Here is a 225,688-nt window from a genome sequence, read left to right as displayed (position 1 = left end):
GACTTCAGGACCTCCTCGAGGACCGGCCGGTCGGTGGTCGTCAGGACCAGGCCGTGCGCCGGGTGCTTGGAGAGGGTGAGGCGGCCGTAGCGGTCCATCGTCTCGGCGATGTCGACGAGCAGCGCGTGCGGCACCGGGTAGCGGCTGTACTCGACGAGCGCGTCGACGACCTGCTCGGCGTCGTGGCCCGCCGCCCGCGCGTTCCACAGGCCCAGCGGGGTCACCCGGTAGGTGTGGATGTGCTCCGGCGCCCGCTCCAGTTCGGCGAAGGGCGCGATGGCCCGACGGCAGTCGGCGGCCTGCTCGTGGTCGACCTCTAGGAGCAGGGTCTTGTCGGACTGGACGATCAGCGGACCATTCACGGGCGGCACCCTTTCGCGTGCGTACGGCCGACGGCGGCTCGGCCAACAGTCCAGTGTGCCTGATCGTCCCGGCGGGCCGTTCCCTAGCGCAGGGAGATGTTGTTGACCAGCGGTCCCTCGACCGTGACCCCCTCGGTGACCAGGGACTCCACCGTGGTGGCCGGCAGCGGCTGGGGCAGCGCGGCGGCCTTGGGGGCGAGGGCGCCGAACAGCGCGGCGGCGGTGATCAGGGCGGCGACGGAGACGGCCACGGCGGAACGGGCGGCGCGGTCCGGATCGGGGAGCTTGGAGCGCATGACGTGCCTTTCGGGAGACGGGGAGGCCGATGGGGAAAGCGGGCCGGGCCCAGGGGGGCTGGGGCCCGGCCCGCCGTCAGGGGGCGTGAACGCGGATCTCAGCCAGCGGTCAGAGGACCACGCCTCCACCGAGGTCGATGCCGACCGCGGCGGCCTCGGCGGCGAACGCCGCGATCATCGCGGCGGTGGAGGTCAGGACGGTGGCGACTCGACGAACGGCACGCATCGGATGGTTCCTTCCGGTTCGGTGTGCAGGACACCCGGTGGCTGCCCGACCGCCGAAAAATCGATGCGGATTATGAAAAAAGCTCCCTCTCAGGTGCTAATCACCCGGCGTGGCGTGCATGATCCGGCCCGTACCCCCGAAAGGGGGGCGCGTACGAGGGTGCCGGAGGGGCGCGTGAGAGGGCGGTGGAGGGCGCGTCAGGGCGCGTCGTCGGCCAGTTCGGCCACGCCCGTGACCCGGTGCAGCGGGTAGGTGCGTACCTCGTCCGCCGTGTGGTCGTACGCCGTCACGAAGCCGCCCTCCACCCGGATCGGCGCGATGACGCGCTGGCTGGCGGCGCCCTCCGCGTTCACGTAGCCGATCCACAGCGCCTCGCCGGTCAGTGCCGCCGCCTGCACGGTGGCGAGGGTCTCGGCGGCGCTCGTGCGGGGCAGTTCGCCGTCCGCCGCCGGGCCGCCGCCCGCACCCTCCCCGGCGCCCGGCTTGCGCGGCGTCGTGGAGGCGAGGTCGCCGGCCCGGATGGCGCGGACCGCGGCCGACAGGAGGGTGTCGTCGGGGACCGGCGGACCGTCCGGGACCGGCTGGGGCGCCGCACGCGGCGGGGTGCGGTGGGCGTCGGCGCGGGCGATCAGCACGTCACCTGCGGCGGATTCCGCGGCCGGCGCGAACCCCATCGCCCGCAGCCCCTCCAGCAGCGCCGCCGGATCGGCCTGCGCGGCCAGCACGGTCGGCGCGAGGCGGCGCAGGCCGAGGCCGGCGGCCCGCTTGTCGGCCAGGATCTCGTCCAGCGTCGCGTCGTCGTCGCAGCGCACGTACGCCGAGGCCGCGCCCACCCGCAGCCGCCCGTGCCGCCGGGCCACGTCGTCGATCAGGTACGTCAGCGGCTGCGGAACCGGCGTGCGGGAGTGCCGGGCCAGGAAGGCGTGCAGGTCGGCGGCGCTCTGCCCGGCGTCCAGCGCGCGCCGCACCGAGCCCGGCGTGAACCGGTAGACGGTCGCCCCGCCCTTCGACTCCACGTCCGCGAGCACCCCCAGCACGTCGGCCAGCTCCCGCTCCAGCGGCCCCGGCGCCACCGCCGTCAGGTCGGCCTGGAGCAGCACGTGGTCCAGCGGCTCGGGGAAGAGCGGCGCGAGCAGCCGGGCGGCGGCAGCGGTGGCGGCGGCCTGCTCGGCGGGGGTCGCGGGGGCGGGCACGGGGGGCGTGCGGTGGTGGTGGACGGGAAGCTTGTCGCCGGGGCCCGCGGGCTCAGGCTCGTGCTCCGCCGCCGGACGGACCGGCTCCGGCGCCCCGATCAGCGCCCGGCCGGGTGCCGCGAGCGCACCGCGCCCGGTGACGCCCAGCAGCTCCGCCTCGGACAGCGTCCACCGGGCGAGCCGGGTGCGCAGGTCGTCGTCCCGCTTCTCCCGCTGCTCCCGCTGGGGCCCGCGCAGGGGGCGTTCCCAGCGCAGCCGGGCCAGCACCGACTCCCCGTCGGGCGAGGCGCCCTCGGGCAGCCCCGCCAGCAGGGCCAGCACCCGGTGCCGTACCTCCGGCGCCGCCGAACGGTCCAGGTTCGGGCCGAGCGCCGAGAGCGTACGGTCCTTCGCGTCCCGCCCGCCGACCACGCCCGGCGTGCGGGTCGCCGTCAGCCACGACTCGGCCAGCAGCGCCCACCGCTCGGCCGGCGGCAGCTCGCGCCACTCGTCGTACGCCGGGGTCGCCGCGTACCGCTCGTCGGCCTCGCCGTCGGAGGCGATCAGCCCGGCCGCGTAGGCCAGTTCCACCCAGAAGGCGGCGACCGGCTCGGGCACGTCCAGGGCGACGGCCGTCCGCTTCAGATCGCGCACGCTCAGCCCGCCGGCCCGCAGCACCGCCGGGCCGCCCTCGTCCCACTCCTTCAGCAGCTCGTCGACGGTGGCCAGCGCGGCCAGCGCCTGCCCGGCCGCGGTGGCGTCCACAACCTGTGGACGGTGCGTGGCCGCGGCCTGAACCGGCGGCGGCACCGGCTCCGGCGTCCGGTGCGCCCGGCCCGCGCGCAGGTGCAGGGCGACCTCGCGGGGCAGCACGACGGTGCCGGGCGCGGTCGGCAGCAGCAGGCCCCGGTCGAGCAGCGCCCGCAGGTGGGCCGCCGGGTCATGGGTTACCTGCCCGTACGGCGGGCCCCACATCAGCCGCTCCAGCACCTGGCGGGACTCCCCGGGCAGCGCGGCCAGCAGCGCCGCCATCCGCTCCCGGTCGCCGAACAGCTCGCCGAGCGCGGACACGGCGGAGACGGAGTCGTGGGTCGAGGCCAGTCCCGCCGCGGTGAGGATCTCCTGGATCCGCCCCGGCGACATCCCCGCCGTCGCCTCCCGCACGGTCGGCCCCAGGCCCGTCGGGGACGGGTGCTGCGGGGACGGCGCGAGCAGCTCGCGGGCGGTGCGCACCAGCCGCAGCCGGTCGTCGGCGCCCCACACCAGCGCCTGCTCGCGCAGCAGTGCCACGGTGCGGGGCAGGGCGGCGGTGACGGCCGGGTCGCCCTCGTCACCGGCCATGAGCCGCAGCAACTCCTCGTACGGCGCCGGGTCCGCCGCCACGGCCAGCGCCTCCGCCGCCTGCAGCGCGAACCGGTCCAGCCGCTCCAGGGCGCGTACGACCGAGGCGCGGGTGCCGGCGCGGGTGGCGAGCTGCGTGAGGTCCGTGGGGACGGGGGTGACGAGGTCGGGACGGCTGCGCAGGAGGGCGGCCAGCGAGACGTCGTCCCTGACGCGGAGCGCCTCCGCGAGGGACCGGGGGGCCGCGGACTTCTCCTCGGTGCTCATCCGGCCCACGGTAGCGGGTGGGTACGACGGTGGGGCGGTGCGTGCGCCGGTGATGTGCGCGGGGGTGTCCGCCGAGCGCGGGAGGATTCGGTACCTTCGTCCGACGGGTACCACAACACACCGCCCCGGAGGCGTTCGTGGGCATCGAGAGCGACCAGGTCGTCTTCGAGTATCTGAGCCGCGTCGGCGACGTGGCCCAGCAGCGGCAGCTGCCGTCGGCCACCCGCATGCGGCTGGTGTCCGAACTGCGGGGCGAGATCGACAAGAGCCGGGCGAAGACCGTCGTGGACAGTCCCGCCGCCGTCCGCCGCATCCTGGACCGGCTCGGCAGCCCCGACGACGTCGTGGAGGCGGCGGGCGGCACGAGCGGTGCCCCGCGGCAGCCGGTGCCGCCGCCGACCGCCGTGCCCGAACAGCCTGACGGCGCGCCGCGCGAGAAGGAGAAGCGCGGGGGCGGCCTGCGCCGCGCCGTCCCGCGCCCCACCACACCCGAGGGCTCCCCGGCGCCGGCCGCATCCCCGCCGCACCTGGCGGGCGCCCACGAGCTGGGCGACGGCGCGGCGCGGCGCGACTGGTGGCGGGTGGACAGCGGCCCGTACGGGGGCATCGGCGACCAGGTGCCCGGGTTCGTCGGCGGGGTGGAGATCCCGGACCTGCTCAAGCCCCCGCCGCGGGAACGGGACGAGGCCGAGCGGAAGGAACGGGAGCAGCGGGCGGCCGCCGAGAAGGCCGAAGCGGCCGGGGCGGCGGAGGTGGGCGCCGCGCAGGCGCCGGCGTCCCGTCGCCGCAGCCTGCCCCGACTGTGGCCCGAGGGCGGCTGGAACAACCCCCTGCTGCTCCTGGCCGCCGCCCTGCTGATCGCCGGCGCCGTCCTGGGCAGCCTGGTCCCGCTCGGCCTGGGCTGGCTCATCGCCTACCTCTCCCGGCGCCTGACGCCCGCTCAGTCCAAGTGGGCGGTACTGGGCCTGCCCGGCACGGTCGCCGCCGCCGGGGCCGTCTGGCTGTGGGGCCGCACGGAGGGCCGCTGGGGCGCCCCCATCGCCGAGGGCCACATGAACGACGCGGTCACCGAGACCTGGCCCTGGGTCCTGCGCACCGCGGCCGTGGCCACGGCCCTGTACCTCCTGTGGCGGGCCCGCCACCCACGGGGCTGACCAGGGCTCCGGCCCTGGGCTCCGGACCCGGCCCTGGGCTCCGGACCCGGCCCTCGGCTCCGGACCCGGCCCTCGGCTCCGGACCTGGCCCCGGGCCCGGTCCTGGCCCCGGCTCCTGCCAGGGCCCGGCCCTTGCCCAGGACCGGCCCTGCCCCGGACGAGGCCCGTGCCCAAGACCTGGCTGCGGATCCTGCCCTGGGTCTGGCGCCTGCCCCTGCCCCGGGCCCGGCCTTGGACCCCGGGCCCGGCTCCGGACTCGGTCCTGGCCCGGCCCTTGCCCAGGACCGGCCCTGCCCCTGCCCAGGCCCGTGCCCAAGACCTGGTTGCGGATCCTGACCTGGGTCTGGCGCCTGCCCCTGCCCAGGCCCCGGTCTTAGGCGCCTGCCTCGGCCTTGGGCCCCGGCCCCGGCCCGGCCCCGGCCCCCGGTTCCGGCCCCCGACCCGGCCCCGGACCCCGTCCCACCACCCTCCCGGCACAATGGAGCCCATGGTCTCCACCACCCGCCCCGCGCCCACCGTCGGTTTCGATCTCGATATGACGCTGATCGACTCGCGACCCGGCATCCGCGCCTGCTACCTGGCGCTGACCGAACGGACCGGGACGTACGTCGACGCCGATCTGGCCGTCACGCGGCTCGGGCCGCCGCTGGTTGAGGAACTGGCGCACTGGTTCCCGGCCGAGGAGATCGACGCCGTCGCCGACCTGTACCGGGAGATGTACCCGACGTACGCCGTCGCCGCCACGCCCGCGCTGCCCGGCGCCCGCGAGGCCATAGCCGCCGTGCGCGAGGCCGGCGGGCGGGCACTCGTCGTCACCGCCAAGTACGAGCCGAACGCCAAGCTGCACCTGGCCCACCTCGGTATCGAGCCGGACGCCGTGATCGGTGACCTGTGGGCCGAGCAGAAGGCCGTCGCCCTGCGCGAGCACGCCGCGGACGTGTACGTCGGCGACCACCTCGGCGACGTCCGCGGCGCCCGCGCCGCCGGTGCCCGCTCCGTGGCGGTGGCCAGCGGCCCGTGCAGTGCCGAGGAGCTGCGGGAGGCCGGTGCCGACGTGGTCCTCGGCGACCTGACCGAGTTCCCGGAGTGGCTCGCGGACTACTGCGGCGCCGGCTCCGGCGGGGCGGACGCCGCACGGGCCTGACGCCGGCCCGCCGCGATCGACCGGAGGACGCCCGCTCCGGCGATGAGGAAGCCGACCCCCATCAGCATGCTCAGCACGAACATGTAGGTGGGGAACGGCGTCGTGCCCAGCAGCAGCGGGGCCACCGTTACCAGAGTGGCCACGGTGCCGATGAAGAAGACGATCGCACCGGCGCGGATCAGCCGGTCACCGGGCGCTGCGGAATTCGTTCGGGTTTTGTCACGCACCCGACCAGGGTAGTTCCCAGCCCTGAGGAACGGCCGGGGGACGTCTTGTCACCGGCGCCGTGACCATTAGCCCGGACACCGGCGGGTCGGACGACCCGCCCAAGTGCTGTCAAGAGCCGTTTCCGAGCAGTTTTCTGACGAGTACGAGGACCAGGGCAGACGTGCCTACCGCAAGGCATAGTCGGTTATCTAGACACACAGAGAGCACTACGCTCTCGCCATGCAACCGAACCTGCGCTACCTCGCCTGCCTCCGTCTGTCTGCCGACTCGGACGGCTCGACGTCCATGGAGTGGCAGCGTGGCGTGATCCGGCACCACGTCTCCGCTCCCCACCTGTCCGGCATCCTCGTAGGGGAAGCAGAGGACACAGACGTCTCAGGCTCCCTAAGCCCCTTCAAGCGACCCAAGCTCGGGCGCTGGCTTACGTCCCGAGTCGATGAGTTCGACGTGCTCGTTGCAGCCAAGATGGACAGGCTTACCCGCCGCTCAATGCACTTCAATGAACTGTTGGAGTGGGCGCAGGAGCACGGGAAATTCATCGTCTGCGTGGAAGAGGGGTTCGATCTTTCCACTCCCCAGGGAAAGATGATGGCGCGTATGACAGCCGTCTTCGCTGAGGCTGAGTGGGACACGATCCAAGCCCGGATCATCAACGGTGTACAAACACGTCTAGAGAATCGTTCGTGGCTTACCGGTGCTCCGCCAACTGGCTATCGCATCAAGGCAGTTGAGGGAGGCAAGCGTAAGGCTCTGGAGATTGACCAGGGCTACGCCCCTTATGTGGAAGAGATTTTCTCTCGGATTCGTGAGGGGCAGTCAACACACCGTATCGCGCGTGACTTCAACGCCCGTGGGATTCTCACCTGGGGGGACTACTTGCGCAAGTTGAAGGGGGAGGCCACTAAGGGAACACAGTGGCAGTCTACGATCATCAACAAGTTCATCCGTTCCCCTTGGGTGCCCGGGATCTACACCTACAAGGGAGAGGCTGTATTGGATGACGACGGAGAGTTGGTAATCCTCCCTGAGAAACCTCTGGCGTCCATGGACGAGTGGACAGACCTGGTGGACCGGATCAAGCCCCTCCCCAAGGTTCCTAATGTTTCAACGGGGAGCCGCAATGGCGCTAGGAGTCTCCTGTCCGGCATCGCTCACTGTGGGGAGTGTGGAGCGCCGGTTGCTTCGCTGTTGGGCTCTGGACACACGAGAAAAGATGGAACGAAGGTTCCCGGACACAGGTATTACCGATGCTCCAACAGGTTCAAGGGAGGTGCTTGCGCTAAGGGTCTCTACATCCGTGCAGACGCACTAGATGCATGGGTTGACCAGGAGATCCGAGGATGCATTGGTAAATGGGACATGTACGAACGGGCTGGTGTTGGACCGTCTCAAGCAAAGGAACTCCAGTCGGCAAAGGCGCGGCTGGAAAAGCTAGAGGCTGACTTCCTGGCGGGCGAATACGATGGAGAAGGGCAAGGGGAGTCCTACAAGCGCATGCATAAGAGTCTTTCCGGGAAGGTGGCTCTCCTGGTCAAACAGGAAAAGGAAAGGACGAATCCGACTCTAAAAGCCACTGGAAAGAAGTATGGGGAAGTCTGGGATTCTAAGGACCAGGAAGATCGTAGAGAGTTCCTGCGCACCTATCAGGTCAAAGTCTGGGTATGGAATGACGGAGTCGAATCAACTGGAGGTCCCGGATATGTCTTGGATCTGGGTGACATCGAAACAATGGCTGAGGAAATGTTCGTCGGCCGCGTTGGTGAATACAGAATGCGGTCGGTGTTCACCCATAACGTAGCGGCGGAGCAGAAAGACAGGGTGCTGACTGAATCCTTTCGGCTTCGGTCCAAGGGTTGACCTGATCGCTGGTCGATCTGGCTCTCTGATCTCCAGGGGGCCAGCTCCCCAGTCTTCTGTTCGCAACGGCAATCCTGACAGTTACCTGCCCTGCCACCTTTGCGGCGAGGATCTTTCCTGAACATCGAGACAGGCGGTGTCCGCTTACACCGTGGACATACTCGAGTCTCTGTCGCTGACTTTTTCCAGACATGCAAAAGGACCGGCTAAGGGCTGTCCCGCGCAGATCTTGGCTCTGGGTGCGGAGCGGTTCAAAGAGCTGGTGGGGCGCTCAGCCGGTGGTTCGTGAGGTGCTCAGGGACCGGCGAAGTCGGCGAGCGTGTGAAAGTCGTTCTCTCGTAGGCCGATCCGTAGGTTGACGCGGTGCAGGAGTTCGGTCCCTTCGTGGTGGGTGGTCACGTACGTCCGGTCCAGCTCGCTCTGCTCGTCGTCCACCCAGGCGAAAGGACGGCCGCATAGCTTCACCGACCGGCGAGCTCACCGGCACGCACTCAACCTGGGGCGATGCGTCGTGGTCGTGTCAGGGACGGCCTGTTTACTTCGCAGATGTCGGGCCGCAGGTAGGGCATCCTGCGCCTCGCGGCCACCCGGTGTCACTGCATGCCCGCACCGTGACGCCCTGGCTGCACACTGCGGACGGGCTACGTCATCAACTCGATGTGCGGATGCTCGGGATGCGCGGGGCAGACGAACAGGTGCTGCCGGTAGCCGCTGCCTATCTGGACCCCGGTCGCGTTGTAGCCGCGGTGGCCGGGGTACGGCCCAGCACCCGGGTGGGGGTGTGGAGACCAGCTGTTCCCACCATCGTCCCCCTCCTCGAACGTGGCGATGGTCATCAGGACCTCCATGCCGGTGCCGCACTCGGAGCAGTGCCGTGGACTGGGGTCGGCGGCGTCCCAAGCGGGCCAGCCGCCGACCTTCCAGCCGGGTGCGTTGGACAGCACACAGTCGTAGTACGTCTCCGTGTTCATGTCCTCTTGCGCTGCCTGCGGCACACCCCACTGCCTGAGCTGCTCCCGCAGTTCTTCGCTCAGCTCCAGATGGTCGGGGTACTCGGTGATCTGCTCTGGTTCGAGCACGCACGGTTCCGGCAGATAGCCGTCGAACTGCACTGCGGGCGGCTCGGGGGGCGTGTCGAGGATGTCGGTGACGGCGGCTGCCGAGCGCCAGAAGAGCAGGGTCCTGGGCATGATCGGATGATCGAAGGGGCACCACAGAACCTGCAGCAGGTCCTTGCCCTCCGGCGGGCTCAGATCGGGCACATCCCGTGCGTACAACTGCGCGACGGGCAGCATCGCTATGGGGCCGTCGTACGACTGGACCGCGAGCCTCACCGGATACGTCCGAGGGGGGCGGATCCGTTCGAGAGTCTCGCGTTCCTCCGGAGTCAGGTCCCGGCCGTGCGAGGCGGCGAAGATTTGTCGTTCCAGCCGCAGATCTGCCGGGGACTGAGCTGGGTTGATGCCATCCACCACATGCGGTTCCTCGCACTGCGGCCACGGCTCCTCGGCGGGCCACAGCAGCGGCCCGCCGATCGAGCTGTCATGCCACGTCGGCGCTCCAGGGCGGGGGTGCAGGCGGGTCGCCGTACGGGCCAACGGAGCCAGTTGTGGAAAGACCGCGGCAACGTCGATCGGACGTGGCGGAGTGACAGGAGTGACATTCATGGCCGCAATCTTGCCAATCGCCTCTGACACGGCCCTCGTGGCCGCCCCACGAAGAGCTCCGGCACGGGCGCCATCCGGGAGACCCGCTACCGCTGGTCCGTTGCCGGCGGATGCGGCCCGCGAGCAGGTCCACGATCGCCGCCATGTACCACCTGGACAGGGAAACCACCGCGGGCCCCTGCTTGCGCTTCGGCCCCGCAAGCGGTTCGCCAAGGACACCGTGCTCATCGTGGACGGCACCCTGGTCCCCACGGCAAGACACTCACGATCGCCGACGGCGGCTACCCAGGAACCGGACTCGTTGTCCCGCACCGTCGCAGACGCGGCCAGGCGAAACTTCCGGACTGGAAGGAGGAACACAACAAGGCCCACAAGCAGGTCCGCGCCCGCGTCGAGCACGTTTTCGCCCACATGAAGACTTGGAAGATCCTCCGCGACTGCCGACTCAAAGGAGACGGCGTTCACCACGCCATGCTCGGCATCGCCCGGATGCACAATCTCTCCCTCGTCGAATAGCTCGCACGTGGCACGGTGGGCCGCTACACCCCTCCGCGATTCCAAGATCTGTAACGGGACACCCCTTAGGCGTACCCACCCGGTCCCGGGGAGGGAGACACCCTCTGTGTCTGGAAGTTGGACAGGCTTGGAAGGCCCACTGCCACTACGGATGACCTTCTGGCAGTGGCCAAGGCGAGGAAGGCCAAGGGAGAGAGTGTCAGTGCCATAGCCAAGGCTCTCGGAATCTCCCGCGCGACTCTCTACCGGCACATCGGGTAACCCCTCACACTTCCCCACCACTTTGAGCCTCTGCCGACACAGGCAGGGGCTCAGTGTCGTTTTAAGGCGTGTTCCGGTGGAGAGACCCCCGGTAGGCTGTCTCAACGGCAGATCAAGGGCGTCCGGCCAGTCCGGGAGCGATCGAGGGAGCGTGTGCTTTGCCGACTGGCAAGGTCAAGTGGTTCAACAGCGAGAAGGGCTTCGGCTTCCTCTCCCGCGACGACGGCGGTGACGTCTTCGTGCATTCCTCGGTCCTCCCCGCCGGAGTCGAGGCACTGAAGCCGGGTCAGCGAGTCGAGTTCGGCGTGGTCGCCGGGCAGCGCGGCGACCAGGCACTCTCCCTCACCCTGCTGGACCCGGCGCCGTCGGTCGCGGCCGCCCAGCGCAAGAAGCCCGACGAGCTGGCCTCGATCGTCCAGGACCTGACGACGCTCCTGGAGAACATCACCCCGATGCTGGAGCGCGGCCGCTACCCCGACAAGACCGCCGGCAAGAAGATCGCCGGGCTGCTGCGCGCGGTCGCCGACCAGCTGGACGTCTGACCCGCCGCGCCGCTACGGGAAGGCCAGCGCGTCCGGGCCGAGGGCCGGTACCAGTCCCTCGGCCGCCGCGCGGGTCAGCAGGCCCCGGACGGCCGCGTAGCCGTCCTCGCCGAGGTCGGCGGTGAACTCGTTGACGTACAGCCCGATGTGCTGGTCGGCGACGGCCGGGTCCATCTCCTGCGCGTGCTCCATCACGTACGGCCGGGACGCCTCCGGGTCGTCCCAGGCCGCGCGTACCGACGCGCGCACGGAGTCGGCCAGCCGGGTCAGCGCCGCCTCGCCCAGCGACCGCTTGGCGATGATCGCGCCGAGCGGGATCGGCAGCCCGGTGGTGTGCTCCCAGTGCTCGCCCATGTCGGCGAGCTTGTGGAGCCCGTAGTTCCGGTAGGTGAAGCGGGCCTCGTGGATCACGAGTCCCGCGTCGACCTTCCCGTCCCGCACGGCCGGCATGATCTCGTGGAACGGCATGACCACGATCTCGCCGACCCCGCCGGGCACCGTGTCGGCCGCCCACAGGCGGAAGAGCAAGTAGGCGGTGGAGGTCTCGCTCGGCACGGCGACCGTGCGGCCCCTCAGATCCGCGTCCGCGTCCCGCGTCAGCACCAGCGGCCCGCAGCCCCGGCCCAGCGCGCCGCCGCAGGGCAGCAGGGCGTACTCGCCGAGGACGTACGGCAGTACGGCGTACGACACCTTCAGCACGTCACACTCGCCGCGCTCGGCCATGCCGTTGGTGATGTCGATGTCCGCGAAGGTCACGTCGAGGGCGGGGGCGCCCGGGACGCGGCCGTGGGCGAGGGCGTCGAAGACGAAGGTGTCGTTCGGGCAGGGGGAGTAGGCGATCCGCAGGGTCTCGGTCGGCTCGGTGGGCACGGTCTCAGTCGTCATGTGGGGTCCAACTCGAAAGGACGGGGGCGAGCTTCCCGAAGGCGTCCGTCAGGGCCGCCAGCGCGTCGCCGACGCGCCAGGCGGCGCGGTCGCGCGGGCCGACCGGGTTGGACACCGCGCGCAGCTCCAGCACGGGCACCCCGTGCGCGGCGGCGGCCTCGGCGACGCCGAAGCCCTCCATCGCCTCGGCCAGGGCACGCGGGTGGCGGTCGCGCAGCAGCGCGGCGCGTGCGGCGGTGCCGGTGACGGTGGACCCGGTCAGGACGGTGCCGGGGCGGGCGCCGGTCGCGGCGGCGACGGCGGCGACGAGGCCGGCGGGCGGGAAGTGGGCGACGGTGCCGAAGCCGAGTTCGGTCACCGGCAGGAAGCCGTCGGCGGTCTCGGCGCCCAGGTCGGCGGCGGTGATCTCGTCGGCGACGACGAGGGAGCCGACGGGCGCGTGAGGTGCGAAGCCGCCGCCGATGCCGGCCGAGACGACCAGGGCGTAGGGGGCGCCGTCGAGGGCCGCGGCGGTCAGCGCGGCGGCGGTGGAGGCGGCGGCGAGGGCGGGGCCGACGCCGGCCGCGAGGAGGTCCGGGCCGTGCGGCGGCCGGTGAAGGGTGACGCCGGGGCGGGGCAGCCGCGCGCAGACCCCCGGGAACGCCTGAGCCACCGCGTCCCGTTCGACGGGGACCGCGGTGGCCACGAGGACGCGTACGGAGGACGTGGTCAGTCGTCCTTCTTCAGGCGGAAGGACCACAGACCGGTGGCCTCCTCGCTGTCGTCCTTGCCGTCGCCGGCCTTGATGGTGACGAGCGTGGAGTCGCCCTGGGCGCCGTACTGGGCGTTGAAGAACACGCTGCCCGGCACCGTGCGGTAGGTGTTGTCCGTGTCGTCGGTCAGCTGCTGACCGTTCATCAGGATCGTCCAGCGCTCGTCCGCGATCTCCGGGTCCACGCCGAAGCGCACGGTGTCGTCGGGGTCGACCGTGATGGACTCGACGTCGTCCTTCTCCAGGCACTTCTGGATCTCGGCCGTCTCCAGGGTCTTGCCCTCGCCGCCACAGGTGGCCTCGGAGCTGACCGAGTCACTGCCGACCGTGACCGTGGCCATGGGCGTCGGCTGGTCGCAGGCGGACAGCAGGAGCAGTCCGGCGGATACGGCGCCGGCGGCGGCGACGGCGCGGCGGCGTCGCACAGCGGATTGCAACGTGGTCATGGTGCGAAGGCTATACGGCGCCCCGGGCCCGTCCCCCACCTGGGTACGGCGTGGCGTGGTCACGCCACCCCGGGGCCGTGCCACCCGGTCGGGCCACCCGGTCGGGCCACCCGGTCGGGCCACCCGGTCGGGCCACCCGGTCGGGCCACCCGGTCGGGCCACCCGGTCGGGCCACCCCGGCCGGGCCTCGCGTCACGCCACCCTCGGCCGGGCCGCCCCCTTGTGCCGGGCCGAGCCGATCAGCCCTCGTACGGTCGTCAGCCACCCGGCGGCGACGATCGCCGCCGCCACCGTGAGGCCCAGCGTGCCGTTGAGCGGCAGCACGATGCCGACCGCGCCGCCCAGCACCCACGAGACCTGGAGCAGCGTCTCGGAGCGCGCGAACGCCGAGGTGCGCACCTGCTCCGGTACGTCCCGCTGGATCAGCGCGTCCAGCGACAGCTTGGCCAGCGCCTGCGCGAACCCGGCGACCGCCGCCAGGCACGCCACCAGCACGGTGCTGAAGAACACCGCCGCCGTGATCCCCGCGCCCAGCACCACGGCGACGACGGTCACGATGATGATCTCCGGCGCGCGCGAGCGCAGCCACGCCCCGACCGCCGTGCCCAGCGCGTTGCCCGCGCCCGCCGCGACGCCCACGATGCCCAGGGAGACGGCCGCGCTCTGCCCGGACAGCGGGTGCACCCGCAGCAGGAAGGCCAGGAAGAAGATCAGGAACCCGGACAGGCAGCGGATCGCGGCGTTGGCGGCCAGCGCGTGCGTCACCGCCGGGCCCACCGTGCGCAGCCCGGGACGCTTGACGGGCTTGCGGTGCGGGCCGTGCAGGTGCCGTTCGTCGGCGGCGAGCAGCGCCCGGTCCTCGCCCCGCGCCGAGTCCACCTTCGGCGGCAGCGTGAACGACAGCACCGTGCCCGCCACGAAGATCACGAAGGCGCCGTACAGCGGCCAGCGCGGCCCGATCGCCTGGAGCCCCGCCGCGATGGGCGCGGCCACGCCGGTGGCGAGCAGCCCGCACAGGGTCACTCGCGAGTTCGCCTTCACCAGGGAGAACCGCGGCGGCAGCAGCCGCGGCACCACCGCGCTTCTGACCACTCCGTACGCCTTCGAGGCGACCAGCACGCCGAGTGCCGCCGGATACATCTCGATGCTGCCGCTGATCACCGCCCCGGACAGCACCAGCGCGAGCAGCGCCCGCGCGCCCATCGCGGCCGCCATCGCCGCGCGCCGGCCGTGCGGCAGGCGGTCCAGGAGCGGCCCGATCACCGGGGCGAGGAGCGTGAACGGGGCCATGGTGATGGCCAGGTAGAGCGCGACCCGCCCGCGCGCCTCGTCGGTCGGCACGGAGAAGAAGACGGTGGAGGCGAGGGCGACGGTGATCATCACGTCGCCGGCGCCGTTCACGCCGTGCAGTTCGATCAGCTTGCCGAGACCGGACTCGCCCGCTCCGTGCGCGTGCGTCGCCTTGCGGATGCCGCGCGCCGTCCCGGTCACCGGCAGGCGCAGCGCCCGCCCGACAGCACGGAACCGGGAGCCGGGACCGCGTCCCCGGCTCCCGCCCTTGAACTCCGTCCGTGCGGCTGCCACCCCGTCATAGTGCCCCGAGAACCGGGGCTGTAGCGTCCGTACGGCACGTATGGCGGCCGTCGAGTCGGGTGACACCGGCGTCGCGGGCGGGCCGCGAGCACCGGGGAACGGGCGGCCGTACCCCGCCGAAGCTGCCGTCGGTGTAGGCCCAGCGCACATGAGCAGGTAGCGTGCGTAGCGCGCCGTGGCGAACGTTCTCGGCCGCGCGCCGTACGGCCATCCCGCAGAATGGATGACGTAGGTGCGCCCGAGCGCGATCGGGCGCGGACGTCGACGCGGTCCACAGGTCCGCTCCGTCCGCCCCTCGCAGGTAGTGGCGCACTCGTGAGACGGCGTATGGAGAGAAGCGATACCTGTGAGCGCAGCGACAACGCGAAGCCGCACCCCTGACCGCCTGTGCGCCGAGGCCGTCGACCTCGCCCGGGCCGCGGCCGAGGAGGCCGCCGCCCCCGGCGTCGTCGGCGAGCACGAGGGGATGGTGTCGGAGGGCGACCGGGTCGTCACCCACTACTTCGCCTGCAAGGAGCTCGGCTACCGGGGCTGGCGCTGGGCCGTCACCGTCGCCCGCGCCTCCCGCGCCAAGATCGTCACGGTGGACGAGGCGGTGCTGCTGCCCGGCCCGGACGCCCTCCTCGCCCCCGAGTGGGTGCCGTGGAGCGAGCGGCTGCGCCCCGGCGACATGGGCCCCGGCGACCTGCTGCCCACCGACGCGGACGACCTGCGTCTGGAGCCCGGCTGGACCGGCGAGGACGAGCCGCCGCCGAACTCCGCCGTCTCCCACGAGATGGCCGACCTGGTGGAGGCGGAGGACGCGGAGCTGACCGCCGGACCGCCCGCCGAGCTGTCGGCCGTCCCGGCCCGCGGCACGATCTCCGCGGTCGCCGAGGAACTGGGCCTGCGCCGCTCCCGGGTGCTGTCCCGGTACGGCCTGCACGTCGCCGCCGACCGCTGGGAGGAGGGCTACGGCCCCAAGACCGCGATGGCCCAGGCGGCCCCCGCCTCCTGCGTCAGCTGCGGCTTCCTCGCCCGGATCGGAGGGTCGCTGGGGCAGGCCTTCGGGGTGTGCGCCAACGAGTTCTCCCCGGCCGACGGGCACGTCGTGTCGCTGGCCTACGGGTGCGGCGGGCACTCGGAGGCGGCGGTGATGCCGAAGGCGCCGCGGGTGGCTCCGCCGGTGATCGACGAGACGCGGGTCGACCCGTTCCCGCTGCGGCCGGCGGCGGACTCCGGGTCGGTGTCCGTGGCCGAGGACGAGGCGGCGGATCTCGGGCACTCGTAGCCGCGGCGCGGGCCGCGTCCGCGGGGTGAGCGGATGAGGTGTGTCGTGGCTCGCGGCGGTACCTTCGTGGTCCGTCGATGAGGAGAGTCACCGTGAGCATGTTCGTGCGGCCTGCCGCCGAGGGCGCCGATCCGTTCGGTACGGCACGTCTGCGGCGCGGGGTGCTGGACGCCTGGGCGACCAGTCCGGCCCGGTTCCGTGAGGACGCCAACGCGGAGGAGGACCTCGTCCTCGGCGGCTACCGCGACCGGCTCGTCGTCGAGCTGGCGCAGAACGCCGCCGACGCCGCCGCCCGCGCCGGCGTGCCCGGACGGCTCCGGCTCACCCTGCGCGACGGCGTCCTGGTCGCCGCCAACACCGGCGCCCCGCTGGACGCGGCCGGCGTCGAGTCGCTGTCCACGCTGCGCGCCTCCGCCAAGCGGGACGCCGGCCAGGGCGCCGTCGGCCGGTTCGGCGTCGGTTTCGCCGCCGTTCTCGCGGTCACCGACGAGCCCGCCGTCGTCGGCCGGCACGGCGGCGTGCGCTGGTCCCTGGCCGAGGCGCGGGGACTGGCCGGTGACACGGCCCTGGACAGCCCCGGCCTGGGCGACGAGATCCGGCGCCGCGACGGACACGTCCCGCTGCTGCGGCTGCCGTTCCCCGCCGAGGGCAGCGCCCCGAGCCCCTACGACACGGCCGTCATCCTCCCGCTGCGCGACACGGCCGCCGCCGATCTCGCCGAACGGCTCCTTAACGCCGTGGACGACGCGCTGCTCCTCGCCCTGCCGGGCCTGGAGGAGGTCGTGGTGGAGACCGGGGACGAGACGCGCACGCTGTCCCGCCGTACCGAGGGCCCGCTGACCGTCGTCGAGGACTCCCGGGAGGGCACCACCCGCTGGCGCACCTCCGTCGCGCACGGCCCGCTCACCCCCGACCTCCTCGCCGACCGGCCGGTCGAGGAACGGCTGCGCCCGCACTGGTCGGTGACCTGGGCCGTGCCCGTGGACGCCGACGGCGGCCCCGCCCGCCCCCGCACCAGCCCCGTCCTGCACGCGCCCACGCCCAGCGACGAACCCCTGGGCGTGCCCGCCCTGCTCATCGCGTCCTACCCGCTGGACTCCACCCGCCGGCACGCCGCGCGCGGCCCGCTGACCGACTTCCTGACCGAGCGGGCGGCGGACGCCTACGCCGGGCTGCTCGCCGACTGGAGCCCCGTCTCCGCCGGCCTCGTCGACCTCGTGCCCGGACCGCTGGGCAAGGGCGAACTGGACGGCGCCCTGCGCCAGGCGATCCTCGAACGACTGCCCCGCACCGCCTTCCTGCCGCCCGCCGCCGCACCGCGCGAGGACGACCCCGACCTGCCCGAGTCCCTGCGCCCCCGCGACGCCGAGGTGGCCGAGGGCGCGGGCGCCGACACCGTACGGGTCCTCGCCGAAGTGCTGCCGACGCTGCTGCCCGCCGGCCTGGAGCGCCGCGTGGAGCTGCGCACCCTGGGCGTGGCCCGGGTGCCGCTGACCGACGCGATCGACCGGCTCGCGGGCCTGGAGAAGGCCCCCGACTGGTGGCGGCGGCTGTACGACAGCCTCGCCGGGGTCGACCCCGACCGGCTGTCCGGGCTGCCCGTGCCCCTCGCGGACGGGCGTACGACCATCGGCCCCCGGCAGGTCCTCCTGCCCTCCCCGGACGCCGCCTCCCTCGACCCGGAGGTCCTCACCCGCCTCGGCCTCAAGGTCGCCCACCCGGACGCCGCCCACCCGCTGCTGGAGAAGCTCGGCGCCCTCCCGGCCACCCCGCGCGCCGTGCTCACCACCCCGCAGGTGAGGGCCGCCGTCGCCGCCTCCCTCGACGACGAGGGCGGCACCAACTGGGAGGAGGACACCCTCGACGCCGACGAACTGGCCGACACCGTCCTCGGCCTGGTCCGCGACGCCGGACTCGAACCCGGCGACGAACCCTGGCTCGGCGCCCTCGCCCTGACCGACGAGGACGGCGAACTCTCCCCGGCCGGCGAACTCGTCTTCCCCGACGGCCCCTTCGCCCGCGTCATGCGCGAGGACGAACTCGCCGCCGTGGACGCGGAACTGGCCGGGAAGTGGGGCCCCGAGCCGCTGGCCGCCTGCGGCGTCCTCGTCACCTTCGCCCTGGTCCGCGCCACCGACGTCGTCCTCGACCCCGACGAACTGGAGCCCCGGGAAAGCGACTTCGCCGAACCGGACGACGCGGGTCTGCTGGACGCGGTGGACGTGTGGAGCGAGGACGTCCTCGACCGCTTCCCCGACAGCCCCGTCCCGCCGGTCGCCACCGAGATCGTCGCCGTGCGCGACCTCGACCTGGTGGACGACGACCGCTGGCCCGAGGCCCTCGCCCTGCTCTCTCGGCCGCCGCTGCGCGACGCCCTGATCCACCCGGTGCGCGTCCTGCTGCACGACGGCACCCACGAGGTCGTACGGCCCTACACCGCGTGGTGGCTGCGCGGGCACCCCGTGCTCGGCGGCCGCCGCCCGGCCGGGCTGCGCGCGGCGGGCGGCGACCCGCTGCTGCGCGGCCTGTACGACGAGGCCGACGCGTCCGGCTTCGAGGACGAGCAGGTGCTGCGGGCGCTGGGCGTACGCACCTCGGTGGCCGCCCTGCTCGACGAGCCCGGCGGCGCGGCCGAGCTGCTGGACCGCCTCGCCGACCCCGAGCGCCCCGTCACGGCCGCACAGCTCCACGCCCTGTACGGCGCGCTGGCCGAGCTGGACCCCGAGCAGGTCACCCTGCCGGACGAGGTGCGGGCCGTGGTGGACGGCGAGGTGCGCGTGGTGGACGCCGCCGACGCGGTGGTGGTCGACTCGCCCGACCTGCTGCCCTTCACGTCCGGCGTCCCGCTGCTGCCGGTGCGCCCGGCCCGGGCGGCCGAGCTGGCGGAACTGTTCCAGGTGCGGCGGCTGAGCGAGTCCGTCACCGGCGCCGTGGACTCGGCGGGTACGGAGCACGACGTACCGGAGCCGGTGCGGGTGCTGCTGGGGGCGCGGACCCCGGCGTCGTACGTGGAGCACGAGGAGCTGGTCGTCGACGGCGTGGAGATCGACTGGCGGGTGACGGACGACGGGGCGTTGCACGCGGCGACGCTGGAGGGCGTCGCGGCGGGGCTCGCCTGGGCGGCGGGACAGTGGCCCCGGCGGTTCGAGGTGGCGGCGCTGCTGGAGGACGAGTCGCGCACGGAGGAGCTGGCGAGGGACCGCTGGTTCGACTGACGGGCGGTGCCATGTGGTCGGGCGGGGCGTGACGCGCCCCTTCAGGGGCGCGGGGCTGTGCTCGACATGCGGCTCCGCCGCGTGGGCGCGACCAGCCACGATGGCGCCGCCGCGAACCACGCACCGATCAACCCCCTCACGCAGGGACCCGCCGGTCCACCCATCTCCAGGCCAGCTCCAGCAAACCCGCCGCCCCCACCGCGATGCCGACGGCGCTCCACGGCATCGTCACCCCCACCAGCTTCAGCGCGAAGAAGTCCTGCAACCACGGCACCACCAGCACGATCACAAAGCCCAGCCCCATCGCCGCCACCAGCAGCACCCGCCACCACGTGTACGGCCGGGCGATGATCGCCAGCACCCACATCGACACCAGGAACAGCGTCAGCGTCGCCGCGCTGGTCTCCGCGTCCAGCGCGCCCGGCCCGGAGTAGTGCTGCCGGGCGACGAGGTACGTCGCGAAGGTCGCCGTCGCGGCCACCACGCCGCCCGGGATCGCGTACCGCATCACGCGCCGTACGAAGTGCGGTCTGGCCCGTTCCTTGTTCGGGGCGAGGGCCAGGAAGAAGGCCGGTACGCCGATGGTGAGCGTGGAGAGCAGGGTCAGGTGCCGGGGCAGGAACGGGTACTCGACCTGCGAGCAGACCACGAGGATCGCCAGTAGCACCGAGTACACGGTCTTCACCAGGAACAGGGTCGCCACCCGCGTGATGTTGCCGATGACGCGGCGCCCCTCGGCCACCACCGACGGCAGCGTGGCGAAGCTGTTGTTCAGCAGCACGATCTGCGCGACCGCCCGCGTGGCCTCGGAACCGGAGCCCATCGCCACGCCGATGTCGGCGTCCTTGAGCGCGAGGACGTCGTTGACGCCGTCGCCGGTCATCGCGACCGTGTGCCCGCGTGACTGGAGGGCGCCCACCATGTCCCGCTTCTGCTGCGGGGTGACCCGGCCGAACACCGTGCCCTCGTCCAGGGCGTCTGCCATCTCCTCCCGGCCGGCGGGCAGCCGGCGCGCGTCCACGGTCGCGCCGGACAGCCCGAGCCCCGCGGCCACCGCGCCGACCGACACGGCGTTGTCCCCGGAGATGACCTTGGCGCGGACGTCCTGGTCGGCGAAGTAGCGCAGGGTGTCGGCGGCGTCCGGGCGCAGCCGCTGCTCCAGGACGACCAGGGCCGTGGGCGTCACGTCCTCGGCCACCGCGGGGTCGTCCAGGTCGCGCCGGGCGCGGGCCAGCAGCAGCACCCGCAGCCCCTGTTCGTTGAGCCGCCCGGTCTCCGCGAGGGCGGGGTCGTCCTCGGCCAGCAGGACGTCGGGCGCGCCCAGCAGCCACGTGCCGGTGGCGCCGTCGCCCTCGCTGAGGGCGGCGCCGCTGTACTTGCGGGCGGAGGAGAAGGGCAGCGACTCGGTGCAGCGCCAGTCCTCGGGGGCCGGGTACGCGGCGATCACGGCCTGGAGGGAGGCGTTGGGGCGGGGGTCGGACTCGCCGAGGGCGCCGAGCACCGTACGGACGTACGCCTCGTCGGCGCCGTCGAGCGGGCGCAGCTCGGTGACGTCCATGCCGCCCTCGGTGAGGGTGCCGGTCTTGTCGAGGCAGACCGTGTCGACGCGGGCCAGGCCCTCGATGGCGGGCAGCTCCTGGACGAGGCACTGCTTGCGGCCGAGGCGGATGACGCCGATCGCGAAGGCCACGGAGGTCAGCAGGACCAGGCCCTCCGGGACCATGGGCACGATGCCGCCGACGGTCCGGGCGATCGAGTCGTCCAGCTCGTTGTCCTTGGCGAGGAGCTGGCTGAGGATCAGGCCGAGCGCGGTCGGGACCATCATCCAGGTGACGTACTTGAGGATCGTGGAGATGCCGGAGCGCAGCTCTGACTGGACCAGGGTGAAGCGGGAGGCCTCCTCGGCGAGCTGGGCGGCGTACGCCTCGCGGCCGACCTTGGTCGCCTGGAACGCGCCGCCGCCCGCCACCACGAAGCTGCCGGACATGACCTGGTCGCCGGGCCGCTTGACGACCGGGTCGGCCTCGCCGGTGAGCAGCGACTCGTCGATCTCCAGCCCGTCCGACTCGACGCACACCCCGTCGACGGCGGCCTTGTCCCCGGGGCCGATCTCGATCACGTCGTCCAGCACGATCTCGGAGGTGCCGACGGCGGTGGCCGTCCCGTCCCGGCGCACGGTGGGCCGGGCCTCGCCGATCAGGGCCAGGGAGTCCAGGGTCTTCTTCGCCCGCCACTCCTGGATGATGCCGATGCCGGTGTTGGCGAGGATCACGAAGCCGAACAGGCTGTCCTGGATCGGGGCGACGATCAGCATGATCACCCAGAGCACACCGATGATCGCGTTGAAGCGGGTGAGGACGTTGGCGCGGACGATGTCGGTCAGCGAGCGGCTGCTGCGTACGGGTACGTCGTTGACCTGGCCGCGCGCCACCCGCTCGGCGACCCCGGCCGCCGTCAGGCCGGTCGCCGGGGTCGGGGGGTGAACGGGGTGCGCGGAGTCGAGCCGGTCGTCCGCGTCGAGATGCGTCATGCATCCGACGGTACGTGCGGTTTTGGGGCGTCACCCGCCGAATGCGTGGAAGTTCCGACCTGGGTACGACGGGAGGCGGGGACGGGTGATGCCCTGGTACTACGGGGTGTGGGCCGTGGGGCGGTGCGGGGCGGGGTCCGCGGGGCCGCCGCGCGGGTTCCCGGCGTCGCGCAGGTCCCCCAGATCGCGCCGGAAGGTCAGCCCCGCGCGCCCGTCGAGTCGCGTCCCGCCGGTGCGGACGAAGCCGGTGCGGGCGAGCACGGCCCGCGAGGCGGCGTTGTCGAGGGTGGCCGCGGCGCGCAGCGCGGTCAGTCCGTAGCGCCGGGCGGCGAGGGCGCAGACCTCCCGCACGGCCCTGGTGGCCAGGCCCCGCCCGGCGGCCCGTTCGGCGATCCGGTAGCCGAGGTCGGCGACGCCCCGCTCGACGTCCACGAGGTTGACCCGGCCGAGTATCCCGCCGTCGGTGCCGACCAGCACGTGGAAGTGGCAGACGCCGGCCTCCTGCTCGGCCAGCAGCGCGCGGAGCCGTTCGTCGAAGTGGGCGAACCAGTCGTCGCCCCGGTCGGGTACGGAGGCGGCGAACCAGGCCCGGTTCTCCCGCTCGAAGGCGAGCAGAGCGGGCGCGTGGCCGGCGTGCAGGCGCCGCAGCCCGGGCACGGGCGTCAGCCGGCGTCCCGTGCGGCCCGCTGGAGGGCCGCGTCGCGCTTGCGCACGTACCAGATGCCGATCAGGCCGAGCCCGGCGCCCGCCAGGCAGGTCCACACCCACCAGGTGTGCCCGTGGTCGTCGAACCAGCCGTAGAAGGGCAGCTGCGCCAGGAAGAGGACGAACCACAGAACGGTGCCGCCGACGATGGTCGGAACCACGGGGCCCTCCAGGGGCTCCGGTGCCTCGTGCGTGGGTGTCCACTTCGTCATGCGTACAGCTTACGAGGCGCCCGGCGGCGGTCCGAGGGGGTGCCGCCATCCGGGGTCTACGCGCGGAGATAGCGATCCGGGGCTCATACGTTCATACTGAACCCGTTTGTCTCTGACCGCTTTCATTCGTAGGAAACACCAACAAGGCCGTGGGGGAACCTGTTGGTGATGAGGTCCTCGCATGCCCACCTCGGCCTCCGCCAAGGTCCCCCCGTCCCCCGAGTCGCCGGAAGACCGGCGGCCCCCGCAGAACGGCCTCGACCGCTACTTCAAGATCTCCGAGCGCGGCAGCACCCTGTCCCGTGAGATCCGCGGCGGCTTCGCCACCTTCTTCGCGATGGCCTACATCATCGTGCTGAACCCGATCATCCTGGGCAGCGCGAAGGACATGTACGGCAACCAGCTCGACAACGGTCAGCTGGTCACCGCGACCGCCCTCACGGCGGCCTTCACCACGCTCCTGATGGGCGTCATCGGCAACGTCCCGATCGCGCTCGCCGCCGGTCTCGGCGTGAACTCCGTCGTCGCCCTCCAGCTCGCCCCGCGGATGTCCTGGCCGGACGCCATGGGCATGGTGGTGCTGGCCGGTTTCGTCGTGATGCTGCTGGTCGCCACCGGCCTGCGCGAGCGGGTCATGAACGCCGTGCCGTACGGCCTGCGCAAGGCCATCGCCATCGGTATCGGCCTGTTCATCATGCTGATCGGCCTGGTCGACTCCGGGTTCGTCACCCGGATGCCGGACGCCGCCCAGACCACCGTCCCGCTCCAGTTGGGCACGGGCGGCCACCTGCTCGGCTGGCCGGTGCTGGTCTTCGTCCTCGGTGTGCTGCTCACCCTGGCACTGATCGTCCGCAGGACGCCCGGCGCGATCCTGATCTCGATCGTCGTGATGACCGTCGTCGCGATGGTCATCAACCTGGTCGCCGACGTCCCCTCCTGGGGCCTGACCACCCCCGAGTGGCCCGGCAACCCGGTCGCCACCCCGGACTTCGGCCTGGTCGGCGAGGTGAGCCTGTTCGGTGGGTTCGAGAAGGTCGGCATCCTGACCGGGGTGCTGTTCGTGTTCACCGTCCTGCTGTCGTGCTTCTTCGACGCGATGGGCACGATCATGGCGGTCAGCGACGAGGCGAAGCTGACCGACGGCGAGGGCCAGATGCCGGGCATCAACAAGGTCCTGTTCGTCGACGGCATCGCGGTCGCCACCGGCGGTGCCAGTTCCGCGTCGGCGACGACCTGCTTCGTGGAGTCCACGGCCGGCGTCGGCGAGGGTGCCCGCACCGGCTTCGCGAACATCGTCAGCGGCGGGCTGTTCGCCCTGGCCCTGTTCCTCACGCCGGTCGCCACGATGGTGCCGTCGCAGGCGGCCACCCCGGCGCTGGTCGCGGTCGGCTTCCTGATCCTGGCCGGCTCGATCGGGGAGATCGACTGGACCGACTTCACGATCGCCATCCCGGCCTTCCTGACGATGCTGATGATGCCGTTCACCTACTCGATCACCAACGGCATCGGCATGGGCTTCATCGCCTTCTCGGTGCTGCGCCTGGCCGTCGGGCGGGGCCGCGAGGTCCCGGTCACGATGTACGCGGTGTCGGCGGTCTTCGCCTTCTACTACCTGATGCCGGCCCTGGGCCTGACGTGACCCGTGCGGGGCACGCTCACGTGACCCCGTAGAACCGTTCCGTCTCCTCCACGGCGGACTGGAACCGCTCGTCGAAGTCATCACGGATGAGCGTCCGGACGACATAGTCCTGGACGCTCATTCCTCTTTTCGCCGCATGGTGCCGGAGCCGGTCGAGCAGCTCCCCGTCTATCCGCAGGCTGAGCACGCTGGTCCCCATGGGCACGAGGGTCGCCCCCACCCGCCGGGTGATGCTCCGATTTCCGGAAACGACTCACTCGTACGGGTGAACTGCGGGTTTCAGTGGCGGGCGTCACGGGCACGCGGGCGGTCGTGCGGTGGTATTTCGCCAGACTAATGAGTTACGCTAAGGAACATGCCGGACCTCAAGCATGGCGACGACGCCGCCGCCGTGAACTCCCTGCGCTCCGCCGTGATGCGGTTGTCCCGTCGGCTCAAGCACCAGCGGGTCGACGAGTCGCTCAGTCCGACCGAGATGTCGGTGCTGGGCACCCTGTCCAACTGCGGCAGCGCGACCCCGGGCGAGCTCGCCCGCAAGGAACACGTCCAGCCGCCGTCGATGACCCGCATCGTGGCGCTGCTGGAGGCGAAGGGGCTGGTCCGGCTGGAGCCGCATCCCGAGGACCGGCGCCAGAAGGTCGTGACGCAGACCGAGCAGGCCGTGGTGATGCTCGAGGAGAGCCGCCGCAAGCGGAACGCGTTCCTGGCCACGCTGGTCGAGGGACTCGACGAGGAGGAGTGGGCGGCCCTGCGTGCCGCCGCCCCCGTGCTCGAGAAGCTGGCCCACGTGTAAGCAGCACCGACGAGGAGGCGAACCTTTTGAGTACGGGACCCGGAGCAGCTTCCGCCCCCGCACCCGACGGCCACGACGACCCGACCACCCCCGACACTCCTCGCAAGACGTCGATGTTCGCCTCCTTGAAGGTCAGGAACTACCGCCTGTTCTTCACGGGCCAGGTCGTCTCCAACATCGGCACCTGGATGCAGCGCATCGCCCAGGACTGGCTGGTGCTGAGCCTCACCGGCTCCTCGGCCGCCGTCGGCATCACCACCGCGCTGCAGTTCCTGCCGATGCTGCTCTTCGGCCTCTACGGCGGTGTCCTCGTCGACCGCCTGCCCAAGCGCCCCACGCTGCTGGTCACGCAGTCCTCGATGGCGGTGACCGCGCTCTTCCTCGCCGTGCTCACCCTGACCGGCCACGTGCAGGTCTGGCACGTCTACCTCGCCGCCTTCGCGATGGGCCTGGCCACCGTGGTCGACAACCCGGCCCGCCAGTCCTTCGTCGCCGAGCTGGTCGGCCGCGACCAGCTCCAGAACGCGGTCAGCCTCAACTCGGCGAACTTCCAGTCCGCCCGCCTGGTCGGTCCCGCCGTCGCCGGTCTGATGATCACCGGGGTGGGCACCGGCTGGGCGTTCCTCGCCAACGGCCTGTCCTTCGTCGCGCCGCTCAGTTGCCTGCTGCTGATGCGCGCCCGCGAGCTGCGCGCCGTCGAGCGCACGCCGCGCGGCAAGGGCCAGCTGCGGGAGGGCCTGCGCTACGTCGCCGGACGCCCCGAGCTGATCTGGACGATCGTGCTGGTCGGCTTCATCGGCACCTTCGGCTTCAACTTCCCGGTCTTCCTGTCCGCCTTCGCCGACGACGTCTTCCACGCCGGAGCCGGCGCCTACAGCCTCTTCAACACCCTCATGGCCGTCGGCTCCCTCGTCGGTGCCCTGCTCGCCGCCCGCCGCGGCACGGCCCGCCTGCGCGTCCTGATCGCGGCGGCGCTGGCCTTCGGCGCCCTGGAGACGGTGGCGGCGACGGCACCCGAGCTGTGGCTGTTCGCGCTGCTGATGGTCCCGATCGGCGTCTTCAGCATGACGGTCAACGTCACCGCCAACACCAGCATCCAGATGTCCACCGACCCGGCCATGCGGGGCCGCGTCATGGCCCTCTACATGATGGTCTTCCTCGGCGGCTCCCCGGTCGGCGCCCCGATCGTCGGCTGGGTCACCGACACCTACGGCGCCCGCGCGGGCCTCGCCGCGGGCGGCGCGGTGGCGGCGACGGCCGCGCTCGTCATCGGCCTGGTCCTGGCCCGCGTCGGCAACCTGCGCCTGTCGGTGGGCTGGCACCGGGGGCACCCGCAGGTGCGGTTCGTGCCGCGTGAGCGGCGGGAGGAGCTGGCGCGGGCGGCGTGACCGGTCGTCCGGTCAGTCGCGGGGGAAGTCGTCGGTCTTGAGGGTGAGGCCGACGACGGTGCCGGTCAGGTCGATGTCCTCGCCGAAACCGAAGCTGACGGTGCTGTGATACTCGCCGTCCTTGGGAAGGGTGTGGAGGTGCCACTCGCCGGTGTACGGGTCGACGATCAGGTAGACCGGGACCTCGGCGGTGGCGTAGGTGTGCTTCTCGGGGCCGTAGTCGTTGGCGGCGGTCTCCCTGGAGACGACCTCGGCGACGAACTCGGCGTGGCGGCCGGTGCCCGGGGCCTCGGAGAGGGCAACCACGTCCGAAGCGAACCCGTTGAGCCGCCCCGGGTAATCCATGCGCACGCGGACCACAGGCGTTTGCGCGGGTATGTGGCACGCAGCTGTTCCAGGATGTCCATGGTGATGTCCCACTGGGTGTCCCGCTGCGGCCACAGGAAAATGTGACCGCCGACGATCTCCGTCTTGTAGCCCTCGATGACGGGCAGCTTCTCCAGCCATTCGAACATCTTGTCGAGAGTCAGTGCTTCAGCACTCTCGGTCATGTCTGTCGTGCCTCTTCGAACGGGGTGCAACCACTCGGCACAACGACTGCCACGGCCCCAGGTCATACCGGGCAGACTGTGGCTCCATGAGACTGTTCGCCGCCGTACTGCCCCCCGAGGACGTCACCGCCGCCCTCGCCGCCGAGGTGGCGGCGCTGAAGCGGCTGCCCGGCGCGGAGGAGCTGCGCTGGACCGGCCGCCCGGGGTGGCACTTCACGCTCGCCTTCTACGGCGAGGTGGACGACGACCTCGTACCGGACCTGTCGGCCCGCCTGGAGCGGGCGGCCCACCGCACCGCGCCCTTCCGGCTGGCGCTGCGCGGCGGCGGTCAGTTCGGGCACGGGCGGGCCCTGTGGGCGGGGGCGGAGGGCGACCTGGCGACGCTGCGGCTGCTGGCCGACCGGGCGGAGTCGGCGGGGCGCAGGGCGGGCGTCGAGATGGGCGAGCACCGGCGCTACAAGCCGCACCTGACGGTGGCCCGCAGGAGGGAGGCGTACGACGCGCGGCCGTACGTCGACGCGCTGGACGGCTTCACGAGTCCCGCGTGGACGGTGACCGGCCTCGCCCTGGTGCGCAGCAACCTGCCGAGGTCCGGGGTGCCGGGCGAGCAGCCCCGTTACGAGACGGTCGCCCGCAGCCCGCTCGGCGCGTCCGGTTAGGCTCGGGGACGTGGACCCGAAGACCCGTAACCGGATCATGGCCGGTGTGCTCGTGCTGATGCTCGTGGTGGTGGCGGTGGCGGCGGCCCTCGGCTGACCGGGCCGTGGGCGCCGCCGCCCCGCTCACCACGTCACCGCGCTGCCCGCTTTGCTACCAGGCGAACGCCTCCGGCGAGGGTCCCGGCCCCGGGAAGATCTCGTCCAGCCCGGCCAGCAGCTCCTGGGACAGCTCCAGCTCCACGGCCCGCAGCGCCGACGTGAGCTGCTCGGCCGTGCGAGGGCCGACGATCGGGCCGGTCACGCCGGGCCGGGTCAGCAGCCAGGCCAGCGCGGCCTCGCCGGGTGCGACGCCGTGCTTGTCGAGCAGGTCCTCGTACGCCTGGATCTGGGCCCGCTTGGCCGGGTCGGCCAGGGCGTCGGCCGCCCGTCCGGAGGCGCGGCGCCCGCCCTGGACCTCCTTCTTGATCACGCCGCCGAGCAGCCCGCCGTGCAGCGGCGACCACGGGATGACGCCCAGGCCGTAGTCCTGAGCGGCCGGGATCACCTCCATCTCGGCGCGGCGTTCGGCCAGGTTGTACAGGCACTGCTCGCTGACCAGCCCGATGGTGCCGCCGCGCCGGGCGGCGGTCTCGTTGGCCTGGGCGATCTTGTAGCCCGGGAAGTTCGACGACCCGGCGTACAGCACCTTGCCCTGCTGCACCAGCGTGTCGACGGCCTGCCAGATCTCGTCGAAGCCGGTGGCGCGGTCGATGTGGTGGAACTGGTAGAGGTCGATGCGGTCGGTCCGGAGCCGTTTCAGACTGGCGTCGACCGCCCGCCGGATGTTCACGGCGGACAGCTTGTCGTGGTTCGGCCACGCCTCGCCGTCGGCGCCCATGTTGCCGTAGACCTTGGTGGCGATCACGGTCTTGTCGCGCCGGTCGCCGCCCTTGGCGAACCAGTTGCCGATGATCTCCTCGGTGCGGCCCTTGTTCTCGCCCCAGCCGTACACGTTGGCGGTGTCGAAGAAGTTGACGCCGGCGTCCAGCGCCGCGTCCATGATGGCGTGGCTGTCGGCCTCGTCGGTCTGCGGACCGAAGTTCATCGTCCCGAGGACGAGCCGGCTGACCTTGAGTCCTGTGCGTCCCAGCTGCGTGTACTCCATGGGCCCCAAGCCAACGGCTTGGAGTGCGCTCCAGGCAAGCGGGTTCGGTCGGTCAGTCGCGGGGGAAGGTGTCGGTCCGAAGGGTGAGGCCGAGGACGGTGTCGGTGAGGTCCAGTTCCTGTCCGAAGGCGACGCGGGTCTCGGTGGTGTAGTCGCCGTCCTTGGGGTGCGTGAAGATGTGGCAGCGGCCCTGGTACGGGTCGGCGATGAGGTAGAGGGGGACCTCTGCGGTGGCGTAGGCGAGCTTCTTGGGGCCGTAGTCGTTGGCCGCGGTGCCTTTGGAGATGACCTCGGCCACGAACTCGACGTCCTCGTAGCGCCAGTGGCCCGTGTCGTCCTCCTTCGCGCCGTCGCGCATCTTGGCCACATCCGGGCAGAAGCCGTTCTCGTGGCCCGGAAAGTCGATGCGGACATCCGAGAGCACCTTGGCACGCCTTCCGAAATGGAACCGGATGTCACACGCGATCTCGAAGATGATGTCCCAATGGGTGCCGCGCTGCGGTGTCATGTAGACGGTGCCCCCGACGATCTCGGCCCTGAATCCTTCGGGGACAGGCATCCGTTCAAGCCGCTCGAACCACTCGTCCAAGCGCTCCGTACTGATGTCGGCCATGGCGATCCTGTCGTCTACGACGGTCATCGTGGCGCTCCTCCCCGGCTGCCCCGACGACGGTTGCAGCCGCGCGGTACAACGATACGCACGGCGACCAGGACACGGGAGAAGCCGCATATGCCAGAAGCGCGGGGCGTCTACGTCGAGGCGGTGTACGGCCCGCCCAGCCCCCACTCCTCGTGCAGCGCCTCCGCGTACGCGCCCGCGATCCGGTGTTCGCCGCTCTCGTTGGGATGCGTGCCGTCGTAGGTGTCCGTGTGGAAGTCGTACGCCGTCGGCGGCGGGACCAGCAGCAGCGGGGAGCCGGGGGCGTCGAGGTCGGCGACCGTCTTCGCGAGGAGGTCGTTGAAGTGGGCGACCTGCCCGGCGAAGGTCTCGTCGGCGTCCACCCGGATGTTGTGCAGCACCGGCATCACGGCCACGCGGACACGCGGGTTCGCCGACCGCGCGTTCGCCACGAAGGCGCGGACGTTGGCGGCGGTCTGCTCGGCGTTGGTGTAGAAGCCGAGGTCGATGAGGCCGAGGGAGACCAGGAGCACGTCCGCGCGGCAGGCGCGCACCGTCTCGGCGATGACCGGGGTCATGTGGTGCCAGCCCTCGCCCCAGCCCGCCAGGTGCGCGCGGGGGAAGTCCGGGTCGGCGTAGGCGTACGAGACCGGCTCGTCCGTCGACGGGTCGTGCAGCGTCTCGCGCGGGCCCACGAACGTGAAGGGCCGGCCGTAGGAGTCGCGCAGGTGCTGCCACAGACGGTAGCGCCACGTGTGTTCGCCTGCGCTCCCTATCGTCATGGAGTCACCGACGAACATGAACCTGAGCATCCGCTCATCATGGACGATGCGCCTGACCGGCGCGATGTGAGCCCGACCACGCAGGGTGACCGCCGACGTGAACGCCCGCGCGGGATGGCAGGCTTGGCGCATGCGCCGATCTCTCGCCCTCCTCGCCTCGGCCCTCCTCGTGGGCGCGTTCGCCGTGCCCGCCTCCGCCGCCGACGGGGACGACGGGAGCAACGGCTTCACGATCAGGGACCCGCGCATCACCGAGTCCAGCGGCCTCGCCGCCTCCCGCCTCCACCCCGGGATCTACTGGACGCACAACGACCAGGACAACGGCCCCTACCTCTACGCCGTGGACGGCTCCACCGGCGAGACCGTCGCGCGCGTCGCCCTCTCCGGCGTGGGCACGCCCAGGGACGTCGAGGCGATCTCCATCGGCCCCGGCAACAAGATCTTCGTCGGCGACATCGGCGACAACCTCGGCGGCACCTGGCCGTACGTGTGGATCTACGAGCTGCCCGAGCCGACGGAGCTGAAGGACCAGACGGTCCAGGCGACCCAGTACGTCGTGAAGTACGCGGACGGCGCGCGCGACGCCGAGTCGATGGCCGTCCACCCGAAGACCGGGCGGGTCTACATCATCGACAAGAACGAGAACGGCGGGCACCTGTACGAGGGCCCCGAGAAGCTCTCCGCCTCCGGCACCAACGTCTTCCGGCGCGCCGCCCCGGTCGAGCTCTGGGCCACCGACGCCGCCTTCTCCCCGGACGGCAAGACGCTCGCCGTGCGCGGCTACCTCGGGGGCGTCTGGTACGCCTGGAACGGCGGGAAGATCCAGCGCAAGGGGCGGATCAGCGTGCCGCTGGGGCAGGGCGAGTCCGTCACCTACACCCCCGACGGGGAGAAGCTGCTGCTCGGCATGGAGGGGACGAACAGCCCGGTCAAGGCCGAGGACGCGCCGGGGGGCGGGAGCGGCGGGTCCGGCGGGGGCGGCTCCGACGCCTCGGGCGGGGGCGACGACGGCGCCGGCGGTCCGGGCGGGGACACGCTCAAGGTCGGTGCGGTCGGGCTGCTCGTGGCGTGCGCCGTCCTGTTCGGCCTACGACGGGTGTTCCGCCGCCGCTGACCGGTCCGCGGCTGCCCCGTCCGCCGCGCGCCGCGCGGCCACCAGCACCTCCAGCCCGTCCAGGATGCGCTGCAGCCCGAAGTCGAAGTGGTCGAACCCGGTGCCGAAGGCGTCCTCGGAGAGGGAGGCCAGCACGGGGTAGCGGCCGCTGGTCATGGCCTGCACCAGCACCGGTTCCTGGGCCTGCCAGAACTGCGCGTCGGTGAGCCCCGAGGTGCGTTCCGCCTCCTCCTGGTACACCTGCGTGCGGGCGGCGCCGACGACGTATCCGTCGATCAGGACGATCGCCGAGACCAGCTCGGGATCGGTCAGGCCCATCGGCTTGATTCGGGCGAGCACCTTCTCCATGCCGTCGAGCGCGGCCGGGCCCAGGATCGGCCGGGACTGGTTGACCTCCAGCAGCCAGGTGTGGCGGCGGTAGAGGGCGAGGGTGGCGTGACCGAGCGCCTCCAGAGCCGCGCGCCAGCCGCCGTCGCCCAGGTCGCCGGGGTCCTCGGACGGGCGCTGCACGCGGTCCAGCATCAGGTCGATGAGCTCGGCCTTGCCGGGGACGTAGCGGTACAGGGACATGGTGCCGGTGCCCAGCTCGGTGGCGATGCGGCGCATCGAGACCGCGCCGAGCCCGTCCCGGTCGGCGACCTCCACGGCCGCCTCCACGATCCGCTCCAGCGTCAGCCCCGGCTTGGGCCCACGGCTGGGCCGTCGGCCGGTGTCCCACAACAGTTCCAGGGTGCGGCCGACGTCACCGCTGCCACTGGTCTCCGTACCGCTTGCCATGGGGTCAGTCTAGGTCCGCGCCCAAAAACTGGGTACGGTGTACGCGCAATCGGGTACGGTGTACTCAGTTAGGGAGTGAGAGGGGGACCACCCATGAGCGACGGACACGCGGTACGGGCCGAGGGGCTGGAGAAGAGGTACGGCGACAAACGGGCCCTCGACGGCTTCGACCTGGCCGTCCGCGAGGGCACCGTGCACGGGCTGCTGGGGCCGAACGGCGCCGGCAAGACCACCGCCGTGCGCATCCTGTCCACGCTGATCCGGCTGGACGGCGGGCGCGCCGAGGTCGCCGGCCTAGACGTCGCCCGGCAGGCCCGTGAGGTACGGGCGCGGATCGGCCTCACCGGGCAGTACGCGGCCGTGGACGAGGTGCTCACCGGCCGGCAGAACCTGGAGATGTTCGGGCGGCTGTTCCACCTGGGCGGCCGGCGCGCCCGCGCCCGCGCCGTCGAGCTGCTGGAGCAGTTCGACCTGACCGACGCCGCCGACCGGGGCGTCGGCAAGTACAGCGGCGGCATGCGGCGCCGTCTCGACCTCGCCGCCTCGATGATCCTCGCCCCGTCCGTGCTGTTCCTGGACGAGCCGACCACGGGCCTGGACCCGCGCAGCCGCGGCGAGGTCTGGGACTCGGTCCGCGCCCTGGTGGCGAGCGGCACGACGGTGCTGCTGACCACGCAGTACCTGGAGGAGGCCGACAAGCTGGCCTCCCGCATCACCGTCATCGACCGGGGGCGGGCCATCGCCGACGACACCCCGGACGGGCTGAAGAACCTGGTCGGCGGCGACCGGATCGAGGTCGTGGTCGCCGACCGTGCCGCGATCCCGGGGGTGGTGAAGACGGTCGCCCGGGTCTGCGAGGGCGAACCGGAGGTGGAGGAGGAGGCGCTGCGCGTGCACGCCCCGGTCACCGACCGGGTGTCGGCCCTGACCGAAGTGGCCCGCACCCTCCAGGACGAGCACGTCGCCGTGGAGGACATCGGCCTGCGCCGGCCGAGCCTCGACGACGTGTTCCTGCGCCTGACCGGCCACCGTACGGGCGCGGAGCCCGCGCGGCACGCGGAGAAGGAGGCGGTGGCGGCATGAGCGCCCTCGACCCGACGACGGCCCCGGCCGCCGAGCGCGGCCGCCTCTACTGGCTGCTGGCCGACTGCGGCAACATCGTCCGCCGCGGCCTGACCCACTACCAGCGCCAGCCCGTCAACATCGCCTGGCAGCTGGGCTTCCCGATCCTCTCCGTCCTCCTCTACGGCTATGTCTTCGGCAGCGCGATGACGGTGCCGGGCGGCGGGGACTACAAGGACTTCCTGATGCCCGGCATGTTCGTGATGACCATGGCCTTCGGCTTCATCAACACCGCGACGGTCGTCGTCTACGACTCCACCAAGGGCGTCATCGACCGGTTCCGCTCCATGCCGATGGCGTCGTCGGCGGTGGTGGCCGGACGGGGGGTCACGGATCTGGTCGTCGCCTGCGCCGAGCTGGCCATCATGATGCTGACGGCGATGGCCATGGGCTGGCGGCCGGACGGCGGCTGGGGATTCCTGGCGGCCTTCGGGCTGCTGCTGTGGCTGCGGTTCGCACTCATCTGGATCGGCGTGTGGCTGGGCCTCCTGGTCCCCAACCCGGAGGCGGCGGGCGGGCTGTTCGCCGTGGCCTTCCCCCTCACGATGATCTCCAGCATCTTCGTCGCCCCGCAGCTCATGCCGGACTGGCTGGGCTGGGTGGCCGCCTGGAACCCGATCTCCTCCACGGCCGCGGCCGCCCGCGACCTGTTCGGCACCCCGGTCGGCGGCGGCGACTCCTGGGTCGAGCAGCACGCGCTGCTGATGGCGGGGGTGTGGCCGGTGATCCTGACGGCGGTCTTCCTGCCGCTGGCGGTGCGGAGGTTCCAGCGGCTGAGCCGGTAGGGGGGATCGGAGCGACGGGATGGAGCCGGGGGTGGTGACCGGGTCGGCGGCCGATCTCCACCCCCGACTCCACCCATGGGTCCAGGTGCCGCGGGCCCGTTCCGAGGAGTCTTCAGGCCATGACAACGACTGACCACTAGTACGGCTGAGTCCGAGTCGAATGCCGCCCACAGTGTTGCCGCGCGATTACGTTCCGTCGCATGGTCAGTTCACCGCATGAAGCGTTGCACCGGATCTTCCGGGTGGATCCGGGGCTGTTCGCCCGGCTGTTGCCGCGGGCGGGCATCGGGTTTCCGGAGCACACCGCGATCGAACCCCTGGACACCGATCTCACCGAGATCAGGCCGCTTGAGCGCCGCGTGGACAGCGTGTTCCGGGTGCACGTGCCTGGCGAGGAGGGCGGCTTCGTGCTCGCCGTCGAGTCGCAGGGCAAGCCGGACCCGGACAAGCACAACAGCTGGACGTACTACTTGGCCCACATGTACGCCAAGTACCGGTTGCCACCGTTTCTCCTGGTGGTGTGCAAGGACAAGGCGACCGCGTCGTGGGCGGCGGAACCGATCCGTGTCGGTCGCGGGTTCCACACGAGCATGGTCGTTTTCCCGCTGGTTCTGGGGCCTGGAATCCTCCCCGTGATCACGGAGCCGGACGAGGCGGCCCGAGACCTCGGAGTCGCCGTCTTCTCTGCACTCGCCTACGCATCGGACCCGGGACTGACTGCGATACTGGACGCGCTGGCGTCAGGAGTGGCGGACGACGCGAAGAAGTCCGGGTCTGGAGACGTGGACCGTGTGGACTGGGCGGAGATCGTCGAAATCGGACTGGGCGAAGGCCCGGGTCGCGACTACTGGAGGAATCTGATGGCCACTTACACCCCGAACTTCCCGGGCAGCAACTCGATCGTCGAGGAGTCCTGGCTCGAAGGCCGCGCCAAGGGCAAGGCCGAGGGCAAGGCCGAGACTATTCTGCACATCCTCGAGGTGCGGGGCGTCGAGGTCCCCGAGTCCGTGCGGGAGCGGGTCACCGCCTGCACTGATCTCGACGTCCTGGGGACCTGGCTCGACCGCTCCCTGAGTGCGGAGCGCGCCGAGGAACTGTTCGCCGAGGAGTAGGGCGTCCGGATGTGCGGAGGGCGCCCGGCGGTTGATCCGTCGGGCGCCCTCTGTCGTCGTGCCTACGGGGGCTACAGGTTCTCGATGACGTAGTCGACGCACTTCGTCAGTGCCTCGACGTCCGCCGGGTCGATCGCCGGGAACATCGCGACGCGCAGCTGGTTGCGGCCGAGCTTGCGGTACGGCTCGGTGTCGACGACGCCGTTGGCGCGCAGCACCTTGGCGACGGCGGCGGCGTCGATGTCGTCGGAGAAATCGATGGTCCCGATGACCTGGGACCGCTTGGCCGGGTCGGAGACGAACGGGGTGGCGTACTTGGCCTCCTCCGCCCAGGAGTACAGGCGGGTCGAGGAGTCCTTGGTGCGGGCGGTGGTGAAGTCCAGGCCGCCCTGGCCGTTCATCCACTCCAGCTGCTCGTTCAGGAGGAAGAGCGTGGCGAGGGCCGGGGTGTTGTACGTCTGGTTCTTGCGGGAGTTGTCGATCGCGGTCGGCAGGGAGAAGAACTCCGGGACGTGGCGGCCGGACGCGTGGACGCGCTCGGCGCGCTCGATCGCGGCCGGGGAGAAGACGCCGATCCACAGGCCGCCGTCGGAGGCGAAGGACTTCTGCGGGGCGAAGTAGTAGACGTCGGTCTCGGCGATGTCCACCGGCAGACCGCCGGCGCCGGACGTCGCGTCGACCAGCACGAGGGAGCCCTCGTCCGCGCCGGCGACCCGCTTGATCGGCATGGCGACACCGGTCGAGGTCTCGTTGTGGGTGAACGCGTACACGTCCACGCCGGCCTCGGCCCGCGCCTCGGGGTGGGTACCCGGGTCGGCGGAGACGACGGTCGGCTCGGCCAGCCAGGGCGCCAGCTTGGCGGCCTTGGCGAACTTGGAGGAGAACTCGCCGAACGTGAGGTGCTGCGACTTGTTCTCGATCAGACCGTGGGTCGCGACGTCCCAGAACGCGGTGGAGCCGCCGTTGCCGAGGACCACCTCGTAGCCGTCGGGCAGCCGGAACAGCTCGGAGATGCCCTCACGGACCTTGCCGACCAGGTCCTTGACGGGGGCCTGGCGGTGGGAGGTGCCGAGCAAGGACGTACCGGTGGCGGCCAGGGCGTCCAGCGCCTCCACCCGCACCTTGGAGGGACCCGCGCCGAATCGACCGTCCGCGGGCTTGATGTCAGCAGGAATCTGGATCTCAGCCACGTGCCGGAGCGTATCCCGTCGGCCAAACCGGACGAAGACATGTCCGTCCGATGAGACGAGATCTCCGTCTTGCGGACCTGTGCCGAGCCACAAGCACTCATGCTGGACCCATGACCGATCTGGAGGCAGCACTGCGCAGGGCCGTCGGCGGCGAGGTCGGATTCGACGTCACGTCCCGGGCGCTGACCACCATGGACGCGTCCAACTACCGCCGGGTGCCGCTCGGCGTGGTGGCGCCCAGGGACGCCGACGACGTGGCGGCCGTACTGGAGGTGTGCCGGGCGCACGGGACGCCGGTCGTCGCCAGAGGCGGCGGCACGTCGATCGCCGGCCAGGCGACCGGCACCGGCGTGGTCCTGGACTTCACCCGGCACATGAACCGCCTGGTCACCCTGGACCCGGAGGCCCGCACGGCCGTCGTCCAGCCCGGCCTCGTCCTCGACCGCCTCCAGGAGGCCGCCGCCCCGCACGGCCTGCGCTTCGGCCCCGACCCGTCCACCCACAGCCGCTGCACCCTCGGCGGCATGATCGGCAACAACTCGTGCGGCTCCCACTCGGTGGCGTGGGGCACGACGGCGGACAGCGTGCGCGAGCTGTCGGTGCTCACGGCGCGGGGCAGGCCGGCGCGGCTCGGACCCGGCTGGGCGGGGGCGCCTCAGGGCCTGCGCGAGCTGGTCGACGGCGACCTGGCGCGCCTGCGCACCGGCTTCCCGGACCTTCCCCGCCGCATCTCCGGCTACGCGCTGGACGCGCTGCTGCCGGAGAACGGCGCGGACGTGGCCCGCTCCTTCTGCGGCTCGGAGGGCACGCTGGGCGTGCTGACCGAGGCGGTCGTACGGCTGGTCGAGGCCCCGCGGGCACGTGCGCTGGCGGTCCTCGGGTACGCCGACGAGGCCGGGGCGGCGGAGGCGGCCGCCGGGCTGCTGCCCCTCGGGCCCCTGACCGTGGAGGGCATGGCGGTGGACCTGGTCCCGTCCACGGAAGGACTGCCGAGGGGCGGGGCGTGGCTGTTCGTGGAGACGGGCGGGGACTCCGAGGCACAGGCGCGGGCGGCCGCCGAGGCGGTCGTCAGGGCGGCGGGCGACGCCGTGGACGCCCTGGTGGTGACCGACCCGGCCGGGCAGCGGGCGCTGTGGCGCGTCCGGGAGGACGCGAGCGGTACGGCGACGCGGATGCCGGACGGCGCGGAGGCGTGGCCCGGCTGGGAGGACTGCGCGGTGCCCCCGGCCCGGCTGGGCGGCTATCTGCGGGACTTCAGGGCGCTGCTGACCGCCCACGGCCTGCGCGGCACGCCGTACGGCCACTTCGGCGACGGCTGCATCCACGTACGCATCGACTTCGACCTGCTGACGGACGCCGGGGTCGCCCGCTTCCGCCGCTTCTCCGAGGAGCTGGCGGACGTGGTCGTGGCGCACGGCGGCTCGCTCTCCGGGGAGCACGGGGACGGACAGGCACGGGCGGAGCTGCTGCCGAGGATGTACGGCGAGGAGACGGTCGCCCTCTTCGAACGCGCGAAGGGCGTGTGGGACCCGGACGACCTCCTCAACCCGGGGATGCTGGTCCGCCCGGCCCCGCTCGACACGAACCTCCGCTTCTCCGTCCTGCCGCGCGAGCCGGTGGACGTGGAGTTCGGCTACCCGTCCGACGGCGGCGACTTCTCGGCGGCGGTGCGCCGCTGCGTCGGCGTCGCGAAGTGCCGTACGACGTCGGTGACCGGCTCGGCGGTGATGTGCCCCTCCTTCCGGGCGACGGGGGACGAGCGGCACTCCACGCGCGGGCGCGCCCGCCTGCTGCACGAGATGCTCGCCGGTGAGGTGGTGACGGACGGCTGGCGTTCACAGGAGGTCCGGGACGCCCTGGACCTGTGCCTGTCCTGCAAGGGCTGCCGCTCGGACTGCCCGGTCGAGGTCGACATGGCCACGTACAAGGCGGAGTTCCTGCACCACCACTACGCGGGGCGCCGCCGCCCGGCCGCCCACTACGCGATGGGGTGGCTGCCGGTGTGGCTGCGCTGGGCGGCGCGGGCGCGGGTGACTCCGGTCGTCAACGCGCTCGCTTCCGTGCGGCCGTTGGCGGCGGCGGGGAAACGGCTGGGCGGGATCGCCAGGGAGCGGGACGTCCCCCGGCTGGCGGGGGAGACGTTCAGCCGGTGGTGGCGGAGGCGCGGGGGGCCGGTCGCCGAGGGAGAGCTGGTGGTCCTGTGGCCCGACACCTTCACCGAGCACCTGTCCCCCTCCGTGGGCCGGGCGGCCGTACGGGTGCTGGAGGCGGCGGGGCTGCGGGTGGCGCTGCCACCGACGCTGAGCGGGCGTGCCGTGGTCGGCGACGGCACGTCGAGGTCGGCGGTCTCGCTGCTGACCGCCCGCCGGGGCCGGGTCTGCTGCGGCCTGACGTATGTGTCGACGGGCCAGCTGGACCGCGCCCGCGCGGTGATGCGCCGCACGCTGGACCTGATGACGCCGGTGCTGGAGACGTCCGCGCCGGTCGTCGTCCTGGAGCCGAGCTGCGCCGCCGCCCTGCGCACGGACCTGCCCGAACTGCTGCACGACGATCCGCGAGCCGCCCGCCTCGCCGCCCGGGTCCTGACCTTCGCACAAGCCCTGGAACGCCACGCCCCCGACTGGACCCCGCCCGCCGTGAACCTCCCGGCGGCCGGCCAGACCCACTGCCATCAGCACGCGGTCCTGGGCGACGCGGCCGACCGCCGGCTGCGCGAGGCGGCGGGGCTGACCGGTGAGCTGAGCGGCGGCTGCTGCGGTCTCGCGGGCAACTTCGGTTTCGAGGACGGCCACTACGAGGTGTCGGTGGCTTGTGCGGAGGACCAGCTGCTCCCTGCGGTGCGCGAGGCGCCGGGCGGGGCGGTGGTCCTGGCGGACGGTTTCTCGTGCCGGACGCAGCTGGAGCAGTTGGGCGGGGTGCGGGGGCGGCACTTGGCGGAGGTGCTGGCGGAGGCGTTGGACGCGGGGGAGGGGCGGCAGTAGGGGGAGGAGGGCGGCACGGGCGCACCAGGGCGGCTGCGCCCGCAGGTGTTCGAGGGCAACGCATCGGGCGCTCATGCCTGTCCGTACGGACCTGGACGGTTCCGCCGCAGGCGGGGTGCAATGGCGGCGAGAATCGAAGGGGGCGATGGTCCGTGCGTCTGCGCAGAAAGGCGTCGAGCCGATACGGGGCACAGGAGTCCGCCCACACGGAGGACGAGAGCGCCCTCGTCCTCGCCGACCGGCCCTCGGCGGCCACGATGACCGCCCTGCAGGGCAGGGCGGGCAACGACGCCGTGGCCCGTTGGAGGCGGCAGTCCGCCCCGATGGGCGCCGCCACTCCGGTGCAGCGGGCCTTGGATCCGGCCCCCGACCGGCTGGGCCACTACCTCGACGCGATGGAGAAGCCCGGGGGCGAGCGGGGCGCCAGCCGGGCCAAGCGCTCCCGGGCACTGACCGAACTGGGCCGTGCCATTCCCGAGCAACTCGTCGAGATGGAGGAACAGACCGCGGACTACAAGCCGAACGCCACCGACTCGGTGGGCGGCGAGCCGGAGGCCGGCGGGAGGTTCCAGAACCTCTACGGCCGGGACGAGCACGGCAGTGTCGCGGTGATGATGGAGAACTACCGCTCCAAGCAGGAGAAGTACACGGCGAGCGAAGCGTTCGTCCACCAGTGGTCCCGGGCCAGCGCTCTCTTCGACGGTGGCGAGGGCATCAAGCCGAAGCCCGCCACCAAGGAACTCGGCGCGCGGACCGATCCTGGCCAGGTACCGGACAGGTTGCCGGACAGCATCTACCGGCAGAACATCTCCGGCCCGCAGGCCAAGGAGACCCTGACCTCCCTCCTGCCGGAAGGCCAGTCGGAGCTGACCTTCACGGAGCAGGACCAGAAGACGTACGAGGCCGTCATGCGCACGGTCAACGGCAAGTCGACGCTGAACATCGTGCGCACGTTCAACGAACTCCACGGCCTCAAGGGCAAGTCCGCCCACCGCATCACGGGCGGACGCGTGAAACGCGACGGCGACGGCAACTTCCAACTGCGGTTCGACATCACCCGCGGCTGACGGCGATCCCGCTAGGGCCGGTGGAAGTCGACCTCGGGCCTCAAGTCCGTGGGGCCCTGGAGCAGCGGCTGTGGGACGCCCCGCAAGTGGAGCTCGAAGAAGGCGGCGACGTAGTCCCGGGTGATGTGCCAACTCCGCTCACCTGAGAGCGGAACCTCTTGGTCCGTCGGCAGCCCCAGCCGGTCGCCCAGCCAGGGGAAATCGGTGAAGGAGAAGTGCCCGGCCCCTTCGACGGTCAGCCAGCGCTTCCAGCCGTGCAGGCGGTCCCAGGCGCCGGCCCAGTCGGTGCCGTCGCTGCCGGGACTGTGGGTGTCTTCCGCGCCGACCATCATGAAGGGCCGCCGGCCGAGCCCTGCCCCGGCGTCGTCGACGAAGAAGTCGCCGTCGAGATCGACACCCGCCCGTACCCGGCGGTCGGCGGCCATGGCCGCCGCGGCGGTCGCTCCTCCGATCGAATGCCCGGCCGCCCCGATCCGCCGGAGGTCGATCACGCGGGCCAGTGCCCCGGCCCTCCGGCGGTCCGTCAGCTCGTCGATCACGAACGACAGGTCGGCCGCCCTCCCGCGCACCACACCGGCGAACTCGACACGTGCGTCGACCTCTTCGCAGGCCACGCAGGGCATGACCCGGCCCCCGGGGAACTCCGTGGCGAGCGATTCGTAGGCGTGGTCCACGGCGGCGACGACGTAGCCCCGACTGGCCAGGTCGTCGGCGAGCGAGGTGAGCGTGGTGCGCGGCATCCCGAACCCGGGGGACAGCAGCACCAGCGGGAAGCGTCCGCGCGCCGGGGCGGCGCCGACCCGCGCGTGCGTCCGGGTGCCGGCCAGCGTCTCGGGCGGCACGACACCGGTCAGGTCTCTGGCCTTCAGCAGGAGCCGTGCCTCGTCGGTCGTCACGTACGCCGCCGGTGACCCGGCCCCCGCCCGGCGGGCCGGGTACGACACGGACACCAGCACCTCCCGTCCCCGCGCCGTCGGCACCCAGGGGTCGGTGCGGTGCCGGTCGACGAGGTGCAGGGTGCGGCGCCCCACCGGGTGCGGTCCGGCGGGGCGCGGCAGCTCGGGCGCGCCGGTGCTGCGCGTCTCCGGCACCGAGTACCGAGTCTGCGCGTGCGCCTGCTGAGAAGCCGACGCGGGCGCGGCGCCCAGGAGAGGAACGGCCAGCGCGCACGTCAGCAGCGCGGCCACTGCGGCTCTGTGTGATCGGGTGGTCATGTCCCGAAGCTAGGTCCCCGGCCACGCTCGACACATCGGCCCCGGGCGCCACTTGGCGTACGACCGGGGGGTGACGTCGGAGCGCGGGGTGATACCGCGGGGCGATGGGAGAGGGGTGGCCCGATGGGGGCGGGGATGGGAGCGCTCACCAGCCACCAGCCACCAGCCGCTAGCCCCGCACCACCCGGTGGCGGAGGTGCACCACCCCCGAGCCGAAGGTGCGGGTTTCGACGAGTTCGAGATCCACCCGGCGCTCGGCCCGCGGGAAGTACGGGATGCCGCCGCCGACCAGCACCGGGTAGACCACGGTCCGGTACTCGTCGATCAGGCCCGCCTCGGCCGCCTGGGCGGCGAGGGTCGCGCCGCCGATCGCGATCTCGCCCTCGCCGGGTTCGGCCCGCAGCCGCTCGATCTCCTCCGCCACGCCGCCGGACGCCAGGCGGGCCCGGCCCCGCACCGTCGGCAGCGTGGTGGAGAAGACCACCTTGGGGAGCGGGTTCCAGAGCGCGGCCCACTCGCGCTCCGCGTCGTCGAGCGCCCCGTCCTGGCCGGCGTCCTCCCAGTACAGCATCGTCTCGTACAGCCGCCGTCCCATGAGGTGGACGCCGACCTGCCGGATCTCGTCGATCCAGAAGCGGAAGACGTCCGGGTCGGGCGCGCCCCAGGCGAAGTCGCCGTCCGGCCCGACGATGTAGCCGTCGAGCGAGACGTTCATCGAGTAGGTCACGTCGCGCATCAGCGGTCCTTCCCGGTACGACGGACGGGCAGGTCCGACCGTACGCCCGTCCTGCCGGGGTCACTTGCCGATCCGGTACTTCAGGTGTGTCGCCAGGGGAGTGTGGACCACCCGGACCGGTTCGAGGGCGCCGCGGACGGCGCCCGGGCCGTCGAAGAGCCGCAGGCCGGCACCGAGGAGCGTCGGCACCACATGGAGCTGGAGCTCGTCGATGAGGCCCGCCCCGAGGTACTGGCGCACGGTGTCCGCGCCGCCCGCGATGTCGACGGAGCGGTCACCGGCGGCGGCCTTCGCCCGGTCCAGCGCGCTGTGGATGCCGTCGGTGACGAAGGTGAAGGTGGTGCCGCCCTCCTTGACCAGGGTGGGGCGGGGCCGGTTGGTCAGGACGAAGACGGGGGTGCGGAAGGGCGGGTTGTCGCCCCAGAACTCCTCGCCCGTGTCGTACATCGTCCGGCCCATGACCACGGCTCCGGTGGCGTCGAACCACTCGCGGACCAGCTCGGAGTCGCGGTTCTCGACCCCGCCGGCCATGCCCTGGCGCTCGCGCCAGCTCGCCAGGGTGTGGATCCAGTCGAAGACCGGGGCGGCACCGTCGCCGCCCGGGTTGTCGAGGGTGACGTTCGGGCCGGCTACGTAGCCGTCGAGGGTGATGGCCAGGTCGGCGGTGACGGTCATGACGGGTGCTCCTTCGCAGTGGTGTGTGCTGCCTTCACCCGTGCGTCGATCGGGGGTCCGCGTTTTCGACACGCCGTCCGCGAGGGCGGCCGGCTCAGGGCGCCGTCTCGCCCCGCGCCAGCGGGCCGCACACCGGCTGGACGTCCTCGGGCAGGTCGTCCGGGTGGCACCAGCGGGCCTCCAGGATCTCCAGCGGGTCCAGGCGCAGCTCGCCGCCCAGCAGCCGGGCCTCGTACGCCACCTCCAGGCGGGTGCGCAGGCCGCTGTTCAGCATGACCAGGCGGCCCGCCTCCACGTCCAGGCCGGTCTCCTCCTTGACCTCGCGGACCACGGTGCGCCGGAAGTCCTCGCCCTTGTGCGCGAAGCCGCTCGGCAGACCCCACTGGCGGCCCGGGGCCCACATCCGGTGCTTCAGCATCAGGACCCGCCCCTCGTCGTCCCGCACGACGCCGGTCACGCCGACCACGAACTTGGCGTTCACCAGCCACATCACGCGGCTCTGGACGGGGCGCAGCAGGCGCCAGAGGCGGGTCAGGAGTCGTCTCACGCAGCGGACGGTACCCGGTCGTCCCGCGGCCGGGGACGAGCGGCCCCGCTCGCCTGGCGGACGTGCGTTGACAGGCACGCGTCCCGCCCCTGACAGTTGCGTAAAAGAGTTACGTGCCTGACGGAGTCCATTACTCTGGACCGTGCCGTACAGCGTGATGAACGAAGCCCACCCGTACACCGTCCCGGAGCTCCCGTGAGTACCCCCAGCGCCGACCCCGGCACCTCGTCCCCGGCCGTCGCGGCACCCGTGGCCGCCCCCGTGGCCACCCCCGACGTCGCGCAGGGCGGCGGCCGGTGGGGTTCGCTCGGGCCGGTCGGTCTGGTCCTCGCCGGCGGGCTCTCCGTGCAGTTCGGTGCCGCGCTGGCGGTGAGCCTGATGCCGCGGGCCGGTGCGCTCGGTGTGGTGACGCTGCGGCTGGCAGTGGCCGCCGTCGTGCTGCTGCTCGTCTGCCGCCCCCGGCTGCGCGGGCACTCACGGGCCGACTGGGGCACGGTCGTCGTCTTCGGTATCGCCATGGCCGGTATGAACGGCCTCTTCTACCAGGCAGTCGACCGCATCCCTCTCGGCCCCGCCGTCACGCTTGAGGTGCTCGGCCCGCTCGCCCTGTCCGTCTTCGCCTCCCGCCGTGCCGTGAACCTGGTCTGGGCCGGCCTCGCGCTGGCCGGCGTCTTCCTGCTCAGCGGCGGCGGCTTCGACAGCCTCGACCCGGCCGGTGCCGCCTTCGCGCTCGGGGCGGGCGTCATGTGGGCGGCGTACATCGTCTTCAGCGCGCGCACCGGCCGGCGCTTCCCGCAGGCCGACGGGCTGGCCCTGGCGATGGCGGTCGGCGCGGTGCTGTTCCTGCCGCTGGGCATCGCCGAGTCGGGCACCAAGCTCTTCGAACCGATGACGCTGGTCCTCGGCGCCGGGGTCGCCCTGCTCTCCTCGGTCCTGCCGTACACCCTCGAACTCCTCGCCCTGCGCCGCCTGCCCGCGCCGACCTTCGCCATCCTCATGAGCCTGGAGCCCGCCATCGCCGCGGCGGCCGGTTTCCTCGTCCTCGACCAGGCCCTGTCCGCCACCCAGTCGGCCGCCATCGCCCTGGTGATCGCGGCGAGCATGGGCGCGGTGCGGACCCAGGTGGGGCGCGGGCGGCGGGTGAAGGCGGCCCCGGACCTGCCGTAGGGGCCTCCGCCTCCCCCCCGGGCCCCGGCACGAAGGGCTGTCACCCGCACCGCATAGGCTGCGGCCCTGGTCATCTCATCGGGATCACGGGGAGGGAACCGATGAACCACGCGGCCGAGGTCTTCCAGCCCTTGCAGGACGACGATCCACGCGCGGTGGGCGGTTACCGGCTCGCCGCCCGGCTCGGAGCGGGCGGCATGGGGCGGGTCTACCTGTCGCACACCCGGGGCGGCCGGGCCGTGGCCATCAAGGTCGTACGGTCGGAACTGGCCGACGACGAGACCTTCCGGCGGCGCTTCGGCCGCGAGATCACGTCGGCCCGGAAGGTGAAGGGCGCCTACACCGCCGAACTGATCGACGCCGACGCCGACGCCACCCCGCCCTGGCTGGCCACGCTGTACGTACCCGGGCCCTCCCTGTCGGCCGCCGTCGCCCGGAGCGGGCCGCTGCCGGTGCCGGCGGTGCTGTGGCTGATGGCGGGGGTCGCCGAGGCGCTCCAGGCCATCCACGACGCGGGCATCGTGCACCGGGACCTCAAGCCGTCGAACGTCCTGCTCGCCTCCGACGGGCCGCGCGTCATCGACTTCGGCATCTCCGTCGCCGCCGACAGCACCGCGCACACCGCCACGGGCTCCGCCATCGGCACGCCCCAGTACATGGCGCCCGAGCAGGCGTCCGGGGGTGACGCCACGGCGGCGACCGACGTCTTCTCACTGGGGCAGACGGCCGCGTTCGCGGCGCTGGGCAGGCCGTTGTACGGCGACGGGCCGGCCGCCACCGTGCTGTACCGGATCGTCCACTCGCGGCCCGACCTGTCCGGGCTGCCGGAGCGCCTGCGCGACCTGCTCGGCCGGTGCCTGGCCGCCGACCCCCAGGACCGGGCCACCCCGGTCCAGGTCGTGGAGTGGTGCCGCCGGGAGCTGGGCCGGGACGGCGAGGAGGAGGCCGGTTCGGCCGTGTGGCGGGAGATCGCCGGGCCACCGGTGACGGTTCCGCCGCCGGTCGCCGCCACCGGACCGGCAACCGCCGCGGCCTCGGTTCCGGCCCCCACCGCGGCGCACACGCGGCCGTGGACGGCCCCGCAGCCGGCCGTCGCGCAGTGGCCGGGCGCCGCTCAGCGGCCCGCCGGCCCGTACGGCACGTCCGTGCCGCCGAGGCAGGCCGGCCCGGAGGAACGGGGGCGCCGCCGGCGACGCGTCGCGCTGATCGCGGGCGCGGCCCTGGCGGCGGGCGCGCTCGTGATCACCGCGGCGTGGACGGTCCTCGACGCGGCGTGGGACGGCGGGCGGGACCGCGCCCGGGACACCGCGGCGTCCGCGTCCGGGACGCCGGGTGCGGGGGTGGGTGAGTCTCCGGCGTCCGGCGAGGCGTCGCCCGGCGGCACGGCGTCCACGGACGCGGCCTCCGGGTCCGCCGAAGCGGAGGGCTCGGACTCGTCGGACGCACCCGGATCGGTGGCCGACGGTTCCGCCGCCCGGACGGCGACGCCGCGGGCGCACGCGTTCGGCCCCCGGACGGTGGACGCCGACACCTCCCTGAGTCTCGCCGACGGGACGCTGCGCGAGGACCGCGAGGGCGACATCCGCTTCGACTGCGAGGACGCCGGCTGTGCGCTGGAGAGCGACACCAGCGTCTTCACCCTGATGTTCGGCCCGCCGGGCGCCACGTACGAGATGTGCGACCTGATGACCGCGGGCAAGCGCAGCCACCGCGCCGGCCTGGCCTCGGTGCCGGCCGGCATGGAGATCTGCGTCAGGCACCGCAACGGGGACATCGCGCTGCTCGTCGTCCAGACGAAGTCGACCGCGGTGCCCGAGCTGGCCTTCCTCCGCGCGGACGTCACGGTCTGGCGGGCGGAGCAGGACTGAGCGCGCGGAGTAGGACTGAGGCATCCCGCGCGGGCCCGAGCAGGACTGAGCGGGTGGAGCAGGACTGAGGCATCCCGCGCGGGCCGGCCTTCGAGGTGTCGCCGCCAAAAATCATGCAAGCATGCTTGATTGTTAATCGCCGCCCTGCCATGCTCCACCCCACACCGCCCCGCACACCGCCGTGCCCGAGGGGAGCGCCCCGTGTCCGACCCGACGCCCGTGATCGACGACCTGCGCGAGGAGAGCGACGAACTCGACGCGCTGGTCGCCGCGTTGAGCCCGCGGGAGTGGCGGCTCGCCACCCCGGCGCCCGGCTGGACGATCGCCCACCAGATCGCGCACCTGCACTGGACCGACCGCGCCGCCCTGGTCGCCGTCACCGACGAGGACGGCTTCGGCACCCTGGTCGAGCAGGCCCTCGCCGCGCCCGACCGGTACGTCGACGACGGTGCCGAGGAGGGAGCCCGGCAGGAACCGGCCGCGCTGCTGGCCGCCTGGCGGGGTGGACGCACCGCCCTCGACAAGGCGCTGCGCGCGTCGGCCCCCGGCGCCCGCTTCCCCTGGTACGGCCCGCCCATGGCCGCCGCCTCCCTGGCCACCGCCCGCCTGATGGAGACCTGGGCGCACGGCCTCGACATCGCCGACACCCTCGGCGTCACCCGGGCGCCCACCGACCGGCTGCGGCACATCGCCCGCATCGGCGTCCGCGCCAGGGACTTCGCCCACGCCACCCACGGGCTCACCCCGCCCGCGGAGCAGTTCCGCGTCGAACTCACCGGGCCGGGCGGGGACGTGTGGGCGTACGGTCCCGAGGACGCCCGGCAGCGCGTCACCGGCCCCGCCCTTGACTTCTGCCTCCTCGCCACCCAGCGCGCCCACCGCGCCGACCTCGCGCTCACCGCCGAGGGCCCGGACGCCGACCGCTGGCTGGACATCGTCCAGGCCTTCGCCGGACCGCCGGGAGCCGGACGCCCGCCGGGAGTCGGACGCCCGCCGGGATCCGGACGCCCGCCGGGAGCCGGACGCCCGCCGAAGGGGGCGGGGTCCCGGTGAGCGTGCTCCGCGTCGGCAACGCCTCCGGCTTCTACGGCGACCGCTTCGACGCCATGCGCGAGATGCTCACCGGCGGCCCCCTGGACGTCCTCACCGGCGACTACCTCGCCGAGCTGACCATGCTGATCCTCGGCCGGGACAGGATGAAGGACCCCGGCGCCGGCTACGCCCGCACCTTCCTGCGGCAGCTGGAGGAGTGCCTCGGCCTCGCCCGGGAGAGGGGCGTGCGCGTCGTCGCCAACGCCGGGGGCCTCAACCCGGCCGGACTCGCCGACGCCGTACGCGCCCTGGCCGGCCGGCTCGGCGTCCCCGTCCGCGTCGCGCACGTCGAGGGCGACGACCTCACCGCCGCCCACCCGGGAGCGCTGGCCGCCCACGCCTACCTCGGCGGCTTCGGCATCGCTCAGTGCCTGCGGGCCGGCGCCGACGTGGTCGTCACCGGCCGCGTCACCGACGCCGCGCTGGTCACCGGGCCCGCCGCCGCGCACTTCGGCTGGGGGCCCACGGAGTACGACCGGCTGGCGGGCGCGGTCGTCGCCGGACACCTGCTGGAGTGCGGGGCGCAGGCCACCGGCGGCAACTACGCCTTCTTCCGGGACGGCGACGTACGGCACCCCGGCTTCCCGCTCGCCGAACTGCACGCCGACGGCACCTGTGTCATCACCAAGCACGACGGCACCGGCGGCTTCGTCGACGTCGGCACCGTCACCGCCCAGCTGCTGTACGAGACGGGCGGCGCCCGGTACGCCGGACCCGACGTCACCGCCCGGCTCGACACCGTACGGCTCACCCAGGACGGCCCCGACCGCGTCCGCGTCGAGGGAGTGCGGGGCGAGCCACCGCCGCCCACCCTCAAGGTCGGCCTGAACCGCCTCGGCGGCTTCCGCAACGAGGTCGCCTTCGTCCTCACCGGTCTCGACGTCGAGGCCAAGGCCGCGCTGGTGCGGGCCCAGATGGAACCCGCCCTCGCCGAGGTCTCCGACGTCCGCTGGGACCTGGCCCGCACCGACCGGCCCGACGCGCCGACCGAGGAGACGGCCGGCGCGCTGCTGCGGCTCGTGGTCCGGGACGCCGACCAGCAGGCCGTGGGGCGGGCGTTGAGCGGCGCGGCGATCGAGCTGGCCCTCGCGAGCTACCCCGGGTTCCATGTGCTCGCGCCACCCGGGAAGGGCGCGCCCTACGGGGTGTTCGACGCCCTCCACGTGCCCCAGGACTCCGTCGACCATGTGGCGGTCCTCCACGACGGGCGCCGGATCTCCGTGCCCGGCGCCCGGGACACCGCCGACCTCGCGGACGTACCGGAACCGCCCCTGCCGGAACCGCTCCCGCCCGGCCCCGTCCGCCGCGCCCCACTCGGCCTCGTCGCCGGCGCCCGCAGCGGCGACAAGGGCGGCGACGCCAACGTCGGCGTGTGGGCGCGGACCGACGACGCCTGGCGGTGGCTCGCGCACGAGCTGACCGCCGACCGGCTGCGCGAGCTGATCCCCGAGGCCCGCGACCTGCCCGTCACCCGGCACCAGCTCCCCCACCTGCGCGCCCTCAACTTCGTCGTCGAGGGCATCCTCGGCGAGGGCGTCGCCGCCCAGGCCCGATTCGACCCGCAGGCCAAGGCGCTCGGCGAATGGCTGCGCGCCCGGCACCTGGACATACCGGAGGCCCTGCTTTGACCGTCAGCCCGGAGGTACAGCAGTGATCGTCAGCCCGGAGGTACAGCCGTGACCGTCCTCGCCTCCGCCCTCGACCCCACCGCCCCCGACCACCGCGCCAACCGCGAGGCGATGCTCGCCAAGCTCGCCGACCTGGACGCCGAGCACGCCAAGGCCCTCGCGGGCGGCGGCGAGAAGTACACCGCCCGGCACCGGGGGCGCGGCAAGCTCCTCGCCCGCGAGCGCGTCGAGCTGCTCCTCGACCCCGACACGCCCTTCCTGGAACTGTCGCCGCTCGCGGCCTGGGGCAGCGAGTACACCGTCGGCGCCTCCCTCGTCACCGGCATCGGCGTCGTCGAGGGCGTCGAGTGCCTGATCACCGCCAACGACCCGACCGTGCGCGGCGGCGCCTCCAACCCCTGGTCGCTGAAGAAGGCCCTGCGCGCCAACGACATCGCCCTCGCCAACCGGCTGCCCTGCATCAGCCTCGTCGAGTCCGGCGGCGCCGACCTGCCCTCCCAGAAGGAGATCTTCATCCCGGGCGGCGCGATCTTCCGGGACCTCACGAGGCTGTCGGCGGCCGGCATCCCCACCGTCGCCGTCGTCTTCGGCAACTCGACCGCCGGGGGCGCCTACATCCCCGGCATGTCCGACCACGTGATCATGGTCAAGGAGCGCGCCAAGGTGTTCCTCGGCGGGCCGCCCCTGGTCAAGATGGCCACCGGCGAGGAGAGCGACGACGAGTCGCTGGGCGGCGCCGAGATGCACGCCCGCACCTCCGGCCTCGCCGACCACTTCGCCGTGGACGAACCGGACGCGCTGCGGCAGGCACGCCGGGTGGTCGCCCGCCTCAACCACCGCAAGGCGTACGCCGACCCGGCGCCCGCCGAGCCCCCGAAGTACGACCCGGAGGACCTGCTCGGCATCGTCCCCGCCGACCTCAAGGCCCCCTTCGACCCGCGCGAGGTCATCGCCCGCATCGTCGACGCCTCCGACTTCGACGAGTTCAAACCGCTGTACGGGACGAGCCTGACGACCGGCTGGGCGGCCCTGCACGGCTACCCGGTCGGCATCCTCGCCAACGCCCGGGGGGTGCTCTTCAGCGAGGAGTCGCAGAAGGCCGCCCAGTTCATCCAGCTCGCCAACCAGCGCGACATCCCGCTCCTCTTCCTCCACAACACCACCGGCTACATGGTCGGCAAGGAGTACGAGCAGGGCGGCATCATCAAGCACGGCGCCATGATGATCAACGCGGTCTCCAACTCCCGCGTCCCCCACCTCTCCGTCCTCCTGGGCGCCTCCTACGGCGCCGGGCACTACGGCATGTGCGGCCGCGCCTACGACCCCCGCTTCCTCTTCGCCTGGCCCAGCGCCAAGTCCGCCGTCATGGGCCCGCAGCAGCTCGCCGGGGTCCTGTCCATCGTCGCCCGCCAGTCCGCCGCCGCGAAGGGACAGCCGTACGACGACGAGGGCGACGCGGCACTGCGCGCCATGGTGGAGCAGCAGATCGAGTCCGAGTCGCTGCCCATGTTCCTGTCCGGGCGGCTCTACGACGACGGCGTCATCGACCCGCGCGACACCCGCACCGTCCTCGGCCTGTGCCTGTCCGCCGTCCACACCGCGCCCTACGAGGGCGCGCGCGGTGGCTTCGGCGTCTTCCGAATGTGAGGTTGAGGGACCAGTGATCACTTCCGTCCTCGTCGCCAACCGGGGCGAGATCGCCTGCCGCGTCTTCCGCACCTGCCGCGAGTCGGGCATCCGGACCGTCGCCGTCCACTCGGACGCCGACGAGAACGCCCTCCACGCGCGCGTGGCCGACGCGGCCGTACGGCTGCCGGGAGCGGCGCCCGCCGACACGTACCTGCGCGGCGACCTGATCGTGAAGGCCGCGACCGCCGCCGGCGCCGACGCCGTCCACCCCGGCTACGGCTTCCTCTCCGAGAACGCCGATTTCGCGCGCGCCGTACGGGACGCCGGGCTGGTGTGGATCGGGCCGCCGCCGGAGGCGATCGAGGCCATGGCGTCCAAGACCCGCGCCAAGGAACTGCTGGGCATCGCGCCCCTGGACCGGGACACGGTCACCGAGGCCGACCTGCCCGTGCTGGTGAAGGCGGCGGCCGGTGGCGGCGGGCGCGGCATGCGCGTCGTACGGCGCCTCGCCGACCTCGACGCCGAACTGACCGCCGCCCGCGCGGAGGCCGCGAGCGCCTTCGGCGACGGGGGGGTCTTCGTCGAGCCGTACGTCGAGGGCGGCCGCCACGTCGAGGTGCAGGTCCTCGCCGACACCCACGGCACGGTGTGGGCGCTCGGCACCCGCGACTGCTCCCTCCAGCGCCGCCACCAGAAGGTGATCGAGGAGGCTCCCGCACCGGGCCTGAGCACGGCACTCACCCAGGAGCTGTACGAGCAGGCGGTCCGCGCCACCCGCGCGGTGGACTACGTCGGCGCCGGGACCGTCGAGTTCCTGGTCGACGCCGACGGCAGGGCGCACTTCCTGGAGATGAACACCCGCCTCCAGGTCGAACACCCGGTCACCGAAGCGGTCTTCGGCGTCGACCTCGTCGCCCTCCAGCTGAGGATCGCCGAGGGCCACGCCCTCGAAACCGACCCCCCGCGCGCGCGGGGGCACGCCGTGGAGGCCCGCCTCTACGCCGAGGACCCCGCGAACGGCTGGGCCCCGCAGACCGGCCGTCTGCACCGCCTCGCCGTCCCCGACGGCGTCCGCCTCGACACCGGCTGCACCGACGGCGACGTCATCGGCGTCCACTACGACCCGATGCTCGCCAAGGCCGTCGCCCACGCGCCCACCCGCGCGGAGGCCGTCCGCAAACTCGCCGGCGCCCTGGAACGGGCGGCGGTCCACGGCCCGGTCACCAACCGTGACCTGCTCGTCCGCTCACTGCGGCACGAGGAGTTCACGTCCGCCCGCATGGACACCGGCTTCTACGACCGCCACCTGGCCGACCTGACCTCCCCGGCGCCTGACCCCCTCGCCCCGCTGGCCGCCGCCCTCGCCGACGCCCACGGCCGCTCCCGGTTCGGCGGCGGCTGGCGCAACCTCCCGTCCCAGCCCCAGGTCAAGCGGTACACCATGGCGGGCGAGGAGCACGAGGTCCGCTACCACCACACCCGCACCGGCCTCACCGCCGACGGCGTACGCGTCGTCCACGCCGACGCCCGCCTCGTCGTCCTCGAGACCGACGGCGTACGGCGCCGCTACGAGATCGCCCGCTACGGCGACCAGGTCCACGTGAACGCCACCCGCCTCGCCGCCCTGCCCCGCTTCCCCGACCCCACCGCCCAGCACGCCCCGGGCTCCCTCCTCGCCCCCATGCCCGGCACGGTCGTCCGCATCGCGGAGGGCCTGACGGAGGGGGCGAGCGTGGAGGCCGGCCAGCCCCTCCTGTGGCTGGAGGCGATGAAGATGGAACACAGGATCACCGCCCCGGCCACGGGCACACTCGCCGCACTGAACGCCGTACCGGGCCAGCAAGTGACGGTCGGCTCCCTACTGGCGGTAGTGCAAGCCACCTAGGGGCGCGGGGCCGCATTGAATATGCGGCTCCGCCGCGTGGGCGCGACCAGCCACGACGAAACCCGCACCCGAAGGAGCACAGTGACTGCCCTCATCGAATCCGAAGACCACAAGTCCCTCCGCGAAGCGGTATCCGCCTTCGCCGCCAACCACCCTCGCACCCTCGGCGCCGACAACCGGCAGTTCTGGCAGGAAGCCGCCAAGCTCGGCTACATCGGCGTCAGCCTCCCCGAGGCCTACGGCGGAGGCGGCGGCGGCATCACCGAACTCTCCCTGGTCCTCGAAGAGATGGGCGCCGCCGGCAACCCCCTGCTCATGATGATCGTCTCCCCGGCGATCTGCGGCACCGTCATAGCCCGCTTCGGCACCGACGAGCAAAAACGCGAGTGGCTCCCGCCCCTCGCGGACGGCACCCGCCTCATGGCCTTCGGCATCACCGAACCCGACGCCGGCTCCAACAGCCACCGCATCACCACCACCGCCCGCCGCGACACCGCCACCGGCGACTGGCTCCTGACCGGCCGCAAGGTCTTCGTCTCCGGCGTCGACATCGCCGACGCCACCCTGATCGTCGGCCGCACCGAGGACGCCCGCACCGGCAAGCTCAAGCCCTGCCTGTTCATCGTCCCCCGCGACACCCCCGGCTTCGAGCGCCGCCCCATCGACATGGAACTCAACGCCGCCGAGAAGCAGTTCGAGCTGGTCCTCGACGACGTGCGACTGCCCGCCGACGCGCTCGTCGGCGACGAGGACGCGGGCCTCCTCCAGCTCTTCGCCGGGCTCAACCCCGAGCGCATCATGACGGCCGCCTTCGGCATCGGCATGGGCCGTTACGCCCTCTCCCGGGCCCTGGAGTACGCCCGTGAGCGCACGGTCTGGAAGACCCCCATCGGCGCCCACCAGGCCATCGCCCACCCCCTCGCCCAGGCCCACATCGACCTCGAACTGGCCCGCCTGATGATGCAGAAGGCGGCTCACCTCTACGACGCCGGTGACGACATGGGCGCCGGCGAGGCCGCCAACATGGCCAAGTACGCCGCCGGGGAGGCCTGCGTGAAGGCCGTCGACCAGGCCGTGCACACCCTCGGCGGCAACGGCCTCACCCGCGAGTTCGGGCTCGCCCAGCTGATCACGGCCTCGCGCGTGGCCCGCATCGCCCCGGTGAGCAGGGAGATGATCCTCAACTACGTCTCCCACCAGACCCTCGGCCTGCCCAAGTCGTACTAGACCGCGTTCCCGACCCGTTGGAGGAGGAACCGTGTTCCGCAGCGAGTACGCAGACGTCCAGCCCGTCGACCTGCCCATCCACGAGGCCGTGCTCGGCCGCGCCGCCGAGTACGGCGACACTCCGGCGCTGATCGACGGCACCGACGGCACCACCCTCACCTACGAGCAGGTGGACCGGTTCCACCGGCGGGTCGCCGCCGCCCTCGCCGAGGCCGGCGTGCGCAAGGGCGACGTACTCGCCCTGCACAGCCCCAACACGGTCGCCTTCCCGCTCGCCTTCTACGCCGCCACCCGCGCGGGTGCCTCGGTCACCACCGTGCACCCGCTCGCCACGGCGGAGGAGTTCGCCAAGCAGCTCAAGGACTGCGCGGCCCGCTGGATCGTCACCGTCTCACCGCTGCTGGACACCGCCCGCCGGGCCGCCGAGCTCGCGGGCGGTGTCCAGGAGATCCTGGTGTGCGACAGCGCGCCCGGCCACCGCTCGCTCGTCGACATGCTGGCCTCCACCGCCCCCGAACCCTCCGTCGGCATCGACCCCGCCGAGGACGTCGCCGTACTGCCGTACTCCTCCGGCACCACCGGCACCCCCAAGGGCGTGATGCTCACCCACCGGCAGATCGCCACCAACCTCGCCCAGCTCGAACCGGCGATCCCGGCCGCCCCGGGCGAACGCGTCCTCGCCGTACTGCCGTTCTTCCACATCTACGGGCTGACGGCCCTCGTGAACGCCCCGCTGCGGCTCGGCGCCACCGTCGTCGTCCTGCCCCGCTTCGACCTGGAGCAGTTCCTCGCGGCCATCCAGAACCACCGCATCACCGGCCTGTACGTCGCCCCGCCGATCGTCCTCGCCCTCGCCAAGCACCCCCTGGTCGCCGACTACGACCTCTCCTCGCTGAAGTACGTCATCAGCGCCGCCGCCCCCCTGGACGCGAACCTCGCCGCCGCCTGCTCGCGGCGGCTCGGCCTGCCGCCCGTCGGCCAGGCCTACGGCATGACCGAACTGTCCCCGGGCACCCACGTCGTCCCCCTCGACGCCATGCACGACGCCCCGCCCGGCACCGTCGGCAAGCTCATCGCGGGAACCGAGATGCGCGTCGTCTCCCTCGACGACCCCGGCAAGGACCTCCCCGTCGGTGAGTCCGGCGAGATCCTCATCCGCGGACCCCAGGTCATGAAGGGCTACCTCGGCCGACCCGACGCCACCGCCGCCATGATCGACGAGGCGGGGTGGCTGCACACCGGGGACGTAGGGCACGTGGACGGTGACGGCTGGCTGTTCGTCGTCGACCGGGTCAAGGAACTGATCAAGTACAAGGGCTTCCAGGTCGCCCCCGCCGAACTCGAAGCCCTCCTGCTCACCCACCCCGGCATCGCCGACGCCGCCGTCATCGGCACCTGCAACGACGACGGCAACGAGGTCCCGCACGCCCACGTCGTACGCCGCCCCACCGCCCCCGACCTCTCCGCGGGGGAGATCATGATGTACGTCGCCGAACGCGTCGCCCCCTACAAACGCGTCCGCCAGGTCACCTTCGTCGACGGCGTGCCCCGGGCGGCCAGCGGCAAGATCCTCCGCCGGGAACTGCGAGGCCGCTCATGAGCCTCGTCGCCCGCGCCCGGGAACGGGGCGTCGAGACCCTCACCCTCGACTCCCCGCACAACCGCAACGCCCTGTCCGCCGCCCTCGTCACCGAACTCACCGACGCCCTCACCGACGCCGGCGAGGACACCGGCGTGCGCGCCGTCCTCCTCACCCACACCGGCAACACCTTCAGCGCCGGCGCCGACCTGCGCGACCCGCCCGACCCGGACGCCCTGGTCGCGCTGTTGAGGCGGATCGTCGAACTGCCCAAGCCCGTCGTCGCCCGCGTCGACGGCCACGTCCGCGCGGGCGGCCTCGGCCTGCTCGGCGCCTGCGACGTCGCGGCCGCCTCCACCGCCTCGACGTTCGCCTTCACCGAGGTCCGCATCGGCGTCGCCCCCGCCGTCATCTCCCTCACCCTCCTGCCCCGCACCGACCCCCGCGCCCTCGCCCGCCACTACCTCACCGGCGAACGCCTCGACGCCGCCGAAGCCACCAGGACCGGCCTGGTCACGGCGGCGGGCGACGACGTGGACGCCGTACTCGAACCCGTCCTCGACGGTGTGCGCCGTGCCTCACCTCAGGGCCTGGCCGAGACGAAACGGCTGCTCACGGCTAGGGTGCTGGAGGCCTTCGACCGGGACGCGGCCCAGCTGACCGCGCTCTCGGCCCGGCTGTTCGCCTCCCCGCAGGCACGCGAGGGGATGACGGCCTTCCTCGAACGACGGGATCCACAATGGGTGGTGTGAGCGGCGCCGTGCACGCGGCCGACCGCGCGGAACGCGTCCCCAAGCAGGACCGCAGCCGGGCCACCCGGCAGCGGCTCCTGGAAGCCGCCGTGGCCTGCCTCGCCGAGCACGGCTGGGCCGGCTCCACGGTCTCCGTCGTCGCCGAACGCGCCGGCGTCTCCCGGGGCGCCGCCCAGCACCACTTCCCGACCCGCGAGGACCTCTTCACCGCCGCCGTCGAGTACGTCGCCGAGCAGCGCTCCGTCGCGCTGCGCGCCCTCTTCCCCGAGGGCGCCGGCCCCGGCGACCGGCACGCCGTCGTCGCCGCGCTCGTCGACCTCTACACCGGCCCCCTCTTCCGCGCCGCCCTCCACCTGTGGGTGGCCGCCTCCAACGAGGAGCAGCTGCGGGGCCGGGTGACCGAGCTGGAGGCCCGCGTCGGCCGCGAGACCCACCGCATCGCCGTCGACCTCCTCGGCGCCGACGAGAGCCGCCCCGGTGCCCGCGAAACCGTCCAGGGCCTCCTCGACATGGCCCGCGGTCTCGGCCTCGCCAACCTCCTCACCGACGACACGGCCCGCCGGGAACGGGTCGTGGAGCAGTGGGCGCGGCTGCTGAGCGTGGTACTGGACTGACGTGCCCGGCCGTCAGCCGAGCCGCAGGTTGTCGACGCGGCAGCGCAAGTGCGGCGCACCGGCGAACTTGGCGTCCACGGTGACGAGCGCGGCGTCGAGGGTCTCGGCGAGAGCGACGTAGGAGGCGTCGTAGGGCCACATGTTGTGCCGCAGCTCCCAGACGCGGGGCAGCAGCGGCACATGGTCGTAGCGCCTCAGCGGCATCCGCCCCAGAAGCTGCAGCGCACGCTCCGCCTCGCCCTCGGGCAGCTTGTTGCCGCGTACGAGGCCGCGCAGGACGGACGCGCACTCCAGGTCGACGGCGTGCGGTGCGGCCAGCCGGTGGTCCAGGGTGCGGGCCCGGACCCGCTCGGCGAGTTCGTCGCCGCCCACGAGGAACTCCACGAGAGCGGAGGTGTCCAGGACGAGCACGCTCACCCGCGGGCCTCGCGCAGATCACGCAGGACGTCGGTGACGTCGTCCGCCGACACGTTGCCGCGCGAGGCGATCGCACGCGCTTCGGCCGCCGCTTCGGCGGGCGACAGCAGCGCCGCCTCACTCACCAGCAGCTGCAGGACGTAGTTCTGCAGGGACTGCCCCGTGCGCGCCGCTCTCGCCTTCAGCGTGCGCAGTGAGTCCTCCGGGACGTCCCGCACGTGGATCGTAGCCATGCAAGCATTCTAGTCCCAGAGCGAGCGAAGTGCTTGCGGATCTCACGGACTCAGCCGCTCCACCCGCCACCCCCCGCCCGCCCCCGCCACGTACCGCAGCCGGTCGTGCAGCCGGTTCTCCCGCCCCTGCCAGAACTCCACCGCGTCCGGCACCACCCGGAACCCGCCCCAGTGCGGCGGCACCGGCACCTGCTCGCCCTCCGGATAGCGCGCCGCCAGCCCGGCGTACGCGGCGTCCAGGGCGTCCCGGCCGGCCACCACCGACGACTGGGCGCTGGCCCAGGCACCCAGCTGGGAGCCGTGCGGCCGGGTCCGGAAGTACCCGGCGGTCTCGTCCCGCCCGGTCCGCCGCGCCGTCCCCGTCACGATGACCTGCCGGGCCATCGGATGCCACGGGAACAGCAGCGACACGTACGGATTCCCGCCCAGCTCACGGCCCTTGCGCGACTCGTAGTTGGTGTAGAAGACGAAGCCCCGCTCGTCGAAGTGCTTCAGCAGCACCGTGCGGGAGCTGGGCCGGCCCTCGGCGTCCGCCGTGGAGACGACCATCGCGTTCGGCTCGAACAGCCCGCCCTCCGTCGCGGCCTGCTTGAACCAGCGCGCGAACTGCTCCAGGGGCGTGGCGGCCAGCTCGGACTCGGCAAGCCCCTCGGCCCGGTACTGCTTGCGCATCGAGGCGAGATCGAAGGGGACGGCATCGCGGTCGGTCACAGCGGCCATCCTGCCGCATCCACCGCGCCCTCCACTGCGTCCTTCGTCACGTCCTCCGCCCCGCCCTCCGGGCAGAAAGTGGCACTCAGTGCCGCCACCCCTCCCCAAAGGTGGCACTCGGAGATATCGTGCTGATCCCGTCCCGGTTGGATGACCCGAGGCCGAACGGGGCATCACAGGGGTGACCGGAGACCGGGACCGCGAGTCGTCGACCGACCGCGGATCCACAGGAACCGGGTGTTCCGGTGTTCCGAGACGGGCCGGTCGCCACACATACGATCACGAGGAGCCGCCTGATGTCCGACTTCGCACCCGGGCTCGAAGGAGTCGTCGCGTTCGAGACGGAGATCGCCGAACCCGACAAGGAGGGCGGCGCCCTCCGCTACCGCGGCGTCGACATCGAGGACCTGGTCGGGCACGTCTCCTTCGGGAACGTCTGGGGCCTGCTCGTCGACGGCGCCTTCAACCCCGGCCTGCCCCCGGCCGAACCCTTCCCCATCCCCGTGCACTCCGGCGACATCCGCGTCGACGTGCAGTCGGCGCTCGCCATGCTCGCCCCCGTCTGGGGCCTCAAACCGCTCCTCGACATCGACGCCGAGCAGGCCCGCGCCGACCTCGCCCGCGCCGCCGTCATGGCCCTGTCCTACGTCGCCCAGTCCGCCCGCGGCCAGGGCCTGCCCATGGTCCCGCAGCGCGAGATCGACAAGGCCCAGTCCGTCGTCGAACGCTTCATGATCCGCTGGCGCGGCGAACCCGACCCCAGGCACGTCGCCGCCGTCGACGCCTACTGGACCTCCGCCGCCGAGCACGGCATGAACGCCTCCACCTTCACCGCCCGCGTCATCGCCTCCACCGGCGCCGACGTGGCCGCCGCCCTCTCCGGAGCCGTCGGCGCCATGTCCGGCCCGCTGCACGGCGGCGCCCCCTCCCGCGTCCTGCACATGATCGAGGAGATCGAACGCACCGGGGACGCCGAGGCCTACGTCAGGAAGACCCTCGACGCGGGCGAACGCCTCATGGGCTTCGGCCACCGCGTCTACCGCGCCGAGGACCCCCGCGCCCGCGTCCTGCGCCGCACCGCCCGCGAACTGGGCGCCCCGCGCTACGAGGTCGCCGAGGCCCTGGAGAAGGCCGCCCTGGCCGAACTCCACGCCCGCCGCCCCGACCGGGTCCTCGCCACCAACGTCGAGTTCTGGGCCGCCATCATGCTGGACTTCGCCGAGGTCCCGGCCCACATGTTCACCTCGATGTTCACCTGCGCCCGCACGGCCGGCTGGTCCGCGCACATCCTGGAACAGAAGCGCACCGGCCGCCTGGTCCGCCCCTCGGCCCGCTACGTCGGCCCGGGCCCCCGCGACCCGCGCTCGATCGAGGGCTACGCCGACATCGCGGGCTGACGGACCGCGCCGTACACGCAGACGACCCGCGAGTCTGGTTCCTCCGGAGAGGAGCCGGCCGGACGTACCGGCGACTCGCGGGTCGGGTGACTGCTTGGGATTGGGCCGGCTGCGCGCGTCTTTCACGCACTGGTCCGGCACCGCACTGGGTGTGGTGGCGAGCCGCTAGCCCGCAGTCACCTCACGCGTCCGGTAGTCATACATCTGCCGAACCACCTCCCTTCTGTGTGCTCCCCACATTAGGAACTGACCGCCCGCCCATCAACGCCTTTTTTCCGAACCCGCCCGCCACCCTCCGCCGACGATCACCCATGGACGCGTCCGCGCTGGCCACCTACCGTTTCGCCCATGACGAAGCACCAGGGGGAACCGCCGGTCAGGCGGGCGATAGTCAGTGGGTCGACGTTCGAGGAGCGGATCGGGTACGCCCGGGCCGTCGTCGACGGGGACCGGGTGCACGTGTCGGGGACGACCGGGTTCGACTACGCGTCGATGACCATCTCCGAGGACGTGGTGGAGCAGGCCGGGCAGTGCCTGCGCAACGTCGGGGCGGCACTGGCCGAGGCGGGGTGCACGTTCGCGGACGTCGTGCGGGTGCGGTACCTGCTGCCCGCGCGGGAGGACTTCGAGCCGTGCTGGCCGGTGCTGCGGCGGGCGTTCGGCGAGGTGCGGCCGGCCGCGACCATGATGGTGTGCGGGCTCGCGGACGAGCGGATGCGGATCGAGATCGAGGCGGACGCGCGGCGCGGGCCGGTCGGTCCGGGCGCCGGGCTGCGCGTCGAGGCCGTGGCCGGGGACGCCATGGTGGAGGAGTGGCGGCACGTCCACGACGAGGTGGTGCCGCCCGCCGCGATGACCCCGGAACAGGCGCGGGAGCGGGCCGGGCGGTACCGGCTGGCCAACGCCTACCTCGGGGACGTGCTCGTCGGGTGTTCCACGGTGCGGCCGCCCGAGGGGGAGGAGCGGGTGGCGACCGTGATCGCCCGGGTGCTGCCCGCGTTCCGGGGGCGCGGGATCGGCACGGCGCTCCACGAGGCGGGCATGGCGGAGGCGGCCGCGCTCGGCGCCGGGGCGGTGGAGACCGTGGTGCTGGCGGCCAACGGTGACGGGTTGCGGTTCGCCGAGGGGCGTGGGTTCGTGGAACGGGAGCGGTACGTGTTGGATGGCGAGAGCGACGAGTGGGTCGACCTGAGGCTCGCCGCGCACCCGTCATGACGGGGGCGTATGCCGAGTTTCCGCAGTACAACGATTTCCGCAATCTTGTGGGAACTCGGTGTGTGCTGCATCACGTTCGAGTTGAATGAAGGCCAGTGACGCAGCCTGCAGGGGGTCCAGGTGAGTGCTTCCCGGCGTAGTGGGACCACCGACGAGCTGGGGCCGGACGAGCCGGAACAGCCCGAGCGGGACGGCGCGGACCTGTTGGCCGCGCTGCTCGACGGCATGGACGCGGCCCTGTGCGCCTTCGACGCGGACGGGGTGGTCACCCACTGGAACCGCGAGGCGGAGCGGATCCTCGGCTGGAGCGCGGCCGAGGCCGTGGGGCGGCAGGGATTCGCCGGGTGGGCCGTGCGGCGGGCGGACGCCGGGGAGGTCGAGGAGCGGCTGCTGTCCGCGATGCGCGCCCCGGGCCGGCAGGTGCACGAGTTCGCGTTGCTGACCAAGGACGGCGGGCGGGTGCTGGTGCGCACCCAGTCCGCGGCCGTGCGCGGTCCCGACGGCCGGCCCGCCGGGGTGTACTGCGCGTTCAGCGAGGTGCACACGCAGATCGACCTGGAGCGCTCCATCGCGCTGAGCGAGGCCCTGCTGGAGGACGCGAGCTGGGGCGTCGTACTGGTGGACGTGGATCTGCGGCCGGCGGTGGTGAACGAGCACGCGGCGCGGGCCCTGGGCGCCGGGCGTACGTCCGTACTGGGGCGGCCGCTGGGCGATCTGCTCGCGCAGGGCGTGGAGGAGCTGGAGAGCGCGCTGACGCACGTGCTGGCGGAGGGCGCGCCGCCCGGCCCCGCCGAGGTCTGGGTGAGCGTGCGCACGCCGGAGGGCGAGCGGCGCCGGTGCTGGCGCAGCGGGTTCGTGCGGCTGGCGTCGCCGCTGGCGGAGGAACCGGTGCCGCTGGGCGTGGGCTGGCTGTTCCAGGACATCACGGAGGGCAAGCAGGCCGAGCAGGAGGCGGCGCTGCTGCGCTTCCGCACCAACCAGCTGCACCGTGCGGCGCGGGCGGCGGCAGAGTGCGAGGATCCCGCGGAGGCGGCGGTCGTCCACCTGGACTTCGCGCTCGCCGGGTTCGCCGACCACGCCCTGATCGACCGGGTGGCGGGCGGGGGCGGGCCCCGGGCGGGCGAGTCCGAGGCGGCGGAGCCACAAGCGCCGGGACCGGTGCGGCTGGTGCGGGTGGCGGCGACGCCGTCCGGAGCACCGGGGCCGAGCGTGCCGACCGGGACGTCCGGCATGCCGGTGCGCTACGCCGAGGGGCACCCGGCGGTGCAGTGCGTGGAGCGGGCGGGCTCGGTGCGGGCCAGTGCCGGTGTCCGCGCGGTGCCGGCGGAGCGGGTGCGCCAGTGGGCGACGGCCCGGCAGTGGCCGGCGGACACGGTGCACGGCCTGTGCGCGGTCCTGCGCAGCCGGGGCCGGACGCTGGGCGTCGTGACGTTCCTGCGCGGCTCGGGGCGCAGCGCGTTCGAGCGCTCGGACGCGGTGTACGCCGAGGACGTGGCGGTGCGCATCGCGGCGGCGCTGGATCTCGCCGGGGCGGTGGACGAGCGGTAGCGGTCGGTCCTGGCCGGGTGCCCGCTCAGCGGCGGTAGAAGATCCGGTCCCCGTACTGGTCCAGTACCCGCCCGTTCCACTCGTGGCCGCCGTCGACGTTGCCCGAGCGCAGCAGGGGCGGTTCGATGCCGCGGTCGGCGAGGGCGGCGGCCGCCGTGGCCGTCATGGCCTGCATCAGGGCGCTGGTGACGACCGTGGAGGCGGGCGCGAAGGGCGCGGGGACGGTGTCGAGCGTGAGCTCCGCGTCGCCGACGGCGATCTTCGAGTCCAGCACGATGTCGCAGTGGTCCTTGAGGAAGGTGCCGGAGGCGTGCCGCGACCTGGTCTCGGAGGCGTACGCCACCGAGGTCACGCCGATGACGCGGACGCCGAGGGCGCGGGCGTTGATGGCCATCTCCACGGGCAGCGCGTTGCGCCCGGACAGGGAGATGATCACCAGGGCGTCGCCCGCGCGGATCGGCGAGGAGTCCAGTACGGCGCTCGCGAGGCCGTCCACCCGCTCCAGCGCGGAGCCGAGCGTGGCCGGCATGACGTCGACGCCGACGACGCCGGGCACGGAGAGCAGGTTCATCAGGGCGAGGCCGCCGGCGCGGTAGACGACGTCCTGGGCGGCGAGGGAGGAGTGGCCGGCGCCGAAGGCGAAGAGCCGGCCGCCGTCGGCCACGGTGTCGGCGAGCAGCGTGCCGGCCGCCTCGACGGAGTCGGCCTCCTCGTCGCGGACCCGTCGCAGGAGGTCGATCGCGGCGTCGATGAACCGCCCGGCCGGCTTGCGGTCGCTCATGCGGGACCCCTTCGGTGTGGCTGCGTCGCGATCACCGTGCGGTCTGGACCAGTGCGGTGTCAATACGGCGTCGACACCGCCGGACGGGCCGCGCGGGCCCGGCATTCCGCGGCGCGGCACGGTTGTCGGTGGTATGCGTCAGAATTGGGTCAGGGCCAGCGCACGCGCCGGTGGGCCGTAGCCTCCGGCAATCTCATCAAGGGGCAGGTATGTCCGGACTGATCGACACCACGGAGATGTATCTCCGCACCATTCTCGAGCTGGAGGAGGAAGGTGTGGTCCCGATGCGCGCCCGGATCGCCGAGCGGCTCGACCAGAGCGGCCCGACGGTCAGCCAGACGGTGGCGCGGATGGAGCGCGACGGCCTGGTGTCCGTGGCGGCCGACCGGCACCTGGAGCTGACCGACGAGGGCCGTCGGCTGGCCACGCGGGTGATGCGCAAGCACCGGCTCGCGGAGTGCCTGCTCGTCGACGTGATCGGCCTGGAGTGGGAGCAGGTGCACGCCGAGGCCTGCCGCTGGGAGCACGTGATGAGCGAGGCCGTCGAGCGCCGGGTGCTGGAGCTGCTGCGGCACCCGACCGAGTCGCCGTACGGCAACCCGATCCCGGGCCTGGAGGAGCTGGGCGAGGCGGACGGCGCCGATCCGTTCCTGGACGAGGGCATGGTGTCCCTCGCCGACCTGGACCCGGGCATGGAGGGCAAGACGGTCGTGGTGCGCCGGATCGGCGAGCCGATCCAGACGGACGCGCAGCTGATGTACACGCTGCGCCGGGCGGGCGTGCAGCCCGGCTCGGTGGTGAGCGTGACCGAGTCGGCCGGCGGCGTGCTGGTGGGCAGCGGCGGCGAGGCGGCGGAGCTGGAGACGGAGACCGCCTCGCACGTGTTCGTCGCCAAGCGCTGACCGGTCCTCGCCGGCGCGGTGCGCCGAATCGCAGCGCCCGGCCACCGCGCGTGCAAGGCTGTGGCGTGAGCGTACGACGTGAGGGCTCTGGGCCGTGGTGTGACAGCGATGTCGTCCCGGCCGGAGAGGGGGAGGGGCGTGCTGCTGAGACGGAGAGGGCCCCGGCGCCCTGTGGCGCCGGGGCCTGTCCTCCCCTGTGCTGACCCGGAGCCCCGAGCTCTCAGGGTCAATCCCCTCGGACCGTTTTCCCCGAGCGGCCCGCCTCCCGTTGAAGATCTCCCCCCGGCGGCGGCGATCAATCCCTGACGGGGGTCACTCGAACGAGGGGTGTTGGTCGCCGGATCAGCATTCTCGAATACGCATTCGATACTCTGCGAGCGTCGGACGGCCCTGAGCGGATGCCGGCCCGTCACGGCGACAACGACAGGCACGACAGGCAGGACACGGTTCACAGGACCGGCCGGCCCGGTGGGGCGGGCGGTCCGAGCGGAGCTTGGGGGTGCCAGGATCATGGCGCGACGCATCGACGTGACCGGCGCGGGTGGCGTACGGCTCGCGGCCTGGGAGTTCGGCGACCCTCCCAAGACGGACCGGACCGACCGCACGGACCCCGTGGACGCCATCGACCCCATCGGCCCCATCGACCCCGTGGATCTCGTGGACCGCGGTGGCGGCTCCGCCGACCCGGCCGGTGAGCTGCCGGGTGTGCTGTTACTGCACGGCCTGATGGGCCGCGCCTCCCACTGGGCCCCCACCGCCCGCTGGCTCGCCGCCCGGCACCGGGCCGTCGCGCTCGACCAGCGCGGCCACGGCCGCAGCGACAAGCCACCGCGGGGCGCCTACACCCGGGAGGCCTACGTGGAGGACGCCGAGGCCGCCCTGGAGCAGCTCGGTCTCGGCCCGGCCGTCCTGATCGGCCACGCCATGGGCGCGCTGACCGCCTGGCAGCTCGCCGCCAAACGTCCCGACCTGGTCCGCGGCCTGGTCGTCTGCGACATGCGGGCCTCCGCCCTCGGCGCCGCGTCCCAGCACACCTGGACCGAGTGGTTCCGCGCCTGGCCGGTCCCCTTCGCCACCCTCGCCGACGTACGCAAGTGGTTCGGCGAGGACGACCCGTGGGTGGAGCGCCCGAATCCGGCCCGGGGGGAGTTCTACGCCGAGGTGATGGCCGAGTCCCCGGACGGCTGGCGGCCGGTCTTCGAGCCGGAGCAGATGCTGCGCTCCCGCGAGACATGGGTCTACGACGCCCACTGGGAGGAGCTGGCCCAGGTCCGCTGCCCCACGCTGGTCGTCCGCGGCCTCGACGGCGAGCTGGGCCGCGCCGAGGCCCAGGAGATGGTCCGAGTCCTGCCGCACGGCCGGTACGCGGAGGTCGCCGACGCCGGCCACCTCGTCCACTACGACCAGCCGGAGGCGTGGCGCGCGGCCATCGAACCGTTCCTCGACAGCCTCCGCGACGGCGGCTGAGCCGGCCGGGTGCCGTCAGCCCTTGCTGACCGCCGTGAGGATCTCAGGCAGCCGCCCGGCCGTGCGCGGCGCGGCCAGCCGCAGGCCGGCCAGCGTCAGCCCCGCGCCGTACACCGCGCCCACCGGAAGCAGCAGCGGGCTCCCGTCACCGCGTACGTTCAGCCAGATCGCCAGCGCGATCACGGGTGCGCACAGCAGGGCCGCGCCGACCATGCCGCCGAGGATCGAGATCCAGGCCAGCCCGACCTGACCGGGGGCGACGTTCTTGTGGCCCTCCTGCGGGATGGAGTACGGGAAGCGCGCCGAGGTCCACGCCCCGGTCGCCAGCATCGCGCCGAGCAGCGCGAAGGACAGGCCCAGGGCCTCGGGCAGGGTCCGCCAGTCGTCGAGCATCGCCGTGGTCAGGACGGTGACGAGGGTCGCGTACGGCAGGGTGATCAGCAGCAGGGCCAGCGCGCGGGCGCGCAGCTCCACGTAGGCGTCCCTGGTCGAGGAGATGGTCAGCGCCACCATCCAGAAGGCGGACGTGTCCTGCCCGAACTGGTTGTACATCTGGATGCCGAGCATCCCGGCGGCGAAACAGGCGAAGTACACCGAGCCGGTGCCCTGCCAGGCGTTGAAGACCGGCACGATCAGGCCGATGGCCAGCGAGGTCACCCACGCCGCCTTCGTCTTCGGATCGCGCCACACGTAGCGCAGGGTGCGCTCCATCGTCGTACCGGTGCGGCCGGCGGGCAGCAGCCGGGAGAGGCCCGGGGCGCCGCGCTCGCGCACCGGACGGGTGTCGCTCGGGAGGGTGGACCCGTCCGGCGCGGTCATCAGCCGCGTCAGGTGCCGCTCCCACACCCGCAGCAGCAGCACCAGCGCCGCAGCCGTCAGGGCCAGCTGCGCCAGCGCGGTGGCCCAGGACCCGTCGCTCGCCGCGTGCATCGCGCCGACGGCCGAGGCGGGCGGCACCCAGCGCAGTACGTCGGCCGCCGGGTCGAGCTGCTCCAGCCCGGACGAACCCAGCCGCTGTGCACCGAAGTTGACGACCTGCGCCCCGACCGCGACGACCAGCCCGCTCAGCACCGCCAGGTCGCGGCCCTTGCGGCTGGTCAGCAGCCGTACGTTGGCGGCGGCGACGGCCCGCGCGAGGGTCACGCACACCAGCAGCGCGAGGACACCGCCGACGACGCCGACGACGTACGCCGCCCAGCCGTGCGCGACCGCGACCACCGAACCGGCCAGCACGCACAGCGTGAACAGCGGCCCGATACCCACCAGCGACGCCGTGAGCAGGGCCCGGACCAGCGGGCGTGGCCGCAGCGGCAGCATCACCAGCCGGGTCGCGTCCAGCGTCTCGTCGCCGCCGGGGAAGAACAGCGGCATCACCGCCCAGCCGAGACCCAGCACCGCCGCCAGCAGGACGACCAGCGAGTCCACGTGGTCGTACCCGCGCAGGGCGATCAGACCGATCAGCTGGAGCGCGGCGAAGAGCAGCACGGCGACGGCGGAGGCGATGTAGGCGGCCCGCCGCCCGCCGGACCGGCGCAGCCCGTTGCGCAGGAGCGACAGTTTCAGCCGTACGAAGACGGAGGTGACCGACGCGTTCACCGGGACCCGCCGCCCAGCCAGTCCAGGCCCGGCCCGGCGTCCAGGGCCCCGGCACCGACGAGTTCGAGGAACGCCTGCTGCAGGGAGGCCGCCTCGCCGCGCACCTCGGCGAGCGTGCCGGTGGCGCGGATGCGGCCCGCGGCCATCACGGCCACCCAGTCGCACAGGGACTCCACCAGCTCCATGACGTGGGAGGAGAAGACGACGGTGGCGCCGGAGGCGGTGTAACGCTCAAGGACGCCCCGGATCGTCTGCGCCGACACCGGGTCGACGCCCTCGAACGGCTCGTCCAGGAAGAGCACTTCGGGATTGTGCAGCAGGGCGGTGGCCAGCCCGATCTTCTTCCGCATGCCGGTGGAGTAGTCGACGACCAGCTTGTGCTGGGCCCCGGCCAGGTCCAGCACGTCCAGCAGCTGGGTCGCCCGCCGGTCCACCTCGTCACCGGGCAGACCGCGCAACCGCCCGGTGTAGCCGAGCAGTTCCCGCCCGGACAGCCGCTCGAACAGCCGCAGTCCCTCCGGCAGCACCCCGATCCGCGCCTTCACCTCGGCCGGGTCCCGCCACACGTCGTGCCCGACGACCTCGACCGTCCCCTGATCCGGCCGCAGCAGCCCGGTCACCATGGAGAGAGTGGTGGTCTTCCCCGCCCCGTTCGGCCCGACGAGCCCGATGAACTTGCCCGCGGGCAGCTCCAGATCGATCCCGCCAACGGCGACCTGCTGCCCGAACCGCTTCCAGAGCCCTTGCACGCGTACGGCACTCGCACCCACCACGTCTCTCCCTCCGTCACTTGAACCCTACGGGGGAGCAGCGCCCTGAAAGGGGCGCGGGGCTGTGCCGATATGCGGCTCCGCCGCGCGGGCGCGATCAGCCACGCGCAGCCGGCAGCCGCCACAAGACCTCGACCAGGCAGATGAACAGGCGCCCCTAACGATCCCTGCCGCACGCATACGCCAACGGCGACACCAACTCCTCCACATCCGGCAGCCACCGATTCGCCGGCGTAGGCCGGCAGGCCCACTGCACGGCCCCCCGCGTCCCGTACCGCGTAGGCGGCGCAGCCACGTACGCCCCTTCCCCGAGCGCCGTGAGATCGAGCAGCCGCGGCGCCCAGCCCAGCTTCCGCACCAGCTCCGGCACCTTCGCGGCGGCCCCCGGAAGGACGAAGAACCGCATCCGCCGGTCCGGCGTCAGCGTCACCGGCCCGAGCGTCAGATCCATCCGCTCCATCCGCGCCAGCGCCAGGAACCCCGCGGTCTCCGGCACGTCGATCGCGTCGAACGTCCGCCCCGTGGGCAGCAGGATCGAGGCCGCCGGCTGCTTCTGCCACATCCTGCGGGCGACGGTCGCGCTGCCCGTCGCCTGCGTCGCCCAGTCCTCGCGCGCCGGGTGCGCGCCCGGGGCGGCGCACACCGGGTCCCCGCAGGAACAGCGCTGCTCCCCGTCGGCTGCTTCCAGCCAGGTGCCGGGGAACACGTCCCAGTGGCGTTCCTCGGCGTAGCGTACGGCGGTCTCCAGCAGCGACGCGCCTCGCTGCTGCGGGATCTGGGTGGCTTCGGTGCCGGGGATGGTCTCTGTCACGTGGAACTCAACTCCCGTGCTCACCGGGGGTTACGGCGGTTGCGCGCGCGGGGGAGGAGCATCGGTTCCGCATCCGGGGCGCATGGGTGCATGTACGGGGGCGCGCGGGAGGATTCGCCGCCGGAGCTGGGTAGCCACGTCTGGGGCCGACGCCGGCCGGCGTCGGCCGTCATCCCCGGCAATCCTCGCAAGCTTCGCAAGTCTCGCATTGTCGGCACATCGACTGGGCATTGATCTTCACGGCCGGATCTTCTCGTCCGCCGGGACAGCATCGAGACCGTATGAGACCGCATGGGGGTTACGCCATGGCCGCAAGGCCTCTCGTCGCGCGGCAGCCGAACGAACGACTGCAGGCGCTCATTCAGGAAGCGGGCTGCTCGAACGCGGGCCTCGCCCGCCGGGTCAACGTGTGCGGGATCGAGCACGGACTCGACCTGCGGTACGACAAGACCTCGGTGGCCCGCTGGCTGCGCGGGCAGCAACCGCGCGGCCGGGCACCGGCGATCATCGCCGAGGCGCTCGGACGCAAGCTCGGCCGCACGGTCACGATCGACGAGATCGGCATGGCCAACGGCAAGAACCTCGCCTCGGGTGTCGGCCTCCAGTTCTCGCCGACGGTACTGGGAGCCATCGAGCAGGTCTGCGAGCTGTGGCGCAGTGATGTCGGGCGGCGGGACTTCCTGTCCGGGTCGTCCGTCGCCGCCTCGGCGCTCGTCGAACCCAGCCGGGACTGGCTGATCTCCGCCCCCGACTCCCAGGTGTCGCGCTCGGCCGGGCCACGGGTGGGGCCCTCCGACGTGGCGGCGGTGCGGGCGATGACGCAGGCGCTGGTGGACCTGGACCACCAGTACGGCAGCGGGCACGTGCGCCCGGTCGTCGTGCACTACCTGAACAGCGTCGTCTCGGGGCTGCTCGCGGGCTCCTACCGGGAGGCGGTGGGCCGGGAGTTGTTCGCCACGGTGGCGCGGCTGACCGAGCTGGCCGGGTACATGGCCGTCGACACCGGCCAGCCCGGACTCGCCCAGCGGTACTACATCCAGTCGCTGCGGCTCGCGCAGGCGGCCGGCGACCGCGGCTACGGCGGGTACGTGCTGGCCGCGTCCATGAGCCACCTCGCCGCACAGCTCGGAAACCCCCGGGAGATCGCGCAGTTGGCGCGCGCGGCGCAGGAGGGGGCACGCGGGCGGGTGACGCCGCGTGCGGAGGCGATGTTCCACGCCGCCGAGGCCCGCGGGCACGCGCTGCTGGGCGACGTACGGGCGGCCCACACGGCGGCCGGGCGGGCGGTCACCGCGATGGACGCCGCCGAACCGGCGGCCGGGGACGACCCGGTGTGGATCGCGCACTTCGACGAGGCCTACCTGGCCGACGAGTTGGCGCACTGCCACCGGGACCTGGGGGAAGCCGACGCGGCGGCGCGGTGCGCCCGGCAGTCGCTGGACGGGCACCCGGAGACGCGGGCGCGCAGGCGGGCCATCGGCCATGTGCTGCTGGCCACGGCCCAGGTGCAGCAGCGCGAGATCGAACAGGCCTGCACGACGGCGACGAAGGCCGTGGAACTGCTCGGGACGTTGCGGTCGAACCGGGGCGCCGAGTACCTGGACGACTTCCAGGCGCGGCTGGAACCGTACCGGGAGGAGGCGGTGGTGAGGGAGTTCGGGGCGCGGCTGGATCTGCGGGCCGCCGCGTGAACTCCGGTGCGGTGTGAGCGAAGTGCCATGAACAGCGTGGCGCGGCACGGTTTTGTTACCGCAGTCACAGGGAAGGAGTTCACGCCCCATGGGGCGTGGCAGCGGGCTCCGGGGACCCGGTAGCGTGAGCCGACGATTCCGAAGGTCCCCCATTCACAGGAGTCCCGGTGACGCAGAGTGGACAGGGCGAGGAGCCCTCGCCGCGACAAGCGCGCGAAGGCATCGTGCTGCCCTCGGACGGTGGCGATCCGCTGGTACCGGGCCTGACCGGCGCGGGCGCGCCGGCCGGTCCCGCACCCGCGCCCGCCTCGGCGCCACCCGGCGGCCAGGCCTGGGACCGGCCGTGGGGGCCCGAGCAGCAGAGCCCGGCCCCTGAGCAGGGTTGGTCCACTCCGCCCGCCGCCCAGCCCTGGGGCTCCCCGGAGCCCGGAGCCCTGCCGCCCCAGGCGGGCCCCGGCCCGCTGCCTCCGGAGGGCGCGCAGGCCACGGCCGAGTACGGCGGGCAGACGTACGGAGCGTCGTCCCACGGGCAGGCGTACGGCGGTTCGTCCGGCGCGCAGACCTACGGCGGGCCGGCCGGGAGCCAGACGTACGGCTCGGGGCCGTCGTACGGGCAGCCGGGCCCGCAGGGGCAGTACCCCCAGTCGGACCCGCAGGGGCTTCACGGCCAGTCGGGACAGCACGGCCAGAGCGGTCAGCAGGCCGGTGAGTACGCTCAGGCCGGTGCGCAGGGTCAGGCTGGTCCGCAGGGGCAGTCAGGTCCGTTCGGCCAGTCGGGCCCGCAGGGTCACCATGGCCAGTCGGGGCTGCACGGTCAGCAGGTTCAGGCCGGCCAGCACGTTCAGAACGGTCAGCAGGCCGGTCACCGTGCTCAGTCCGGTCCGCAGGGTCAGCCCGGCGAGTTCGGCCAGTCGGGCCCGCAGGGCCACCACGGGCAAGCCGGGCCGCACGGCCAGCCCGTGCCTCAGGGCCAGTCGGGGAACCCCGGTCAGCTGGGCCCGCACGGCCAGCTGGGTCAGGCCGGGCCGCACCTCCACCCCGGCCTCCCCGGGCAGGGGTCCGCGGGCGACGACGGCGCCACGCAGTACCTGCCGCCCGTCGCGTCGGCCGCCGACGAGAGTGCGACGCAGTACATACCCCCGGTGCCCCCGGCCGGGAACCCGGCCGACGAGGGCGCCACGCAGTACATAGCCCCGGTCTCCCCGGGCGCCCTGCCCCCGGAGAGCCCCGCCCAGCCGCACGCCGAGTCGACGCAGTTCCTCGGCACGGCGGCACCGCAGTACTCGGCGCGGCCCGGCCCCGACTCCGACGCCGAGGCCACGCAGTTCATCGCGCCCGTGCCCGGCGGCCCCGCCGCCCCGGCCCCGTACGGCGGCGCGCCCGGCGGTGACGAGGGACGGCAGCCCCCCGCCGAATTCGACAGCCTCTTCCGCAGCGCCACGGGCGCCGACGGGCCGGCCTCGTCGACCCAGCAGCTGCCCGCCTTCGACGAGCCGCAGGCCGCGCACCGCGGCGGCCCCTCCGCCTACGCCCCGCAGGGCCCGCATCTCCGGCCCCGGGCGGCGGCGGCCGGCGCGGGGGCCACGACGACGGCCGGACCGGCGGCGGGCGCACCGGCTCGCGCGTGCCCATGCTCGCGGCCGTGGGCGTCGGCATCGCCGTCGTCGGCATCGGCGCGGGCGCGATGCTGGCCGGGGGCGGTGGCGAGGAGGACAAGGGCGGCAACCAGCCCGTGTCCGCGACGGCCCCCGTCTCCGAGTCCGCGTCGGCGTCCGCGTCACCGTCGCCGTCGGTCGACCCGGCCCGCGTGCAGGCCGTCGAACTGGACAAGCTGCTGGCCGAGAGCGGCACCGGCCGGACCACCGTGATCAACGCCGTGGCCGACGTGAAGAAGTGCGACAACCTGCCCCAGGCGGCCAAGGACCTGCGCGAGGCCGCCAAGCAGCGCACCGGGCTGGTCACCAGCCTCTCGAAGCTGCCCGTGGACAAGCTGCCGCGGCACGCCGAGCTGACCGCGGCCCTCACCAAGGCGTGGCAGGCCTCCGCGTCGGCCGACAACCACTACGCGGCCTGGGCCGACCGGACGGCCGGCAAGAAGGGCTGCAAGAAGGGCAAGGCCGCCACCCAGCCCAAGGAGGCCAACCGGGCGAGCGGCACGGCGAGCAAGGAGAAGACCAAGGCCGCCGCCCTCTGGAACGCCATCGCCAAGCAATACGGCCTCACCGAGCGCGGCCCCACCCAGCTCTGAGAGGGCGGCCCGACGGCCCCGGCCCGGCCGGGGTCCGCTCAGGCCACGTGGGCGTTCTGCAGGAGGCGGGTGGTGTCCACGGTGCCCTGGTGGGCGGAGGTCAGCCGGCCCTGCCGTACGACCTGGAGGGTGACCTCGGTGTTGACCAGGCGCGGGAAGCCGACCGAGGCCAGCTCGGCGGCGAACGTCCACCGGAGGGTGGGGGTGAGTCCGCCCGTGCCGACCTCCAGGCCGCCGTCCAGGGCCCGCCGTACGGTGCCGGCGCTCACCTCGCCGTCGTCGAGCGACTCGACGACCTTCTTGAAGACGGTGTACGCGATCCAGGTGGTCTGCACCCCGGCGTCGGCCGCGTCGACGTCGTTGTCGCCGAACGCCTCTTCCTTGATCACCTTCTTCATCCCGTTCCAGGCCGGGTCGCCCGCCTCCGGGTACCAGCCGGTGACGTACGCCCCCTCGTAGGGCCCGGACGCCCCGCCGCTCGCGTTGACCGTGGACTGGTCGACGCTGCCGAGCACGGTCGCGGTCCGTACGTCGGGGTAGTCCTCGCGGGCCCGGCGGAAGGAGTCCATGAAGGTGCCGGTGCGGTCGCCGAGGACGGGTACCACGCACCCCGGGTCCGCCGGGTCGCCGGTCGTGCTCCGAAGGGCCCGCTCGGCCTGGCCGCTGTACTCGGTGGCGTCCTCCGCCGCCCGCTGGTCCTCGGCGCGTTCGTGTCCGCCCGAGGTGAGCCCCGAGTCGAGCAGGACGGGGAGCTGGTCGCCCGCGATGGTGTCGGGACGGACGAGGGTGACGGGTCCGCAGGAGTCGGCGAGCGCGCTGCCGAGGCCGGCCAGCAGCGCGGGCTGGCCGCCGTTGACCGGGTAGGACAGCGGGCTGGTGAACTCCGCGTTGGTGATGCCGTAGCCGCCGATGTAGGGGATGCCGGCGCCCTCCAGCACGGGGAAGAAGGAGTCCGCGTGCTGGCTGTAGGAGCCGACGACCGCGACCGCCTCCTCGTTGACGGCGCGGCGGGCGCACTTGGCCGCGGCCACGCTGTCGTTGTGGTCGTTGCAGGTCAGCACGTTGAGCCGGCGGCCGCCGATGCCGCCGTTCGCGTTGACCCAGCGGGCGTAGGCCTGAGCGAAGGCGGGCATGCCCGGCTTGTTGGTGGCGTTCGTCTCCTGCGGCGCCCAGGTCATGACGGTGATCGGGCCGTCCCCCGAACCCCCCGTGGTACCGGGGAGGACGCCGCAGCCGACGGCGAGCGACACGCACGCCACCAGCGCGCCCGCCGACAGTGCGCCGGTGCGGGTGGCCCGGGAGCGGCCGCTCGGGCGGCGGAGGAAGCTGCTGCGGATGGGTCGCCTGCCGGTCATGTGCCCGCACGATTCCGTCACACGGCCAACCCGGCGGTGACCTGCGGTCAATGCACGGTGACACGGAGGTGAATTACGGGGGCCGGTGAGGAGCACCGGGAGGGGAACGTACGATCGATGACCGTGCAAGGTTCGGAGAACTCTTCCCGTCGTGGCCGTCGCTCCTCCACCATGGGCGGCATGCCCCTCAACGACATGCCGTGGTGGCGCTGGCGCAGCAACGTGCGCTCCGCGCTGCACATGCTCTCCGCCCCCGCCTTCCAGCGGGACGTCTGGCTGGCCGGCGTCGACGGCTACGGCGACGTCACCGACGCGGTGTACCGGCTGGTGGAGGACACCTGGCTGGACCACTGGTCCGCGGAGAAGTACGTGGGCACCGTCTTCCGGGACTCGCAGGAGGCGGCGCTCGTCGACACCGCCGTGCTGCGCGTACTGAGGATCATGCACCAGGTGGGGCCGGACGCGCCGGTGACCGCGTACCTCGACCACCCGGACTGGCCGGACGCGGTGCGGGCGGCGCGCGACGCGCACGTGCGGCTGGCCGCCAGTGACGGTGAGGACCCGGAGGCGGCGCCGCGCACGCTGGAGCTGCTGCAGATTCTGACCAGGTCCGCCTGACGGGACGACGCTCGGACGGCGGGCCCGGATATGGGACCCTGTCCTGCATGAACGAGCAGTCCTCCGCCGCCGTCCCGTCGGCCGCCGCCCAGGCCGACCAGTACGTCCTCACCCTCTCCTGCCCGGACAAGCAGGGCATCGTGCACGCCGTGTCGAGCTACCTGTTCATGACCGGCTGCAACATCGAGGACAGCCAGCAGTTCGGCGACCACGACACGGGACTGTTCTTCATGCGGGTCCACTTCTCGGCCGACGATCCGGTGACCGTGGACAAGCTGCGGGCCAGCTTCGCGGCGATCGGTGACGCCTTCCAGATGGACTGGCAGATCGACCGGGCCGACCGGAAGATGCGCATCGTGCTCATGGTCAGCAGGTTCGGGCACTGCCTGAACGACCTGCTCTTCCGGGCCCGGATCGGCGCGCTGCCGGTGGAGATCGCGGCGGTGGTCTCCAACCACACGGACTTCGCCGAGCTGGTGGGGTCCTACGGCATCCCCTTCCACCACATCCCCGTGACGAGGGACACGAAGGCGGACGCCGAGGCGCGGCTGCTGGAGATCGTGCGCGAGGAGAACGTCGAACTCGTCGTCCTCGCCCGCTACATGCAGGTCCTCTCGGACGACCTGTGCAAGCGGCTCAGTGGCCGGATCATCAACATCCACCACTCGTTCCTGCCGAGCTTCAAGGGCGCCAAGCCCTACCACCAGGCGCACGCGCGGGGCGTGAAGCTGATCGGCGCGACCGCTCACTACGTGACCGCGGACCTCGACGAGGGCCCGATCATCGAGCAGGAGGTCGAGCGGGTCGGCCACGACGTCACGCCGGACCAGCTGGTCGCCGTCGGACGGGACGTGGAGTGCCAGGCGCTGGCGCGGGCGGTCAAGTGGCACGCGGAGCACCGCATCCTGCTGAACGGCCGACGGACCGTCGTCTTCGCCTAGGGGCTGTCGGGCAGGCCCCGGGCGAGGACGACGGTCGTTCCGGTCGTTCACGGTCGTGCACGGTCACTTCGGGTCGTTGTTGAACTTGGCGGTCGCCCAGAAGTAGCCGAGTGCGGTGAGGGCGACACTCCAACCGAGGGCGAGCCATCCGTTGTGGCCGATCTCGGTGCCGAGGAGCAGGCCGCGCAGGGTCTCGATGGCGGGCGTGAAGGGCTGGTACTCGGCGATCGGCTGGAACCAGCCGGGCATGGAGTCGACCGGGACGAAGGCGCTGGAGATCAGCGGGAGGAAGATCAGCGGCATCGCGTTGTTGCTGGCGGCCTCGGCGTTCGGGCTGACCAGGCCCATCCCGACGGCGATCCAGGTCAGTGCCAGCGTGAAGAGCACCAGGAGCCCGAAGGCCGCCAGCCATTCCAGGGCGGTGGCGTCCGCCGAGCGGAAGCCGATGGCGACGCCGACGGCGCCGACGAGGACCACGCTCAGGACCGACTGGACCACGCTGCCGACGACGTGTCCGACGAGTACCGAGCCGCGGTGGATGGCCATGGTGCGGAACCGGGCGATGATGCCCTCGGTCATGTCGTTGGAGACGGAGACCGCGGTGCCGATCGTGGTGGACCCGATGGTCATCAGGAGCAGGCCCGGCACGATGTAGGCGATGTAGTCGGAGCGGTCGCCGCCGCCGATGCCGGTGCTCATGGTGTCGCCGAAGACGTAGACGAAGAGCAGTAGCAGCATGACCGGTGTGAGCAGCAGGTTCAGGGTGAGCGAGGGGTAGCGCCGGGCGTGCAGGAGGTTGCGGCGCAGCATGGTGGACGAGTCGCGTACGGCGAGGGCGAGGTTGCTCATCGGGCGGTCTCCTTCGGCTGGTCGGTCTGGGTGGTCTGGGCGGGGACGGCGGCGCCGCCGGTGAGGGCGAAGAAGACGTCGTCGAGGTCGGGGGTGTGGACGGTGAGTTCGTCGGCCTCGATGCCGGCGGAGTCCAGCCGGTCGAGGAGGGTGCGCAGGTCGCGCTGGCTGCCGTCGCTGGGGAGTTGCAGGGTGAGCGACTCGTCGTCGCGGGTGACCTCGCGCAGGGCGCCGGCCGCGGACCGGTAGGCGGCGGGGTCGGTGAAGCGGAGACGGACGTGGCCCCCGGGAATCATCCGCTTCAGCTCCTCCGCCGTGCCCTCGGCGGCGATGCGGCCGCCGTTGAGGACGGCGATGCGGTCGGCGAGTTCGTCGGCCTCCTCCAGGTACTGGGTGGTGAGGAAGACGGTGACGCCGTCGGAGACCAGTTCGCGGATGATCTGCCACATGTTGTGGCGGGAGCGCGGGTCGAGGCCGGTGGTCGGTTCGTCGAGGAAGATGATCCGGGGGCTGCCGACGAGGGTCATGGCGATGTCGAGGCGGCGCTTCATGCCGCCGGAGTAGGTGGAGGCGGGCTTCTTAGCGGCCTCGGTGAGGTCGAAGCGTTCCAGGAGTCCGGCGGCGACCCGCCGGCCCTCCTGCTTGGAGAGGTGGTGCAGGTCGGCCATGAGGAGCATGTTCTCCTCGCCGGTGATCAGTCCGTCGACGGCGGAGAACTGTCCGGTGACGCCGATCGCGGCCCGTACGGCCTGGGGGTGGGTGGCGAGGTCGTGTCCGGCGACGCGGAGGGTGCCGGCGTCGGCGGACACGAGGGTGGAGAGGATCTTGACGGCGGTGGTCTTGCCGGCGCCGTTCGGGCCGAGCAGGGAGAAGATCGTTCCTTCGGGGACGGCCAGGTCGACACCGTCGAGGACGGTCTTGTCGCCGTAGGACTTGCGCAGTCCGTTCGCCGCGATGGCCAGGTCGGTCATGGTCGTTGCTCCTCAGAGGCTGCGGGCGGTGATGTCGCCGTGGGCGGTGGTGGCGTGGATGGTCAGGCCGGGGGTGCCGTCGGTGTTCCTGAGCGCGTTGTCGATACGGCCGTAGCCGGTGCCGGCGTCCAGCGAGGCGGAGACCCCGGTGGCGGCACCGACCGCCACGTCACCGGACTGGGTGCGCAGCACGAGCCGGCCGCGCGCGGCCTCGGCGATCCGGATGTCGCCCTTCTGGGTGCTGATCTCGGCGGGCCCGCCCAGCCGGCCGACCGTGACGTCGCCGGCGGCGGTGGTGACCCGGACGCTCGCGGCCTCGTCGAGCTCGACCGGTCCGTGCGCGCCCTCGAGTTCGACGTCGCCGAGCCGTCCTGCGCCCCGGAACTCGGTGGCGGCCGCCCTCGCCTCGACGCGGGAACCGGCCGGCAGCCGGACCGTCACCTCGACGGACCCGGAGGCTCCCATGAGCTGGTTGTTCTCCGGCGCCACGACCCGCAGGACGCCGTCGCCGAACTCGACCCCGGTCTGCTCGGCCGCCCGCACGTCGCGGCCCTTCGAGGCGTTCGCGGGCAGGACCTCCACCGTGGTGTCTGCCCGGTCGGCGGCGATGAGCCGGACGCGTCCCGCGGGGATGGCGAGGACGGCGGAGATCGGGGCGGGGGTTTCGAAGGTCTGCATGGTGGTCTCCTGTGCTCGTCGGTCTTTCTGACGAGAGAAACGCTACGTTGCCTTCACGATTTCCTCAATAAGCTTGTTGCGCCTGCACGGTTAAATCACAGGTCACATGCGCTATTTCGTTGCAACAAAACTGTGAGGCAATGCAACGCTGGCTAGTCAGACGTTGCAATGGAGTAAGGGTGAACGCTATAGTGGCGGCACCAAGGGAGCGCGCGAAGGAGATCACGATGCCGGGAGGCAGGCTCACCCAGCAGGAACGTCAGCAGATCGCCCTGGGGCTGGCCGACGGCCTCGCCTACGCGGAGATCGCCAGACGCCTCGACCGTCCCACCTCGACGATCACGCGTGAGGTCATGCGCAACGGCGGCCCCACCGCGTACCGGGCCGACCTCGCCCACCGGGCCACCGAGCGCCGCGCCCACCGGCGCAGGCAGGCCGCGCCCCGGGGACCCCACACGCTCCCGCAGGCCCACGGGCGCGACGCCGAGGCGGTGCGCGAGTACGAGGAGACGCTGACCACCGTCTTCATGCAGTCGGGCACGCCGAAGATGATGGCCCGGGTGATGGCCTGCCTCTTCGTCAGCGACACCGGCAGCCTCACCGCCTCCGAACTCGTCCGGCGCCTCCAGGTCAGTCCGGCGTCCGTCTCCAAGGCGGTCGCGTTCCTCGACGAGCAGGGCCTCGTCCGCCGGGAACGCGACGAGTCCCGCCGCGAGCGCTACGTCATCGATGACGACGTCTGGTACCAGTCCATGGTCGCCAGCGCCCGCGGCACCCTGCAGATCGCCGAAACCGCACGCCAGGGCGTCGGCGTCCTCGGCTCCGGCACGCCGGCCGCCGCGCGCCTGGAGAACATGGCACGGTTCCTGGACTTCATCTCGGAGAGCATCGTCCGCGCCGCGAACCAGGCCCGCGAGGTCCTCCACACGGCACCCGCCACGCCCCCGGACGGCGCCGAGTGACCCCGCAGCGGACCCGGCCGTACGGAGTGGCCGGAATCCGCCCTACATCCGGCTCAGGCTGGCCGCCGCGAACAGGACGTCCCTGATCGCCTCGCGGTCGCCCACCTGACCGGCCGCCGCCTCCGCCGGAGGCACGTGACCCGCGGCCAGCCGGCAGAACTCCAAGCCGTCCAGGGCGACATGGGCCACCTCGTGGTCGGCGGAGCCCCTGGCGCCCGGCGAGTCGAGCGGGATCAGCCACTCGCCGCCGCCCGAGCCCTCGATCTCCAGCCGCAGACTCCGCCCCGGCTCACCCGCGGTGACCAGGTGCGGGCGGGCGCCCGGCGCGGTCAGCCCGGCCCGGCGGCGCTGGGCCAGGGCACCCGGCAGCATCCGGGCCGCGAGGTCGATCATGCGGTTCAGATGGCGGGCGGAGGGCGGCTCGTACGGGTAGTCCACCGCGTCCGCGATGTCCTCGGCGTGCACCCAGCACTCGAACGCCCGGTCCAGCATGGCGTCCCGCAGCGGCAGTTCGAAGTCGCCGTACGACACGGGCATCCCGCCCGAGTCGCCGGTGAAGGACACGGTCCGGACGATGCCGTGGCTCAGCTCGCGCCAGGGCGCCCGCACCGCACGGGTGGGCGGGTAGTGCGAGGTACGCCAGTACGCCTCCGTGCGGCTGCCCGGCGCCGAAGTGGGCGCGGTGATGTCCCCCAGCGGATCGGCGAGGCCCAGGGCGACCGCGACCAGTCCGTCGACGGTCAGCAGGTGCGCGATGACCCCGGCGACGGTGGTACGGCGGCTCGCGGCACCGTCGGCCTCGAACCAGCGCAGCCGGACCGGGGCGTGCCACTCGGCGTCGCCGATGTCCTGCAGCAGGGCGTCCAGCCTCGCGGTCTCGGCGTCGTACGGCGTCGCCCACTCGGGCACGGGGATGCGCGGCGGGCGCCGCTCCAGGCACCCCTCCAGGACGCGGGTGCGCAGCGCCGGGTCCAGGTCGAGGCTCTCCGGCCGCTGGAGCAGGGTGACGGCGTCGCGCAGCCGCAGCGCCTCGTCGGCACAGGGGGCGCACTCGCCGATGTGCTCCTCGACCGCCGCCGCCTCCTCGGCCGAGCAGGCGGCCAGCGCCCACGCCCCGAGGAGCGACGTCAGCACGTGGTGCTCCAGCGCGACCGGCCCGCCCGGCGCCACGTCGGGCAACGCCCGCCCGGTGTCCTCGACGGAGGCGCGGGGGAGCGGTATGCGTGGGGCGGGGTCGTTCGGGGCGTCGGGGGCGCTGGGGCCGCCTGGTGCGTCGCTCGGCGTCGGTCCGTCCGGTCCGCCCGGTGGTTCGTCGCGCGGCGGGCTCCCGGGCCCGCCGGAAGGGTCGCCGGGGCCCGGCGAGGCGGCGGCGGTGCCGTCGGGCGAGGGCGTGGCGGGGTGCGCCGGTGCGTCGTGGCCGCCCCGCGGCGCCGGGCCGTTGTCCCCGGAGCCTCCGCTCTCCGGAGTGCCCGCGTCCCCGTCCTCGTCGTGGGCCCCCTTCACGCCGCACCCCCGTATCCCGGCGGCGCGCCCGGCGCCCCCGGGGAGCCGGCGTCGCGGGCCGTGGCCAGGAGCTGGAGGCCCAGGCGCAGGCGGCGGCGGGCCTCGTCCTCCGTGACGCCCAGGTCGGCGGCGGTCTGGCGGTAGTCGCGGCGCTGGAAGTAGGCCAGCTCCAGGGCGGCGCGCAGCGGGGCCGGCATGGACTGGACGATGTAGTCGGCGCGCGCGGCGACCGAGGCGTGCCGCACCTTCGTCTCCAGCTCCTCCACGCTTCCGGAGCCGCCGCGGGCGAGGGCGGCCGTCTCCGTGGCCCGCAGCCGCTGCACGGCCAGCCGGCGGGTCAGCGCGGCGATCCAGGTGCGCAGCGGGCCCTGGCGGGGGTCGTAGGCGTCCGGATGCTCCCAGACGTGCGCGAAGACGTCGCGCGTGAGGTGGTCGGCGGCGCGCTCGTCGTCGAGCACGCGGTGCGCCAGACCGTGCACCATCGACGCGAACCGGTCGTACAGCTCACCCAGGGCGGCGGCCTCGCCGCGTGCCAGCCGCTGCTGCATCTTCCGGTCCCAGCGCGGCGGTACGTCCCTCTGCGCCATGCGGCCTCTTCACCCCCTGCACCTGTGCGTACCCGTAGTCGCACTCCAGCCTGCGGCCGACGTCTCCCCGAATGTAGTCGGCACGTCCGACACCGCACGCCCCTTTGTCTCAATGCGCGCCCCCGGCGGCCCGCACGTGCTAGGCGCCTCGCCTACCCTCTATCGTGCGACCGGAACCGATCGAACAGGATCGAAACCGTCTGAAACAAGCCTTTTCCGATCGTTCCCCGTTTCCGGGTCGGCGTTTGCGGGAACGGCCGGTGGGCAGGCGCGCGCCCAAGAAGCGTAAGCATGGCTTCCGTTTCGGGTGAATTTCGGGTGATTCCGGACGTCCGATGTACCGGCGACTGAAGGGCATGGTGGTGACGTTCAATGTGACCGGCGGCGAGCAGGGCGAATGGGCCGTGCTCCAGGTGTCGGGTGAGCTGGACCTGGTGACGTCACCGGTGCTGCGGCAGCGGGTGCACGACGAGGTGGCCGAGGGGCGGCACAGCCTCGTCCTGGACCTCTCCGAGGTCCTGTTCTGCGATTCCAGCGGGGTCGGTGTGCTCATCGCCTCCAGGCGGCTCATCCGCTCCTGTCAGGGGCGGCTGCGCCTGATACTGCCCGCCCAGGGAGCCGTCGACGGTTCCCACGTCAACCGCGTCCTCGGCGCGCTCGGTGTGCGCCGCCTCTTCGACGTCCACCCCGACCTCGCCTCGGCGACCGGCGACAGGCCCCGCCCGCTGTCCGCCTGAACCGCGGGCCCGCCCGGCCCGTCGGCCCGTATGCCGCCCGCGGCCGCGGCCGGCGTCATACTCTCCGAGCGAGACGCAGACCACCGACACCGACGTGAGGCGGCCGGAGAGAACCATGGTCAACAGCGAGTACGAGCGCAGGATCGCCGCGCGCTTCGCCACCTTCGACCAGGACGGCAACGGTTACATCGACCGTGCGGACTTCAACGCGGCGGCCAAGGCGCTGCTCGCCGAGTTCGGCACCGCCGCCCGTTCCGAGCAGGGGCAGGCCCTGTACGGCGGCGCGGAGGCGCTCTGGCAGGGCATGGCGGGCATCGCCGACCGGGACGGCGACCAGCGCATCACCCGTGAGGAGTTCGTCACCGCGGCGGTCAAGCGGCTGCGGGACAACCCGGACCGGTTCGCCGAGATCGCCCGCCCCTTCCTGCACGCGGCCCTGGACGTCGCCGGCACCGACGGCGACGGAGCGGTCGGCGTCGAGGACGTCGCGCGGGTCCTCGCCGTGCTCGGCGTGCCGGACGAGACCGCGCGGCCGGTCGCCGCCGCCCTCGACACCGACGGCGACGGCAAGGTGGGGGAGGCGGAGATCGTCCCGGCCTTCGCCCGCTACTTCACGGTCCCGGAGTAGCGCGCCACGCGCCTTCGGGCGCCGCCACCCGTCTCCACCCCTCCCCACCCCTCTCCACCCGTCGCCGCGCGGGATGTCACGGATCGTGGCACGGCGGCGTCACGGAGCGTCGATACCGGGTTGTGCCCGCCGTGTGACCCGTCACGGCCCGGAGTCGGCGCCACACTCCGGTACCTTGTGTGGGATGCGAGTGGTCCTGAGCGCCGGCCGTGCCGGAGTTGCCCCTGGGGCGACTCCGGAACCGGGAATGTGCGCCTTGCCCCGCAGGGCGGAACGGCCGTCGGCCGCCGCCTGTTCGACTCCCCGGAGCGGGCGTCGCACAGTATGCCGCAGGGGTACTCCTTCGCGCTGGAATATGCCCGAAGCGCTTGTTGGCGTGACTGTACGTCAACCATGCTGTCCCACATGGGATTCACGTTCCGTGATCCCTGCCCCGGCCGTTGTTCTGGCCATGCAGAGAATGGCTACGATCGTGGCCCTCATGAGGCGCGAGCCTTTGTGTCCGCCGGTTCGGATGGTGTGAGCGGTGCAGGTGCTTCAAGTGCAGCTGGAGGTCCGGCCCGACCCCTCGGAAGTGGGGCGGGCCCGGCGGTGGGCGCGCTCACGGCTCGCCGGGTCCGGGATACAGGCCGACGAACCACTCGCCGAGACGCTGGTGCTCCTCGTCTCCGAGCTCGTCACCAACGCCGTGGTGCACACCGGCCGTTCGGCCGTACTGCGGCTGGTGCTCCCGGGGGCGGTGACGGAGGGGGCCGGGGAGGCCACCGTCCGCCTCGAGGTGGACGACGCGAGCGACCGGGCTCCGGTGCCCCGCTGCGTGGACGGCGATCAGACGGGCGGCCGGGGTCTCGCCCTGGTCGACGGCCTGGCCGACCGCTGGGGCTGGAGCCGCGAGGGCACGGGCAAGCGCATCTGGTGCGAACTGGACCGCTGCGCCGGGCCGGAGGACACCGCGTCGGTCCGTGGCCGCGGTACCGGCGCGGTCGCGTACGAGGGGTACGCGTACGAAGTGGTGTAGCGGCCGGCGCGGAACGCGGAGGCGCCCGGTGCACGGAGGCCGTCGCCCCCGGGGGGCCGGTGCGGCAGTGCGCCGGGCCGTGCTTCCGTGCGCGTCCCGTACGAACGGGGTGTAAGTGGTGAACGGCCCGCCGCCGGTTGACGGATCGTCACCGTTTCCTCACGCTTGGAGGCGACGATTCGCCGTGAGGGGACGTCGAGGGCTCGGTGACGGAGCCCTCGACGAGTGTGGGTCGTGTTTCGGCGGCGGTTCCCTCGGGGGCGACGGGAGCCGGGCGGGAGCGCCGGAGTCGGGTGGCGGCGCGCGATGCCATGCTCGGGGCGGTCGGCGCCGCGCCGCCGGCCGACGAGTTCCGTCCGCCGCCCCTCATTCTCCACAGGCTGTGGACAAGTCGGGCCGGAAGGTCCGCCGGTACGCGGTCGGGGTGACCCCGAGCGCCGCCTGCAGATGCTGCCGCATCGACTGGGCCGTACCGAAGCCCGCGTCGGAGGCCACCTGGTCGACGGAGAGGGCGGTGGACTCCAGCAGGTGCCGGGCTCGTTCGACGCGCTGCCCGGTGAGCCACTGGCCCGGACTGACGCCGACCTCCTCGCGGAAGCGACGGGTGAAGGTGCGCACCGACATCGACTCCTGCGCGGCCATGTCCCGCAGCTGGATCGGCTCCTGGAGCCGGGCGAGTGCCCAGGCACGGGCGTTGGTCGTGGAGGACTGCCCCGGATCGGGCACCGGCCGTTCGATGTACTGAGCCTGTCCGCCGTCGCGGTGCGGCGGTACGACCGTGCGGCGGGCCACCTCGTTGGCGACCGCCGTGCCGTGGTCACGGCGCACGATGTGCACGCACAGGTCGATGCCGGCCGCGACGCCGGCCGAGGTCAGTACGTCGCCGTCGTCGACGAACAGCACGTCGGCGTCCACCCGCACCTTGGGGAAGAGCCGCTGGAAGTGCTCGGCGGAGGCCCAGTGGGTGGTCGCCGGGCGCCCGTCGAGGAGACCGGCGGCGGCCAGGACGTACCCGCCCGTGCAGATCGCCACCAGCCGGGTGCCGGGCCGGACGTGGGCGAGCGCGGCGGCCAGTTCCTCCGTCAGCACGCCCTCGTCGTGGACCGGACCGAGCTCGTAGGAGGCCGGGACGACGACCGTGTCGGCGGTGGCCAGGGCCTCGGGGCCGTTCTCCACCATGATCGCGAAGTCCGCGTCGGTCTCGACGGGCCCGGGTGGGCGGACGGAACAGGTGACGACCTCGTACAGGCGGCGCCGCCGCTCGTCGCGCGCGAGTCTGAAGATCCGCTGCGGGATGCCCAGTTCGAAGGGGAGCGCGCCGTCGAGGGCCAGCACGACGACGCGGTGCGGCCGGGGGGCGGGGAGAGCTGGGGACGTACGGTCGGACGTCATGGCCCGATCCTAGCGAACGCTGTCCTTCGGGCCACTCGATCGGCCGGGACCCGTCCCCGAAGCTCAATGACGTGACCCAGACAACCGACGACGCAGCAGCCGTTCACCAGCCGGAGCCCGACCGCCCGCGCCGCCGCCCCCGCGTGCACCGCGCCTGGTGGGTCGCCGCCGTCACCTTCGTGACGATCATCGGCGCGGCCGCCTTCCGCTCCCTGCCCGGCATCCTCATCGACCCGCTCCACCAGGACTTCGGCTGGTCACGCGGCACGATCGGCGCCGCCGTCTCCGTCAACCTCGCGCTCTACGGGCTGACCGCGCCCTTCGCCGCCGCGCTCATGGACCGCTTCGGCATCCGCCGCGTGGTCGCCGTCGCCCTGACCGTCATCGCGCTCGGCTCGGGCGCGACGGTCTGGATGGAGTCGGCGTGGCAGCTGATCCTCTGCTGGGGCCTGCTGGTGGGCCTCGGCTCCGGCTCCATGGCACTGGCCTTCGCCGCCACCGTCACCAACCGCTGGTTCACCGCACGCCGGGGCCTGGTCACCGGCGTCCTCACCGCCGCCTCCGCCTCCGGGCAGCTGATCTTCCTGCCGCTGCTGTCCTGGATCGTCGAGACGTACGACTGGCGCCCCGCCGCCGTCACCGTCGCCCTGGCCGCCCTAGCCGTCGTCCCCTTCGTCTGGCTCCTCCTGCACGACCACCCCGCCGACGTCGGCCTCGCGCCGTACGGCTCCGACGAGTTCGTCCCCAAGCCCGCCCCCGTGCCCGGCGCCGCCCGCCGCGCCCTCACGGTCCTCTTCTCCGCCGCCCGCACCGGCCCCTTCTGGCTGCTCGCCGGTACCTTCGCGATCTGCGGCGCCTCCACCAACGGCCTGATCCAGACCCACTTCATCCCCGCCGCCCACGACCACCACATGCCGCTGACGACCGCCTCCGCGCTGCTCGCCGTCATCGGGGTCTTCGACGTGGTCGGCACCATCGCCTCCGGCTGGTTCACCGACCGCTTCGAGCCGCGCCGCCTGCTCGCCGTCTACTACGCCCTGCGCGGCATCTCCCTCCTCTTCCTCCCCCTCCTGCTCGCGCCCAGCGTCCACCCCCCGATGGTCTTCTTCATCGTCTTCTACGGCCTCGACTGGGTCGCCACCGTCCCGCCCACCCTCGCCCTGTGCCGGGAGCAGTACGGCGAGGACAGCGCCATCGTCTTCGGCTGGGTCCTCGCCTCCCACCAGGTCGGCGCCGCCCTCGTCGCCTTCCTCGGCGGCGTCGCCCGCGACGAGTTCGGCTCCTACGACGTCGTCTGGGTCGCCTCCGGCGCCCTGTGCGCGGCGGCGGCCCTGATGGCCCTGGTGATCCGGCGCCGTCCGGCCGCGGTGCCCGGCGGCACCGCCTAAGGCCTGTCCGGCAGCCGCGCCACCCGCCCCGCCTCCCGCTTCGCCACCGCCCCGGCGATACGGCCGGCGTCGAGGCCCAGTTCGCGGAGCATGCCGCTGATCGGGTTGGTGAAGCCGGTGAAGTACAGGCCGGGGGCGTCCGGCGGGGTGCGGGCGCCCCGTGAGGTCGGCCTGCCGCGGGCGTCGAGTACGCCGAGGTGGCCGACCAGGGCCTCCAGCCCCCGGCGGTAGCCGGTGGCGGCGATCACCGCGTCCGGGGCGGTGCGGGTGCCGTCGGCGAGGACCACCTTGCCGTCCTCGAAGCCCTCCACGGCGGCCACGACCTCCACCCGCCCCTTGCGCACCGCGTCGATCAGACCGACGTCCTGCACCGGTATCGCGCCCTCCGCGGCGCGGGTGAGCAGGCCGGTCTCCGGGCGGGGCAGCCCGTGCGCCGACAGGTCGGGCGTGCTGATCCGGGCCAGCGGCCGGGCGAGCCGGTCCACGAGACGGGCGGGCAGGCGGCGGACCAGGACACCGTTGTACTGGGCGGGCCAGCCCGCGGTGGAGCGGCGGACGATGTGCGGCGCGGTGCGCACCGACAGCCGGACCCGGCCGGCCCCGCCCTCCACCAGGTCCACGGCGATCTCGGCGCCCGTGTTGCCGACGCCGACGACCAGGACGTCGCGGCCCGCGTAGGGGGCCGCGTTCCGGTACTCGGCGGCGTGCCGGAACTCGCCGGTGTACGTCTCACGCCCGGGCCATTCCGGCACCCGCGGGGTGTGGTTGTAGCCGGTGGCGACCACCACCGCGGCGCCGGTCAGCTCACGGCCCCCGGAGGCGTGCAGCGTCCAGCCGGCACCGTCGGACGCGTGCTCGACGCGGAAGACCTCGACGCCGGTGACGATCTCCAACTGGTGGACCTCGGCGTACTTCTCCAGGTACCGCACCACGTCGTCCCGGGCGACCCACCGCCCGAAGCGGCGCGGCATCGGCAGGCCGGGCAGCGCCGACAGGCGGCGGGTGGTGTGCAGACGCAGCCGGTCGTAGTGGCGCCGCCAGGAGGCTCCGACGTGGTCGGCGCGCTCCAGGACGACGGCCCGTACGCCGCGGGCGCGCAGCGCGTGGGCGACGGCGAGGCCGCCGGGGCCGGCGCCGATGACGTACACGGGGCGCTCCGCGGGGTGGGCGGGCTGCGGCTGAGCGGACGCTGTGGAGTCGGCCATGCCGCGAGCGTAATCAAGGCTCGGCTTGATGGGTCTCGGTCAAGACCGGAATCGGTTGCGGAACGGTCACGGCCGCGGCGGTCGGCTTCAATGGCCCGATGGCCTCCACACGCATGCCCACCCTGCTCTCCTCCCTGCCCCAACCCCGCGGACACGGACTGCGCTTGCGTCCCTGGGACGCCGGGTCCGACGCCGACGCGGAGAGCTGGCTGCGCGGCTGCCTGGACCCCGAGTTCCAGCGCTGGAACACCCCGCTCAAGCTGTGGACCGACCTCGCCGGCGCCCGCGAGTCGCTGCGCGCACGGGCCCGGGAGGCGAGAGAGGGCCGGGCCGCGTCGTTCCGGATCACGGACGGGGAGAGCGGTACGACGCTGGGCCACATCGGCGTCAACGAGATCAACCTGCCGCTGCGGCTGGCGCGGGTCGGCTACTGGGTGCTCCCCGAGGCCCGCGGCCGGGGCGTCGCCACCCGCGCCCTGCTCCTCGCCTCACGCTGGGCCTTCGCGGAACTCGGCCTGCACCGCCTGGAACTGGGCCACGCGCTGGGCCACGACGCCTCCTGCCGCGTCGCCGAACGGTGCGGGTACGCCCACGAGGGCACGATGCGGGGCGCGATGTTCGAGACCGGCCGGCACGACGCGTTCCGCGACGCCCACCTGCACGCCCGGCTGGCGACGGACACGGAGCCGGCCCCGCCGCGCGGGCGGGGCTGAGCGCCGCGCGCGGGTGCGCGGCGGCGGGGGAGGCCGTGGGGAGGCCGTGGGGGAGGCCGCTCCACCCCGCCCGGTACGCATGGGTGTGTGCGGCCGGCCGGGGCGCCGTTGTCCGTTCAGTCCGGTGTGCGCTTACCGTGACCGGCGGACGTGTGCGGGGCCGTTTCCGATGCCCGGTACGCGCTGACCGCGGGCGGACGCCTGCCTTGCCCGGCGGGCGGTGTCGCGCGGGGTGTGGGTGGGTGCGTGGGCGGGTGGGTGTGCGGCCGGCCGGGGCGCGGTTTCCGGCCGGTGCGGTGCGCGGTCGCCGCAGCGGGCGGGCGTGCCGGGGGCCGTCCCCTGCCCGCCCGCCGCTGACGGGCGTCCCCGGCGGACCGTGGCTGCCTGCCGGTCAGGGCCACAGCAGGCCGGTGCGCCAGGTGGCGCCCCCGTTGTGCCGCGTCCGCCGGTAGGCGAGCCGTACGTGGCGGCGGTGGGGGTCGCCCTGGAAGAACTCCACCTCGTCGGGGCGCAGCCGGTACAGCGTCCAGGACGGGGCCGGGGTCTCCGGCTCGCGGCGTGCCCGTTCCCAGGCCGCCTCGGAGGCGCGGGCCAGTTCCTCCAGTGACCCCAGGTCCTCGCTCTGCCGCCCGGTGAGCGCGGCGGCCAGGGCGCCGGTCGACCGCGCGCGCAGGTCGGCCCGCGCCTCCTCGGCCGGTGCGACGGTGACCGGGCCGCGCACCCGCACCTGGCGGCCCAGCACCGGCCAGTGGAAGACGAGCGCGGCGTACGGGCGGGCCGCCAGGTGCCGGCCCTTGCGGCTGCCGGCGTGCGTGGCGAAGGACCAGCCGTCCTCGTCGGCCCCGTGCAGCATGACGATCCGCGCGTCCGGCAGCCCCTCCGCGTCCGCGGTCGCCAGCGACACCGTGTGCGGTTCGCGCTGCCCGGCCGCCACCGCCTCGGCGAACCACCGCGTGAACAGGACCAGCGGGTCGCCGGGCGCGGCGGCCGGGTCGAAGGGCGGCAGTTCGGTGACCGCGGGGTCCCACACCCGCAGCGACCTCAGCAGCTCGTGGAGATCGGTCGGCTCGGTTTCCATGCCCCGATTGTCACGTGCGCTCAGACCGAGCCGAGGTCCGAGGACACCCACCGTTCGGGACGCATCCGGACGATGACCTGGTCGCCGTGGTTGGCGGAGGCGAAGGCGACGTAGCCGTCGACCTTGTCGGCCGGGAGGTAGCGGGCGGAGATCTCCCGCAGGTCCTCCTCCGTGGCGGTGACCGTCTCGACGACCGGCCCCTCCACCGACACGTACCGGATGGTGGGCTCCAGCCGGTCGACCATCAGCGAGAACCGCCCGGCCGCCTTGATCAGTTGGTTCTTGCGGCTGTCCAGTCCGGTCATGATCCAGACGTCGCCGCCGGGCTCGTACTGGTACCAGATCGGCACGGTCAGCGGTGCGCGGCCCGCTCCTGCGTCCACCGCGAGGGCGGCGATGTGGGGCTCGGCCAGGAACTTCTCACGCTCTTCGCGGGTCAGGGCCATTGCGGTCTCCTCCAGCGGGTACGGGCGTCGGTCGCTTCCTCGGTACCGCGTCAACGCCGGTCGGGACGGCGGCTGTTCCCCGGCGCCCGGCGGCCGACGGGATCAGGACAGCGCCAGGCGCTGCACCAGCAGGAACGCGCCGATGCCCAGCATCGCGGCCCCCGACGTACGGGTGACCGCACGCGCGGCGGCCGGCCGGGCGCCCAGGACGGCACGGGCGGCGAGACCCACCGTCAGGTAGACGGCGGCACAGCACGCCATGTGCAGCAGCCCCAGGACGACAGTCTGCACGGGCACCGGCAGGTGCGCACCCCGGGTGACCAGGAACTGCGGCAGTACGGACAGGTAGAGCAGCAGGCCCTTGGGGTTGAGCCCGCTGATCGTCGCGCCGCGCAGGAAGACCCGGGCGCGGGAACCGCCCTGCGCGGTGGCTGAACCCTCCGCGCCGGCCGGCCCCTCCTCCCGCGCTCCACCGGGAGTGCCCGGCCGCCGCAGCACCCCCCACCCCAGCCACACCAGGTACGCCGCGCCCGCCACCGTCAGCGCCGTGAGCAGCTCCGGCGACCCGGCCACCAGGACCGCCAGCCCCGCCGCCGCCAGCAGCGTGTGCAGCGCGTACCCGGCGACCAGGCCGCCCACCGCCCACGTCACCGACCGTTCGCGCAGTCCCGCCGCGATGGCGTACGCCCAGTCCGCGCCCGGCACGCACACCAGCAGCAGGTCGAGGGCGAGGAAGGAGAGAAGCAGTGCCGAGTCCATGCCGGGAAGATTAGGGGCAGATGCCCCGAAGGTGTTCCCGAAGTTTTCCCCGTACGGCACCTTTGGTGGAAGAATTTCCTCCATGGACGACATGGACCGGAAGATTCTTGCCGAGCTCCAGCAGGACGGGCGGCTGACCGTGACCGAACTGGCCGCGCGCGTGCGGCTGAGTGTCTCGCCGTGCCACCGGCGGCTGCGCGAGCTGGAGCGGTCTGGGGCGATCGGCGGCTACCGGGCGGTGGTGGACCCGGCCGCGGTGGGCCTGAACTTCGAGGCGCTGGTCTTCGTGTCGATGCGGCAGGAGGACCGGGAGACGGTCGCCGAGTTCGAGCGGGCGGTCGGCGAGGTGGAGGAGGTGGTGGACGCGCAGCGGCTGTTCGGGGAGCCGGACTACCTGCTGCGGGTGGTCGCCGCCGACCTGGCGGCCTACCAGCGGCTCTACGACGAGCGGCTCGCCACCCTGCCCGGGGTGCTGCGGCTGACGTCGACGCTGGTGATGAAGCACGTGGTGCGGGACCGGCCGCTGCCGGCGTAGTGCGGGGCGCGACGGAGATGACAGGCTGCCGCTTCCGGCGCCGGACGGACCGGCTCTGCCCGGCGGACTGTTCCGCGAGCCGCTCTGCGAGCTGTTCCGCGGACTGTTCTGCGGGCTACTTGGCGGGCTTCTTGCCGGTGACGCCGAGGTGCATCAACAGCGAGAGGGCGGGCTTGAGTTCGGCCTGCTTGACGCCCCAGGAGGAGAAGCCCTTCTGGTGCGAAGCGGCGGCGGCCAGCATGACGACCAGGGAACCGGCGATCGCCGCGGGGTTCACGTCCTTGTCGACCTTGCCCTTGGCCTGCAACTCGGCGACGGATTCCGTGAGGGAGGAGTTCACCGAGTTCAGGACCTTCATGCGGATCTTGGAGAACCGTTTGTCCCCCTCGGCCGCACCCAGGTCGACGACCCGGAGGATCGCGTCGTTCTTCCGCCAGAAGTCCAGGAACCCGTCGACCAGTTCCTGCGCCGTCTGCCAGCCCGCCTTGCCGGTCCACGAGCGGCCCGCCGTCAGCTCGGACAGCCCGGAGCTCTCGGCGGCCATGTGGTCGGCGAGCTCCAGGACGGCGCCCTCGACGTCCGGAAAGTACTGGTAGAACGTCGCGGGCGAGGTGCCGGCCTTGCGGGCGACATCGATGACCTTGACATCGCGATAGGGGGAGGAGCTGAGCATGTCGCTGAGGCAGTCGAGCAGTTTCTGCCGGGTCGCCTGCCCACGTCGACCGGCCACGCGGCCGTCGACGGTACGCACTTGTCCTGTCATGCCGTCAGCTTACCGACGGGTGATCCCAGCGCGATTCGGCCGACTGCAAATGGGGTGTGCGGGCGCCAAGAGGCTGGTGTGCCTGGTCTGCGCGGTGCGGGCGGCGCGGTTACTTTGACGGCATGGCCGAAAACGGGGCATCACAGAGGACGTCGTCCGCTCGTCCGGAACTCCCTCAAGGCGCACCCTGCTGGGTGGACGCCCAGCTGCCGGACCTGGAGGCGGGCAAGCGCTTCTACGGCGAGCTCTTCGGGTGGACCTTCGACGCACCGGAGGAGGAGACCGTACGGGCGCGGCTGGACGGCGAGCCCGTCGCCGCGCTGGTCCGCAAGACGGACGGCCGGATGCCCACCGTGTGGTCCGTGTACTTCCACACCTCGGACGCCGCCGCGCTGGCCGGGCGCATCCGGGCGGGCGGCGGTCAGATCGTCACCCCGCCCCACCCGGTCGGCGACCAGGGCACCACCGCGCTCGCCGCCGACCCGGACGGCGCCGTCTTCGCCCTCTGGCAGCCGGACCGCCACCGCGGCTTCGGACGCCGGCACGAGCCGGGCGCCTTCACCTGGGCCGAGCTGTACACGCGGGACACCGAGGCCGCCAACGCCTTCTACGGCGACCTGTTCCACGACGCCCTCTTCGGGCCGGACGCCGCTCCCGACTTCGGCCGCGCCCCCGTCTCCTCCGTCTTCCCGGCCGAGATGCCCCCGCACTTCCTCGTGCACTTCCTGACCGGTGACGTCGAGGCCGCGCTCGGCAGGGTGGCCCGGCTCGGCGGGCGGGTACGGGTGCCTCCGTTCGAGACGTCGTACGGAGGGGTGGCCGTGGTCTCCGACGACCAGGGCGCGTCGTTCGCGCTGCTGCAGCGCTGAGCGGAGACAGCGAGGGACGCGAGCCGCCACCCGGACGCCTTTGTCCGAGATCGGGAGACACACCCCGATTGTCCCCAGGTTCGCCACCAGCGCTCCGGACAGGAAGAATCGGGGTGCGTGCCGCCACTGGGGTGCGGTGGTGAGACGCTGCACTTCGGTCGCGTACATATGTGGGTGGCGCGGCTCGTACGGGGAGGTGGCAGGCAAGTGGTGGATCAGCTGACGCAGCACGATCCGCGGCGGATCGGGCCGTTCGAGGTGCTGGGGCGGCTCGGCGCCGGCGGCATGGGGCTGGTCTATCTCGCGCGCTCGGCGTCCGGGCGGCGCGTGGCGATCAAGACGGTCCGCACGGAGCTGGCGGAGGACCAGCTGTTCCGCGTCCGCTTCACGCGGGAGGTGGAGGCGGCCCGCGCGGTCTCCGGCTTCTACACCGCCGCCGTGGTCGACGCCGACCCGCGCGCCGCGGTGCCGTGGCTGGCCACGGCCTACGTGCCCGCTCCCTCCCTCGAGGAGATAGTGAACGAGTGCGGGCCGCTCCCGGCGCAGGCGGTGCGCTGGCTGGCGGCGGGCGTCGCGGAGGCGCTCCATTCGATCCACGGCGCGGGCCTGGTCCACCGCGACCTGAAGCCGTCCAACGTCCTCGTCGTCGAGGACGGCCCCCGGGTGATCGACTTCGGCATCGCGTCCGGCGTCTCGAACACCCGGCTGACGATGACCAACGTCGCCGTCGGCACGCCCGCCTACATGTCGCCGGAGCAGGCCAAGGACTCCCGCAGCGTCACCGGCGCCAGCGACGTCTTCTCGCTCGGCTCGATGCTGGTCTTCGCCGCGACCGGGCACCCGCCCTTCCACGGCGCCAACCCGGTCGAGACGGTCTTCATGCTGCTGCGCGAGGGCCCCGACCTCGAAGGCCTCCCCGACGAGCTGCGCCCGCTCATCGAGGCCTGCATGCAGATGGAGGCCACGGCCCGCCCCAACCCGGCCGACCTCCAGGCCCAGCTCGCCCCGCACCTGTTCGGCTCCGGCTCGGACGACAGCGGTACGGCGTCGGCGTGGCTGCCGGAGCGGGCGGTGGGCCTGATCGAGAGCCGCCGGGGCGGCCGCCCCGCGCCCAAGCTCGCCACGACCGCCGGCGGCCGGGGCGGTGCCGGAGGAGGAGCGCACGGCGGCCCCGCGGGCCCCGCCTCCGCCGTACCGGCGCCCCCGCTCCCGCCCCCGCCCTCCCACGACCCCGTCGTACCGGCACCGCCCGGACACGCGCCGCCGGTGCCCGCGCCCGTCGGCTCGCCCGACTCCCCGGTCCGGCTGGCCGGGGTATCCGTGCCCATCGGCCCCGGGCCGCGCGTCGCCGACATGCGCGCCGCCGCCGTCGCCGCGCCCCCGCCGGAGTCCGCCCTCGCCGCGTCCTGGTCCCGCCCGCGCCCCGGCGTCAACGGCGCCGAACCCGCCGTACCGGCCGCGCCGCCCGCCCCCGCCACGCCCCCGGAGGCGTCGCCGGCGGGCTGGCGGCCCTGGCGCTTCCGCATGTCCAACGACGTGTGGGGCACCCCCGCCGTCGCCGAGGACCTGGTCTACGTCACCTCCTTCGAGGTGCACGCCCTGGACGTCGCCACCGGCCGGCGCCGCTTCAAGACCCGGGACGTCGCCTGGTCGATGTCGGTCGCCGACGGCCGTATCCACGCCTCCGACGGCCCGACCCTCTTCGCCCTCGACGCCCGCGAGGGCGCCGACCTGTGGCGCGTGCAGACCGACGCGTGGGTGTACTCGCTCCAGGCCGAGCGGGGCACCGTCGTCACCGCCACCCGGGGCGGCGGCGTGCAGGGCTGGGAGGCCTCGGGCGGCCAGAAGCTGTGGGAGATCACCGGCTGCCAGACCGACTTCGAGTCCCCTCAGGCGGGCGCCGCGCTCCACGAGGGGACGGTGTACGTCTGGCAGGACGCGCGGCTGCGGGCCATGGACGCCCGTACCGGCGACGAGCGCTGGTCGTACCCGATCGGCGACGCCGCCTCCTGCGGCGGGGTCCCGGTCCGGGTCGCCCCCGCCCCCGACGGCTACGTCTACGTCTCGGCCGGCACCCGGGTCCTCGCCCTGGAGGTCGCCTCCGGGCACGTCCGCTGGCACTTCGAGGCCCCGGCGGTCTTCCTCGCCCCGCCCGCCTTCGTGCCGGGCCCCGCGGTGACCGGCGGCGGCGTCTACCTCGCCGACTACCTCGGCACCGTCTACGCCCTCGACGCCACCGACGGCCGCGACCGCTGGCGCATCGCCACCGAGGCCCGCTCCTCCACCGACCCCGTCCTGGTCGCCGCCGGGCACGTCCACGTCGGCAGCGGCAAGGGCCTCTACACCCTGGACGCGGTCACCGGCACGCCCAAGTGGCGCTTCCAGGCGGGCGGCGACATCGTGGGCGCCCCCGCGGTCGCCGAGGGCCGCATCCACTTCGGCTCCACGGACCACCTCCTCTACACCCTGAAGTCCGACGACGGCCGCCTGCGCTGGAAGCTCGCCACGGGCGGCGAGATCACCGGCTCACCGGTGGTGCGGGACGGCATCGTGTACGCGTGCAGCAAGGATCGCTGCGTGTACGCGCTGGACGCGGAGAAGGGCACGGGGACGGCCCGTACGACGTGAGTCCGGGCGCCGGCGGCATCGTCGCCGGCGCCCGGACACACGTCGGCCGCGGCGGCTCCCCTCCGCGCCGCCGCGGCCGATCCCCGTGTGGAGGAAGGTCTACTTGCCGTCGCCGTCCAGGTCCAGGGCGGGCGGGGCCGGCATGGCGTTGTCCATCGTGGTGATGGTGTCGGCGGGGCCGCTGGGCATGGCGTTGTCGAGCGTGGTGACGGTCTCGTCGTTCGCCGGCGGCGTGGGCATGGCGTTGTCCTGCGGGGTGGCCGCCGCTTCCTTCTGCTTGTCGCTCATGTCTTCGGTCCTTTGCTGCTGTGTCAGCGAGTTGGCGACGCCCGTCCGGTAGCTCCCCCGTGGGCCGCCGGACGGGCGTTCGGAGCCGCACGATACTTCTCGGGCTCCCGGCCACCCCGTCTGCCCCCCGACGCGACGGTGTGACAGCAACGACAGTGCCCGAGGGGCATAAACAAACGCTGAACGCCCACCCGGCCCCGGCTACGGCGCCGTTCAGGCCGCTGACAGAGGGGAGAGGAGTGCCCTCACGTCGTCCGCCTGCGGAGCGCCGATCTGCTGGAAGATGTTGAGGGCCTCCTGCCAGCACGCCTTGGCCCGATCCGCCTGACCGAGCGCGGAGAGGGCGCGGCCCAACAGGGTCAGCACGTTCCCGCGCATGCGGTCACCCCCGATGCACCCCAGGGCCAGAGCCTGTTCGGCGTGCTGGGCCGCCTGCGCGGGGCGGCGGGCGGCCAGGTGGACCTCGGCGATGCGGAAGTTGGTCGTCCCCTGCCAGAGCCGCTGCCGGTGGGCTTCGAAGATGAGCAGGGCGTCGGAGAACTGCTGGAGGGCTTCGCCGTGGCGGTCGGCCTGGGTCAGCGCGATGCCCAGGGTGAAGTGCCCGTTGGCGAGCCGCATGGTCCGGCCGATGTCGAGCTGCGCGGTCAGCCCGCGGTGTGCGATGGCCACGGCCTTGGCGGTGTTTCCCATGCCCAGGTGGGCCCGGGAGAGATTGCAAAGACTCAGCGCCTCACCGGCCCGGTTCCCGGCGGCGCGGTACCCGTCGATGGCCTGCTCCAGGAAGGCCCGGCCGTCCGCATACCGCCCCTGGTGCAGTGAGATGAGCCCGCGGTCGTTGGCGACCCAGCTGACAGCCGTCGTGTCCAGCGCCGACTCCGCCAGTTTCATGGCCAGTGCCGCCTGCTCGGCGGCCTGCTGGATGCGGCCGGACACCAGCAGGACGTTGGTGAGGGTGGTCAGTGCCCTGCCCTGAGCGCGAGTGTCCCCGGCGGCCGCGGTGGCCTCGCACATCGCACTCGCCGTCGTCTCGTACTGGTGGGAGTTCGCCCCGGACTCCGCCAGGTCCTTCGCCGCCCACAGCAGGTCCACCGCGCGGCGCAACCTGTCGGTTCCCGCGGCCTGCCGCACACCCGCCAGCAACGGTGCCGCCTCGGAGTACAGCCAGTCCAGCGCGGCCGATCCCTCGGTGAACGACAGTCCCGGGTACTCCGTCGGCTCCAGGCCGTCCACCAGCCGGTCCCCGGGCCGCTCGATCGCGTACACCCCCGCCGCCGTCGCCAGGTAGAAGTCCAGCAACCGCGACAGCGCCGCCCCCCGCTCGCTCGGCGGATGCTCGTCCCGTTCCGCGCACGCACGCGCGTAGAGGCGGACGAGGTCGTGCAGGCGGTAGCGGCCGGGGGCCGCCGACTCCAGCAGGGACGTGTCGACCAGGGACTCCAGCAGATCCTCCGTGTCCTCGACCGGGAGGTCCAGTACCGCCGCCGCGGCCGCCAGGGAGATGTCCGGGCCGTCCGCCAGCCCCAGCAGCCGGAAGGCACGGGCCTGGGCCGGTTCCAGCTGGCCGTAGCCCAGTTCGAAGGTGGCCTTGACCGCCAGGTCGCCGGCCCGCAGTTCGTCCAGCCGGCGCCGCTCGTCCGCCAGTTTCGCGGCGAGGACCGAGACGGTCCAGGTGCGGCGGGCCGCCAGCCGGGAAGCGGCGATGCGGATGGCGAGGGGCAGGAAACCGCACGCCCCGACCACGTCCAGCGCCGCCTCCCGCTCCGAGGCCACCCGCTCCTCGCCCACGATCCTGGTGAAGAGAGTCAGCGCCTCGTCCGGGGACATCACGTCCAGGTCGACCAGGTGCGCCCCGGCGAGGTCCACCATCCGCACCCGGGACGTGACGAGCGCCGCGCACCCGTCCGTGCCGGGCAGCAGGGGCCGCACCTGCGCGGCGTCGCGGGCGTTGTCGAGGAGGACGAGGACGCGGCGGCCGTCCAGGACGGACCGGTAGAGGGCGGCGCGTTCCTCCAGGGAGTCGGGGACGGCCGAGTCGGGCGTGCCGAGGGCGCGCAGGAAGGAGCCCAGCACCGTCTCCGGTTCCGCCGCCCGCGCGCCGGCGCCCTGGAGGTCGACGTAGAGCTGCCCGTCGGGGAAGGCCGCCCGCGCCCGGTGGGCGACGTGCACCGCGAGGGTCGTCTTGCCGACGCCGCCGATGCCGGCCAGCGCGGAGACCGCCATGACGCGGCCCGACGGCCCGTCCCCGGACGCCGAGGCCAGTACGTCGCTCAGCTCGCGGACGAAGGCCGTACGGCCGGTGAAGTCGGGCACCGTGGCGGGGAGCTGGGCCGGGCGGGCCGGGGCCGTCGCCGTCTCCTCGGCCGGTGCCGACGGTTCGGCCAGGGCCGGGTCCGCCCGGAGGATGCGCTGCTGGAGTTCCTGGAGGCCGGGGCGCGGGTCGACGCCGAGTTCGTCGGCCAGCAGGCGGCGCGTGTCCGCGTAGACCGCGAGGGCCTCCGCCTGGCGTCCGCTGCGGTAGAGGGCCAGCATCAGGAGCTCGCGCAGGCGTTCGCGCAGGGGGTGGGCCGCGGTGAGCGCCGTCAGCTCCGAGACGGCCTCGGCGTGGCAGCCCTGTTCCAGATCCATGTCGAGGCAGGTCTCGAGGAGTTGGAGCCGCCACTCCTCCAGGCGTACGCGCTGCCCCTCCGCGTACGGGCCCGGTACGCCCGCCAGTACCTCGCCGTCCCACAGCGCCAGCGCGCGGCGCAGTACGTCACGGGCGCGGCACAGGTCTCCGGCGCCCCGGGCCTTCTCCGCCTCGGCGGCCAGGTCCTGGGCCGCGATCAGGTCCAGGGCGCCCTCGCCCGGCAGCCGCACCGCGTACCCGCCCGACTCGCTCACCAGCACGCCGGGGTCCAGGATCTTCCGCAGCCGCGACGCGTACGTCCGTACCGCCGCCAGTGCCTGCGACGGCGGTTCCTCGCCCCACAGGGCGTCGATCAGCTCGGGCGCGGTGACCGTCCGGCCCTCGCGGAGCAGCAGGGCCGCCAGCAGGGCTCGTTGCTGGGGGGAGCCGGTGGCCAGCGGTTCATCGCCGCGCCAGGCCCGTACCGGTCCGAGCACGCCGAAGCGCAGCGCGGCCGGCGGTTCGGGTTCCGCCGGGCTTCCCGGATGCCGCTGCTCCGGAACCCGCGGTACACCGTCCATGCCGTCCCCCTAGACATCCTGAGCAACCAGGCCAGTTTGCCTTGTTCATGCCGACCGCGTCAGCCGCGGGAGACGCCGATCACAGGTCCCTCACCTGCTTTCACCCTCGTCCAGGTCCACTCGCACCGTCAGGTGCCCCGTCCCGACGCCCATGGCCCGCACCGCCAGGCTGTTGAGTCGGGGGAGGAGACGGAGGCGGGCGACCGGGTCGTCGTCGGGCAGGAGGCGGGCCGTGCCCGGGTACCAGCGGCCGCGGAGGCGTACCCGTACCCGCGGGTCGGCGCGGATGTTGCGGACGTACTGGGAGCGCTCACCGAACTCCGACACCAGCCAGAAGGAGTCCCCGACCCGGCGCCCGCCCACCGGCGTGCGGCGGGGCAGGCCGGAGACGCGGCCGGTGGTCTCCAGCAGGGTCTGGGCGGGCAGGCGGCGCGTCACGGCGTTCAGCCGGCGCTGGACGGCCGTGACGGCCCGGTACTTCTTCTCGGCGTAGGGCGGCTTCGACATCGTTCGTTCACGCTCCCGTCTCGTGTGCCTCCATGTTCCCCGGAAAACCTCAGGGGGGAAGGTGTGGGCGGGGCCGAGAGACGGGTGGTGCGGTCGTGCGGGTCGTGACCTGGAATCTGTGGTGGCGGTTCGGGCCGTGGGCCGAACGGCAGAAGGCGATCCTCGCCGTGCTGGCGGAGTTGCGTCCCGATGTCGTCGGGCTCCAGGAGGTGTGGGCCGCCGACGACGGCGCGAACCTCGCCGAGTGGCTGGCCGGTGAACTCGGCCTGCACTGCGCCTGGGCCGCCTCCGAGGCCCCCGAGCGGTGGCAGCGGCGGATCGGGGACGACACGGTGGCCATCGGCACCGCGGTGCTGAGCCGCTGGCCCGTGACGGAGCGGGCCGCGCTGCGGCTGCCCGCCCCCGAGGAGCTCGACGACGGACGCCTCGCGCTCTACGCCCGCCTGGACGCGCCGGGCCACCCGGTCCCGTTCTTCACCGCTCACCTCAACTCCAAAGACCACGCCGCCGCCGTACGCCGGGACCAGGCCGCCGCCCTCGCGGCCTTCGTCGCCGCGCACCGCCACGGCACCGCATTCCCGCCCGTCGTCACCGGCGACCTCAACGCCCGCCCCGAGTCGCCGGAGGTCCGCCTCCTGCGCGCGGGGCGACTGCACGACGCCTGGGAGCACGCCGACCCGGCTGCCCCGGGCGCCACCTGGGACCCGGCCAACCCGTACATCCCGGACCCGCCGGTGCCGGGCGCCCGGATCGACTACGTCCACGTGGGACCGCCCGGACCGGACGGACTCGGCCGGGTCCGCGCCGCGCGACGGGCGGGCGACGGACCCGTGGGCGGGGTGTGGCCCTCCGACCACGCGGCGGTCGTCGTGGACCTGGCCGGGAATTGACGCGGGAGAGCGGGAACGGCCGCCCGGCGTGAATTCGATGAATGCTCAATTACCGTGCGTGTATGTGCCGGTGGTCAAGTGATCGAATCGTGGGTAGCATGCTGGTGTGCCTGGCGCTCCACCGACCAATGGAGTTCCGGTACATGTCGTTTTCCCTCCTGACCAGAGGGATGACGGCAGACCGAATCGGGGGAAGAAGTACCGGGGGGACCGTCGGTTTCCACGCCTGTTCAGATCGCCCATGTACGGGCTTCTTTCCCCTTGCGACGACGCAAGGAGACACGAATGAACAGCAATGCACTGCGTATGGCCGCCGTTTCGGCCGTCACGGCCGTCGTCCTCGGCGGGACCGCCGGGCTGGCCCAGGCGGCCCAGCCCGCACCGGGCCCGGCACGGGTCACCGTCTCCGCCACGCAGCAGGCCGAGGCCCAGCAGGCGGCGCGCACCCTGCTGGCGAGCCCGCTGGCAGCCGAACTCTCCGCGGCCGAGCGCTCGGAGATGCGTGCCGTCGCCGGCGGTCAGTACGCGGCGGCCGGCAAGTGGGGTGCCATCAAGGCCGCGTTCAGCAAGATCGGCGGCTTCGCGAAGGCCATCAAGGGCAAGTACAGCGACTTCAAGAAGTGGTACGACGGGCTGTCCTGGTGGGTGAAGGCCCCGCTCAAGGCCATCACCCCGGGCCTGACGCTCCTTGAGATCTACAACGCCCTCCGCTGACGCGGGCCCCGCTCGGCCGAACACGAAGACACGGAGTACTCGGTATGACCGACACCATGTCCCCCCGCGCCGCCACGGAAGGCACGTGGGCCCTGCCTCTGCTCGCGCTCGCCCCCGCGGCGCTGGTAAGGCTCTTCACGGAGCCCTCCACGCCGTGGCTCGCCGCTTCCTGGGTGCTTGTGGCCCTGTCCGCCGCCCTGGTGGCGGCCGGGTGGAGCACGGTGCTGCGCCACGGAACCCGCACGGGCGGGGCATGGGCCACGTGTCTTCTCGCCCACGGGGCGTTCGTCTGGAATGTGATCGCCCTCGTCCGCCAGTAGCGCGGGAATTGCACGGCTGTGCATTCTCCGTCGAGGGACAAGAGCGGTAATCGGGGAAGGAAGTCCGAGGGACCTTCGGTTTCCACGCCTGTCAGATCGCCTTGAGGCTTCCTTCCCCTTGCGATAACGCACGACAAGTCTACATGAGCACTGCACGGACCGAGGCGGCGAAGGGTATTTCGGCCCGTTTCCCGATTACGTGAATACGCCTGCCGCCGGCCGGCCTTCGTGCTAGCCCCGCCCCAGGAAAATCGGATTCGTGAACGCGGCCAGCGCCCCCGGCAACGGCCCCGCCGCCGCCTCGTGCCGCAGCTCCGCCCGCACGTACGCCGCGTAGGACGCCGTCGTGCGCCATTCCACGACGTCCGCGCCGGACACCGGCAGCGGACCGCCGGTGAACAGCACGCCCTGGTCCGTCACGAACCGCACCGTGCAGCGCGGGGCGCCCGTCACCTCCAGGCGGACGGTGACCGGGGTGTCGTCGTCCACGCGCAGCCGCTCACCGATGCCGGCGTGCTCGCCCCGCCCGCCGGAGGCGGTGAAGGCCAGCGACAGCTTCGCCGACTCGGCGACGTACGACCGCCCGGCCCGGATGCCCTCCTGGATCGCCTCCCGGGTCAGGTCGTCGGCGAGGACGACGGTCTGCGGGCGCCCGATGACGTCGGGGGAGCGGTGGGAGTCGCTGCTGCCCATCGCCGGGATCCAGTCCCCCCGGTGCCGCCCGCCGCGCCCCTCCCGTACGGCGGCGACCAGCATGCCGTCCCAGTCGGCGAGCGCCACCTCGTCGTCCGGCGTGTAGGCCCCGTTCCACACCTCGACCGCGTCCGCCTCCCCGAACCCGAACTTCCAGTTGCAGCCGATGCAGGTGGCGTGCGGGTGGGCCGGGACGACCAGGCCCCCGGCGCGGCGGATCTGGCGCGCGAACCGCCCGAAACGGTTGTCCCGGGCCCGGTAGCGCCAGTCGACGAAGGTGCCGGGGTCGGTGCCGAGGGCGACGACGTGCCCGTTGCGGGTCGTCACCTCCTCGCCCAGCATGATCAGCAGGTCGTCCCCGGCCTCCGGTCCCCAGTGCGCGTGCGCCGAGTGCGTGTTGTGCTCCGAGGAGTTGATGAAGTCCAGCCCGGCCGCCCGCGCCAGCTCCGCGATCTCGGCGAGGGTGTAGCGGCCGTCGGAGTACACCGAGTGCAGGTGGCAGTCGCCCCGGTACCAGGCGCGGCCCCGCCCCTTCGCGCGCTCCGGCGGGTACACCGGCCGCGGGGTCTCGCCCTGCTCCCCGTACGTCAGCGTGATCGTGATCTCGTACGACAGGCCCTGCGGCGCCACCGTGTACGGGCCGAGCGCGATGTTCCACGTGCCCGGCCGCACCGGACCCGGCAGGTACCCGGGCGTCGCGTCGTCCGCCCGCACGAAGAACTCGGTGCGCGCCCCGCCCGACCAGCCCCTGAAGCCCCGGCCGCCCAGTGCGGTGCCGCGCTCGTCGAAGAGGCCGATGTCGAGGGCGTTGCCCGCGGTGCCGGCCGGGACGGCGGGCCGGTCGTAGGTGTAGGCGACGTGGAGTTCACGGACCCCGGAGGGGATCTCGACGGGGACGTACACGAAGTCGGGCGAGCCGGTGGGCAGTGTGCCCCGCACCGTTCTCGTCCGCCGCTCACGGGGTGCCGCCGATGCGAAGCTCACGGTTCCCAACGTAAGCGCGGCGGCGGCTCCCGTCACGAACACCGCGCGTCTGCCGATTCCTGCGTGGTCGTCCTCGCACATGCTGCTGCTCCCAAGGTGTCGTCGGTGACTGGCACGGGCGGTGCGGGGGTGGTGCGTGGGTGGCGCGTGCAACCCTCGTATTGAGCCGTGAACTCCCGTACAAGAGAAGGGGGTACGCGCATAGCGGGCCGGAAACCGGAGGGTGGGCGAGCGGGACGGCCCGGCGCTTCGATCATGCCGCTCGTATGCTCGAAGGATGACGACTTCCGCGACCCCCGGAACCGGCTCGACGGGCCCCACCGAGAACGCCCTGCGTCGCGCCCTCAAACGCGCCCGGGACGGCGTCGCCCTCGACGTCTCCGAGGCCGCCGTGCTGCTCCAGGCGCGCGGCGAGCACCTGACCGACCTCACCGCGTCCGCGGCCCGGGTCCGGGACGCGGGCCTTGAGGCCGCCGGACGCCCCGGCGTCATCACGTACTCGAAGAGCGTCTTCGTCCCGCTGACCCGCCTGTGCCGGGACAAGTGCCACTACTGCACCTTCGTCACCGTCCCCGGCAAGCTGCGCCGCACCGGCCACGGGATGTTCATGTCGCCGGACGAGGTCCTCGACATCGCCCGCAAGGGCGCCGCCCTCGGCTGCAAGGAAGCCCTCATCACCCTCGGCGACAAGCCCGAGGACCGCTGGCCCGAGGCGCGCGAATGGCTCGACGCGCACGGCTACGACGACACGATCGCCTACGTCCGCGCGATCTCCATCCGCATCCTGGAGGAGACGGGCCTGCTGCCCCACCTCAATCCGGGCGTGATGAGCTGGACGGACTTCCAGCGGCTCAAGCCCGTCGCGCCCTCCATGGGCATGATGCTGGAGACCACCGCCACCCGCCTGTGGTCCGAGCCCGGCGGCCCCCACCACGGCTCCCCGGACAAGGAACCCGCCGTCCGCCTGCGCGTCCTGGAGGACGCAGGCCGCTCCTCCGTCCCCTTCACCTCGGGCCTGCTGATCGGCATCGGCGAGACCTACGAGGAGCGCGCGGAGTCCCTGTTCGCCCTCCGCAAGGTCTCCCGCGCCTACCACGGCATCCAGGAACTGATCATCCAGAACTTCCGCGCCAAGCCCGACACCGCGATGCGCGGCATGCCGGACGCGGAACTGGACGAGCTGGTCGCCACGGTCGCCGTCGCCCGGCACATCATGGGCCCCGCCGCCTGCCTCCAGGCCCCGCCCAACCTGGTGGACGCCGAGTACGAGCGGCTGATCGGCGCCGGCATCGACGACTGGGGCGGCGTCTCCCCGCTCACCATCGACCATGTCAACCCCGAGCGTCCCTGGCCGCAGATCGACGAACTCGCCGCCAAGTCCCGCGCCGTCGGCTTCGAACTGCGCGAACGGCTCTGCGTCTACCCGGAGTTCGTCCGCCGCGGCGAACCCTGGCTGGACCCGCGCCTGCGACCGCACGTGACGGCCCTGGCCGACCCGGCCACCGGCCTCGCCCGCGAGGACGCCGTGGTCGAGGGCCACCCCTGGCAGGAACCGGACGAGGTCTTCACCGCCACCGGCCGCACCGACCTCCACACCGCCATCGACACCGAGGGTCGCACCTCGGACCGCCGCGACGACTTCGACGAGGTGTACGGCGACTGGAGCGCCCTGCGCGAGGCCGCCGCCCCCGGCATGGTCCCCGAGCGCATCGACACCGACGTACGCGCCGCGCTGACGACGGCCGCCGACGACCCGACGAGGCTCACCGACGACGAGGCCCTGGCCCTGCTGCACGCCGACGGCCCGGCCCTGGACGCCCTGTGCGAGGTCGCCGACGACGTGCGCAGGTCGGCCGTCGGTGACGACGTCACCTACATCGTCACCCGCAACATCAACTTCACCAACGTCTGCTACACCGGCTGCCGCTTCTGTGCCTTCGCGCAGCGCCGCACCGACGCCGACGCCTACACCCTCTCCCTCGACCAGGTCGCCGACCGCGCCCAGCAGGCGTGGGACGTGGGCGCCGTCGAGGTCTGCATGCAGGGCGGCATCCACCCCGACCTGCCCGGCACGGCCTACTTCGACATCGCGAAGGCGGTCAGGGCCCGGGTCCCCGGCATGCACGTGCACGCCTTCTCGCCGATGGAGGTCGTCAACGGCGCGACCCGCACCGGCATGTCGATCCGCGAGTGGCTGACCGCCGCGAAGGAGGCGGGCCTCGACTCGATCCCCGGCACCGCGGCGGAGATCCTCGACGACGAGGTCCGCTGGATCCTCACCAAGGGCAAGCTGCCCGCGGCGACCTGGATCGAGGTCATCGAGACCGCCCACGAGCTGGGCATCCGCTCCTCGTCCACGATGATGTACGGCCACGTCGACCAGCCCCGCCACTGGCTGGGCCATCTGCGCACCCTGGCCGGCATCCAGCAGCGCACCGGCGGCTTCACCGAGTTCGTGACGCTCCCCTTCATCCACACCAACGCGCCGGTGTACCTGGCGGGCATCGCCCGGCCGGGACCCACCCTCCGGGACAACCGCGCGGTGACGGCGATGGCCCGCCTCCTCCTCCACCCCCACATCCCCAACATCCAGACGAGCTGGGTGAAACTGGGCACCGAGGGTGCGGCGGAAATGCTCCGCTCCGGTGCGAACGACCTCGGCGGGACCCTGATGGAGGAGACGATCTCGCGGATGGCGGGCTCGTCGTACGGCTCGTACAAGTCGGTCAAGGACCTGATCGCGGTCGCCGACGCGGCCGGCCGCCCCGCGAAGCCGCGCACCACGCTGTACGGCCCGGTACCGGAGGAACGGCAGCGCGCGGCAATGGCCTCCGACGGCCACCTGCCCGAGCTGCTGCCGGTACTGGACTGACCAATCCCCACCGGCGGCGGCAGCGGCAGCGGGGGGTCGGGCACGGGCGCAGTACGATGATCGGGCCCCCGGTGTGTTCGGGGTTCTCGTAGCTGAGGAGATGCGTGCCCGTGCCAGCCCGACTTCCCTCGTGGGCCTGGGTCTCCGGTCTGACCGTGGGGGCGATCGCGGCGGTGAGCGTCCTGACCGTCCAGGCGGACCAGGGCCCCCACCCCACCGCCGCGGCCACGAAACCCCGGCCGTCGGCCTCGGCGGACGCGAAGCCGACGCCGAAGGAGACCGCACCGGCCCCGGTGCCGGACGGCTCCGGGACCGGCCGCCGCATCGTGTACTCCCTCGACCGGAAGCGGGTCTGGCTGGTCGACGCGAGCGACGCCACGCGGCGGACGTTCGAGGTGTGGCCGGGCACGGTCGACCCCGACCCGGGCACCTACACGGTCGGCAGCCGCAGCAAGGGCGCCACGACCGGCTCCGACGGCGTGCGGATCGAGCAGATCGTCTACTTCGCCCTGGAGGACGGCGTCTCGGTCGCCTTCTCCAACGCCGTGGACGGCTCCTCGCCCCCTCCGCCCGCCTCCGGTGCGAAGACGGGCGGCATACGGCTGACCAAGGAGGACGGCGCGGCGGTCTGGGCCTTCGCGACGTCCGGCACGAAGGTCACGGTCGTCGGGTAGCGTCCGCGTCACCGGGCGTGAGCTGGGCGACGATCAGCACGACACCGCTGATCAGGAAGATGCGGGTGGCGGCGTCCAGCCCGTTCCAGTCCTCCGACTGCCACATCGAGAACCACTCCCCGCCGATCCCGATGAACCCGGCCCCGAAGAGCAGCATCAGCATGAGGGTGCCGTACGTGGTCATGCGCCGCCCGGCCGCGTGGTCCCGGCGTATCCACAGCCAGGTCGCGTAGACCAGGACGAGCGCGGCCACCGTCTCCCACACGATGATCGCGACGTACGCGGCGTCCTGCACGCCCTCGTTCGTGATCGCCCGCCACATCAGGTCGTCGTCCTTGAACGTCGTGTCCATCGCGAGGACGTGGCGCACGAACTGCTGGTTGGTGCCGAAGTCGGTGATGTTCCCGAAGGCGACGAGGGCGATGTAGAGGGCGAGGACGCCGGTGAGGACGGTGGCTGCCAGGGGCAGGGTGCGTTGGGTGTTGGCCATGGGAGCACTATGGCGAAGTGCGGTGCGGGCGGGGCGGGTAGGGTGCGAGAACGTGATCTCTTCGAAGCGTTCCGCCGACGAACTGCCCGGCGACCCGCGCCGCCTGAACCTGGAGTACCGCACCTGGCACTTCGTCGGCTCGGAGGGGGACGAGAACGGGTTCGACGAATGGCACGTGTCGATCTGGTCGAACCGTTTCCTGGACCGGCCCAAGTGGTCCGCGGCGAAGACCGCACAGGACGACATCGGTTCGATGCGGTTGTTCCGCCTGCGGATGGACGACAGGTTCAGTCCCTTCCCGTTCGCCGACGCCGAGAGCTATGACACGGACCTGTCCAACCTGGCCCTGGGCGTCTACGACCTCGGCAGGGGCGGCTACCGCCAGGAGTTCCGCGACGCGATGACGTCCGCCGACGGGGACCTCCTGGTCCTCTTCGACGTCCGCCTCGACGACGCGTGGCGGGGCTTCGGACTGGAGCCGGTCCTCGTCTCCGAGGCCGTCTGGACCCTGGCCGACGGCTGCTGCGCCGTCCTCGCCGCCGACCCGCTGTGGGAGAGCGTCGGCTTCCGGCGTCGCGCCAACCCGCTCGGCCACCTCATGGACCCCGCGACCGAGGAGGCCCGCGACCTGCGGAACGAGCGGCGGCGCGACCTCGACGCACTGGCCGATGCCTACCGGCGGTCCCTCCGCGCCGGGCGGTGACGCCGCAGGCGCCGTCAGTCGGCTGCCCGTCGGCCGTCCGCCGCGACGGTGTGCACGAACGCGGTCCAGGCGGCGTCGGCGAAGGCCAGGCGGGCGGTGTCGGGGGTCTTGGAGTCGCGGACGTGGACGGTGGGGGTGGCGGGGGCTATGGCGACCTCGACGCAGTCGGGGCCGTCGTTGCTGCTGTAGCTGCTTTTGAACCACTGCAAGGCGGCGGTCATGTCTCTTCTCCCATGACTTTCTCGATGAAGGCCAGTGACTCACGGGGCGCGAGAGCCTGCGCCCGGATCATTCCATAGCGCATCTCGAGGACCTGGACGTCCCGGGGATCACTGACGAGCCGACTGTGCAGTTGGGCCTCCAGGTGCCCGAGCGTCTTGCCGTCCAGGAGTTTGAGCAGTCGCAGCGACCCGGCCATCCCCGCGTGATCCTCGCGGTCCGTCGGCATGACCTGGATCTCGACGTGCCGCAACCTGCCGACCTCCAGGAGATGTTCGAGCTGTTGGCGTAGCACCATTCTGCCGCCGAGTGGGCGTCGTAGCGTCACCTCTTCCTGGACGAAGGTGAGCTGAGGCCGGGGGACGCGCTCGAATACGGCCTTCCGGGCCATGCGGGCCGAGACGTAGCGGTCGACTTCCTCCTCGGTGAACGCCGGGCGCCGCATCGCGTACAGGGCGCGTGCGTACTCGGGGGTCTGCAACAGCCCGTGGATATGGTGGCCGGCGTAGGCGCCCAGCTCGACCGCCTCCTCCTCCAGCTTGGCCAGGTCGCGGACCTTCTTCGGGTAGCGGGCCTTCTCCACGTCCTCCTTCATGGTCGAGAGCTTGCCGCCCGCGCCCAGTACCTCGTCGGCCTTGTCCAGGAAGTCCGGCTTGGGTACGCGCCGTCCGCGTTCGACCGACGAGACCATGTCCTCGCCGTACCCGATGGCGGCGCCCAATTCCGCCTGGCGCATCCCGGCCGCCTCGCGCCACATCTTGATCTGCCGCCCGACCGCCTTCAGTACGGCTGCGGCCTCCTCGTCCTCCACGTCATCCCTCCCGGCGTACGAACCGTACGACCACGGTGGGGACTCGGACAGTCACCCTCGGTACCGTGCTCGTCGCTGTTCAGGGTAGGGACGGACGGCCACTCTGGGTGACGTGATGCAGAAATTGGACCCACCGACCACCCCGAACGCACCGCATTTCGCGGTCCAGTTGTCCGCGACGCGAAGGGGCGCCCGGCTCGCACGGCTGCTCACCGAGCGGCAACTCGACGACTGGGGTGTGCCGTCCGGAGCGGCGGTTCAGGTCGTCGCCGAACTGGCGGCGAACGCGGTGCTGCACGGGCGGGTGCCGGGGCGGGACTTCCGGCTGGCCCTGCGACTGCTGCCCGGCGGTGTACTCCGTGTCGAGGTCACCGACGCCCGGGGTGACCGGGTCCCGCGCCCCCACGCCCCGGTCGCCGAAGGCGCGGAGGGCGGACGCGGACTGGTCATCGTGGCGGCGTACGCGGACCGTTGGGGCGTCGACGAGGGGCCCGCTCCCGTCAAGACCGTCTGGGCCGAACTGGCACCGGATCGTGGCCGGACGTGACCCGGTCGGACGCGACGCCAAAGACCAAAGAACCGGGGAAAGAACCGGACCCGCCCCCGCCGCCCCCGTCGGTCACTCTCCGGAGTGAATATCACCAACTCGGCTGGCGTGGCAGGGCGTTCATGGTGCAGCGTCGGCCGCAGCAAACCCCAGACATGATGCGGCCCCCGCCGGGAGCGCAATCCCACCGCGAGGGCCTAATCACCGAGGAAGTAGGAGGCTTCCTGATGACTGAGCAGAACCCTAGCGCGCACGCGCGCCCCGCGTCCGGCCGTCGCCCCGGCGGCGTCGAGCACGAGCACCACCCCCACCACGACAACTTCACCGTGGTCGGCAACCACCTCCTCCAGCACCCGGAGCTGTCCCTGACGGCGATCGGTCTGGCCGTGCACATCCAGTCGCTGCCCGCGGGGGCGCCGGTCGGGATCAAGACGCTGGCGGGCAAGTTCCCCGAGGGCGAGATCCGGATCGCCGCCGCCCTGCGGGAACTCGAGGAGCACGGCTACCTCGCACGCACCAAGGAGCGTCTTCAATCGGGGCGAGTCGTGACCCGGACGGTCTTCCGCAGCAAGCCGCGCGCGGCGTTCGCGACCGTGGCGGAGGCCGCCCGCCCGGCCGCCGACGGGCCGGCCTCCCCGGCCCCGGCCGGGCGTGTCGACCCTGTTCCGGCGACGGACCCGGCCGACCCGGCGGCGGTCCTGCTCGCCCGACTCCGCCTGCTGGACTCCCGTCTGCTGCTGACCGAACGCGACGTCCGGCGCCTGGCCCCGGCGGTCACGGAGTGGCTGGGGCGCGGTGTACCCGCGACGGCCGTGGAGCGGACTCTGACGGCCGGACTGCCCCAGGAACCCATCCGTCACCCCGCCGCCTTCCTGGAACGCCGGCTCACCGCCGACCTCCCCCCGGCCCTGCCCGCCGCTCCCCGCCCATCGGTTTCCGCCCCGCGCCGCCCCGATCCCCTCCAGACCTGCGACGGCTGCGAACGTGCCTTCCGGGCGCCGGGTCCGGGCCGCTGCCGTGACTGCCGTGAGCAGTCCGCTCCGGCACACCTTGCCGCCTGAAAAGCGCGAACATCCGGCCGGAAACTGTCCTCCGCCCCCTCATATGAGCGCCTAGAGGACAGATCCGGCCCAAGTGCTCACGCTTTTCCGCTCACCCGGCCACCAGGACGAGCGCGGCCGCGTTCAGAGCCAGGTACCCGGCGGGGAACGCGATGTTGTGGAAGACCCCCGCGCGGACGTGCGCGGCGACCGCGCCGACGAAGAAGAGGACCAGGCCGGCCGCGGCGGCGATGCCCAGGAGCCGGAAGCCCAGGAGGCCGGCGAGGAGTCCGGCGGCTCCGGCGGCCTTGAGCACCGCGAGCCCCGGCAGCCACGACTCGGGGACCGCCACCTCGGCCGAGTTGGCGAGGACGAACCGGGCCCGCATCAGGTCCGCGACGGCGATCCCGGCATCGGCGGTGATCGCGACGACGGTGACGATCACGTAGGCGGTGTACACGGATGCTCCTTCCGGCGGCTCCCTCGAACCCCTTGCGGCCAGCCTCGTCGCCGCCCTCCCGCGCCGTCCAATACCCGCACCCATAACCTGGCGGCATGGATGTCGACACGCGTCTGCTGCGGTACTTCGCGGCCGTGGCGGAGGAAGGCAGCGTCACCCGGGCCGCCCAGCGGCTGTACGTGTCCCAGCCCGCGCTGACCAAGCAGATCCGGCAGTTGGAGACCCTGCTGGGCACGGACCTGTTCACCCGCTCGCGGAACGGCATGACGCTCACCGGGCCGGGCCGGGCGCTGGCGGAACGGGTCCCCGCCCTGCTGGCCGGGTGGGAGGCGGCGCTGCGGGAGACCAGGGCCGTGGCGAGCCGGGCGGCCCGCGTCCTGCGGGTCGGCTTCCTCGCCAGCGCCGCCAACGAGGCGACGCAGCCGATCATCGCCGAGTTCTCCCGGCGCCGCCCGGGCTGGCGGGCCGAGATGCGGCAGGCCGCCTGGTCGAACCCGTCCGCCGGACTCGCCGACTCGGACGTCGACGTCGCCCTGGTGCGCCTGCCGTTCCCCGGCCAGGAGGCACTGCGGGTGCTGCCGCTGTTCAGCGAACCGCGCTGCGTCGCACTGGCCGAGACCCACCCCCTGGCGGACCGCGAGACGATCGGCTTCCACGAACTGCGCCACGAACCATTCGTGGCCGCCCCGCCCGAGACCGGCCGCTGGCGGGAGTACTGGCTGGCCGCCGACGAGCGCGACGGCCGGCCCGCCCGCGTCGGCGCCGTCACCGAGCACCCGGACGACTGGCTCACCGCGATCGCCAACGGCTACGGCGTCGCCCTCGCACCCGAGTCCGCCGCCCGCTTCTACACCCGTCCCGGCGTCGTCTACCGCCCCGTCACCGGAGTCGGCCCCAGCGAGGTCGCGGTCGCCTGGGCACCCGCCGCCGACGACGATCCCGTCGTCCAGGACTTCGTCCGCTGCTGCCGCGAAGCACACGGCGCCCGGCCCTGAACCGACCGCCCTCGTTCGAATACAGTGCTGGACGTCGTACGTACGGACCGTGTCGGTGCCGAAGGGAGGCCCGGGTGGGCGCGACAACCGGTGCCGTCTGGGGACGTGCCGAACAGCAGGACTTCCGCAGCCGAGTGCGCGGGACACTGCTCGGCGTGGCCGTCGGCGACGCCTTCGGCGCCCCCGTCGACGGGCTGGACCTCGACGGCATCCGCCAGGAGCACGGCGCGGAGGGCCTGACCGACCCGGCCCCCGCCCACGGCCGGCGCGGCGCGGTCACCCACCTCACCCAGCTCACCCTGTTCTCCGTGGACGGGCTGATCCGCGCCCAGGTACGCCGGGACACCGGCGCCTGGCACCCGCCGACCGACCTGCACCGGGCGTACCGGCGCTGGGCCGCCACCCAGCGCGACTGGGGCCCTGACCTGCGACGCAAGGAGGACGGCTGGCTGGCCCGCGAGGAGTGGCTGTACGCCCGCCGGGACGCGCCCCGGGCCCTGCTGCTCGGACTCGGCGACGAGACGATGGGCACGCCCCAGGCGCCGAAGAACCCGGGTGAGCGCGGTGCGGAGGCCGCCGCCCGATCGGCGCCGTTCGGACTGCTGGTCGGCTGGGAGCCGCAACTGGTCGACCAGCTCGCCGTGGAATGCGCGGCGCAGACCCACGGCCACCCGGTCGGCTACCTGGCGGCGGGCGCGTACGCCGTGATCGTGCACGGGCTGGCGCGGGGCGACAGCCTGGACGCGGCGGTGCAGCGGGCGCTCGCCCTGCTCGCCGCCCGGCCCGGACACGAGCCGGTCGCGACCGCCCTCCAGCACGCGCTGGGCGCGGTCCGGCAAGGGCTGCCGACGGCGGAGCGGGTGACCGAACTGATCGGCGAGGGGGCCGCGGAAGGCCTCGTCGCGGCCGCCGTGTACTGCTCCCTCGTCGGGGAGGACGTACGGCACGGGCTGCGGCTCGCCGTCAACCACGGCGGTCCCTCCGCGGCGGCCGGTGCCCTGACCGGCGGGCTGCTCGGCGCCCTGCACGGCGAGACGGCGCTCCCGCCCGCCTGGCTGGCCGAGCTGGAGGGCCGCCCGACCATGCTGGAACTGGCCGACGACTTCGCCATGGAGATGACCCAGGGCCCCGCCCTGCACGGCCCGGCGGGGTCGTCCCCGGCGTGGCTGGCGCGCTACCCGCGCGGCTGAACGCGGCGGCGGACGGGCCGGGAACCGAGAAGCACCGGCCGCCGGCCGCCGCTAGCGTGACGGTCATGAACCTCAGCATCCACACCACCGTCCTCCCGCACGACGACCCGGACGCGGCGGTCACCTTCTACCGGGACGCCCTCGGCTTCGAGGTGCGCAAGGACGTCGGACAGGGCAACATGCGCTGGATCACGGTCGGTCCCGCCGACCAGCCCGACGTCTCCCTGCTCCTGGCGCCGCCGGCCGTCGACCCCGGTATCACCGACGCCGAGCGCCGCACCATCACCGAGATGATGGCCAAGGGCACCTACGGGTGGATCCTGCTCGCCACCGAGGACCTCGACGGCACCTTCGAGAAGGTGCGGAGTCACGACGCCGAGATCGTCCAGGAGCCGACCGAGCAGCCGTACGGCGTCCGCGACTGCGCCTTCCGCGACCCGGCCGGCAACCAGATCCGCATCCAGGAACTGCGCTGAGCCCGGACGGTGCCCCGGCCGCGACCGAACCGGGACACCGTCCGCATCGGAAAGCCGAAGGCCCCTAGTCACCCACCCGGGAGCGCGCCACCGACTCGCCCGCGCCGCCCGCCGGCGCCGGGATCGCGGCCGCCGCGCCCGAGGCGTCGTCGTCGCCGTCGGTGTTGACCTTCTCGATGATCGCGAGCCGTTCCGGGGTGTCCTCCGGCTTGAGGTAGCCGATCAGGACGTACAGGACCAGCGACACGGCCAGCGGGATCGACACCTGGTACTCCAGCGGCACCCCGCCCTCCACGCTCCAGTGGATCGGGTAGTTGACCAGCCAGAAGGCGAGCAGACCGGCCGCCCAGCTGGTGAGCGCCGCGGTCGGACCGGAGCGGCGGAAGGGCCGCAGCAGACCGAGCATCATCGGGATCGCGATCGGGCCCATCAGCCCCGCCACCCACTTGATGACGACGGTGATGATGTCCTTGAACGTCGGCGAGTCGACCTGCGTGGCCACCGCCATGGACAGCCCGAGGAAGACCACCGTGGTCAGGCGGGCCGCCAGCAGCCCGGACCGGGTGCCCCAGGCCCGCGCCCGCGCCGACAGCACCGGCGCCACGTCACGGGTGAAGACGGCGGCGATGGCGTTGGCGTCCGAGGAGCACATGGCCATGGTGTGCGAGAAGAAGCCGACGATGACCAGGCCCAGCAGCCCGTGCGGCAGCAGCTGCTCGGTCATCAGGGCGTACGAGTCGGAGCCGTCGGGCTTGTGCGACTCCACCAGCAGCGGCGACATCCACATCGGGAAGAACAGCACCAGCGGCCAGACCAGCCACAGCACCGCCGACAGCCGCGCGGAGCGGGTGGCCTCGCGGGCGTTGCTCGTGGCCATGTAGCGCTGGGCCTGGTTGAGCATGCCGCCGTTGTACTCGAAGAGCTTGATGAAGAGGTAGGCGAGCAGGAAGACCGCCCCGTAGGGACCGACCAGCGGTTCGGCGTGGCCCTGGAGTTCGGGCTGGTCCCAGACACCGAAGAAGCCGCCGTGGTCGTCGAGCCTCACGACGACGGCGACGAACATCGCGACGCCGGCCAGCAGCTGGATGACGAACTGGCCCAGCTCGGTCAGCGCGTCCGCCCACAGGCCGCCGATCGTGCAGTAGACGCCCGTGACGACGCCGGTGATCAGGATGCCCTGGTTGAGGGTGATGCCGGTGAAGACCGACAGCAGGGTGGCGATGGCCGCCCACTTCGCGGCCACGTCCACGATCTTCAGCAGCATCCCGGACCAGGCCAGGGCCTGCTGGGTGGGCAGGTTGTACCGGTTCTTCAGGTACTCCAGGGGGGAGGCCACGTGCAGCCGGGACCGCAGCCGGTTGATGCGCGGCGCGAACAGGGTGGCGCCGATGGCGATGCCGAGGGCGATCGGGAAGGACCACGTCACGAACGACGTCACGCCGTAGGTGTAGGCGATGCCCGCGTACCCGGTGAACATCACCGCGCTGTAGCCCGACATGTGGTGCGAGATGCCGGAGAGCCACCAGGGCATCTTGCCGCCGGCCGTGAAGAAGTCGCTGACGTTGTCCACGCGTTTGTGCGACCAGACGCCGATCGCCACCATCACGGCGAAGTAGCCGATGAGCACGGACCAGTCGAGACCGTTCATGTGCCCCCTTCCGGGGTCCGCCTTGTGAACTCCGCTCAGCCGGTTGGCACTTCGCACGAGCGGGGTAGGGGCGTGGCAGGCCGCGAAGTGCCCGCTCATCGTGGGTGCGACGACGCGGGCACGACAAGGAAGGGGAAGGTCAAGAGCGAGTAAAAAGGTTCGCCTAGCTGACCTCGGTTCATCTACATGAACAACGCCGGTGAGTGCGGCGGGCTACTCCAGCTCGTCGGGGCAGGGCGTGCCGCGCTTGAGCCCGTACGGCGAAGCCAGCCGGTAGGTGCCCGCTTCGGGTGCGACCAACGTCGTCCACTTGTCACCCTCGGCGGTCTCCTCCGTCTCCGTCAGACAGCCGTTGACGTTGTCGTACGTCTTCGGCGTGCCCTCCGGAGCGTTCTTGGAGGCCTCGGTCTCCTGGGGCGGCTCCAGCTTGTTGCCCTCGTCGTCGACGAGGCTCAGCCACGGCGAGTACGGCATCCGGATCAGGATGCGGCCCGGTTCCGTCACGTCGATCGTCCACTTGTCCTGTCCGGCGCTCTGGACGACGGCGTTGGGCTCGGCCAGCGGCGTCGGGTCGAGCACCTGGAACAGCTGCCAGTTGGCGTCGCCCCAGACCTGCTTCAGATACGGCAGGCCCCGTTGCAGCAGCTCCCGCTCGCGCTTGCCGCCGTCGCCGTCCGGCTCGCCCTTGGGCAGCACCACGTAGTGCACGGCCCAGCGCTTGAGCCACTCGTGGTAGTTCGCCGAGTTGAGCGTGTCGTCGTAGAAGAGCGGGTTGCGCTCCATGTCGGCCTGGCGGGTCCAGCCGCGGGCCAGGTTCACGTACGGCGCGAGCGCCGAGGCCTCCCGGTGGGAACGCGCGGGCACGGCCTCCACCCGGCCCTTCTCCGCGCCGACCTCCTGCAGCTCGTTGAGGAGCGGCGCCAGCTCGCGCGCCCAGGACGCGGTCGGCTGGGTGTGGATTACGTCGTCGGCCGACTTGAAGCCGATCCAGCCGGCGAAGCCGGCGAGCGAGACCACGAGCGCGTACCACTTGCGGGACTTCGGCACCGTGAACGGCAGCGCGGCCACCAGCGCCACCCCGGCGAAGAGCATCGCCAGGCGCGTGATGTTGGAGCCGATCTGGGAGCTGATCAGCCAGACCAGCAGCACGGACAGGCCGTAGACCGCGGACGTGATCCGCACCGTGGTCCAGGTGCTCGGCACGAACCAGTACACCAGCCCCGCGAACAGGACCGGCAGGACCGCCGAGCCGAAGGCCATCGGCTGGGTGCCGGAGAAGGGGAACAGCACGGCCGACAGCGCCACGACCGCGGCCGGCGCCAGCCCCAGCGACCAGGCGCCCGGACGGCGCTTCTGCAGGAACAGGGCGACCGCCACCAGGCCCACGAAGAGGCCCGCGACCGGGGACGCCATGGTGGACAGCGCGGCCAGCGGAGCCGCGCACAGCCCCTTCGCCCAGCGCTTGTCCCGCCAGCGGTGCGGCCAGCAGAACACCGCGGCGACCGCGCCCAGCCCGAACATCATGCCCAGCCCGAACGTCACCCGGCCCGACGCGGCGTTGCCCATCAGCCCGAACAGGCCCGCCAGCGACGCCCACAGCGGATTGCGGACCACCCGGCTGCGGATCAGGACCATCGTCAGCAGCCCGGCCGACAGCGTCCCGGCGATCATCATCGTCGTGCGCACGCCGAGCACCGACATCAGGTACGGCGAGACCACGCTGTACGACACCGGGTGCATACCGCCGTACCAGGCGAGGTTGTACGCCGAGGCCGGGTGCCGGCCGACGAACTCCGCCCACGCGTCCTGCGCCGCGAGGTCGCCACCACTGTTCGCGAACGTGAAGAACCAGGCGATGTGGAGTACCCCGGCGAGGGCGGTGACGGACAGCACGGGGTGGCGCAGCATGCGCTCGCGCAGGGCGAGGAACGCCGCCTTCACCGCGGACGGCGCTTCCGGCTCGCGACGCCCGTCACCGCCACTGCCACCGTCATCGGCACCGGCACGGTCCGCGCCACGACCGCCGTCCGCGCGGGGCGCGGGTACGCGTGGTCGCGGGCCGGCTCCCGGGCCCGGATCGGCGTCGTCGGCGCGTGTCGGCTCCGCAGTGGCCACCTGAAGGCACTCCCCGTGTCCCGTCTTCTGATATCGGCCGGGTCCCGTTCCCGCGACCGGCGACCTGCCCCGTTTCGTGACGCTAGCACGCACGCCCGCACCGTGGCTTGTTCCCCTGTGGAAAGGGAACACCCCCGCGGCCGGGCGGCCGCGGGGGCGTCACATCGCTACCGCCCGGGTGGGCGGGCCGTCAGCCCAGCCGGGTCAGCTTGTCCGTGAAGGCGGGCTCCACGAGATCCTTCTGGAGGGCGACGGGAACCTTCACCGCGCCCGCCGCGTCGCCGTCGCCCACGGTCAGGGTGCCGACCTTCGTGCCGGCGGCGGCCGTGTGCGGCACCTCGTCCGCCTCGAACGTCAGCTTCACGGTCAGACCCGGCCAGCCGACGGCCTTGACGTCCTCGGTGGCGACGACCGGCGTCCGGCCGCCGAGGCCGTCGTCGACGTAGCCGACGACGTCCCCCTTCTTCAGGATCGTCGACGACTCCAGGACGTCCTGCGCGGCCCGGATCAGCTTGTCGCTGGAGTCGAGCGCGGCGGCGAGGATGCCCTTGTCCGCGGTCGCCGGCTGGCGCACCACGGCCCCGACGATGGTCCGGGTCTCGCCGCCGACCTCCTTCTTCGCCGCGAAGACGAGGTTGCCGAGCGCGGAGGTGGTGGTGCCCGTCTTGATGCCGACGACGCCGTTGTGCCCGACCAGATGGTTCCAGTTGGAGTGGTTGACGCCCTTGTAGTCGTTGTACGACATCTTCTGGGCCACCTCGCGGAAGGCGACCGACTCCATCGCCGCCTTGGCCAGCTTCACCTGGTCCACGGCCGTGCTCACCGTCGTGTTGTTCAGACCCGACGGATCGGTGTACGTGGTGTTGGTCATGCCGAGATCCTTCGCGGCGGCGTTCATCTTCTCCACGAACGCCTTCTCCGACCCGGCGTCCCAGCGGGCGAGCAGCCGCGCCACGTTGTTCGCGGACGCGATGAGGATGGCGTCCAGGGCCTCGCGCTGGGAGATCTTGTCGCCCGCGTACACCTGCACGGTCGACTCGTCGCCGGCGTCCGACTGCTCCTCGGCCGCCTGGTCGATCTCGATCATCGGGCCGTCGGCGCCGCTCTTGAGCGGGTGGTCGCGCAGGATGACGTACGCGGTCATGACCTTGGCGACACTCGCGATCGGCACGGGCTTCTGCTCGCCGGACGAGCCGAAGGTGCCGATGCCCTGCACGTCCAGCGCCGCCTGCCCGCTGGACGGCCACGGGATCTCGGGCTTGCCGCCCTCGAAGGTGAAGCTCTCCTGCGCCGTGAGGTCCAGCTCCGGCGCGGGCAGCGGGCGCATGGACTGCACCACGCCGAGGATGACCACCAGGAGCAGGACCAGCGGCGTCCAGATCTTGACCCGGCGCACCGTCGTGCGCAGCGGGGTCTCCGGTGGCGGCGGGGTGTTCGTCAGCTCCGCCAGCAGGTCCAGCGGAGGCTTCGGCGGCAGCGGCTGCTGCGTGGTCCGCTCCGGCCCGACCTGCGGTACGGCCGTGGTGGTTCCGGTACGGGGAGACTGCGGCGCGCTCTGCGGGGGCTTGCGGGTCGCCGGGTCGTCCGGCTGCCGGAGGGCCACGAACTTGCTGGTCCGCTCGGCGTCGCTCTCGGCGCTCCCGCCGAGCCTCAGCATGGTCGTCGGCTGGTCGACCTCGCGCGCGGGGGGCCGCGGCGCCTTGAAGACGGCGGTGGGCTGATCCCCACCGGCCGCCTTGCCGGCGGCCTCACCGTCACCGTCCGGCTTTGCGCCGACCGCGGGCGTCGCGCCGTCGCCGGGCTTCCCGTCGGCGTCCGAGGCGGCGCGCCCGCCTGCGGACGTCTCGCCGTCGGTCTCCTGTCCGGCGGTGGTGAGCGCGCCCGCAGCCGTGCCGCCTGACCCATCCAGGGCCTCGTCGGCGTCCGTGGCGGCGGCGGTCTCGCCGTCGGTCTCCTGCCTGGCCGTGGTGAGCGCGCCGGTGTCCCGGGGGGCGGCACCGTCCGAGTGGGTCCCCTGGCTGCTCTCGCCGTCGGCGGGGCGGGCGGCGTCGTTCTCGGGGGCCGGCTCGTCGTCCGCCGTGGCACCAGCGCCGACCGCGGGCTTCGCCCCGTCCCGCGGCGCCTCGGAGCCCGCACCGGCGTCCGCGACCGCGCCACCGTCCGGTGCCTCGTCGGCGTCCGAGACAGCGCGCTCGCCTGCAGGCGTTTCGCCGTCGGTCTTCTGTCCGGCGGTGGTGAGTGCGTCGGTGTCCCGGGGGGTGTCGGAGTGCGTGGCGGCGGCGGTGTCCCGCCCGCCGCTGGCGGCGGTCTTGTCGTCGCCGGGCGTGCCGTTCTCGCCGTCGGTCTTCTGCCCGGCGGTGGTGAGTGCGTCGGTGTCCCGGGGGGTGTCGGCGTGCGTGGCGGCGGCGGTGTCCCGCCCGCCGCTGGCGGCGGTCTTGTCGTCGCCGGGCGTGCCGTTCTCGCCGTCGGTCTTCTGCCCGGCGGTGGTGAGCGCGCCGGTGCCCCGGGGGGTGCCGGCGTCCGCAGCCGTGCGGCCGGACCTGTCCGGGGCCTCGTCGGCGTCAGCCCTGACGCCCCCGGCGGCCCCCGCGCCGGGCGGGTCCTCGTCGTCGCCCTCCGCGTCCCCGTGCCGTGCGTTCGCGGCGGCCCGTTCCTCGGCGGTCGCCACCCACGCCGCGACGGCGTCCCTGAGCCGTCCGTCGCTCGCGGCGGCGGGACCCGCGGGCTCGTCCTCGGCGGCGTCGGAGTCCTCGGCCGCGGTGGAGGACCCGGCGCTCCCGGACGTAGCGGAGTCGCCGGACTCCTCGGAGGAACCGCCCCCGGTGCTCGCCGCGTCGCCGTCCTGCGTGTCGCGGACCGACAGCACCCGGGTGGCCGTGTCGACCCCGCCGCGCGACTCCCCGGACCCGGCGGACGCCGAAGGCTTCGCGTCCTCCCGCACCACCGACAGCCGCGGATCACGCGTCTCGCTCGCCCCGGTCCTGGCTTCGGGAACCGGACCCGCGCTCCCCGACGTCGGTTCTTCCGACGACCCGTGCTGCTTCGACCTGTCGGGGGACTCGCCCGCCACCGATGCCTCCTCCATGCGCCGCACGCCTCGTGTGCGCTACCGAACCCGTACCGGAACCATGTACCAGTGTCCTGTGTACGGGTGGAACCCACGCGGTAGACGAGAACGACATACCTACTGGTTCCACTACGAAGCGGTCACGCACCCTCGACAGACCAATGTGAGAGGGGTCACCCTGTCTGTCATCCACGCGGGGAGGCATGGATGGGCAGGAGCCGCAGAACACTTCCGGAGGAGCTTCTGCTGCTGGCGTTGGACCCGACCACGGGTACCACCGCGCAGCCGCAGTCGCTCGACCTCGGTCTGGCCGGAGCGCAGCTGGTGGAGCTGGCGCTGGCCGGACGTATAGCCCCAGACGGGGATCGTATCGCCGTGGTGGCCCCACGGCCGACAGGAGATCCAACACTGGACTGCGCGTTGGAGTTGCTGCGAAGGCGCGGCGCCCCCGTACGGGCGGTCAACTGGATCGGCGGGCCCCGCCTGGGGCTGCGCCAGACCTACCTCTCGCATCTGGAGCGATGCGGCATGGTGCATGCCGTGGAGGGCCAGATGTGCGGGGTGCTGCCGACGACTCGCTACCAGGCGACGGACACGGCGATCAGCAGGGAGATCAAGGCCCGGCTGGACTCGGCGATCCGCACCGGCGTACCGCCGGACCCGCGGACCGCGGCGCTCGCCGCGCTGGCCCACGCGGTCGGTCTCGGCAAGCACCTCTACCCGGGCAACGAAGGGCGTTCGTCACGGTCCCGGCTGCGGGACCTCATCAGGCACGACCCCATGGGCGGCCTGGTGGCGCACGCGGTGATGGACGTCCAGAACGGCGCGGCGGCCCAGCCACGCCGCAGCCCGGCACCGGCCGGCCGCCAGGCCGCGGGACCGGGCGCCAGGACGGCCCCGGAACCCGCCCGCGGTGTTCCGGCGCAGCCACGCCACGGATCCATGGCCCGCGCGGCGGCCCACTGAGCCGCACGAGCCCCACCGCATCACCGCACGACCGCATCACCGCACGACCGCATCACCGCACCGCCGCACCACCAGTCCCCGAGCCCGGTCACGGGAGCCGCAGGTCCGCGCGGGGCGGTGGGACCGACCGCACGTCCGCGCGCAGCCGGACAGCGGAAAGGTTCCGCCGCCCCGCGCGGCCATATGGCGGCCATGTGTGCGGGTGGCGCCCGGAACCGGCGTGTACGCGGCGCATATCGACCGTTTCCCAGCGGTGCGAAGCACCTTGGTGGCAGTCTGCTCAGCAGCAGATACGCAAAGTGGCAGCTATGAGTCACGCAGCCGGAGGTGCACGTCCCGTGGCGTCCAATGTCAATCCCACCGTCAGGCGGCGCCGGCTGGGCCAGGAGCTGCGCAGGCTCCGTGAGCTCAAGGGCATGACGGCCGAGGAGGTGGCGGAGCGGCTGCTGGTCTCGCAGTCGAAGATCAGCCGCCTGGAGAACGGCCGGCGCAGCATCAGCCAGCGCGACGTCCGCGACCTGTGCGGGGTGTACGAGGTCGAGGACCAGCGGATGGTCGACTCGCTGATGGAGATGGCGAAGGACTCCCGCCAGCAGGGCTGGTGGCACGCCTTCGGCGACATCCCGTACAGCGTCTACATCGGCCTGGAGACCGACGCCGAGTCGCTGCGGACCTACGAACCCCAGATCATCACCGGTCTGCTCCAGACCCGGTCCTACGCCGAGGCGCTGATCCAGGGCGCCCTGCCCGAGACGCCGGTCGCCGACGTGGAGAAACGCGTCCAGGTCCGGATACGGCGTCAGGAGCGCGTCACGGCGGAGACCAACCCACTGCGGCTGTGGGTGGTCCTCGACGAGGCCTGCCTGCGCCGGGTGGTGGGCAGCAAGCAGGTGATGCGCGAGCAGCTGGAGCACGTCGCCGAGATGTCGCAGCTGCCGCACATCACCGTGCAGGTGCTGCCGTTCGACGTCGGGGGACACCCGGGCATCAACGGCCAGTACTCGATCCTGGAGTTCGCCGACACCGCCGACTCCAGCGTCGTCTACATCGAGGGCGTCACCAGCGACCTGTACCTGGAGAAGGCCCCGGACGTGCAGAAGTACACGGTGATGTACGAGCACTTGCGGGCGCAGGCCCTGAACGTGGACGAGTCGCGGCGGCGCATCGAGGACGTGGCGAAGGAGTACGCCCGCTGACGCGGTGGCGGATGGTACAGCCCTGGTACGCGGTACAGGAAGAGTCACCTGGAATATGCCACCCGGTCGGGTGAATGGCTGCTCCGTACGGCGAAGTCAGCGAGTAGCGTCGATCACGCCAAAGATCAAGCGTCATTGGCGTGAACCACACTCAGCGACTCACCATCGGAGCAGACATGGCAATTCTCCAGGGCACCCAGGAATCGTGGATCAAGTCCTCCTACTCCGGGGGCAACGGCGCGTGCGTCGAGGTCAAGTCGCCGGTCGTGGCGGCACTCGCCGTCCGTGACTCCAAGGTTCCCGGGGGGCCGACGCTGGCCTTCCCCGCCGACGCGTGGAACGCCTTCGTCACCTCGGTCAAGGAGTAACGGCTCCACGCACCAACCGGCAGCACAGCCGACGGAGCCCTCTCGACCAGTTCGCCGACCTTGCCGAGAGGGCTCTGTTCAGTCCGGCTCAGCTCACGGGGAACGCGATGTCGCACACCGGGTCCCCGGGACCCGCCGCCTCCCAGTCGGCGAAGTACACCTCACGGCACGGCCCCGCCACCGTCAGCCCCTGGGCCGCGATCCACTCCTCCACCGCCGCGAACGCGGCCAGGATCTGCGGATAGGCCACCTGCGCCTTGGTGATCCGGGTGTAGGCCAGCCGCTGGGCCGGCTCCACCCGCACCCGCGTCTGCCAGGCCCGCCCCCGCTCCTCGCACCACGCCCGGGCCGCCGCCTCGTCGGCGACCGGCACGCACGTCTCCGCCGGGCCGTCACTCTCCTCCGACACCTCGGAGTGGTACACGACGAACGGCGCCGCCGTCACACCCCCGCAGCCCCGCGCCGCCTCCTCCAGCCGCTCCAGCGACGCGCCGATCCAGGCCGGCAGCTCGTCCGCCAGGGTGTGCCGGGTCTCGCTGATCACCACCCGTCCGGACACGTCCACCGTCTCGACCACGAACTTCCCGTCCATCCCGGAACTCCTTCCCGAAAGGCGTCCACGGAGGTAGTCGGCGAGCGTCCGCTGCCCGGCCAGCCGGGCCTCGACCCCGGACCAGTAGGCGTCGAGCAGTCCCGCGCCCTCCGGCCCGTCCGCGCGCACCACCTCCGCGACCCGCGCCAGCGGCATGTCCAGCCGGCGCAGCAGGGCCACGAGCCGGGCGCGTTCGATCTGGCCGGGGCGGTAGTAGCGGTAGCCGGTGACCTCGTCCACGTGGTCGGGCACCAGCAGGCCCATACGGTCGTACAGCCGCAGGGCCTTGGCCGACAGCCGGGCCCGCGCGGCGAACGCCCCGATGGTCAGCAAGTCGCCGTCGTGTTCGTCGTCCACGCCGTCATCCTCCGTCACCGGGCGGGCCGTTCCGCCCGGTGACGCAGACACTCGGGCCTGCCCCAGGGGCAAGGTCAACCCGCCAGCCGCTCCTCCACGGCCGCCACGACCTCGGCCGCCTCCGGCTCGGTCTGCGGCGCGAACCGGGCGGCGACCTTGCCGTCCCGCCCGATCAGGAACTTCTCGAAGTTCCAGCGGATGTCCCCGCTGTGCCCCTCGCCGTCCGCGACGCCCGCCAGCCGGTCGTACAGCGGATGCCGGCCCTCCCCGTTGACCTCGACCTTCTCCGTCATCGGGAAGGTGACGCCGTACGTCGCCGAACAGAACTCGGCGATCTCGTCGGCGCTGCCCGGCTCCTGGCCCATGAACTGGTTGCAGGGCACGCCGAGCACGGTGAACCCCCGCTCCGCATACCGCTCGTGCAGCCGCTCCAGGCCCGAGTACTGCGGGGTGAGCCCGCACTTGGAGGCCACGTTGACCACCAGTACCACCCGGCCCGCGTACTGGGAGAGGTCCGCGGACCCGCCCTGGAGGGCACCGATCTCGACGTCGAGGGGAAGGCTGTCGTTGTCACGCGCGTTCTGTGAGGTCGTCATGGGCGGATGCTAGCCCCGCGAGATGTCACGTGGCCCGCACGCCCGCGGCGCACTCGCCTCGACGAGCACCTCCCCGGCCGCCGTCCGCGAGTACAGCACCGACCGTCCCGCCCGCCGCCGCTCCACCAGCCCCGCGTCCAGCAGCACCCGCAGGTGCCGCCCGACCGAACCGAGCCCCTGCCCGGTCAGGGCGACCAGCTGGCTGGTGCTCAGGGGCGAGCCGAGCAGCGCCAGGACGCCCGCGCGGGCCGGACCGAGCAGCGTGCCGAGCGCGGCCGGCACCTGCCGGGCACCGTCGTCCGCGAGGGCGCCCGCGCACGGGTAGACCACCGCGTACCGCTCCGGTTCCTCCCACGCCACCCACCCGTGCCGCTGCGGAGTGACCGGTACGAGGACCAGCTCGGCGCCGGCCAGGTCGCGGGGCGGGTAGGGGTTCAGGTTGATCTGGAGCCGGCTGTCGCCCAGCCAGCGGGTGCCGGGCCGCAGGGCGTCCAGCACGGCCGCCCAGCCTCCCCGGCTCACCTGCGCGGTCCGCGCGACCACATCGGCCTCCAGGACCCGGCGGCGCCGCTCCCAGTACGGCCGTACCGCCTCGGCCCAGACGTCCTGGAGCAGCGCGGCGGCCCGCTCGGGCAGGTCGTCGCGGTCCAGTGCGGCGGGCAGCGGACCCCCGAGGGAGACGCCCAGGTCGGCGCGGGCCCGGTCGGGGCGGGTCACCCGGACGCGGGCGAGGCCCTCCTCGAAGCTCTCACCCGCGGCCGGGGTGGGGGTGAGGAAGTCGGCGATTCACTCCCGGCCGACGCCCGAGCGGACCAGCAGCGCGGTCACCGGGTCCTCGGCCAGCCGGCGCCGGTGCGCGGGCAGGTGGGTGTCGAGCCAGGCCCGTTCACCGGGGTGCGCGGCCACACCGGCGTGCAGCAGCTTCAGGCACGCGAAGGCCTCGGCGAGCGGCGAGACGACGAAACGGCTGCGGGCCAGCGTGTCCGCGTTCACCTGCCACCAGCCCATACGGCCCCCGTTCCGCCGTTCCCCGTTAACGTTTCGCCTCCACGCGAAACGTTAACGGCCGCCCCGCGCCCCGCCCGAGACTCCCGGCATGCCGGACACGCCCCGCAAGAGCTACACGGACCTCTTCCGAACCCCCGAGTTCACCCCCCTCTTCCTCTCCTCCTCCGCCAACGTCGCCGCCCAGACGGTGAGCGGCCTGGCGCTCGGCACGCTCGTGTTCCGGGCGACCGGCTCGCCGCTGCTCTCCGCGCTCAGCATGTTCGGGCCGGCGCTCGCCCAGGTGCTGGGCGCCACCTTCCTCCTCTCCGGCGCGGACCGGCTGCCCCCGCGGGCGACGCTGACGGGCCTCTCGCTGGCCTTCGCCGCGGCCACCGCCGCCCTCGCGCTGCCCGGCCTGCCGGTGGGGGCGATGCTCGTCGTCGTCCTCGTCGAGGGCCTGATCGCCTCCCTCGGCGGCGGGGTCCGCTGGGGCCTGCTGAACGAGATCCTCACCAAGGACGGGTACCTGGCGGGACGCTCGCTCTTCAACATGATGCACGGCGTCACACAGATCGCCGGCTACGCGGCCGGCGGAGTCCTGGTGACCGTGCTGTCCCCGCGCCTGTGCCTGCTACTGGCGGCCGGCCTCTACGCGGCCGCGGCCGCGCTCACGCTCCTGCTGACCCGCCGCCCGCCCCGCTCCGCAGGCCGCCCCTCCGCGGCCGCCACCTGGCGCACGAACGCCCGCCTGTGGTCCGCCCGCCCGCGCCGCCACGTCTACCTGGCCCTGTGGATCCCCAACGGACTGGTCGTCGGCTGCGAGTCCCTGTACGTCTCCTACGACCCCCGCGCCGCGGGCACCCTGTTCGCCTGCGCCGCGCTGGGCATGCTGGCCGGGGACGTGACCGTCGGCCGCCTGCTGCCGCCCAGGCTGCGCCCCCGCCTCGGCATCCCCCTGCTGGTGCTGCTGGCCGCCCCGTACCTCGCCCTCTTCCTGCGCCCGCCGCTACCGGTGACGGCCGTACTGGTCGCCCTGGCCTCCGTCGGCTTCGGCGCGAGCCTGGTGCAGCAGGAGCGCCTGGTCGTCCTCACCCCGGACGAGCTGACCGGCCACGCACTCGGCCTGCACTCCGCCGGGATGCTCACGGCGCAGGGCCTCGCCGCGTCCCTGGCGGGCACGGTGGCCCAGTTCACCTCCCCGGCGACGGCGATGACGGCGATGGCCCTCGCCTCCCTCGCCGTGACCCTCACCCTGACGGTGGTGAGCCGCCGGGACGCGGGACCGGACGGCGGGCTGCTGCCGAGGCGGGTGGCGCAAGCGGCGTGACCACCGGGCCCGTCCGGCCGCCCGGCCTCGATTGGGTTAAGGACCGCCCGGTGACTCCTGCGCGCATGGACCCTTGCATAGGCTAAGAGACTGGGGAGGGACGCCTGAGAACAGGAGAGGGCGGCTCTTGAGCGCTGCGACACCGGAGTAGTCATGACCGTGAAGAAGTCGCCGTCCAGTTCCTCGATGCTGGCCTGGATGCCCGTCGCGGTCATGGCCGTGGTCGCCGTCGTCGACCTCACGGCCGGCCCGGACGTGGGGCTGCTGCCGCTGGTGTCGCTGGGGCCGGCGTTCGCCGGACTCGTCGGCGGCTGGCGGCGCACCGCGGTGATCGGGCTGGCCGCGCTGCTGCTCTGCGTGGGCCTCGGCCTCTACAACGGGCTCTTCGACCGCCCCCGCGGCTACACCGCCATGGTGTCGGTGGCGGGCGTGACCGGTGTCGGCATCGCGGCGGCCGTGGCGCGCTCGCGCCGGGAGGCGGAGCTGGCCAGCGTCCGGTCGATCGCGGAGGCGGCGCAGCGGGTGCTGCTGCGCCCGGTGCCGCTGACCGCGGGCCCGCTGCACGCTGCCGTCTCGTACACCTCGGCGCTCGCCGAGGCCCGTATCGGGGGCGACCTGTACGAGGTGGTGGCCTCGCCGCACGGCGTCCGGGTGATCGTGGGCGACGTGCAGGGCAAGGGCCTGGCGGCGGTGGAGACGGCGGCGCGGGTCCTCGGCGCCTTCCGGGAGGCGGCGTACGACGAGAAGGACCTGGTCAAGCTCGGCGAGCGGCTGGAGCGCAGCGTCGCCCGGGAGTTGGAGGACGAGAAGTTCGTGACCGCGATCCTCGCCGAGATCGGCCACGACCACCAGGTCGTCCTCCTCAACTACGGCCACCCGGCCCCGATGGTCGTCCACCCCGACGGCACCACCGACTTCCCGGAGCCGCCCGCCTACGCCCTCCCGCTGGGCCTGTCCGCCCCCGACGGTCCCGGCCCGGAGACCTATCCGGTGCCCTTCGTCCCCGGCGACCAGCTCCTCCTGTACACCGACGGTGTCACGGAGGCCCGGGACGAGGAGGGCGGCTTCTACCCGCTCGCCGAGCGCGCCCACCTCCTCAAGGACTCCGACGTCCACCGTGCACTGGACGCCCTGCGCGAGGACCTGGTCCGGCACGCGGCCGGACCGCACCACGACGACGCCGCGATGCTGTTGCTGCGCTACCAGGGCCACGCCGGCGCCGGACCCGCCGCCGGCGTGGCGGCCGCCGCCGATCCGGTCGGCTGAACGGAGCGGCGGCTTCCGGCGCGGCGGGTCAGGCGCGGCGGGCGCCCGCGGACGCCATGCCCAGCCAGGTGTGCGGGTTTCCGGCCCAGCACCAGCCGAGCTTCGGGGCCCTCTGGCTGATCCAGATCGCCGGGACCCGCCGGTCGCCGGACCGGGACCCGCCGAGGGAGAAGCACTTGTTCTTCACCAGGACCTGCGGGGCGTGCGTCATCAGCGCGATGCCCTCCTCGATGGTGAGCAGGGTGCGGCCCCGTGCGGCGACGGCGGCCATCGCGTCGTTCGGTACGGCCCCGCAGAACTCCTCCCCCCGCTCCACGTCGAACAGCAGGTGGACGCCGTCCTGGCCGGGCGGCTCGGCCTCCTCGGTGGCGACGAACCGTTCCAGGGAGCCCGGCTCGAAACTGCGGTCGACGAAGCCGGGCAGCTTGCCGCGGTGCAGGGTGGTCAGCGGCATGGTCCGTTCGACCGGTGCGAGGGCGCGGGTGACGACGAGCACGAACGGCACCCGGCCGTCGGCGGCCGGATCGTACGCGGCGCCCGCCGCACCGCCCGCCCGCTCCACGGCCGCGGCGCGCAGCGGCGCCACCAGCTCGGCGAACTGCTCGGGGGTGCGGCCGGCGAGCGCCGGGTAGCCGAGCGAGTCCAGCGTCCGGACCTGCCGGTCGAACTCGGCCCCGGCGTCGTGGGCGGGGGCGCCGCCGGAGGGGATGAGGCTCTTCTGGTCGGTCAAGCGAGGTTCTCCTTCGTGTCCGTCGTGTCCGTCGTGTCCTTCGTCTTCTCCGTCTTCGTTGTCTCCGTCGCGGCGGTGCTCGCGATGGATTCGATGTCGGCGGGGCTGCCGGACATGATCGTGCGGACGTGGCGGGTGACCAGCTCGACGGGCCAGTCCCACCACGCGGCCCGCTGGAGCCGGGCGATGTCGTCGGCGTCGTACCGGGCCCGGATGGGCCGCGCCGGATTGCCGCCGACGATCGTGTACGGCGCCACGTCTCCCGTGACCACGGCGCCGGCTGCGACGACCGCCCCGTCGCCGATGCGTACGCCGGGCATGACGGTGGCGCCGTAGCCGAACCAGACGTCGTTGCCGACGACCGTGTCGCCGCGGCTGGGCATGCCGGTGACCAGGTCGAGCGTGGCCTCGGCCCAGGCGCCGCCGAACATGGTGAACGGGAAGGTGGAGACGCCCATCGTCGGGTGCTCGGCCCCGGCCATCAGGAAGCGGGTGCCGGAGGCGATCGCGCAGTACTTGCCGATGACCAGCTTCTCCGGCCCGTACGCGTAGAGCACGTTGCGGGTCTCGAAGGCGGTGGCGTCGTCGGGATCGTCGTAGTAGGTGAAGTCGCCGACCTGGATGCGTTCGTCGGTGACGAGCGGCTTGAGCAGGACGACTCTCGGATGCTGCGCGAGCGGATGCAGGACACCGGGGTCCGGGGCGGCCACGCCGTCGCTTGCGGGGCCGGTCATGCGGTGACCTCGATCCTGGCCAGGGAGCCCGTTTCCAGGGCGCACCACAGGGCGCCGTCGTGCGGGGCGATGCCGTGCGGTTCGCAGTCGGTGCGGGACAGCGCGTACGAGGTGACGTGACCGTCGAGGGTGATCCGCCCGACCCGGCCGCTGCCCCACTCGGTGAACCACATCGCCCCGTCGGGCCCGGCGGCGACGGCGTGCGGCCGGCACGCCGGGTCGGGCAGCGGGTACTCGGTGATCTCACCGTCCACGGCGATCCGGCCGATCCGCCCGGCTCCGATCTCCGTGAACCACAGCGCGCCGTCCGGCCCCGCCGCGATGCCGACCGGTGCGGCGCCCTCGGTCGGCAGGGGGTGGACGGTGCCGGCCCCGGCGGTGGTGATCCGCCCGATCGCGTTCTCCTGGTTGAGGGCCATCCACAGTGCCCCGTCGGGTCCCGCCGTGATGGCGGACGGAAAGGCGCCGGGCGCCGGGTACTCGGTGACCTCGCCGTCCATGGTGACGCGGCCGACCCGGTCGGCGGCGGACAGCGTGAACCACATCGCCCCGTCCGGCCCGGCCGCGATCCCGAACGGTCCGCCCTCAGGGGTGGCCGGCGCGAAGGAGGAGCGGGAGCCGTCGGGTGCGATCCGTCCGATGCGGTGCGCCTGGTACTCGGTGAACCACACGGCCCCGTCCGGCCCCGCCGCGACAAGGGTCGGCCCGGCCCCGGCCGGGTGGACGGTGACGGTCCCGTCACCCGGGTCGCGGCGGCCGACGGCGCCCTGGTGGACGAGGGTGAACCAGAGGGCCCCGTCCGGCCCTTCGGCGAGGGCGTAGGGCCCGGCGTCCGGGCCGCTGACGACTAACTCCTGTACGGATGCGGAGACTTCCCTGAAATCATTCATCGGTAGTAACTTTAGATCGAGGCTACACAGGCAGTCAACATAAAATTACGACGAGAGTAGTTTTCCTGATGGATCCCATCGACCCGCCCCCACCACCACCCCACCCGACGTCCCTCGGGCTGCGCGAGACCAAGAAGCGCGAGACCCGGCAGCTCATCTCCGACCGGGCGACCGCTCTCTTCATCGAGCAGGGCTTCGAGCACACGACGATCGCCGAGATCGCCGACGCCGCCCGCGTCGCCAAGAAGACGGTGACGAACTACTTCCCGCGCAAGGAGGACCTGGCCCTCGACCACCAGGACGAGTTCGTCGCCACCCTGGCCGACGCCGTCACCGCGCGCGAGGGGAACGAGACTCCGCTGGCCGCCCTGCGCCGCGCCTTCCTGGCCGCCGTGGCCGCCCAGGACCCCGTCGCGGGCTTCGCCGGCCCGGCCTTCACCCGCATGATCGCCGACAGTCCCACCCTCACGTCGTGCCTGCGCGGCCTGCACGACCGGCGGGAGGAGGCCCTGGCCGAGGCGCTGGCGGAAACGACCGCCGCCCGACCCGACGACATCACCCCCCGCACGGTCGCCGCCCTGCTCGGCGGAGTCCACCGCGTGCTGTTCACCCGCATCCAGGAACTGACCCTGGCGGGCCGCGCCGACCCGGAGATCGCGGAGGTGCTGGACGGCGAGGCGCGACGCGCCTTCGACCTCCTGGAACCGGCCTTGCGGGACTACGGCCGGAGGGCTCCGGATGCGACGTCACCCGAACGGACGCACACTGACTGAGTGAGCGAAATGCGCACCAAGCGGGGCGACTCGGGCCTCGGTGCGGGTCGCGCGGCCTCCCAGCCGTTGGCACTCGCGGCCATGATGTTCGCAGTGGCGATGACCTTCATCGACCAGACCATCGTGTCGATCGCGGCGCCCGACATCGTCTCCGAACTCGGCCTCTCCACCACGGGCATGCAGTGGGTGATCAACGCCTACCTGCTGGCCCTGGCTGCGTTCTTCGCCCTCGGCGGCCGCCTGGCCGACCTGTGGGGCCCGCGCCGCGTGGTCGTCGCGGGCACCCTGATCTTCGTCATCTCCTCGGTCCTGTGCGGCTGCGTACCGGCCGGCGACCACGCCCTCGGCTGGCTGATCGCCTTCCGCGCCACCCAGGGCCTGGGCGCCGCCCTGCTCTTCCCGGCCGCACTCGCCGTGGTCGTGGCGGTGTTCCCCGTCGAGCGCCGAGGACGCGCCCTCGCCCTCTTCTTCGGCGTCACCGGCGCCCTCACCGCCGTGGGTCCCCTGCTCGGCGGCTGGCTGACGGCCTGGACCTGGCGGGCGATCTTCTGGGTCAACGTCCCCGTGGCGATCATCGCGCTGATCCTCACGGCCCTGGCCCGCATCCCCGACCGCCGCCGCGACGAGACCCTGGACGTGCGGGGCGCCCTGCTGATCGTCGCCGGCATGGGCCTGAGCGTCCTCGGCTTCCAGCAGGCGTCGGCGTGGGGTTGGGACAGCGCGGCGACCTGGGCCTGCATCGCGGGCGGCCTGGCCCTCCTCTACGCCTTCGTCCGCTACGAACTCCGCACCCCCGGCCACCCCCTGATCAACCTGTCGGTCTTCCGCGACCGCGGCTTCACCACCGACACGCTCGTCCTCTTCTTCGCGATGCTGGCGTTCGTCCCGGTCTTCTTCTTCGCCTCGGTCTACGCCCAGGTATCCCTGAGCGCCTCCCCCAACCAGGCCGCCCTCTACCTCCTCTACTTCTTCGCGGGCTTCGCGATCGCCTCCCAGTGGGGCGGCCGCATCCTGGACAAACGGGGAGCCCGCCCGGCGATGAGGATCGGCTGCGCGCTGGGCGCCGTGGGCTTCGCCCTCTGGGCGGGCAAACTCACCGACCTCTCCATGCACGACCAGTGGCCCTACGCCGCGCTGGCCGGTGCGGGCATCGGCTTCCTCCTGGCCCCGGCCTCGACGGACGCGGTCAACCGCTCGATCGACGCCTCCTACGGCGAGGTCACGGGCATCACCCAGACCGTCCGCAACTACGCGGCGAGCGTGGGCCTGGCCGTCTTCGGCACCATCCTCACCCACACCATGACCGACCGGGTCACCGAAACCCTCAGCACCCGCGGCGTTCCCCCGGGCACGGACCACTCCGTCGCCCGCGACGTGACCCAGGCGATCACCGGCAACGCGGACACCCGCACCCCCGGCGGCGACGGCGCCCTGGAGACGACGATGCGGGAGGCCATGCCCGCCATCCGCATGGACTTCGCCGAGGCCAACCAGTGGATCTTCTACGGCATGGCCATCGCCCTGGCCGTCGCCTACTTCTGCGCGCTGCGGCACCCGGGGGGCCGGGCGACCGGACAGACCGAACCTGCCCCGGAGGGAGTGGACCGCCCTCAGCGTCGGTGACGGCTTCGGCTACCGTCCCACCATGGCGCTGAACGAGATCACCCGAGCCGCGGTCCTGAAGGCCGTCGAGGAGTACGACCGGCTGGGCCGGGACGCGTTCCTGGAGAGGTACGGATTCGGACCGTCGCGGAGCTACCTGCTCAGGATCGACGGGAAGGAGTACGACTCGAAGGCCGTCGTGGGAGCGGCGCACGGCTGCCTGCCCGGACGGAACCCGCTGGGCCGCGACGAGTTCTCCGGCGGTAAGGACCACGCCGCCAAGCTGTTGAGCGACCTCGGGTTCGACGTCGTGATCCGTGCGACGGGCACGTGACGTCGGTCCGCGCGCTGGCGATCGGCCTTCTCGCAGGCAGTGCGGGGGCGTTGCTCTTCGCCCCCAGAGGTGAGGGACCCGAACACCTGCGTCTCGCCGCGTTGACGGGGGTGTTGGTCTGTCAGTTTCTCACGGTCCCGATCTCATGCGTAGGCGGAATCACCTGGGCGCGGTCCTCGAGAGGAAAGCCGATCCGCCCCTACGACCTTCCCCTGGGGTCCCTGCTCATGGCCGTGGGTGTCCTGATCGCGATCCAGGCCCAGGCAGCGGTGAACTGGCTCAGCACCGTACCGACCCCCGCCGGCGTCGGCGATCCGGACGCAGAGACGTCCGTGGCGGGGCTGGCCGGCCTCTCCGGATGTCTGATGGTCCTCGTCGGCCTGGCGTTGTCGGCACACGGCGTCCGGGCGAGCAGGCGGACGGGTGGCCTGCGGCCCACCGCCGCGCGGTCCACCACCGACGGGAGCAAAGGCCACCCATGACGTTCCTGGGTGGCCTTCTCCCTTGTGCCCCCGGCAGGATTCGAACCTGCGACACCCGCTTTAGGAGAGCGGTGCTCTATCCCCTGAGCTACGAAGGCAAGGCGGCAAGGTGCAGTGCCGCCGCCGACAGTGTAGCGGGTGGTCAGGTGAGGGGGACCGGGCGGAAGCGGCCCGCCGCGCTCAGGTCGGCCTCGATGCGGGCGGCGGTTTGGCTAAGGGGCGGGAGGATGTCCGTGACGCAGGCCTCCGGCGTGCGGCGGGCGGCGTGCATCGCGACGTTGAGCGCGGCGACGACGCGGCCCTCGCGGTCGTGGACCGGGACGGCGAGGGAGCGCAGGCCGGCCTCCAGTTCCTCGTCGACCAGGGCGTAGCCGGCGGCCGGGGGCTCGGGGAGGAGGACGCGGCCCAGGGCGGTCGCGTGGGCCGGGAGGCGGGTGCCGACGGCGATGCGGGCGCTCAGGACGCGGCCGGTGGACGCCCGGGCCGTGTACTGGATCTCCTCGCCCGAGTCGGACAGGACGGCCAGCGCGGTCGACTCGTGGACGCGGTCGGCGAGGGCGGTCAGGTGGGGCTGGGCGATCTGGGGGAGGGAGGTGCGGGAGAGGGGCGGGAAGCCGAGCGAGAGGACGCGGGGAGTGAGGGTGAAGGTGTGGTCGGCGGTTCGTCGTCGTACCAGGCCCGCGTGTTCGTGGGTGATCAGGGCCCGGCGGGCGGTGGCGCGGGTCAGGCCCGTCGCCTTCGCGACCTCGGTGAGGGTGAGGGACGGGCGGTTCTCGTCGAAGGCCGTGAGGACGGTGAGGCCGCGGGCCAGGGATTCGACGAAGTCACGGCCGAGTTCCTGCTTCGACGCGCCGGTCCAGGTGGCGAGGCCGGCCGGGGGAGGGGTCGGTCGCGGAGGCGGAGCGGTGCGCAGGGTGTGCTCCATCGAGCGGACCGCCTCGCGGAGGCGGGGGAGGAGGGTTGCGCGCAGGTCGTCGGCGGTGTGGCGGCTGGTGTGGCTGACGACGCTCGCCACGCAGGCCGGGGTGCCGGTGCGGGGGTCGCGTACGGGGACGGAGACCGCGACCAGGCCCGGTTCGATCAGCTGGTCGTCCAGGGACCAGCCGGCGGTTGCCGCCACGGCCGTACGGTGTGTGAAGTCCGAGTCGGGGGCGGGGTGTTCGGCCGGAGGGACGGCCGGGAAGGTGTGGTGGTGGGGGTCCGCTGCTCGGCGGGTGCGCCAGTGGTGCCAGTCGGTGTCCGTCCACTCCGCGGCGAACAGGGGGCCGGGGGCGGTGCGTTCGGCGGGCAGGAGGTCGCCGATGCGGAAGCTGAGGGACATCGCGCGGCGGCGGGTGGCCTGGTGGATGAAGCGGATGCCGTCCCCGTCGGCGACCGCCAGCGAGACCGACTCGTCCAGTTCGTCGGCCAGCGCGTCGGCGCGGGCGGAGAGCAGGGCGGGGAGGCGGAGGGCGGCCAGGTAGGCGTTGCCCAGTTCCGTCAGGCGGGGGGCGAGGGTCACGTCGCGGCCGTCGAGGCGGACGTAACCCATGCGGGCGAGGGTGGCCGTGACGCGGTCGACCGTGGAGCGGGCCAGGCCGGTGGCCTTCTCCAGGCCGCTGAGGCTGAGGGTGCCGTCGCGGGCCTCGGTGAGGTGGTGGAGTACGGCGATGCCGCGCAGGAGGGGGGTCACCGCCTCGGCGGGCGGGTCGGCGGCCGCGGCCGCGGCCGGTGCGGTGCCGGAGCCGGAACCGTCCGGCGGGGTGTGGTTCGTGAGGTCGGCGGGCATCGGGTCTCCGGTACGGCGGTCGCGGCGGGCCCGCCCACCGTATGCCGCCGCGGGGCGGCGCCGGTCGTCAGCGCCGGGTGACGCGCACCTGGTGGTCGCCCTTCGCGTCCGCTCCCGAGACCGCGATGGTGATGCCGTGGCGCGGGTCCTTGAAGGTCTCGCCGGGAGTGAAGGCGGCGTCCGAGAGTTCGGCGTGGACGTTCGGGGCGCGGGTGCAGCCGCCGCTGTCCTGCCGGGAGTCGTAGACGGTCACCGGGCCCATGCCCGTGTCCACGTCCGCGTCGACCTTGTAGATCAGGACGCCGGGCCGGCAGACCACTTCGTCGTTGCCTTCGCGGGTGCGCAGTTCGACCGCGTACCCGGACTCCGCGTCCAGCGGCACGACCACCAGTTTGTCGCCGCCCTTGCGGGCCAGCGGGGTCAGTGTGTACTCCGTCGTCCCCGGTGCCGACGCGCAGTGCACCTGGGTGCGGTCGAGCCAGCCCAGCTTCCACTTGTGCCAGCCGAGGAGGTCGTTGTTGGCGCCCCAGTCCTCGCTCATGATGTCCCAGTGGCCGACGGCTCCGCCGCCCTCCTGGGTGTAGAGGTCGGGGAGGCCGAAGACGTGGCCGTTCTCGTGGGGCAGTACGCGGTAGCCGGTCTCGTCGTAGGAGCCGGAGCCGTCGTCCTGGCGGGAGTAGACGAAGGAGGCGTTGGCGACGGGGACGCCGTCGGCGACCGGTGCCTCCGCGTTGCCGGCGAAGGTGACGGACAGGACCGTGTCCAGGGCGGAGGGGCCCGCGTTCGGGGTGACCAGGACGTTGACGAGGTCGTACGCGCGGAAGTCGACCTTCGCGTCGGCCTCCGCGACCAGGTCCTCGACCAGTTCGCGGTAGCCGGGCTCGAAGGGGGCGCCGCGCTCTATGCCGTACTCGGCGAACGACTTCGGCATGCGCAGCCAGTCCTTGATCGGCGTCTCGGGGTGGTAGTCGAGGCGGCCGTAGGAGCTGGTGCGGAACCATTCCTCGGTCTGCGGGAAGAACTCCGCGTACCGGTCGAGGGCCTTGCCCTCACCGGGGGCGTCGGAGAAGTCGATCATCAGGTTGAGGGCGCGGACGGTGCCGGTGGAGCGGGCGTAGCCGGCGGAGGTGGGGACGCCCTCGGACATCTGGATCTCAGGGCCGCCGCTGATCATGCAGGGGCCGTGCGCGGAGGAGCGGGAGAGGGCTGCCGGGCCGGGGCCCGCCGCCGTGGTGCCCGGAGCGAGCCGGCCGGTGCCGGCCGAGGTGCTGACCGCGAAGGTCACGGCGGTGACGGTCGCGATCGCGGCGAGCCTGCGCGGGCGTATCCGGCGGCTCGGCGGCTGCGGCTGCATGCGGACCTCCCGGACCACGGCAGCCGCCCGACTCCGGCTGCACCCTTGCGCTCACCCTGTGCCGAGGGGTGGGCGGGCGCGCGCTGGAGGAGCCGATCGTGGGTTTCTCGCCGGTAGCCGCCGACCGGGGGGGGGGGGGAGAGGGGCGGGGCGGCGACCCGCTCCGGTGTGTGACTCAGGTCACGGAAAGTTTCTTCGGGGACGGGAAATAACCGGGGATCGTTTCCCCGTTTAGTCAGGTGTCCGAGCGAAACGGGGACTCCTTCCCCGGATCGCCCACCCGATGTCCGAGGAGTACGCCGTGCAGACCGCAGCCCCCGAGCGCCAGAAGGTGACCCGGCCTCGCGCCGACGCCCTGCGCAACCGGGAGCGGATCGTCACCGCCGCCCGGGAGATGTTCGTGGAGCACGGGCCCGACGTGCCGCTCGACGACGTCGCCCGCCGCGCCGGCGTCGGCAACGCCACGGTGTACCGCAACTTCCCCGACCGCGACGCCCTCGTCCGCGAGGTCGTCTGCTCGGTCATGGACCGTACGGCGCGGGCGGCGGAGCTCGCGCTCGCGGAGACCGGGGACGCGTTCGAGGCGCTGGAGCGCTTCGTGCACGTCGCCGCCGACGAGCGGATCAGCGCCCTGTGCCCCATGGTGTCCAGCACGTTCGACCAGCACCACCCCGACCTGGAAGCGGCGCGTGAACGGGTCGAGCGGCTCGTCGCCGAGGTCATGGACCGGGCCAAGGCGGCCGGTCAGCTCCGTGCCGACGTGGGCGTGGGGGACCTGATGATCGCCGCGGCCCAGCTCAGCCGGCCCCCGGCCGGTACGGGGTGCCTGAGCGCCGACCGGTTCGTCCACCGTCATCTGCAGCTGTTCCTGGACGGGCTGCGGGCCCCGGCCCGCTCCGCCCTGCCGGGCGCGGTCGTGACCATGGAGGACCTGCGCCGGCCCTGAGACCAGCAGTCACGCGAAACTTCACCGTCTGACCGGTGGGCGGCGGCTCCCGCGGCCGTCGCCCGGGTCCAGTCGTCCCTTTACTCACCTTTTTCCGTCACGAAGTCCCGAAGTGGGTACCCCCATGTCTCAAACAGCCGTCAAGGCCTCCGGCGTCACCGACGCCCCGGACGCCGGACGCTGGAAAGCGCTCGTCTTCATCGCGCTCGCCCAGCTGATGGTGGTCCTCGACGCCACCATCGTGAACATCGCCCTGCCCTCCGCGCAGCAGGACCTCGGCATCTCCGACGGCAACCGGCAGTGGGTCGTCACGGCCTACGCCCTCGCCTTCGGCGGTCTGCTGCTGTTCGGCGGCCGGATAGCCGACCTGTGGGGCCGCAAGCGCACCTTCGTCGTGGGGCTGGCCGGCTTCGCCGTCGCCTCGGCGCTCGGTGGTGCGGCCACCAACGAGGCCATGATGTTCGGCTCCCGCGCCCTCCAGGGCGTCTTCGGCGCCCTGCTCGCGCCCGCCGCGCTCTCCCTGCTCGCCGTGATGTTCACGGACGCCAAGGAGCGCGCCAAGGCGTTCGGCATCTACGGTGCGATCGCCGGTGGCGGCGGTGCCGTGGGTCTGATCCTCGGCGGTTTCCTCACCGAGTACCTGAACTGGCGCTGGACGTTCTTCGTCAACATCCCGTTCGCCGTGGTCGCCGCGGCCGGTGCGTACCTGGTCATCCGTGAGCCGAAGGGCGGCCGCAACCGCTCGCCGCTCGACGTTCCCGGCGTGATCCTGTCCACCCTGGGGCTGGTCGCGCTCGTCTACGGCTTCACCCGCGCCGAGTCCGACGGCTGGAGCGACGCGGTGACGGTCGGCATGTTCGTCGCCTCGGCGGTGCTGCTGCTGGCCTTCGTGACCGTCGAGTCCCGGGTCAAGGCCCCGCTGCTGCCGCTGCGCGTGATCACCGAGCGCAACCGGGGCGGGGTCTACCTCTCGCTGGGCCTGGCGATCATCGCGATGTTCGGCCTGTTCCTCTTCCTGACCTACTACCTGCAGATCGTGAAGGGCTACACGCCGGTCAAGACCGGTTTCGCCTTCCTGCCGATGATCGCGGGCATGATCACGGGCTCCACCCAGATCGGCACCCGCCTGATGACCCGGGTCGCCCCCCGGCTGCTGATGGGCCCCGGCTTCCTGGTCGCCGCCGTCGGCATGCTGCTGCTGACCCAGCTGGAGCTCGACACCTCGTACGCCGCGGTGCTGCTGCCCGGCATGCTGCTGCTCGGTCTCGGCATGGGTACGGCGTTCATGCCGGCCATGTCCATGGCCACCCAGGGGGTCGAGCCGCGGGACGCCGGTGTCGCCTCCGCCATGGTCAACACCTCGCAGCAGGTGGGCGGCGCGATCGGTACGGCGCTGCTGAACACCATCGCCGCCTCGGCCACCACGTCCTACGTCGCCGACCACATCGGCGGCGCGGCCACCCGGTCCCAGCAGCAGCTGGTCCAGCTGGAGGGGCAGGTGCAGGGCTACACCAGCGCGATCTGGTTCGCCGTCGGCATCCTGGTGGTGGCGGCCGTGATCGCCCTGACCCTCATCAACGCCGGCCGTCCGGGCGGCACCGCCGTCACCGGGTCCGGTGCGGGTGACGCGGCCGGGGAGGAGCTGCCGGTGCCGGTCGTCGCCCACTGACGACGCCGGACGCGGTACACCCCCTCGGGCCCCCTGTTCCATCCGTGCGCGGGGGGAGGGGACGCCCTCCGCGCACGGTTCCCAGGACCTGCCCCGGCGGCGCGCTCAGCGCAGCCAGGGCAGGTCCGCACCCGCTTCACGGGGCTGGAGTCCCTCGGCGACGATCCGCATGATCTCGCCGAGGGACTTCTGCTGTTCGGGCGTGAGACGGTCGAACACGGCCTGGCGGACGGCCTCCACGTGGCCGGGCGCGGTCTGCCCCAGTACCGCGTACCCCTCCTCCGTGAGCACGGCGAACTGGCCCCGCTTGTCGGAGGGGCAGTCCTCGCGGCGCACCCAGCCGCTCTTCTCCAGGCGGGCGATCGCGTGCGAGAGGCGGGAGCGGGTGATCTTGGCGTATCGCGCCAGCTCCGTCATCCGCAGCCGCCGCCGCGGTGACTCGGCGAGCTTGACCAGCAGTCCGTAGTAGACGTGCGGCATCCCCGCGTCGCGCTGGAGCTGGCGGTCGAGGTGGTCCTCCAGGAGGGTGGCCGCCTCGATGTAGGAACGCCAGACGCGCTGCTCCTCGGCGGTGAGCCAGCGGGGCTCGTCGGCGGAGGGCGGGATGGGTGCCGTGTTCATGTATCCATGGTACGAGTCCTTGAATTTTAAACAAGAAACCCTTAGATTTGACTGCGAGGAACAGCTTGAGAGTTCAAGTAACTGAGTGAACCGAGTGACCTGAGCAACTGGAGCCGCCCCGTGTCCGCCACCGCCCAGGAGCGCATGCCCGCCCTCTACCTGAGCCACGGCGCGCCGCCCCTCGCCGACGACCCGGTCTGGCCCGGCGAGCTGGCCGCCTGGTCCGCCGCACTGCCCCGCCCCAAGGCGATCCTCATCGTCTCCGCCCACTGGGAGGAGGCCCCGCTCGCCCTCGGCGCCGCCCGGACCGTCCCCCTGGTCTACGACTTCTGGGGCTTCCCCGAGCGCTACTACCGGGTCCGTTACGAGGCTCCCGGCGCCCCCGCGCTCGCCGAATCCGTACGCAAGCTGCTGCGCGCCCCCGGCGCGCCGGTGCAGGACGTGCCCGACCGAGGGCTCGACCACGGCGCGTACGTGCCGCTGGTCGAGATGTACCCCGGCGCCGACGTCCCCGTCCTCCAGGTCTCCATGCCGACCCTCGACCCGGAGCGGCTGATGGAGACGGGCCGCAGGCTCGCGCCGCTGCGCGACGAGGGCGTGCTGATCATCGGTTCCGGTTTCTTCACCCACAACCTGGCCGCGCTGCGCCAGGCCGGCGTCCCTTCCTGGTCGGCCGAGTTCGACGACTGGGGCCGGCGCGCGCTGGACGCCGGTGACGTGGACGCGCTGCTCGACTTCACCCGCAAGTCCCCGGCGGGCACGCTCGCCCATCCGCGCACCGAGCACTTCGCCCCGCTGTTCGTGACCATGGGCGCTGCGGACGCGGCCGGTGAGCTGGACCTGCGGCGCTCGGTGATCGACGGGTTCTGGATGGGGCTGGCCAAGCGGTCGGTGCAGTTCGGCTGAGCCGCGCGCCCCGAGGGGCTACAGCGGTTTCTCGTACCAGGCCACGTCCCAGTAGCGGCCGAACTTGCGGCCCACCTCGTGGTACGTGCCGACGTGCCGGAAGCCGAAGTGCCCGTGCAGCCGGGCGGAGGCCTCGTTGGGCTGGGCGATGCCCGCGTAGGCGCGGTGCAGGTCCTCGCCGGCCAGGGCCGCGAAGAGGGACGTGTAGAGCAGGGTGCCGATGCCCCGGCCGCCGGCGCCGGGGGCGACGTAGACCGTGGTCTCCACCGAGGTGCCGTAGGCGGGCTTGGCGCGATAAGGGCTCGATGTGGCGTACCCCAGGATTTCCCGTGACTCGGCGTCCGTGGCAACCCTGAGCCGGTACGGGCCGTCTTCAGGGTGGGAGAGCAGCCAAGAGCGGCGCTCTTCCGGGGTGAACGGCTCGGTGTCGAACGTGACGGGCGTCTCACGTACGTAGTGGTTGTAGAGGTCGGTGAGGGCCTTGAGGTCGCCCTCGATCCCCGCCCTGACCTGGACCTCCGTACGTCCCGTCGGCATCGCGCCTCCTCGTGTGGCGGCACAGGGTACTGCATGATCAGAAAAATCGGGGGGCGGGTTGGGAATTCTGTCCGGATTCCAGTCGTTGTTTCCATCGGATGCAGGGCACCCGAGGAGAGTCCCGGGAGAGGCCGGAGAGCAGTTCCGGGACCGGAGACAACCCCAGACGGTGCCGAACGTCCACAGGACCACCCGCTGAACCACCATCGCAAGGGAGCACGCATGGCAACCCGTGCCGTCGCCCGTCGTAAGTCCGCCACCGGCGAGACGGCCGACGCGGCAACCAGCGTCCGCGCAGGCAGCGGCGAGCTCGCCGACCGCGATCTGGTCGGCATGTACCTCGACGAGATCGCACGGACACCGCTGCTCGACGCCGCCAAGGAGGTCGAGCTGTCCCAGACCATCGAGGCGGGTGTGTTCGCGCGGCAGGTCCTCGAAGGCTACGAGGAGACCGGGGCGGACGCCACCCGGGACGAGCTGCAGGCCCTGATCGACGAGGGTGAGCGCGCGAAGGACGTCTTCATCCGCTCCAACCTCCGGCTGGTCGTGGCGGTCGCCCGGCGTTACCCGCGCAGCGGCCTGCCGCTCCTCGACCTGATCCAGGAGGGCAACGCGGGCCTGGTCCGCGCGGTCGAGAAGTTCGACTACCGCAAGGGCTTCAAGTTCTCGACGTACGCCACCTGGTGGATCCGTCAGGCCATCACCCGCTCCATCGCGGACCAGTCGCGCACCATCCGGCTCCCCGTCCACCTGGTGGAGGAGCTGGGCCGCATCCGGCGCGTGCAGCGGGAGTTCAACCGGGAGCACGGCCGCGAGCCGGAGCCCGCGGAGATCGCCGCCGAGCTCGGCTCGACGCCGGAGCGCGTCACCGACGTCCTCGACTGGGCCCGCGACCCCGTCTCGCTGAACATGTCGGTGGACGACGAGGGCGAGACCCAGTTCGGCGACCTGCTGGAGGACACCTCCGCCGTCTCTCCCGAGCAGTCGGTGCTGACGCTGCTGCGCAGCGAGGAGCTGGACGACCTCATCGGCCGCCTCGACCCGCGCACGGCCTCCATCATCAAGATGCGGTACGGCATCGACGACGGCCGGGAGCGTACGCTGACCGAGGTCGGCAAGGAGCACGGTCTCACCCGTGAGCGCATCCGGCAGATCGAGAAGCACGCGCTGCTGGAGCTGAAGAAGCTGGCCCGCGACACCGGCTTCGAGGCCGCGGCGTAGCACGCGCCCCGAGCGCGGCGTGGCGGGCCGGTGAACCGCCCGCCGTGATGCGGGGGGCGTGACGCGACGCGTGGGGCGTACGCCGGTGGCCGAACCCCGCGCAAACATGGCTGTACAACGCTGCTTCAATCGGCGGGAGCCGGGAACAAGAACACCGGGCCCACTGGTCCGGCGCCGGGGCAGCCGCTCCGGACCGGGCCTCGTGCCCCTTCAGGACCACGTCCCGACGCACTCCCCCCGGCGCCGGGACTTTCCCGAGCCGGGCTCGGCGCCTCTCCCCCCGGGGCGCCGCAGCCCGGCTCCCTCCGTTCCCGGACGTTTCCGGACCGTTCCGCAGCGGGGCACCCCGGACCTGAACCCCGGGGTGTCCCGCCGAATGGCAGATTCTGTCACAGCGGCATAGCCTGCCGAAGTGAGCAGCACCATGCCGGCCTCTTCCGCATCCGAACCGTCCGGTTCCAGCCCCGGTCCCGGTTCCGGTCCCGGTTCCGGCCCCGGTTCCGGTTTCGGTCACGGGGCTCCCGGGCCCCTTTCCCTGACCGAGCGGCGCAAGGCCGCGACCCGGATGGAGATCGCCCGCGCGGCGGCCGGCCTCTTCGTGCGACAGGGTCTGCGGGCGACCCGGGCGGAGGACATCGCCCGGGCCGCGGGAGTCGCCCCGCGCACCTTCTACCGCTACTTCGCGACCAAGGAGGAGGCCGTCGCCCCGCTCTACGCCCTGGGCGCCGAGCGCTGGGCGGCCGCGGTGCGCGCCGCCTCGCCGGAGCTGTCCGTGCCCGACGCCCTGGAACACGCCGTACGGCACACCCTGACGCCCGGCGCCGGGGTGTCGGCGCCGTCCTGGGAGTGGGCCCGCACGCTGATCCGCCTGGCTGAGACGAGCCCGGCGCTGCGGAAGGTGTGGGCGGAGGTGTGCGTGATCGCCGAACGCGGGCTGGTGGAGGTGCTGGCGGCGCGGCTGTCCGACGGCGACGACAACGTTGCCGAGCGGCTGGCGTGCTCCCCCCAGCTGCGCTTCGCCGCCGCGGTGGCGGGCGCGGCGGTGCGGGTGGCGGTGGAGCACTGGGCGGACGGTGGGGACGGCGCGGAGGGGGCGGAGAGCCCCGTCGAGTCGGCGCTGCGGAACCTGGAGGGGCTGCGGACGTTCGCCTGGGAGGGATGCGGGGCTACGGCTGCGGCTACGGCTACGGCTACGGCTACGGCTGCGGCTACGGCTGCCGGATGACGGGCGGGGTGGGGTGGCGGGGCGGTGGTGTGGCAATACGGGGTGCGGCAATACGGGGTGCGGCGGTGCGAGGTGCGGCGGTGCGAGGTACGGCGGTGCGAGGTACGGCGGTGCGGCGGGCAAGGAGTTGCGGACCGGGTGGGACCGGACCGACCAGGCCGGAGCGGACCGGCAGGGTGTGGCTCCGCGGTCGGCCGAGCCGGGCCCGGGTGCCTCGGGGGCGGTCACGGCCCGGACGCCCGCGCCGGTGCGGGAAGGGCGGTCACCCGCCTGCCGCGCCGAGCAGCCGTGCCCCCAGTTCCCGTACGCACTCGACCAGTTCCGCCGGCTCTCGGACCCTGAACTCCAGGCCCACCATCGCGAGCCGTACCGCCATCCAGTCCACCGGGTCGGAGACGGTCGCCCGCAGTACGCACGACGTGCCGTCGTCCGCCGGCTCCGGCGGTCCGAGCCACTGAGGCAACCGTGCGGTGACCGCCTCGGGCGGCGCGGCGAAGGAGACCTCGATGTCGTACGAGTCGCTGTGCCGTTGCATCGAGCGCCGCAGGTACTCCGCCGCGCTGCCGGTCGGCAGCTCGCGGGGAGCGAACCGCGCCCCGGTCGCGAACGGCTCGCTCACCCGGTCGACCCGGAAGGTCCGCCAGTCCTCCCGGTCGAGGTCGTAGGCGACCAGATACCAGCGGCGTCCCGTCGAGACCAGCCGGTACGGCTCCGTCACGCGCCGCGACTCGGTGCCGTCCGCCGCACGGTAGGCGAACCGCAGTCGCTCCTGCCCCGCCACCGTGGAGGCCATCACGGTCAGCGTCTCAGTCGCGATGCTCGGCCCGTCCCCACTGGTCAGCGGGGTCGTCGCGGCCTGGAGTGTGGCCACCCGGTGCCGCAGCCGCGAGGGCAGCACCTGTTCCAGCTTGGCCAGCGCCCGCACCGACGCCTCGTCCACGCCCTCGACCGCGTGCCCGGCGCCGGCGCGCAGGCCGACCGCGATGGCCACCGCCTCCTCGTCGTCGAGCACCAGCGGCGGCATGGCCTTGCCCGCCACCAGGCGGTAACCGCCGTCGGCGCCCATGGTCGCCTGTACGGGATAGCCCAGCTCACGCAGCCGGTCGATGTCCCGCCGGACCGTGCGGCGGGAGACGCCGAGCCGCCCGGCGAGCTCGCCGCCGGGCCACTCGCGGGGTGTCTGGAGGAGGGAGAGGAGCGTCAGGAGCCGGGCCGGAGTGTCCGTCGTCATGGTTCGAGGATGGCGCACGAGTAGGACGTGAACTGTCCTACTGGGGTCATAGCTTCATGGTCATGACCTCAACGCACACCCCGAGCCCCGTGCCGGGCACGCCCCCCGCGGGCGACCGCCGTCGCTGGTACGCCCTCGCGATCGTGATGACCGCGGCGTTCATGGACCTGGTCGACGTCACCATCGTCAACATCGCCATCCCGTCGATCCGTCAGGACGAGGGCGCATCTTTCAGCCAGATCCAGTGGATCACCGCCGGTTACGCCCTCGCCTTCGCGGCCGGCCTGATCACCGGCGGGCGGCTCGGCGACATCCACGGCCGCAAGCGGGTCTTCCTCGTCGGCGTCGCCGGCTTCACCGTGGCGTCCGCGCTGTGCGGGCTCGCCGTGAACCCCGAGATGCTGGTCGCCTCGCGCATCCTCCAGGGTGCGATGGCGGCGCTGATGGTGCCCCAGGTGCTGTCGATCGTGCACGCCACCTTCCCGGCGCACGAACGCGGCAAGGTGTTCGGCCTGTTCGGCGCGATCGTCGGTCTGGGCGCGGTCTCCGGGCCGCTGCTGGGCGCCCTGCTCACCGAGTGGAACCTCTTCGGGCTCCAGTGGCGGCCCATCTTCCTCATCAACCTGCCGGTCGGCGTCGCCGCCCTCGTCCTCGGCGGCCGCTTCATCACCGAGTCCAAGGCGCCGCGCGCCCTGCGGCTGGACCTGGTCGGGGTCGCCCTGGTCACCCTCGGTCTGCTGATGCTGGTCTACCCGCTCACCCGGGGGCGCGAGCTGGGCTGGCCGCTGTGGGGGCACCTGTCGATGGCCGGCGCGTTCGTCGTGCTCGCGCTGCTGGTGGCGTACGAGAGGCGCAAGAGCGCGCGGGACGGTTCGCCGCTGGTCGAGCTGTCGCTGTTCCGGGTGAAGAGCTTCGCCGCCGGTATCGCCGTGCAGACCGTCTTCGGGCTCGCGCTCGGCATCTTCTTCCTGGTGTGGACGCTGTACATGCAGGTGGGGCTCGGCTGGACGCCGCTGCGGGCGGGGCTGACCGGCGTGCCGTTCTCGGTCGCCGTCTCCGTGGCGGCGGGAGTGTCGGTGCAGAAGCTGGTGCCGCGCTTCGGGCGCAAGGTGCTGCAGGCGGGCGCGCTGGTGATGGCGGCGGGCGTACTGCTCTACCTCTGGGAGGCCGGGCACTACGGACTCGGCATCACCTCCTGGCAGATGGCGCTGCCGCTCGTCGTGATGGGCGTCGGGATGGGGCTGATCGTCGCGCCGCTGACGGACGCGGTGCTGTCCCAGGTGCCGCGTGAGCACGCCGGGTCGGCGTCCGGGCTCATCAACACCGTGCAGCAGATGGGCAACGCGCTCGGGCTCGGGCTGGTCTCCGTCGTCTTCTTCGGCACGATGAGCGACCACGTGGCCCCGTCCCGGATCGGTCCCGCCTACGCGGACGCCTTCCAGAACGCGCTGGGCTGGGTGGCGGCCGTGCTCGGCGTCATCTTCCTGCTGATGTTCGCGCTGCCGAAGCGGCCGGCGCAGCACGTGGAGGGGGCTACGGGGGACGCTTCGGAGGCCGCTGTGGAGGAGAAGCAGGACGCGCTGGTCTGAGGCCGTCGGCACGGATGCCCGGATGCCCGGATGTCCGGATGTCCGGGTGCCCGGATGTGTGGATGCACGGATGCGCGGATGCCCGGCCATGCCCACCTGTGCCCGGTTGTATTTGAATGGGTCCGGTTGGTTGTTTACATTCCAGACAACCGGGCGTAGCCTCCGAGAGAAACCACAGGTTCGGGCACGGCTCGGGCACAGGCTTGGGCACAGGTCGGAGGCGAACGGTCATGTACGCACCGGAGCGGCAGCAGGAGATCCTCCGGCTCGCGCGGGACGGCGGCCGGGTGGACGTGGTGTCGCTGGCCGAGGAGTTCCAGGTGACGGCGGAGACCATCCGCCGCGACCTCAAGGCACTGGACCGGGCCGGTCTGCTGCGTCGCGTGCACGGCGGCGCCATCCCCGTCGGACGGCTCGACTTCGAGCCGGACCTCGCCGAGCGCGAGTCCACGGCGGCCGACGAGAAGGACCGGATCGCCAAGGCGGCCCTGGCGGAACTGCCCGCCGACGGCACGCTGATCCTCGACGCCGGTTCCACGGTGGCCCTGCTGGCCGCCGCGATCCCGCGTGAGTCCTCGCTCACCGTCGTCACCCACAGCCTGCCCATCGCCGCCCGCCTCGCCGACCACCCCGGCATCCAGCTCCACCTGGTCGGCGGGCGCGTGCGGCACCGTACGCGCGCCGCCGTCGACGCCTGGGCGCTGCGCGCGTACGGCGAGATCCGCGCCGACGTGGTGCTGGTCGCCGCCAACGGCTTCTCCGCCGAGCACGGGCTGACCACCCCCGATCTCGCGGAGGCCGCGGTCAAACGGGCCGCCGTCGCCGCCGCCCGCCGCGTGGTGCTGCTCGCCGACTCCTCCAAGTACGGACAGGAGCACTTCGCCCGCTTCGGCTCCCTGAGCGACGTGGACCTGCTGATCACCGACAGCGGGCTGAGCCCCGAAGACGCCACCGCCGTCGAGCGCGACGGCACGGAAGTAGTACGCGCATGATCCTCACCGTCACCCCCAACCCGTCCCTGGACCGCACCTACGAGGTGCCCTCCCTCGACCGCGGCGAGGTCGTCCGCGCCACGGGCGAGCGCGTGGACCCGGGCGGCAAGGGTGTGAACGTCTCCCGCGCGGTGACGGCGGCCGGCCGGCGCACCGTGGCGGTACTGCCGCTCGGCGGCCCCTCCGGCGCTCTCGTCTCCGAACTGCTCGACGCTCAGGGCATCGAGGTCGCGCCCGTGCCGGTCGCCGGGGTCACCCGCGCCAACATCGCGCTCGCCGAGGCCGACGGCGTCCTGACGAAGATCAACGCGCCCGGCCCCGAACTGACGGCGGCCGAACGGGAACTGCTGCTGGAGACCGTGAGGCGCCAGTCGCCCGGCGCCGACTGGATCGCCTGCTGCGGCAGCCTGCCGCGCGGACTCGCCCCCTCCTGGTACGCCGACCTGGTGGCCCGCGCGCACGCCGCCGGTGTCCGCATCGCCCTCGACACCTCCGGCCCCGCCCTGGCCCAGGCCCTGCGCGAGCGGCCCGACGTGGTCAAGCCGAACGCCGAGGAACTGGCCGAGACCGTGGGGCGTCCCCTGCTCACGGTCGGCGACGCGGTGAAGGCCGCCGAGGAACTGCGGGAGCTGGGCGCCCGATCCGTGCTCGCCAGCCTCGGCGCCGACGGACAGCTCCTCGTGGACGACGCGGGCATCTGGTTCGGCAGCGCCCGCGTGGACGCCGTACGCAGCAACGTCGGCGCCGGTGACGCATCCCTCGCCGGGTTCCTCGTGGCCGGGGGCGCGGGGCCCGGCGCCCTGGCGTCGGCGGTGGCGCACGGTGCCGCGGCCGTCCGGCTGCCCGGCAGTGTGATGCCGACGCCGGCCGACCTGGACCCGGGTGCGGTGACGGTCACGGCCCGGGTGCCGGTGGACCGCGCGCTGAAGGAGCCGGCGTCATGACCGCCACCGACCGGGCCGCCGGCCCGCTTGCCAGGGGCGGTTGCGGCCGAGGCGTCCCCGGGCGGTTCCCGGCGGCCGTGCCCGGTCTCGGCCGCGGAGACTCCGGCGGCTCTCCGGCCGTCGTTGCTGATTCCTGTGGCTTTCCGGCCGTCGTTGCCGATTCCGGTGGCTCTCCGGCCGCCGTCGCCGACCCCGACCGCGATGTCCCCGTCCCCCTCCGTGGTGCCGATCCCCGACGGGACGTCCCCGGCCCGCTCGCCGGGGCCGTCCCCGACCCCCACCGCAGTGCCCCCGTCCCCCTCCCCGTTTCCGCCCACCACCCCACGTTCCGGGCGATACGCGAGCTAAGGAGCCCGCGATGAGCGAGATGATCACCGCGGACCTGGTCGACCTCGACCTGTCCGCCGACACCAAGGAAGCGGCGGCGCGCGCCCTCGCCGAGCGGATGGTGGCCCTGGGCCGGGTGACCGACCTGGACGCCTTCCTCGCCGACGTGGCCGCCCGCGAGGCGCAGATGCCGACCGGCCTCGACGGCGGCATCGGCATCCCGCACTGCCGCAGCGCGCACGTCACCGAGCCGACGCTCGCCTTCGGGCGCAGCGCGGCCGGCATCGACTTCGGGGCGGCGGACGGACCGGCCGACCTGATCTTCCTCATCGCCGCTCCGGCGGGCGCCGACGACGCCCACCTGACGATCCTGTCCTCCCTGGCCCGGCAGCTGATGAACGCCGAGTTCACCGACGCGCTGCGGTCGGCGGGAGACGCGACGGCCGCGGCGGCGCTGATCCGCGGGGAGGAGCCGGACGGCACCGAGGACTCCGTGGCGGTCCCGGCGGCGGCCTCCGCCGGGACCGCCACGGGCAGCGCCGACGAAGCCCCCGGCGAACCCGCACGCCCCTTCCGCGTGGTCGCCGTCACCTCCTGCCCCACCGGCATCGCACACACCTACATGGCGGCCGAGTCGCTGGAGAACGCCGGCCGCGAGGCGGGCGTCGAGGTCTCCGTCGAGACGCAGGGCTCGGCCGGGTTCACCCGGCTCGACCCGGCGGTGATCGAGGCGGCGGACGGCGTGATCTTCGCCCACGACGTGCCCGTACGCGACAAGGAGCGCTTCGTCGGCAAGCCCACCGTGGACACCGGCGTCAAGGCGGCCATCAACCGGCCCGGCGAGCTGATCGGCGAGGTCCGCGGCAAGGCGGCGCGCGGAGAGGTCACGGCGGCCGGTGGGGTCAGTGGGGCCGGTGGGGCCGGTTCCTCCGGTGCGACGCCCGTCGAGCGCGGCGGGAGCTCCGGTGACGGGTACGGGACGAAGCTGCGCGTCTGGCTGATGTCCGGCGTCAGTTACATGGTGCCGTTCGTCGCCGCGGGCGGTCTGCTCATCGCCCTGGGCTTCGCGATCGGCGGCTACGAGATCAACGAGGCGCCGTCGGTGACGGACCACTTCGTGTGGTCGCAGGCGGACAGCTGGGCGGCGCTGCTGTTCCAGATCGGCGGCGTGGCCTTCGCCTTCCTCGTCCCGGTGCTGGCCGGATACATCGCCTACGGCATGGCCGACCGCCCGGGTCTCGTCCCCGGCTTCGTCGGCGGCTCGATCGCGCTGACCATCAACGCCGGTTTCCTCGGCGGCCTGGTGGCGGGTCTGATCTCCGGTGCCGTGGTGATGGCGATCCAGCGGATACGCATCCCGTCGGCGCTGCGCGGGATCATGCCGGTGGTGGTGATCCCGCTGGTCTCCTCGGCGGTCGTCGGGTTCCTGATGTTCGTGGTGATCGGCAAGCCCATCGCGTCCGCGCAGCAGGCGATGACCGACTGGCTGAGCGGCCTGTCCGGCGCCAACGCGGTCCTGCTCGGCGCCCTGCTGGGCCTGATGATGTGCTTCGACCTGGGCGGCCCGGTCAACAAGGTCGCGTACGCCTTCGCCACAGCCGGCATCGCCGTCACCGACCCCAGCGACTCGGCGATGAAGATCATGGCGGCGGTCATGGCGGCCGGTATGGTCCCGCCGCTGGCCATGGCCCTGGCCACGACCGTGCGGAGCAAGCTCTTCAACGCGGCCGAACGCGAGAACGGCAAGGCCGCCTGGGTGCTGGGCGCCTCCTTCATCTCCGAGGGCGCGATCCCGTTCGCCGCGGCCGACCCGCTGCGGGTCATCCCGGCGTCGATGGCGGGCGGCGCGGTCACCGGCGCCCTGTCGATGGCCTTCGGCGCCACGCTGCGCGCCCCGCACGGGGGCATCTTCGTGGTGCCGCTGATCGGCAACCCGCTGCTCTACCTGGTCGCCATCGCGGCGGGCGTCTGCGTCACCACGGCCCTGGTGATCGTCCTCAAGGGCCTGCGCAAGCCGGCGCCGGGGGCGGTGGCGCAGGGGCCGGGCGGCGCGGGTCCGGCGGCCCCGTCGTCGGGGGCGAAGCAGCCGGTGGCCGCGTGAGGGACGGCACACGCCGGTGATGTCCGGGCCCGGGTCCGTACGGGGCCCGGCCCGCGCGCTACGCCCGCATGCTCAGGAACCGGCGCCGCTCTCAGGAGACCTGTGCCGCCCTGCGCTCCATCGCCCGGCGGGCGGTGTCCTCGCCGGCGTACACCTCGCACATGTGCCGCCCGTCGGGCGTGGCCGTGTGCTCGACCTCCCAGAGGGAGACCTCCGAGCCGTCGCGCAGCAGGAACGCGTGCTCGTAGAGCGAGAAGCCGACCCGGGCGCGGCGCGCGCGGCCGGGACCGCCGAAGGCCTGCGTGATCTGGTGCGCGGACGCCGTCGCCAGCCGGGCGGCCAGCTCGGCGCCGGGCCGGTCAGGGTTCTCCGCGCGGCGCAGCAGCCGGCGGGCGTGGTCCGCCGAGGCGTCGGGGGCGTAGCTGTGCCGGGGGGTGGCGACCGGCGACAACTGCACCTGCACCGGCAGTTCGAAGTCGGGGGTGTCCGGCGGCAGGGCCAGCCGGGCGGTGGCGGCGCGCAGCTCCTCCTCGTCGACGTACACCTCGTGCTGCGGTTCGCCGCCCGGGGTCGTGTTGTGGACGAGCTCCCACAGCGTGACGGCCGCGCCGTCGGCGAGCAGCCAGGTGTGCCGGTACGTCTCGCGGTGCAGCCCCGCGCTGTGGTGCGCGGAGTGCAGCGAACCGTCGTGCGCCAGCGCGCAGTCCAGCTGCCGTATCGTCTCGTCGGGCAGCTCGAACGAGTTCAGTGCCCGACCGAGCAGTCGCATGAGGTGCTCCTCCGGAGACTCGGGCGACTCGGGTGGTTCGTACGCTGCCGTCTCGTACGGAACGCTCAAGGTTTCTCCCGGCGTTGCTGCATGTCACCTTGTGGGTGCATACCGTAGCCCCTCGGTCGGACATCATGTCCGGGAACCGAGAAAACGTCCGCACGAAAAACGCGCGGGCCGCGCGAGGAGTTCCCGCGCGACCCGACGAACCGTCAAAATATGCTGGTCAAAAGGCCGGACGTCCGGTCAGACGGCGCTCCCGGCGACCCACTCGCTCCACGCCATGTTCCAGCCGTTGAGGCCGTTGTCCGGCGCGATCGTGCCGTCCGGGGAGTTCTTGACGACCACCACGTCCCCGACGAGCGAGTTGTCGAAGAACCACTTGCCGTCCGTGGCGCCCTGCCCGCCCTGCACGTCCCGCAGCCCGACACAGCCGTGGCTGGTGCCCTGCACGCCGAAGGGCGGATTGCCCTTGTCGTACCAGTAGTTGCCGTGGAGGAAGGTGCCGGAACGGCTCAGCCGCATCGCGTGCGGCACGTCCGGGATGTCGTACGTGAACCCGACCGTGGAGCCGTCCATGCGCATCTCCTTCGACTTCGACGAGATCACCATCTGCCCGTTGTACGTCGGGGTCTCGGCGCTGCCCGCCGAGACGGGGACCGACCTGAGCGTCTCGCCGTCCCGTACGACGGTCATGGTCTGGGTGTTCGCGTCGACCGTGGAGACCTGGGCGCGGCCCACCGTGAAGGTGACGGTCTTCTTCTGCACGCCGTGGACGCCGTTCGCGCCCTCCACTCCGTCCAGGTCGATCTTCATCGTGACCTTCGAGCCGGCCTTCCAGTACTCCTCGGGCCGGAAGTCGAGCCGCTGGTCGCCGAACCAGTGCCCGACCACCTCCTGACCGCTGCTGGAGGTGACCGAGATGTGCGACTGCACGTTCTTCTTGTCGCTGATCGCCTTGTCGAACTTGAACGACACCGGCATCCCCACGCCCACCGTGGTTCCGCCGTCCGGGGTGTAGGTGCCGATGAAGCTGTTGGCCGCGGAGACCGTGGTGAAGACCGAGTCGGCGGCGGACGTACGGCCGTCGGCGTCCTTCGCGGTCGCGTGGATCCGGTACTCGGTCCCCCGCTCCAGCTGCTCCTTCGGCTTCCAGCTGCCGCCGTCGGCGGAGAGCGCGCCCGGCACGGCCGCCCCCGTCTCCGCGACGGTCATCCGCACCTCGGTCAGCCGCCCGTCGGTGACCTTCACACCGGTCGTGTTGATCGAGGCACCGGTCGAACCGTCCTCGGCCGAGATCACGACCTTCGCGGCGGAGGTCTTCGCGGAGTCCGCGCCACCGCCCTTGCCGTCCTTCTTGTCGTCGGCGCTGGCGCTGCCACCGCAGGCGGTGAGGGTGAGGGCGCCGACCACCAGGGCGGCACAGGCCCCCAGTACGCGCCGCGATGCTATGACCGGCCTTGTCACGGGCTGCTCCAGGAATGAGGTGTTGTGCGGTGTTGCCTTCAATCCCGTAGAGGCGGGCGGGGCCGTCCGGGTTCCCGTCGGCCGCCCGCGACGCCCACGCGTGACAGAACCGGGACAATCGCCCCCGCCTGCGGCTCAACCGGCCTGCGGCTCAACCGGCCTCCGTCTCAACCGCCCCCCGTCTCAACTGACCCTCGGCTCACGCCCGTACAACTCCGTGTACGACGGCCACGCCCCGCCCGGCCCGTCCACCGGCCCGGCGGCCCGTACGGCCCGCACGATCGCCCGCGTCACCACGTCCGCGCCCGCCGCCAGCACCTCGTTCAGCGCGAGCGGCTGCCCCGCGTCGAGCGGACGCGCCCCGGTCGCCAGGGCGAACACCGTGTCCCCGTCGCTCAGCAGATGCACCGGCCGTACGGCACGCGCGATGCCGTCGTGCGCCGTGCCGGCCAGCTTCTGCGCCTGGGCCTTGGTCAGGTCCGCGTCGGTGGCGACCACGGCGAGGGTGGTGTTCAGCGGGGGCGGCGCGTTCCTCGCCGCGACCGCGGCGAGCCGGCGCCCGGCGGCCTCGTGCACCTCCGGCTCCGGGTACCGCACCCGTCCGCCCCGGAACAGCTCCCCGAACAGCACCCCCGTCTCCGGGTCGGTCACCGACCCCGCCGCGTTCGCCACCACCAGCGCCGCCACCGTGATCCCCGAGTCCAGCACGGTGCTCGCGGTGCCCACCCCGCCCTTCAGCGTGCCGACCACCGCTCCGGTGCCCGCCCCGACACACCCTTCGGCCACCTCACCACCCGGCGTGCTCGCATGCGCCGCCTCCACCGCCGCCCGGCCGGTGGCCGCGTCCGGCCTGGCCCGGAAGTCGCCGCCGCGCCCCAGGTCGAAGACGCAGGCGGCGGGCACCACCGGCACCACATGAGCGGGGTCCGGGCCGACGCGCACCCCACGGCCCCGCTCCTCCAGCCAGGCCATCACCCCCGAGGCCGCGTCGAGCCCGTACGCGCTGCCGCCGGTCAGTACCAGCGCCTGGACCCGCTGCACCAGGTTGCGCGGATCGAGCGCGTCGGTCTCCTTGGTGCCGGGCCCGCCGCCCCGCACGTCCACGGCGGCGACCGCCCCGTCCTCCGGCGCGAGGACCACCGTCGTGCCGGTGAGCCACCCGTCGCCCCGGCGGGTCGCGTGCCCCACCAGCAGGCCGGGGACATCGGTCAATGCGTCAACTGTCATGCCGTCAGTCTGGTCCAGGCACGGGCCCCGACGGAGGAGGGCGGTGCCCTTGGGGGAGTGCGGGACCGGGCTGTCAGCCGGTGGACGCCGCCGGGCCGCGTTCCGGCACGCTCCGCCGCGCGGTCAGGAGCACCCCGGACGCCACGGCCGCCGCGAGGACGAGCCCCGCAGCGAGCACCGCCAGGCCGCCGGCGAAGGTGCAGCACAGGACCAGCAGCGCGGCCGTCGGCAGCACCGACTGCTCGGCGACGCCCACCTTGAAGTGCCGTGCATGCAGCGCCCACACCGTGAGCAGGAACAGCGCCGTCGGCAGGGTCACCGCTGCGGACGCCGCGAGCGTCGAGATGTGCGCCTCGCCCACCGTCTGCTCCACGGCCACCTCCAGGCCCGCCCCGATCGCCGCCGCCGACGCGAACACCCACCCTTGTTTCGGGCAGGGTGCCCGGTCCTTCAGGGCCGGGGTGAATGCCCGCTCCTGCGTAGCGGGGCAGGAGTAGCCGGATCGCCGCCAGGGCGATCCGGCGTCCCGGTCGCCATGGCGGTACGTCGCACTACGGCGACCGGCCACGTGGTCAGCGAGTGGTTCTCGGCGGCGGCGAGTGCCATGGCGGTGTCGTACAGGGCATCCGGTATTCGAGGATTCAGCTGACGATACGTCAGTTAAGTGCCTAGTATGGCGGCATGACCAGGTTCCGGCTGTACCCGACGCGTGAGCAGGAGCAGCGGATGCTGCTGCACTGTGCGCACGCCCGGTACGTCTGGAACCTCGCCGTGGAGCAGCACTCGCACTGGAAGCCCGGCCGGAAGTCCGCCCCCGGTCTCGCGGAGCAGTGCCGTCAACTCACCGAGGCCCGCCGGGACAACGATTGGCTCGGCGCCGGGAACGCGGACGTGCAGCAGCAGGCCCTGAAGGACTTCGCCAAGGCCAAGAACGCGAAGTTCGCCTCCGGGTTCGGTGAGCCGACCTGGCGGAAGAAGTACCGCCACGAGGGTTTCCGCGTCATCGGCACCGACCGGGTACCCGAGTGCGAGGCCGACGGTTCGCCGAAGCTGAACCCGAGAACCGGCAAGCAGGTTTTTGGCCGCTCGGTCGTGGTGCACAAACTCAACCGCCGGTGGGCGCGGGTGAAGGTGCCCGGCTGCGGCTGGGTCCGCTTCCGCCTCAGCGTCAAGGGAAAAGGCGCTCACCTGCCTTCTGCGAAGACATTCCGTGTCACCCTCAAGAACGGCCGGTGGCATGCGGCGTTCGCCGTCATCCCCGACCCCGTCGACGCCCCAGGCACGGGCGAGGTCATCGGCATCGACCGAGGCGTGAAGATCACGGCGGCCCTGTCGGACGGCCGCACCTTCAACTGCCCGCAACTCACGGTCAGGGAACGGGCGCAGATCCGCAAGCACCAGCGTCGGGCGGCGAGGGCCCCCAAGGGCAGCGACCGGAAGGCGGCCGAGTACGCCAAGGTGGCGCGCATCAAGGCCCGCGAAGCCGACCGGCGCAAGGACTGGTGTGAGAAGACCTCAACGATGCTCGCCCGCTCGTACGACCTGATGCGGTTCGAGAAGCTGAACATCAAGACGATGACCGCCAGGGCCAGGGCGAAGCCCGACCCCGACCAGCCCGGTCAGTACCTCAGGAACGGCCGGGCCGCGAAGGCCGGGCTGAACCGGAGCGTCCTTGCGCAGGGGTGGGGTCTGCTGCGGCAGCGCACCGAGGACAAGGCCCCCGGCCGGGTGGAGGACGTGCCGGCCCCGTACACCAGCCTGCGGTGCAGTGCCTGCGGATGGATCGACAAGAACTCGCGCAAGAGCCAAGCCGAGTTCGTCTGCTCCTCCTGCGGCTTCATCTGCAACGCGGACACCAACGCGAGTATCAACGTCGCGGCAGGACAGGGCGGGATCCCCCGCCCCCGGCGCGCAGCCGGTGCCGGAGGGGCGACAACGGCCACCAGCCGTTCGAGCGCCCGTGAACCTCAACCCGCCTGGGTTGGAATCTCCCTCTTCTAAGAGGGAGAGGATGTCAAGAAGCACAGGTCGAAGAAGAGCTCCAGCGGAGTGGCCGCACGATGCGACTCGTGCCGGCCGCGGGCCGTCAGCCTGCGCAGTGGCGGCTGGACGCCGGGCGGACTGGAGGACGCTGCTGCGGGCGTCGGGCTGGACGTCATGGCTCCCAGCACAGCAGAGGCGGCGCGGGACCGCCTGCGGACGACCCCGCCCGCCGGACCGGGCCGGTCGGACCGAGTGGCGCCCCCCGGACCGGGCCGGCCGGACGGAGTGGCGCCCCCCGGGCCGGTCGGACGGAGTACCGCCCGCCGGGCGGGCCGTACCCTGGAGGCATGAGCAGCGCCCCCGAACCCCCCGCCCCCGACCCCCGCGCGCCCAGGCCCGCGCTGGACTTCGACGACCCGCTGGACCAGCAGAGCTCGGACGACACCGACCGCGGCTGGGGCGGGCGGCCCGAGGGCGACAGCGCGGCCGACCTGAAGCGCTTCCTCGACGAGAAGCCGCCCCACCACCTGTGAGTCGCGGGGCGCGGCGCCCCTACGGGCGGTCGTGCCCCGAACCGCGCTGGGCGACCAGCGCGTCGCGGATCTCCTTGAGCACCTCCAGCTCGGAGACCTCGATGACCTCCTCCGCGCCTTCCTTCGCCTTGCGGCGGGCCTCCTGCCGGGCCAGGTACTTCGCCATGGGCAGGACCATCAGGAAGTAGACGACGGCCGCGGTGATCAGGAACGTGAGCGTGGCGCCCAGCACGGAGCCCCAGAGGATGCGCACGCCCGTCGCACTGTCGCCGGTACCGGTGCACGGACCCTTGAGGCAGGAGCTGTAGCTGTCCAGGCTCTTGGTGCCGAACGCGCCGACCAGAGGGTTGATGACCCCCTTCACCACCGAGTTGACGATGTTGGTGAAGGCGGCGCCGATGACGACCGCCACCGCCAGGTCGATGACGTTTCCGCGCATCAGGAAGGCCTTGAAGCCCTCCCAGACGCTCGGGCTGTTCTTCTCGCTCACCTCGGGTGAACTCCTTGACTGAACCGGGGGTGGAACAAAACGCTCCGCAACCTACGGCAGCGTTGGGCCATCCTGTCCAATCCGGTCCCTCGAACGAGGGACTTGACGGGCTCAGCACAGCGTCACCGCCAGCCGTGCCGTGGCCGCCGCGCCAGCCAGCCGGTGGGCCGTCGCGCGTGGCACCGACACCACGACCAGCGCCCCGCCCGCGGCTGTTCCGGCCACAGCGGTCCCGTCCCCGGCTGTTCCGTCCAAGGGTTCCGGCACCTTCGTCACCCGCGCCCCGCGCGCGAGCACGGTCGCGTCGCCCGCGCCGCCGTCCCCGGCCGCGACGACGTCGACCCGGTCGCCGGGCCTGAGCAGGCGCACCGTGGCCGCGTCGGCGATCCGCACCGGCGCCGACACCTGCTGCGCGCCGCGCCGCTCACGCACCGGCTCGGTCACCGGGTGCCCGCGGGCCCGCTGGGCGTCCTGGGCGCCGGCTCCCGGATGCGGGCCCGCCGCCACCAGCGCCGCGGCGGTGACCGCGAGCCCGGCGGGCGGCGACGGCGCGGCGCCGGCGGCGCAGGAGCCGGTGCAGCCGGTGGCGACCGCCGCCGACCCGCACCGGGGCGAAGTGCGGCACCTCGCACGTGGGCGGGGCCTCGGTGCCGAGCGGCAGCGGGGAGGCCAGGACGGAAGGGGACATGGAAACGGGCGCGGACACGGACACGGTCACCACCACCTGTGACGAGGGTTCGGGCTTGCGTGACCACGATGAGGCTTTTCGCCTATGCCCGCCGGAGCCCGTGGGCTACCGGCCGGTTGTGGACAACTCCGCCACCCGAACGTGCCGTTCCGCCCAGCAGACACATGGGCTGAGGCTCTACGGCAGCGCGATCCCCGGATCCATCCCGCCCAGCGCCGACGCGCACAGGCAGTCCCGGTCGCCGGTCGCCGGCAGGGCGGCCACCGCGTCGAACAGGACCCCCCGCAGCCGGTCCACGTTCGCCGAGAAGACCCGCAGGACCTCCTCGTGCGAGACGCCCTCGCCGCTCTCCGCACCGGCGTCGAGATCGGTGACGAGGGTCAGCGAGGTGTAGCAGAGCTCCAGTTCACGGGCGAGCGCGGCCTCGGGGTGGCCGGTCATGCCCACCACCGACCAGCCCTGCGCCCGGTGCCACAGGGACTCCGCCCGGGTGCCGAAACGGGGCCCCTCGACCACGACCAGCGTGCCGCCGTCCACCGGCTCCCAGTCCCGCCCCCGGGCCGCCTTCAGCGCGGCCGCCCGTCCGGTGGGGCAGTACGGGTCGGCCAGCGAGACGTGCACCACGTTGGGCACCGTGCCGTCGGGCGTCGGCAGTCCGTCGAAGTAGGTCGAGAGCCGGGACCGCGTGCGGTCGACGAACTGGTCCGGCACCAGCAGCGTGCCAGGCCCGTGCTCGGGGCGCAGACCGCCGACCGCGCACGGACCGAGGACCTGGCGGACACCGGCCGAGCGCAGCGCCCACAGGTTGGCCCGGTAGTTGATCCGGTGCGGCGGCAGATGGTGGCCGCGCCCGTGCCGGGGGAGGAAGGCGACCCGCCGGCCGGCGACGTCGCCGAGGAAGAGGGAGTCGCTGGGCGGCCCGTAGGGGGTGTCGACCTCGACCTCGGTCACGTCGTCGAGGAACGAGTAGAAACCGGAGCCGCCGATCACGCCGATCTCGGCATTCACCTTGTTCGCCATGCCCGCACCCTAGCCGCCCCTGCCTACGCCGAGGACCCCGTCGTCGGTCGACGACAGGGTCCTGTAAGCAGTTGCCGGGTGGCTTACGCGGCGGTGGTGCTGGAGGAGCTGCCGGAGCTCGACGAGGAGCCGGAACCCGACGACGAGGAGGACGAGCCCGAGTCCGAGGACGAGGAGGACGCGGACGACGACTTGGACGACGCCGCCGCCGGCGAGCTGCTGGACGAGCTGCCGCGGCTGTCGTTGCGGTAGAACCCGGAGCCCTTGAAGACAATGCCGACCGCCGAGAACACCTTCTTCAGGCGGCCCTGGCAGTTGGGGCACTCGGTCAGGGCGTCGTCGGTGAACTTCTGCACCGCCTCGAGGCCCTCGCCGCACTCGGTGCACTGGTACTGGTACGTCGGCACTGTCTTCCTCCTGGCACTCTCACTCGATGAGTGCTAACGACGGTCCATAGTGACGCATTCCCCGGGATCAGTCCACTGCGACGTGCTCGCGGTGACCGACGCCACGTGTGACCGTGCGTCCCCGGGGCGGGGCCGCCAGGCGTGAACGCAGCGCCAGCAGCGTCGCCAGCGCGAGCACCGTGCCGGCCATCGGCACCAGGAACCCGGCGCCGTCCCAGAACCGGTCCTCGAACTGGCCGGAGACGGTGACGGCCGCCGCCTGACCGAGCGCCACCGCGCCGGTCAGCCAGGTGAACGCCTCGGTGCGGGCGCCCGCCGGGACCAGGTCCTCGACCAGCGTGTAGCCGGTGACGAGGGCCGGCGCGATGCACATGCCGACCAGCAGGCCGAGGCCGGCCAGCACGAGCACCGAGTGGGCGGCCCACAGACCGGACGCGGTCACGGCGAGGGCGGTGTAGCCGACCAGGAGGCGCCGCTGCGGGGCCACCTTCCAGGCGATGGCGCCGCAGGCCAGGCCGGAGAGCATGTTGCCCGCGGCGAAGACGCCGTACAGGACGCCGTTCAGCCCGGGCTCGCCGATCGACTCGGTGAACGCGGCCAGCGAGACCTGCATGCCGCCGAAGACGGAACCGATGCCCAGGAAGGCCACGATCAGCACACGCACCCCGGGGACGCGCAGCGCCGAGACGTGCTCCACGCGCGCGTGCCCGTCGGCGGCGTCGCCGACCGTCGGCTGGGTGCTCTTCTGCGCCGCGAACAGCAGACCGCCGACCAGGGTGAGCGCGGCCTCCGCGACCAGGCCCGCGGCCGGGTCCACGGCCGTGCACAGGGCGGTCGCCACCAGCGGGCCGAGGACGAAGGTCAGCTCGTCCGTGACCGACTCGAAGGCCGCCGCCGTGCTCATCAGCGGGGAGCCCTTGAGCTTCACGCCCCAGCGGGCCCGCACCATGGGGCCGATCTGCGGCACCGAGGCGCCGGTGGGCACCGCCGCGGCGAACAGCGTCCACAGGGGCGCGTCCGCGAGCGCGAGCACGGTCAGCGTCAGACCGGCCGCCGCGTGCACGAGCACGCCGGGGAGCAGGACGGCCCGCTGGCCGTAGCGGTCGGCGAGCCGTCCGCTGTAGGGGGCGAACAGGGCCATGGAGACGCCGGTGACGGCCGCGACGGCGCCCGCGACGCCGTAGGAGCCGGTGGTGTGCTGCACCAGCAGCACGATGGAGAGCGTCAGCATGGCGAAGGGCTGGCGTGCCGCGAAGCCGGGCAGCAGGAACGTCCAGGCGCCGCGGGTGCGCAGCAGCTGCCCGTATCCGGGGCGGTCGGAGCTGGACGCGGTCCGCGTCCCGTCCGGCGACTTCTTCGACGGGGTGACCGTGGATGCCACGGCCCGTGCCTTTCTGCCGCCTGGTAGCGCGGTCCGCCTCGCGGCTGTCGCCGCGCGGGAGCGCCGAGAGCTGTCCTCTTGCGCGGACTGCGGTAGATGCCGGAGCCCGAACGGGGAGGGGGCGTGCCGGCCGCCATACGGTCGCGCCAGCTCTGCTTCAGGCAGAGTTGGTTCGATCAGGTGCCGCGTTCATCGTACAGGGACGAAGACGGGCGCAACCTGTGAAAGCGCGCACCCCCGCCCGACCCCCGACTGCGCCTCGCCCACCCCCCGGCTGTGCCCCGCCCGCCCTTCGCCCGCCCCTCGTCTGCCCCTCGACGGTCCTCGCCCGCTCACCGAGGGCTGCCGCCCGTGCCCAGCCAGCCGGCCAGCTTGCCGCCGTGGCCGACCGCGCGCAGCCGCGCCTCGGCGGCGTCCCGGACCGGGTCGGTGGCGACCACGAGGAGTTCGTCCCCGCGCCGCAGCCCCGTCGTCGGCAGCGGTACGAACGACTTGCCGTCGCGGACGACCAGGGTGACCGCGGACCCGGCGGGCAGCCGCAGCTCGCTGACCTCCACGCCGTGCATCCGCGAACCCTCGGGGATCGTGACGGACAGCAGGTGTCCGCGCAGCCGCTCCAGGGGCGCCGACTCGATGCCGAGGTCGGCGGCCTCGTCCTCCTTGCCCAGGCGCAGCTTGCGGGCCAGCCAGGGCAGCGTCGGCCCCTGGACCAGGGTGTAGACGACGACCAGGACGAAGACGATGTTGAAGATCCGGCGACTGCCGTCGACGCCCTCCACCATGGGGATGGTCGCCAGGATGATGGGCACGGCGCCGCGCAGCCCGGCCCAGGACATCAGGGTCTTCTCCTGCCACGGCACCCGGAACGGCAGCAAGCACAGCACGACGCTCAGCGGACGCGCCACCATGGTCAGCACCAGCCCGATGACCAGGGCGGGCAGGATGTCGTCGCCCAGCTCGTGCGGGGTGACCAGCAGGCCGAGCAGCACGAACATGCCGATCTGGGCGAGCCAGCCCAGCCCGTCGGCGAAGCCGCGGGTGGCGGGCCAGTGCGGCAGCCGGGCGTTGCCCATGACCATCGAGGCGAGGTAGACGGCCAGGAAGCCGCTGCCGTGGGCCATGGCGCCCGCCGCGTAGGCGGCGACGGCGATCGACATCACGGCGATGGGGTAGAGGCCGGAGGCGGGCAGCGCCACGTGCCTCAGCCCCAGTGACCCGAGCCAGCCCACCGCGAGTCCGACGGCGGCGCCGATGGCCAGCTCCAGGGCGATCTCGCCCAGCAGCACGTACCAGTGCTCGATCGGGCCGGCCGTCGAGAAGGCGACGACCAGGATGACCACCGGGGCGTCGTTGAAGCCGGACTCGGCCTCCAGGGTGCCCGTTATCCGCGCGGGCAGCGGAATTCTGCGCAGCACCGAGAACACGGCCGCCGCGTCCGTGGAGGACACCACCGCACCGACGATCAGCGCCTGCCGCCACTCCAGCCCGGTCAGGTAGTGCGCGCCCGCCGCGGTCACGCCGACGCTCACCGCGACCCCGGCCAGGGCGAGGGCCGAGGCCGACGGCAGAACCGGTTTGACCTCCGTCCACTTCGTGCCGAGACCGCCCTCGGCCAGGATCACGACCAGGGCCGCGTATCCGATGACCTGGGTCAGTTCGGCGTTGTCGAAGTGGATGTCGCCGATGCCGTCCTGGCCCATGGCGACGCCGATGGCCAGGTAGACGAGCAGGCTGGGGAGCCCGCTGCGCGAGGAGATCCGGACCGCCGCGACGGCGATGAGCAGGACGAGCGAGCAGACGAGCAGGAGCTGGTTGAGGTGGTGGACAGTCAGCGGCCGTTCCCTTCCCTGACGCACAGCACGGGCTCACGGGGCATGTACGGAGACGTACACGAAACCGCAGTGCTCTGCGAACAACTACTTCGTTACCTTACCTAACTCTTGACGAGTTCTTGACGTTCACCTTGGCAGGATCGAACGTCCGTGCGCGCCAGTACCCGACTCCGCGTCAAGGGAGAGCCGGGCCTGCGCCTACAGTTGCTCCAGCGCTCGGTCGCTCAGTACGAAGCACAGCCCGCCCCTGCCGCTCGTGTTAGGACAGCAAGGACAGCGATGCCCCCCACCACCACCGCCTCCACGGGTCAGCAGCCCGGCACGTCCGGCAGGAAGAAGGGGAAGAAGGGGCGCAAAGGCCGCCTGATCGTCCTCGTGCTGGTCCTGGCCGTCATCGGCGGCCTCGTGTACGGCGGGTACTGGTCCGTCAGCACAGTCCGCGCGTCCTTCCCGCAGACCACGGGCTCGATCACGCTCAAGGGCCTGTCCGGCCCGGTCGACGTCAAGCGCGACGGTTACGGCATCCCGCAGATCTACGCGTCCTCCGAGGAGGACCTGTTCATGGCGCAGGGCTACGTCCAGGCGCAGGACAGGTTCTACGAGATGGACGTGCGCCGTCACATGACCGCCGGGCGCCTGTCGGAGATGTTCGGCAAGAGCCAGGTGGACAACGACGAGTTCCTGCGCACGCTGGGCTGGCACCGGGTGGCGAAGAAGGAGTACGACGAGAAGCTGTCGGACTCCACCAAGAAGTACCTCCAGGCCTACTCGAAGGGCGTCAACGCCTACCTGGAGGGCAAGGACGGGGAGGAGATCTCCCTGGAGTACGCCGCCCTGGGCTTCACCAACGACTACAAGCCCCAGGAGTGGACCCCGGTCGACTCGGTGGCCTGGCTGAAGGCGATGGCCTGGGACCTGCGCGGCAACATGCAGGACGAGGTCGACCGCGCCCTGATGACCAGCCGCCTGGGCCCCGAGCAGATCGCCGACCTGTACCCGGAGTACCCCTACGACCGGAACAAGGCGATCGTCCAGGAGGGCGAGTACGACGAGCTCTCCGAGACGTTCGAGGGCGGCGGCCCGTCCGGCGGCGACGAAGGCACGGGCACCGGTACGGGTACGGGTACCGGCACGGGTACGGGCACCGGAAACGGCATCGGAACGGGCACGGGCACCGGCAGCGCCCTCCAGAGCCAGCTCTCCGGCCTCCAGGACGTCCTGGACGACCTGCCCACCGCCGTCGGCGTGAACGGCAACGGCATCGGCTCCAACTCCTGGGTCGTCTCCGGCAAGCACACCATCACGGGCAAGCCCCTGCTCGCCAACGACCCGCACCTGTCGCCGTCGCTGCCGTCCGTCTGGTACCAGATGGGCCTGCACTGCCGCACCGTCTCCGACAAGTGCCGCTACGACGTCGCGGGCTACACCTTCGCCGGCATGCCCGGCGTGGTCATCGGCCACAACCAGGAGATCGCCTGGGGCCTGACCAACTCCGGCGTCGACGTCACCGACCTCTACCTGGAGAAGATCACCGGAGACGGTTACCAGTACGACGGCAAGGTGGTCCCCTTCGAGACCCGCGAGGAGACCATCAAGGTCGCCGGCGGCGAGTCCAAGAAGATCGTGGTCCGCGAGACCAACAACGGCCCCCTGCTCTCCGACCGCGACGACGAGCTGGTGAAGGTCGGCAAGAAGGCCACCGTCGAGACCGCCGCCCCCGACCGCGGCGACGGCTACGGCGTCGCCCTGCGGTGGACGGCGCTGGAGGCGGGCACCACCATGGACGCCGTCTTCGCGATGGACCGGGCGCGGAACTGGGACGACTTCCGCGAGGCCGCCGCCCTGTTCGACGTCCCCTCGCAGAACCTGGTCTACGCCGACAGCGAGCACATCGGCTACACGCTGCCCGGCAGGATCCCGGTGCGCGCCGAGGGCCACGACGGCTCGGTCCCGGCCCCGGGCTGGGACCCCGACTACCGCTGGACCGGCGAGTACATCGACGACGACGAGCTGCCGTACGAGTACGACCCGGAGCGCGGCTACATCGTGACCGCCAACCAGGCCGTCGTCGGCGAGGACTACCCGTACACGCTGACCACGGACTGGGGCTATGGCACCCGCAGTCAGCGGATCACCTCCCTGATCGAGCAGAAGATCAAGGACGGCGGCAAGATCTCCACCGACGACATGCGCCAGATGCAGCTGGACAACAGCAGCGAGATCGCCAAGCTGCTCGTGCCCCAGCTGCTGAAGATCGACGTCGGGGACAAGGACGTCCGCGAGGCGCAGAAGCTGCTGGAGGGCTGGGACTACACCCAGGACGCCGACTCGGCGGCCGCCGCCTACTTCAACGCCGTGTGGCGCAACATCCTCAAGCTCGCCTTCGGCAACAAGCTGCCCAAGGAGCTGCGCGTCGAGGGCCAGTGCCTGTGGGTCGACCCGGTCAACACCACGGGCCCGGCGGACGAGACCAACAAGGTCCGCGAGTGCGGTCAGCGCGATGCCGGCCAGGCGCAGCCGGACGGCGGCGACCGCTGGTTCGAGGTCGTGCGGCAGCTGATGGACAAGCCGAAGAGCGACTGGTGGACGACGCCCGCGAGCGGCACCCGCAAGGGCGCGGACCACAACCGCGACGACCTGTTCAAGCGCGCCATGGTCGACGCCCGCTGGGAGCTGACCGCCAAGCTCGGCAAGGACATCGACACCTGGAACTGGGGCCGGCTGCACCGCCTGTTCCTGAAGAACCAGACCCTGGGCACCGAGGGCCCCGGCTTCCTGAAGTACGCCCTCAACCGCGGCCCGTGGAAGCTCAGCGGCGGCGAGGCCGCGGTCAACGCCGCCGGCTGGAACGCGGCGGGCGGCTACGGGGTGGTGTGGGTGCCGTCCATGCGGATGGTCGTCAACCTCGGCGACCTCGACAAGTCGCGCTGGATCAACCTCACCGGCGCCTCCGGCCACGCCTACAGCGCGCACTACACCGACCAGACCGACAAATGGGCCGAGGGCGAACTGCTGCCGTGGGCCTTCACCGAGAAGGCGGTCGACGAGAGCACGAGCGACAAGCTGGTGCTCGAGCCGTAGCCCCACCGTCGACGAAAACGGCCGCCACGCGCGCGTGGCGGCCGTTTCACATGTCCGCGCCCGCGGTCGTTCCCCCGCGCGGTCAGCGGAAGCGGCGCACCCCCGTCGGCGTCACCACCGCGTCCACCGGCCGGTCGTGCGGTTCCTCGGGGAGGTCCTGCCGCACGACCTCCGGGTCGTACAGCAGCACCAGCAGCGCGGGACGCGCGCCCGCCCGCTCCAGGCGCGCCAGGACCCGGTCGTACGAGCCGCCGCCGCGTCCCAGCCGCACGCCGCGCCCGTCGACCGCCAGACCCGGCAGCAGCACCACGTCCGCCGCCGTGACGGCGTCCGGCCCCAGGCGCTCACCGGCGGGCTCGGACAGGGTCATCCGCCCGCCGTGCCGCACGCGCGTGAGAGATCCCTCACCGGTGTACTCGCCCCAGTCCAGATCGTTGTCGGGCAGCAGGGCGGGCAGCAGGACGCGCACACCCCGCGCGCGCAGCGCGTCCAGCAGCGCGAGGGTCCCCGGCTCGGCGCCCACCGAGACGTACGCCGCAACGGCGTGCGCCCGCGCGATCTCCGGCATCGCGAGCGCCCGCCCGGCCAGGGTGTCCGCCGCTTCCCGCACGTCGTCCGCCGACAGCGCGTTCCGCGCCGCGAGGAAACCCCGCCGCAGGCTCCGCTTGTCGGGCTCGGCCGAGGGCGCGTGGTGACTCATGGACCGCTCCTGTAACGTCTAGGATGCTCATATGAGCATCCGGTATCCGGAGTCACAGATTCTCCCCATAGGTACCGGATATGGTGGCGCGCATGACTCAGTCCCACCCCAGGATCAGCAAGGCTGTCATCCCAGCAGCCGGACTCGGCACCCGGTTCCTGCCGGCCACGAAAGCCACTCCCAAGGAGATGCTGCCGGTCGTCGACAAGCCGGCGATCCAGTACGTGGTCGAGGAGGCCGTGTCCGCCGGCCTCGGTGACGTCCTCATGGTCACGGGCCGCAACAAGCGCCCCCTGGAGGACCACTTCGACCGCAACTACGAGCTCGAGTCCGCCCTCCAGAAGAAGGGTGACGCGAGCCGGCTGGCGAAGGTCCAGGAATCCAGCGACCTCGCCATGATCCACTACGTCCGCCAGGGCGACCCCAAGGGCCTCGGCCACGCCGTGCTGTGCGCCGCGCCGCACGTCGGTGACGAGCCCTTCGCGGTCCTGCTCGGCGACGACCTGATCGACCCGCGCGATCCCCTGCTCCAGCGCATGATCGACGTCCAGGAGCAGCACGGCGGCAGCGTCATCGCCCTCATGGAGGTCGCCCCCGAGCAGATCCACCTCTACGGCTGCGCGGCCGTCGAGGCCACCGGGGACGACGACGTGGTCAAGGTGAGCGGACTGGTCGAGAAGCCCGACCCGGCCGACGCCCCCTCCAACTACGCCATCATCGGCCGCTACGTCCTCGACCCGCACGTCTTCGACATACTCCGCAAGACCGAGCCCGGCCGCGGCGGCGAGATCCAGCTGACCGACGCCCTCCAGCAGCTCGCCGAGGACGAGAAGGTCGGCGGTCCCGTGCACGGCGTCGTCTTCAAGGGCCGCCGCTATGACACCGGCGACCGCGGCGACTATCTGCGTGCCATCGTCCGACTCGCGTGCGAACGTGAAGACCTGGGCCCGGACTTCCGGACCTGGCTTCGCAGTTACGTAGCCGAGGAGATGTAAGGACGTTGAGCAGCGCCGCGCACCGTGACACCGGCCACGACCACGCCACCGCGGACTTCGGTCCGGACCGGCTGTGGTCGGTGCAGGACCACCTGGACGACATCCTCGCGACCGTCCGGCCCCTGGAGCCCATCGAGCTGAACCTGCTCGACGCCCAGGGCTGCGTCCTGGTCGACGACATCACGGTGCCGCTCTCCCTGCCGCCGTTCGACAACAGCTCCATGGACGGTTACGCGGTGCGGGTCGCCGACGTCGCGGGCGCGAGCGAGGAGTTCCCCGCCGTCCTGGAGGTCGTCGGGGACGTCGCCGCCGGCCAGGCCGACCCGCCGGCCGTGGGCCCCGGCCGGGCCGCCCGCATCATGACCGGCGCCCCGCTCCCGCCCGGCGCCGAGACGGTCGTCCCCGTCGAGTGGACCGACGGGGGGCTCGGCGAGGGCGCGGTGGCCGGGATGCGCGCCCGCAGCCTGTCCCCGGAGGGCGCCGAGGGCCAGGTGCACGTGTACCGCCCGGCCGCGGCGCGCGCCCACGTGCGCGCCAAGGGCAGCGACGTCGCCGCCGGTGACCGCGCCCTGGAGGCCGGCACGGTCCTCGGCCCGCCGCAGATCGCCCTGCTCGCCGCGATCGGCCGCGGCAGGGTCCGGGTGCGCCCGCGCCCGCGCGTGGTGGTGCTCTCCACCGGCAGCGAACTCGTCCAGCCCGACGAGGAACTGTCCCCCGGTCAGATCTACGACTCCAACAGCTTCGCCCTCACCGCCGCCGCCCGCGACGCCGGCGCCATCGCCTACCGCGTGGGCGCCGTCGCCGACGACGCGGAGACCCTGCGGTCCACCATCGAGGACCAGTTGGTGCGCGCCGACCTCATGGTCACCACCGGGGGCGTGAGCGTCGGGGCGTACGACGTCGTCAAGGAGGCGCTGGCGCACGTCGCCGACGAGGACGAGCCGGGCGGCGGCGTGGACTTCCGCAAGCTCGCCATGCAGCCCGGCAAGCCCCAGGGCTTCGGCTCCATCGGCCCCGACCACACCCCGCTGCTCGCCCTGCCGGGCAACCCGGTGTCGTCGTACGTCTCCTTCGAGCTGTTCGTCCGCCCCGCGATCCGCACCCTCATGGGGCTCGCCGACCTCCACCGCCCGACGGTCACCGCGTCCCTGGCCGCGGACAAGACGCTGACCTCGCCGAAGGGCCGCCGCCAGTTCCTGCGCGCCACGTACGCCGACGGCAGTGTCACCCCGGTCGGCGGGTCGGGCTCCCACCTCGTGGCCGCCCTCGCGCACGCCGACGCGCTGATCGTCGTCCCCGAGGACACCGAGTCCGTCGAGCCCGGCGCCGAGGTCGACGTGGTCCTGCTCGGCTGACCACCCCTCGTTGGCGGTACCGTGTCGCGCACAGCAGGCCCGCGCGCCGCGCCGGGCCCGGACCGGGAGCGCCACACGAGCATGAGTACGCAGGACCGACCCCCGCACGACGGCCAGGCAGCGCACGACGACCGGGCAGCGCGGGCCCCGCAGGACCGGCTGACGCACATCGACGAGGCGGGCGCCGCCCGCATGGTCGACGTGTCCGCCAAGGACGTGACCGCCCGCACCGCCCGCGCCAGCGGCCGTGTCCTCGTCGCCCCCCGCGTCGTCGAGCTGCTGCGCGGCGAGGGAGTCCCCAAGGGCGACGCCCTCGCCACCGCACGCATCGCGGGCATCATGGGCGCCAAACGCACCCCGGACCTGATCCCGCTGTGCCACCCGTTGTCGGTCTCCGGTGTGAAACTGGACCTGTCGGTCGCGGACGACGCCGTGGAGATCACCGCCACGGTGAGGACGACGGATCGCACGGGCGTCGAGATGGAGGCGCTCACCGCCGTCTCCGTCGCCGCGCTCACCGTGGTCGACATGGTGAAGGCGGTCGACAAGGGAGCGGTCATCACGGACGTGCGGGTGGAGGAGAAGACGGGCGGCAAGTCGGGCCACTGGAGCCGGTCATGACACTGGACGCGTCGGCCGGCGGCGCCCTCGCGGCCCCGTACAGCGCCCTGGTGGTCACGGCCTCCAACCGGGCCGCCGCCGGGGTCTACGAGGACAAGGGCGGCCCGCTGATCGCCGAGGGCCTGCGCCGCTTCGGCTTCGCGGTGGACGGCCCGCGGGTCGTCCCGGACGGCGACCCGGTGGAGGCGGCCCTGCGCGCGGGAGCCGAGGCGGGCTACGACGTGATCGTCACGACCGGCGGCACCGGGATCTCACCCACCGACCGCACTCCCGAGGCCACGCGGGCGGTGATCGACTACGAGGTCCCGGGCATCGCGGAGGCGGTCCGGGCGTACGGCCGGGACAAGGTGCCGACCGCGGTGCTCTCCCGGGGCATGGCCGGGGTGGCGGGCCGCACGCTGATCGTCAACCTGCCGGGCTCCTCCGGCGGTGTGAGGGACGGCCTGGCCGTGCTGGAGCCGCTGCTGACCCACGCCGTGGACCAGCTCCGCGGCGGTGACCATCCCAGAAGCGCCAGTGGTGGGGGTGCGAGCTGAACAGCCCGTCCTGGCCCGTGGAGCTGGTGGACGGCGACATCGTCCTCAGGCCGATAAGGATGCGCGACCAGCGGGCCTGGCGCGAGGTCAACCGGCGCAACCGCGACTGGCTGCGGCCCTGGGAGGCGACCATCCCGCCACCCACCCCGGCCGGCCCGCTCGCGCACCGGCCGACCTACCGCCAGATGGTGCGGCACCTGCGCTCCGAGGCGGGCGCGGGCCGGATGATGCCGTTCGTCATCGAGTACCAGGGCCGGCTGGCCGGGCAGCTGACGGTGGCCGGCATCACCTGGGGCTCGATGTGCTCCGGGCACGTCGGTTACTGGGTGGACGAGTCGGTGGCGGGCCGGGGGGTGATGCCGACGGCCGTGGCGATGGTGGTGGACCACTGTTTCCGCACCGTCGGACTGCACCGCGTCGAGGTCTGCATTCGCCCCGAGAACGTGCCCAGCCGCCGGGTCGTGGAGAAACTCGGATTCCGGGAGGAGGGCCTGAGGCCGCGTTATCTCCACATCGACGGAGCATGGCGCGACCACCTGGTCTTCGCGCTCACCGCGGAAGAGGTCCCCGAAGGCCTGCTGCGACGCTGGCACCGGTCACGGGACCGGTCCACGCGGAACACCGGGAATTGAATAAACGTTCGAAATTGATCGGGTCGTGACCGTGCCTGCGACCGTACCGAAACGGAAAAATACCCGGCTGAGGCAGTGTGTTGATCGCATCGATCACAAGAAAAGTTCGAAATATCAGCCAGATCGTGCGACACACCGGCTCAATTGGCGGATGGCCTCAGGCAAACCCCTCTACCGTGTGAGGCGTGAGCAGCAGCGGCCTCATCTACGCAGTCATCGTCGGGGCCTGGGCCGCCTACTTGGTGCCGATGTGGCTCCGTAGGCAGGACGAGCTGAACGAGGCCCGTCCGACGGAACGCTTCAGCACCGCCATCCGGCTGCTGTCCGGACGGGCGGGCATGGAGCGCCGGTACGCCAAGGACCTGCGGTCGCGCTCCGCCGACGAGGCGGGGCCCGACGCCGACGCCCCGGACGCCGTCACCGACTCGGTGGACGTCCGGGCCTTCGCCGTGTCCAGAACCCGACGGCTCCCCCGGCCCGTGGCCGACGGACACGCACCCGGCCCCGGACGCGGGCAGGCCGCGGAGGCCGGACCGTCTCCCGAGGCCGCGCGAGTCCCGCAGGCCCGGCGCGCCCCCGTCTCCCCCAGTGCCGCGGCCCGCGCCCGGCGCAGCAAGGTACTCGCGCGCCGTCGGCGTACGACCGTGGTCCTCTTCCTGGCCTTCACGCTCGGCTCGGTCGTCGCCGCCGTCGGCGGACTCGCCTTCCTGTGGGCTCCCGGAGTCCCCGCGGTGCTGCTCAGCGCCTACATCGCCTACCTGCGCACGCAGGAACGCCGCCGGTTCGCGTTCCAGATGGACCGCCGTCAGGCCGAGGTCGCCGCGCAGCGGCTGCGGGACCGCGACCGCCGCCCGCGCAGGCGCACGCCCGCCGACCCCGCCGACACCGTCGACGACCCCGACGCGGAGGAGCCCGACGAGGGACCCGAGGCGGCGTCCGACCCCGGCCTGTCGGCCCTCGCCGCGGACCGGCGCGCCCTGGTCGAGCAGACCGACCACGCCGAGTGGGTCGACCAGCAGCGCGAACGCCGGCGGCGGCCGCAGGGCGACAGCTGGGACCCGGTGCCGGTGCCCCTGCCGACCTATGTGACCGCGCCCGTCGCCCCCCGCGCCACCTCCGACGTGGACCTGGGGTCCCCGGACGCCTGGAGTTCGGCACGCTCCAGCGCCGTCGCCCCCCACCGGGAGGACACGGCGGCCGCCCCGGCACCGGACCGCCCCGCCGATCGCGCGGAGGGCCGGGCGGAGGGCCGGGCGGAGGACCGCCCGGAAGCCCCCGCCCGCAGCGGCGCCCGCCGTGCCGCCTCCGCCCGCCGCGCCCGCGAACGCGGCCGGACCCCGCTCTTCGACCAGTACGAGGACGGCGACCGCCCCCGCGCGGCCAACGAGTAGCCCCTGCCGAGGCCCGCCCGCCCGGGTGCCCTGGAAGCGATTTTTGAGCAGGCCGGTCGGGGTGCTAAAGTTTCACTCGTTGCAAGGGCCTGTGGCGCAGTCCGGTAGCGCACCTCGTTCGCATCGAGGGGGCCAGGGGTTCAAATCCCCTCAGGTCCACGCACATTGACGAAGGTCCCGTTCGATCATCACGATCGAACGGGACCTTCGCCGTTTCCCTGACTCGCACCGCACGGGGACGGTTTGTAAGGCCGAGATAAATCCGTGACCGGACAGCGCGCAACCTTCACCGTTACCAGCGGGTCACCTGTGCACGGCGTCACAGCAGTGGCGCCTGATTGTCGTCTGGGAACGGAAGAGAACATGAGAGACAGCTCCCTGCGCTCGCCGTGGAGACGCGCGGCCGTGGCCGGGGTGGCCGCCGCCGGACTCGCCACGGCCTCGCTGACCGGTGTCGCCCAAGCCGAGGAGGGTCAGGCCCCCCTTCCCGTCACCATCACCGGACCGGACAGGGTGGACCTGGCCCTGGACGGGGCCGAGGACGAGCCCGGGGAGCCGCAGATCTACCTCGGTCTCACCGGCCCCGGCGAGTACGACCCGGACAGCGGCAAGGACCCCGAGCCGGTCCCCAACGACGGCTACACCGTCACCATCGACGCCACCGCCCTCAAGGGCTTCGCCGACGTCGAACTGCCGCGGTCCTGCGAGGCGGAGGGCCTGACCGCGGTCTGCCACGAGAGCAGCCTCTACCCGGGCGACGTGTACAACCCGAGCTGGAGCGTCCGCCTCGACCTGAAGGACACCGCCGGGGCCGGCGACTTCGGGAAGATCAAGGTCACCGGCGAGGGCGCGGGCCTGGAGTTCAACGAGCACACCATCGATGTCCTGGTCGGCGGGCCGGAGCTGCTGAAGAAGAAGCTCCCCGCCCTGCCCGAGGGCTTCGCCGCCGGGGACACCTACAACGCCCCGCTCGGCTTCCGCAACGTCGGCAGCATGTCCGCCGACGGCGTCGTCCTGCGCTTCGGCGGCTCGCGCGGCCTGTCCTTCCCCGACACGTACGACAACTGCTCGTACGCGGAGGAGGACAAGGACGACCTGATCCGCTACCAGAAGGTCGCCCTGTGCACCTTCGAGGGCGAGTTCCTGCCCGGCACGTCCTACGAGCTGAGCGAGCCGGTCAAGGTGAAGACCGCCGGCTTCGCGCTCCACGACATCTTCCACTACGGCTTCGACGCGGTCGGCGCCAAGGAGGCCGGCGCGCTGCGCGCGGGCGCCGCCTACCGTCAGGGCACGGGCGAGACGCTCACCCTGAAGCCGGTCGAGGGCGGCGGCAGCGGCGACTACGCCAAGGACGCCGAGATCGACCTGCCCACGCGGAACACCTTCGACCTCGACCTCACCGGCGCGCGGGTCGCGGGCGAGCAGGGGGAGACGGTCAAGGTCGACATCGGCCTGAGCAACCACGGGCCCGCCTGGATCGGCGCCCTGCGCTCCGGCGGTGAGCCGCTGAGCTTCACCGTGCGGATCCCGGAGGGCGCGAGCGTCGTCGACAGCCCCTGCCGGCCGGTGAACGACGCCACCCCGTCCGAGTACCTCTGCTTCGCCGACACGCCCTTCCTGGAGGACGACCGGCGCACCTACGGCTTCCAGCTGCGGATCGACGAGGTCGTCGAGGGCGCCAAGGGCAAGATCGCCCTGCCCGAGTACGACAACCCCTGGGAGGGCGACCCGTCCAACGACGCCGGCTGGATCGTGCTGAACGGCACCGGCGACGAGGAGACCCCCGGTGACACCGGAGGCGCCACGGGCGGCACCGGCACCACCGGCGGCTCGGACACCACGGGCGGCACCGGTTCGGACGGCGGAACGTCCACCGGCTCCACCGGCTCCACCGGCTCCACGGGCTCCACCGGGGCGACCGGCTCCACCGGCGGCACGGGCGGCGGCGAGTCCCCCCAGGGCGGCAGCGACGACGACGGCGGCCTGCTGGCCTCGACCGGCTCCACGGCCCTCTTGGCCTCGGCCGGCGCCGCGCTGGCGCTCGCGGCGGGCGGCGTGCTGTTCGCCGTCTCGCGACGGCGCCGGAGCGAAGGCGCCGCCTGACGGTCGCCCCAGGGGCCTACGGGACCTGCGGAGCCGGAGTCCGAAGAGCCTTCGCGTAGCAGAGGCTCTCCTCGTGGAACCGGTAGTAGCCGAACTTCCCGCACGGCTCGTAGCCGCTGGACGTGTACAGGGCCACCGCCTCCGGCTGCTTGGTCCCGGTCTCCAGCACCATGCGGGCCCGGCCCGCCGCACGGGCGTCCTCCTCCAGGGCCGCCAGGATGCGGCGGGCCAGCCCGCGGCCGCGCACCTGTTCGATGACGAACATCCGCTTGAGCTCGGCGTCCCCGTCGAGGTTGCCCTCGTCGTTGGCGTCCTGGCTGCGCCAGCCGCCGGAGGCGACCGGGACGTCGTTCTCGTCGTACGCGATCAGGTAGAGGCCGTTCGGCGGCGCGAAGTCCGACGCGGCCAGCTCGGTGGCGTCGCCGCCGTCGCCGTAGCGGACGTGGTACTCGGCCTGGACCTCGTCGTTGAGCTTCAGGGCGTCGGGGTGGTCGAAGGGCACCCGGCGTATGTTCATGCTACCTACCGTATATCGATGCGGGATCCGGGATCGGGGCACCGTCCAGTGTGCCGGTATCGTGCCCTGGTGCTCACCGTGACCTCCGTGAATGTGAACGGTCTGCGTGCCGCCGCGAAGAAGGGCTTCGTGGAGTGGCTCGCGGACACCTCCGCCGACGTGCTGTGCCTCCAGGAGGTGCGGGCCGAGCCCCAGCAGCTGCCCGAACACGTCCGCACCCCCGACGGCTGGCACGTCACGCACGCCCCCGCCGCCGCCAAGGGCCGGGCCGGCGTCTCGCTCTACACCCGTCGCGAGCCCGACCGCGTCCAGGTCGGCTTCGGCTCGACGGAGTTCGACACCAGCGGCCGCTACGTCGAGGCCGACCTGCCCGGTGTGACGGTCGCCTCCCTCTACCTCCCCTCCGGCGAGGTCGGCACCGAGCGCCAGGACGAGAAGCTCCGCTTCATGGGCGAGTTCCTGACCTATCTCAAGGAACTGCGCGAGCGCGCCGCCGCCGACGGCCGCGAGGTCGTCGTCTGCGGCGACTGGAACATCGCCCACCACGAGGCCGACCTGAAGAACTGGCGCGCCAACAAGAAGAACTCCGGGTTCCTGCCGGAGGAACGGGAGTGGCTGAGCCGGGTCCTGGACCCCGCCGAGGGCGGGTACGTGGATGTCGTGCGCGCCCTGCACCCGGACGTCGAGGGGCCGTACTCGTGGTGGTCGTACCGGGGGCGGGCCTTCGACAACGATTCAGGCTGGAGGATCGACTACCACCTGTCCACGCAGGGGCTGGCGGACAAGGCCGTCAAGGGGTACGTCGAGCGGGCCGCCACGCACGCCGAGCGGTGGTCGGACCACGCGCCCGTGACGGTCGTCTACGACCGCTAGGGCCTGCTCGGCGGATCATGCCGCAGACGCGGGGTCGGCACGCCCTCCCCCACTGCCTGAAGGGCGTGGGAGGTGCCCCCAGCGGCGTTGTCGTCGGTTGCCGACTCCCCCACGCTCGACTGCGCTCGCGCGGGGGGCCATCGCGTCGACGCCCTCCTCCGCCTTGCAGCTGGACGCACCAGACCCCGCTCACCTGCACTGATCAGTCTCCGCACCTTTCCTGCGACCTGATCCGCCGGGCAGGCCCTAGCCCACGGGCGGTCCTTCGTCGCCGCTCTTCTTCCGTACCCGCCGGTCCATCGCCAGGGACAGTTCCGCCTCCACCACGCTGCGGGCGAGCGGGCGCAGGCGGTCGAGTTGTTCGTCGGGGGCGTGGCGGAGGATCAGGTCGGCGAAGAGGTCGGCCAGGGCGTCGGCGTGTTCGCGGACGCGGGCGCCGGCCTGGAGGACCTCGCCGAGGGGGATGCCCTCGCGGACCAGGGCGGAGGAGACCTCCAGCAGGCGGTGGCTTATGTGGACGATCTCGTCGCCGTCGGTGCCGACGTAGCCGAGGTCCATGGCGGCGGCCAGGTTCTCGGGGGTGACCTGGCCTTCGAAGCGGGCGGCGAGTTCCTCGGGGGTGAGGCGGACCGGGGTCTCCTCGGTGGGTTCGCCGTAGCCGAGCAGGTCGCCGACGTCGCGTCCGTGGTCGAAGGCGTCGGCGAGTTCCGCGATGCCGCTGAGGGTGTGGCCGCGTTCCAGGAGGGCGGCGATGGTGCGCAGGCGGGCCAGGTGGTGGTCGTCGTACCAGGCGATGCGGCCCTCGCGGCGGGGCGGCGGGATCAGTCTGCGTTCGCGGTAGAAGCGCAGGGTGCGCACCGTGATGCCGGCCAGCCGGGCCAGTTCCTCCATGCGGTATTCGCGCTTCTCGGTCACGGCGTCGAGCCTACGGCGTACCGTCGGTAACTTTCCTCGTCCACCCCCTACCCATCAGTACGGTGCTGCTCTACTCTCCCCATTGCGCCAGTGTTCACTGGCAGAGTTCTAGGCGACGCGTGGAGGCTTCGGGATGGCCGAGCACGAGCAGGTTCAAGAACACGTGCGGGTGGCGGTGATCGGGTCCGGTTTCGGCGGGCTGGGGGCCGCCGTGCGGCTGCGGCGCGAGGGGATCACCGACTTCGTCGTTTTGGAACGGGCGGGGAGCGTCGGCGGGACCTGGCGTGACAACAGCTATCCCGGGTGCGCCTGTGACGTGCCGTCCCATCTGTACTCGTTCTCCTTCGCGCCCAATCCCGACTGGCCGCGCACCTTCTCCGGGCAGGAGCACATCCGCGCCTACCTGGAGCACGTGACCGACACCTTCGGGCTGCGCCCGCACATCCGCTTCGACTCGGAGGTGAAGCGGATGGCGTGGGACGGCGAGCACCTGCGGTGGGAGATCGAGACGGCGAGCGGGAACCTCACCGCCGACGTCGTCGTGTCCGCGAGCGGGCCGCTGTCCGACCCGAAGGTGCCCGACATCCCGGGCCTGGACTCCTTCCCCGGCAAGGTCTTCCACTCCGCCCGCTGGGACCACGAGTACGACCTCGCCGGCAAGCGCGTCGCCATGATCGGCACCGGCGCCTCCGCCATCCAGATCGTGCCGTCCATCCAGCCGAAGGCCGGTCACCTCACCCTCTTCCAGCGCACCCCGGCCTGGGTGATGCCCCGCATGGACCGGGAGATCAGCGGCGCCGAGCGCGCCCTGCACCGGGCGCTGCCCGTCACCACCAAGCTGCGGCGCGGGCTGCTGTGGGGCATCCGCGAACTCCAGGTGCAGGCGTTCACCAAGCACCCGGGCGAGCTGGGCTTCGTCGAGCAGATCGCCAAGCGCAACATGGCCTCCGCCATCAAGGACCCGGCCCTGCGAGCCAAGCTCACCCCGGACTACCGCATCGGCTGCAAGCGCATCCTGCTGTCGAGCACGTACTATCCGGCGCTCGCCCAGCCGAACGTGGACGTCGTCGCCGGCGGGCTGAGCGAGGTGCGCGGCTCCACCCTGGTCGCCGCCGACGGCACCGAGACCGAGGCCGACGTGATCATCTTCGGCACCGGTTTCCACGTCACCGACATGCCCATCGCGGAGCGGGTCGTGGGCGCCGACGGGCGGACCCTCGCCGAGACCTGGAAGGGCGGCATGGAGGCGCTGCGCGGCGCCTCGGCGGCCGGCTTCCCCAACTGGATGACGATCATCGGGCCCAACACCGGCCTGGGGAACTCGTCGATGATCCTGATGATCGAGTCGCAGCTGAACTACCTGGCGGACTACCTGCGCCAGCTGAACGTCCTCGGCGGCCGGGTCGCCCTCGACGCCCGCCCCGCCGCCGTACGGAACTGGAACCACCGGGTGCAGGAGCGCATGAAGCGCACCGTGTGGAACACCGGCGGCTGCACCAGCTGGTACCTGGACGCCAGCGGCCGCAACACCACCGTGTGGCCCGGCACGACCGCCGAGTTCCGGCGGGCGACCAGGCGGGTGGACCTGGGGGAGTACGAGGTGCTGCGCCCGGCCGTCGCCAAGGCCGCCCCCGGCGCGGACGCGGACGCGGGCGCGGAGGTGAGCGCGTGAGCCGCCTCATGCACGTCTCCGCCGGGCCGTACGCCCCGCCCGCCCCGGCCCGTGAGCTGACCGTCACCGCCGCCGACGGCGCCCGCATACACGTCGAGGTGCACGGCCCCGAGGACGCGCCCGCGGTCGTCCTCTCGCACGGCTGGTGCTGCTCGACCGCCTTCTGGGCGGCGCAGATCCGCGCGCTCGCCACCGACCACCGGGTCATCGCCTACGACCAGCGCGGCCACGGCCGCAGCCCGGCCAACCCGGCCTGCGGCACCGAGCCCCTCGCCGACGACCTCGAGGCCGTGCTGGAGGCCACGCTCGCGCCGGGTGAACGGGCCGTGATCGCCGGGCACTCCATGGGCGGCATGACCGTGATGGCCGCGGCGACCCGGCCCAAGGTGCGCGAGCACGCGGCGGCGGTCCTGCTGTGCAGTACCGGCAGTTCGCGGCTGGTGGAGTCCGCGACCGTGCTGCCGTTCGGTGCGGGGCGGGTGCGGACCTGGCTGACCCGGCGGGTCCTCGGCTCCCGGGCGCCGCTCGGGCCGGTCACGCCGCTCGCGCGCCGCATACTCAAGTACGGGACGATGGGCGCGGGTTCGGCGCCGGAGATGGTAGAGGCGTGCGCCCGGACCGTGCATGCCTGCCCGGCCCGGGTGCGCCGCGCCTGGTCCGAGGTGCTGGACCTGCTCGACCTGGACCACGGCGTGCGGGAGTTGCGGATGCCGGTGGAGATAGTCGTCGGCACCGCCGACCGGCTGACCCCGCCCGTGCACGCCCGCTCGCTGACCGCCGCGCTGCCGAACTGCGTGGGGCTGACGGAGCTTCCGGGCCTCGGCCACATGACGCCGGTGGAGGCGCCGGACCTGGTCACCGGGAAGATACGCGCTCTCGTCGGCACCTACGTCCGCGCCGACCGCACCGAATCCGCCGTACACGCCGAGGAGATCGCATGAGCAGGGTGAGCCTGGAAGGGCGCGTCGCCGTCGTCACGGGAGCCGCGCGGGGCGTCGGGGAGCTGCTGGCCCGCAAGCTGTCCGCGCGCGGGGTGAAGGTGGCCCTGGTCGGGCTGGAGCCGGACGCGCTGAAGCAGGTGTCGGCCCGGCTGCACAGCGAGAGCGACCACTGGCACGCCGACGTCACCGACCACGTGGCGATGGCCGAGGTGGCGGCGCGGGTGAAGGAACGGTTCGGCCGGGTCGACGTCGTCGTCGCCAACGCCGGTGTGGCCACCGGCGGTCCGTTCGTCGAGTCCGACCCGGAGTCCTGGCGCCGGGTGATCGAGGTCAACCTGATCGGCTCGGCGGTGACGGCCCGCGCCTTCCTGCCGGCGCTGCTGGAGAGCCGCGGCTACCTGCTCCAGGTCGCGTCCCTCGCCGCGATCACGCCGGCGCCGATGATGTCGGCCTACTGCGCCTCCAAGTCCGGTGTGGAGGCGTACGCGCACAGTCTGCGCGGGGAGGTCGGGCACCGGGGCGTGAAGGTCGGCGTCGGCTATCTGTCGTGGACCGACACGGACATGGTGCGCGGCGCCGACCGGGACGACGTGATGCGCGAGCTGCGGCAGCGGCTGCCCTGGCCGTCCAACAAGACCTATCCGCTGGGCCCGGCTGTGGACCGGCTGGTGGAGGGCATCGAGCGCCGCTCGGCACACGTCTACGGGCAGTGGTGGCTGCGCGGCATGCAGGGCGTGCGCGGGTACCTGCCGGCCCTCATCGGCACCGTCGGACAGCGCGAGATGCGGCGCTTCGGGGACCGGCTGGACGGGCTGCGGGTCGGGCTGGTCGGGGCCGGCGGAGCCGCCGACGAACAGCAGCGATCGGGGCCCGCTACAGTCCGTAAGTGATCGACATGCGTACGGTCACCGCCCGTGTGAATCTGATCGAGCGCCCGGCCGATCCGGTCGGGCCCGATCAGCACAGGAGTGAACCCACATGGGTATCAAGGACCAGTTCCAGGACAAGGCCGAGCGCATGCAGCAGCAGGGCAAGCAGCGGGCCGACCAGGCCCGGGAGCAGTTCCCGAACCGCGAGGACCGCGACCGCGACCGCCGCCGCGACGAGGACGGGATGGACCCGGCCTCGCGCCGCCGCCGCGACGAGGACGAGCGCTTCGAGAGCAGCTACGACGCCTGACGCGCTGCCGCTGGGCTGAAGGGGCGCCTCTCCTGCCGGGAGGGCGCCCCTTTTCGCGTGCGCCTCTCCCGCCGGGGAGGGCGCCCCTTTCGCGTGCGCGTGGCCCGGCGGGGTCAGGTCCTGGGCGGCAGCGGCGGTCGGGACCGGTCGGGCACGGCGTCGTAACCGGGCGGCGTGGCGGGCGGGTTGCTCTCCAGCAGTTCCAGCGCCAGCCGGACCGCCTCCTCCAGCACCGGGTAGCGGCCCTCGGCCCAGTCCAGCGGGGTGCGCAGCGCCTCGACGTCGGGATCGACGCCGTAGTTCTCCACGGACCAGCCGTACGCGTCGAACCAGGCCGCGTTCATCGGCACCGTGATCACCGTGCCGTCGCCGAGGCGGTGCCGGCCGGTCATGCCGACCACGCCGCCCCAGGTGCGCTGTCCGACGACCGGGCCGAGCCGCAGCAGCTTGAACGCGGCCGTGATCATGTCGCCGTCGGAGGACGTCGCCTCGTCCGCGACCGCCACGACCGGCCCGCGCGGGGCGTTGGAGGTGTACGACACCGGCTGGGCGTCGCGCGTGAGGTCCCAGCCCAGGATGGTGCGGGTCAGCTTCTCGATGACCAGCTCGCTGATGTGCCCGCCCGCGTTGCCGCGCACGTCCACGATGAGGGCGGGCCGGGACACCTCCATGCGCAGGTCCCGGTTGAACTGCGCCCAGCCGGAGCCGCCCATGTCGGGGATGTGCAGGTAGCCGCAGCGTCCGCCGCTCAACTCCCGGACCACCTCGCGTCGTTTGGCCACCCAGTCCTGGTAGCGCAGGGGACGCTCGTCGATCAGCGGGACGACGGCGACCCGGCGGGACGGTCCGGGGCCGCCCTCGCCCGGCGCGAAGGTCAGCTCCACCGTCGTACCGCCCGCCCCCGCCAGCAGCGGGTACGGCCCCGTCACCGGGTCGACCGGCCGGCCGTCCACGTGGGTGAGCACCGCGCCCTCACGGATGCCCGTGCCGGCCAGCGGGGAGCGGGCCTTGGAGTCGGAGGAGTCGCCGGGCAGGATGCGCTTGACCACCCAGTGCCCGTCCCGGCACGCGAGGTTGGCGCCGAGCAGGCCCTGCCAGCGCTGGTAGTGCGCCGGGCCCTCGTTGCGGCGGGCGGCGGCGACGTAGGCGTGCGAGGTGCCGAGCTCGCCGAGCACCTCGCGCAGCAGGTCGGCGAAGTCGTCGGGCGTGGCGACCCGTTCGAGCAGCGGACGGTACTGGTCCAGCACCGCGTCCCAGTCGATGCCGCACATGCCGGGGTCCCAGAAGTAGGCGCGGATCAGCCGGCCGGCCTCGTCGTAGGCCTGGCGCCACTCGGCGGCCGGGTCGGCCTCGTGCAGGATGCGGCGCAGGTCGATCCAGGTGGTCGAGTCGCTGTCACCCGCCTCGGTGGCCGGTACGGCGCGCAGGTCGCCCTCGTCGAGCACGACCAGGCGGCTGCCGTCGCCGCTGACGCGGAACCAGTCCAGGTGGTCGACCAGTTCGGACTTCCTCGCCTTGGCGAGGTTGAAGTGCTCCAGGGTGGGCCGCTCGCTCGGGTCGGCCGGGTTGGCGAAGGTCTCGCCGAGCGCGCCCGAGATCGGCCAGCGCAGCCAGACCAGTCCGCCGCCCGCGACCGGGCACAGCGCCGAGTACTTGGAGGCGGTGACCGGGAACGGCGTCACCCGGGACTCCAGGCCCTCGATCTCGACGGTCACCGCGCCGCCCTCGCCGGGCTCGTCCTCCAACGGGTCCAGGCCGCCGGCGGCGGGGCGGCCCTCCGGGTTCAGGGCGAACGGGGAGGGGGTCGCGGACGACAGCGGGACGAGGTAGGGGCGGCAGCCCAGCGGGAAGGAGAGGTCGCCGGTGTGCACGTCGTACACCGGGTCGAAGCCGCGCCAGGAGAGGAAGGCGAGGTAGCGGCCGTCCCGGGTGAAGACCGGGTTCTCGTCCTCGAAGCGTCCGTCGGTGACGTCGACGACGAGCGGGCCCTCCTGCGCGTTCTTCCCGTCGCTCCTCCCGTCGATGCGGGCCATCTTGATCTGCCGCAGGGAGCGCCCGATGCCCGGGTGGGACCAGGTGAGCCAGCTGCCGTCCGGGGAGAAGGCGAGGTCGCGGACGGGGCCGTTGACGGAGCGGATCAGCTCGGTCACCCCGGCGGGCCGGCCGACGGGCGCTTCGGCGTCCGTCGCCTCCGTCTCCTCCGCCCCCGCGAGCGCCTCGGCGGCCTCCGCGTCCTCCTCCGGCAGGTCGAGGAGCAGCAGCCGTCCGTCGTGCGAGGCGATGGCCAGCCGCTCGCCCGCCGGGTCGGAGACCAGCTCCAGCACCCGGCCCAGTTCTCCCGAGGCCAGCCTGCGCAGCGCGCGGACGCCGGTGGCCCGGGGCAGGTGGCCGATCTCGACGGCGTCCTCGCCCTCCGCGTCCGTCACGTACGCGATCCGGCCGCTCGCCCCGAGCATCTCCGGCAGCCGTACCCGTACGCCCGGTGTGTCGGCGAGGGTGCGGGCCGGGCCGTCGCGGTGGGTGAGCCAGTACAGGCTGCCGCGTACGACGACGGCGCTCGCGCGGCCCGTCTCGTCGACGGAGACGCCGCCGACGTGCTGGGCGGCGGGCACCTGGTACGTGCGCCGTCCCGCGCGCGGGCCGCTCAGCCGGACGTCGAGCCGGCGCGGCGCGGAGTCCGGCGACAGGTCCTCGACGATCCACAGGTCCCCCGCGCACTGGTACACCACGCGGGTGCCGTCGCTCGCCGCGTGCCGGGCGTAGCAGGCGTCGTGGTCGGTGTGGCGGCGCAGGTCGGAGCCGTCGTGGGCGCAGGAGTAGAGGTTGCCGACGCCCTCGTGGTCGGAGAGGAAGGCGATCCGGCCGCCGACGAACATGGGGGAGTGCAGATGCCCGTGGAGGCCGGGCAGCAGCCGTTCGCCGTGCAGCCAGAGCCGGCCCGTGGCGCCGCCCCGGTAGCGCTTCCAGGAGGCCGGTTCGTGCGGCGGGGTGCCGGTGAGCAGCAGGGTCTTGCGCTCGCCGTCGAGGTCGGCGGCCTGGATGTCGGTGACCGGGCCCCAGGGCAGCTTGCGGCCGGGGTCGCCGTCGGGGGTGATCTTGTAGGCCCAGGTCAGGTGGGAGAAGGGCTCGCCGTGCGAGGCGACGGCGAGGACCGCGGTCGTCCCGTCGGGGTCGGGGGGCGACCAGCCGCAGACCCGGGTGTCGAGGCCGCCCCAGTGGGTGAGCCGGCGCCCGGGACCACCGTCCACCGGCACGAGGTGGACCTCCGGGACCAGGCTCCGCCAGCTGGTGTACGCGATGTGGCGGCCGTCGGGGGAGAAGCGGGGGTGGCCGGTCTTGGTGCGGTCGACGGTGAGCCGCCAGGCGCGGCCCGGGCCGTCGAGGGACGCGAGCCAGAGGTCGTCCTCGGCCACGAAGCACAGCTGGTCGCCGCTGAGGTGCGGAAGGCGCAGATAACTCACCCATCCCATGCTTTGCCGCTGACCGTGGACCGGCAACTTATGGACAGCCGACAACCGTGACCCACACCACGAACGAAACCGTTTCGTTTCGCTAGGGGTGGGGGTACATTGGTCATGTACGAAACGGTGTCGTTCCCGAGCGGAGCGGCCGGAGGACGACCGGAGGAGGAGAGGAGTGAGCGAGATGACGGAGACCGCCACCGCGCGCCGCAGCCGGATCACTCCCGAGCGCGAGGCCGAGCTGTACGAGGCCGTGCTCGACCTGCTCCGGGAAGTCGGCTACGACGCCCTCACCATGGACGCCGTGGCCGCCCGCACCCGGTCCAGCAAGGCGACGCTCTACCGCCAGTGGGGCGGCAAGCCCGAGCTGGTCGTCAAGGCCATCCGGCACAGCAAACCCGGCGAGATCGGTGACGTGGACACCGGCTCCCTCCGCGGCGACCTGCACGCCCTGCTGGCCCGCGAGGACGACTGCACCATGGCGCAGAACTCCGCGCTGATGCGCGGCGTCGCCATGGCGCTGCACCAGAACCCGGACCTGCGCCAGGCCTTCCGGGACCAGCTCATCGACCCGGAGATGGCGGAGTTCCGGCGCGTGCTGCAACGCGCCGTCGACCGGGGCGAGATCAGACCGGACTGCCCGGCGCTGGACTTCCTCGTGCACATGATGGTCGGCGGGTTCGCCACCCGCACGCTGCTCGACGACCAGCCGCCGACCCGGGCCTTCCTCACCTCGTACATCGACGCCGTGATCCTCCCCGCCCTCGGCGCCGGCACCACAGCCTGACCCGATTCCCCACCGAGCCCCACCTGAATCCCACCCTGAGCCCCACCTGACGTCACCGCTCACGTCGTCGGGCTGATCCCCCCTGCCCTGAAGACCCACGACCTGACCGGGAGTACGCCCCCGTGGCCACGTTCCTCTACAAACTCGGCCGGCTCGCCTTCCGCCGACGGCACTTCGTCGCCCTGATATGGGTGGCCCTGCTGACGCTGGCCGGCGTCGGCGCGGCCAGTGCCCCGCCCGCCGGCACCACCTCCTTCTCCATCCCCGGCACCGAGGCCCAGAAGGCCTTCGACCTGCTGGAGGAGCGCTTCCCCGGCGCCGCCGCCGACGGGGCGACCGCACGCGTCGTCTTCAAGGCACCGGCCGGCGAGAAGATGACGGACCCCGACAACAAGGCGGCCGTCGAGAAGACCGTCTCCGACCTGGCCGACGGCTCCGAGGTCGCCTCGGTCGCCGACCCGTACCGGGGGAACGCGGTCAGCCAGGACGGCACGATCGCCTACGCCTCGGTGAAGTACGACGTCTCCGGCATGGAGCTGGAGGAGTCCACCAAGGACGCCCTCGAGGACGCCGCCGAGCAGGCGCGCGACGCCGGGCTGACCGTGGAGGTCGGCGGTGACGCGCTCCAGGCCGTCCCGCACACCGGCGCCACGGAGATCATCGGCATCGCGGTCGCCGCCGTCGTCCTGGTCATCACCTTCGGCTCGCTGGTCGCGGCCGGACTGCCCCTGCTCACCGCCCTGATCGGCGTCGGCATCGGCGTCTCCTCGATCACCGCCCTGGCCAGCGCGCTCGAACTGGGCTCCACCACCTCCATCCTGGCGATGATGATCGGCCTCGCGGTCGGCATCGACTACGCCCTGTTCATCGTCTCCCGCTACCGCGCGGAACTCGCCGAGGGCCGCGAGCGCGAGGAGGCCGCCGGCCGGGCCGTCGGCACCGCGGGCTCGGCGGTCGTCTTCGCCGGCCTGACCGTCGTCATCGCCCTGGTCGGCCTCGCGGTCGTGAACATCCCGATGCTCACCAAGATGGGCATCGCGGCCGCCGGCACCGTCGCCATCGCGGTCGTGATCGCCCTGACCATGGTCCCCGCGCTGCTCGGCTACGCCGGCCGCCGGGTCAAGCCGGCCGGCGCGAAGGGCAAGCTTTTGGGCCGCGGCCGCGAGAGCGCCGACCAGGCCACGGAGAAGAGCGAGGGCCCCAAGGCCAACCTCGGCACCCGCTGGGCGCGCTTCGTCGTCCGCCGTCCGCTGGCCGTGCTCCTGCTGGGCGTCGTCGGCCTCGGCGCGGCGGCCGTCCCCGCGGCCTCCCTGGAACTGGGCCTGCCCGACGACGGCTCCCAGCCGACGTCCACGACCCAGCGTCGCGCCTACGACCTGCTCTCGGAGGGCTTCGGCCCCGGCTTCAACGGTCCGCTGATGGTCGTCGTCGACGCCAAGGGCAGCGACGCGCCGCAGCAGGTGTTCACCGATGTCTCCGACGAGATCAAGGGCCTGAAGGACGTCGTGGCGGTGACCCCGCCCCAGCCCAACAAGGGCGGCGACACCGCGACCATCACCGTGATCCCGGACTCCAAGCCGTCCTCCGTCGCGACCGAGAACCTGGTGCACGCCATCCGCGACGCGGGCGCCGGCATCGAGGCGGACACCGGCGCCGAGACCCTGGTCACCGGCTCGACGGCGATGAACATCGACGTCAGCCAGAAGCTCAACGACGCGCTGCTGCCCTACCTGATACTGGTCGTCGGCCTGGCCTTCCTCCTGCTGATCGTGGTCTTCCGCTCGATCCTGGTCCCGCTCAAGGCGGCCCTCGGCTTCCTGCTGTCCGTCATGGCGGCGCTGGGCGCGGTCGTCGCGGTCTTCCAGTGGGGCTGGCTGTCCGGCCTGATGGGCGTCGAGGAGACCGGCCCGGTCATGTCGATGATGCCGATCTTCATGGTCGGCGTGGTCTTCGGGCTCGCGATGGACTACGAGGTCTTCCTGGTCACCCGCATGCGGGAGGCGTACGTCCACGGCGAGCAGCCCAGCGAGGCCGTCGTCACCGGCTTCAAGCACGGCGCCCGGGTCGTCACGGCCGCGGCGGTCATCATGATGGCGGTCTTCGCCGGCTTCATCGGCTCCAGCGAGTCGATGGTCAAGATGATCGGCTTCGGCCTCGCGATCGCCGTCTTCTTCGACGCGTTCGTCGTCCGCATGGCCCTCGTCCCGGCCGTCCTCGCCCTGCTCGGCAAGAAGGCCTGGTGGCTGCCGAAGTGGCTGGACCGCGCACTGCCCAACGTGGACGTCGAGGGCGAGGGCCTGCGCACCCTCGGCGACGACGGCAAGGACGAGGACCGGGAACTGGTGCGCACCACCTGACCCGTCACCTCTGAACTCCGAACACCTCTGAACACCCCCGAACTCCTCTGACGGGAGGACGACAGACCAGCCGGTGAGGGCTCCGTGGGGACGGGGCTGCCCTCACCGGCTTCCTCCTTCCCGGGTGCCGCGCACGCCCCGCAACCCGTTCGCATGCGGACTACACGTACCGCTACGGTGCCGCCATGACGACCACCGACGACACCTCCGGCGCCTCCGCCGTCCACCCCCGCTTCGCCGAGGCCCTGCGCGCGCTCGGCCTCGGAGACCTGACCGCCGAGGTCCGGCGCTTCCCGGAGGCCACCCGCACCGCCACCGAGGCCGCCGCCGCGATCGGCTGCGAGCTGAGCCAGATCTGCAAGTCGCTGATCTTCGCCGCCGACGGGGTGCCCGTGCTGGTGCTCATGGACGGCGCCTCCCGCGTCGACCTGGAGCGGGTCCGCGAGGCACTCGGCGCCCAGAAGGTCACGCGGGCCAAGGCCGACGTCGTACGGGAGACGACCGGGTACGCCATCGGGGGTGTGCCGCCCTTCGGGCACCGGGAACGGACCCGGGTGCTCGCCGACCGCTCCCTGCTCGCCCACGAGGTCGTCTGGGCCGCCGCCGGCACCCCGTACTCCGTCTTCCCGATGGAACCCAAGGAGCTCGTCGCCACCGCCGGCGCCACCCTCGCGGACGTGCGCGAGCGCTCCGAGTGACGCCACTGGTCACCGGCGCCGTCCTGCTCGCCGCCGTCACGCACGCCGCCTGGAACGCCATCGCCCACCGGATCACCGACAAGCTGACCGGCTTCGCGCTGATCTCCGGCGGCGGCATGCTCATCGGGCTGGCGCTGCTGCCGTTCACGGCGTTCCCGGAGGCCGGCGCGTGGCCGTACCTGCTCCTCTCCGCCGCGATCCACATCGCGTACTACGCGCTGCTCATGCGGTCCTTCCGGCTCGGCGACTTCGGGCAGGCGTACCCGATCGCCCGCGGCAGCGCGCCGCTGCTGGTGACCGTCCTGGCCGCCGCCTTCGCCCACGAGGTGCCCGACGGCTGGGCCGCGGCCGGCATCGTGGTCTCCTGCGCGGGCCTGACCGGCGTCGCCCTGTGGGGGCTGCGCGGGCGCCGGCCCGACTGGGCGGCGATCGGCGCGGCCCTGGCGACCGGCGCGACCATCGCCGTGTACACGGTCGTCGACGGGCTCGGCGTACGCGCCGCCGGGTCCTCCCTCGGCTACATCGCCTGGCTGATGGCCGTGCAGGGCACGGTCCTCCCGGCGTACTTCCTGTACCGCCACCGCGCCGGGGCCTGGCCGCTGCTGCGCCCGCACGTACGGCTCGGGCTGCTCGGCGCGGCGCTGTCCGTCGCCGCGTACGCACTGGTCCTGTGGGCGCAGACCCGCGCGGAACTCGCCCCGATCGCCGCCCTGCGCGAGTCCTCCATCCTGGTCGGCGCCGCGATCGGCGCCCTCTTCTTCAAGGAGCGGTTCGGCGCGCCCCGGATCGCGGCGGCGGGCCTCCTCGTCGTCGGGATCGGGCTGATGCTGCGCACGGGGTGAACGGTGCGAGCCGCGGAGGCCGGGCGGCCGGGGTGATGCGTGCGGCGCCCGCGAGGAGCACCCTGGAAAGAGGACTTCCGGAGGTGATCGTCATGATGCACACCGCAGTGGGATGGCATGTCGAGCTGGAGTTCATGGAGGACGACCAGCACACGCGGGCGGTCGCGATGGTGCGGCTCCCCGACGGCACCGAGGTCCGCGCGCACGGCCACGCCAGCCGCCACCGCGTGGACGCCCAGCAGCCGAGGGTCGGCGAAGAGGTCGCCGGCGCACGCGCATTGAACGAGCTGGCGATGCAGCTGCTCACCAAGGCGCACGACGAGATCGACGCCGCGTCGGGCAGGACGTCCCACCCGATCCACGTGTGACCCGTACGCCGCGTACGGCTCGGGACGGGACCGTCAGCCGTCCGTGCCCAGCGACGTCCGCACCGCCCGCACCAGCGCCTGTGCCCTCGGGTCGGCCGTCACGGTCTTGCGGAAGCCGTTGGTGACGTAGCCGAAGGCGACGCCGGTCTCCGGGTCGGCGAAGCCGAGCGCCCCGCCGCGGCCCGGGTGACCGAAGGAGCCGGGGGACAGGAACGGCGACGCGCTGCCGTGCAGCATGTAGCCGAGGCCGAAGCGGGTGCCGACGACCAGGACGCGGTCGGGGCCGGACGACTCCTCGGCGCGGGCCAGTTCCGTCGTCGCCGGGTCGAACAGCCGCGCCCGCCGGGTCACGCCGTCGACCTCGCCGATCAGCGCCGCGTAGAAGCGGGCCAGCGCGTCCGCCGTCGCGATGCCGTTGGTCGCCGGGAGGGCCGCCGCACGGTAGGCGGGGTCGTTCTGGTCGGGGAACGGGGTGACGGCGGCGAAGGCGCGGCGGGTGAGGGAGCCAGGGTCCGCGTAGGCCCCGGTGACGGCCCGCTTGGGACGCAGGCGCGGGCCGCCGCCGCCCGACGGTTCGGCCTCTTCGAGGCGCCCGACCCGGCCCGCCCGGCCCGCCGCCTCCTCGGCGGCCGGCAGCCCTATCCACAGGTCCAGGTCCAACGGGCCGGCGACCTCGTCCGCGAGCCACTCACCGGTGCCGCGCCCGCCCGTCACCCTGCGCACCAGCTCGTCGAGGAGCCAGCCGTAGGTGAGCGCGTGGTAGCCGTGGTCGGTGCCCGGCTCCCAGACGGGCGCCTGCGCGGCGACCGCCTCGGGCCCCCGCAGCGGGTCCAGGGCCCTTGCCGGGGTGAGCGGCCGATCGAGGACGGGCAGGCCCGCCCGGTGGTTCAGGACGTGCCGGACCAGCACCCGCTCCTTGCCGTGCGCCTTGAACTCGGGCCAGTACTCGGCCACCGGCGCGTCCAGGTCCAGCTGCCCGCGCTGGTGCAGCAGCAGCGGTACGGCGGCGGCGACACCCTTCGTCGCCGAGCGCACCACCTGCGCGGTGCCCCGGCGCCACGGCTCGGTGCCGTCGACGTCCCGCGTGCCGCCCCACAGGTCGACGACCTTGCGCCCGTCCCGGTAGACGGCGACCGCGGCGCCCCGGTCCCCGAGCGCGCCGAAGTTCCGTGCGAACGCGTCCCTGACCGGCTCGAACCCCTCGGCCACCGTGCCCCGCACGTCCACGTCCGCGCTCACTTCTCCACCCGTCCCTTCGGATCGCCTGCGACAGTGGGTGCAACCGTCGCCGGGTGCCTGCGATTCCGGTAGCGCCGCGTGGATCGGGGGAAGGCTGATCTCACATGTGATGTTCGGCCCGAAGGGCGTGAGGCGGGAAATGTGGGACATTGGAGAGGGGTGGGACGCACAGCTTCCGCACAGGTCACAGGTCACAGATCACAGAGCGCAAGGGGCGATCCGATGCCGGTGGTCGAACAGCACGCACGAGCCCACATCCTGACCGACGCGGACCTCCCCGACTGGGACGACGGCGGAGCGATACCCGTCGTACTGCGCTACGACCCCGACCACGACCCGCGGTCGGTGTGCGTGGCCCTGCCCGCCCGGGGGCGCGCTCCCGCCTCCCGCGAATGGACCTTCCCCCGCGCCCTGCTGGAGCAGGGCCTGCGTGCGCCCGCCGGCACCGGCGACGTGCGGGTGTGGCCGTGCGGGCGGGTGCAGGCCGTGGTCGAGTTCCACTCACCGCAGGGCTGCTCGGTGGTCCAGTTCGAGACCAAGGCCGTCATGCGGTTCCTGCGCCGCACGTACACGGCGGTGGCGCAGCCGGTGGCCCACTGAGCCACCGGCCGCGCGCCTCGCCTCCGGGCCGGTCAGCCCGCGTTCTTCAGCAGCGCCGCGACGATCGGTCCCGCGCTCTCGCTGCCGTGGCCGCCCTGCTGGACCACACCCGCCGCGGCCAGGTCGCCCTTGTACGCGGTGAACCAGCCGTTGGGCTTCTCCTGGTTGTCGACCTCCGCCGAGCCGGTCTTCGCCCCGGCGTCACCGCCCACCCCGGCCATCGGCTCCGCCGCGGTACCGGCGGCCGCCGTGTAGGACATCATCTCGCGCAGCTGCGCCAGCGTGGAGGCCGACATCGTGCGGGAGGCGGTGGCGAGCTTCCGCCCGTCGACCGACGGGGAGACCAGGTACGGCTGGTGGAAGGAGCCGGACTTCACGGTCGCCGCCACGGACGCCATGTTCAGCGGGTTCATCCGCACCCCGCCCTGGCCGATGAGGGAGGCGGCCATCGGGGCGGCGCTCTGCACCGGCACCGAGCCGTCGAAGGTGGGCACGCCGACGGCCCAGTTGTTCATGGACAGGCCGAACACCTCCTTCGCCTGCTTGGTCAGGTCGTCGTTCTCCAGCTCGGGGGCCTGGCTGATGAAGGCGGTGTTGCAGGAGCGGGCGAAGCTCGCCTTGAAGGTGCCGTCCTTGATCTCGAACTCGTCGTCGTTCTGGAACTTCCAGCCGCCGTAGGTGAAGTACTTCGGGCACGGGTGCTTCTGGTCCATCGACGCCAGGTTCTTCTCGATCAGCATCGAGGCGGTGACGACCTTCATCGTGGAGCCGGGCGCCAGCGAGCCCTGGAAGGCGGTGTTGAAGCCGTGCCCGCCGTTGGCGACGGCGAGGATCTCGCCCGTGGAGGCGCGCATCAGCACCACGGAGGCCCGCGCCTTGCCGGACACCTGCTGTTCGGCGGCGGCCTGCAGCGCCGGGTCCAGGGTGGTCTTCAGGGTGCCGGGCGTGCCCTCGCTCAGCTCCAGCAGGGTCTTGTCGGAGGCCTTCGCCGCCTTGGACTCCTTGCCGCGGACCACGCGCAGCTCGATGCCCGGGGTGCCGCCGGCCTTCTCGCCGTACTTCTCGCGCAGGCCGTCCAGGACGGTGCCGAGGGAGGGGTACTGCGCGGCGGTGAGCTTCCCGCCGTCCCGGTCCAGCGCCTCGACCGGCGGGTCCCCGGCCTCCCCGGTGACCAGCTTGTCGCCGTCCCTCAGCTCCGGGTGGACGACGGCGGCCTGCCAGTCGACCAGGGGCTCGCCGTCGCCGGGACCGCGCACGACGGTCAGCGCGCTGTCGTACGCCAGCGGCTTGCTCGTCTCCCCGTGGGCGACGGTGGCCTTCACGGAGAACGGGACCTCGTCCCCGGCCGGGGTGCCAGGGGTGAGGGTGACGTCCTTGACGCGGGCGTCCTTGGTGTAGCCGGTGAGCAGGGCCTTCGCGGCCTCGGCGTCGTCGGTGGCGGCGGCCGCCCCGGCGACGTCGCCGCGCTGCCAGGCGGTCAGGAACCGCTGGGCCGTGGAGGTGACCTCGGCCGCCGTCAGCGGTCCGGACCTCACCTTCTCCCCGGCCGCCGCGGCAGCGGTCCGGCCGCCGTCCGCTCCACCGGCGCCGCCGTACATCGCGTAGGCGCCGAATCCGGCGCCGGCCACGACCACGGCGGCGACGCTGCCGATCACGGCGGGTCTCGTACTGCGCCGCCCGGTGGCGGTCCTTCTGCTGCCCACTGCGTCCCGTTCCCTCGCGCTGCCCTGGCGGTGGTCCCCGCCGCCGGTGTCGCGCTGCCGCGCGCCCACCCCGACGGCGACCACCCTAGGGCGTCCGGGCGGGTCCTACCGGTCGGCCGGGCTCAGCCACCGGCGCGCAGCACGTCCGCGACGATCGGGCCGGCCGCGTCACCGCCGTGGCCCGCGCCCTCGGCCATGGCCGCCGCCGCGAGGTCGTCGCGGAAGCCGGTGAACCAGCTGTCGGACGTGGTCTGCCCGTCGACCTCCGCCGACCCCGTCTTGGCGCCGATGTCGCCGCCGAGCCCGGACATGGCCGCGGCGCCGGTGCCCTGGGTGGCGGTGAGCCGCATCATCTGCCTGAGCTGGTCGGCGGTACTCTGCGGCAGGCCCTTGGCGGTGGCCAGCTGCCGCCCGTCCAGGTCGGGGGAGACCAGGTAGGGCTGGCGGAACTCGCCGGTGATGGCGGTCGCCGTCACCGACGCCATGTTCAGGGGGTTCATCTGGACCTTGCCCTGGCCGATGGCGTTGGCGGCGCGGTCCGGGCCGCTCACGGCGGGGACGCTGCCGTCGAAGGAGACGATGCCGGTCTGCCAGTCGTCCCGGCCCAGCCCGAAACGCTCCTCGGCCTCCATCGTCAGCGAGGCGACCGTGAGCGGCTTCTCGTCGATGAGCTTGATGAAACCCGTGTTGCAGGAGCGCATGAAGGTGTTGGCGAGGCTGGCGCCCTCGTTGGGCTCCAGGCCGGTGAGGTTCTTGAAGGTCTGGCCCCGCCACAGCGCCGTGTCCGTGCAGGGCGCCGGGCCGTTCATCGAGGTCACGCCGTTGTCGATGAGCATGGCCGCGGTGATGATCTTCATGGTGGAGCCGGGGGCGACCCGCCCCTGGAACGCCGCGTTGAAGCCGTCCGCCCGGTTGTTGGCCACGGCCAGCACTTCGCCGGTGCTCGGCTTGACCGCGACCACGGACGACTCGCCGAACCGCTTCACGGCCTTCTCGGCCGCCGCCTGGACGCTCGCGCTGAGCGTCGTCTCCAGCTTGCCGGGCTCACCCTCGGCGAGGGTCAGCAGCGGAGTGTCGGGGGCGTCGGCGGCCGTGTGCCGCACCACCAGCTCGACGCCGGGGGTGCCGCCCGCCTTGGCGCCGTACTTCTCCCGGAGGGTGGCCAGCACCGGACCGAGCGAGGGGTACTTCTCCTTCGTCAGCACGGTCCCGTTGCGGCCGACCGCCTGGATCTGCGGGGTCTCCGACTCCGCCGTGACCAGGGTGTCGCCGTCCTTCAGCGCTGGATGGACGACCGACGGCTTCCAGTCCACCAGCGCCCGCCCGGTGGTCTCCCCGCGCACCACGGTCAGCTCGCTCTTGTACGTCAGCGGCTTGGTCGTGCCCTCGTACGACACCTTCGCCTTGACCGTGAACGGCACGCTCGTGCCGGTCGCCGTGCCGGGCGTGATCTCCACGTCGGTGATGTGCGCCGCCTCGCCGTACGCCGTGAGCAGCGTCCCGGCGACCGAGGCGTTGTTCGTGTACGACGCCGCCGTGGTCGCGTCGCCCTTCTCCCAGGCCGTGAAGAACTTCTCGGTCGTCTCCCCGACCTCGTCACCGTCGGGCGGCCCGCTCTTCTTCGCGGTACCGGCGCTCCCCGAGCCGCCCCCGCCGTCCAGCGCCGACACGATGTTGTAGGCGCCGTACCCGGCCCCGCCCACCATCACGGCGAACACGCCGCCTATGACGGCGACCTTCACCCCCCTGCCCATCGGCAGTCCCCTCCCCGGAATCCCCTGAATCCCCGTCAGTCCTTCCGGACGCTTTCTTGAACGCGTTCAGAAGTAGTTGTGAGTGGCACTCTATGCGCCGGGCGTGACCAGCGGTACGGATGTTTCCGTTTGGTGGCCCAAAGGAGACCCGGGCCGTCCCTGGCCGTGATGTGTACGTGTACGTAGGCGTACACGCTCGAGTAGAGTACGGAATCTCCTACACAGCCCTACGCGCAGGGAGCGGCCGATCATGCCAGACGCCACTATCCGAGCCCGGTCCGAGACCCGCGACCGGCTCGCCTCCGTCGCCGAAGCCGAGGGGATGAGCCTGCGTGCCTGGCTCGACCGGCTCGCGGCGACGGTCAAGACCCCGGCAGAGCGGGCCGAGGAAGCCGAACGTACACGGCAGATCCTCCAGAAGTGGACGGGCTACGACCCTGCCGTCACCGATGCCGAGGCGGACGCGGTCCTCGCTCGCCGTATCGCGGAGGCCACGGCGGCGTGAACGAACTGCACATCGTGCTGGACACCGGCGCGCTGGTCTCCCTGCGAGGCAATCCGTTGGTGTCCCGCTTGGTCTACCAGGCCACCAGCAGCCCCGGGACCCACTTGTACGCGGCGGCGTGCGCGCTGGTGGAGGCGGACCGGACATATCCGGGGCTGTCCGAGCACGTCGCACAGCTTCCGGCGGTGGACATCGTCCCCCTGGACCTGAGCGCCGCGCTGAGCCTGTCCGGTGAGGACGGGTGGGGGCTCCCTCACACGCAGCACCTCGCCCGGCCGACGGCGGAACGCCCGCACGGCGCCGTCGTGGCGACCGTCGACCCCGCGGATTGGAAAGGGCGCCCGGTGCGGGTGCTCTCCCTGGCGGCCGACGAGTGACCGGCGGGGGCGCACAAAGCGGAATCCGCCCGGCTAGACCCACGTGTCCAGCCACATCCGCGCCCGCCAGTCCTCCATCGGGATCGCCGTGCCCGTGTAGATGGGCCAGAAGTAGATGAAGTTCCAGGCGATCAGCAGCACCAGCACGCCCGCGCCCGTCGCCCCCGCGACCCGCCGGGCGTCGCCGCAGCCCGGCCGGCCGATGACCGCCCCCAGCAGCATCGCCACCGCCAGGCACAGGAAGGGGACGAAGACGACCGCGTAGAAGACGAAGATCGTGCGCTCCTGGTACAGGAACCACGGCAGATAGCCGGCCGCGAGGCCGCAGGCGATGGCGCCCGCCCGCCAGTCCCGGCGGAAGACCCAGCGCCACAGCACGTACAGCAGCGCGAAGCAGCCCACCCACCACAGCAGCGGCGTGCCCAGCGCCAGCACCTCGCGGGCGCACTTCTCGCCCGCGTCGGCCGGGCAGCCGTCCGAGCCGGGCGAGGGCGACTCGTAGAAGTAGGAGACGGGGCGGCCCATCACGATCCAGCTCCACGGATTGGACTGGTACGTGTGCGGCGACGTCAGGTGGGTGTGGAACTCCAGCACCTGCGTCTCGTAGTGCCACAGGCTGCGCCACCAGTCCGGGAAGAGCCACGACCAGGAGCTGTTCCCGCCGTCGGTCGCCGCCCAGTCGCGGTAGTAGCCGCCGGTGCCGTCCGAGGGGGAGAGGATCCAGCCCAGCCAGGACAGCAGGTAGGTGCCGAGCGCCACCGGGACCGTCGACAGGAACGCCCAGCCCAGGTCGTACCTGAGGACCGCCAGGTGCGGCCGGTGGGCGCCCGCGACCCGGCGGGTGCCGACGTCCCACAGCACGGCCATCACGCAGAACGCCGCCATGATGTACAGGCCGTTCCACTTGGTGGCCGCCGCCAGGCCCAGCATCAGCCCCGCCGCCAGCCGCCACGGCCGCCACCCGAAGCGGAACGTCTCCGCCAGGTGCGCGTCCGGGCGGACCCGGCCGTCGGCGTCCACGGGCAGCGCGGCGGCGAGTCTGCCCCGGGCCCAGTCCCGGTCGGCGACCAGGCAGCCGAAGGCCGCCAGCACGAAGAACATCAGCACGCTGTCCAGCAGCGCGGTGCGGCTCATCACGAAGTGCAGCCCGTCCACCGCCATCAGCGCGCCCGCCAGGCACCCCAGGAAGGTCGAGCGGAACAGGCGCCGGCCGATCCGGCACAGCAGCAGCACCGAGAGGGTGCCGAGCAGTGCCGTCATGAAGCGCCAGCCGAACGGGTCGAAGCCGAACAGCAGCTCGCCGAGTCCGATGACGTACTTGCCGACCGGCGGGTGCACCACGTAGGACGCGTCGGCCGGGATCGGGACGTCGCCGCCGGAGTTCAGGATCAGGTCGTTGGCGTTCTTGTCCCAGTTGACCTCGAAACCGCGGTGGATCAGCGCCCACGCGTCCTTGGCGTAGTACGTCTCGTCGAATATCACCGCCTTCGGGCTGCCCAGGTTCCAGAACCGCAGCACCCCCGCGAACAGCGCCACCAGCAGCGGCCCGCCCCACGCCGACCAGCGCACGAGCCGCTCGGCGCGCGACTTCGACAGGTTGAGGAAGACCCACAGCCGCGGCCCCGGACGCGTGTACGGCGGCACCAGCCGGTCGCGGACGTCGTCGGCCGCGGGCGGTGCCGGGTAGCCGAAGCGGCGCAGCCGCTGCTGCCAGGCCGGCCGCTGCTCGTGCGGGGCCTGGTCCTGCCGGGTGTCCGTGGAGGACGCGGTACTGGTCACCGCGCCATCGTAGGGAACCGCGCTGTGCACGTCCCGCGCATGCCCCGGACCGGTCCCGACGCGTTGCTGGGAGGATGGGGAGGTGACTGGAACCCTTGTACTCGCGGGCACCCCCATCGGCGACGTGCGCGACGCGCCGCCCCGGCTCGCCGAGGAACTGGCCGAGGCCGACGTCGTCGCCGCCGAGGACACCCGGCGGCTGCGCCGGCTCACCCAGGCGCTCGGTGTCACCCCGCGCGGGCGTGTCGTGTCGTACTTCGAGGGCAACGAGTCCGCCCGCACCCCCGAGCTGGTCGACGAGCTGGCGGGCGGCGCGCGCGTGCTGCTGGTGACCGACGCGGGGATGCCGTCCGTCTCCGACCCCGGCTACCGGCTGGTCGCCGCCGCCGTCGAGCGGGACGTCCGGGTCACCGCCGTACCCGGGCCGTCCGCCGTGCTCACCGCGCTCGCCCTGTCCGGGCTGCCCGTCGACCGGTTCTGCTTCGAGGGGTTCCTGCCCCGCAAGGCCGGCGAGCGGCGCGCGCGGCTGCGCGAGGCGGCCGCGGAGCGCCGCACCCTCGTGTACTTCGAGGCCCCGCACCGCCTCGACGACACTCTCGCCGACATGGCCGAGGCGTTCGGTTCCGGGCGGCGGGCCGCCGTCTGCCGGGAGCTGACCAAGACGTACGAGGAGGTCAGGCGCGGCGGGCTGGGGGAGCTGGCCGCGTGGGCCGCCGAAGGGGTGCGCGGTGAGATCACCGTCGTCGTCGAGGGGGCCCCGGAGCAGGGGCCCGAGGAGGTCGGCGCGGCGGAACTGGTGCGCAGGGTGCGGGTGCGCGAGGAGGCGGGGGAGCGGCGCAAGGAGGCCATCGCGGCGGTCGCCGCACAGGCTGGCCTGCCCAAGCGCGAGGTGTTCGACGCGGTGGTGGCGGCGAAGAACGCGGGGGCGTGATCCGGCCGCGCTTGACCCGGCCCTGACCTTGCGGGCCCTTCCGTCAAGGACCGCTCAAATCGGCTCAAACACTCGGCACTGCCTGGTGCTTTCCGGCTGGTGGAGGAGTCCACTGGGGGCAGGAAAGGCGACTTGACCGAAGGAGCCGGGATGAGCACGAGTGAGAGCGCGGCACGGACCGGAACGGCCTCAGGAGCCACTGCCGTCGTCCACGAGTCCTACTCGTTCGCCTGCATGCGCTGCGGGCACGGCTGGGAGCAGTCGTTCGATATCGAGCACCACAGGGACGCCGACGGCAACGAATTCGTCCGCTATGTCGCCGACGGCCGCGTCGTGCCCTCCCCGCTGACCCGGCCGACCTGCGCCAACTGCGACAACCACGTCGTGCGGATCATGCGGCCGGGGCGGGTCGCCTCCGTACGCGGCGCCTCCCACGGATCCCACCGGGTGCCGCCCGCCGGTCCGCTGGAGGTGCCGCAGGTACCGGCCGGCCGGGTGGCGCCCGAGGCGCCGGGGCCGGGCGCGCCGGGCCTGACCGCCGGACGCGGGAACCGGCACCTGAGCGGCCTCCTGCACTCCCTGCACCTCCACCGCAAGGGGAGCTGACCCCACCGGGACCCGGCCGGGGCTTTCGTAGGATCGGAGGCATGCCTTCGAACGCCTCCGGCCGCTCCGACAAGAACGACGCGCCGCCGCTGCCCGAGCCTCTGCGGGTGCCGGTCGCCGACTCTCACACCCACCTCGACATGCAGTCGGGCACGGTGGCGGAAGGCCTCGCCAGGGCCGCGTCGGTCGGCGTCACGACCGTCGTCCAGGTCGGCTGCGACCTCGCCGGCTCCCGCTGGGCGGCCGAGACGGCGGCGGCCCACGACGCCGTGCACGCCACCGTCGCCCTGCACCCCAACGAGGCGCCACGGATCGTGCACGGAGACCCCGATGGCTGGTCCAGGCAGGGGGCGCGCGAGCCCGGCGGGGGCGCGGCGCTCGATGAGGCGCTCGCCGAGATCGACCGCCTCGCGGCACTCCCGCAGGTCAAGGGCGTCGGCGAGACGGGTCTGGACTACTTCCGCACCGGCCCCGAGGGCAAGGAGGCGCAGGAGAGGTCCTTCCGCGCCCACATCGAGATCGCCAAGCGGCACGGCAAGACCCTGGTCATCCACGACCGCGACGCCCACGCCGACGTCCTGCGCGTCCTCAAGGAGGAGGGCGCCCCCGAGCGCACCGTCTTCCACTGCTACTCCGGCGACGCCGAGATGGCCGAGGTGTGCGCGAGCGCCGGCTACTACATGTCCTTCGCCGGGAACGTCACCTTCAAGAACGCCCAGAACCTCCGCGACGCCCTCGCCGTCGCCCCGGCGGAACTGATCCTGGTGGAGACCGACGCGCCGTTCCTCACCCCCGTGCCCTACCGGGGCCGGCCGAACGCCCCCTACCTGATCCCGGTCACGGTGCGTGCCATGGCCGCCGTGCGCGGCGTCGACGAGGACACCCTGGCGACCGCGCTGGCCGCGAACACCGCACGCGCCTTCGGGTACTGAGACGGGGCCCACCCGTTCGCCACGCTGAGTGCCCGTCCGGCTTTGGAGAGTGACGAACGCTCCGCTAGGTTCTGGGGGCCCGATCCGGACCCCTGGAGCGTGTCGGCGTGAGCGGAACGCAGTTCGAGACCTACGAGACCGGGGCGCCGTACGACGTCCACAGCGCGCCGACCCTGCCGTACGGCGACACCTACCGTCCCCCGCTGCCCCGGCAGGGCACCCACCCGGTGCCGGTACCCGCCCCCGCCCCCGACGGCGGCCGGGCCGCACGCCGGCGCCGGGAACGCCGGCCCGCGCCCACGGACGGCTCCCTGCGCCGCCTGGTGCCGCGCGCCCTGGTCGTGGCGTTCCTCGCGGGCGGCACCACCGCCTTCGTCGCCGAGGACAAGGCGGTCGAGCTGACCGTCGACGGCGCCCCGCGCACGCTGCACACCTTCGCCGACGACGTCACCGAACTGCTCGCCGAGGAAGGCGTCCAGGTGGGCGCCCACGATGTGATCACCCCCGCCCCCGGCACCGCTCTGACCAGCGGCGAGGAGGTCACCGTCCATCACGGACGCCCCGTCCTGCTCACTCTTGACGGTCGCCGCCGCCAGGTGTGGACGACCGCTCGGACAGTGGCGGGGGCGCTGCGGGAACTCGGCGTGCGCACCCAGGGCGCGTACCTGTCCGCCCCCGCCTCCCGGCGCATCGGACGCGAGGGACTCGCCCTGGACGTGCGCACCGAACGCGTGGTCACCGTCCTGGCGGACGGCCGGGCCCGCACCGTCCGCACCAACGCCGCCACCGTGAGCGAGGCCGTCGAGCAGGCCGGGGTCACCCTGCGCGGCGAGGACACCACCTCCGTCCCCGGCACCGGCTTCCCCCGCGACGGGCAGACCGTCACCGTGCTGCGGATCACCGGCTCCCAGGAGGTCCGCGAGGACCCGGTCCCCTTCGCCGAGCAACGGACCGAGGACCCGACCCTCTACCGGGGCACCGAGGTCGTCCAGCAGGCCGGACGGCCCGGTCTGCGGCGGACCACCTACGCCCTGCGCACCGTCAACGGCGTCCGGCAGAAACCGCGCGAGCTGCGCACCGAGCTGGTGCGCGAACCGCGCCCGCAGATCGTCCGGGTCGGCACCCGCGCCCGTCCCGCGTCCGTGCGGGGCGCCGACCACCTGAACTGGCAGGCCCTCGCCGCCTGCGAGTCGGGCGGCCGCCCGCACGCCGTCGACCCCTCCGGGACGTACGGGGGCCTCTACCAGTTCGACGCCGACACCTGGCACAGCCTCGGCGGCGAGGGGCGGCCCGAGGACGCGACGGCCGCCGAGCAGACGTACCGGGCGAAGAGGCTGTACGTGCGCAGCGGCGCCAGCCCGTGGCCGCACTGCGGGGCCCGGCTGCGGAGCTGACCGCCCCGGGCCCGCCGCCCGTCCCCGGCCCCCGGGCCCGCCGCCCGTCCCCGGCCCCCGTCCCTGCCGCCCGTCCCTGCTGCCCGTCCCCTGCTGCCCGTCCCTGCTGCCCGTCCCTGCTGCCCGTCCCCGGCGCCCGGTCCTGCTGCCCGTCCCTGCCGCCCGTCCCTGCTGCCCGGTCCTGCTGCCCGTCCCCGGCGCCCGTCCCTGCCGCTCGGCCCGGACGGCCCCGCGCCCGCCCCCGGCTACCCTTGCGGGGTGAGCAGCCCCACCCCCGACGCCCTCCTGGGTCCCGCCGACGTCCGCGAACTCGCGGCGGCCCTCGGCGTACGCCCCACCAAGCAGCGCGGCCAGAACTTCGTCATCGACGCGAACACGGTCCGCCGTATCGTCCGCACCGCCGAGGTACGCCCCGACGACGTGGTGGTCGAGGTGGGACCGGGTCTCGGCTCGCTCACCCTGGCCCTGCTGGAGGCGGCCGACAAGGTCACCGCCGTCGAGATCGACGACGTCCTCGCCGCCGCCCTGCCCGCCACCGTCGCCGCCCGCATGCCCGAGCGCGCCGACCGGTTCGCGCTCGTCCACTCCGACGCCATGCAGGTGACCGAGCTGCCGGGCCCGCCCCCGACCGCGCTGGTCGCGAACCTTCCGTACAACGTGGCCGTGCCCGTCCTCCTCCACATGCTGGAGACCTTCCCGACCATCGAGCGGACCCTCGTCATGGTCCAGGCGGAGGTCGCCGACCGTCTCGCCGCCGGACCCGGCTCGAAGGTGTACGGCGTCCCCTCCGTGAAGGCCAACTGGTACGCCGAGGTCAAGCGGGCCGGCGCCATCGGCCGCAACGTCTTCTGGCCCGCGCCGAACGTCGACAGCGGCCTGGTGTCACTCGTGCGGCGGACCGAGCCGCTGAAGACCACCGCGTCCCGGCGCGAGGTGTTCGCCGTCGTCGACGCCGCGTTCGCCCAGCGCCGCAAGACCCTGCGGGCCGCCCTCGCCGGGTGGGCCGGGTCCGCCGCGGCCGCCGAGGAGGCCCTCGTCGCCGCGGGCGTGTCGCCGCGGGCGCGCGGAGAGGCGCTGACCGTGGAAGAGTTCGCGCGTATCGCCGAGCACAAGGCGCGCAGCGCCCAGCACGAGGAGTGACGAGCAAGTGAGCGTGACGGTCCGCGTCCCCGCCAAGGTCAACGTCCAGCTCGCGGTCGGTGCCGCCCGCCCCGACGGCTTCCACGACCTGGCCAACGTCTTCCTCGCGGTCTCCCTGTACGACGAGGTCACCGCCACCCCGGCCGCCGACGGACCCCGCGTCACCTGTGAGGGCCCGGACGCCGGCCAGGTCCCCCTGGACCGCACCAACCTGGCGGCCCGCGCGGCACTCGCCCTCGCCGAGCGCTACGGCCGCGCCCCCGACGTCCACCTGCACATCGCCAAGGACATCCCGGTCGCCGGCGGCATGGCGGGCGGCAGCGCCGACTGCGCGGGCGCGCTGGTCGCCTGCGACGCCCTGTGGGGCACCGGCGCCTCGCGCGACGAGCTGCTGGAAATCTGCGCCGAGCTGGGCAGCGACGTGCCGTTCAGCCTGGTCGGCGGGGCGGCGCTGGGCACCGGGCGGGGCGAGAAGCTGGCGGAGCTGGAGGTCGGCGGCGACTTCCACTGGGTGTTCGCGCTGGCCGCGCGGGGGCTGTCGACCCCGGCCGTCTTCCGTGAGTTCGACCGGCTGGGTCAGGGCCTGGACATTCCGGAGCCGGTCGCCGACCAGGCGGTCCTCGACGCCCTCGCCAAGGGCGACCCGGCCGCGCTCGCCGTGGCCGTCTCCAACGACCTCCAGCCGGCGGCGCTCTCCCTCTTCCCGGAACTGGGCGACACCCTCGCGGCGGGACGGGCGGCTGGAGCGCTGGCGGCGCTGGTGTCGGGATCGGGGCCGACGACGGCCTTCCTCGCGGCGGACGCCGGGTCCGCGTCGGACATCGCGGGGGTGCTGCGGGCGTCGGGGACGTGCCGGGACGTGCGGACCGCGGTGGGGGCGGCGGCGGGGGCGACGGTGGTCTGAGAGTCAGAGGTTGTCGATGGCAGTCAGGTCGATGTCGATGACGTAGGGCTTTTCGACCTTGATCTGGTCACGGTGCATGCCCATGTGCACATAAGCCTTGGTCATCGGGTCGAGTTCGTAGACATGGATGACCGGCCTGCCGTCCGTACCGCCCTGCTCGACGCGCCAGAAGTTCGGGATGCCGGCGGCAGCGTACTTCTGGGGTTTGGTCGTGCGGTCGCGGGACTCGGAGTCCGGGGAGACGACCTCGACGGCAAGGAGAACGTCTTCAGCCAGGTAGCTCGTCTGGGCCGGCCCGGTGACCGCCTCGGCACGGACGATGCTCACGTCGGGCTCCGGACCGTTGCGCCGGTCGAGGATGGTGGTCATCTCCCGGCTGACCTTGAACTCGGCGGGCAATCCTGCGCGCAGCCCCCAGACCAGCAGGTCGATCACATTCGCGTGGAAACGGCGCTGCGGACTCACGAAAACCAGACTCCCGTCGATCAGCTCGGTGTGCGGCGGGAGATCCGGCAGCGTGAACAGGTCGTCCACGGTGTATCCGTCCTGCGGCGGCACCGGCCACTGAACGCGGTGCTCTACGGACTCGGCGGTCATGGTTCCTCCCATACGCGGGGTCCTGCTGCCTGCTCCCCACCGTAGCCGGACGCTCCGACACGCGTCACCACAAAGAGTGACCACCCCCGCCCGCGTCCCCCCACCCCCCGGAGGGCCTACGCTTGAAGGCTGATCGTCCCCCAGGCAGGAGAGAAATGGCCGTCAACCTGGTCAATGTCGAGAACGTCAGCAAGGTGTACGGCACCCGTGCACTCCTCGACGGCGTGTCCCTCGGCGTCTCCGAAGGGGACCGCATCGGTGTCGTCGGCCGCAACGGCGACGGCAAGACGACCATGATCCGGATGCTGGCCAGGCTGGAGGAGCCCGACACCGGCCGCGTCACCCACTCCGGCGGACTGCGCCTCGGCGTGCTCACCCAGCACGACTCCCTCGACCCGGAGGCGACCGTCCGCCACGAGGTCATCGGCGACATGGCCGACCACGAGTGGGCGGGCGACGCCAAGGTCCGCGACGTGCTGACCGGGCTGTTCGGCGGGCTGGACATGCCGGGGTTCCCGCAGGGGCTGGACACCGTCATCGGGCCGCTCTCCGGCGGTGAGCGGCGCCGGATCGCGCTGGCCAAGCTCCTCATCGAGGAACAGGACCTGATCGTCCTCGACGAGCCCACCAACCACCTCGACGTCGAGGGCATCGCCTGGCTCGCCAAGCACCTGCGCGAGCGGCGCTCGGCGCTCGTGTGCGTGACGCACGACCGCTGGTTCCTGGACCAGGTCTGCACCCGCATGTGGGACGTGCAGCGCGGCGACGTCTACGAGTACGAGGGCGGCTACTCCGACTACGTCTTCGCCCGCGCCGAACGCGAGCGCATCGCCGCCACCGAGGAGACCAAGCGGCAGAACCTCGTCCGCAAGGAGCTGGCCTGGCTGCGGCGCGGGGCGCCCGCCCGCACCTCCAAGCCGCGCTTCCGCGTCGAGGCCGCCAACGAGCTGATCGCCGACGTGCCGCCGCCCCGGGACAGCAGCGAGCTGATGAAGTTCGCCTCGTCGCGGCTCGGCAAGACCGTGTTCGACCTGGAGGACGTGACCGTCCAGGCCGGCCCCAAGGTGCTGCTCAAGCACGTCACCTGGCAGCTCGGCCCCGGCGACCGCATCGGCCTGGTCGGTGTCAACGGCGCCGGCAAGACGTCCCTGCTGCGGGCCATGGCCCAGGCCGCCCGCAGCGAGGGCGACGAGCAGCCGGCGGGCGGGCGGGTGCGCGTCGGCAAGACCGTCAAGCTGGCCTACCTGTCGCAGGAGGTCGCCGAGCTCGACCCGACCTGGCGGGTGCTGGAGGCCGTGCAGCGCGTGCGCGAGCGCGTCGACCTCGGCAAGGGCCGGGAGATGACCGCCGGGCAGCTGTGCGAGACCTTCGGCTTCGGCAAGGAGAAGCAGTGGACGCCGGTCGGCGACCTCTCCGGCGGTGAGCGGCGGCGGCTGCAGCTGCTGCGGCTGCTGATGGACGAGCCCAACGTCCTCTTCCTCGACGAGCCCACCAACGACCTCGACATCGAGACCCTGACCCAGCTCGAGGACGTCCTCGACGGCTGGCCCGGGTCGATGATCGTCATCTCCCACGACCGCTTCTTCATCGAGCGGACCACCGACCGGGTCTTCGCCCTCCTCGGCGACGGCGCCCTGCGGATGCTGCCGCGCGGCATCGACGAGTACCTGGAGCGCCGGAAGCGGATGGAGGAGGCGGCCGCGGCGAGCGCCCCGGCCGCGGCCGCGAAGCCGGCCACCGCCGTGCCCGAGAAGAGCGCCGCCGACGTGCGCGCCGCCAAGAAGGAACTCCAGAAGATCGAGCGGCAGCTGGACAAGGTCTCCCAGAAGGAGACCAAGCTGCACGCACAAATCGCCGAGAACGCCACGGACTTCGCGAAGGTGGCCGAACTCGACGCCGAGCTGCGGGAACTGGCCGGTCAGCGCGAGGAGCTGGAAATGCGCTGGCTGGAACTCGCCGAGGACGCCTGAGCCCCTGCGCGCAGGGGGCGCGCGTGGCGTGAAGAGGGCGTGAAGGCGCGTAACAGGGGCATCACGGGCCGGTCCTCCCTTGGGAACAGGGGCGGACGCGGCCCGGTGCGCGCTTCGGCCCGGGTGATAGAAAGGCCGTCTGAGAACTGTCTCAACGACTGCCGTGAAACGACTCCGAGGCCAGCGCGTACCTCGGGACGTGGCTAAAAATCAGTGAGTCATAAGGGGGAACGCGCTGATGAGCCAGCCGCCCAACCAGCCGCCGCAGGGTGGCTTCGGAGCGCCGCAGGACCCACCGCCGGGAGGCTTCGGGGCACCGACCCCGCCGCCCCCGCAGGGGCAGCCGCAACCGGGGTACGGCTACCCGCAGCAGCCGCCCGGCCAGCCGCAACCGGGGTACGGCTACCCGCAGCAGCCGCCCGGCCAGCCGGGCCCCTACGGCCAGCCCGGACCGTACAACTCCGGCCCGTACGGGCCGCCCCAGCAGCCCGGCCAGCCGGGGTACGGCTACCCGCAGGCGCAGTTCCCGGGCGCGCCCGGCACCCCGCCGCCCGGCGGCTCCGGCTCCCGCAACCCGTTCAAGGGCAAGCCGGCCCTGGCGGTCGGCGCCGCGGTCGCCGCCCTGCTCGTCATCGGCGGCAGCGTGTGGGCGGTCACCGCGGCCGGCGGTGACGACAAGGACAAGAAGCCCGTCGCCGGAAAGAGCGACGACCCCAAGCCCTCCGGCTCCGGCGGCGGCGCCCCGGTCAACCCCGGCGACGGCAGCGGCGACGGCGGCGAGGACCCCGAGAACCTCAACGAGGGCCGCCAGGCCGGCGAGTCCAAGGTGCTCTGGTACAAGGAGGCGCCCGACGCCCCCGGTTCCGGCGCCGACGCCGAGGGCATGTGGGTCACCGACAAGGCCGCGGTGAAGGCGGCGTACAAGCAGGTCTTCGCCTGGAACGTCGGCGACGGCAAGCCCGCCTGGAACCCGATCACCTTCCCGGAGAAGATCTGCGCGGTCACCTCGGAGAAGACGGCCGACGACAAGATCGTCGTCGCCCACATGAGCGGCTCCAGCGACCGCGCCAAGTGCAACAAGCTCCAGGAGATCGACCTCGCCACCGGCGAGAAGGGCTGGGCGCAGGAGGTCGAGGACGGCGAGCTGTTCGACACCACGCTCTCCGTGGAGCTCACCGTCAGCGGCAAGACCCTGATGGTCGCCCGGTCCCAGTCCGGCACCGCGTACGACGTCACCAGCGGCAAGAAGCTGTACGACAAGAGGAGGTACGGCGACGCCTGCTTCCCCGCCGGCTTCGCGGGCAGCGCTAACAAGCTGGTCCAGGTCGCCTCCTGCGGCGCCGGCGGCAACAACGCGCACGACGAGCTCCAGGGCCTCGACCCGAAGACCGGCAAGGTCCTGTGGACCTACAAGTACGAGAAGGGCTGGCGGGTCGCCCGCGCCTACTCCGTCGACCCGCTGGTCGTCTACGCCACCAACGAGGACAAGAAGGTCTGGAACATCTCCACCTTCACCTCCGGCGGCAAGGTCCAGGAACAGGTCGGCGTCGACGAGGACTTCGCCCCCGAGTGCGGCTGGGCGATCCTCGAACGCGACCTCCAGGGCTGCGCGGGCGTCGCCGTCGGCGGCGGCACCCTCTACCTGCCGACCGAGGCCGCCACCGGCGCCAACGAGATCGTCGCCATCGACCTCGCCACCGGCAAGGAGAAGTGGCGGACCAAGTCCCCTGCGGACGAGTCGATGATGCCGATGAAGATCGAGGGCGACCAGCTCATCGCCTACGTCCAGCCCTCGTACGACGCGGGCGGCCAAATCGTGTCGATCCCGACCGGCGGCGGCGACCACAAGCCGGCCAAGCTGCTGCAGAACCCGCAGGCCGTGGCGGACATCGAGAACAGCTTCTACTCCAAGGACATCGACTGGGTCGACGGGCGGTTCTACATCTCCAGCACCCGCCTGACCGGGAACGACGAAGCGAAGGAGAAGTTGATGCTCGCCTTCGGCAAGTGACCTTCTTCCCCCGCGCGTTCCGCCCTCCGTCCCCGCTCCACGAGGTAACCACGTCATGACCCAGCCGCCGCCCCCGCCGCCCAACCAGCCCCCGCAAGGGGGCGGTTTCGGCCCGCCGCAGAACCAGCCGCCGCAGCAGCCGCCCACCCCGCCCGCGGGCGGCACACCCGACCTCGGCAAGGCACCCGAGCCGGGGTACGGCTACCCGCAGACGCCCCCGGCCGCCCCGCCGTCCGGGCCCGCGCCGCAGCCGGGGTACGGGTATCCGCAGACGCCGCCCCAGCAGCCGCAGCCCGGGTACGGCTACCCGGGCCAGCCGGGCCAGCCGGGGCCGTACGGGCAGCCGACGCCCGCGTACGGCCAGCCGGGGACGCCGGGTCAGCCCGGGTACGGCTACCAGCAGCCGACCATGCCGATGCAGCCCCAGGCCGGCGGGCCGGGCGGCGGCGGGCGGAAGATCAACGCGCAGATGGCGATCATCGTGTCGGCCGTCGTCGCGATCGCGCTCATCGTCGGCGGCGGTGTCTGGTACGCCCAGTCCTCCGGCGACGACGGGGGCAAGGACGACACCGCGAGCTCCGGCGGCACGGGCGGCACGGACGAGAAGGGCGGCTCCGGCGGCAAGTCCTCCGGCGGCGAGGAGAAGGTGCCCTCGGACCCGGCGTCCAAGGTGCTCTTCCAGGTCCCCATGCCGGCCGTGAGCAAGGACGACAGGACCATCGTCGTCACCGGCTCCTGGCTCACCGACAAGGTGTACGCCAAGAGCGGCATCGCGGAGATCGTCGGCTACGACCGGGACAAGGGCGGCAAGGCCTGGACGGTCGACCTGCCCGGTCCGGTGTGCGAGGCCAGCCACCGGGTCACCGAGGACGACAAGACGGCGGTCATCTACAAGCCCGCCATGCCGACCAAGGCCGAGCCGCAGTCCTGCACGGAGATCGCCGTGCTCGACCTCGCGGCGGGCAAGACCGCGTGGACCAAGTCCGTCGAGACGGGCGGACGGCCGTTGTCCCTGGACAACGTGACCCTGAGCGGCGGCACCGTCGCCGCGGGCAGCAGCGACGGCGGCATCGCCTGGGACATCGCCACCGGTGACGAGCTGTGGTCCCCGAAGGCCACCGACACCTGCTACGACGCCGGCTACGGCGGCGGCGAGAAGCTGGTCGCGGTACGCAAGTGCGGTTCGTACGACGCCCGGCAGCTCAACATCCAGACCATCGACCCGAAGAGCGGGAAGGTGATCTCCGAGTACAAGATGGCCAAGGGCATCGAGTACGCGGCCGTCGTCTCCACCGAGCCCCTCGTCGTGGCCGCCGACGTCGGCGACTCCGCCGGGGACGGCAGCGGTATCTCGGACTTCTTCTCCATCGACAACAAGACCGGCAAGCTCCTGGCCCGCATCTCCGCACCGGGTGACGAGTACGGCGCCAGCTGCGAGTCGATCACCGAGGTCGAGGACTGCCGCGGTCTGGCGGTCGGCAACGACCGGCTCTACATCGCGACCGAGGAGCACGAGAGCGGCGGCGAGTCCTACAGCCGCACCAACGAGGTCGTCGCCTTCGACCTGACCACCGGCAAGCAGACCGGCGAGCGCGCCGACGCCGGTGACGGCTACACCATCACCCCGCTGCGCATGGACGGCGGCAACGTGATCGCGTACAAGCGCCCTCCGTACGACAAGGGCGGCCAGGTCGTGAGCATCGACGGCGGGACGTTCAAGCAGACCACGCTGATGGAGAACCCGGCGACCGAGGCGGTGCGCAACGTGGAGGCCCGGATGTCGCCGGACCACTCAGAGGTCCGGTACTCGCAGGGGCACCTGTACATGTCGCAGGTGTACGCGAGCGCGCCGAGCAGCGCGGACGAGAAGGAGTACCTGGCGATCGCGTTCGGCACGAGCGGCTGAGACACGCGGCGCCGCAGCCCGTGGCGGCCCCGTCCCCTTGCCGGGGGATGGGGCCGTTTCGCGTGACGGGTTGCATGGTGTGCTGTATGGATCTTCGGTGATCCGGGGCGGTTCTTGCCGGTAGGGGCAGCGCGCGGGGGCACTAGCGTGTAGCTTCCGGGGGACTGGGGAGGGTGACTGGGGGGTTGCTCGATGGGTGTACGGCTCATGGTGGTCGACGATCACCGATTGCTCGCCGAGGCGCTGGCCTCGGCGTTGAAGTTGCGGGGGCACCGGGTGCTGGCCGCGGCGGCGCCGGCGGCGGGGGCGGCGGAGCTGGTGATCAGCCGGGCGCCGGAGGTGTGCTTGCTGGGGACGGCGGCGCCGGCCGAGCCGGGGATCTTCGACCCGGTGGTACGCATCAAGCGGGAGCGTCCGCAGGTGGCCGTGCTGGTACTGGGACCCGTGCCGAACCCTCGCGGGATCGCGGCGGCGTTCGCGGCGGGGGCGTCGGGATACGTGCGGCACGACGAGCGGATAGAGGGCGTCGAGCGGGCCATCATGAAGGCGCGGGCCGGGGAGGCGGCGGTGGCGCCTTCGTTGTTGCAGGGTGCGTTCGGCGAGCTGCTGAACCCGGCGGCCCAGCCCGACGACGAGGGGCAGCGGCTGCTGCAGATGCTCACGCCGAGGGAGGTGGAGGTGCTGGTGCGGGTCGCGGACGGCGAGGACACTCGGCTGATCGCGGCGGGGATGGGCATCGCACCGTCCACGGCCCGGACGCATGTGCAGCGGGTGCTGATGAAGCTGGGCGTGGGGTCGAGACTGGAGGCGGCGGCGCTGGCGGCCCGGACGGGGTTGCTGGACCGGGCGGTTGCCTCCGGCGGTTGATCGGGGTGCCTGCGGCGGCCCGTGGCTGTTCGGTGGGGGTGCGGATGCCTGCGGCGCCGCTGCGGGTTCGGTGGGTGCGGGTAGCGCGGTGTGTTGTCTGTGGGTCGGGGCCGCGCGCCGGGGGGTGTCCGTCCTCGGAACGGCGCGAAATAGGTCGGCCACAGATGTGGACGGCGCGGACGCGTCAACCGCTGCGGGCGGACACCCCCGACACGTCCCCCTCCCGCCGTACGCGACTTTCCCGCCGTCCCACCCCAGCTGCGGCAGTCGTGCCTCCCCCAGTGCCTGAACGGCCTGGGAGGTACCCCCAGGGCGGCACGGGTGGGCGCAGCGGCGCCCCGCAGCGCCGGGCCGCGCCCCCCCGCGCCCACACCCGCGCCGGGTGCCCGTGAACGCCGGTCACGGAAACGGCGTTCACGGGACCGGCGTCACTTCTCGGAGGTCTCCTCCAGCGGCGGCGTAGGCGGAGCCGTGGGCCGTAGCTTCAGCCATGCCAGGAAGAACAGCCCCAGCACCAGCATCCCCAGCCCGGTCCACAGGTTGATGTTCACCCCCTGCGCCTTGTCGATCTCGTCGTCGGTCGCCACGAGGCCCGCGATCGTCACGATGACGCCGTAGACCACGAACAGTCCGCCGATGATCCGCCGGATGTCGAACAGCCGCGCGGCCGTGACGGACTTGGTCTCCAGCTCGGAGATCTCGTCCCGGACGTTCTTGTCGGAGTAGGAGTTGGAATCGGACATGCTCTCTCAATCCTCCCGCGATCAGAACGAGAACGGGATGTAGCAGGCGGCGGCCAGCACGACCGCACCCCAGCCCAGCAGCGCCGGCTTGCGGTACCACGCGTCGTCGCCCTTGGCGGGAGCCTCGGACATGCCGGGGGAGACGGTGCCGTAGACGAGGCCCTGGAGTTCCGCGGCCGGCTTGGGCGCGGTGAACAGGGACACCGCGACCATGACCACCGCGCCGGCCACGAAGCCGGCGATCGCGGAGACGAAGTTGGCGCCCTGGTCGGAGGGGATGTCGATGATGCCCTGCTTGTAGATGACGAAGTAGTTCACCATCGCGGCCGTGGTACCCGCGATCAGGCCCCAGAAGCCGGACTTCATGGACGCCCGCTTCCAGAACATGCCGATGATGAAGACCACGAACATCGGCACGTTGAAGAAGGAGAAGAGCGTCTGGAGGTAGCTCATGATGTTGGAGAACGACGAGGCCAGGAACGCCGTGCCGATGGAGGCGAGGACGCCGATCACCGTGATCAGGCGGCCGAAGCGGACGTAGTAGTCGTCCTCCCGGCCCTTCACGACGTACCGGGCCCAGATGTCGGTGGTGAAGACCGTGTTGAAGGAGGACACGTTCGCCGCCATGCCGGCCATGAAGGCGGCCAGGAGGCCGGTGACCGCGATGCCGAGGACGCCGTTGGGCAGCAGTTGCTGCATCAGGTACGGGATCGCGTCGTTGTACTGGAGGTCCGAGCCGGGTGTGCCGATCTTCGGGACCAGGACCGCGGCGACCAGGCCCGGGATCATGACGACGAAGACGATGAAGATCTTCGGGAAGGCGGCGATGAGCGGGGTGCGCTGGGCCGCCGAGAGGTTCTTCGCGGACAGGGCGCGCTGCACCTCGGCGAAGTTCGTCGTCCAGTAGCCGAAGGAGAGGACGAAGCCGAGGCCGAGGACGATGGTCAGCCAGTTGGCGCCCAGCGGGTTGTCGCTGCCGATGCCCGTGCCGCCCCAGGCGGTCATGAAGTCGCCGCCGCGGGACTGGGTGAGGGAGTCGGACAGGCCGTCCCAGCCGCCGACCTTCTTCAGGCCCAGGATCGTGATCGGGATGAGGCCGGCCAGGATCACGAAGAACTGGAGGACCTCGTTGTAGATGGCCGAGGACAGGCCGCCGAGGGTGATGTAGGCGAGGACGAAGAAGCCGGCGACCACGATGGCCACCCACTGCGGCCAGCCCAGCAGTGCCTCGACGACGATCGCGAGGGCGTAGAGGTTCACGCCGGCGATCAGGATGGCCGCGACGGCGAACAGGATCGAACTCAGCAGGTGTGAGGACCTGTCGAAGCGCAGGAGCAGGAACTCCGGGACCGAGCGGACCTTGGAGCCGTAGTAGAACGGCATCATCACCAGGCCCAGGAAGACCATCGCCGGGATGGCGCCGATCCAGTACCAGTGGGTCGTGTAGACGCCGTACTGGGCGCTGTTGGCGGCCATGCCGAGGATCTCGGTGGCGCCCAGGTTGGCCGCGACGAAGGCGAGGCCGGTGACCCAGGCGGGCAGCGAACGGCCGGACAGGAAGAAGTCCAGGCTGGTCTTGACCGACCGGCGGGCGGCGAAGCCGATCCCGAGCACGGCGACGAAGTAGATCCCGAGGATCGTGTAGTCGAGCCAGTTGGTGGGGAGTCGAAGCTCCGCGGCTAGGTATGTGGGGGTATGCATACGAACTCGCTTCGTTGCGCGAACTGATCCGCAGCGGAACCTACGCCTCCGCGTTCAGGAAATGAACAGTTTTGATGGTGTTCTTTGTTTGATCGTGATGATCGGGGCTCTGGTGGGTTGTGAAGTGTTATGTTTGATTGTGTTGGATGATTGAGTGTGGGTACGGAGGAGTGCGGCTGTGAAGAAGACCTCGACCCGGCTGGCCGACGGTCGCGAGCTCGTCTACTACGACCTGCACGACGACGCGGTGCGCGACGCCGTGGACCGGCGTCCGCTGGAGCGGACCGTCACCACCTCCGAGATCCGCCGCGACCCGCTGCTCGGCGACTCGGTCGCCATCGCCTCGCACCGCCAGGGCCGCACCTACCACCCGCCCGCCGACCAGTGCCCCCTGTGCCCGTCGCACGGGGAGCGGCTGAGCGAGATCCCGGACTCGTCGTACGACGTGGTGGTCTTCGAGAACCGCTTCCCCTCGCTGGCCGGCGACTCCGGCCGCTGCGAGGTCGTCTGCTTCACCTCCGACCACAGCGCGTCCTTCGCCGACCTGAGTCAGGAGCAGGCCCGGCTCGTCCTCGACGCCTGGACCGACCGCACCTCGGAGCTGTCGCATCTGCCCTCCGTGGAACAGGTCTTCTGCTTCGAGAACCGGGGCGCCGAGATCGGGGTGACGCTGGGTCACCCGCACGGCCAGATCTACGCCTACCCCTTCACCACACCCCGCACCGCGCAGATGCTGCGTTCGCTCGCCGCCCACAAGGACGCCACCGGCGGCGAGAACCTCTTCGACGCCGTACTGGAGGAGGAACTGGCCGGTGAGCGGGTCGTCCTGGAGGGCGAGCACTGGGCGGCCTTCGTGCCGTACTCCGCGCACTGGCCGTACGAGGTGCACCTCTACCCCAAGCAGCGGGTGCCCGACCTGCTCGGGCTCGACGAGACGGCCCGCACGGAATTCCCACAGGTCTATCTGGAACTCTTGAGGCGCTTCGACCGGATCTTCGGAGAGGGTGAGCCCCCGACGCCGTACATCGCGGCCTGGCACCAGGCCCCGTTCGGGCAGCTGGAGGACTTCGAGGGGGTGACGCGGGACGACTTCGCGCTCCACCTGGAACTTTTCACCATCCGCCGTACGTCCGGGAAGCTGAAGTTCCTCGCGGGCTCCGAGTCCGGCATGGACGTGTTCATCAACGACGTGCCCCCGGAGCGCGCGGCCGAGCGACTGCGAGAGGTAGCGAGTTCATGAGCGGGAAGTACCTGGTGACGGGCGGGGCCGGCTATGTCGGCAGCGTGGTCGCCCAGCATCTGCTGGAGGCGGGCCACGAGGTCGTCGTCCTCGACAACCTGTCCACGGGCTTCCGGGAGGGCGTGCCGTCGGGCGCCACCTTCATCGAGGGGGACCTCCGCGACGCCGCCAAGTGGCTGGACGCCTCGTTCGACGGCGTGCTGCACTTCGCCGCCTTCTCCCAGGTCGGCGAGTCCGTCGTGAAGCCCGAGAAGTACTGGGACAACAACGTCGGCGGCACCATGGCCCTGCTGGAGGCGATGCGCACGGCGGGCGTCCGCCGCCTCGTCTTCTCCTCCACCGCCGCCACGTACGGCGAGCCGGAGCAGGTCCCGATCGTCGAGACCGCGCCGACCAAGCCGACGAACCCGTACGGCGCCTCCAAGCTCGCCGTCGACCACATGATCAGCGGTGAGGCGGCGGCGCACGGCCTGGGCGCGGTGTCGCTGCGCTACTTCAACGTCGCGGGCGCGTACGGCGAGTACGGCGAGCGCCACGACCCGGAGTCGCACCTGATCCCGCTGGTCCTCCAGGTGGCGCAGGGCCGCCGCGACGCCATCTCCGTCTTCGGCGACGACTACCCGACGCCGGACGGCACCTGTGTGCGCGACTACATCCACGTCGCCGACCTGGCCGAGGCCCACCTGCTGGCGGTGACGGCCGCCGTCCCGGGCGAGCACCTCATCTGCAACCTGGGCAACGGCAACGGCTTCTCCGTCCGCGAGGTCGTCGAGACGGCGCGCCGGGTGACCGGCCACCCCATCCCCGAGGTCGTGGCACCGCGCCGGGGCGGCGACCCGGCGGTCCTGGTCGCGTCGGCGGACACCGCCAAGGAGAAGCTGGGCTGGAACCCGTCCCGCGCGGACCTCGCGGGCATCGTGGCGGACGCGTGGGAGTTCGCGCGGCGGCGCGCGGGCCAGGACTAGGAAAGAGCGAGGGACAGGGCATGGGCGAGGCTGTGGTGAAAGCCGTCGGCGAGCGGTTCCGGGAGCTGTACGGGACGGAGCCCGAAGGGATCTGGGCGGCCCCCGGCCGCGTCAACCTCATCGGCGAACACACCGACTACAACGACGGCTTCGTCATGCCCTTCGCCCTGCCGCACACCGCGGTCGCGGCCGTCTCCCGCCGGGACGACGGACTCCTGCGCCTGCACTCGGCCGACATCGACGCCGGTGTCGCCGAGCTGCGGGTCGCCGACCTGACCCCCGAGTCCGACAAGTCCTGGACCGCGTACCCCTCGGGCGTGGTCTGGGCACTGCGCGAGGCCGGCCACGAGCTGACCGGCGCCGACATCCACCTGGCCTCCACCGTCCCGTCCGGCGCGGGCCTGTCCTCCTCGGCGGCCCTGGAGGTGGTGGTCGCCCTCGCCCTGAACGACCTCTACTCCCTCGGCCTGCGCGGCTGGCAGCTGGCCCGCCTGTGCCAGCGCGCGGAGAACGTCTACGTCGGCGCACCCGTCGGCATCATGGACCAGACCGCCTCCGCCTGCTGCGAGGCGGGCCACGCCCTCTTCCTCGACACCCGCGACCTCTCCCAGCGCCAGATCCCCTTCGACCTCGCGGCCGAGGGCATGCGCCTGCTCGTCGTGGACACGCAGGTCAAGCACTCCCACAGCGAGGGCGAGTACGGCAAGCGCCGCGCCGGCTGCGAGAAGGGCGCGGCGCTGCTGGGCGTGGACGCCCTGCGGGACGTTCCGTACGCCGAACTCGACGCGGCGCTGGAACGCCTGGCCGACGACGAGGAGGTCCGCCGCCTGGTCCGGCACGTCGTCACGGAGGACGAGCGCGTCGAGCGGGTGGTGACCCTCCTGGAATCCGGCGACACCCGCGCCATCGGCCCGGTCCTCGTCGAGGGCCACACCTCCCTGCGCGACGACTTCCGCATCTCCTGCCCCGAACTCGACCTCGTCGTCGACACGGCCCTCGCCTCCGGCGCCCTCGGCGCCCGCATGACCGGCGGCGGCTTCGGCGGCTCGGCGATCGTCCTGGCCGACGTCTCCGACGTCGACGTCGTCACCAAGGCGGTGGAGCAGGCCTTTGCGGCAGCGGGCTTCATCGCACCACGGGTGTTCGAGGCGGTGCCTTCGGCGGGGGCGCGGCGGGTGGGGTGACATCAAGGACGAACAGATCCTCGCCTACTTCGATGGGCGAGGTACCGCAGAGATCGCGCTGAGAGGCCGAGAGGTGGCTCAGAGCGACAGAATTGCGGCGGTGGCCTTCGAGTTGGGCTACAGGCTCCACGAGACTGACATCGTCACTCGGGGGCACTGGCGGCTTACCTATCTGCGGGACGACTCCCCGGACGTCCGTCAACGCGCGCAGAGCACGATGGACCGCCTGCGGGCTGGTGGCCCCCTGTTCTCCTATGCGCTGGCTCGTGCGGGAATGCCCCCAGTCCGAGGCGGGCAGATCGCTCCAATGGAGGCGGCTTCGGCGCGGCAGAACATGACTGCGTATGAAACGCACGGCTCGCGGGGCCTGGTCGTCATAGCGGCCCTTCTCAGCGCCACCTCTCTAGTACTGGCGTGGGTGGTGCGGGACGGGCTCGGTGGCGCGGTCGCCTTGTTGTCGGCGGCAGTACTTCTAGGCGTAGTCGCGGCCCTGACTCCGCGCTGGATGAGGAGCTGGTATGAGCGCAATCGCCGAAAGGTGACCCGCTTCGACCAGCAGGGTTCCCAGCGCTGGGGTGCCCCGCCCCCTCCTGCTCCGCCCCCTCCGGTCAGAGGCAACGAGTGGGACGGGCCTGGGGGAAGGGGAAGCGGCTCGTGATCCGTGTCGACTTCTCCGTCCCGACCCACATGGTCCGGGCGTCGCACCAGGTCTCGCGCCGTCTCGTGTATGCGGCCGACTGCCGTCGGGGTTACTGCTTCAGTTCTTCGACGAACGCCATGAAGGCAGGGCGTGGCACGGACAAGACGCCGTGGGAGGGTGCCTTCGAGTCGCGGACGGCGACGGCCGGGTCGCTGAGTCTCACCTCGACGCACTCGTTGTTCGCCGCGCTGTAGCTACTCTTGAGCCAGTCTCCGGCACCGAGCCGACCTGCGGTTGGTGTCTTGTTCATGAAGTCGGCTCCTGTCTGGCTGCGGTCAGCAGTTCGAGGCTGGCCGAGGTGTCGGCCGCCTGCGATCGCCGGTAGCCAAACATGAGTTTGTAGTTCTGCACATCGACAGGGGCGTCGAGACAGAGACCACGTCTGTGCAGTTCCAGGTAGACCACGTTCATACTGCCGAGCGGGTTCTCTTCGTCGTCGCGGCCGAGGATGAGGAAGTGTCCCCCGGAGCCTTTTGCGTGGGCACCCGATGTGAACGGAAGAATCTGGATGTCCACATTGGGGCGTTGTGCCATGACGGTCAGATGATCGATCTGTTCGGCCATGACGTCGGCGCCGCCAACTCGTCGCCTGAGAACCGCGTCATCGAGGACCACCCACGGGTGCAGCGCGGGCGAGCGATTCAGAACCGCCTGGTGCTTGTCGCCTGGCCGGCATCGGACAGCCCGTCCCGCAGCTGTGCAGGCCGGACAGAACAGATGCGCTAGGGCAGCAGCAGACTGCGCTGCCCCTTGCCTATGCCGCCGACGAAAGCTCGATAGTCGTCCTCGGAGACTATGAGTACCTGGGCATCGGGGTCGCCCACGTCGTTGGAATCCCGCATGGCGACCACACCGTCGACGAAGGCGATCTCCAAACAGTTGTCGCCTCCGTCGCTCAGGTCACTCTTGATCCAGGCGGCGTTGGTGAGGTCGACCTTCTTGTTCATGTGTAGCGGTCCTTGATCAGATCGTGGATGTGGCGTCGCGTTGCCTCTGCGTCGAGGGCTTCGGCGCGAAGGTGGTTGAACGCGGTTTCGTAGCGCCCGATGTCGCTATCTTCCTCCAGGTACAGGGACGTTGTCATCGGTTGCACTACGGCCACAGGGGGACCGGCGGGAAAGTGCATCAGGTGGAACGGCCCGTCGATGCCCGCATGGGCGCCTTGGGTGAAGGGGAGCACCTGAACCGTCACGTGCCTGTGCCGGTCGGTGATGTCGAGCAGGTGCTCAAGCTGGTCCTTCATGACCTGCTTGCTGCCCACTTCTCTGTGCAGTGCGGATTCGTCCAGGACGCACCAGAGGTGCAGGGGCGAGGGGCGTGACAGCGTCTGCTGTCGTGCCATGCGCAACTCGACGAAGCTGTCGATCTCCCGGTTGGTCTGCCACTTCCGACTGCGCTCGACGATGGAACGGGCGTACTCCGCCGTCTGAAGCAGTCCGGGGATCAGCCAGGTGAATGTCTCGCTCTTCGACGCCAGGTCCTCAAGGTGCAGGTACTCGGCGAAGGGGTCACGGATGGAATGGCGGTACTGATCCAGGAGATTGCTGCGCCTTCCCGAACTGGCGAGGGTCGCCAGCCTGCGTAGCCGGTCGGCTCGCTCCGTGTTCTGGAGCCCGTACGCCTCGAAGAAGCCGGCAAGCGCTATGGGCGGCACCCGCTGCTTGCCGTTCTCGATCTTGCTGAGTGCCGGGGCTCCGGAGAGCGCCAGTCGATCGGCTGCCTCCGCGAGGCTCATTCCGGCCGCCTTGCGGAGCGTCCGGAGTTCCAGGCCAAGACGCCTCCGGTGCAGGTTGGGCTGAGCGTCGGTCATGTTCTACCTCCTGGTGCGCACGGTAGCGGCGGCATGGTCGGCGTTCGGCGCCTTCGCTGACAGCGACTCTTTCGAGTGAGAACTATTGCGAGAAATATTGCTCGCAAGCAACGATGCTTGCAGAGCTTCGCGACAACTCGCCTAGTGGCAACGGATGTTGGCGCCAGCGGGGAGACATGGTCGAGCCAGCGGCAGATATTGAGAGAACGCCTGGTCATCCCCGCATCCCTGCCTCGCGCCCAATAAAACCGAAGGGGCATACATGCGACGCCTGTGCAGGAACCTCGTCCGCTGGACACAGCTCTTCCTGGAGCCGACCGGACGCCATCGCCGAGTCGAGAGACTGTCGCCGTCGGCAGCGACGGCGCGGAGGGGGACAGGCTCAGTGCCGGACGCGCGGCGGCTGCGCCGAACTGCCGCCTTGGCTGCCACCGTCCGCCACTGGCACGCCCCCATCGACGGCAGCTCCACGCCTCTCGTCCGCCCCTACCTCACCGCGTACGAGGACGAGGAGAAGGCCCGTATCCAGCGCCTGCGCCGCGACATCCTCTGGTGTGCCACCTACGGCGTCGACCTCGACACCCGTGACATCCACGCCCGCCCGGCGGTGGCGTCGTGAGCGACGGGACGGGCCGCGTACGGCTCCTGCCCGAGGCCGGCGGTCACGGTCGGCCCGCGTTGCTCATCACGGACGGAGACGGGCCGGTCTCCCGAATCGCCGACCATCTGGAGGCGGTGCAGCTCGGGCTCGGGGAGCGGCTGCTCGGGCGGGCGCGGGAACTTCTGGAGGGGTCGCAGCCAGGGAGCAGAGAGCTTCGTTCCCTGGCGGGGCAGTTGGCGGACGCGCTCGCGGACGCGCTGATCATCGCCGGGGCCCGGGGCGGGTGCCCCTGTGGAGAGGGAGGATCGGTGGGCGGGGCGTCGACGACGCCGACTGCGTACGGTCGGCTCGCGCTGCCCGGCAGGGACCTCGCCTCCGCCCGGATCGCGAGGCACTACGTCCGGGACACATGCCGGTCGTGGGGACTGTCGTCCGACGTGACCGACGACCTGGTGGTCATCATCGGCGAACTGGTCGCCAACGCCCTGGAGCACAGCGACAGCCGTACCGTCACGATCGCCTGCGCTCTCACCGGCGATGTGGTCACGGTCGGGGTGACCGACAGCGGCAGGAGCGGCGGTACGCCGTCGGCGACTGCGGCCGGGGCGGAGTGTGAACGCGGGCGAGGTCTGTTGATCACCGATGCGCTGGCGGGACGGTGGGGGACGCGGCGAGCGGGTGGAGGTCTGACGGTCTGGGCCGAGGTCGCCGTCGGGGCCGCGGCCGACTCCTCGGGCGGTGCGAGGTGAGCGGGACGATTCGTGCCCGCAGCCGAAGGCGGTCACCTTCATACTGGAGACCGGGAGGACCCATGACTCAGCAGACCCTGTACCGGCGACTGCGCGACATGCGTGACCAATTCACACCCCCGCCCGGCCTCGCCTGGCCCGAGATCAGTGACGGGAAGATCGTCATGATGATGAGTCCGCGTCCGCGCCACCAGTTGACGGCGACGCGCGTGCGGGACCGGATCACTCCGCAGCTGCCGGACGGCTGGGGCGTGTTCGAGGCGACCGACACCGACGACGAGCTGCTTGGCAAACTCCGGGTCCCCGACCTGCATGTCTGCTCCTACGATGCCATGGAGACCGACGACCCCCTCGACCCCCACGAGATCGTCCTGGCGATCGAGATCGTCTCCCCCTCCAACCCCGACAACGACTACCGCGACAAGAGCCGCGACTACCCAGCCATGGGCATCCCCCACTACCTGATCCTCGACCCGCGCGACGGCACCTGGACCTACCAGTGGAGCATCGGCCGGACCGAGGGGCGCCCCGCCTACGAGAACCGGCTCCACCTCCCGTACGGCAAGGCGGTCACCCTCGCCACGGAGCTCGGTGCCTGGACCGTCGAGACGGCCGGGCTGCCCCGCTACAGCGCGAAGGACATGGGGCTGGAGTCCGAGTGACGACCCCACCCGGCCCCGGACCCGAACCCGTAGTCGCCGGCCCGCTCACCCCAGCCGCCTCACCAGCGTGTACTCCGTGACCCCCGGCGGATAGTCCGGGATCACGCACACCACCTCGTACCCCTGCTTCCGGTAGAAGTCCGGGGCCTGGAAGTCCCACGTCTCCACGCGGGCCGCCGCGCAGCCCCGTTCGTCGCGGGCCGTCCGTTCCGCCTCCGTGAGCAGTGCCGAGCCCAGTCCAGCCCCCCGGCACCCGTCGTCGACCCACAGGTACGTGACGTGCAGCCAGGTCGCCCAGGTGTGGCCGACGAGACCGCCGGCCAGGGCGCCGGACGACTGGTCGAGGGCCCAGACGTGCAGGGGGTGTTCGCGTTCGTGAGGGGTTCCGCGCAGGGAACGCAGGACGGACGAGGCCGTCGTGTTCGTCTCCCGGAGGCGGGTGCGCAGCAGATCGCGCCGTGTCCTGTCCACTTCTGTCACGAGACGAAACATGCGGCTCACCATAAACGCGTCGGGCGGTCAGTTCTGCAAATAGCCTTCCGCTCCCGGCGCCCGCCCGTACTCTGATGAACAGCACCGGTGGGGGCCGGTGCCGTTCAGGGGGCGAGACAGCCGGGTACGGCGCCCGGGGCGGGGGTGGCGGTCACTGCACGGCGGCGGCCGTGCGGCTGCGGCGACCCGTCCCGAGTGCCGAGCGCACAGGTGGTTACGGGGCTTCGGGCGCCGTACTCGTGCCGGTGTCGTCTTCCGCGTTCCGTGGCTGGACAGACGATGGGTGCCCCTGCTCCGTCAGGAGCCTGGGGGAGGGGGTTTCGTGGTTCGTATCCGTGTCCTGGTCGTCGACGACCATCGCATCTTCGCCGAGTCGCTCGCCGCCGCGCTGGCGGCCGAGCCGGACGTGGAGGTCTCCGCGGCCGGCAGCGGCCCGGCCGCGCTGCGCTGCCTGGAGCGGGCCGCGTCCGAGGGGCGGCGGTACGACGTACTGCTGGTCGACGCCGACCTGGGCGGACATGTGCCCGGCGCGCGGCCCGCCGTGCCGGTGCGCGAGGGCAACGAGGACGGGCTGGTCGACGGGATCTCCCTGGTCGCCGGGGTGCGGTCGGGGCAGCCGGGCGTGCGGACCGTCGTGCTCGCCGAGAAGGACGATCCCCGGCGGGCGGCCCTCGCGCTGGGGGCCGGGGCCTCGGGGTGGGTGGCGAAGGACTGCTCGCTGTCGCGGCTGCTCAGTGTGATCCGGGGCGTGCTGCGGGATGAGACGCATCTGCCGCCCGCGCTGCTCACCGGCGTCCTGCGCGAGCTGACCGCCGCCCGCAAGCACCGCACCGAGAGCGAGCGGCTGGTGGAGTCGCTGACGCCGCGCGAGCGGGAGGTGCTGCGCTGCATGGTGGCCGGGCTCGGGCGCAAGGCGGTCGCCGAGCGGCTGTACCTGTCCCCGCACACCGTGCGGACCCACATGCAGAACGTACTGGGGAAGCTGGGCGTGCACTCGACGCTCGCGGCCGTCGCGCTGGCGCGGCGGGCCGGGGTGGGGCCGGCCGACCTAACCGGGGATGTTGTCGAACGGGGCGGTCAGCTGGCGTAGCAAGGCCGCCAGTTCACCGCGCTGGGCGCGGGAGAGCTCGGCCAGGATCGCGCGCTCCTGGGCCAGCAGGCCCGCCAGGGACTGGTCGGCGCGGTCCCGGCCCTCGTCCGTGAGCCGGACCAGCACGCCGCGCCGGTCGCTGGGGTCGGGCAGGCGTTCCACCAGGCCCTTCTTGGCGAGGCGGTCGATGCGGTTGGTCATCGTGCCGGAGGTGACCAGGGTCTGGGTGAGGAGCTGGCCCGGGGAGAGCTGGTACGGGGTGCCCGCGCGGCGCAGTGCCGTCAGGACGTCGAACTCCCACGGCTCGAGATTGTGCTCGGAGAAGGCGAGGCGGCGGGCGCGGTCCAGGTGCCGGGCGAGCCTGCTGACCCGGCTCAGTACCTCGAGCGGTTCCACGTCGAGGTCCGGGCGCTCCCGGCGCCACGCTGCGACCAGCCGATCGACCTCGTCCTCCATGACGATCAGTGTAGTGGTTGTGTCGATGTGAAGTCTCTTGACATCGACTGTCTTGACGTCGAGATAGTGAGGAGTGACGCTGGGTACCCGGCACGGACCGCACGCCTCTGGAGGCCTCATGCCCGCCACCGCCCCCACCTGGGACCCCGCCCAGTACCTGCGCCACGCCGGCCCCCGAGCCCGCCCCTTCGCCGACCTCCTCGCCCGTGTCCCCGACCTGCCCGGGGACCGACCCCGCATCGCCGACCTCGGCTGCGGCCCCGGCAACGTCACCACCCTGCTCGCCGACCGCTGGCCCACCGCCCGCATCACCGGCTACGACAACTCCGCCGAGATGCTGGAACGCGCCCGGCAGCACACCGGGGACACCGCAGACGGCGGCCACCTCGACTTCGCCGCCGCCGACGCCCGCACCTGGGCCCCCGCCGAACCCCACGACCTCGTCATCAGCAACGCCACCCTCCAGTGGATCCCCGCGCACGTGGAACGGTTCCCCGACTGGATCGCGGGCCTCGCCCCCGGCGGCGTCCTCGCCTTCCAGGTCCCCGGCAACTTCGCCGCCCCCAGCCACCGCCTGATGCGCGAACTCGCCCACTCCCCGCGCTGGCGCCACCGCCTCGCCGGCACCCTCCGCCACGACGACGCCGTCCTCACCCCCGGCGCCTACCTCGCCCACCTGGCCGCCGCAGGCTGCACCGCCGACGTGTGGGAGACGACGTACGTCCACCTGCTGCCCGGCGACGACCCCGTACTGGACTGGGTGAAGGGCACGGGGCTGCGGCCCGTGCTCACCGCCCTCGACGACGACCCGGAGGCCCGCGACGCCTTCGTCGAGGAGTACCGCACCGTCCTGCGCGCCGCCTACCCGCCGGGGCCGCACGGCACCCAGTTCCCCTTCCGCCGGATCTTCGCCGTCGCCCGGAAGCAGGCCGACCGGTGATCACCGCCGTCGACCACGTCCAGCTCGCCGCCCCGCCCGGCACCGAGGAGGCACTGCGCGCCTTCTACGCCGGGGCCCTGGGCCTGACCGAGGTGCCCAAGCCGCCCGCGCTCGCCGCCCGCGGCGGCTGCTGGTTCCGGACCGGCACGGTCCAGCTCCACCTGGGCGTCGAGACGACCGGCTTCCGGCCCGCCCGCAAAGCCCACCCCGGGCTCCGCGTCACCGGGATCGACGCGTACGCCGCGAGGCTGGAAGCCCATGGCACACCCGTGACCTGGGACGACGCCCTCCCCGGCCACCGGCGCTTCTACTGCGCGGACCCCGTCGGCAACCGCCTGGAGTTCCTGGAACCGGACTCACCGAGGGAGCCGTGACGCCGGTCGGCGGCGCGCCCGCGCCGGTCCCGGTCAGCGGCGCACCCGCACCGATCCCGGTCGGCGGCGCTCACGCCACCCCCGCCGCGACCAACGCGTCGATCTCCTCCCCGGACAGGCCCAGCTCCCCGAGGACGGCCCGGGTGTGCTCGCCCAGCGCCGGGACCGCCTCCATACGGGGCGCCGCCCCCGTCGGACCCGGCGGCGCGAACGCCGGCACCGGACCGGCCGGCGTGGGCACCTCGTGCCGGCGCCCCCGCGCGGCCAGCTGCGGGTGGTCCCACACCTCGGCGAGCGTGTTCACCCGCGCGTTCGCCACCGGCACCGCACCGAGCAGCTCGACCGCCTCCGCGCCGGTCAGCTCCGCGAACCGGGCCGCGATCAGCTCGCCCAGCTCCTCCCGGTGCGTGTTGCGGTCCGCGTTGGTGGCGAAACGCGGGTGCTCGGCCAGCTCCGGACGCCCCAGGAACTCCGCACAGAAACCGTGCCACTCGCGCTCGTTCTGGATCGCCATCATGACGACCTTCCCATCACCCGCCGTGAAGGGGCCGTACGGGTGAATCGTCGCGTGCGCGGCACCGGCCCGCCGCGGCGGCTCGGCGCCGTCGACGGCGTAGTACAGCGGGAAGCCCATCCACTCCACGGTGGCCTCCAGCATCGACACGTCCAGATGCGCGCCCCGGCCCGTGCGACCCCGCTCCAGCAGCGCCGCCAGGACCGAGCTGTACGCGTACATCCCGGCGGCGATGTCCGACACCGAGACGCCCACCTTCGCCATCTCCTGGGGCGTCCCCGTCACCGACAGCAGCCCCGACTCGGCCTGCACCATCAGGTCGTACGCCTTGCGGCCCTCGTACGGGCCGGGCGAGCCGTAACCGGAGATGTCGCACACGATCAGCGACGGGTGCCGCTCCCGCAGTTCCCCGGCACCGAGCCCCGCACGGGCCGCCGCACCCGGCGCCAGGTTCTGCAGGAACACGTCCGCGCCCGCGATCAGCCGGCGCAGCACCGCCATGCCCCGCGGGTCCTTGAAGTCGAGGGTCACGGACTCCTTGTTGCGGTTCACCCACACGAAGTGCGAACTCAGACCCTTCACCCGGGTGTCGTAGGCGCGGGCGAAGTCACCCGGCCCCGGACGCTCCACCTTGATCACCCGCGCGCCGAGATCGGCGAGCTGACGGCTGGCGTAGGGGGCGGCGACCGCCTGTTCGAGTGAGACGACGGTGATTCCGCGCAGCGGCTGCATGGGCTCCGGCTCCGGTACGGTCCTAGTTCTTCCGGTGCCCTATCAGGCGCGGCTTCGGCTCCAGGCCGTCCAGCCCGTGCCACGCCAGGTTCACCAGGTGCGCCGCCACCTCCGCCTTCTTCGGCTTGCGCACGTCCAGCCACCACTGCCCCGTCAGCGCCACCATGCCGACCAGCGCCTGCGCGTACAGCGGGGCCAGCTTCGCGTCGAAACCGCGGCTCTTGAACTCGCGGCCCAGGATGTCCTCCACCTGGGTGGCGATGTCCGAGATGAGGGAGGCGAAGGAACCCGTCGACTGCGGGATGGGGGAGTCACGGACCAGGATGCGGAAGCCGTCCGTGTACTCCTCGATGTAGTCCAGGAGGGCGAACGCCGCCTGCTCGCACAGCTCCCGCGGATGGCCCGCGGTCAGGGAACCGGTCACCATGTCCAGCAGCCGCCGCATCTCCCGGTCCACCACCACCGCGTACAGCCCCTCCTTGCCGCCGAAGTGCTCGTACACCACCGGCTTGGAAACCCCGGCCTTCGCCGCGATCTCCTCCACCGACGTGCCCTCGAAACCCTTCGCCGCGAAGAGGGTGCGACCGATCTCCAGCAGCTGCTGGCGGCGCTCGGCACCGGTCATCCGGGTGCGACGCGCACGCCGCGGCTTCTCATTGCTCGGGGTGCTGCTGGAGTCGGTCGCCACAGCGACCATCATGCCGCCTCGACGGTTTCCTTCCGGCGCCGGGAGGAACCTTGGTCGGTGTTGCGGCGGGAATCGATACGCGAGCGTGACGGCCACCGCACGTCG

Annotated in this window: 205 protein-coding genes, 2 tRNA genes and 8 pseudogenes (2 of these 215 running past the window's edge); 118 read left to right on the top strand and 97 right to left on the bottom strand. The window is 72.6% G+C overall.

From position 1 onward, the window contains the following. The 3 genes from M6G08_RS35190 to M6G08_RS35180 all read right to left on the bottom strand — a co-directional run. Window positions 1-362, bottom strand: partial view of a DNA repair helicase XPB gene (locus M6G08_RS35190; RefSeq protein ID WP_073729629.1) — the 5' end (the start) only. Its footprint begins 1,276 nt before the window's first position; 362 of the gene's 1,638 nt are visible here — the first part of the coding sequence; it begins with the start codon at window positions 360-362; the stop codon falls past the left edge of the window. 83 nt (window positions 363-445) lie between these two features. Further along, on the bottom strand, window positions 446-658 hold the full coding sequence (locus M6G08_RS35185) for a hypothetical protein (protein ID WP_272591174.1): 213 nt from the start codon (window positions 656-658) through the stop codon (window positions 446-448). Window positions 659-1,081: 423 nt separating this feature from the next. Further along, window positions 1,082-3,664 (bottom strand): helicase-associated domain-containing protein, encoded by a 2,583-nt coding sequence (locus M6G08_RS35180; RefSeq protein WP_272591173.1) that lies wholly within the window; start codon window positions 3,662-3,664, stop codon window positions 1,082-1,084. Window positions 3,665-3,801: 137 nt separating this feature from the next. Between M6G08_RS35180 and M6G08_RS35175 the strand changes: the two genes are divergently transcribed. Beyond that, complete coding sequence (locus M6G08_RS35175; RefSeq protein ID WP_272591172.1) at window positions 3,802-4,818, top strand: hypothetical protein; 1,017 nt, start codon at window positions 3,802-3,804, stop codon at window positions 4,816-4,818. A 487-nt stretch (window positions 4,819-5,305) separates the two neighbouring features. Continuing rightward, window positions 5,306-5,962 carry an HAD family hydrolase gene (locus M6G08_RS35170; protein ID WP_272591171.1) on the top strand — a complete coding sequence of 219 codons (657 nt, stop codon included), beginning with the start codon at window positions 5,306-5,308 and terminating at the stop codon, window positions 5,960-5,962. On the opposite strand, the gene M6G08_RS35165 is transcribed toward M6G08_RS35170, so the two are convergent. After that, window positions 5,917-6,189 carry a hypothetical protein gene (locus M6G08_RS35165; RefSeq protein ID WP_272591170.1) on the bottom strand — a complete coding sequence of 91 codons (273 nt, stop codon included), beginning with the start codon at window positions 6,187-6,189 and terminating at the stop codon, window positions 5,917-5,919. The two genes, M6G08_RS35170 and M6G08_RS35165, sit on opposite strands and share 46 nt — an antisense overlap. Before the next feature lie 220 nt (window positions 6,190-6,409). Here M6G08_RS35165 and M6G08_RS35160 point away from each other — a divergent pair, with 220 nt between their 5' ends. Continuing rightward, the gene (locus M6G08_RS35160; RefSeq protein WP_272591169.1) at window positions 6,410-8,047 is read left to right on the top strand and encodes a recombinase family protein; all 1,638 of its coding nucleotides are present in this window, start codon (window positions 6,410-6,412) and stop codon (window positions 8,045-8,047) included. A gap of 271 nt (window positions 8,048-8,318) precedes the next feature. Here the strand turns inward: M6G08_RS35160 and M6G08_RS35155 are convergent. After that, window positions 8,319-8,500, bottom strand: a pseudogene (locus M6G08_RS35155) (hypothetical protein); the annotation flags it as partial. A 188-nt stretch (window positions 8,501-8,688) separates the two neighbouring features. Next, a complete protein-coding gene (locus M6G08_RS35150; protein ID WP_336299024.1) occupies window positions 8,689-9,744 on the bottom strand; it encodes a hypothetical protein in 1,056 nt (351 codons plus the stop codon). Window positions 9,745-9,877: 133 nt separating this feature from the next. Here M6G08_RS35150 and M6G08_RS35145 point away from each other — a divergent pair. The 3 genes and pseudogenes from M6G08_RS35145 to M6G08_RS35135 form a co-directional block, all read left to right on the top strand. After that, window positions 9,878-10,230, top strand: a pseudogene (locus tag M6G08_RS35145) (transposase); the annotation flags it as partial. Between the two features lie 117 nt (window positions 10,231-10,347). After that, on the top strand, window positions 10,348-10,491 hold the full coding sequence (locus M6G08_RS35140) for a helix-turn-helix domain-containing protein (protein WP_272591167.1): 144 nt from the start codon (window positions 10,348-10,350) through the stop codon (window positions 10,489-10,491). Between the two features lie 158 nt (window positions 10,492-10,649). Further along, window positions 10,650-11,033 carry a cold-shock protein gene (locus M6G08_RS35135; protein ID WP_073729623.1) on the top strand — a complete coding sequence of 128 codons (384 nt, stop codon included), beginning with the start codon at window positions 10,650-10,652 and terminating at the stop codon, window positions 11,031-11,033. A 12-nt stretch (window positions 11,034-11,045) separates the two neighbouring features. Here the strand turns inward: M6G08_RS35135 and M6G08_RS35130 are convergent, their stop codons facing one another. The 4 genes from M6G08_RS35130 to M6G08_RS35115 all read right to left on the bottom strand — a co-directional run bounded on the left by M6G08_RS35130 (window position 11,046) and on the right by M6G08_RS35115 (window position 14,699). Beyond that, complete coding sequence (locus tag M6G08_RS35130; protein ID WP_272591166.1) at window positions 11,046-11,918, bottom strand: 1,4-dihydroxy-6-naphtoate synthase; 873 nt, start codon at window positions 11,916-11,918, stop codon at window positions 11,046-11,048. Next, window positions 11,908-12,657 carry a futalosine hydrolase gene (locus M6G08_RS35125; protein WP_272591165.1) on the bottom strand — a complete coding sequence of 250 codons (750 nt, stop codon included), beginning with the start codon at window positions 12,655-12,657 and terminating at the stop codon, window positions 11,908-11,910. The genes M6G08_RS35130 and M6G08_RS35125 overlap by 11 nt, the downstream gene beginning before the upstream one ends. After that, window positions 12,627-13,115: a DUF2771 domain-containing protein gene (locus M6G08_RS35120; protein ID WP_272591164.1), complete on the bottom strand. Its 489-nt coding sequence runs from the start codon at window positions 13,113-13,115 to the stop codon at window positions 12,627-12,629. The genes M6G08_RS35125 and M6G08_RS35120 overlap by 31 nt, the downstream gene beginning before the upstream one ends. Window positions 13,116-13,307: 192 nt before the next feature. Continuing rightward, complete coding sequence (locus M6G08_RS35115) at window positions 13,308-14,699, bottom strand: MFS transporter (RefSeq protein ID WP_272591163.1); 1,392 nt, start codon at window positions 14,697-14,699, stop codon at window positions 13,308-13,310. Window positions 14,700-15,054: 355 nt separating this feature from the next. Between M6G08_RS35115 and M6G08_RS35110 the strand changes: the two genes are divergently transcribed. Further along, on the top strand, window positions 15,055-15,978 hold the full coding sequence (locus M6G08_RS35110) for a DUF3027 domain-containing protein (protein ID WP_272591162.1): 924 nt from the start codon (window positions 15,055-15,057) through the stop codon (window positions 15,976-15,978). 92 nt (window positions 15,979-16,070) lie between these two features. Beyond that, window positions 16,071-19,193, top strand: coding sequence for a sacsin N-terminal ATP-binding-like domain-containing protein (locus M6G08_RS35105; RefSeq protein ID WP_272591161.1), 3,123 nt, complete (start codon window positions 16,071-16,073; stop codon window positions 19,191-19,193). Between the two features lie 136 nt (window positions 19,194-19,329). Here M6G08_RS35105 and M6G08_RS35100 read toward each other — a convergent pair whose 3' ends face one another. The 3 genes from M6G08_RS35100 to M6G08_RS35090 form a co-directional block, all read right to left on the bottom strand. After that, window positions 19,330-21,723 carry an HAD-IC family P-type ATPase gene (locus tag M6G08_RS35100; RefSeq protein ID WP_272591160.1) on the bottom strand — a complete coding sequence of 798 codons (2,394 nt, stop codon included), beginning with the start codon at window positions 21,721-21,723 and terminating at the stop codon, window positions 19,330-19,332. Window positions 21,724-21,822: 99 nt separating this feature from the next. Continuing rightward, window positions 21,823-22,380, bottom strand: coding sequence for a GNAT family N-acetyltransferase (locus tag M6G08_RS35095; RefSeq protein WP_272591159.1), 558 nt, complete (start codon window positions 22,378-22,380; stop codon window positions 21,823-21,825). Between the two features lie 5 nt (window positions 22,381-22,385). Next, on the bottom strand, window positions 22,386-22,640 hold the full coding sequence (locus tag M6G08_RS35090; RefSeq protein WP_272591158.1) for a DUF2530 domain-containing protein: 255 nt from the start codon (window positions 22,638-22,640) through the stop codon (window positions 22,386-22,388). 181 nt (window positions 22,641-22,821) lie between these two features. Between M6G08_RS35090 and M6G08_RS35085 the strand changes: the two genes are divergently transcribed. Then, complete coding sequence (locus tag M6G08_RS35085; protein WP_272591157.1) at window positions 22,822-24,279, top strand: NCS2 family permease; 1,458 nt, start codon at window positions 22,822-22,824, stop codon at window positions 24,277-24,279. 16 nt (window positions 24,280-24,295) lie between these two features. Here M6G08_RS35085 and M6G08_RS35080 read toward each other — a convergent pair whose 3' ends face one another. Further along, window positions 24,296-24,484, bottom strand: a complete 189-nt coding sequence (locus M6G08_RS35080; protein WP_073729816.1) for a ribbon-helix-helix protein, CopG family — start codon at window positions 24,482-24,484, stop codon at window positions 24,296-24,298. A 150-nt stretch (window positions 24,485-24,634) separates the two neighbouring features. On the opposite strand from M6G08_RS35080, the gene M6G08_RS35075 reads away from it, so the two are divergent. Together M6G08_RS35075 and M6G08_RS35070 are read left to right on the top strand one after the other, a co-directional pair. Continuing rightward, complete coding sequence (locus M6G08_RS35075) at window positions 24,635-25,072, top strand: MarR family winged helix-turn-helix transcriptional regulator (RefSeq protein WP_073729613.1); 438 nt, start codon at window positions 24,635-24,637, stop codon at window positions 25,070-25,072. Window positions 25,073-25,098: 26 nt separating this feature from the next. Further along, window positions 25,099-26,460 carry an MFS transporter gene (locus M6G08_RS35070; RefSeq protein WP_272591156.1) on the top strand — a complete coding sequence of 454 codons (1,362 nt, stop codon included), beginning with the start codon at window positions 25,099-25,101 and terminating at the stop codon, window positions 26,458-26,460. Between the two features lie 12 nt (window positions 26,461-26,472). Here M6G08_RS35070 and M6G08_RS35065 read toward each other — a convergent pair. Continuing rightward, a pseudogene (locus M6G08_RS35065) lies at window positions 26,473-27,011 on the bottom strand (Uma2 family endonuclease). Window positions 27,012-27,097: 86 nt separating this feature from the next. On the opposite strand from M6G08_RS35065, the gene thpR reads away from it, so the two are divergent. Further along, window positions 27,098-27,670 (top strand): RNA 2',3'-cyclic phosphodiesterase, encoded by a 573-nt coding sequence (thpR, locus tag M6G08_RS35060; RefSeq protein WP_272591155.1) that lies wholly within the window; start codon window positions 27,098-27,100, stop codon window positions 27,668-27,670. A 151-nt stretch (window positions 27,671-27,821) separates the two neighbouring features. Here the strand turns inward: thpR and M6G08_RS35055 are convergent, their stop codons facing one another. The 3 genes from M6G08_RS35055 to M6G08_RS35045 form a co-directional block, all read right to left on the bottom strand. After that, window positions 27,822-28,814, bottom strand: a complete 993-nt coding sequence (locus M6G08_RS35055) for an aldo/keto reductase (protein ID WP_272591154.1) — start codon at window positions 28,812-28,814, stop codon at window positions 27,822-27,824. 52 nt (window positions 28,815-28,866) lie between these two features. Beyond that, a complete protein-coding gene (locus M6G08_RS35050) occupies window positions 28,867-29,454 on the bottom strand; it encodes a Uma2 family endonuclease (RefSeq protein WP_272591153.1) in 588 nt (195 codons plus the stop codon). Window positions 29,455-29,564: 110 nt separating this feature from the next. After that, window positions 29,565-30,245 carry an SGNH/GDSL hydrolase family protein gene (locus M6G08_RS35045; RefSeq protein WP_272591152.1) on the bottom strand — a complete coding sequence of 227 codons (681 nt, stop codon included), beginning with the start codon at window positions 30,243-30,245 and terminating at the stop codon, window positions 29,565-29,567. A 100-nt stretch (window positions 30,246-30,345) separates the two neighbouring features. Here M6G08_RS35045 and M6G08_RS35040 point away from each other — a divergent pair, with 100 nt between their 5' ends. Next, the gene (locus M6G08_RS35040; RefSeq protein ID WP_272591151.1) at window positions 30,346-31,329 is read left to right on the top strand and encodes a WD40 repeat domain-containing protein; all 984 of its coding nucleotides are present in this window, start codon (window positions 30,346-30,348) and stop codon (window positions 31,327-31,329) included. Here M6G08_RS35040 and M6G08_RS35035 read toward each other — a convergent pair. Next, window positions 31,303-32,106 carry a TetR/AcrR family transcriptional regulator gene (locus M6G08_RS35035; protein WP_272591150.1) on the bottom strand — a complete coding sequence of 268 codons (804 nt, stop codon included), beginning with the start codon at window positions 32,104-32,106 and terminating at the stop codon, window positions 31,303-31,305. The two genes, M6G08_RS35040 and M6G08_RS35035, sit on opposite strands and share 27 nt — an antisense overlap. Window positions 32,107-32,199: 93 nt before the next feature. Between M6G08_RS35035 and M6G08_RS35030 the strand changes: the two genes are divergently transcribed. The 3 genes from M6G08_RS35030 (at window position 32,200) to M6G08_RS35020 (ending at window position 35,125) form a co-directional block, all read left to right on the top strand. Beyond that, the gene (locus M6G08_RS35030; RefSeq protein WP_272591149.1) at window positions 32,200-33,189 is read left to right on the top strand and encodes an efflux ABC transporter ATPase subunit, DrrA-related; all 990 of its coding nucleotides are present in this window, start codon (window positions 32,200-32,202) and stop codon (window positions 33,187-33,189) included. Further along, on the top strand, window positions 33,186-34,013 hold the full coding sequence (locus M6G08_RS35025; RefSeq protein WP_272591148.1) for an ABC transporter permease: 828 nt from the start codon (window positions 33,186-33,188) through the stop codon (window positions 34,011-34,013). Before M6G08_RS35030 ends, M6G08_RS35025 begins: the two co-directional genes overlap by 4 nt. Before the next feature lie 200 nt (window positions 34,014-34,213). Beyond that, on the top strand, window positions 34,214-35,125 hold the full coding sequence (locus tag M6G08_RS35020) for an RpnC/YadD family protein (RefSeq protein ID WP_272591147.1): 912 nt from the start codon (window positions 34,214-34,216) through the stop codon (window positions 35,123-35,125). Between the two features lie 71 nt (window positions 35,126-35,196). Here M6G08_RS35020 and serC read toward each other — a convergent pair whose 3' ends face one another. Beyond that, a complete protein-coding gene (gene serC / locus M6G08_RS35015) occupies window positions 35,197-36,315 on the bottom strand; it encodes a phosphoserine transaminase (RefSeq protein ID WP_272591146.1) in 1,119 nt (372 codons plus the stop codon). 110 nt (window positions 36,316-36,425) lie between these two features. Here serC and M6G08_RS35010 point away from each other — a divergent pair, with 110 nt between their 5' ends. After that, complete coding sequence (locus tag M6G08_RS35010) at window positions 36,426-39,296, top strand: FAD-binding and (Fe-S)-binding domain-containing protein (RefSeq protein ID WP_272591145.1); 2,871 nt, start codon at window positions 36,426-36,428, stop codon at window positions 39,294-39,296. Between the two features lie 152 nt (window positions 39,297-39,448). Further along, window positions 39,449-40,363: a hypothetical protein gene (locus tag M6G08_RS35005; protein WP_272591144.1), complete on the top strand. Its 915-nt coding sequence runs from the start codon at window positions 39,449-39,451 to the stop codon at window positions 40,361-40,363. Between the two features lie 11 nt (window positions 40,364-40,374). Here M6G08_RS35005 and M6G08_RS35000 read toward each other — a convergent pair whose 3' ends face one another. From M6G08_RS35000 to M6G08_RS34985, 4 genes are all read right to left on the bottom strand, one after another. Beyond that, window positions 40,375-41,577, bottom strand: coding sequence for an alpha/beta hydrolase family protein (locus M6G08_RS35000; RefSeq protein ID WP_272591143.1), 1,203 nt, complete (start codon window positions 41,575-41,577; stop codon window positions 40,375-40,377). Window positions 41,578-41,746: 169 nt separating this feature from the next. Beyond that, on the bottom strand, window positions 41,747-42,313 hold the full coding sequence (locus M6G08_RS34995; protein WP_272591142.1) for a dihydrofolate reductase family protein: 567 nt from the start codon (window positions 42,311-42,313) through the stop codon (window positions 41,747-41,749). A gap of 60 nt (window positions 42,314-42,373) precedes the next feature. Further along, window positions 42,374-42,988 carry a dihydrofolate reductase family protein gene (locus M6G08_RS34990; RefSeq protein WP_272591141.1) on the bottom strand — a complete coding sequence of 205 codons (615 nt, stop codon included), beginning with the start codon at window positions 42,986-42,988 and terminating at the stop codon, window positions 42,374-42,376. A gap of 94 nt (window positions 42,989-43,082) precedes the next feature. Continuing rightward, window positions 43,083-43,535: an NUDIX hydrolase gene (locus M6G08_RS34985; protein ID WP_272591140.1), complete on the bottom strand. Its 453-nt coding sequence runs from the start codon at window positions 43,533-43,535 to the stop codon at window positions 43,083-43,085. A 195-nt stretch (window positions 43,536-43,730) separates the two neighbouring features. Between M6G08_RS34985 and M6G08_RS34980 the strand changes: the two genes are divergently transcribed. The 10 genes from M6G08_RS34980 to M6G08_RS34935 all read left to right on the top strand — a co-directional run bounded on the left by M6G08_RS34980 (window position 43,731) and on the right by M6G08_RS34935 (window position 56,976). Beyond that, window positions 43,731-44,702, top strand: a complete 972-nt coding sequence (locus M6G08_RS34980; protein WP_272591139.1) for an EamA family transporter — start codon at window positions 43,731-43,733, stop codon at window positions 44,700-44,702. A 101-nt stretch (window positions 44,703-44,803) separates the two neighbouring features. Beyond that, window positions 44,804-46,570: a serine/threonine-protein kinase gene (locus M6G08_RS34975; protein ID WP_272591138.1), complete on the top strand. Its 1,767-nt coding sequence runs from the start codon at window positions 44,804-44,806 to the stop codon at window positions 46,568-46,570. A gap of 201 nt (window positions 46,571-46,771) precedes the next feature. After that, on the top strand, window positions 46,772-47,623 hold the full coding sequence (locus M6G08_RS34970) for a TIGR03084 family metal-binding protein (protein ID WP_272591137.1): 852 nt from the start codon (window positions 46,772-46,774) through the stop codon (window positions 47,621-47,623). Beyond that, the gene (locus tag M6G08_RS34965) at window positions 47,620-49,290 is read left to right on the top strand and encodes an acyclic terpene utilization AtuA family protein (RefSeq protein ID WP_272591136.1); all 1,671 of its coding nucleotides are present in this window, start codon (window positions 47,620-47,622) and stop codon (window positions 49,288-49,290) included. Before M6G08_RS34970 ends, M6G08_RS34965 begins: the two co-directional genes overlap by 4 nt. 48 nt (window positions 49,291-49,338) lie before the next feature. Next, window positions 49,339-50,937 (top strand): acyl-CoA carboxylase subunit beta, encoded by a 1,599-nt coding sequence (locus M6G08_RS34960; RefSeq protein ID WP_272591135.1) that lies wholly within the window; start codon window positions 49,339-49,341, stop codon window positions 50,935-50,937. Window positions 50,938-50,950: 13 nt separating this feature from the next. Further along, a complete protein-coding gene (locus tag M6G08_RS34955) occupies window positions 50,951-52,804 on the top strand; it encodes an acetyl/propionyl/methylcrotonyl-CoA carboxylase subunit alpha (RefSeq protein WP_272591134.1) in 1,854 nt (617 codons plus the stop codon). Between the two features lie 81 nt (window positions 52,805-52,885). Then, window positions 52,886-54,031, top strand: coding sequence for an acyl-CoA dehydrogenase family protein (locus M6G08_RS34950; protein WP_272591133.1), 1,146 nt, complete (start codon window positions 52,886-52,888; stop codon window positions 54,029-54,031). A gap of 31 nt (window positions 54,032-54,062) precedes the next feature. After that, window positions 54,063-55,631, top strand: a complete 1,569-nt coding sequence (locus M6G08_RS34945; RefSeq protein ID WP_272591132.1) for a 4-coumarate--CoA ligase family protein — start codon at window positions 54,063-54,065, stop codon at window positions 55,629-55,631. Further along, the gene (locus tag M6G08_RS34940) at window positions 55,628-56,362 is read left to right on the top strand and encodes an enoyl-CoA hydratase family protein (protein ID WP_272591131.1); all 735 of its coding nucleotides are present in this window, start codon (window positions 55,628-55,630) and stop codon (window positions 56,360-56,362) included. The genes M6G08_RS34945 and M6G08_RS34940 overlap by 4 nt, the downstream gene beginning before the upstream one ends. Further along, window positions 56,350-56,976 carry a TetR/AcrR family transcriptional regulator gene (locus M6G08_RS34935; RefSeq protein ID WP_272591130.1) on the top strand — a complete coding sequence of 209 codons (627 nt, stop codon included), beginning with the start codon at window positions 56,350-56,352 and terminating at the stop codon, window positions 56,974-56,976. Before M6G08_RS34940 ends, M6G08_RS34935 begins: the two co-directional genes overlap by 13 nt. A gap of 12 nt (window positions 56,977-56,988) precedes the next feature. Here M6G08_RS34935 and M6G08_RS34930 read toward each other — a convergent pair whose 3' ends face one another. From M6G08_RS34930 to pdxH, 3 genes are read right to left on the bottom strand one after another with little or no spacing between them, the layout of a single operon-like run. Continuing rightward, window positions 56,989-57,393, bottom strand: coding sequence for a type II toxin-antitoxin system VapC family toxin (locus tag M6G08_RS34930; RefSeq protein WP_272591129.1), 405 nt, complete (start codon window positions 57,391-57,393; stop codon window positions 56,989-56,991). Next, window positions 57,390-57,626 (bottom strand): FitA-like ribbon-helix-helix domain-containing protein, encoded by a 237-nt coding sequence (locus M6G08_RS34925; protein ID WP_272591128.1) that lies wholly within the window; start codon window positions 57,624-57,626, stop codon window positions 57,390-57,392. The genes M6G08_RS34930 and M6G08_RS34925 overlap by 4 nt, the downstream gene beginning before the upstream one ends. Window positions 57,627-57,668: 42 nt before the next feature. Continuing rightward, on the bottom strand, window positions 57,669-58,346 hold the full coding sequence (pdxH, locus tag M6G08_RS34920) for a pyridoxamine 5'-phosphate oxidase (RefSeq protein ID WP_383144791.1): 678 nt from the start codon (window positions 58,344-58,346) through the stop codon (window positions 57,669-57,671). Window positions 58,347-58,633: 287 nt separating this feature from the next. Here pdxH and M6G08_RS34915 point away from each other — a divergent pair, with 287 nt between their 5' ends. The 3 genes from M6G08_RS34915 (at window position 58,634) to M6G08_RS34905 (ending at window position 62,497) form a co-directional block, all read left to right on the top strand. Continuing rightward, complete coding sequence (locus M6G08_RS34915) at window positions 58,634-59,734, top strand: citrate synthase 2 (protein ID WP_272591126.1); 1,101 nt, start codon at window positions 58,634-58,636, stop codon at window positions 59,732-59,734. A gap of 348 nt (window positions 59,735-60,082) precedes the next feature. Beyond that, window positions 60,083-60,949 (top strand): GNAT family N-acetyltransferase, encoded by an 867-nt coding sequence (locus M6G08_RS34910; protein WP_272591125.1) that lies wholly within the window; start codon window positions 60,083-60,085, stop codon window positions 60,947-60,949. Between the two features lie 120 nt (window positions 60,950-61,069). Further along, complete coding sequence (locus M6G08_RS34905; RefSeq protein WP_272591124.1) at window positions 61,070-62,497, top strand: PAS domain-containing protein; 1,428 nt, start codon at window positions 61,070-61,072, stop codon at window positions 62,495-62,497. Window positions 62,498-62,522: 25 nt separating this feature from the next. Here M6G08_RS34905 and M6G08_RS34900 read toward each other — a convergent pair whose 3' ends face one another. Further along, window positions 62,523-63,278: an SIS domain-containing protein gene (locus M6G08_RS34900; protein WP_272591123.1), complete on the bottom strand. Its 756-nt coding sequence runs from the start codon at window positions 63,276-63,278 to the stop codon at window positions 62,523-62,525. Window positions 63,279-63,487: 209 nt separating this feature from the next. Here M6G08_RS34900 and M6G08_RS34895 point away from each other — a divergent pair, with 209 nt between their 5' ends. After that, window positions 63,488-64,180, top strand: a complete 693-nt coding sequence (locus M6G08_RS34895) for an iron-dependent transcriptional repressor DtxR (RefSeq protein WP_272591122.1) — start codon at window positions 63,488-63,490, stop codon at window positions 64,178-64,180. Window positions 64,181-64,690: 510 nt separating this feature from the next. Continuing rightward, the gene (locus M6G08_RS34890) at window positions 64,691-65,647 is read left to right on the top strand and encodes an alpha/beta fold hydrolase (RefSeq protein ID WP_272591121.1); all 957 of its coding nucleotides are present in this window, start codon (window positions 64,691-64,693) and stop codon (window positions 65,645-65,647) included. Window positions 65,648-65,662: 15 nt separating this feature from the next. Here M6G08_RS34890 and M6G08_RS34885 read toward each other — a convergent pair whose 3' ends face one another. The 3 genes from M6G08_RS34885 to M6G08_RS34875 form a co-directional block, all read right to left on the bottom strand. After that, window positions 65,663-67,243, bottom strand: coding sequence for a transporter (locus M6G08_RS34885; protein ID WP_272591120.1), 1,581 nt, complete (start codon window positions 67,241-67,243; stop codon window positions 65,663-65,665). Further along, complete coding sequence (locus M6G08_RS34880; protein ID WP_272591119.1) at window positions 67,240-68,016, bottom strand: ABC transporter ATP-binding protein; 777 nt, start codon at window positions 68,014-68,016, stop codon at window positions 67,240-67,242. Before M6G08_RS34880 ends, M6G08_RS34885 begins: the two co-directional genes overlap by 4 nt. Before the next feature lie 154 nt (window positions 68,017-68,170). Beyond that, window positions 68,171-68,824 (bottom strand): bifunctional DNA primase/polymerase, encoded by a 654-nt coding sequence (locus M6G08_RS34875; protein WP_272591118.1) that lies wholly within the window; start codon window positions 68,822-68,824, stop codon window positions 68,171-68,173. Window positions 68,825-69,129: 305 nt separating this feature from the next. Between M6G08_RS34875 and M6G08_RS34870 the strand changes: the two genes are divergently transcribed. Then, a complete protein-coding gene (locus M6G08_RS34870) occupies window positions 69,130-70,515 on the top strand; it encodes an NsdA family TPR-like regulatory protein (protein ID WP_272591117.1) in 1,386 nt (461 codons plus the stop codon). Between the two features lie 224 nt (window positions 70,516-70,739). Beyond that, window positions 70,740-72,763, top strand: a pseudogene (locus tag M6G08_RS36180) (hypothetical protein). A 38-nt stretch (window positions 72,764-72,801) separates the two neighbouring features. On the opposite strand, the gene M6G08_RS34855 reads toward M6G08_RS36180, so the two are convergent. Then, complete coding sequence (locus M6G08_RS34855) at window positions 72,802-74,118, bottom strand: ABC transporter substrate-binding protein (protein WP_272591114.1); 1,317 nt, start codon at window positions 74,116-74,118, stop codon at window positions 72,802-72,804. 117 nt (window positions 74,119-74,235) lie between these two features. Here M6G08_RS34855 and M6G08_RS34850 point away from each other — a divergent pair, with 117 nt between their 5' ends. Continuing rightward, complete coding sequence (locus tag M6G08_RS34850) at window positions 74,236-74,736, top strand: SCO4402 family protein (RefSeq protein WP_272591113.1); 501 nt, start codon at window positions 74,236-74,238, stop codon at window positions 74,734-74,736. 47 nt (window positions 74,737-74,783) lie between these two features. Further along, window positions 74,784-75,677, top strand: coding sequence for a formyltetrahydrofolate deformylase (gene purU, locus M6G08_RS34845; RefSeq protein WP_272591112.1), 894 nt, complete (start codon window positions 74,784-74,786; stop codon window positions 75,675-75,677). Between the two features lie 63 nt (window positions 75,678-75,740). On the opposite strand, the gene M6G08_RS34840 is transcribed toward purU, so the two are convergent. The 3 genes from M6G08_RS34840 to M6G08_RS34830 are packed head-to-tail and all read right to left on the bottom strand — an operon-like array spanning window position 75,741 to window position 78,175. Beyond that, the gene (locus tag M6G08_RS34840) at window positions 75,741-76,526 is read right to left on the bottom strand and encodes an ABC transporter permease (protein ID WP_272591111.1); all 786 of its coding nucleotides are present in this window, start codon (window positions 76,524-76,526) and stop codon (window positions 75,741-75,743) included. Beyond that, the gene (locus M6G08_RS34835; protein ID WP_272591110.1) at window positions 76,523-77,497 is read right to left on the bottom strand and encodes an efflux ABC transporter ATPase subunit, DrrA-related; all 975 of its coding nucleotides are present in this window, start codon (window positions 77,495-77,497) and stop codon (window positions 76,523-76,525) included. The genes M6G08_RS34840 and M6G08_RS34835 overlap by 4 nt, the downstream gene beginning before the upstream one ends. Window positions 77,498-77,509: 12 nt before the next feature. After that, window positions 77,510-78,175: a DUF4097 family beta strand repeat-containing protein gene (locus tag M6G08_RS34830; RefSeq protein WP_272591109.1), complete on the bottom strand. Its 666-nt coding sequence runs from the start codon at window positions 78,173-78,175 to the stop codon at window positions 77,510-77,512. A gap of 227 nt (window positions 78,176-78,402) precedes the next feature. Between M6G08_RS34830 and M6G08_RS34825 the strand changes: the two genes are divergently transcribed. After that, complete coding sequence (locus M6G08_RS34825) at window positions 78,403-79,137, top strand: GbsR/MarR family transcriptional regulator (protein WP_272591108.1); 735 nt, start codon at window positions 78,403-78,405, stop codon at window positions 79,135-79,137. A gap of 42 nt (window positions 79,138-79,179) precedes the next feature. Here the strand turns inward: M6G08_RS34825 and M6G08_RS34820 are convergent, their stop codons facing one another. Beyond that, window positions 79,180-80,640, bottom strand: a complete 1,461-nt coding sequence (locus tag M6G08_RS34820; protein ID WP_272591107.1) for a maleylpyruvate isomerase N-terminal domain-containing protein — start codon at window positions 80,638-80,640, stop codon at window positions 79,180-79,182. Next, entirely contained in the window at window positions 80,637-81,227 is a 591-nt protein-coding gene (locus M6G08_RS34815; RefSeq protein ID WP_272591106.1) for a sigma-70 family RNA polymerase sigma factor, read from the bottom strand. Before M6G08_RS34815 ends, M6G08_RS34820 begins: the two co-directional genes overlap by 4 nt. Window positions 81,228-81,583: 356 nt before the next feature. On the opposite strand from M6G08_RS34815, the gene M6G08_RS34810 reads away from it, so the two are divergent. The 3 genes from M6G08_RS34810 to M6G08_RS34800 all read left to right on the top strand — a co-directional run bounded on the left by M6G08_RS34810 (window position 81,584) and on the right by M6G08_RS34800 (window position 83,610). Further along, complete coding sequence (locus M6G08_RS34810) at window positions 81,584-81,964, top strand: STAS domain-containing protein (protein ID WP_073729810.1); 381 nt, start codon at window positions 81,584-81,586, stop codon at window positions 81,962-81,964. A gap of 115 nt (window positions 81,965-82,079) precedes the next feature. Beyond that, a complete protein-coding gene (locus M6G08_RS34805; protein ID WP_272591105.1) occupies window positions 82,080-82,592 on the top strand; it encodes an EF-hand domain-containing protein in 513 nt (170 codons plus the stop codon). A gap of 541 nt (window positions 82,593-83,133) precedes the next feature. After that, window positions 83,134-83,610: an ATP-binding protein gene (locus tag M6G08_RS34800; RefSeq protein ID WP_272591519.1), complete on the top strand. Its 477-nt coding sequence runs from the start codon at window positions 83,134-83,136 to the stop codon at window positions 83,608-83,610. A 366-nt stretch (window positions 83,611-83,976) separates the two neighbouring features. On the opposite strand, the gene M6G08_RS34795 is transcribed toward M6G08_RS34800, so the two are convergent. Further along, window positions 83,977-85,002 carry a GlxA family transcriptional regulator gene (locus tag M6G08_RS34795; RefSeq protein ID WP_272591104.1) on the bottom strand — a complete coding sequence of 342 codons (1,026 nt, stop codon included), beginning with the start codon at window positions 85,000-85,002 and terminating at the stop codon, window positions 83,977-83,979. 71 nt (window positions 85,003-85,073) lie between these two features. On the opposite strand from M6G08_RS34795, the gene M6G08_RS34790 reads away from it, so the two are divergent. Then, complete coding sequence (locus tag M6G08_RS34790) at window positions 85,074-86,390, top strand: MFS transporter (protein WP_272591103.1); 1,317 nt, start codon at window positions 85,074-85,076, stop codon at window positions 86,388-86,390. Here the strand turns inward: M6G08_RS34790 and M6G08_RS34785 are convergent. Then, entirely contained in the window at window positions 86,387-87,595 is a 1,209-nt protein-coding gene (locus M6G08_RS34785; protein WP_272591102.1) for a flavin-containing monooxygenase, read from the bottom strand. The two genes, M6G08_RS34790 and M6G08_RS34785, sit on opposite strands and share 4 nt — an antisense overlap. A gap of 98 nt (window positions 87,596-87,693) precedes the next feature. Between M6G08_RS34785 and M6G08_RS34780 the strand changes: the two genes are divergently transcribed. Next, window positions 87,694-88,308 carry a GNAT family N-acetyltransferase gene (locus M6G08_RS34780; RefSeq protein WP_272591101.1) on the top strand — a complete coding sequence of 205 codons (615 nt, stop codon included), beginning with the start codon at window positions 87,694-87,696 and terminating at the stop codon, window positions 88,306-88,308. 391 nt (window positions 88,309-88,699) lie between these two features. Here M6G08_RS34780 and M6G08_RS34775 read toward each other — a convergent pair whose 3' ends face one another. The 3 genes from M6G08_RS34775 to M6G08_RS34765 all read right to left on the bottom strand — a co-directional run bounded on the left by M6G08_RS34775 (window position 88,700) and on the right by M6G08_RS34765 (window position 90,591). After that, on the bottom strand, window positions 88,700-89,386 hold the full coding sequence (locus tag M6G08_RS34775) for a pyridoxine/pyridoxamine 5'-phosphate oxidase (RefSeq protein WP_272591100.1): 687 nt from the start codon (window positions 89,384-89,386) through the stop codon (window positions 88,700-88,702). Window positions 89,387-89,406: 20 nt separating this feature from the next. After that, window positions 89,407-89,832, bottom strand: coding sequence for a pyridoxamine 5'-phosphate oxidase family protein (locus M6G08_RS34770; RefSeq protein ID WP_272591099.1), 426 nt, complete (start codon window positions 89,830-89,832; stop codon window positions 89,407-89,409). Window positions 89,833-89,934: 102 nt separating this feature from the next. After that, on the bottom strand, window positions 89,935-90,591 hold the full coding sequence (locus M6G08_RS34765; protein WP_272591098.1) for a LysE family translocator: 657 nt from the start codon (window positions 90,589-90,591) through the stop codon (window positions 89,935-89,937). Window positions 90,592-90,673: 82 nt separating this feature from the next. Here M6G08_RS34765 and M6G08_RS34760 point away from each other — a divergent pair, with 82 nt between their 5' ends. Beyond that, the gene (locus M6G08_RS34760) at window positions 90,674-91,126 is read left to right on the top strand and encodes an Lrp/AsnC family transcriptional regulator (RefSeq protein WP_272591097.1); all 453 of its coding nucleotides are present in this window, start codon (window positions 90,674-90,676) and stop codon (window positions 91,124-91,126) included. 115 nt (window positions 91,127-91,241) lie between these two features. On the opposite strand, the gene M6G08_RS34755 is transcribed toward M6G08_RS34760, so the two are convergent. Next, on the bottom strand, window positions 91,242-91,877 hold the full coding sequence (locus M6G08_RS34755) for a TetR family transcriptional regulator (protein WP_272591518.1): 636 nt from the start codon (window positions 91,875-91,877) through the stop codon (window positions 91,242-91,244). Between the two features lie 134 nt (window positions 91,878-92,011). On the opposite strand from M6G08_RS34755, the gene kbpA reads away from it, so the two are divergent. Together kbpA and afsK are read left to right on the top strand one after the other, a co-directional pair. Continuing rightward, window positions 92,012-92,758 carry an AfsK-binding protein KbpA gene (kbpA, locus tag M6G08_RS34750; protein WP_272591096.1) on the top strand — a complete coding sequence of 249 codons (747 nt, stop codon included), beginning with the start codon at window positions 92,012-92,014 and terminating at the stop codon, window positions 92,756-92,758. A 207-nt stretch (window positions 92,759-92,965) separates the two neighbouring features. Continuing rightward, window positions 92,966-95,386: a protein serine/threonine kinase AfsK gene (afsK, locus tag M6G08_RS34745; protein ID WP_272591095.1), complete on the top strand. Its 2,421-nt coding sequence runs from the start codon at window positions 92,966-92,968 to the stop codon at window positions 95,384-95,386. A gap of 99 nt (window positions 95,387-95,485) precedes the next feature. Here afsK and afsS read toward each other — a convergent pair whose 3' ends face one another. The 3 genes from afsS to M6G08_RS34730 all read right to left on the bottom strand — a co-directional run bounded on the left by afsS (window position 95,486) and on the right by M6G08_RS34730 (window position 99,367). Continuing rightward, a complete protein-coding gene (afsS, locus tag M6G08_RS34740; protein WP_073729487.1) occupies window positions 95,486-95,674 on the bottom strand; it encodes a co-regulatory small protein AfsS in 189 nt (62 codons plus the stop codon). A gap of 213 nt (window positions 95,675-95,887) precedes the next feature. Further along, window positions 95,888-98,860, bottom strand: a complete 2,973-nt coding sequence (gene afsR / locus M6G08_RS34735; protein ID WP_272591094.1) for an SARP-family global regulator AfsR — start codon at window positions 98,858-98,860, stop codon at window positions 95,888-95,890. Between the two features lie 90 nt (window positions 98,861-98,950). After that, window positions 98,951-99,367 (bottom strand): nitroreductase/quinone reductase family protein, encoded by a 417-nt coding sequence (locus M6G08_RS34730; RefSeq protein ID WP_272591093.1) that lies wholly within the window; start codon window positions 99,365-99,367, stop codon window positions 98,951-98,953. A 95-nt stretch (window positions 99,368-99,462) separates the two neighbouring features. On the opposite strand from M6G08_RS34730, the gene M6G08_RS34725 reads away from it, so the two are divergent. The 3 genes from M6G08_RS34725 to M6G08_RS34715 all read left to right on the top strand — a co-directional run bounded on the left by M6G08_RS34725 (window position 99,463) and on the right by M6G08_RS34715 (window position 101,291). Next, the gene (locus tag M6G08_RS34725; protein ID WP_272591092.1) at window positions 99,463-100,257 is read left to right on the top strand and encodes an endonuclease/exonuclease/phosphatase family protein; all 795 of its coding nucleotides are present in this window, start codon (window positions 99,463-99,465) and stop codon (window positions 100,255-100,257) included. Between the two features lie 285 nt (window positions 100,258-100,542). Next, window positions 100,543-100,971 carry a hypothetical protein gene (locus tag M6G08_RS34720; RefSeq protein ID WP_272591091.1) on the top strand — a complete coding sequence of 143 codons (429 nt, stop codon included), beginning with the start codon at window positions 100,543-100,545 and terminating at the stop codon, window positions 100,969-100,971. 44 nt (window positions 100,972-101,015) lie between these two features. Continuing rightward, window positions 101,016-101,291, top strand: coding sequence for a hypothetical protein (locus M6G08_RS34715; protein ID WP_272591090.1), 276 nt, complete (start codon window positions 101,016-101,018; stop codon window positions 101,289-101,291). A gap of 231 nt (window positions 101,292-101,522) precedes the next feature. Here M6G08_RS34715 and M6G08_RS34710 read toward each other — a convergent pair whose 3' ends face one another. Continuing rightward, window positions 101,523-103,049, bottom strand: coding sequence for a CehA/McbA family metallohydrolase (locus M6G08_RS34710; RefSeq protein WP_272591089.1), 1,527 nt, complete (start codon window positions 103,047-103,049; stop codon window positions 101,523-101,525). Window positions 103,050-103,245: 196 nt separating this feature from the next. On the opposite strand from M6G08_RS34710, the gene M6G08_RS34705 reads away from it, so the two are divergent. After that, entirely contained in the window at window positions 103,246-105,840 is a 2,595-nt protein-coding gene (locus tag M6G08_RS34705) for a bifunctional FO biosynthesis protein CofGH (protein ID WP_272591088.1), read from the top strand. 110 nt (window positions 105,841-105,950) lie between these two features. Beyond that, a complete protein-coding gene (locus tag M6G08_RS34700) occupies window positions 105,951-106,514 on the top strand; it encodes a hypothetical protein (RefSeq protein WP_272591087.1) in 564 nt (187 codons plus the stop codon). Here the strand turns inward: M6G08_RS34700 and M6G08_RS34695 are convergent. After that, the gene (locus tag M6G08_RS34695; protein WP_272591086.1) at window positions 106,498-107,004 is read right to left on the bottom strand and encodes a DUF2165 domain-containing protein; all 507 of its coding nucleotides are present in this window, start codon (window positions 107,002-107,004) and stop codon (window positions 106,498-106,500) included. The two genes, M6G08_RS34700 and M6G08_RS34695, sit on opposite strands and share 17 nt — an antisense overlap. 52 nt (window positions 107,005-107,056) lie before the next feature. Here M6G08_RS34695 and M6G08_RS34690 point away from each other — a divergent pair, with 52 nt between their 5' ends. Next, entirely contained in the window at window positions 107,057-107,707 is a 651-nt protein-coding gene (locus M6G08_RS34690) for a hypothetical protein (protein WP_272591085.1), read from the top strand. Between the two features lie 14 nt (window positions 107,708-107,721). Here M6G08_RS34690 and M6G08_RS34685 read toward each other — a convergent pair whose 3' ends face one another. Both M6G08_RS34685 and M6G08_RS34680 read right to left on the bottom strand, forming a co-directional pair. Next, on the bottom strand, window positions 107,722-107,928 hold the full coding sequence (locus M6G08_RS34685) for a DUF397 domain-containing protein (protein WP_272591084.1): 207 nt from the start codon (window positions 107,926-107,928) through the stop codon (window positions 107,722-107,724). Continuing rightward, on the bottom strand, window positions 107,925-108,737 hold the full coding sequence (locus tag M6G08_RS34680; protein WP_272591083.1) for a helix-turn-helix domain-containing protein: 813 nt from the start codon (window positions 108,735-108,737) through the stop codon (window positions 107,925-107,927). The genes M6G08_RS34685 and M6G08_RS34680 overlap by 4 nt, the downstream gene beginning before the upstream one ends. A 115-nt stretch (window positions 108,738-108,852) precedes the next feature. Here M6G08_RS34680 and M6G08_RS34675 point away from each other — a divergent pair, with 115 nt between their 5' ends. Together M6G08_RS34675 and M6G08_RS34670 are read left to right on the top strand one after the other, a co-directional pair. Beyond that, on the top strand, window positions 108,853-109,284 hold the full coding sequence (locus tag M6G08_RS34675; protein ID WP_272591517.1) for an ATP-binding protein: 432 nt from the start codon (window positions 108,853-108,855) through the stop codon (window positions 109,282-109,284). Window positions 109,285-109,511: 227 nt separating this feature from the next. Continuing rightward, window positions 109,512-110,345: a helix-turn-helix domain-containing protein gene (locus M6G08_RS34670; RefSeq protein ID WP_272591082.1), complete on the top strand. Its 834-nt coding sequence runs from the start codon at window positions 109,512-109,514 to the stop codon at window positions 110,343-110,345. 91 nt (window positions 110,346-110,436) lie between these two features. On the opposite strand, the gene M6G08_RS34665 is transcribed toward M6G08_RS34670, so the two are convergent. Then, window positions 110,437-110,784: a DoxX family protein gene (locus M6G08_RS34665; RefSeq protein ID WP_272591081.1), complete on the bottom strand. Its 348-nt coding sequence runs from the start codon at window positions 110,782-110,784 to the stop codon at window positions 110,437-110,439. 95 nt (window positions 110,785-110,879) lie between these two features. Here M6G08_RS34665 and M6G08_RS34660 point away from each other — a divergent pair, with 95 nt between their 5' ends. The 3 genes from M6G08_RS34660 (at window position 110,880) to M6G08_RS34650 (ending at window position 113,445) form a co-directional block, all read left to right on the top strand. Beyond that, a complete protein-coding gene (locus M6G08_RS34660) occupies window positions 110,880-111,779 on the top strand; it encodes a LysR family transcriptional regulator (RefSeq protein WP_272591080.1) in 900 nt (299 codons plus the stop codon). A gap of 74 nt (window positions 111,780-111,853) precedes the next feature. Continuing rightward, the gene (locus M6G08_RS34655; protein ID WP_272591079.1) at window positions 111,854-112,969 is read left to right on the top strand and encodes an ADP-ribosylglycohydrolase family protein; all 1,116 of its coding nucleotides are present in this window, start codon (window positions 111,854-111,856) and stop codon (window positions 112,967-112,969) included. A gap of 65 nt (window positions 112,970-113,034) precedes the next feature. Beyond that, window positions 113,035-113,445 carry a VOC family protein gene (locus M6G08_RS34650; protein ID WP_272591078.1) on the top strand — a complete coding sequence of 137 codons (411 nt, stop codon included), beginning with the start codon at window positions 113,035-113,037 and terminating at the stop codon, window positions 113,443-113,445. Between the two features lie 64 nt (window positions 113,446-113,509). On the opposite strand, the gene M6G08_RS34645 is transcribed toward M6G08_RS34650, so the two are convergent. From M6G08_RS34645 to M6G08_RS34635, 3 genes are all read right to left on the bottom strand, one after another. Then, on the bottom strand, window positions 113,510-115,093 hold the full coding sequence (locus tag M6G08_RS34645; RefSeq protein WP_272591077.1) for a sodium:solute symporter family protein: 1,584 nt from the start codon (window positions 115,091-115,093) through the stop codon (window positions 113,510-113,512). 213 nt (window positions 115,094-115,306) lie between these two features. After that, entirely contained in the window at window positions 115,307-117,208 is a 1,902-nt protein-coding gene (locus M6G08_RS34640; RefSeq protein ID WP_272591076.1) for a DUF8823 domain-containing protein, read from the bottom strand. Between the two features lie 190 nt (window positions 117,209-117,398). Beyond that, a complete protein-coding gene (locus M6G08_RS34635; protein ID WP_272591075.1) occupies window positions 117,399-120,293 on the bottom strand; it encodes a D-alanyl-D-alanine carboxypeptidase in 2,895 nt (964 codons plus the stop codon). Window positions 120,294-120,482: 189 nt separating this feature from the next. Between M6G08_RS34635 and M6G08_RS34630 the strand changes: the two genes are divergently transcribed. The 3 genes from M6G08_RS34630 to M6G08_RS34620 all read left to right on the top strand — a co-directional run bounded on the left by M6G08_RS34630 (window position 120,483) and on the right by M6G08_RS34620 (window position 122,805). Beyond that, window positions 120,483-121,241 carry a GOLPH3/VPS74 family protein gene (locus tag M6G08_RS34630; protein ID WP_073729459.1) on the top strand — a complete coding sequence of 253 codons (759 nt, stop codon included), beginning with the start codon at window positions 120,483-120,485 and terminating at the stop codon, window positions 121,239-121,241. Between the two features lie 338 nt (window positions 121,242-121,579). Beyond that, a complete protein-coding gene (relB, locus tag M6G08_RS34625; protein ID WP_272591074.1) occupies window positions 121,580-122,437 on the top strand; it encodes a type II toxin-antitoxin system RelB family anti-toxin in 858 nt (285 codons plus the stop codon). A 176-nt stretch (window positions 122,438-122,613) separates the two neighbouring features. After that, complete coding sequence (locus M6G08_RS34620; RefSeq protein ID WP_272591073.1) at window positions 122,614-122,805, top strand: DUF397 domain-containing protein; 192 nt, start codon at window positions 122,614-122,616, stop codon at window positions 122,803-122,805. Between the two features lie 88 nt (window positions 122,806-122,893). Here the strand turns inward: M6G08_RS34620 and M6G08_RS34615 are convergent, their stop codons facing one another. The 3 genes and pseudogenes from M6G08_RS34615 to M6G08_RS34605 form a co-directional block, all read right to left on the bottom strand. Beyond that, complete coding sequence (locus tag M6G08_RS34615) at window positions 122,894-123,772, bottom strand: MerR family transcriptional regulator (protein ID WP_443048998.1); 879 nt, start codon at window positions 123,770-123,772, stop codon at window positions 122,894-122,896. A 56-nt stretch (window positions 123,773-123,828) separates the two neighbouring features. Beyond that, a complete protein-coding gene (locus M6G08_RS34610; RefSeq protein WP_272591071.1) occupies window positions 123,829-124,350 on the bottom strand; it encodes a glutathione peroxidase in 522 nt (173 codons plus the stop codon). A gap of 9 nt (window positions 124,351-124,359) precedes the next feature. Further along, window positions 124,360-125,358 (bottom strand): annotated as a pseudogene (locus M6G08_RS34605) (ArsR/SmtB family transcription factor). 88 nt (window positions 125,359-125,446) lie between these two features. On the opposite strand from M6G08_RS34605, the gene M6G08_RS34600 reads away from it, so the two are divergent. Beyond that, window positions 125,447-126,664: an MFS transporter gene (locus M6G08_RS34600; RefSeq protein ID WP_272591070.1), complete on the top strand. Its 1,218-nt coding sequence runs from the start codon at window positions 125,447-125,449 to the stop codon at window positions 126,662-126,664. A gap of 153 nt (window positions 126,665-126,817) precedes the next feature. Further along, on the top strand, window positions 126,818-127,930 hold the full coding sequence (locus tag M6G08_RS34595) for a PP2C family protein-serine/threonine phosphatase (RefSeq protein ID WP_272591069.1): 1,113 nt from the start codon (window positions 126,818-126,820) through the stop codon (window positions 127,928-127,930). A 28-nt stretch (window positions 127,931-127,958) separates the two neighbouring features. Here the strand turns inward: M6G08_RS34595 and M6G08_RS34590 are convergent, their stop codons facing one another. The 3 genes from M6G08_RS34590 to M6G08_RS34580 are packed head-to-tail and all read right to left on the bottom strand — an operon-like array spanning window position 127,959 to window position 130,284. Then, a complete protein-coding gene (locus M6G08_RS34590) occupies window positions 127,959-128,660 on the bottom strand; it encodes a DUF5701 family protein (RefSeq protein ID WP_272591068.1) in 702 nt (233 codons plus the stop codon). Next, window positions 128,657-129,394: a CatB-related O-acetyltransferase gene (locus M6G08_RS34585; RefSeq protein ID WP_272591067.1), complete on the bottom strand. Its 738-nt coding sequence runs from the start codon at window positions 129,392-129,394 to the stop codon at window positions 128,657-128,659. The genes M6G08_RS34590 and M6G08_RS34585 overlap by 4 nt, the downstream gene beginning before the upstream one ends. Then, window positions 129,391-130,284 (bottom strand): Vgb family protein, encoded by an 894-nt coding sequence (locus tag M6G08_RS34580; protein WP_272591066.1) that lies wholly within the window; start codon window positions 130,282-130,284, stop codon window positions 129,391-129,393. The genes M6G08_RS34585 and M6G08_RS34580 overlap by 4 nt, the downstream gene beginning before the upstream one ends. Window positions 130,285-130,352: 68 nt before the next feature. Here M6G08_RS34580 and M6G08_RS34575 point away from each other — a divergent pair, with 68 nt between their 5' ends. The 4 genes from M6G08_RS34575 (at window position 130,353) to M6G08_RS34560 (ending at window position 133,475) form a co-directional block, all read left to right on the top strand. Next, entirely contained in the window at window positions 130,353-131,057 is a 705-nt protein-coding gene (locus M6G08_RS34575; protein WP_272591065.1) for a TetR/AcrR family transcriptional regulator, read from the top strand. 9 nt (window positions 131,058-131,066) lie between these two features. Then, window positions 131,067-132,680: an MFS transporter gene (locus M6G08_RS34570; RefSeq protein WP_272591516.1), complete on the top strand. Its 1,614-nt coding sequence runs from the start codon at window positions 131,067-131,069 to the stop codon at window positions 132,678-132,680. A 22-nt stretch (window positions 132,681-132,702) separates the two neighbouring features. Beyond that, complete coding sequence (locus tag M6G08_RS34565; RefSeq protein WP_272591064.1) at window positions 132,703-132,993, top strand: ScoMcrA-related endonuclease; 291 nt, start codon at window positions 132,703-132,705, stop codon at window positions 132,991-132,993. A 227-nt stretch (window positions 132,994-133,220) separates the two neighbouring features. Next, window positions 133,221-133,475 (top strand): hypothetical protein, encoded by a 255-nt coding sequence (locus M6G08_RS34560; RefSeq protein ID WP_272591063.1) that lies wholly within the window; start codon window positions 133,221-133,223, stop codon window positions 133,473-133,475. Window positions 133,476-133,500: 25 nt separating this feature from the next. Here the strand turns inward: M6G08_RS34560 and M6G08_RS34555 are convergent. The 3 genes from M6G08_RS34555 to M6G08_RS34545 form a co-directional block, all read right to left on the bottom strand. Next, window positions 133,501-133,573 (bottom strand) — tRNA-Arg (locus tag M6G08_RS34555). A 44-nt stretch (window positions 133,574-133,617) separates the two neighbouring features. Continuing rightward, a complete protein-coding gene (locus tag M6G08_RS34550; RefSeq protein ID WP_272591062.1) occupies window positions 133,618-135,243 on the bottom strand; it encodes an IclR family transcriptional regulator domain-containing protein in 1,626 nt (541 codons plus the stop codon). 67 nt (window positions 135,244-135,310) lie between these two features. Further along, complete coding sequence (locus M6G08_RS34545; RefSeq protein WP_272591061.1) at window positions 135,311-136,597, bottom strand: M6 family metalloprotease domain-containing protein; 1,287 nt, start codon at window positions 136,595-136,597, stop codon at window positions 135,311-135,313. A gap of 301 nt (window positions 136,598-136,898) precedes the next feature. Between M6G08_RS34545 and M6G08_RS34540 the strand changes: the two genes are divergently transcribed. Together M6G08_RS34540 and M6G08_RS34535 are read left to right on the top strand one after the other, a co-directional pair. Then, the gene (locus M6G08_RS34540) at window positions 136,899-137,543 is read left to right on the top strand and encodes a TetR/AcrR family transcriptional regulator (protein ID WP_272591060.1); all 645 of its coding nucleotides are present in this window, start codon (window positions 136,899-136,901) and stop codon (window positions 137,541-137,543) included. A 124-nt stretch (window positions 137,544-137,667) separates the two neighbouring features. After that, entirely contained in the window at window positions 137,668-139,212 is a 1,545-nt protein-coding gene (locus M6G08_RS34535; RefSeq protein ID WP_272591059.1) for an MFS transporter, read from the top strand. A 105-nt stretch (window positions 139,213-139,317) separates the two neighbouring features. Here M6G08_RS34535 and M6G08_RS34530 read toward each other — a convergent pair whose 3' ends face one another. Further along, window positions 139,318-139,833, bottom strand: a complete 516-nt coding sequence (locus M6G08_RS34530; RefSeq protein WP_272591058.1) for a MarR family winged helix-turn-helix transcriptional regulator — start codon at window positions 139,831-139,833, stop codon at window positions 139,318-139,320. Between the two features lie 144 nt (window positions 139,834-139,977). Between M6G08_RS34530 and M6G08_RS34525 the strand changes: the two genes are divergently transcribed. Further along, window positions 139,978-140,739 (top strand): dioxygenase family protein, encoded by a 762-nt coding sequence (locus M6G08_RS34525; protein WP_272591515.1) that lies wholly within the window; start codon window positions 139,978-139,980, stop codon window positions 140,737-140,739. An 18-nt stretch (window positions 140,740-140,757) separates the two neighbouring features. On the opposite strand, the gene M6G08_RS34520 is transcribed toward M6G08_RS34525, so the two are convergent. Beyond that, the gene (locus M6G08_RS34520; RefSeq protein ID WP_272591057.1) at window positions 140,758-141,276 is read right to left on the bottom strand and encodes a GNAT family N-acetyltransferase; all 519 of its coding nucleotides are present in this window, start codon (window positions 141,274-141,276) and stop codon (window positions 140,758-140,760) included. A gap of 222 nt (window positions 141,277-141,498) precedes the next feature. On the opposite strand from M6G08_RS34520, the gene M6G08_RS34515 reads away from it, so the two are divergent. Further along, a complete protein-coding gene (locus tag M6G08_RS34515; RefSeq protein ID WP_272591056.1) occupies window positions 141,499-142,497 on the top strand; it encodes a sigma-70 family RNA polymerase sigma factor in 999 nt (332 codons plus the stop codon). A gap of 412 nt (window positions 142,498-142,909) precedes the next feature. Beyond that, window positions 142,910-143,722: a TetR/AcrR family transcriptional regulator gene (locus M6G08_RS34510; protein WP_443048997.1), complete on the top strand. Its 813-nt coding sequence runs from the start codon at window positions 142,910-142,912 to the stop codon at window positions 143,720-143,722. 262 nt (window positions 143,723-143,984) lie between these two features. On the opposite strand, the gene M6G08_RS34505 is transcribed toward M6G08_RS34510, so the two are convergent. Continuing rightward, on the bottom strand, window positions 143,985-144,953 hold the full coding sequence (locus M6G08_RS34505) for a helix-turn-helix transcriptional regulator (protein ID WP_272591055.1): 969 nt from the start codon (window positions 144,951-144,953) through the stop codon (window positions 143,985-143,987). A gap of 62 nt (window positions 144,954-145,015) precedes the next feature. Between M6G08_RS34505 and M6G08_RS34500 the strand changes: the two genes are divergently transcribed. The 4 genes from M6G08_RS34500 (at window position 145,016) to M6G08_RS34485 (ending at window position 150,906) form a co-directional block, all read left to right on the top strand. Further along, window positions 145,016-146,542, top strand: a complete 1,527-nt coding sequence (locus M6G08_RS34500) for an MFS transporter (protein ID WP_272591054.1) — start codon at window positions 145,016-145,018, stop codon at window positions 146,540-146,542. A 230-nt stretch (window positions 146,543-146,772) separates the two neighbouring features. Beyond that, the gene (locus tag M6G08_RS34495) at window positions 146,773-147,534 is read left to right on the top strand and encodes a DeoR/GlpR family DNA-binding transcription regulator (protein WP_272591053.1); all 762 of its coding nucleotides are present in this window, start codon (window positions 146,773-146,775) and stop codon (window positions 147,532-147,534) included. After that, window positions 147,531-148,478 carry a 1-phosphofructokinase gene (gene pfkB, locus M6G08_RS34490; protein ID WP_272591052.1) on the top strand — a complete coding sequence of 316 codons (948 nt, stop codon included), beginning with the start codon at window positions 147,531-147,533 and terminating at the stop codon, window positions 148,476-148,478. Before M6G08_RS34495 ends, pfkB begins: the two co-directional genes overlap by 4 nt. A gap of 358 nt (window positions 148,479-148,836) precedes the next feature. Then, the gene (locus tag M6G08_RS34485) at window positions 148,837-150,906 is read left to right on the top strand and encodes a PTS fructose transporter subunit IIABC (RefSeq protein ID WP_272591051.1); all 2,070 of its coding nucleotides are present in this window, start codon (window positions 148,837-148,839) and stop codon (window positions 150,904-150,906) included. 91 nt (window positions 150,907-150,997) lie between these two features. Here the strand turns inward: M6G08_RS34485 and M6G08_RS34480 are convergent, their stop codons facing one another. From M6G08_RS34480 to M6G08_RS34465, 4 genes and pseudogenes are all read right to left on the bottom strand, one after another. After that, on the bottom strand, window positions 150,998-151,744 hold the full coding sequence (locus M6G08_RS34480; RefSeq protein WP_272591050.1) for a DUF6227 family protein: 747 nt from the start codon (window positions 151,742-151,744) through the stop codon (window positions 150,998-151,000). 177 nt (window positions 151,745-151,921) lie between these two features. Continuing rightward, window positions 151,922-153,142 (bottom strand): L,D-transpeptidase, encoded by a 1,221-nt coding sequence (locus M6G08_RS34475; protein ID WP_272591049.1) that lies wholly within the window; start codon window positions 153,140-153,142, stop codon window positions 151,922-151,924. Between the two features lie 183 nt (window positions 153,143-153,325). After that, window positions 153,326-154,369: a P1 family peptidase gene (locus M6G08_RS34470; protein ID WP_272591048.1), complete on the bottom strand. Its 1,044-nt coding sequence runs from the start codon at window positions 154,367-154,369 to the stop codon at window positions 153,326-153,328. Between the two features lie 73 nt (window positions 154,370-154,442). After that, window positions 154,443-154,787, bottom strand: a pseudogene (locus tag M6G08_RS34465) (low temperature requirement protein A); the annotation flags it as partial. 263 nt (window positions 154,788-155,050) lie between these two features. Between M6G08_RS34465 and M6G08_RS34460 the strand changes: the two are divergent. Beyond that, window positions 155,051-156,370 carry an RNA-guided endonuclease InsQ/TnpB family protein gene (locus M6G08_RS34460; RefSeq protein ID WP_272591047.1) on the top strand — a complete coding sequence of 440 codons (1,320 nt, stop codon included), beginning with the start codon at window positions 155,051-155,053 and terminating at the stop codon, window positions 156,368-156,370. Window positions 156,371-156,378: 8 nt separating this feature from the next. Here the strand turns inward: M6G08_RS34460 and M6G08_RS34455 are convergent. After that, window positions 156,379-156,528: pseudogene (locus tag M6G08_RS34455) on the bottom strand (low temperature requirement protein A); the annotation flags it as partial. A 171-nt stretch (window positions 156,529-156,699) separates the two neighbouring features. Here M6G08_RS34455 and M6G08_RS34450 point away from each other — a divergent pair. Further along, window positions 156,700-156,885: a hypothetical protein gene (locus tag M6G08_RS34450; RefSeq protein WP_272591046.1), complete on the top strand. Its 186-nt coding sequence runs from the start codon at window positions 156,700-156,702 to the stop codon at window positions 156,883-156,885. Window positions 156,886-156,904: 19 nt separating this feature from the next. On the opposite strand, the gene mscL is transcribed toward M6G08_RS34450, so the two are convergent. The 6 genes and pseudogenes from mscL to M6G08_RS34420 form a co-directional block, all read right to left on the bottom strand. Continuing rightward, window positions 156,905-157,375, bottom strand: coding sequence for a large conductance mechanosensitive channel protein MscL (gene mscL, locus M6G08_RS34445; RefSeq protein ID WP_272591045.1), 471 nt, complete (start codon window positions 157,373-157,375; stop codon window positions 156,905-156,907). 111 nt (window positions 157,376-157,486) lie between these two features. Further along, window positions 157,487-158,000, bottom strand: a pseudogene (locus M6G08_RS34440) (hypothetical protein). 240 nt (window positions 158,001-158,240) lie between these two features. After that, window positions 158,241-159,083 carry an S-methyl-5'-thioadenosine phosphorylase gene (locus tag M6G08_RS34435; protein ID WP_272591044.1) on the bottom strand — a complete coding sequence of 281 codons (843 nt, stop codon included), beginning with the start codon at window positions 159,081-159,083 and terminating at the stop codon, window positions 158,241-158,243. Window positions 159,084-159,166: 83 nt separating this feature from the next. Further along, on the bottom strand, window positions 159,167-159,490 hold the full coding sequence (locus M6G08_RS34430) for an FmdB family zinc ribbon protein (RefSeq protein WP_272591043.1): 324 nt from the start codon (window positions 159,488-159,490) through the stop codon (window positions 159,167-159,169). Between the two features lie 67 nt (window positions 159,491-159,557). Continuing rightward, window positions 159,558-160,871: an MFS transporter gene (locus tag M6G08_RS34425; RefSeq protein WP_272591042.1), complete on the bottom strand. Its 1,314-nt coding sequence runs from the start codon at window positions 160,869-160,871 to the stop codon at window positions 159,558-159,560. 332 nt (window positions 160,872-161,203) lie between these two features. After that, window positions 161,204-162,727 carry a potassium/proton antiporter gene (locus tag M6G08_RS34420; protein ID WP_272591041.1) on the bottom strand — a complete coding sequence of 508 codons (1,524 nt, stop codon included), beginning with the start codon at window positions 162,725-162,727 and terminating at the stop codon, window positions 161,204-161,206. Window positions 162,728-162,982: 255 nt separating this feature from the next. Between M6G08_RS34420 and M6G08_RS34415 the strand changes: the two genes are divergently transcribed. Beyond that, complete coding sequence (locus tag M6G08_RS34415; RefSeq protein WP_272591040.1) at window positions 162,983-165,784, top strand: penicillin acylase family protein; 2,802 nt, start codon at window positions 162,983-162,985, stop codon at window positions 165,782-165,784. An 82-nt stretch (window positions 165,785-165,866) separates the two neighbouring features. Here M6G08_RS34415 and M6G08_RS34410 read toward each other — a convergent pair whose 3' ends face one another. Further along, on the bottom strand, window positions 165,867-166,484 hold the full coding sequence (locus M6G08_RS34410) for a 5-formyltetrahydrofolate cyclo-ligase (protein ID WP_272591039.1): 618 nt from the start codon (window positions 166,482-166,484) through the stop codon (window positions 165,867-165,869). A 92-nt stretch (window positions 166,485-166,576) separates the two neighbouring features. Between M6G08_RS34410 and galU the strand changes: the two genes are divergently transcribed. From galU to M6G08_RS34370, 8 genes are all read left to right on the top strand, one after another. After that, on the top strand, window positions 166,577-167,479 hold the full coding sequence (gene galU / locus M6G08_RS34405; RefSeq protein WP_073729798.1) for a UTP--glucose-1-phosphate uridylyltransferase GalU: 903 nt from the start codon (window positions 166,577-166,579) through the stop codon (window positions 167,477-167,479). 5 nt (window positions 167,480-167,484) lie between these two features. Then, complete coding sequence (glp, locus tag M6G08_RS34400; protein ID WP_443048996.1) at window positions 167,485-168,834, top strand: molybdotransferase-like divisome protein Glp; 1,350 nt, start codon at window positions 167,485-167,487, stop codon at window positions 168,832-168,834. An 81-nt stretch (window positions 168,835-168,915) separates the two neighbouring features. Beyond that, entirely contained in the window at window positions 168,916-169,455 is a 540-nt protein-coding gene (moaC, locus tag M6G08_RS34395; RefSeq protein ID WP_272591038.1) for a cyclic pyranopterin monophosphate synthase MoaC, read from the top strand. Then, on the top strand, window positions 169,452-169,991 hold the full coding sequence (locus M6G08_RS34390; RefSeq protein ID WP_272591037.1) for a MogA/MoaB family molybdenum cofactor biosynthesis protein: 540 nt from the start codon (window positions 169,452-169,454) through the stop codon (window positions 169,989-169,991). The genes moaC and M6G08_RS34390 overlap by 4 nt, the downstream gene beginning before the upstream one ends. Before the next feature lie 17 nt (window positions 169,992-170,008). Continuing rightward, window positions 170,009-170,623: a GNAT family N-acetyltransferase gene (locus M6G08_RS34385; RefSeq protein ID WP_272591036.1), complete on the top strand. Its 615-nt coding sequence runs from the start codon at window positions 170,009-170,011 to the stop codon at window positions 170,621-170,623. A gap of 185 nt (window positions 170,624-170,808) precedes the next feature. Further along, a complete protein-coding gene (gene sepX, locus M6G08_RS34380; protein WP_272591035.1) occupies window positions 170,809-172,014 on the top strand; it encodes a divisome protein SepX/GlpR in 1,206 nt (401 codons plus the stop codon). 85 nt (window positions 172,015-172,099) lie between these two features. Then, window positions 172,100-172,173, top strand: a tRNA-Ala gene (locus M6G08_RS34375). A gap of 204 nt (window positions 172,174-172,377) precedes the next feature. Beyond that, window positions 172,378-174,117, top strand: coding sequence for a hypothetical protein (locus M6G08_RS34370; RefSeq protein WP_272591034.1), 1,740 nt, complete (start codon window positions 172,378-172,380; stop codon window positions 174,115-174,117). 16 nt (window positions 174,118-174,133) lie between these two features. On the opposite strand, the gene M6G08_RS34365 is transcribed toward M6G08_RS34370, so the two are convergent. Continuing rightward, window positions 174,134-174,634 (bottom strand): GNAT family N-acetyltransferase, encoded by a 501-nt coding sequence (locus M6G08_RS34365; protein ID WP_272591033.1) that lies wholly within the window; start codon window positions 174,632-174,634, stop codon window positions 174,134-174,136. Between the two features lie 69 nt (window positions 174,635-174,703). Between M6G08_RS34365 and M6G08_RS34360 the strand changes: the two genes are divergently transcribed. Next, on the top strand, window positions 174,704-175,507 hold the full coding sequence (locus tag M6G08_RS34360) for an exodeoxyribonuclease III (protein ID WP_272591032.1): 804 nt from the start codon (window positions 174,704-174,706) through the stop codon (window positions 175,505-175,507). Window positions 175,508-175,753: 246 nt separating this feature from the next. Here the strand turns inward: M6G08_RS34360 and M6G08_RS34355 are convergent, their stop codons facing one another. After that, window positions 175,754-176,422 (bottom strand): MerR family transcriptional regulator, encoded by a 669-nt coding sequence (locus M6G08_RS34355; protein WP_272591031.1) that lies wholly within the window; start codon window positions 176,420-176,422, stop codon window positions 175,754-175,756. Between the two features lie 133 nt (window positions 176,423-176,555). On the opposite strand from M6G08_RS34355, the gene M6G08_RS34350 reads away from it, so the two are divergent. The 4 genes from M6G08_RS34350 to M6G08_RS34335 all read left to right on the top strand — a co-directional run bounded on the left by M6G08_RS34350 (window position 176,556) and on the right by M6G08_RS34335 (window position 180,214). Then, window positions 176,556-178,094 carry a flavin-containing monooxygenase gene (locus M6G08_RS34350; protein ID WP_272591030.1) on the top strand — a complete coding sequence of 513 codons (1,539 nt, stop codon included), beginning with the start codon at window positions 176,556-176,558 and terminating at the stop codon, window positions 178,092-178,094. Further along, complete coding sequence (locus M6G08_RS34345) at window positions 178,091-179,035, top strand: alpha/beta fold hydrolase (RefSeq protein ID WP_272591029.1); 945 nt, start codon at window positions 178,091-178,093, stop codon at window positions 179,033-179,035. Before M6G08_RS34350 ends, M6G08_RS34345 begins: the two co-directional genes overlap by 4 nt. Continuing rightward, complete coding sequence (locus M6G08_RS34340; protein ID WP_272591028.1) at window positions 179,032-179,925, top strand: SDR family oxidoreductase; 894 nt, start codon at window positions 179,032-179,034, stop codon at window positions 179,923-179,925. The genes M6G08_RS34345 and M6G08_RS34340 overlap by 4 nt, the downstream gene beginning before the upstream one ends. Before the next feature lie 88 nt (window positions 179,926-180,013). After that, window positions 180,014-180,214, top strand: coding sequence for a hypothetical protein (locus M6G08_RS34335; RefSeq protein ID WP_272591027.1), 201 nt, complete (start codon window positions 180,014-180,016; stop codon window positions 180,212-180,214). 113 nt (window positions 180,215-180,327) lie between these two features. On the opposite strand, the gene M6G08_RS34330 is transcribed toward M6G08_RS34335, so the two are convergent. Continuing rightward, window positions 180,328-183,684, bottom strand: coding sequence for a S41 family peptidase (locus M6G08_RS34330; RefSeq protein ID WP_272591026.1), 3,357 nt, complete (start codon window positions 183,682-183,684; stop codon window positions 180,328-180,330). Window positions 183,685-183,859: 175 nt separating this feature from the next. On the opposite strand from M6G08_RS34330, the gene M6G08_RS34325 reads away from it, so the two are divergent. The 5 genes from M6G08_RS34325 (at window position 183,860) to M6G08_RS34305 (ending at window position 188,727) form a co-directional block, all read left to right on the top strand. Beyond that, complete coding sequence (locus M6G08_RS34325; protein ID WP_272591512.1) at window positions 183,860-184,462, top strand: TetR/AcrR family transcriptional regulator; 603 nt, start codon at window positions 183,860-183,862, stop codon at window positions 184,460-184,462. A 122-nt stretch (window positions 184,463-184,584) separates the two neighbouring features. Continuing rightward, entirely contained in the window at window positions 184,585-186,819 is a 2,235-nt protein-coding gene (locus M6G08_RS34320) for an MMPL family transporter (protein ID WP_272591025.1), read from the top strand. Between the two features lie 185 nt (window positions 186,820-187,004). Further along, a complete protein-coding gene (locus M6G08_RS34315; protein ID WP_272591024.1) occupies window positions 187,005-187,517 on the top strand; it encodes a YbaK/EbsC family protein in 513 nt (170 codons plus the stop codon). Then, window positions 187,514-188,359: an EamA family transporter gene (locus M6G08_RS34310; protein WP_272591023.1), complete on the top strand. Its 846-nt coding sequence runs from the start codon at window positions 187,514-187,516 to the stop codon at window positions 188,357-188,359. The genes M6G08_RS34315 and M6G08_RS34310 overlap by 4 nt, the downstream gene beginning before the upstream one ends. 92 nt (window positions 188,360-188,451) lie before the next feature. Beyond that, window positions 188,452-188,727 (top strand): DUF1876 domain-containing protein, encoded by a 276-nt coding sequence (locus tag M6G08_RS34305; RefSeq protein WP_073729796.1) that lies wholly within the window; start codon window positions 188,452-188,454, stop codon window positions 188,725-188,727. Between the two features lie 33 nt (window positions 188,728-188,760). Here M6G08_RS34305 and M6G08_RS34300 read toward each other — a convergent pair whose 3' ends face one another. After that, window positions 188,761-189,954, bottom strand: a complete 1,194-nt coding sequence (locus tag M6G08_RS34300) for a serine hydrolase domain-containing protein (RefSeq protein ID WP_272591511.1) — start codon at window positions 189,952-189,954, stop codon at window positions 188,761-188,763. A gap of 234 nt (window positions 189,955-190,188) precedes the next feature. On the opposite strand from M6G08_RS34300, the gene M6G08_RS34295 reads away from it, so the two are divergent. Continuing rightward, entirely contained in the window at window positions 190,189-190,566 is a 378-nt protein-coding gene (locus tag M6G08_RS34295; RefSeq protein ID WP_272591022.1) for an SsgA family sporulation/cell division regulator, read from the top strand. A 32-nt stretch (window positions 190,567-190,598) separates the two neighbouring features. Here M6G08_RS34295 and M6G08_RS34290 read toward each other — a convergent pair whose 3' ends face one another. Beyond that, window positions 190,599-192,221: a penicillin-binding transpeptidase domain-containing protein gene (locus M6G08_RS34290; protein WP_443048995.1), complete on the bottom strand. Its 1,623-nt coding sequence runs from the start codon at window positions 192,219-192,221 to the stop codon at window positions 190,599-190,601. Window positions 192,222-192,391: 170 nt separating this feature from the next. Further along, entirely contained in the window at window positions 192,392-194,023 is a 1,632-nt protein-coding gene (locus M6G08_RS34285; RefSeq protein WP_272591020.1) for a penicillin-binding transpeptidase domain-containing protein, read from the bottom strand. Window positions 194,024-194,273: 250 nt separating this feature from the next. Here M6G08_RS34285 and M6G08_RS34280 point away from each other — a divergent pair, with 250 nt between their 5' ends. Then, complete coding sequence (locus M6G08_RS34280; RefSeq protein WP_272591019.1) at window positions 194,274-194,528, top strand: hypothetical protein; 255 nt, start codon at window positions 194,274-194,276, stop codon at window positions 194,526-194,528. Continuing rightward, window positions 194,525-194,905 carry a PIN domain-containing protein gene (locus M6G08_RS34275; RefSeq protein WP_336299023.1) on the top strand — a complete coding sequence of 127 codons (381 nt, stop codon included), beginning with the start codon at window positions 194,525-194,527 and terminating at the stop codon, window positions 194,903-194,905. Before M6G08_RS34280 ends, M6G08_RS34275 begins: the two co-directional genes overlap by 4 nt. Window positions 194,906-194,938: 33 nt before the next feature. Here M6G08_RS34275 and M6G08_RS34270 read toward each other — a convergent pair whose 3' ends face one another. Further along, window positions 194,939-196,684 (bottom strand): dolichyl-phosphate-mannose--protein mannosyltransferase, encoded by a 1,746-nt coding sequence (locus M6G08_RS34270; RefSeq protein WP_272591018.1) that lies wholly within the window; start codon window positions 196,682-196,684, stop codon window positions 194,939-194,941. A gap of 82 nt (window positions 196,685-196,766) precedes the next feature. On the opposite strand from M6G08_RS34270, the gene rsmI reads away from it, so the two are divergent. From rsmI to M6G08_RS34240, 6 genes are all read left to right on the top strand, one after another. Further along, complete coding sequence (gene rsmI, locus M6G08_RS34265) at window positions 196,767-197,615, top strand: 16S rRNA (cytidine(1402)-2'-O)-methyltransferase (protein ID WP_272591017.1); 849 nt, start codon at window positions 196,767-196,769, stop codon at window positions 197,613-197,615. A 150-nt stretch (window positions 197,616-197,765) separates the two neighbouring features. Continuing rightward, on the top strand, window positions 197,766-198,221 hold the full coding sequence (locus M6G08_RS34260; RefSeq protein WP_272591016.1) for a hypothetical protein: 456 nt from the start codon (window positions 197,766-197,768) through the stop codon (window positions 198,219-198,221). Window positions 198,222-198,262: 41 nt separating this feature from the next. After that, window positions 198,263-199,153: a TatD family hydrolase gene (locus M6G08_RS34255; RefSeq protein WP_272591015.1), complete on the top strand. Its 891-nt coding sequence runs from the start codon at window positions 198,263-198,265 to the stop codon at window positions 199,151-199,153. A gap of 107 nt (window positions 199,154-199,260) precedes the next feature. Then, a complete protein-coding gene (locus M6G08_RS34250) occupies window positions 199,261-200,547 on the top strand; it encodes a resuscitation-promoting factor (RefSeq protein WP_272591014.1) in 1,287 nt (428 codons plus the stop codon). 258 nt (window positions 200,548-200,805) lie between these two features. Beyond that, a complete protein-coding gene (rsmA, locus tag M6G08_RS34245) occupies window positions 200,806-201,687 on the top strand; it encodes a 16S rRNA (adenine(1518)-N(6)/adenine(1519)-N(6))-dimethyltransferase RsmA (protein ID WP_272591013.1) in 882 nt (293 codons plus the stop codon). Window positions 201,688-201,694: 7 nt separating this feature from the next. Beyond that, window positions 201,695-202,591, top strand: coding sequence for a 4-(cytidine 5'-diphospho)-2-C-methyl-D-erythritol kinase (locus M6G08_RS34240; RefSeq protein WP_272591012.1), 897 nt, complete (start codon window positions 201,695-201,697; stop codon window positions 202,589-202,591). A gap of 3 nt (window positions 202,592-202,594) precedes the next feature. Here M6G08_RS34240 and M6G08_RS34235 read toward each other — a convergent pair whose 3' ends face one another. After that, window positions 202,595-203,188, bottom strand: a complete 594-nt coding sequence (locus M6G08_RS34235) for a Uma2 family endonuclease (protein WP_272591011.1) — start codon at window positions 203,186-203,188, stop codon at window positions 202,595-202,597. Between the two features lie 155 nt (window positions 203,189-203,343). On the opposite strand from M6G08_RS34235, the gene M6G08_RS34230 reads away from it, so the two are divergent. The 4 genes from M6G08_RS34230 to M6G08_RS34215 all read left to right on the top strand — a co-directional run bounded on the left by M6G08_RS34230 (window position 203,344) and on the right by M6G08_RS34215 (window position 209,942). Beyond that, the gene (locus M6G08_RS34230) at window positions 203,344-205,158 is read left to right on the top strand and encodes an ABC-F family ATP-binding cassette domain-containing protein (protein ID WP_272591010.1); all 1,815 of its coding nucleotides are present in this window, start codon (window positions 203,344-203,346) and stop codon (window positions 205,156-205,158) included. A gap of 238 nt (window positions 205,159-205,396) precedes the next feature. Then, window positions 205,397-207,169 (top strand): BamB-related PQQ repeat family beta-propellar protein, encoded by a 1,773-nt coding sequence (locus M6G08_RS34225; protein WP_272591009.1) that lies wholly within the window; start codon window positions 205,397-205,399, stop codon window positions 207,167-207,169. A 55-nt stretch (window positions 207,170-207,224) separates the two neighbouring features. Next, window positions 207,225-209,075, top strand: a complete 1,851-nt coding sequence (locus M6G08_RS34220; RefSeq protein ID WP_272591008.1) for a BamB-related PQQ repeat family beta-propellar protein — start codon at window positions 207,225-207,227, stop codon at window positions 209,073-209,075. Window positions 209,076-209,267: 192 nt separating this feature from the next. After that, window positions 209,268-209,942, top strand: coding sequence for a helix-turn-helix transcriptional regulator (locus M6G08_RS34215; protein WP_272591007.1), 675 nt, complete (start codon window positions 209,268-209,270; stop codon window positions 209,940-209,942). Window positions 209,943-210,370: 428 nt separating this feature from the next. Here the strand turns inward: M6G08_RS34215 and M6G08_RS34210 are convergent, their stop codons facing one another. Then, the gene (locus tag M6G08_RS34210) at window positions 210,371-210,685 is read right to left on the bottom strand and encodes a hypothetical protein (RefSeq protein WP_272591006.1); all 315 of its coding nucleotides are present in this window, start codon (window positions 210,683-210,685) and stop codon (window positions 210,371-210,373) included. Between the two features lie 21 nt (window positions 210,686-210,706). After that, the gene (locus M6G08_RS34205) at window positions 210,707-212,386 is read right to left on the bottom strand and encodes a sodium:solute symporter family protein (RefSeq protein ID WP_272591005.1); all 1,680 of its coding nucleotides are present in this window, start codon (window positions 212,384-212,386) and stop codon (window positions 210,707-210,709) included. Between the two features lie 178 nt (window positions 212,387-212,564). On the opposite strand from M6G08_RS34205, the gene galT reads away from it, so the two are divergent. Genes galT through galK form a run of 3 tightly spaced genes read left to right on the top strand, consistent with a single transcriptional unit; the run spans window position 212,565 to window position 215,775 of the window. After that, window positions 212,565-213,626: a galactose-1-phosphate uridylyltransferase gene (gene galT / locus M6G08_RS34200; protein ID WP_272591004.1), complete on the top strand. Its 1,062-nt coding sequence runs from the start codon at window positions 212,565-212,567 to the stop codon at window positions 213,624-213,626. Further along, entirely contained in the window at window positions 213,623-214,591 is a 969-nt protein-coding gene (galE, locus tag M6G08_RS34195; RefSeq protein WP_272591003.1) for a UDP-glucose 4-epimerase GalE, read from the top strand. The genes galT and galE overlap by 4 nt, the downstream gene beginning before the upstream one ends. Before the next feature lie 20 nt (window positions 214,592-214,611). Then, complete coding sequence (gene galK / locus M6G08_RS34190; RefSeq protein WP_272591002.1) at window positions 214,612-215,775, top strand: galactokinase; 1,164 nt, start codon at window positions 214,612-214,614, stop codon at window positions 215,773-215,775. A 749-nt stretch (window positions 215,776-216,524) separates the two neighbouring features. Here galK and M6G08_RS34185 read toward each other — a convergent pair. From M6G08_RS34185 to M6G08_RS34170, 4 genes are read right to left on the bottom strand one after another with little or no spacing between them, the layout of a single operon-like run. Next, complete coding sequence (locus tag M6G08_RS34185) at window positions 216,525-216,725, bottom strand: DUF397 domain-containing protein (RefSeq protein WP_272591001.1); 201 nt, start codon at window positions 216,723-216,725, stop codon at window positions 216,525-216,527. Beyond that, the gene (locus tag M6G08_RS34180; protein WP_272591509.1) at window positions 216,722-217,192 is read right to left on the bottom strand and encodes a DUF5753 domain-containing protein; all 471 of its coding nucleotides are present in this window, start codon (window positions 217,190-217,192) and stop codon (window positions 216,722-216,724) included. The genes M6G08_RS34185 and M6G08_RS34180 overlap by 4 nt, the downstream gene beginning before the upstream one ends. Window positions 217,193-217,197: 5 nt before the next feature. Further along, the gene (locus tag M6G08_RS34175; RefSeq protein ID WP_272591000.1) at window positions 217,198-217,422 is read right to left on the bottom strand and encodes a DUF397 domain-containing protein; all 225 of its coding nucleotides are present in this window, start codon (window positions 217,420-217,422) and stop codon (window positions 217,198-217,200) included. Next, the gene (locus tag M6G08_RS34170; protein ID WP_272590999.1) at window positions 217,419-218,285 is read right to left on the bottom strand and encodes a helix-turn-helix domain-containing protein; all 867 of its coding nucleotides are present in this window, start codon (window positions 218,283-218,285) and stop codon (window positions 217,419-217,421) included. Before M6G08_RS34170 ends, M6G08_RS34175 begins: the two co-directional genes overlap by 4 nt. A gap of 421 nt (window positions 218,286-218,706) precedes the next feature. Between M6G08_RS34170 and M6G08_RS34165 the strand changes: the two genes are divergently transcribed. From M6G08_RS34165 to M6G08_RS34155, 3 genes are all read left to right on the top strand, one after another. Then, entirely contained in the window at window positions 218,707-218,904 is a 198-nt protein-coding gene (locus M6G08_RS34165; protein WP_272590998.1) for a hypothetical protein, read from the top strand. Next, the gene (locus M6G08_RS34160; RefSeq protein ID WP_272590997.1) at window positions 218,901-219,635 is read left to right on the top strand and encodes an ATP-binding protein; all 735 of its coding nucleotides are present in this window, start codon (window positions 218,901-218,903) and stop codon (window positions 219,633-219,635) included. Before M6G08_RS34165 ends, M6G08_RS34160 begins: the two co-directional genes overlap by 4 nt. Before the next feature lie 62 nt (window positions 219,636-219,697). Then, window positions 219,698-220,297 (top strand): Uma2 family endonuclease, encoded by a 600-nt coding sequence (locus M6G08_RS34155; RefSeq protein WP_272590996.1) that lies wholly within the window; start codon window positions 219,698-219,700, stop codon window positions 220,295-220,297. Between the two features lie 45 nt (window positions 220,298-220,342). On the opposite strand, the gene M6G08_RS34150 is transcribed toward M6G08_RS34155, so the two are convergent. Then, entirely contained in the window at window positions 220,343-220,801 is a 459-nt protein-coding gene (locus M6G08_RS34150; RefSeq protein WP_272590995.1) for a GNAT family N-acetyltransferase, read from the bottom strand. 310 nt (window positions 220,802-221,111) lie between these two features. Here M6G08_RS34150 and M6G08_RS34145 point away from each other — a divergent pair, with 310 nt between their 5' ends. Further along, complete coding sequence (locus M6G08_RS34145) at window positions 221,112-221,879, top strand: response regulator transcription factor (protein WP_272590994.1); 768 nt, start codon at window positions 221,112-221,114, stop codon at window positions 221,877-221,879. On the opposite strand, the gene tamR is transcribed toward M6G08_RS34145, so the two are convergent. Then, window positions 221,838-222,335 carry a MarR family transcriptional regulator TamR gene (tamR, locus tag M6G08_RS34140; protein ID WP_272590993.1) on the bottom strand — a complete coding sequence of 166 codons (498 nt, stop codon included), beginning with the start codon at window positions 222,333-222,335 and terminating at the stop codon, window positions 221,838-221,840. The genes M6G08_RS34145 and tamR overlap by 42 nt on opposite strands. A gap of 118 nt (window positions 222,336-222,453) precedes the next feature. On the opposite strand from tamR, the gene M6G08_RS34135 reads away from it, so the two are divergent. Beyond that, window positions 222,454-223,275: a trans-aconitate 2-methyltransferase gene (locus M6G08_RS34135; RefSeq protein WP_272590992.1), complete on the top strand. Its 822-nt coding sequence runs from the start codon at window positions 222,454-222,456 to the stop codon at window positions 223,273-223,275. Further along, window positions 223,272-223,649 (top strand): VOC family protein, encoded by a 378-nt coding sequence (locus tag M6G08_RS34130; protein WP_272590991.1) that lies wholly within the window; start codon window positions 223,272-223,274, stop codon window positions 223,647-223,649. Before M6G08_RS34135 ends, M6G08_RS34130 begins: the two co-directional genes overlap by 4 nt. Window positions 223,650-223,719: 70 nt before the next feature. On the opposite strand, the gene M6G08_RS34125 is transcribed toward M6G08_RS34130, so the two are convergent. The 3 genes in view from M6G08_RS34125 to M6G08_RS34115 are tightly spaced (at most 22 nt apart) and all read right to left on the bottom strand, a layout consistent with a single transcriptional unit that may run on beyond the window. Then, window positions 223,720-224,895: a CaiB/BaiF CoA transferase family protein gene (locus M6G08_RS34125; RefSeq protein WP_272590990.1), complete on the bottom strand. Its 1,176-nt coding sequence runs from the start codon at window positions 224,893-224,895 to the stop codon at window positions 223,720-223,722. Between the two features lie 22 nt (window positions 224,896-224,917). Further along, window positions 224,918-225,595 (bottom strand): TetR/AcrR family transcriptional regulator, encoded by a 678-nt coding sequence (locus M6G08_RS34120; RefSeq protein WP_272590989.1) that lies wholly within the window; start codon window positions 225,593-225,595, stop codon window positions 224,918-224,920. Next, window positions 225,592-225,688, bottom strand: partial view of an acyl-CoA desaturase gene (locus M6G08_RS34115; protein WP_272590988.1) — the 3' portion only. Its footprint extends 923 nt past the window's final position; 97 of the gene's 1,020 nt are visible here — the last part of the coding sequence; its start codon lies off the right edge, out of view; its stop codon occupies window positions 225,592-225,594. The genes M6G08_RS34120 and M6G08_RS34115 overlap by 4 nt, the downstream gene beginning before the upstream one ends.

Origin of the sequence: Streptomyces sp. M92 (assembly GCF_028473745.1) — a bacterium.
GTDB lineage: Bacteria > Actinomycetota > Actinomycetes > Streptomycetales > Streptomycetaceae > Streptomyces.
This window is presented reverse-complemented; position numbering and strand designations above follow the sequence as displayed.

Excerpts from the sequence above, each read along its gene's own strand:
- M6G08_RS35185 (WP_272591174.1), bottom strand. The coding sequence starts at position 658 with ATGCGCTCCAAGCTCCCCGATCCGGACCGCGCCGCCCGTTCCGCCGTG.
- M6G08_RS35180 (WP_272591173.1), bottom strand. The coding sequence starts at position 3,664 with ATGAGCACCGAGGAGAAGTCCGCGGCCCCCCGGTCCCTCGCGGAGGCG.
- M6G08_RS35170 (WP_272591171.1), top strand. The coding sequence starts at position 5,306 with ATGGTCTCCACCACCCGCCCCGCGCCCACCGTCGGTTTCGATCTCGAT.
- M6G08_RS35160 (WP_272591169.1), top strand. The coding sequence starts at position 6,410 with ATGCAACCGAACCTGCGCTACCTCGCCTGCCTCCGTCTGTCTGCCGAC.
- M6G08_RS35130 (WP_272591166.1), bottom strand. The coding sequence starts at position 11,918 with ATGACGACTGAGACCGTGCCCACCGAGCCGACCGAGACCCTGCGGATC.
- M6G08_RS35120 (WP_272591164.1), bottom strand. The coding sequence starts at position 13,115 with ATGACCACGTTGCAATCCGCTGTGCGACGCCGCCGCGCCGTCGCCGCC.
- M6G08_RS35100 (WP_272591160.1), bottom strand. The coding sequence starts at position 21,723 with ATGACGCATCTCGACGCGGACGACCGGCTCGACTCCGCGCACCCCGTT.
- M6G08_RS35090 (WP_272591158.1), bottom strand. The coding sequence starts at position 22,640 with ATGACGAAGTGGACACCCACGCACGAGGCACCGGAGCCCCTGGAGGGC.
- M6G08_RS35085 (WP_272591157.1), top strand. The coding sequence starts at position 22,822 with ATGCCCACCTCGGCCTCCGCCAAGGTCCCCCCGTCCCCCGAGTCGCCG.
- M6G08_RS35075 (WP_073729613.1), top strand. The coding sequence starts at position 24,635 with ATGCCGGACCTCAAGCATGGCGACGACGCCGCCGCCGTGAACTCCCTG.
- thpR (WP_272591155.1), top strand. The coding sequence starts at position 27,098 with ATGAGACTGTTCGCCGCCGTACTGCCCCCCGAGGACGTCACCGCCGCC.
- M6G08_RS35055 (WP_272591154.1), bottom strand. The coding sequence starts at position 28,814 with ATGGAGTACACGCAGCTGGGACGCACAGGACTCAAGGTCAGCCGGCTC.
- M6G08_RS35050 (WP_272591153.1), bottom strand. The coding sequence starts at position 29,454 with ATGACCGTCGTAGACGACAGGATCGCCATGGCCGACATCAGTACGGAG.
- M6G08_RS35045 (WP_272591152.1), bottom strand. The coding sequence starts at position 30,245 with ATGCTCAGGTTCATGTTCGTCGGTGACTCCATGACGATAGGGAGCGCA.
- M6G08_RS35040 (WP_272591151.1), top strand. The coding sequence starts at position 30,346 with ATGCGCCGATCTCTCGCCCTCCTCGCCTCGGCCCTCCTCGTGGGCGCG.
- M6G08_RS35035 (WP_272591150.1), bottom strand. The coding sequence starts at position 32,106 with ATGGCAAGCGGTACGGAGACCAGTGGCAGCGGTGACGTCGGCCGCACC.
- M6G08_RS35030 (WP_272591149.1), top strand. The coding sequence starts at position 32,200 with ATGAGCGACGGACACGCGGTACGGGCCGAGGGGCTGGAGAAGAGGTAC.
- M6G08_RS35025 (WP_272591148.1), top strand. The coding sequence starts at position 33,186 with ATGAGCGCCCTCGACCCGACGACGGCCCCGGCCGCCGAGCGCGGCCGC.
- M6G08_RS35020 (WP_272591147.1), top strand. The coding sequence starts at position 34,214 with ATGGTCAGTTCACCGCATGAAGCGTTGCACCGGATCTTCCGGGTGGAT.
- M6G08_RS35010 (WP_272591145.1), top strand. The coding sequence starts at position 36,426 with ATGACCGATCTGGAGGCAGCACTGCGCAGGGCCGTCGGCGGCGAGGTC.
- M6G08_RS35000 (WP_272591143.1), bottom strand. The coding sequence starts at position 41,577 with ATGACCACCCGATCACACAGAGCCGCAGTGGCCGCGCTGCTGACGTGC.
- M6G08_RS34995 (WP_272591142.1), bottom strand. The coding sequence starts at position 42,313 with ATGCGCGACGTGACCTACTCGATGAACGTCTCGCTCGACGGCTACATC.
- M6G08_RS34990 (WP_272591141.1), bottom strand. The coding sequence starts at position 42,988 with ATGACCGTCACCGCCGACCTGGCCATCACCCTCGACGGCTACGTAGCC.
- M6G08_RS34975 (WP_272591138.1), top strand. The coding sequence starts at position 44,804 with ATGAACCACGCGGCCGAGGTCTTCCAGCCCTTGCAGGACGACGATCCA.
- M6G08_RS34940 (WP_272591131.1), top strand. The coding sequence starts at position 55,628 with ATGAGCCTCGTCGCCCGCGCCCGGGAACGGGGCGTCGAGACCCTCACC.
- M6G08_RS34935 (WP_272591130.1), top strand. The coding sequence starts at position 56,350 with ATGGGTGGTGTGAGCGGCGCCGTGCACGCGGCCGACCGCGCGGAACGC.
- M6G08_RS34925 (WP_272591128.1), bottom strand. The coding sequence starts at position 57,626 with ATGGCTACGATCCACGTGCGGGACGTCCCGGAGGACTCACTGCGCACG.
- pdxH (WP_383144791.1), bottom strand. The coding sequence starts at position 58,346 with ATGGCCGCTGTGACCGACCGCGATGCCGTCCCCTTCGATCTCGCCTCG.
- M6G08_RS34915 (WP_272591126.1), top strand. The coding sequence starts at position 58,634 with ATGTCCGACTTCGCACCCGGGCTCGAAGGAGTCGTCGCGTTCGAGACG.
- M6G08_RS34910 (WP_272591125.1), top strand. The coding sequence starts at position 60,083 with ATGACGAAGCACCAGGGGGAACCGCCGGTCAGGCGGGCGATAGTCAGT.
- M6G08_RS34900 (WP_272591123.1), bottom strand. The coding sequence starts at position 63,278 with ATGAGCGACCGCAAGCCGGCCGGGCGGTTCATCGACGCCGCGATCGAC.
- M6G08_RS34895 (WP_272591122.1), top strand. The coding sequence starts at position 63,488 with ATGTCCGGACTGATCGACACCACGGAGATGTATCTCCGCACCATTCTC.
- M6G08_RS34890 (WP_272591121.1), top strand. The coding sequence starts at position 64,691 with ATGGCGCGACGCATCGACGTGACCGGCGCGGGTGGCGTACGGCTCGCG.
- M6G08_RS34870 (WP_272591117.1), top strand. The coding sequence starts at position 69,130 with ATGGCCGCAAGGCCTCTCGTCGCGCGGCAGCCGAACGAACGACTGCAG.
- M6G08_RS34855 (WP_272591114.1), bottom strand. The coding sequence starts at position 74,118 with ATGACCGGCAGGCGACCCATCCGCAGCAGCTTCCTCCGCCGCCCGAGC.
- M6G08_RS34850 (WP_272591113.1), top strand. The coding sequence starts at position 74,236 with ATGACCGTGCAAGGTTCGGAGAACTCTTCCCGTCGTGGCCGTCGCTCC.
- purU (WP_272591112.1), top strand. The coding sequence starts at position 74,784 with ATGAACGAGCAGTCCTCCGCCGCCGTCCCGTCGGCCGCCGCCCAGGCC.
- M6G08_RS34840 (WP_272591111.1), bottom strand. The coding sequence starts at position 76,526 with ATGAGCAACCTCGCCCTCGCCGTACGCGACTCGTCCACCATGCTGCGC.
- M6G08_RS34835 (WP_272591110.1), bottom strand. The coding sequence starts at position 77,497 with ATGACCGACCTGGCCATCGCGGCGAACGGACTGCGCAAGTCCTACGGC.
- M6G08_RS34830 (WP_272591109.1), bottom strand. The coding sequence starts at position 78,175 with ATGCAGACCTTCGAAACCCCCGCCCCGATCTCCGCCGTCCTCGCCATC.
- M6G08_RS34825 (WP_272591108.1), top strand. The coding sequence starts at position 78,403 with ATGCCGGGAGGCAGGCTCACCCAGCAGGAACGTCAGCAGATCGCCCTG.
- M6G08_RS34815 (WP_272591106.1), bottom strand. The coding sequence starts at position 81,227 with ATGGCGCAGAGGGACGTACCGCCGCGCTGGGACCGGAAGATGCAGCAG.
- M6G08_RS34810 (WP_073729810.1), top strand. The coding sequence starts at position 81,584 with ATGGTGGTGACGTTCAATGTGACCGGCGGCGAGCAGGGCGAATGGGCC.
- M6G08_RS34805 (WP_272591105.1), top strand. The coding sequence starts at position 82,080 with ATGGTCAACAGCGAGTACGAGCGCAGGATCGCCGCGCGCTTCGCCACC.
- M6G08_RS34795 (WP_272591104.1), bottom strand. The coding sequence starts at position 85,002 with ATGACGTCCGACCGTACGTCCCCAGCTCTCCCCGCCCCCCGGCCGCAC.
- M6G08_RS34785 (WP_272591102.1), bottom strand. The coding sequence starts at position 87,595 with ATGGCCGACTCCACAGCGTCCGCTCAGCCGCAGCCCGCCCACCCCGCG.
- M6G08_RS34780 (WP_272591101.1), top strand. The coding sequence starts at position 87,694 with ATGGCCTCCACACGCATGCCCACCCTGCTCTCCTCCCTGCCCCAACCC.
- M6G08_RS34775 (WP_272591100.1), bottom strand. The coding sequence starts at position 89,386 with ATGGAAACCGAGCCGACCGATCTCCACGAGCTGCTGAGGTCGCTGCGG.
- M6G08_RS34770 (WP_272591099.1), bottom strand. The coding sequence starts at position 89,832 with ATGGCCCTGACCCGCGAAGAGCGTGAGAAGTTCCTGGCCGAGCCCCAC.
- M6G08_RS34765 (WP_272591098.1), bottom strand. The coding sequence starts at position 90,591 with ATGGACTCGGCACTGCTTCTCTCCTTCCTCGCCCTCGACCTGCTGCTG.
- M6G08_RS34760 (WP_272591097.1), top strand. The coding sequence starts at position 90,674 with ATGGACGACATGGACCGGAAGATTCTTGCCGAGCTCCAGCAGGACGGG.
- kbpA (WP_272591096.1), top strand. The coding sequence starts at position 92,012 with ATGGCCGAAAACGGGGCATCACAGAGGACGTCGTCCGCTCGTCCGGAA.
- afsS (WP_073729487.1), bottom strand. The coding sequence starts at position 95,674 with ATGAGCGACAAGCAGAAGGAAGCGGCGGCCACCCCGCAGGACAACGCC.
- afsR (WP_272591094.1), bottom strand. The coding sequence starts at position 98,860 with ATGGACGGTGTACCGCGGGTTCCGGAGCAGCGGCATCCGGGAAGCCCG.
- M6G08_RS34730 (WP_272591093.1), bottom strand. The coding sequence starts at position 99,367 with ATGTCGAAGCCGCCCTACGCCGAGAAGAAGTACCGGGCCGTCACGGCC.
- M6G08_RS34720 (WP_272591091.1), top strand. The coding sequence starts at position 100,543 with ATGAACAGCAATGCACTGCGTATGGCCGCCGTTTCGGCCGTCACGGCC.
- M6G08_RS34715 (WP_272591090.1), top strand. The coding sequence starts at position 101,016 with ATGACCGACACCATGTCCCCCCGCGCCGCCACGGAAGGCACGTGGGCC.
- M6G08_RS34710 (WP_272591089.1), bottom strand. The coding sequence starts at position 103,049 with ATGTGCGAGGACGACCACGCAGGAATCGGCAGACGCGCGGTGTTCGTG.
- M6G08_RS34705 (WP_272591088.1), top strand. The coding sequence starts at position 103,246 with ATGACGACTTCCGCGACCCCCGGAACCGGCTCGACGGGCCCCACCGAG.
- M6G08_RS34695 (WP_272591086.1), bottom strand. The coding sequence starts at position 107,004 with ATGGCCAACACCCAACGCACCCTGCCCCTGGCAGCCACCGTCCTCACC.
- M6G08_RS34685 (WP_272591084.1), bottom strand. The coding sequence starts at position 107,928 with ATGACCGCCGCCTTGCAGTGGTTCAAAAGCAGCTACAGCAGCAACGAC.
- M6G08_RS34675 (WP_272591517.1), top strand. The coding sequence starts at position 108,853 with ATGCAGAAATTGGACCCACCGACCACCCCGAACGCACCGCATTTCGCG.
- M6G08_RS34670 (WP_272591082.1), top strand. The coding sequence starts at position 109,512 with ATGACTGAGCAGAACCCTAGCGCGCACGCGCGCCCCGCGTCCGGCCGT.
- M6G08_RS34660 (WP_272591080.1), top strand. The coding sequence starts at position 110,880 with ATGGATGTCGACACGCGTCTGCTGCGGTACTTCGCGGCCGTGGCGGAG.
- M6G08_RS34650 (WP_272591078.1), top strand. The coding sequence starts at position 113,035 with ATGAACCTCAGCATCCACACCACCGTCCTCCCGCACGACGACCCGGAC.
- M6G08_RS34645 (WP_272591077.1), bottom strand. The coding sequence starts at position 115,093 with ATGAACGGTCTCGACTGGTCCGTGCTCATCGGCTACTTCGCCGTGATG.
- M6G08_RS34635 (WP_272591075.1), bottom strand. The coding sequence starts at position 120,293 with ATGGAGGAGGCATCGGTGGCGGGCGAGTCCCCCGACAGGTCGAAGCAG.
- M6G08_RS34630 (WP_073729459.1), top strand. The coding sequence starts at position 120,483 with ATGGGCAGGAGCCGCAGAACACTTCCGGAGGAGCTTCTGCTGCTGGCG.
- M6G08_RS34620 (WP_272591073.1), top strand. The coding sequence starts at position 122,614 with ATGGCAATTCTCCAGGGCACCCAGGAATCGTGGATCAAGTCCTCCTAC.
- M6G08_RS34610 (WP_272591071.1), bottom strand. The coding sequence starts at position 124,350 with ATGACGACCTCACAGAACGCGCGTGACAACGACAGCCTTCCCCTCGAC.
- M6G08_RS34600 (WP_272591070.1), top strand. The coding sequence starts at position 125,447 with ATGCCGGACACGCCCCGCAAGAGCTACACGGACCTCTTCCGAACCCCC.
- M6G08_RS34595 (WP_272591069.1), top strand. The coding sequence starts at position 126,818 with ATGACCGTGAAGAAGTCGCCGTCCAGTTCCTCGATGCTGGCCTGGATG.
- M6G08_RS34585 (WP_272591067.1), bottom strand. The coding sequence starts at position 129,394 with ATGACCGGCCCCGCAAGCGACGGCGTGGCCGCCCCGGACCCCGGTGTC.
- M6G08_RS34580 (WP_272591066.1), bottom strand. The coding sequence starts at position 130,284 with ATGAATGATTTCAGGGAAGTCTCCGCATCCGTACAGGAGTTAGTCGTC.
- M6G08_RS34575 (WP_272591065.1), top strand. The coding sequence starts at position 130,353 with ATGGATCCCATCGACCCGCCCCCACCACCACCCCACCCGACGTCCCTC.
- M6G08_RS34570 (WP_272591516.1), top strand. The coding sequence starts at position 131,067 with ATGCGCACCAAGCGGGGCGACTCGGGCCTCGGTGCGGGTCGCGCGGCC.
- M6G08_RS34565 (WP_272591064.1), top strand. The coding sequence starts at position 132,703 with ATGGCGCTGAACGAGATCACCCGAGCCGCGGTCCTGAAGGCCGTCGAG.
- M6G08_RS34560 (WP_272591063.1), top strand. The coding sequence starts at position 133,221 with ATGGCCGTGGGTGTCCTGATCGCGATCCAGGCCCAGGCAGCGGTGAAC.
- M6G08_RS34550 (WP_272591062.1), bottom strand. The coding sequence starts at position 135,243 with ATGCCCGCCGACCTCACGAACCACACCCCGCCGGACGGTTCCGGCTCC.
- M6G08_RS34545 (WP_272591061.1), bottom strand. The coding sequence starts at position 136,597 with ATGCAGCCGCAGCCGCCGAGCCGCCGGATACGCCCGCGCAGGCTCGCC.
- M6G08_RS34535 (WP_272591059.1), top strand. The coding sequence starts at position 137,668 with ATGTCTCAAACAGCCGTCAAGGCCTCCGGCGTCACCGACGCCCCGGAC.
- M6G08_RS34530 (WP_272591058.1), bottom strand. The coding sequence starts at position 139,833 with ATGAACACGGCACCCATCCCGCCCTCCGCCGACGAGCCCCGCTGGCTC.
- M6G08_RS34525 (WP_272591515.1), top strand. The coding sequence starts at position 139,978 with ATGCCCGCCCTCTACCTGAGCCACGGCGCGCCGCCCCTCGCCGACGAC.
- M6G08_RS34520 (WP_272591057.1), bottom strand. The coding sequence starts at position 141,276 with ATGCCGACGGGACGTACGGAGGTCCAGGTCAGGGCGGGGATCGAGGGC.
- M6G08_RS34515 (WP_272591056.1), top strand. The coding sequence starts at position 141,499 with ATGGCAACCCGTGCCGTCGCCCGTCGTAAGTCCGCCACCGGCGAGACG.
- M6G08_RS34505 (WP_272591055.1), bottom strand. The coding sequence starts at position 144,953 with ATGACGACGGACACTCCGGCCCGGCTCCTGACGCTCCTCTCCCTCCTC.
- M6G08_RS34500 (WP_272591054.1), top strand. The coding sequence starts at position 145,016 with ATGACCTCAACGCACACCCCGAGCCCCGTGCCGGGCACGCCCCCCGCG.
- M6G08_RS34495 (WP_272591053.1), top strand. The coding sequence starts at position 146,773 with ATGTACGCACCGGAGCGGCAGCAGGAGATCCTCCGGCTCGCGCGGGAC.
- pfkB (WP_272591052.1), top strand. The coding sequence starts at position 147,531 with ATGATCCTCACCGTCACCCCCAACCCGTCCCTGGACCGCACCTACGAG.
- M6G08_RS34485 (WP_272591051.1), top strand. The coding sequence starts at position 148,837 with ATGAGCGAGATGATCACCGCGGACCTGGTCGACCTCGACCTGTCCGCC.
- M6G08_RS34470 (WP_272591048.1), bottom strand. The coding sequence starts at position 154,369 with ATGACAGTTGACGCATTGACCGATGTCCCCGGCCTGCTGGTGGGGCAC.
- M6G08_RS34460 (WP_272591047.1), top strand. The coding sequence starts at position 155,051 with ATGACCAGGTTCCGGCTGTACCCGACGCGTGAGCAGGAGCAGCGGATG.
- M6G08_RS34450 (WP_272591046.1), top strand. The coding sequence starts at position 156,700 with ATGAGCAGCGCCCCCGAACCCCCCGCCCCCGACCCCCGCGCGCCCAGG.
- M6G08_RS34435 (WP_272591044.1), bottom strand. The coding sequence starts at position 159,083 with ATGGCGAACAAGGTGAATGCCGAGATCGGCGTGATCGGCGGCTCCGGT.
- M6G08_RS34415 (WP_272591040.1), top strand. The coding sequence starts at position 162,983 with ATGCCCCCCACCACCACCGCCTCCACGGGTCAGCAGCCCGGCACGTCC.
- M6G08_RS34410 (WP_272591039.1), bottom strand. The coding sequence starts at position 166,484 with ATGAGTCACCACGCGCCCTCGGCCGAGCCCGACAAGCGGAGCCTGCGG.
- galU (WP_073729798.1), top strand. The coding sequence starts at position 166,577 with ATGACTCAGTCCCACCCCAGGATCAGCAAGGCTGTCATCCCAGCAGCC.
- moaC (WP_272591038.1), top strand. The coding sequence starts at position 168,916 with ATGAGTACGCAGGACCGACCCCCGCACGACGGCCAGGCAGCGCACGAC.
- M6G08_RS34390 (WP_272591037.1), top strand. The coding sequence starts at position 169,452 with ATGACACTGGACGCGTCGGCCGGCGGCGCCCTCGCGGCCCCGTACAGC.
- M6G08_RS34370 (WP_272591034.1), top strand. The coding sequence starts at position 172,378 with ATGAGAGACAGCTCCCTGCGCTCGCCGTGGAGACGCGCGGCCGTGGCC.
- M6G08_RS34365 (WP_272591033.1), bottom strand. The coding sequence starts at position 174,634 with ATGAACATACGCCGGGTGCCCTTCGACCACCCCGACGCCCTGAAGCTC.
- M6G08_RS34350 (WP_272591030.1), top strand. The coding sequence starts at position 176,556 with ATGGCCGAGCACGAGCAGGTTCAAGAACACGTGCGGGTGGCGGTGATC.
- M6G08_RS34340 (WP_272591028.1), top strand. The coding sequence starts at position 179,032 with ATGAGCAGGGTGAGCCTGGAAGGGCGCGTCGCCGTCGTCACGGGAGCC.
- M6G08_RS34335 (WP_272591027.1), top strand. The coding sequence starts at position 180,014 with ATGGGTATCAAGGACCAGTTCCAGGACAAGGCCGAGCGCATGCAGCAG.
- M6G08_RS34330 (WP_272591026.1), bottom strand. The coding sequence starts at position 183,684 with ATGGGATGGGTGAGTTATCTGCGCCTTCCGCACCTCAGCGGCGACCAG.
- M6G08_RS34325 (WP_272591512.1), top strand. The coding sequence starts at position 183,860 with ATGACGGAGACCGCCACCGCGCGCCGCAGCCGGATCACTCCCGAGCGC.
- M6G08_RS34315 (WP_272591024.1), top strand. The coding sequence starts at position 187,005 with ATGACGACCACCGACGACACCTCCGGCGCCTCCGCCGTCCACCCCCGC.
- M6G08_RS34305 (WP_073729796.1), top strand. The coding sequence starts at position 188,452 with ATGATGCACACCGCAGTGGGATGGCATGTCGAGCTGGAGTTCATGGAG.
- M6G08_RS34295 (WP_272591022.1), top strand. The coding sequence starts at position 190,189 with ATGCCGGTGGTCGAACAGCACGCACGAGCCCACATCCTGACCGACGCG.
- M6G08_RS34285 (WP_272591020.1), bottom strand. The coding sequence starts at position 194,023 with ATGGGCAGGGGGGTGAAGGTCGCCGTCATAGGCGGCGTGTTCGCCGTG.
- M6G08_RS34280 (WP_272591019.1), top strand. The coding sequence starts at position 194,274 with ATGCCAGACGCCACTATCCGAGCCCGGTCCGAGACCCGCGACCGGCTC.
- M6G08_RS34260 (WP_272591016.1), top strand. The coding sequence starts at position 197,766 with ATGAGCACGAGTGAGAGCGCGGCACGGACCGGAACGGCCTCAGGAGCC.
- M6G08_RS34255 (WP_272591015.1), top strand. The coding sequence starts at position 198,263 with ATGCCTTCGAACGCCTCCGGCCGCTCCGACAAGAACGACGCGCCGCCG.
- M6G08_RS34235 (WP_272591011.1), bottom strand. The coding sequence starts at position 203,188 with ATGACCGCCGAGTCCGTAGAGCACCGCGTTCAGTGGCCGGTGCCGCCG.
- M6G08_RS34230 (WP_272591010.1), top strand. The coding sequence starts at position 203,344 with ATGGCCGTCAACCTGGTCAATGTCGAGAACGTCAGCAAGGTGTACGGC.
- M6G08_RS34225 (WP_272591009.1), top strand. The coding sequence starts at position 205,397 with ATGAGCCAGCCGCCCAACCAGCCGCCGCAGGGTGGCTTCGGAGCGCCG.
- M6G08_RS34220 (WP_272591008.1), top strand. The coding sequence starts at position 207,225 with ATGACCCAGCCGCCGCCCCCGCCGCCCAACCAGCCCCCGCAAGGGGGC.
- M6G08_RS34215 (WP_272591007.1), top strand. The coding sequence starts at position 209,268 with ATGGGTGTACGGCTCATGGTGGTCGACGATCACCGATTGCTCGCCGAG.
- M6G08_RS34210 (WP_272591006.1), bottom strand. The coding sequence starts at position 210,685 with ATGTCCGATTCCAACTCCTACTCCGACAAGAACGTCCGGGACGAGATC.
- M6G08_RS34205 (WP_272591005.1), bottom strand. The coding sequence starts at position 212,386 with ATGCATACCCCCACATACCTAGCCGCGGAGCTTCGACTCCCCACCAAC.
- galE (WP_272591003.1), top strand. The coding sequence starts at position 213,623 with ATGAGCGGGAAGTACCTGGTGACGGGCGGGGCCGGCTATGTCGGCAGC.
- galK (WP_272591002.1), top strand. The coding sequence starts at position 214,612 with ATGGGCGAGGCTGTGGTGAAAGCCGTCGGCGAGCGGTTCCGGGAGCTG.
- M6G08_RS34185 (WP_272591001.1), bottom strand. The coding sequence starts at position 216,725 with ATGAACAAGACACCAACCGCAGGTCGGCTCGGTGCCGGAGACTGGCTC.
- M6G08_RS34175 (WP_272591000.1), bottom strand. The coding sequence starts at position 217,422 with ATGAACAAGAAGGTCGACCTCACCAACGCCGCCTGGATCAAGAGTGAC.
- M6G08_RS34170 (WP_272590999.1), bottom strand. The coding sequence starts at position 218,285 with ATGACCGACGCTCAGCCCAACCTGCACCGGAGGCGTCTTGGCCTGGAA.
- M6G08_RS34155 (WP_272590996.1), top strand. The coding sequence starts at position 219,698 with ATGACTCAGCAGACCCTGTACCGGCGACTGCGCGACATGCGTGACCAA.
- M6G08_RS34150 (WP_272590995.1), bottom strand. The coding sequence starts at position 220,801 with ATGGTGAGCCGCATGTTTCGTCTCGTGACAGAAGTGGACAGGACACGG.
- tamR (WP_272590993.1), bottom strand. The coding sequence starts at position 222,335 with ATGGAGGACGAGGTCGATCGGCTGGTCGCAGCGTGGCGCCGGGAGCGC.
- M6G08_RS34135 (WP_272590992.1), top strand. The coding sequence starts at position 222,454 with ATGCCCGCCACCGCCCCCACCTGGGACCCCGCCCAGTACCTGCGCCAC.
- M6G08_RS34125 (WP_272590990.1), bottom strand. The coding sequence starts at position 224,895 with ATGCAGCCGCTGCGCGGAATCACCGTCGTCTCACTCGAACAGGCGGTC.
- M6G08_RS34120 (WP_272590989.1), bottom strand. The coding sequence starts at position 225,595 with ATGATGGTCGCTGTGGCGACCGACTCCAGCAGCACCCCGAGCAATGAG.